The 230686-nt window shown below is 37.7% G+C and carries 173 protein-coding genes, 1 tRNA gene, 1 pseudogene and 2 riboswitches (2 of these 177 only partly in view); of the genes and pseudogenes, 60 read left to right on the forward strand and 115 right to left on the reverse strand.

Translation table 11 applies throughout. From position 1 onward, the window contains the following. The 8 genes from thrA to BUC16_RS17680 all read right to left on the reverse strand — a co-directional run. A protein-coding gene (thrA, locus tag BUC16_RS00270; RefSeq protein ID WP_073367060.1) for a bifunctional aspartate kinase/homoserine dehydrogenase I crosses the window boundary here: on the reverse strand, positions 1-1892 show its 5' portion. The gene continues 520 nt to the left of window position 1, outside the view; only the first 1892 of its 2412 coding nucleotides appear in the window; the start codon lies at positions 1890-1892; its stop codon lies off the left edge, out of view. 20 nt (positions 1893-1912) lie between these two features. Continuing rightward, the gene (locus tag BUC16_RS00275) at positions 1913-2875 is read right to left on the reverse strand and encodes an alpha/beta fold hydrolase (protein WP_073367062.1); all 963 of its coding nucleotides are present in this window, start codon (positions 2873-2875) and stop codon (positions 1913-1915) included. A 74-nt stretch (positions 2876-2949) separates the two neighbouring features. Next, a riboswitch (SAM riboswitch) is annotated at positions 2950-3052 on the reverse strand. A gap of 166 nt (positions 3053-3218) precedes the next feature. Further along, a complete protein-coding gene (locus BUC16_RS00280) occupies positions 3219-3428 on the reverse strand; it encodes a hypothetical protein (RefSeq protein ID WP_073367063.1) in 210 nt (69 codons plus the stop codon). A 586-nt stretch (positions 3429-4014) separates the two neighbouring features. Beyond that, entirely contained in the window at positions 4015-5217 is a 1203-nt protein-coding gene (locus BUC16_RS00285; RefSeq protein ID WP_073367065.1) for a sterol desaturase family protein, read from the reverse strand. A 20-nt stretch (positions 5218-5237) separates the two neighbouring features. Then, the gene (locus BUC16_RS00290; RefSeq protein ID WP_073367067.1) at positions 5238-6335 is read right to left on the reverse strand and encodes a homoserine dehydrogenase family protein; all 1098 of its coding nucleotides are present in this window, start codon (positions 6333-6335) and stop codon (positions 5238-5240) included. 182 nt (positions 6336-6517) lie between these two features. Next, positions 6518-6664, reverse strand: a complete 147-nt coding sequence (locus BUC16_RS17675; protein WP_170860841.1) for a hypothetical protein — start codon at positions 6662-6664, stop codon at positions 6518-6520. A gap of 2 nt (positions 6665-6666) precedes the next feature. Beyond that, on the reverse strand, positions 6667-7959 hold the full coding sequence (locus BUC16_RS00295) for an O-acetylhomoserine aminocarboxypropyltransferase/cysteine synthase family protein (protein WP_073367068.1): 1293 nt from the start codon (positions 7957-7959) through the stop codon (positions 6667-6669). 37 nt (positions 7960-7996) lie between these two features. Further along, complete coding sequence (locus tag BUC16_RS17680) at positions 7997-8161, reverse strand: hypothetical protein (protein ID WP_170860842.1); 165 nt, start codon at positions 8159-8161, stop codon at positions 7997-7999. A 555-nt stretch (positions 8162-8716) separates the two neighbouring features. Here BUC16_RS17680 and metK point away from each other — a divergent pair. The 4 genes and pseudogenes from metK to murI all read left to right on the forward strand — a co-directional run bounded on the left by metK (position 8717) and on the right by murI (position 13724). After that, positions 8717-9967, forward strand: coding sequence for a methionine adenosyltransferase (metK, locus tag BUC16_RS00300; RefSeq protein ID WP_073367070.1), 1251 nt, complete (start codon positions 8717-8719; stop codon positions 9965-9967). A 162-nt stretch (positions 9968-10129) separates the two neighbouring features. Beyond that, on the forward strand, positions 10130-11908 hold the full coding sequence (locus BUC16_RS00305; protein WP_073367071.1) for a DUF4153 domain-containing protein: 1779 nt from the start codon (positions 10130-10132) through the stop codon (positions 11906-11908). A gap of 162 nt (positions 11909-12070) precedes the next feature. Then, positions 12071-12840 (forward strand): annotated as a pseudogene (locus tag BUC16_RS17960) (IS982 family transposase). Between the two features lie 107 nt (positions 12841-12947). Then, positions 12948-13724: a glutamate racemase gene (murI, locus tag BUC16_RS00315; RefSeq protein ID WP_073367073.1), complete on the forward strand. Its 777-nt coding sequence runs from the start codon at positions 12948-12950 to the stop codon at positions 13722-13724. Positions 13725-13731: 7 nt separating this feature from the next. Here murI and BUC16_RS00320 read toward each other — a convergent pair whose 3' ends face one another. Both BUC16_RS00320 and BUC16_RS00325 read right to left on the reverse strand, forming a co-directional pair. Continuing rightward, positions 13732-14250 (reverse strand): gamma carbonic anhydrase family protein, encoded by a 519-nt coding sequence (locus BUC16_RS00320; protein WP_073367074.1) that lies wholly within the window; start codon positions 14248-14250, stop codon positions 13732-13734. Positions 14251-14273: 23 nt separating this feature from the next. Further along, positions 14274-15272 (reverse strand): PorP/SprF family type IX secretion system membrane protein, encoded by a 999-nt coding sequence (locus BUC16_RS00325; protein WP_073367076.1) that lies wholly within the window; start codon positions 15270-15272, stop codon positions 14274-14276. Positions 15273-15436: 164 nt separating this feature from the next. Here BUC16_RS00325 and BUC16_RS00330 point away from each other — a divergent pair, with 164 nt between their 5' ends. From BUC16_RS00330 to BUC16_RS00380, 11 genes are all read left to right on the forward strand, one after another. Next, positions 15437-16336, forward strand: a complete 900-nt coding sequence (locus BUC16_RS00330) for a NifU family protein (protein ID WP_073367077.1) — start codon at positions 15437-15439, stop codon at positions 16334-16336. Between the two features lie 86 nt (positions 16337-16422). Further along, positions 16423-18438, forward strand: a complete 2016-nt coding sequence (locus BUC16_RS00335) for a thioredoxin domain-containing protein (RefSeq protein WP_073367079.1) — start codon at positions 16423-16425, stop codon at positions 18436-18438. 39 nt (positions 18439-18477) lie between these two features. After that, positions 18478-19302, forward strand: coding sequence for a mechanosensitive ion channel family protein (locus BUC16_RS00340; RefSeq protein ID WP_073367080.1), 825 nt, complete (start codon positions 18478-18480; stop codon positions 19300-19302). 218 nt (positions 19303-19520) lie between these two features. After that, positions 19521-19976 (forward strand): hypothetical protein, encoded by a 456-nt coding sequence (locus BUC16_RS00345; RefSeq protein WP_141226046.1) that lies wholly within the window; start codon positions 19521-19523, stop codon positions 19974-19976. A gap of 40 nt (positions 19977-20016) precedes the next feature. Beyond that, positions 20017-20541: a hypothetical protein gene (locus BUC16_RS00350; RefSeq protein ID WP_073367084.1), complete on the forward strand. Its 525-nt coding sequence runs from the start codon at positions 20017-20019 to the stop codon at positions 20539-20541. Continuing rightward, complete coding sequence (locus tag BUC16_RS00355; RefSeq protein ID WP_073367085.1) at positions 20538-21116, forward strand: hypothetical protein; 579 nt, start codon at positions 20538-20540, stop codon at positions 21114-21116. Before BUC16_RS00350 ends, BUC16_RS00355 begins: the two co-directional genes overlap by 4 nt. 26 nt (positions 21117-21142) lie before the next feature. Then, complete coding sequence (locus BUC16_RS00360) at positions 21143-22000, forward strand: WG repeat-containing protein (protein WP_084546062.1); 858 nt, start codon at positions 21143-21145, stop codon at positions 21998-22000. 49 nt (positions 22001-22049) lie between these two features. Further along, on the forward strand, positions 22050-22679 hold the full coding sequence (locus BUC16_RS00365; protein ID WP_073367088.1) for a hypothetical protein: 630 nt from the start codon (positions 22050-22052) through the stop codon (positions 22677-22679). Between the two features lie 82 nt (positions 22680-22761). Continuing rightward, positions 22762-23418: a WG repeat-containing protein gene (locus tag BUC16_RS00370; RefSeq protein ID WP_084546063.1), complete on the forward strand. Its 657-nt coding sequence runs from the start codon at positions 22762-22764 to the stop codon at positions 23416-23418. 41 nt (positions 23419-23459) lie between these two features. Beyond that, positions 23460-23729, forward strand: a complete 270-nt coding sequence (locus BUC16_RS00375; protein ID WP_141226047.1) for a hypothetical protein — start codon at positions 23460-23462, stop codon at positions 23727-23729. A gap of 47 nt (positions 23730-23776) precedes the next feature. Continuing rightward, on the forward strand, positions 23777-24271 hold the full coding sequence (locus BUC16_RS00380; protein WP_073367093.1) for a hypothetical protein: 495 nt from the start codon (positions 23777-23779) through the stop codon (positions 24269-24271). Positions 24272-24280: 9 nt separating this feature from the next. Here the strand turns inward: BUC16_RS00380 and tsaB are convergent, their stop codons facing one another. From tsaB to BUC16_RS00415, 7 genes are all read right to left on the reverse strand, one after another. Next, entirely contained in the window at positions 24281-24949 is a 669-nt protein-coding gene (tsaB, locus tag BUC16_RS00385; protein ID WP_073368597.1) for a tRNA (adenosine(37)-N6)-threonylcarbamoyltransferase complex dimerization subunit type 1 TsaB, read from the reverse strand. A 151-nt stretch (positions 24950-25100) separates the two neighbouring features. Then, positions 25101-26387, reverse strand: a complete 1287-nt coding sequence (locus BUC16_RS00390; protein WP_073367094.1) for an efflux RND transporter periplasmic adaptor subunit — start codon at positions 26385-26387, stop codon at positions 25101-25103. Between the two features lie 6 nt (positions 26388-26393). Beyond that, on the reverse strand, positions 26394-27758 hold the full coding sequence (locus BUC16_RS00395) for a TolC family protein (RefSeq protein WP_073367096.1): 1365 nt from the start codon (positions 27756-27758) through the stop codon (positions 26394-26396). 81 nt (positions 27759-27839) lie between these two features. After that, on the reverse strand, positions 27840-28955 hold the full coding sequence (locus tag BUC16_RS00400) for an efflux RND transporter periplasmic adaptor subunit (RefSeq protein ID WP_073367097.1): 1116 nt from the start codon (positions 28953-28955) through the stop codon (positions 27840-27842). A 45-nt stretch (positions 28956-29000) separates the two neighbouring features. Continuing rightward, positions 29001-30266 (reverse strand): ABC transporter permease, encoded by a 1266-nt coding sequence (locus tag BUC16_RS00405; RefSeq protein ID WP_073367099.1) that lies wholly within the window; start codon positions 30264-30266, stop codon positions 29001-29003. A gap of 2 nt (positions 30267-30268) precedes the next feature. Then, the gene (locus tag BUC16_RS00410; protein WP_073367100.1) at positions 30269-31513 is read right to left on the reverse strand and encodes an ABC transporter permease; all 1245 of its coding nucleotides are present in this window, start codon (positions 31511-31513) and stop codon (positions 30269-30271) included. Then, positions 31506-32207 (reverse strand): ABC transporter ATP-binding protein, encoded by a 702-nt coding sequence (locus tag BUC16_RS00415; protein ID WP_073367102.1) that lies wholly within the window; start codon positions 32205-32207, stop codon positions 31506-31508. Before BUC16_RS00415 ends, BUC16_RS00410 begins: the two co-directional genes overlap by 8 nt. A 172-nt stretch (positions 32208-32379) precedes the next feature. Between BUC16_RS00415 and BUC16_RS00420 the strand changes: the two genes are divergently transcribed. Next, on the forward strand, positions 32380-33789 hold the full coding sequence (locus BUC16_RS00420) for a DUF4403 family protein (protein ID WP_396180382.1): 1410 nt from the start codon (positions 32380-32382) through the stop codon (positions 33787-33789). Between the two features lie 22 nt (positions 33790-33811). On the opposite strand, the gene BUC16_RS00425 is transcribed toward BUC16_RS00420, so the two are convergent. The 27 genes from BUC16_RS00425 to BUC16_RS00555 all read right to left on the reverse strand — a co-directional run bounded on the left by BUC16_RS00425 (position 33812) and on the right by BUC16_RS00555 (position 68610). Continuing rightward, positions 33812-34078 carry a CAMCR motif-containing small membrane protein gene (locus tag BUC16_RS00425; protein ID WP_073367103.1) on the reverse strand — a complete coding sequence of 89 codons (267 nt, stop codon included), beginning with the start codon at positions 34076-34078 and terminating at the stop codon, positions 33812-33814. Beyond that, positions 34071-34610, reverse strand: coding sequence for a DUF420 domain-containing protein (locus BUC16_RS00430; protein ID WP_073367105.1), 540 nt, complete (start codon positions 34608-34610; stop codon positions 34071-34073). The genes BUC16_RS00425 and BUC16_RS00430 overlap by 8 nt, the downstream gene beginning before the upstream one ends. A 1-nt stretch (position 34611) precedes the next feature. Further along, a complete protein-coding gene (locus tag BUC16_RS00435; RefSeq protein WP_073367106.1) occupies positions 34612-35298 on the reverse strand; it encodes an SCO family protein in 687 nt (228 codons plus the stop codon). Between the two features lie 12 nt (positions 35299-35310). Next, positions 35311-35952: a hypothetical protein gene (locus BUC16_RS00440; protein WP_073367108.1), complete on the reverse strand. Its 642-nt coding sequence runs from the start codon at positions 35950-35952 to the stop codon at positions 35311-35313. Positions 35953-36028: 76 nt separating this feature from the next. Continuing rightward, a complete protein-coding gene (locus BUC16_RS00445) occupies positions 36029-36379 on the reverse strand; it encodes a cytochrome C oxidase subunit IV family protein (RefSeq protein ID WP_073367109.1) in 351 nt (116 codons plus the stop codon). Positions 36380-36398: 19 nt separating this feature from the next. Then, complete coding sequence (locus BUC16_RS00450) at positions 36399-37427, reverse strand: cytochrome c oxidase subunit 3 (RefSeq protein WP_073367110.1); 1029 nt, start codon at positions 37425-37427, stop codon at positions 36399-36401. Between the two features lie 42 nt (positions 37428-37469). Further along, complete coding sequence (locus BUC16_RS00455) at positions 37470-38057, reverse strand: cytochrome c oxidase subunit 3 (RefSeq protein ID WP_073367111.1); 588 nt, start codon at positions 38055-38057, stop codon at positions 37470-37472. A gap of 2 nt (positions 38058-38059) precedes the next feature. Continuing rightward, positions 38060-38962: a heme o synthase gene (cyoE, locus tag BUC16_RS00460; protein WP_073367113.1), complete on the reverse strand. Its 903-nt coding sequence runs from the start codon at positions 38960-38962 to the stop codon at positions 38060-38062. Positions 38963-39136: 174 nt separating this feature from the next. Then, on the reverse strand, positions 39137-40306 hold the full coding sequence (locus BUC16_RS00465) for a glycoside hydrolase family 88/105 protein (protein ID WP_073367114.1): 1170 nt from the start codon (positions 40304-40306) through the stop codon (positions 39137-39139). Between the two features lie 15 nt (positions 40307-40321). Then, positions 40322-42454: a gliding motility outer membrane protein RemB gene (gene remB / locus BUC16_RS00470; protein ID WP_073367115.1), complete on the reverse strand. Its 2133-nt coding sequence runs from the start codon at positions 42452-42454 to the stop codon at positions 40322-40324. Between the two features lie 14 nt (positions 42455-42468). Beyond that, complete coding sequence (deoC, locus tag BUC16_RS00475) at positions 42469-43212, reverse strand: deoxyribose-phosphate aldolase (protein ID WP_073367117.1); 744 nt, start codon at positions 43210-43212, stop codon at positions 42469-42471. A 32-nt stretch (positions 43213-43244) separates the two neighbouring features. After that, positions 43245-43631 (reverse strand): VanZ family protein, encoded by a 387-nt coding sequence (locus tag BUC16_RS00480; RefSeq protein WP_073367118.1) that lies wholly within the window; start codon positions 43629-43631, stop codon positions 43245-43247. Beyond that, positions 43624-44004: a glycine cleavage system protein GcvH gene (gcvH, locus tag BUC16_RS00485; protein WP_073367120.1), complete on the reverse strand. Its 381-nt coding sequence runs from the start codon at positions 44002-44004 to the stop codon at positions 43624-43626. Before gcvH ends, BUC16_RS00480 begins: the two co-directional genes overlap by 8 nt. Positions 44005-44112: 108 nt before the next feature. Next, positions 44113-51279, reverse strand: coding sequence for a T9SS outer membrane translocon Sov/SprA (sov, locus tag BUC16_RS00490; RefSeq protein ID WP_073368601.1), 7167 nt, complete (start codon positions 51277-51279; stop codon positions 44113-44115). A gap of 36 nt (positions 51280-51315) precedes the next feature. Further along, complete coding sequence (ruvA, locus tag BUC16_RS00495; RefSeq protein ID WP_073367121.1) at positions 51316-51897, reverse strand: Holliday junction branch migration protein RuvA; 582 nt, start codon at positions 51895-51897, stop codon at positions 51316-51318. Positions 51898-51984: 87 nt separating this feature from the next. Next, the gene (locus tag BUC16_RS00500) at positions 51985-54270 is read right to left on the reverse strand and encodes an NADP-dependent malic enzyme (RefSeq protein ID WP_073367123.1); all 2286 of its coding nucleotides are present in this window, start codon (positions 54268-54270) and stop codon (positions 51985-51987) included. Between the two features lie 131 nt (positions 54271-54401). After that, complete coding sequence (locus BUC16_RS00505; RefSeq protein WP_073367124.1) at positions 54402-54824, reverse strand: CBS domain-containing protein; 423 nt, start codon at positions 54822-54824, stop codon at positions 54402-54404. A gap of 206 nt (positions 54825-55030) precedes the next feature. Then, complete coding sequence (queG, locus tag BUC16_RS00510; protein WP_073367126.1) at positions 55031-55954, reverse strand: tRNA epoxyqueuosine(34) reductase QueG; 924 nt, start codon at positions 55952-55954, stop codon at positions 55031-55033. A gap of 78 nt (positions 55955-56032) precedes the next feature. Then, positions 56033-57055 carry a Holliday junction branch migration DNA helicase RuvB gene (gene ruvB / locus BUC16_RS00515; RefSeq protein ID WP_073367128.1) on the reverse strand — a complete coding sequence of 341 codons (1023 nt, stop codon included), beginning with the start codon at positions 57053-57055 and terminating at the stop codon, positions 56033-56035. A 78-nt stretch (positions 57056-57133) separates the two neighbouring features. Beyond that, positions 57134-58930 carry a cytochrome c oxidase subunit I gene (locus tag BUC16_RS00520; protein WP_073367129.1) on the reverse strand — a complete coding sequence of 599 codons (1797 nt, stop codon included), beginning with the start codon at positions 58928-58930 and terminating at the stop codon, positions 57134-57136. A gap of 30 nt (positions 58931-58960) precedes the next feature. After that, on the reverse strand, positions 58961-60115 hold the full coding sequence (locus BUC16_RS00525) for a cytochrome c oxidase subunit II (protein WP_073367131.1): 1155 nt from the start codon (positions 60113-60115) through the stop codon (positions 58961-58963). A gap of 17 nt (positions 60116-60132) precedes the next feature. Beyond that, the gene (locus BUC16_RS00530) at positions 60133-61626 is read right to left on the reverse strand and encodes a quinol:cytochrome C oxidoreductase (RefSeq protein WP_073367132.1); all 1494 of its coding nucleotides are present in this window, start codon (positions 61624-61626) and stop codon (positions 60133-60135) included. 27 nt (positions 61627-61653) lie between these two features. Then, complete coding sequence (locus BUC16_RS00535; RefSeq protein WP_073367134.1) at positions 61654-62205, reverse strand: c-type cytochrome; 552 nt, start codon at positions 62203-62205, stop codon at positions 61654-61656. An 8-nt stretch (positions 62206-62213) separates the two neighbouring features. Continuing rightward, entirely contained in the window at positions 62214-62738 is a 525-nt protein-coding gene (locus tag BUC16_RS00540; protein ID WP_073367136.1) for a DUF3341 domain-containing protein, read from the reverse strand. Further along, the gene (nrfD, locus tag BUC16_RS00545; RefSeq protein WP_073367137.1) at positions 62731-64134 is read right to left on the reverse strand and encodes an NrfD/PsrC family molybdoenzyme membrane anchor subunit; all 1404 of its coding nucleotides are present in this window, start codon (positions 64132-64134) and stop codon (positions 62731-62733) included. The genes BUC16_RS00540 and nrfD overlap by 8 nt, the downstream gene beginning before the upstream one ends. 28 nt (positions 64135-64162) lie before the next feature. Further along, positions 64163-67231, reverse strand: a complete 3069-nt coding sequence (locus BUC16_RS00550) for a TAT-variant-translocated molybdopterin oxidoreductase (RefSeq protein WP_073367139.1) — start codon at positions 67229-67231, stop codon at positions 64163-64165. 35 nt (positions 67232-67266) lie between these two features. Then, a complete protein-coding gene (locus tag BUC16_RS00555) occupies positions 67267-68610 on the reverse strand; it encodes a c-type cytochrome (RefSeq protein ID WP_073367140.1) in 1344 nt (447 codons plus the stop codon). Positions 68611-68824: 214 nt separating this feature from the next. Here BUC16_RS00555 and BUC16_RS00560 point away from each other — a divergent pair, with 214 nt between their 5' ends. Together BUC16_RS00560 and BUC16_RS00565 are read left to right on the forward strand one after the other, a co-directional pair. Further along, positions 68825-69214, forward strand: coding sequence for an SPOR domain-containing protein (locus tag BUC16_RS00560; RefSeq protein ID WP_073367142.1), 390 nt, complete (start codon positions 68825-68827; stop codon positions 69212-69214). Between the two features lie 308 nt (positions 69215-69522). Next, positions 69523-70788 (forward strand): DcaP family trimeric outer membrane transporter, encoded by a 1266-nt coding sequence (locus BUC16_RS00565; RefSeq protein WP_244534313.1) that lies wholly within the window; start codon positions 69523-69525, stop codon positions 70786-70788. Positions 70789-71092: 304 nt separating this feature from the next. Here the strand turns inward: BUC16_RS00565 and infB are convergent, their stop codons facing one another. From infB to rimP, 3 genes are all read right to left on the reverse strand, one after another. After that, positions 71093-73987 (reverse strand): translation initiation factor IF-2, encoded by a 2895-nt coding sequence (gene infB, locus BUC16_RS00575; protein ID WP_073367145.1) that lies wholly within the window; start codon positions 73985-73987, stop codon positions 71093-71095. A gap of 148 nt (positions 73988-74135) precedes the next feature. Then, complete coding sequence (gene nusA, locus BUC16_RS00580; protein WP_073367147.1) at positions 74136-75389, reverse strand: transcription termination factor NusA; 1254 nt, start codon at positions 75387-75389, stop codon at positions 74136-74138. A gap of 13 nt (positions 75390-75402) precedes the next feature. Beyond that, positions 75403-75867, reverse strand: coding sequence for a ribosome assembly cofactor RimP (gene rimP / locus BUC16_RS00585; RefSeq protein WP_073367148.1), 465 nt, complete (start codon positions 75865-75867; stop codon positions 75403-75405). A gap of 180 nt (positions 75868-76047) precedes the next feature. On the opposite strand from rimP, the gene BUC16_RS00590 reads away from it, so the two are divergent. Continuing rightward, a complete protein-coding gene (locus tag BUC16_RS00590; protein ID WP_073367150.1) occupies positions 76048-76872 on the forward strand; it encodes a universal stress protein in 825 nt (274 codons plus the stop codon). 72 nt (positions 76873-76944) lie between these two features. On the opposite strand, the gene BUC16_RS00595 is transcribed toward BUC16_RS00590, so the two are convergent. Continuing rightward, positions 76945-77015: transfer RNA gene (locus tag BUC16_RS00595), tRNA-Gln, on the reverse strand. Between the two features lie 237 nt (positions 77016-77252). Between BUC16_RS00595 and BUC16_RS00600 the strand changes: the two genes are divergently transcribed. Both BUC16_RS00600 and BUC16_RS00605 read left to right on the forward strand, forming a co-directional pair. Further along, the gene (locus BUC16_RS00600) at positions 77253-80525 is read left to right on the forward strand and encodes a glycosyltransferase family 117 protein (RefSeq protein WP_073367152.1); all 3273 of its coding nucleotides are present in this window, start codon (positions 77253-77255) and stop codon (positions 80523-80525) included. Between the two features lie 91 nt (positions 80526-80616). Beyond that, on the forward strand, positions 80617-81267 hold the full coding sequence (locus BUC16_RS00605) for a polysaccharide deacetylase family protein (RefSeq protein ID WP_073367153.1): 651 nt from the start codon (positions 80617-80619) through the stop codon (positions 81265-81267). Here the strand turns inward: BUC16_RS00605 and BUC16_RS00610 are convergent. Both BUC16_RS00610 and BUC16_RS00615 read right to left on the reverse strand, forming a co-directional pair. Next, the gene (locus tag BUC16_RS00610; RefSeq protein ID WP_073367155.1) at positions 81264-81560 is read right to left on the reverse strand and encodes a thioredoxin family protein; all 297 of its coding nucleotides are present in this window, start codon (positions 81558-81560) and stop codon (positions 81264-81266) included. The two genes, BUC16_RS00605 and BUC16_RS00610, sit on opposite strands and share 4 nt — an antisense overlap. A gap of 74 nt (positions 81561-81634) precedes the next feature. Continuing rightward, positions 81635-82870, reverse strand: coding sequence for a metallophosphoesterase (locus tag BUC16_RS00615; protein WP_073367156.1), 1236 nt, complete (start codon positions 82868-82870; stop codon positions 81635-81637). 319 nt (positions 82871-83189) lie between these two features. Between BUC16_RS00615 and polA the strand changes: the two genes are divergently transcribed. Together polA and BUC16_RS00625 are read left to right on the forward strand one after the other, a co-directional pair. Beyond that, a complete protein-coding gene (gene polA / locus BUC16_RS00620) occupies positions 83190-86075 on the forward strand; it encodes a DNA polymerase I (RefSeq protein WP_073367158.1) in 2886 nt (961 codons plus the stop codon). A 238-nt stretch (positions 86076-86313) separates the two neighbouring features. Continuing rightward, positions 86314-86709 carry a hypothetical protein gene (locus BUC16_RS00625; RefSeq protein WP_073367160.1) on the forward strand — a complete coding sequence of 132 codons (396 nt, stop codon included), beginning with the start codon at positions 86314-86316 and terminating at the stop codon, positions 86707-86709. Positions 86710-86772: 63 nt separating this feature from the next. On the opposite strand, the gene BUC16_RS00630 is transcribed toward BUC16_RS00625, so the two are convergent. Further along, on the reverse strand, positions 86773-87798 hold the full coding sequence (locus BUC16_RS00630) for a LacI family DNA-binding transcriptional regulator (protein WP_073367161.1): 1026 nt from the start codon (positions 87796-87798) through the stop codon (positions 86773-86775). A 337-nt stretch (positions 87799-88135) separates the two neighbouring features. Between BUC16_RS00630 and rplM the strand changes: the two genes are divergently transcribed. The 14 genes from rplM to BUC16_RS00700 all read left to right on the forward strand — a co-directional run bounded on the left by rplM (position 88136) and on the right by BUC16_RS00700 (position 99535). Further along, positions 88136-88591 (forward strand): 50S ribosomal protein L13, encoded by a 456-nt coding sequence (gene rplM / locus BUC16_RS00635; protein WP_073367163.1) that lies wholly within the window; start codon positions 88136-88138, stop codon positions 88589-88591. Further along, complete coding sequence (gene rpsI, locus BUC16_RS00640; RefSeq protein WP_073367165.1) at positions 88591-88977, forward strand: 30S ribosomal protein S9; 387 nt, start codon at positions 88591-88593, stop codon at positions 88975-88977. Before rplM ends, rpsI begins: the two co-directional genes overlap by 1 nt. Before the next feature lie 167 nt (positions 88978-89144). Then, positions 89145-89942, forward strand: a complete 798-nt coding sequence (gene rpsB, locus BUC16_RS00645) for a 30S ribosomal protein S2 (protein WP_073367166.1) — start codon at positions 89145-89147, stop codon at positions 89940-89942. A 136-nt stretch (positions 89943-90078) separates the two neighbouring features. After that, positions 90079-90909, forward strand: a complete 831-nt coding sequence (gene tsf, locus BUC16_RS00650) for a translation elongation factor Ts (RefSeq protein ID WP_073367168.1) — start codon at positions 90079-90081, stop codon at positions 90907-90909. A 209-nt stretch (positions 90910-91118) separates the two neighbouring features. After that, complete coding sequence (locus BUC16_RS00655; RefSeq protein ID WP_073367169.1) at positions 91119-91817, forward strand: hypothetical protein; 699 nt, start codon at positions 91119-91121, stop codon at positions 91815-91817. Next, complete coding sequence (locus BUC16_RS00660; protein ID WP_073367171.1) at positions 91817-92377, forward strand: DNA-3-methyladenine glycosylase I; 561 nt, start codon at positions 91817-91819, stop codon at positions 92375-92377. The genes BUC16_RS00655 and BUC16_RS00660 overlap by 1 nt, the downstream gene beginning before the upstream one ends. Before the next feature lie 90 nt (positions 92378-92467). Then, positions 92468-92564, forward strand: a riboswitch (TPP riboswitch). Positions 92565-92627: 63 nt separating this feature from the next. Continuing rightward, the gene (gene thiS / locus BUC16_RS00665; protein ID WP_073367172.1) at positions 92628-92834 is read left to right on the forward strand and encodes a sulfur carrier protein ThiS; all 207 of its coding nucleotides are present in this window, start codon (positions 92628-92630) and stop codon (positions 92832-92834) included. Between the two features lie 132 nt (positions 92835-92966). Then, positions 92967-94790 carry a phosphomethylpyrimidine synthase ThiC gene (gene thiC / locus BUC16_RS00670; protein ID WP_073367174.1) on the forward strand — a complete coding sequence of 608 codons (1824 nt, stop codon included), beginning with the start codon at positions 92967-92969 and terminating at the stop codon, positions 94788-94790. 73 nt (positions 94791-94863) lie between these two features. Continuing rightward, positions 94864-95463, forward strand: coding sequence for a thiamine phosphate synthase (locus tag BUC16_RS00675; RefSeq protein WP_073367175.1), 600 nt, complete (start codon positions 94864-94866; stop codon positions 95461-95463). Further along, positions 95436-96194: a hydroxymethylpyrimidine/phosphomethylpyrimidine kinase gene (locus BUC16_RS00680; RefSeq protein WP_073367177.1), complete on the forward strand. Its 759-nt coding sequence runs from the start codon at positions 95436-95438 to the stop codon at positions 96192-96194. The genes BUC16_RS00675 and BUC16_RS00680 overlap by 28 nt, the downstream gene beginning before the upstream one ends. Next, complete coding sequence (locus BUC16_RS00685; protein WP_073367178.1) at positions 96187-96819, forward strand: thiamine phosphate synthase; 633 nt, start codon at positions 96187-96189, stop codon at positions 96817-96819. The genes BUC16_RS00680 and BUC16_RS00685 overlap by 8 nt, the downstream gene beginning before the upstream one ends. Then, a complete protein-coding gene (locus tag BUC16_RS00690; protein ID WP_073367180.1) occupies positions 96806-97576 on the forward strand; it encodes a thiazole synthase in 771 nt (256 codons plus the stop codon). The genes BUC16_RS00685 and BUC16_RS00690 overlap by 14 nt, the downstream gene beginning before the upstream one ends. Positions 97577-97683: 107 nt before the next feature. Continuing rightward, positions 97684-98805, forward strand: coding sequence for a 2-iminoacetate synthase ThiH (thiH, locus tag BUC16_RS00695; RefSeq protein ID WP_073368605.1), 1122 nt, complete (start codon positions 97684-97686; stop codon positions 98803-98805). A 19-nt stretch (positions 98806-98824) separates the two neighbouring features. Beyond that, complete coding sequence (locus BUC16_RS00700) at positions 98825-99535, forward strand: HesA/MoeB/ThiF family protein (protein ID WP_073367181.1); 711 nt, start codon at positions 98825-98827, stop codon at positions 99533-99535. Here BUC16_RS00700 and BUC16_RS00705 read toward each other — a convergent pair. Next, positions 99525-100319, reverse strand: a complete 795-nt coding sequence (locus BUC16_RS00705) for an MOSC domain-containing protein (RefSeq protein WP_073367183.1) — start codon at positions 100317-100319, stop codon at positions 99525-99527. The two genes, BUC16_RS00700 and BUC16_RS00705, sit on opposite strands and share 11 nt — an antisense overlap. 2 nt (positions 100320-100321) lie before the next feature. Then, the gene (gene aat / locus BUC16_RS00710) at positions 100322-100960 is read right to left on the reverse strand and encodes a leucyl/phenylalanyl-tRNA--protein transferase (RefSeq protein WP_073367184.1); all 639 of its coding nucleotides are present in this window, start codon (positions 100958-100960) and stop codon (positions 100322-100324) included. Positions 100961-101037: 77 nt separating this feature from the next. Between aat and BUC16_RS00715 the strand changes: the two genes are divergently transcribed. Continuing rightward, positions 101038-101775: a phosphatase PAP2 family protein gene (locus BUC16_RS00715; RefSeq protein WP_073367186.1), complete on the forward strand. Its 738-nt coding sequence runs from the start codon at positions 101038-101040 to the stop codon at positions 101773-101775. 60 nt (positions 101776-101835) lie between these two features. Here BUC16_RS00715 and BUC16_RS00720 read toward each other — a convergent pair whose 3' ends face one another. Then, a complete protein-coding gene (locus BUC16_RS00720; protein ID WP_073367187.1) occupies positions 101836-102213 on the reverse strand; it encodes a DUF3127 domain-containing protein in 378 nt (125 codons plus the stop codon). A gap of 277 nt (positions 102214-102490) precedes the next feature. Between BUC16_RS00720 and BUC16_RS00725 the strand changes: the two genes are divergently transcribed. Both BUC16_RS00725 and BUC16_RS00730 read left to right on the forward strand, forming a co-directional pair. Then, a complete protein-coding gene (locus BUC16_RS00725; protein WP_073367189.1) occupies positions 102491-103636 on the forward strand; it encodes a sensor histidine kinase in 1146 nt (381 codons plus the stop codon). A gap of 62 nt (positions 103637-103698) precedes the next feature. Then, complete coding sequence (locus tag BUC16_RS00730; protein WP_073367191.1) at positions 103699-103938, forward strand: GlsB/YeaQ/YmgE family stress response membrane protein; 240 nt, start codon at positions 103699-103701, stop codon at positions 103936-103938. An 83-nt stretch (positions 103939-104021) separates the two neighbouring features. Here BUC16_RS00730 and BUC16_RS00735 read toward each other — a convergent pair whose 3' ends face one another. The 3 genes from BUC16_RS00735 to greA all read right to left on the reverse strand — a co-directional run bounded on the left by BUC16_RS00735 (position 104022) and on the right by greA (position 106199). Continuing rightward, a complete protein-coding gene (locus tag BUC16_RS00735) occupies positions 104022-105194 on the reverse strand; it encodes a transglutaminase domain-containing protein (protein ID WP_073367192.1) in 1173 nt (390 codons plus the stop codon). 85 nt (positions 105195-105279) lie between these two features. Further along, entirely contained in the window at positions 105280-105669 is a 390-nt protein-coding gene (locus BUC16_RS00740) for an HIT family protein (RefSeq protein ID WP_073367194.1), read from the reverse strand. A 53-nt stretch (positions 105670-105722) separates the two neighbouring features. Further along, positions 105723-106199: a transcription elongation factor GreA gene (greA, locus tag BUC16_RS00745; protein WP_073368607.1), complete on the reverse strand. Its 477-nt coding sequence runs from the start codon at positions 106197-106199 to the stop codon at positions 105723-105725. 165 nt (positions 106200-106364) lie between these two features. On the opposite strand from greA, the gene BUC16_RS00750 reads away from it, so the two are divergent. Beyond that, positions 106365-106817, forward strand: coding sequence for a Rieske (2Fe-2S) protein (locus tag BUC16_RS00750; protein ID WP_073367195.1), 453 nt, complete (start codon positions 106365-106367; stop codon positions 106815-106817). A gap of 68 nt (positions 106818-106885) precedes the next feature. On the opposite strand, the gene BUC16_RS00755 is transcribed toward BUC16_RS00750, so the two are convergent. The 6 genes from BUC16_RS00755 to BUC16_RS00780 all read right to left on the reverse strand — a co-directional run bounded on the left by BUC16_RS00755 (position 106886) and on the right by BUC16_RS00780 (position 113902). Beyond that, positions 106886-109042, reverse strand: coding sequence for a TonB-dependent receptor (locus tag BUC16_RS00755; RefSeq protein ID WP_073367197.1), 2157 nt, complete (start codon positions 109040-109042; stop codon positions 106886-106888). 271 nt (positions 109043-109313) lie between these two features. After that, positions 109314-109715, reverse strand: coding sequence for an alternative ribosome rescue aminoacyl-tRNA hydrolase ArfB (gene arfB, locus BUC16_RS00760; RefSeq protein WP_073367199.1), 402 nt, complete (start codon positions 109713-109715; stop codon positions 109314-109316). Positions 109716-109717: 2 nt separating this feature from the next. Beyond that, positions 109718-111826 (reverse strand): DUF4301 family protein, encoded by a 2109-nt coding sequence (locus tag BUC16_RS00765; RefSeq protein ID WP_073367200.1) that lies wholly within the window; start codon positions 111824-111826, stop codon positions 109718-109720. Continuing rightward, positions 111790-112410, reverse strand: a complete 621-nt coding sequence (gene pnuC, locus BUC16_RS00770; protein ID WP_073367202.1) for a nicotinamide riboside transporter PnuC — start codon at positions 112408-112410, stop codon at positions 111790-111792. The genes BUC16_RS00765 and pnuC overlap by 37 nt, the downstream gene beginning before the upstream one ends. A 63-nt stretch (positions 112411-112473) precedes the next feature. Next, complete coding sequence (locus BUC16_RS00775) at positions 112474-113220, reverse strand: phosphoglycerol geranylgeranyltransferase (protein WP_073367203.1); 747 nt, start codon at positions 113218-113220, stop codon at positions 112474-112476. Between the two features lie 28 nt (positions 113221-113248). Next, complete coding sequence (locus BUC16_RS00780; RefSeq protein ID WP_073367205.1) at positions 113249-113902, reverse strand: 4'-phosphopantetheinyl transferase family protein; 654 nt, start codon at positions 113900-113902, stop codon at positions 113249-113251. A 276-nt stretch (positions 113903-114178) separates the two neighbouring features. On the opposite strand from BUC16_RS00780, the gene ahcY reads away from it, so the two are divergent. The 14 genes from ahcY (at position 114179) to BUC16_RS00850 (ending at position 130030) form a co-directional block, all read left to right on the forward strand. Continuing rightward, positions 114179-115495 carry an adenosylhomocysteinase gene (gene ahcY / locus BUC16_RS00785; protein WP_073367207.1) on the forward strand — a complete coding sequence of 439 codons (1317 nt, stop codon included), beginning with the start codon at positions 114179-114181 and terminating at the stop codon, positions 115493-115495. A gap of 264 nt (positions 115496-115759) precedes the next feature. Beyond that, positions 115760-116884, forward strand: coding sequence for a DUF2971 domain-containing protein (locus tag BUC16_RS00790; protein WP_073367208.1), 1125 nt, complete (start codon positions 115760-115762; stop codon positions 116882-116884). Between the two features lie 56 nt (positions 116885-116940). Then, complete coding sequence (locus BUC16_RS00795; RefSeq protein WP_073367210.1) at positions 116941-117165, forward strand: DUF2683 family protein; 225 nt, start codon at positions 116941-116943, stop codon at positions 117163-117165. After that, the gene (locus BUC16_RS00800; RefSeq protein WP_073367211.1) at positions 117147-117428 is read left to right on the forward strand and encodes a Txe/YoeB family addiction module toxin; all 282 of its coding nucleotides are present in this window, start codon (positions 117147-117149) and stop codon (positions 117426-117428) included. The genes BUC16_RS00795 and BUC16_RS00800 overlap by 19 nt, the downstream gene beginning before the upstream one ends. Positions 117429-117589: 161 nt before the next feature. After that, positions 117590-118117 (forward strand): hypothetical protein, encoded by a 528-nt coding sequence (locus BUC16_RS00805; RefSeq protein ID WP_141226050.1) that lies wholly within the window; start codon positions 117590-117592, stop codon positions 118115-118117. Positions 118118-118121: 4 nt separating this feature from the next. After that, positions 118122-119051, forward strand: coding sequence for an alpha/beta hydrolase (locus BUC16_RS00810; RefSeq protein WP_073367214.1), 930 nt, complete (start codon positions 118122-118124; stop codon positions 119049-119051). Positions 119052-119305: 254 nt separating this feature from the next. Then, positions 119306-120454, forward strand: coding sequence for an ABC transporter substrate-binding protein (locus BUC16_RS00815; protein WP_073367216.1), 1149 nt, complete (start codon positions 119306-119308; stop codon positions 120452-120454). After that, positions 120451-121596 carry a CaiB/BaiF CoA transferase family protein gene (locus BUC16_RS00820; RefSeq protein ID WP_073367217.1) on the forward strand — a complete coding sequence of 382 codons (1146 nt, stop codon included), beginning with the start codon at positions 120451-120453 and terminating at the stop codon, positions 121594-121596. The genes BUC16_RS00815 and BUC16_RS00820 overlap by 4 nt, the downstream gene beginning before the upstream one ends. Before the next feature lies 1 nt (position 121597). Then, the gene (locus BUC16_RS00825) at positions 121598-122737 is read left to right on the forward strand and encodes a CaiB/BaiF CoA transferase family protein (RefSeq protein WP_073367219.1); all 1140 of its coding nucleotides are present in this window, start codon (positions 121598-121600) and stop codon (positions 122735-122737) included. Continuing rightward, a complete protein-coding gene (locus BUC16_RS00830) occupies positions 122737-123960 on the forward strand; it encodes an ABC transporter substrate-binding protein (protein WP_073367220.1) in 1224 nt (407 codons plus the stop codon). Before BUC16_RS00825 ends, BUC16_RS00830 begins: the two co-directional genes overlap by 1 nt. 1 nt (position 123961) lies before the next feature. After that, positions 123962-125029: a Gfo/Idh/MocA family protein gene (locus BUC16_RS00835; RefSeq protein ID WP_073367222.1), complete on the forward strand. Its 1068-nt coding sequence runs from the start codon at positions 123962-123964 to the stop codon at positions 125027-125029. A gap of 70 nt (positions 125030-125099) precedes the next feature. Next, a complete protein-coding gene (locus BUC16_RS00840; protein ID WP_073367223.1) occupies positions 125100-125540 on the forward strand; it encodes a MaoC/PaaZ C-terminal domain-containing protein in 441 nt (146 codons plus the stop codon). A gap of 141 nt (positions 125541-125681) precedes the next feature. After that, on the forward strand, positions 125682-127001 hold the full coding sequence (gene fucP / locus BUC16_RS00845) for an L-fucose:H+ symporter permease (RefSeq protein WP_084546064.1): 1320 nt from the start codon (positions 125682-125684) through the stop codon (positions 126999-127001). 518 nt (positions 127002-127519) lie between these two features. Beyond that, positions 127520-130030 carry a pectate lyase family protein gene (locus tag BUC16_RS00850; protein ID WP_073367225.1) on the forward strand — a complete coding sequence of 837 codons (2511 nt, stop codon included), beginning with the start codon at positions 127520-127522 and terminating at the stop codon, positions 130028-130030. Between the two features lie 78 nt (positions 130031-130108). Here BUC16_RS00850 and BUC16_RS00855 read toward each other — a convergent pair whose 3' ends face one another. The 42 genes from BUC16_RS00855 to BUC16_RS01065 all read right to left on the reverse strand — a co-directional run bounded on the left by BUC16_RS00855 (position 130109) and on the right by BUC16_RS01065 (position 209954). Continuing rightward, positions 130109-131380, reverse strand: a complete 1272-nt coding sequence (locus BUC16_RS00855; RefSeq protein ID WP_073367227.1) for a bile acid:sodium symporter family protein — start codon at positions 131378-131380, stop codon at positions 130109-130111. A 47-nt stretch (positions 131381-131427) separates the two neighbouring features. Beyond that, positions 131428-132090: an aspartate/glutamate racemase family protein gene (locus BUC16_RS00860; RefSeq protein WP_073367228.1), complete on the reverse strand. Its 663-nt coding sequence runs from the start codon at positions 132088-132090 to the stop codon at positions 131428-131430. Then, entirely contained in the window at positions 132087-133466 is a 1380-nt protein-coding gene (locus tag BUC16_RS00865) for a four-carbon acid sugar kinase family protein (RefSeq protein WP_073367230.1), read from the reverse strand. The genes BUC16_RS00860 and BUC16_RS00865 overlap by 4 nt, the downstream gene beginning before the upstream one ends. Further along, a complete protein-coding gene (locus BUC16_RS00870) occupies positions 133466-134707 on the reverse strand; it encodes a ribulose-bisphosphate carboxylase large subunit family protein (RefSeq protein ID WP_073367231.1) in 1242 nt (413 codons plus the stop codon). Before BUC16_RS00870 ends, BUC16_RS00865 begins: the two co-directional genes overlap by 1 nt. Positions 134708-134738: 31 nt before the next feature. Then, positions 134739-137156 (reverse strand): glycoside hydrolase family 2 TIM barrel-domain containing protein, encoded by a 2418-nt coding sequence (locus tag BUC16_RS00875; RefSeq protein ID WP_073368611.1) that lies wholly within the window; start codon positions 137154-137156, stop codon positions 134739-134741. Between the two features lie 118 nt (positions 137157-137274). Further along, positions 137275-140778, reverse strand: a complete 3504-nt coding sequence (locus BUC16_RS00880; RefSeq protein WP_073367233.1) for a malectin domain-containing carbohydrate-binding protein — start codon at positions 140776-140778, stop codon at positions 137275-137277. Between the two features lies 1 nt (position 140779). Further along, positions 140780-143512, reverse strand: a complete 2733-nt coding sequence (locus BUC16_RS00885; RefSeq protein WP_073367235.1) for an alpha-d-galacturonidase — start codon at positions 143510-143512, stop codon at positions 140780-140782. A gap of 111 nt (positions 143513-143623) precedes the next feature. After that, positions 143624-145552: an exo-alpha-sialidase gene (locus BUC16_RS17845; RefSeq protein WP_084546065.1), complete on the reverse strand. Its 1929-nt coding sequence runs from the start codon at positions 145550-145552 to the stop codon at positions 143624-143626. Between the two features lie 138 nt (positions 145553-145690). Beyond that, positions 145691-148441 (reverse strand): glycoside hydrolase family 78 protein, encoded by a 2751-nt coding sequence (locus BUC16_RS00900; RefSeq protein ID WP_073368613.1) that lies wholly within the window; start codon positions 148439-148441, stop codon positions 145691-145693. A 22-nt stretch (positions 148442-148463) separates the two neighbouring features. Further along, positions 148464-149507 carry a hypothetical protein gene (locus BUC16_RS00905; RefSeq protein ID WP_073367236.1) on the reverse strand — a complete coding sequence of 348 codons (1044 nt, stop codon included), beginning with the start codon at positions 149505-149507 and terminating at the stop codon, positions 148464-148466. Between the two features lie 89 nt (positions 149508-149596). Continuing rightward, complete coding sequence (locus BUC16_RS00910; RefSeq protein WP_073367238.1) at positions 149597-151165, reverse strand: MGH1-like glycoside hydrolase domain-containing protein; 1569 nt, start codon at positions 151163-151165, stop codon at positions 149597-149599. A gap of 147 nt (positions 151166-151312) precedes the next feature. Then, positions 151313-151744, reverse strand: a complete 432-nt coding sequence (locus tag BUC16_RS00915) for a DMP19 family protein (RefSeq protein WP_073367240.1) — start codon at positions 151742-151744, stop codon at positions 151313-151315. A gap of 64 nt (positions 151745-151808) precedes the next feature. Then, complete coding sequence (locus BUC16_RS00920; RefSeq protein WP_073367241.1) at positions 151809-154274, reverse strand: glycoside hydrolase family 95 protein; 2466 nt, start codon at positions 154272-154274, stop codon at positions 151809-151811. Positions 154275-154480: 206 nt separating this feature from the next. Next, positions 154481-155908: an acetylxylan esterase gene (locus BUC16_RS00925; protein WP_244534314.1), complete on the reverse strand. Its 1428-nt coding sequence runs from the start codon at positions 155906-155908 to the stop codon at positions 154481-154483. Positions 155909-155916: 8 nt separating this feature from the next. After that, positions 155917-158661, reverse strand: a complete 2745-nt coding sequence (locus BUC16_RS00930) for a glycoside hydrolase family 78 protein (protein WP_073367243.1) — start codon at positions 158659-158661, stop codon at positions 155917-155919. Between the two features lie 68 nt (positions 158662-158729). Next, positions 158730-160604, reverse strand: coding sequence for a six-hairpin glycosidase (locus tag BUC16_RS00935; protein ID WP_073367245.1), 1875 nt, complete (start codon positions 160602-160604; stop codon positions 158730-158732). Between the two features lie 137 nt (positions 160605-160741). Next, positions 160742-161659: a glycoside hydrolase family 43 protein gene (locus tag BUC16_RS00940; RefSeq protein WP_073367246.1), complete on the reverse strand. Its 918-nt coding sequence runs from the start codon at positions 161657-161659 to the stop codon at positions 160742-160744. Positions 161660-161664: 5 nt separating this feature from the next. After that, positions 161665-163239 carry a glycoside hydrolase family 28 protein gene (locus tag BUC16_RS00945; RefSeq protein WP_073367248.1) on the reverse strand — a complete coding sequence of 525 codons (1575 nt, stop codon included), beginning with the start codon at positions 163237-163239 and terminating at the stop codon, positions 161665-161667. Positions 163240-163313: 74 nt separating this feature from the next. Further along, on the reverse strand, positions 163314-164711 hold the full coding sequence (locus tag BUC16_RS00950) for a glycoside hydrolase family 140 protein (RefSeq protein ID WP_073367249.1): 1398 nt from the start codon (positions 164709-164711) through the stop codon (positions 163314-163316). Positions 164712-164785: 74 nt separating this feature from the next. Further along, a complete protein-coding gene (locus BUC16_RS00955; protein ID WP_073367251.1) occupies positions 164786-167941 on the reverse strand; it encodes a DUF6298 domain-containing protein in 3156 nt (1051 codons plus the stop codon). A gap of 91 nt (positions 167942-168032) precedes the next feature. Beyond that, the gene (locus tag BUC16_RS00960; protein ID WP_073367253.1) at positions 168033-169733 is read right to left on the reverse strand and encodes a pectate lyase family protein; all 1701 of its coding nucleotides are present in this window, start codon (positions 169731-169733) and stop codon (positions 168033-168035) included. Between the two features lie 271 nt (positions 169734-170004). Then, positions 170005-170676 carry a DUF3826 domain-containing protein gene (locus BUC16_RS00965; protein ID WP_244534316.1) on the reverse strand — a complete coding sequence of 224 codons (672 nt, stop codon included), beginning with the start codon at positions 170674-170676 and terminating at the stop codon, positions 170005-170007. A 124-nt stretch (positions 170677-170800) separates the two neighbouring features. Next, positions 170801-172504: a polysaccharide lyase gene (locus tag BUC16_RS00970; protein WP_073367254.1), complete on the reverse strand. Its 1704-nt coding sequence runs from the start codon at positions 172502-172504 to the stop codon at positions 170801-170803. A gap of 93 nt (positions 172505-172597) precedes the next feature. Continuing rightward, positions 172598-174625: a RagB/SusD family nutrient uptake outer membrane protein gene (locus BUC16_RS00975; protein ID WP_073367256.1), complete on the reverse strand. Its 2028-nt coding sequence runs from the start codon at positions 174623-174625 to the stop codon at positions 172598-172600. Between the two features lie 25 nt (positions 174626-174650). Next, positions 174651-177893 carry a SusC/RagA family TonB-linked outer membrane protein gene (locus BUC16_RS00980; RefSeq protein WP_084546067.1) on the reverse strand — a complete coding sequence of 1081 codons (3243 nt, stop codon included), beginning with the start codon at positions 177891-177893 and terminating at the stop codon, positions 174651-174653. A gap of 823 nt (positions 177894-178716) precedes the next feature. Beyond that, on the reverse strand, positions 178717-179667 hold the full coding sequence (locus BUC16_RS00985) for an alpha/beta hydrolase (RefSeq protein WP_073367259.1): 951 nt from the start codon (positions 179665-179667) through the stop codon (positions 178717-178719). A gap of 12 nt (positions 179668-179679) precedes the next feature. Further along, positions 179680-180462 (reverse strand): rhamnogalacturonan acetylesterase, encoded by a 783-nt coding sequence (locus BUC16_RS00990; RefSeq protein ID WP_073367261.1) that lies wholly within the window; start codon positions 180460-180462, stop codon positions 179680-179682. A gap of 2 nt (positions 180463-180464) precedes the next feature. Then, positions 180465-182114 carry a glycoside hydrolase family 28 protein gene (locus BUC16_RS00995; protein ID WP_073367262.1) on the reverse strand — a complete coding sequence of 550 codons (1650 nt, stop codon included), beginning with the start codon at positions 182112-182114 and terminating at the stop codon, positions 180465-180467. Between the two features lie 12 nt (positions 182115-182126). Next, positions 182127-183119, reverse strand: coding sequence for a pectinesterase family protein (locus BUC16_RS01000; RefSeq protein ID WP_073367264.1), 993 nt, complete (start codon positions 183117-183119; stop codon positions 182127-182129). Between the two features lie 37 nt (positions 183120-183156). Continuing rightward, entirely contained in the window at positions 183157-184065 is a 909-nt protein-coding gene (locus BUC16_RS01005) for an alpha/beta hydrolase (protein ID WP_073367266.1), read from the reverse strand. A gap of 220 nt (positions 184066-184285) precedes the next feature. Then, complete coding sequence (locus BUC16_RS01010) at positions 184286-186307, reverse strand: aceric acid hydrolase (RefSeq protein WP_084546068.1); 2022 nt, start codon at positions 186305-186307, stop codon at positions 184286-184288. Between the two features lie 116 nt (positions 186308-186423). Then, complete coding sequence (locus BUC16_RS01015) at positions 186424-188883, reverse strand: pectate lyase family protein (protein ID WP_073367269.1); 2460 nt, start codon at positions 188881-188883, stop codon at positions 186424-186426. Positions 188884-188889: 6 nt separating this feature from the next. After that, entirely contained in the window at positions 188890-191220 is a 2331-nt protein-coding gene (locus BUC16_RS01020; RefSeq protein ID WP_073367271.1) for a DUF5703 domain-containing protein, read from the reverse strand. Between the two features lie 115 nt (positions 191221-191335). Next, positions 191336-192769, reverse strand: a complete 1434-nt coding sequence (locus BUC16_RS01025; RefSeq protein ID WP_073367272.1) for a sialate O-acetylesterase — start codon at positions 192767-192769, stop codon at positions 191336-191338. After that, complete coding sequence (locus tag BUC16_RS01030) at positions 192766-196179, reverse strand: glycosyl hydrolase (RefSeq protein WP_073367274.1); 3414 nt, start codon at positions 196177-196179, stop codon at positions 192766-192768. The genes BUC16_RS01025 and BUC16_RS01030 overlap by 4 nt, the downstream gene beginning before the upstream one ends. Positions 196180-196184: 5 nt before the next feature. Then, positions 196185-199463: a glycoside hydrolase family 2 TIM barrel-domain containing protein gene (locus tag BUC16_RS01035; protein WP_073367275.1), complete on the reverse strand. Its 3279-nt coding sequence runs from the start codon at positions 199461-199463 to the stop codon at positions 196185-196187. After that, a complete protein-coding gene (locus BUC16_RS01040; RefSeq protein WP_073367277.1) occupies positions 199463-200593 on the reverse strand; it encodes a glycoside hydrolase family protein in 1131 nt (376 codons plus the stop codon). The genes BUC16_RS01035 and BUC16_RS01040 overlap by 1 nt, the downstream gene beginning before the upstream one ends. A 238-nt stretch (positions 200594-200831) precedes the next feature. Then, positions 200832-202439, reverse strand: coding sequence for a glycoside hydrolase family protein (locus BUC16_RS01045; RefSeq protein ID WP_244534317.1), 1608 nt, complete (start codon positions 202437-202439; stop codon positions 200832-200834). Between the two features lie 44 nt (positions 202440-202483). After that, complete coding sequence (locus BUC16_RS01050; RefSeq protein WP_073367281.1) at positions 202484-204667, reverse strand: alpha-L-rhamnosidase-related protein; 2184 nt, start codon at positions 204665-204667, stop codon at positions 202484-202486. 1 nt (position 204668) lies between these two features. Next, on the reverse strand, positions 204669-206249 hold the full coding sequence (locus tag BUC16_RS01055) for a sodium:solute symporter (protein ID WP_073367282.1): 1581 nt from the start codon (positions 206247-206249) through the stop codon (positions 204669-204671). Continuing rightward, positions 206246-207310: a Gfo/Idh/MocA family protein gene (locus BUC16_RS01060; RefSeq protein ID WP_073367284.1), complete on the reverse strand. Its 1065-nt coding sequence runs from the start codon at positions 207308-207310 to the stop codon at positions 206246-206248. The genes BUC16_RS01055 and BUC16_RS01060 overlap by 4 nt, the downstream gene beginning before the upstream one ends. A 142-nt stretch (positions 207311-207452) precedes the next feature. Next, a complete protein-coding gene (locus BUC16_RS01065; protein WP_073367285.1) occupies positions 207453-209954 on the reverse strand; it encodes an L-rhamnose mutarotase in 2502 nt (833 codons plus the stop codon). 258 nt (positions 209955-210212) lie between these two features. On the opposite strand from BUC16_RS01065, the gene BUC16_RS01070 reads away from it, so the two are divergent. Then, positions 210213-211154 carry a helix-turn-helix transcriptional regulator gene (locus BUC16_RS01070; RefSeq protein ID WP_073367287.1) on the forward strand — a complete coding sequence of 314 codons (942 nt, stop codon included), beginning with the start codon at positions 210213-210215 and terminating at the stop codon, positions 211152-211154. A gap of 53 nt (positions 211155-211207) precedes the next feature. Here BUC16_RS01070 and BUC16_RS01075 read toward each other — a convergent pair whose 3' ends face one another. Beyond that, positions 211208-212386, reverse strand: coding sequence for an acyl-CoA dehydrogenase family protein (locus BUC16_RS01075; RefSeq protein ID WP_073367288.1), 1179 nt, complete (start codon positions 212384-212386; stop codon positions 211208-211210). 144 nt (positions 212387-212530) lie between these two features. Then, complete coding sequence (locus BUC16_RS01080; RefSeq protein WP_073367290.1) at positions 212531-213934, reverse strand: carbohydrate porin; 1404 nt, start codon at positions 213932-213934, stop codon at positions 212531-212533. A 402-nt stretch (positions 213935-214336) separates the two neighbouring features. On the opposite strand from BUC16_RS01080, the gene BUC16_RS01085 reads away from it, so the two are divergent. Next, positions 214337-216013: a S41 family peptidase gene (locus BUC16_RS01085; RefSeq protein WP_073367292.1), complete on the forward strand. Its 1677-nt coding sequence runs from the start codon at positions 214337-214339 to the stop codon at positions 216011-216013. 14 nt (positions 216014-216027) lie between these two features. Here the strand turns inward: BUC16_RS01085 and BUC16_RS01090 are convergent, their stop codons facing one another. The 3 genes from BUC16_RS01090 to BUC16_RS01100 form a co-directional block, all read right to left on the reverse strand. Continuing rightward, positions 216028-216690, reverse strand: coding sequence for a tRNA1(Val) (adenine(37)-N6)-methyltransferase (locus BUC16_RS01090; RefSeq protein WP_073368618.1), 663 nt, complete (start codon positions 216688-216690; stop codon positions 216028-216030). Positions 216691-216836: 146 nt separating this feature from the next. Continuing rightward, a complete protein-coding gene (gene rimM / locus BUC16_RS01095; protein ID WP_073367293.1) occupies positions 216837-217361 on the reverse strand; it encodes a ribosome maturation factor RimM in 525 nt (174 codons plus the stop codon). A gap of 13 nt (positions 217362-217374) precedes the next feature. Next, the gene (locus BUC16_RS01100) at positions 217375-217944 is read right to left on the reverse strand and encodes a 30S ribosomal protein S16 (protein WP_073367295.1); all 570 of its coding nucleotides are present in this window, start codon (positions 217942-217944) and stop codon (positions 217375-217377) included. 200 nt (positions 217945-218144) lie between these two features. Here BUC16_RS01100 and BUC16_RS01105 point away from each other — a divergent pair, with 200 nt between their 5' ends. Then, entirely contained in the window at positions 218145-218627 is a 483-nt protein-coding gene (locus tag BUC16_RS01105) for a DUF6252 domain-containing protein (RefSeq protein ID WP_073367296.1), read from the forward strand. Between the two features lie 146 nt (positions 218628-218773). Next, entirely contained in the window at positions 218774-219130 is a 357-nt protein-coding gene (gene rbp / locus BUC16_RS01110) for an RNA-binding regulator (protein WP_073367298.1), read from the forward strand. Positions 219131-219236: 106 nt separating this feature from the next. Here rbp and leuB read toward each other — a convergent pair whose 3' ends face one another. From leuB to leuC, 4 genes are all read right to left on the reverse strand, one after another. Beyond that, the gene (gene leuB, locus BUC16_RS01115; protein ID WP_073367299.1) at positions 219237-220292 is read right to left on the reverse strand and encodes a 3-isopropylmalate dehydrogenase; all 1056 of its coding nucleotides are present in this window, start codon (positions 220290-220292) and stop codon (positions 219237-219239) included. A gap of 42 nt (positions 220293-220334) precedes the next feature. Next, positions 220335-221855: a hydroxymethylglutaryl-CoA lyase-like TIM-barrel protein gene (locus BUC16_RS01120; protein WP_073367301.1), complete on the reverse strand. Its 1521-nt coding sequence runs from the start codon at positions 221853-221855 to the stop codon at positions 220335-220337. 134 nt (positions 221856-221989) lie between these two features. Then, positions 221990-222586, reverse strand: coding sequence for a 3-isopropylmalate dehydratase small subunit (leuD, locus tag BUC16_RS01125; RefSeq protein WP_073367302.1), 597 nt, complete (start codon positions 222584-222586; stop codon positions 221990-221992). A gap of 109 nt (positions 222587-222695) precedes the next feature. After that, positions 222696-224090 carry a 3-isopropylmalate dehydratase large subunit gene (gene leuC, locus BUC16_RS01130; protein WP_073367304.1) on the reverse strand — a complete coding sequence of 465 codons (1395 nt, stop codon included), beginning with the start codon at positions 224088-224090 and terminating at the stop codon, positions 222696-222698. Between the two features lie 655 nt (positions 224091-224745). Between leuC and dnaE the strand changes: the two genes are divergently transcribed. After that, the gene (gene dnaE, locus BUC16_RS01140) at positions 224746-229272 is read left to right on the forward strand and encodes a DNA polymerase III subunit alpha (protein WP_073367307.1); all 4527 of its coding nucleotides are present in this window, start codon (positions 224746-224748) and stop codon (positions 229270-229272) included. Positions 229273-229432: 160 nt separating this feature from the next. Here the strand turns inward: dnaE and BUC16_RS01145 are convergent, their stop codons facing one another. Further along, a protein-coding gene (locus BUC16_RS01145; RefSeq protein WP_073367308.1) for an ATP-binding protein crosses the window boundary here: on the reverse strand, positions 229433-230686 show its 3' portion. Its footprint extends 480 nt past the window's final position; the window shows 1254 of its 1734 coding nt (coding positions 481-1734); its start codon lies beyond the right edge, outside the window; its stop codon occupies positions 229433-229435.

Consider the following 230686-nt stretch of genomic DNA (forward strand, 5'->3'; position numbering starts at 1 on the left):
GCAGAGAAATTATTGAATAAATAACTCAAAGTCCCGGAGAAAACTCCTTTTATTTTGGTAATATTCTCCCCTGAAAGATGCAATAATTTAATCGTGTCAATCAAAGGTAATCCTGCACCAACATTGGTTTCGTATAAATAATTTTTTTGATTTTCCGCCAATACTTTTCGCAAGTCTTTGTAAAACTTATAACTCAAAGTATTCGCCACTTTATTGGAAGAAATCAAATCGAAACTTCCTTCTGCCAACGGAATATAATTTTCTACAAACGCTGCGCTTGCCGTATTATCAACGGCAATCAAATTCTCCAAGTGATTTTCATTGGCGAAAGCTATAACATCATCAATGGTATAAGAGAAACCGTTTGTCTGAATTTCATTTTTCCAATTTGGAGAAACTCCGTTTTTGTTCAAAAGCAAATTCTTGGAATTTGCAATCGCAAAAACATTCAGTTTGATATCTTTTCTTTTTTCAATAGCCGGAGCCGATTCCAAAATTTGATTAATCAAAGTTCCACCAACCAATCCGTGTCCGAAAATAGCAATATTGATTTTCTTGGAAACTCCAAAAATCTCTCCGTGAATTACGTTTAATGCTTTGTGAAGTTCAGTTTTTTTAACCACCAAACTCACGTTTTTTCCAGTAACCGTATTATTGAAAAGAATCGGTACAATCTTGTTTTTAATCAAGGCCGTATACGGTTTGTGAAAAGTGCTCAAATCCTGGCCAATAATCGAAATCACCGAAACATTATCCGTTACCGAAATTTTATTGACGTCTTTGGAATAAAAATCATTTTCGAATTCTTTTTCCAATTCCACCATGGCTTTTGTAGCATCATTGGCATTAACCACAAGACCAATTCCACGTTCTGAAGAACCTTGAGAAATGATGCTAACGCTAATATCATTGTCCCCCATCACTCTAAAAATACGGGCATCAACACCAGTTTTCCCTAATAATCCTCTTCCTTCCAGATTTACCAAAGACACATTTTCCAAAACTGAAAGTGTTTTAATTCCTTCTTTGTTTGATTTTGAAGTGATTAATGTTCCTTGATTATCGTCATTGAATGTATTTAAAATTCGCAATGGAATATTTTTTTCCAACAAAGGAATAATTGTTTTGGCGTGTAAAATAGTCGCTCCGAAATTGGCTATTTCATTGGCTTCGTTAAACGACAAACGATCAATTTTCTTGGCATCAGGAACTAATTCCGGATTGGCTGTATAAATTCCGTCAACGTGTGTATAATTTTGAAGTTCTTCTGCTTCAAGATAATTTGCAATCAGGGAAGCCGTGTAATTACTGCCATTTCTTCCTAAAGTCGTGGTGTCGTTATTGTTATTGGAACCAATAAAACCTGTGATAATATTTACGGTATCGCTGTTTTGCTTGAAATAATTGACAACGTTTTTCTTTGAAACTTGTTCCAATGGCTGAGCATCTCCAAATTTAGAATCCGTTTTTATCAACGCTCTTGAATCGGTAAAATGAGCTTTTATTCCTTTTTTATTTAAAATAGCAGTCAACAATTTTGCCGAAAGCAATTCACCCTGCGATAAAATTTGGTCTTTAATTTTGTTGCTGTAATCGCCAATTAGGCTTACACCTTCAAAAAGTTTGTCCAAAACTTCAAATTCCACAGATAAATCAATGTCTTTGTATTCCCCATTTTGTTCCTTTTTGAAACTTTCCAATGGCGTTTTGTAATCTTTGTTTTTAGCTGCAACGCCTAAAATCTCTTCTAATTCGTCAGTCGCATTGCCACGTGCCGAAACGACAACAGCTATTTTATCGCCTTGATTGACTTTATTTTCGATTATCGAAATAACTTTGTTTAGTCCTTTGCCATTGGATAAAGATTTACCCCCAAATTTTAATATTTTCATCTGTTCAGTATCTATAATGCTTAAAAAATGTCCTTAAGCAAATTATCTAATTGTTTGTATTCTATCAAAAATGCGTCGTGCCCGTGAATCGAATTTATCTCTCCATAGGAAACATTTTTATTCAGTTTTTTTAATTCTTCGAAAGTTTCTCTATTCTCATTTACCGTAAAAAACAAGTCGGAATCAATTCCAATAATGTGAATATTGGCTTCAATTTTGGAAATAATTTCTTCAAATGAAGAATTGTTTCTGGTAATATCAATCGTTTTGAGCAACTGATTCATCATTTTATAAGCTGAAAGCTGAAAACGCTTTTGCAATTTGGCACCGTGATGATTCAACCAACTTTCCACGTTGAAAATCGCTTGTTCCTCGTTTGTTGTTCGCTGAAATTTTGCTTTGAACGATTCTGGTGTTCTGTAACACAACATCGCGTGAATTCTGGCGTCTTCAATTGGTTTTCGTGAATTTTTCAATATTTGTTCCTGCAAATAACAATTTGCTATCAGCCAATCGGTCGATTTCCAATCGGTGGCAATCGGGATTAAATGTTGGGTAATTTTCGGTTCTAAAGCGACCATTTCCCAAGCTATTCCACCTCCAACAGAGCCACCAATAATGGCATATAATTGCTGTATTTTTAAAAATTCAATTCCTTCTAAAAAAATCCTGGCTACATCTCTTGTATTAAAATCCAAGTAATTTTCTATCAGCACATCATCGTACCCATTTCCAGGAACGTTGAATGCCAAAACAGTATATTTATTGGTATTGATAGTTTTATTTTCACCAATAAGAATATTCCACCAGCCATTTGACCCAATAACTTGTGAATTCCCCGTCAAAGCATGATTTACCAAAACAATTGGAGCGGTATTCAAAGCTGGTCCAAAAACATGAAAACTCAAATTTAGGGATGCATAAAATGCGCCACTTTCGGTGGTGAAATTTTGTAATGTAATAGATGTTGGTTTATTTTCCAATATTCAAATCTTTTGTAATTTTTGATTTGCGTTTGGAATATTAGAAAGAAAACTAGAAGAGATCTAGAATCTTGTTGTTATCTTTTCCCTAATGGGATAGAATGTAGCACCTTCTTCGTTTGCAAAGGGTTGCTAAGCTTTCATCGGGTCTATTCCCTCGAGCTTTCTTTATAACATTTCAATACGTTTCTGAACTTAAAGGCACAAATTAACCACAATTTTTTCAAACAACCAAATTTTACGCTGCCTGCTTTTTATTTAAAATTAAAACAGCATCGGACAGAGCCCATAAAAAGACTCTTCTCCTTGCTGTTTTAAATCGCTTTGTTAAATCTAATTTCCATTAGATAAAAAGCGTGTTGTTTTCTTCAGAATACAATAAAGCCAACAAAGATTTTTTTGCTTTTCTTGAAGTAGGAGCTCTTTCCAAATTGAATCCAAATCTGTTGTTTGTTAATTCAATGTTTTCTCCATTATTTGTGTTGGTTTTTGGGGTAGTATTTGGACCTTTCAAAAACCTAAATGTGTTTGATATGTATTTTAGAGTTTTCATGCTATATGTATTTTAAATGTTCTACTTTTTATTCTTTTTTTTAAATGGTCTTACTCGAAATTTTAGGCCGAAAATTAGTAAACCTTTTTTTCAATTGTGTGAAGATTGGGTTAACGAATCATAAATATTTACTAAATTCAACTTTGGTCTATCAGCCCCTATTCGATGTGTGTGTTTTTGTGTTTGAACACTAAAGCAAAAACCCTTTTAGATAGGTATCCAAAAGGGTTTTAAGTTGAGTTATAACTTATACTTTCGGAATCAGCAGACACAAATACACTTCACGGACATTGACCAAATCATCGATTTGACATTGCTCAAGCTCACCTGTTTTTGTTTTAAATTGTTCATGGTATTTAGTGTTTGTGATTAAAAATATTTTTATAAAAAAAGCCTCCCGTTTTGTGGGAGGCTTTTGCTATATAATTTTAGAATTAAAATTACGCAACGAGCGTCCCACAGGATTTATCCTGAATGTGTTTCGACATATTGCAAACATTTAATTTCATTTTGTTTTTCTTTTGTTGGACAAATATCTAAACTATTATTTAGAAAACCAAATTTTTTTTAAACAATTGACAAACTTTTAGTTCAAAAACAAAAATTGCTGGTACTTATAGTTAATATTCTTGTAAAATAGTAACGTTAAAACGATTATGGCAAAACTAACACTGTAAAAAGAATCAAAAAAAGTATTGACAATCAAGCAAACGATAACAAACCTGATGTATTCTAGGTGAAAAATCCAACGTTTTTGTTCCAACATCGCTCCCGTGATTATGGAACTTATGACAATAAACAAAGTCAGAAACAGCAAGTGTATCGGCAATAGATAATGCGAAAACAATATCGTGAAAAACAAAACAATCACGGTTTCCACGGTTTTGAATTTAATGGCATTGACCAAATTGGCACTCAAATCATCGCTTGATTTTTCTTTAAACATCTTTTTTTCGAGAAGTATTCGGATTCTGGGATCAATATCTTCTGGCCCGCCAAAAATCACTTTCAGCTTTTCCTTTATGTTTTTTGCCAACCTGTAAGACACGACAAGCTCCAATACATAATGGAAATGTTGCCACAAAAAGCTGTAATTATCCAAGGATTCGGTCAATCCAAATTCTGGTTTTACCGATTCTTCCACATAAGTTCCAAAGATTTTGTCCCAAATAATCAACATATCTCCGTAGTTTTTGTCGAGATATTCCGGGTTGCTGCTGTGATGTAACTTATGATGTGTTGGTGTTACAATAATATGTTCCAGCCAGCCCAAATTTCCCACTAATTGGGTATGCGTGAAAAACGGATAAGTTCCGTGAATGAGCAACAAAATGGTAATCATTTCAGGGTTAAACCCAATGATGGGCAAAACACTCCAGAAAGTTCCCCTGGCAATGGCCTGAAAAACCGTGATTCGGGCAGCCGCAGAATAATTAAAATCATCACTTTGATGATGGACAACATGTGCAGCCCAAAAAAGATTGATCTTGTGCCCAAAACGGTGGTACCAATACCAGATTAAATCGGTTGCCAGAAACAATAAAACCCAGGATGTAATCGAGGGTTCAATTTTAAACAAAGAATAGTTTTTATAGAGCCAATCAAAAACAAAGAAGAAGGAACCAGTCGTCAAAAGATCCGAAATCCGTTCCACTATTCCCACGTTCAGATTGGCAATACTTTCATTAAAATGATATACTTCCTTGTTCTTCTTTTTGCTGACATAATATTCCAAAAGCATAAAAAAGACAAAAAAAGGAATAGCCAAAGCCATGAAATTTAATTTCATTTGATTTTATCATTATTCGTTTACACCAATACTTTTTCCCTGATTCTCAATTTCTCGGCAACTTTAAAAACATCCGTGAGAACGCCTCTGGCCAAAACTTCCTTTCCGGAGCCGGAACCCTGGATAACTATGGGGATTTTACCATAGGATTTGGTGTAAATTTCAAAGTTTTTTTCTGAGCCATCAAGGCGTGCAATGGGAAACGACTGTAATTCTGAAACCAATTGAACTTCCAGTTTGTTTTCTAAAACCGAAAATTCCCCAACATAACGCAATATATGGTTGTCCTCGTCGGCTATCTTGGAAATTCCATAGGATTCCAACATTTTTTTGTCGAATTCGTATTCTTGCTTTGGATTGAATTCCTTCAATTCAGAAGAGAAAAGCGGTAAAATATTGACATCCGAAAACTCCAAATTCGCGCCTATTTCCCTGGCCAAAATCAGTGTTTTTTTAGCCACGTCATTCTTGTATAAATTTTCTATCGAATCAGACTTTTTCGATCCTGTAATTCCCGCTTCAGACAAAACACTCAAAAAAAGGCTTTCTTCTGTTGAAAATCGTTTAAAAACATTCCCAAATGAATCTGAAAAAACGCCTCGAATTTTTGTGATTTGTTCGCCTGAAGAATACAAGTCCCTCAACGTTTGGACCACGGGAAATCCACTGCCAACGTTAGTTTCATACAAAAATGTCTTTCCATGTCTATCCAGGTTTCTTCGTACTTCTTTGTAAAATTCAATAGACGAAGTGTTGGCGTTTTTATTGGCTGCCACTATATTAAACCCGTTTTGAATAAGAGGAATGTAATTTTTTACCAATTCTTCGCTATCAGTAAGGTCAATGGCGACGAGATTCTCCAAATTATGGATTTTAACATAGTCTAGGATATCTTCCAATTTATATGGAATGGCGGCTAGAGCAAAATTAGATTCCCAGAATTTGTCAACTCCCTCTTTTTCGAAGTAAGCCAACCTGGAATTTGCTATTATTGGAAACTGTATATCTATATTTCTTTTTTCGAGAAAGGTTTTTTGGTTTTCGATCACTTGATTTAGAAATTCCTTTCCCACATTTCCTTTTCCAAAAAGGACTATATTTATTTTAAGCACTGACATAATTTATTATTTTGGGGTTATAAAAAATGGAATTCAAAAGTTTGAGAAAGATGTACCGGTTTTTAGAAAAACTGTCTTCAAGATGGGATTGAAGACAGCTTATCAACTAACTAAATAAACACAACTAAAAAAACTTTTATATATTTTTAAATATCAAGCGACGTCCGCTACTTGCAATACTTCTATAAATTCCATGAAATTGGGTTCAAACTGAAAAGGTTGTCATTTACCCAACATCGGTTTTCCATAATCTCAATCCATTTTTTAAATTCTTCATTGGATGCATCCAAAACTGGATTTACGCTATCCTTAAAATTCACTAAACCCATTTTTATGCAGCTTTAAGATTCTTGATATTTTCAAAAACTGCTTGTAAATCAGCTTTTAAATCTTCGATGTCTTCCAAACCAACCGAAAGTCGGATTAAATCTTTGGAAACTCCAGTTTCCAATTGCTCCTTGTCCGTCAATTGCTGATGTGTGGTACTTGCCGGATGGATGATCAGCGATTTGGTATCGCCAATATTGGCCAAAATCGAGAATATTTTGGTCTCGTCGGCTACTCTTTTGGCAGCTTCAAATCCCGCTTTTAGACCAAAAGTCACAACGCCACTTTGTCCATCAGGCAAATAGCTTTGGGCAAGATCATAGTATTTATTTGATTTCAATCCTGGATAATTGACCCAAGCAACTTCTTCCCTGTTTTCCAGCCACTGGGCCAATGCCAAGGCGTTTTCGCTGTGTCTTTTAATTCGAACGGGCAACGTTTCCAGACCTTGAATAATTTGAAACGAATTGAATGGACTTAAAGCCGCACCAAAATCACGCAATCCTTCGATGCGAACTTTGCCAATAAAAGCAGCATCTCCAAAGGCTTCATTATAAACCAATCCGTGGTAACTGTCTGATGGTTCCGTGAACTCAGGAAATTTCCCGTTTGTCCAATCAAAATTTCCGGCATCAACAATAACTCCACCAAGAGAAGTTCCGTTTCCTGCAATATATTTGGTCAAGGAATGTATCACGATATTGGCTCCGTAGTCGATTGGTCTCAATAAATAAGGAGAAGCGACCGTATTGTCAACGATGAAAGGCACTTTGAAAGAATTGGCCACGGACGAAATTCCTTTTAAATCCAATACGTCCAATTTTGGATTTCCCAAACTTTCTACAAAGAAAGCCCTGGTATTTTCTTTGGCCGCATTTTTAAAATTTGCAGGGTCAGTAGAATCAACAAATGTGGTGGTGATTCCCAATCTTGGCAAAGTTACTTTCAATAAATTGTAAGTTCCTCCGTAAAGACTGTTTGAAGCCACAATATGGTCGCCCGCTTTTAGCAAAACCAACAAAGTAGTGGCAATTGCCGCAGTTCCTGAAGCGGTAACCACCGCTCCAATTCCGCCTTCGAGAGTAGCAAGACGTTGTTCAAGAATATCATTTGTAGGATTGTTTAATCGAGTGTATATAAAACCGGCTTCCGCAAGACCAAAAAGATTGGCGGCATGTTTGGAATTATTGAAAACATAAGAACTGGTTTGGTAAATTGGAACTGCTCTTGTTCCCGCAGTTTTAGTTATGTCGTGTCCTGAGTGTAATGCGTTGGTTGCAAATTTCTGTGTGCTCATAATTTTTAATTTTTTAGATTTATTATAAACTCTGCTTTTATATAAAAAGAAATTCGTTTTCCTTGTTGTTATTGATTAGGAATAATAATGAATCGGAATTCTTTGAAAATTGTCTTTTTTTGGCTGCGGCAATCTTTATGTTTTTGGAATCGAATTTTGTCGTCGATTGGATTGCTTTCAAAAATCTATGTATCGTTTTCATAATGCTAAAATTTAATTATTGGTTTAAAAAAAGTCCTTTTGGACGGCTTACCAAAAGGACTTATAGTGAACTATAAAAAAGATTAAATCTTTCGCTTTTGGCAACAGCTGACCGGGATACACATAAGCATCTCACAACATGTCATTTTATTATTTGCTCTTGCTTCCATTATTTTTTGTTTTATAAAAATCAAGACGAAACCCAGCCTTTCTTTTTTTCAAATTCAAGTTTTTTGATTCTGTAAATCAATCACTACTAATTTGATAGGACAAATATATAAACTGATTTCTCACTGACCAAACAAAATTCAATTTATTTTTATAAATTCTATAGATTTAGTAGATATTACTAAATTACCGATGGTTGACTCATAAAAAAAAGCAAATAATGATTTGGAATTCAATTTGGTTTCATACATTTGCAGCCGAAATATTAGAGGAAAAATTTGAACTGATTGCAACCTCGTTAAAAAAATGCTAAAGCAGCGACTCTCCTTTAGTACTATTTTCCAGCAATCCTTCTTTTTTCTCGCTTAATTATAAAAAATATATTATTATGGCTTATTTATTTACGTCAGAATCAGTGAGTGAAGGACATCCAGACAAAGTGGCGGATCAAATTTCTGATGCATTAATCGATAACTTCTTGGCTTTTGACCCTGAGTCGAAAGTGGCTTGTGAAACTTTAGTTACAACTGGACAGGTTATTTTGGCTGGTGAAGTGAAATCTGAAACTTATTTAGACGTTCAAACCATTGCAAGAGATGTGATCAAAAAAATTGGTTATACCAAAAGTGAATATATGTTTGAAGCCAATTCTTGTGGTGTTCTTTCGGCTATTCACGAACAATCTGCCGACATTAACCAAGGTGTGGACAGAGCTAGCAAAGAAGAACAAGGAGCTGGTGACCAAGGAATGATGTTTGGTTATGCCACCAATGAAACTGAAAACTATATGCCATTGGCTTTGGATATTGCTCACGCTTTATTGATTGAATTGGCCAATATTAGAAGAGAAAACTCTGAAATCACTTATTTGCGTCCAGATGCCAAATCGCAAGTAACTTTAGAATATTCTGACGACAACAAACCACAACGAATTGATGCTATTGTAATTTCGACACAACACGATGATTTCGCTCCAGAAGCTGAAATGTTGGCAAAAATCAAAAGTGATTTAATCTCTATTTTGATTCCAAGAATTAAAGCAAAATATCCTCAATACGCCCATTTCTTCAATGACCAAATCCAATACCACATCAACCCAACCGGGAAATTTGTGATTGGTGGACCTCACGGAGATACTGGATTGACGGGAAGAAAAATCATTGTGGACACTTACGGTGGAAAAGGAGCTCACGGCGGTGGTGCTTTCTCAGGAAAAGATCCAAGTAAAGTAGACAGAAGTGCTGCTTATGCAACACGTCATATTGCCAAAAACCTAGTTGCCGCCGGAGTTGCCGACGAGATTTTGGTCCAGGTTTCTTATGCTATCGGTGTTGCAAAACCAATGGGAATATTTGTTGACACGTATGGAACTTCAAAAGTGAATTTGACCAATGGCGAAATCGCCAAAAAAGTGGAAGAAATTTTCGATATGCGTCCTTACTTTATCGAACAACGTTTGAAATTGAGAAATCCTATTTATAGTGAAACTGCCGCTTACGGACATATGGGACGCAATCCAGAAACCGTTACCAAAACTTTCAAAGCTCCAGGTGGAATTGAAAAAACGGTAACCGTGGAATTGTTTACTTGGGAAAAACTAGATTTTGTTGATCAAGTGAAAGCTGCTTTTGGATTGTAAAAACACAACCGCACTCGAGCGATAGCGAACAGACAAAGTAAAGCACACAAAGTTATATGCGAAGTTCGCAAAGCAAAACCCTGACTAAACAATTAGTCAGGGTTTTTTATTTGGTTATATGTCAAGTTTTTATTTACTTAGTGGGAAATAATCTAGAAAACCATGTCTAAATTTCCTTCTTTGCAGAACGTCATAAATGCTACCCAAAAAACCATTTTGAGATTTCCATTAGAGACAATAACGGCAATTTGTGGAACTATTTGCGCCATTTTACTTGTTGAAGATGAAAACAGGGAATCTAAAGAATTATTGATGAAAACCATAATGAGCTCTTTGTTGTGCTTGGTTTTGTTTCTTTCGATTAGTTTGTTCTTTGAGGCTTCCAAAAAAAACACCATTATTCGTTTTCTAACCAGTTTGGCTCTTGGAAGTATTGCCATTGCTTTTGTTTTTAGTTTTAAAAAGGATATTACTGAAGTCGAAATGCAACAATTTTTGACATTTGCCATTTCGCTGCATTTACTGGTATCGTTTGCCGGTTTTATACCCAAAAAGTACAATCAGGATGAGTTTTGGGAATTCAACAAGCAGCTTTTCCTTCGGATTTTAACGGCCGGTTTATACAGTGCTGTACTTTATTTAGGTTTAACATTAGCCATAACGGCAATCAAGGAACTGTTTAGCGTTGAAATTGACGGTAAATTTTACGGTTATTTGTTTTTCACCATTGCCGGAATTTTCAACACCATTTTCTTTTTAAACGGTGTTCCAGAAATCGGCAACAAGGAATTTTCCTTAAAATTAAGCTATCCAAATGGGCTAAAAAACTTCACCCAATACGTCCTATTGCCGCTGATCAGTCTTTATTTGGTTATTCTAATTTGTTATGAAACAAAAATCCTGATCACTCTTTCGTTGCCCGTTGGCTGGGTTTCTTATCTTGTCTTGGCATTTGCCGTTTTTGGCATTCTTTCTTTTTTGTTGGTGCTCCCAATAGCCACGCAAACAGGGAATCTTTGGATGCGAACCTTTAACCGTTGGTTTTATTATTTATTGGTACCGTTGCTTGGGCTTTTGTTTTGGGCTATTTTATACCGAATCCATCTTTATGGTTTTACCCACGAACGCTATTACGTTTTACTGTTGTCCATCTGGCTGACCATCGTGGTGGTGTACTTCATAATTCAAAAACAACCCAAAATAAAATTCATTCCCATCAGTATGTGCATAGCAGGATTACTGTCGATTGTTGGGCCACAAAGCGCGGACAGCATTTCAAAAAACAGCCAACTTGCACGATTTGAATCCTATATGCAAAAGACCGAAAAAGTAAAACTTTCTTTCGAACAAGAACAAGATTTGAGTAGTATAGTAGACTTCTTGGAAAAGAATTATACCGCCAAGATTCTAGTTCCTTACACAAAAGACAAACTAACCTCATTACTTAAAAAGGACAAAAATCCAGATTCATCACAAATTATGAAGGCATTGGGATTTCAATATCGAGACAGCTACAGAAAAAGGGAAAGAGAAGAAAATGACAATGAATTTTATTATAATTTATATAAAAATGAGCAACAAAGCATAGAAAACATTCACGGATACGATATGTCTTTTTCAATTGGAAACAATAATGATTTGGAGTGCAAAGAATGTATAAATATTAACAACACGAACTATTCTGTCCTTTCTTCCAAAAAAGATTATGGATTGGACTTGCAAATCAATCAGGACACGATTCCATTAAAAATCGTTGATTTCGTAAATGCAAATCCGGCTTTCGACCAAAGTGACAATTCAGGAGGAAAAATTATACAAAAAATTGAATCTCCCAAGTATTCCATTTTGATTACCTATATTACCGTAAGTGGCGAAATAAAAGGCAGGAAAAAAACTTTGGATCGATACCAAATCAAAGTGTTGGTAGACATTAAAACGTAAAACCCCTTGTTTATCTAATTAATTCAAATTGCTAGTTAAATAACATAAAAAAACAAAGCAGAGGTTTAGTAAATTTGTTTTGCAAACCAATAAACAGAACCAATGCTTTGTAAAGACAAAATTATATCAATTTTTTGTTTAACAGATGATATTTTGCAATGAATTAATCCCATAGAAGATCTAAGAAGACAAGTTAGTGATAGCGAAATTATCTTGACATCAATAGTTCCTTCAACAAGTTTTTATGGCAATCATTCGTCAGCCATAAAGTTTATGAAGCAATATGGATTTATACCCAAAATGCTGGATAAAAGCAGATTCAACAGACGATTAGATAAAATAGGCAACCTTTTACATGAGTTATTTGAGATTGTAAGTTCTTACTATAAAGATTTTTGCTGTGAAATGCAGTATAAAATAGATTTTTTTCCAGTTGCTGTATGCAATAATATGCGCATTGCAAACTGCAAGATTCTTAAAGATAAAAAATGGAGAGGTTACACTGCTAGTATGCGAAATATTTTTATGGAGTTAAAATACAATTGCTCACCACAAAAGACGGTATCTCAATAGCTTTTCATTTTACGCCAGGTAAAACTGGGGATGCGAAAGCATTAGGGAAAATGATTGACAAATTACCCGCTGAATCCTCATTATATGGCGATAGCACTTATACGGATTACGGGTTAGAAGATATTGCTCTAGAGAGAAAATGTATCTTATTAAAAATTCAACGTAAGTCAAACGTTAAAAGAGTTGATACATTGGAACAAAAATATGAAAAGCCAAAAATGAGAAAAAGAGTAGAAACAGCAATAAGTGACATCAAGAAAATGTTTCCAAGAACAATACACGCAGCTACACTGGAAGGCCTTCTGATAAAACTAACTTTATTTGTGTTTGGACTGCAATTAAACAAATCGATTAACTAGCAACTTGAATTAATTAAAAACCGCTCATCCAAAAAAATTGGAATTGAGCGGTTTTTTTTATACACTGAATTTTAGGATATTTAAAACGGAGCACTTAACTTTGTTTTATGGAGAACGACAAACCTATTGGAATTTTTGACTCAGGAATTGGTGGAACCTCCATTTGGACGGCCATACATCAACTGCTTCCCAACGAGAAAACCATCTATTTAGCCGATAGCAAAAATGCTCCTTACGGCCAGAAATCAAAAGCCGAAATTGTGGCCTTGAGCATAAAGAACACGGAATTCCTGCTCAAAATGGATTGCAAACTAATCGTGGTAGCCTGCAATACCGCCACAACAAATGCCATCCAGGAATTGAGGACAAAATACAGCATTCCGTTTATTGGCATAGAACCGGCAATAAAACCGGCAGCCACTAATTCGAAAACACAAACAATTGGAATTCTGGCCACCCAAGGCACTTTAAACAGCGAGCTTTTCAACAAAACTGCCGAGATGTACCAAGGCACAAAAATAATCGAACAGGTAGGCCACGGATTGGTTCAACTCATTGAAAGCGGTAATATTGATTCGCCCGAAATGACCCAGTTACTCCACTCTTATCTCGATCCAATGATTGAAGCCAATATTGATTATCTGGTATTGGGTTGCAGTCATTATCCGTATTTGATTCCACAAATTAAAAAAATACTTCCTGCCGACATTCAAATTATCGATTCTGGGGAAGCTGTGGCCAAACAAACTCAAAACATCCTCAAAGAAAAGGTGGGATTGGCATCAATGAAAAACGGAGAACCCTTATTTTACACCAATTCCAATCCAAAAGTGCTTTCGGAAATTCTGGGAAATAAATATGAAATAATAGAAAAAAAATTTTAGAGAATAGTTATTCTTCTTTTTTGTACCAGCCGGAATACATTACGTAATTGTTTGCAATGCGCTCAATTTCCCCTGCAAAATCAGATTGGTCAATAGCTTTAACCTTCTTTGCGGGAACTCCTGCATAAATACTACCAGCCTCAACAACCGTGTTTTGGGTAATTACGGCTCCTGCCGCAATGATGGAATTACTTTCGACAATACAATTATCCATGACAATGGCACCCATTCCTATTAACACGTTATCGTGAATCACGCAACCATGCACCATGGCGTTGTGACCAATGGAAACATTGTTGCCAATAATTGTGGGATGTTTTTGATACGTGCAATGAATAATGGCACCATCTTGAATATTTACTTTATTGCCAATGGTTATAAAATTGACATCACCTCTAATCACTGCATTAAACCAGACACTGCAAGAATGCCCAAAACTGACTTCGCCAACAATGGTAGCATTTTCAGCCACATAGCAATCCTCGGGTATGGATGGCGTTTTTCCGTTTAAAGATTTTATCGGCATTTTAGAAATTATTTAATGTACTTCTAATTAATGGCAGGACAATTACATTCATATTTCTCTCTCTTACAAAACAAATCGATTCCCAAAGTAATTTGATGAAAACCGGCAGTGTCAAAATTCACGTCACCCGAAAGATAAGAATAAGTATAAGCAAACATAAACTGCTTATAGTTTACACCAATAATCGGCGTTATGTATTGCAATTTTTGAGAAGAAACCCCGCTTCCGCTAAGATATTCGGCACCATCAAAACTCCTGCGATAAGACAAAGCTCCCCAAAGTCTTCCAAAATCAAAACTCTTGTAGGCTTTCATATTGACGTCTATAGATTTTTCCTTGGTTTGATCCACCAATTGGAATAAAAGGGAAGGTTCCCATAATATTCTGTCTTTGTCTCCAAAAACATAACCGGCACTCAACAAGTATTTTCTCAAATTGTCGCTTTCATATTCCGTGTAAATATCTCTTCTGGTTTCAATGGCGTTCTTCACTGTTCCGTGAACATAAAAATCCAAATAATTATAGGAAGCACCAATATCTAAATTAAAATAGGCATCTTTTTGAACAATGGTTCCGTTAATAATTGGATCCCAATCTCCTGATTGCAAAAACTCGGTTTCATCCAACTGGCTTTGAAAAAAATCGGCACTAACACCAAAAGACAATTGATTCAAATCGATATCATCCCTTGAAAACATGATATGGTGTGCATAAGTCAACTTCATTCCTTTTTGGGAATGGTATCCATTTTTATCACTAAAAAGAATAACACCAACACCAGATCTTTCTCCTACTCTACCGTTATAACTCAAAGTTTGAAGTGATGGAGCATCTGTCTGGTCAAACCATTGTTTTCGGGCAGTAAGCCTAATTTTGTCACAGTTTGCAGCTCCAGCCATTGAAGGGTGGATTAAATAATAATTATCCGATAAATAATCCGAATAAACCGCAATTCCTTCTTGAGAAAAAGAATAGAGGCTAACAAAAAAAAGAGCTATGAAAAACTGGATTTTATGATACATTCAAAAGGTGTTATGTTATGAAACTTTGGCCTCCATTAAACGACGTAAAAAGGGAATAACTATCCAATTAAAACGCCATTAAAGTTAATTTATTCATTAAAAAATCAAATATAAGTTATTAGTAGAAAATAACTTCGTTAAATTTGTAAAAAATTAAAGAAACCATGTCAAAAATAACAATAAAAGAAACACAAAATCCAAGTATATTAAAATTTGAATTCGAGGATTTCATTACCCAGAACGAAAGTTTTGAGTTCAAAAACATTGACGAAACCAAGAATTCTCCGTTGGCACAACAATTATTTTACTTGCCTTTTGTAAAAACAGTCTATATTTCGGGAAATTTCATCGCGATTGAAAGATTCAGCATCGTGGATTGGGATGACGTGAAAGATGCAGTGGCAGAACAAATCGAATTATTTGTAGCCAATGGCGGAATAATTATTGTTCCATCAGAAAACAAAACACAAAAACAACCAATAACGGTTTATGGAGAAACAACTCCAAACCCGGCAGCCTTGAAATTTGTCGTAAACAGAATGTTGACTAAAAACACGGTTGAATTCAAAAACATTGACGAAGCGGCAGCATCACCATTGGCACAAGAATTATTCAAATTCCCGTATGTAAAGGAAATTTTTATCGACGAGAATTATATTTCGGTAACCAAATATGCCGTCAGCGAATGGCAGGACATTACCCTGGAATTGAGAACCTTCATCAAGCAATTCATCGAAAACGGAGGAACGGTACTTGACGAAAGTCTAATCGTGGCCCATACCGAAATAGAAAACAGCAAAACCGAAAACTTCGACAAGCTGGACGTAACTTCACAGCAAATCATCAACATACTGGAAGAATATGTAAAACCTGCGGTGCAAGCCGATGGTGGAAATATTGCATTTGAATCTTATGACGAAGAAACCAAAACTGCAAAAGTTATTCTTCAAGGTGCATGCAGCGGTTGTCCTTCTTCTACTTTTACCTTGAAAAGCGGCATCGAAAACATGTTGAAAAGCATGCTTAACGACGAAAGCATAAAGGTAGAAGCCGTAAACGCTTAAATTATGATTCGCCTGTCTGCCAGCAGACAGGCGTTCATTAATCAGTTCCTGCAAACTGTATACCGATCACGGAACACTCAAACAGCATGAACCAACTTTCACAAGAAACCAGCCCTTATTTATTGCAGCACGCCAACAATCCAGTACATTGGAAAGCTTGGAATGAAGATTCATTGGCCGAAGCCAAAGAAAAAAACAAGCTCATTATTATAAGTATTGGATATTCGGCTTGCCATTGGTGTCATGTCATGGAACACGAAAGTTTCGAAGACCAGCAAGTCGCCGATGTCATGAATGCCCATTTTGTCAACATCAAAGTCGATCGTGAAGAACGACCAGACGTGGATGCGGTTTACATGAAAGCCATCCAAATCATGATTGGTCGTGGTGGTTGGCCGCTAAATGTGGTCACGCTTCCCGACGGAAGACCTATTTGGGGCGGCACCTATTTCAGGAAGCAGGAATGGATGCAAACGCTTGGTCAACTGCAGCAAATCTACCAATCCGCTCCCGAAAAAATGATGGAATATGCCGAAAAATTACATCAAGGCATTCAATCCATTGGAATTGTTCCAAACGAAAACAAGGAAACGCCTATTGATCAAGAGCAGATTACTTCTTTGGTCGAAAAGTGGGAAGCACATTTCGATTGGGATTTTGGAGGAATGGCGAGTGCTCCCAAATTCATGATGCCCAACAACTATCACTTTTTACTGCGTTTTGCTTACCAAAAAAAAGACAATCAACTACTTGAATTCGTAAATATCACCTTGACCAGAATGGCTTTTGGAGGCGTTTTCGACACCGTTGACGGCGGTTTCTCCCGTTATTCGGTGGACAACAAATGGCACGTTCCCCATTTCGAAAAAATGCTGTACGACAACGGACAATTGGTTTCATTATACAGCGACGCCTACAAATTGACAGGAAATCCTTTGTACAAAGAAATCATCGAAAAAACACTTTCTTTCGTCGAAAGAGAATTACTGAATCCGGAAGGCGGTTTTTATTGCGCCCTCGATGCCGATAGTTTAAATGCGGAAAATCATCTGGAGGAAGGCGCTTTTTATGTTTGGAAAATCCCCCAATTAAAAATGATCATCGGAGACGATTTCGAGTTGTTCAGCCAAGTATTCAACATCAACACTTTTGGATTGTGGGAAGACGGAAATTATGTCTTGATTCAAAACCAAAGTCTGGATGAAATCGCGAAACAGAATACCATTGCAGTTTCCACACTCGAAAAGAAGAAGAAAACCTGGGAACAAAAATTATATATAGAAAGAGAAAAACGTTCCAAACCAAGACTGGACGACAAATGCCTGACTTCCTGGAACGCCATAATGCTCAAAGGATTTGTTGACGCTTACAAGGCTTTGGAAGAACCCAAATATTTGGAATTGGCTTTGCAAAATGCGCATTTCATCATCAAAAATCTGTGGTCAATCGATGGCAATTTGTTTCATAATTACAAAAACAAGAAAAGCACCATCAACGGCTATTTGGAAGATTATGGCTGGGTAATTGCAGGCTTTATCAATTTGTACGAAGTGACTTTTGAAGAAAAATGGCTTCTTGACGCCAAACAATTGACTGATTATAGTTTGGAGCATTTTTATGACGAGAAATTAGGCTTTTTTGCCTTTACTTCCAATCTGGATAAGGCCTTGATAACGTCACACCACGAAACCGAAGACAACGTTATTCCGGCCTCCAATTCGGTGATGGGAAAAAACTTGTTCCAATTGGGTCTCTATTTTGAAAATTCGCATTACGAAAAAGTGGCAGAACGAATGCTGCAAAACATTCTCCCCAGGATTAGTCATCCTTCGGTTTATTCGAATTGGCTGGATTTGGCATTGAATTATTCGGAAAAGAACAAGGAGTTGGCAGTTTGTGGGGAAAAGGCATTGGAATATTGCAGCAAAATAAATAGTCTGTATCTTCCAAATGTAATTTTGGCCGGCACGCAAAAAGTTTCTGGTCTTCCATTCTTGAAAGACCGATTTGTTGCTGGACAAACTCTGTTTTATGTTTGCCAAAACAAGACTTGCCAAACTCCAAGCAATGATTTTCAAAAAATAGTTTCCGATTTAATTTAAAATAATACTTAATTTTACGCCCAAATTTTAATTACCAAAATGAAACTCAACACAGAAAACGTTACCAATTACGCCGAAACTTTCATCAAAGTTTTAATCGATTATTCTCCAAAACTAATTTCCGCCTTCCTGATCCTGTTTGTGGGACTTTATGCGATTCGCATCATCAACAGGCTCATCCGAAAATTAATGGTTAAAAGGGAATTAGACCCTACTTTGGCCAACTTTCTCTCCGACTTTTTGCTTTGGGCTTTGAGAGTTTTGCTTTTCGTGACTTTCATCTCGAAATTAGGAATCGAAACCTCATCATTTGTCGCCATTCTGGGTGCTATGGGACTTGCCGTGGGTTTGTCGCTTCAAGGTTCATTGTCGAATTTTGCAGGCGGAATGTTGATAATACTTTTCAAACCATTCAAGGTGGGTGACACCATCGAAGCTATGGGAGTTTCAGGAACGGTAAGCGAAATCCAAATTTTCGTGACCAAATTAATCAACGGCAACAACCAAACCATTTTTGTTCCAAACGGTTCTTTGTCGAACGGAACGATTATCAATTATTCCTTGCAGGGAATCCGAAGAGCCGATTTGACGCTTTCCATTTCTTACGACACCGACATTAAAAAAGCCAAAGACTTGATTACCGAAGTTTTGAACAACAATCCAAAAGTATTGAAAACCCCGGCAGTCGAAGTTTCCGTAAAACTCTTGACCGACAACTCCATTCAACTGGCCGTTAGACCTTGGGCAAACAATGCCGATTTTGGATCCGTTTCTTCCGATACGTTGGAAAGCTGCAAACAGGCATTTGACACCGCCGGAATCTTTATTCAGCCTTTTCTGAAAGAAGTTTCAAAGAACAATTAGACAATTGTTTTTTCGAAAACCGTCATCTTAAAATCTTTCAAATAATAGGGTTCCAAATCAATCGCGAACCCTATTATTGCCTTCCATTACCAAAATCCAAAGTTTTTTCTATAAATTGCCACTGGTTTTCTAATCGGTTGGCATCGCTTTTTATTGTTTGGTCACTTCAAAAAGACATTTTTCAATCGGCTACTTTACATTTTTAAACAGGCTCTAACATGATTAAACGATTTCTTATATGTGTATTTCTGATGTTGTCGTGTCTAAGCCTGGCACAGTCAAAAGAAGTGCTCGAAAAACACCTTGCAAATACTTTAAGCTATCAGCACATAAAATACAATACAGGAGGAAAGAAATCCCAAATAAGCATTTATCAAATTGAGTTTGCCAATTGTACAATGAGCTATCCAATTTATATAAAAAAGGGAGACAAGACGGAACGGTTTACAGTTAGAATTCTTCTTTCGGGAACAAATGATATAGTGATGACTAAAACAAAAGAAGGTTATTATGCCATTACTTTCACGACAAATAGAAAAAGCATCATCAAAGAATATCCTGACGGAGCGTTAATTCATGAAAAAAAACAGATTATTCCTTTGAAAAAGCATGACGCTAAAGCTTTGGAGTATTTTAAAAAATTGAAAGAGATTTGCGCAAAAAAATCAACATAAAATATTATTATTTTTTCAATTCGGAAAAAAACTAATTGACATGAAGCTAAAAGGTGTAGAAAAGCAATTTTGGTGGCATTTTGGGCGAATAAAAGACTCAAAAGAAATCCCTACAGAAGTATCTGGCATATATGGTGTTGATGATCCGGATTACAATGACGACTATTTTGCCATGCTTACCGACAAGGTAAAGATTATGCATTCCATATTTCTCAAAGAAACTTATATAACTGATGAAGGCGTAAAACATATTTCTAAATTACAGGGGCTAAAAAGTCTCACACTGATGAAACATCCCAAAATCACAAAAGCCAGTTTGCCTTATCTTAACCAGCTTGTCGATTTGGAATATCTGGACATTTGGGACACCGGAATTATATTAGAAGATTTGACTGCTTTAGACCAATTAAAAAATCTTGAAGAATTGTATATTTCTTCATCCATAAAAGCTGATGACGGCTCATTTCATGATTTGGATAATGAGCGTATTTTAGAACATTTAATCGTACTCGAAGGCATCTTTCCAAAATGTACTTTTTTTGTGGATTTTAAAACGTATTTATGAAAAAGCTAATCACAATATTTCTTTTTATCACCACCGTTTTTGCAGCAAATGCGCAAGAACAAAAGTCTGAAAAAGAGAAAGCCGTTGCCTTGATTAAAGAATATTATTCTAAAAAAGATTCTATTTCGGACAGGTCTGTAGACTCACAAGATTTTGTAATGAAAAATTATAAAAATTTCAAAATTGAATTTTCCAATGACAATACGGTCATGACTTTTAGCTATAATTATAAATTCGAATATGCGAGTATAACGACTTATGTCAACGATCATTATACTTTTAAAAATAAAATTGTTGTTGATTTTAGTAAAATTGAAAACATCACATTAAAATCTATAGACGCACTGAAAAATCAAAAACAAGTGTATCTGCTAAATTTTAAAGCAAAACCAGGCTACAAAATAGAACAATACACCTCTGAAAAAGATGGAAAGCTGCCTGAAATCCCAAAAAAAGTCGAAGAAGCATTGGTCCCCGTTAGCACAAACTGTTGTGACGACCGGGATTATCAAGAAATAAACAATAAAATAATGCAGACTTTCAACGAATTGAGAAAGTTGTGCGAAACGAATTAATATAAATAAATTAACGAATAATAAATATGAAAAAACTTTTTACAATATGCTTATTGACAATAATTACATTTAGTGGAAAAGCACAAGGTTTAGAAAGCTTTGAATCAGAAGGAAAGTATGGTTTTAAAAATAACGCAGGGGATATAGTTTTGCCAGCTATATATCAATCTGCAGAATATTTTCAGAATGGATTAGGATTAGTTGGTCTGGATAATAAATATGGTTTTATCGACAATACTGGAGCGTTTATTATTCCGAATATATATGATGAAGCCATTAGTTTTTATAATGACATTACTTTCGTGACTTTAAACAAAAAAGTTTTAAGCATTGACAAAAATGGCAAAGTACTATCCGTTTTAAAATATGATGGACTTCAAGATAGATCAAATAGAAAACAAATTGGTGTAAAATTGAATGGTAAATTGGGATTGATTGACTATAAAGGAAATGAAATCACACCCCCAATTTATGACCTAATTTGGCCACGGAAACCTTCTGTACAATTTGCATTTGTATGTTTAAACAATAAAATGGGAGTAATTGACATCAATGGAAAATTGATATTGCCTCTTATTTATGATTATGTAACACCTTTTAATGACTACTATATTAATAGAATACAGTTTTACAAAGCTGAAGTGGATGGAAAATTTGGAGTTTTTGATGAATTTGGAAAAGAACTTTTACCGAATATTTATGATAAAATAAACCATCAATTGGAAGGTAAAATTTCGGTTCAATTAAATGGTAAAATTGGATATTATGATTTCGAAACAAAAAAAATAATTTACAAGAATTTAAGTAAGGAAGAAGAACAAGATTGGATAACTGATGCTAATGATACTAAATATCGTTTAAGTAAAATCAAAAACAACCGTTAGTAATTGAATAAATTTCACAATTTAGAATGATTCAAATATTTAAAGAATAATGTCAGAAGAAACTTCATTACTACTACAAAGCGCTATTTTATTCCTCCTTATTTTGGGATATACGGCCTATTTATTCAATACGAGAAGAAAATTACTAAAACAAAAACGAGAAGAAAAAAATGGCTCCTCTTCAAATTCTCCAGAGACCATAAGCGCTATTATAAAAAAATTATCAGAAGAAAAATTAAAAGAACGCGCCATTAATGCGGACAAGATAATGGATCAAAGTGACGATGAAATGACGTATGCCATTGATTTACCATCGGATATTGAACTTGTGGAAACCGATTCTTGTTTATTGATTAAAGGTCCCGTGGAAAGTATTGCCAAAATCTGTGATGAATTCTCCTATATGGAACAACTTCCTGACGGTTTCTGTGCCACACTTGGCGATTGGAGACTATTTATTCTCGAATATACCCCACAAAGCAGCCTTGAACATAAAACGGTTGTAATGCCGGCTGACCATTGGTTGTTCATGTCTTGCAAATTAAGGGACAGCATTTATGCCGAAGACATACATCCGTATAATTATGTTTATGAACCATTTACCTTCAAGAGAGTGTTGGAATACGGCATTGGGGCTGAAGCAACAGATTATGCCGAATATAATAGCGAAAGACTTTAAAACAAATAGGACTTCTGATGAAATTCATGTAACTCTCATTATTAAAGCAGAAAATTAAAATCAATTCATTAAAAATAAAAACATGAAAAAACTACTACTGCTTTGCTTTCTATTGGCAATTTTATTTAATGCAAAAGCTCAAGACTTGATACGCTTTGATTCCGAAGGAAAGATTGGTTTTAAAAATCAACAGGGCGAAATTGTTATTCCTGCTGATACTTATTATCCGGATAGTTTCCATGATGGGTTACTAACGATACAGATAAATGATAAATACGGTGGTATCAATATAAACGGAAGAATTGTTGTTCCATTCAAGTATGACTATATTACTGATTTTTATAAAGGATATGCAGCAGTTTTATTAGATAATACAGTTCGAATTATCGATGTATCTGGAAAAGAAGTTAAGAAATTAAAATATACCAGATTGGGATGGTACAAAGATGACATTGTAAATGTTGGCTTGGATGATAAATTTGGAAGAATTTATATAGCTACAGGAGAAGAAATTATCCCACCAATTTATGAGAGTATACCAAGATTCTATAAAGAAGAATATGGTTTTATCACAAGAGCTCAGTTAAACGGTAAATGGGGATTTATAGACAAACTAGGAAACGTAATTGTGCCAATAGAATATGACAGTGTTAGATATTATTCCAATGGACAATTAAGAGCGACTAAAGATGGAAAAGACTTTTATTTCGATAAAACCGGAAAAAAAATAGAAAAATAAACCTGTTGAATTTTGAATTTGAAGAAAATAAAAAAACAAATATGACACAACTCTTTAGTGAAGCTTTTGACACCTACATCCTGAACCAAAAAGTAATCGCCTGGGGATTTCAACACGAAACAAAAGTACTCTTGCCAAATGGCTATTATGCTTTTCCCTCGGGCTATTTTACCGAATATGAAAATGGGTATAAAATGATAGCCAGTGGAGCAACACTTCACAAAACAGATATTCAGGAAGCCATGATTCTGGATCCTGATGGAGTTCCAATTGCCCGAGATACCGAAGATACGATATACGGAAAATATTAGACCTCTATTCAAAAATACAGATCAACTAAAACTAAACTGGTTTAGCCATGCATTTAAAAGGTAAAGAAAAACACTTTTGGAGAAGCTACTTCAACATTGGCAGTCTGGCTGATATTCCTTCGGAAATGGGTCGTTTCAGAGCTATTGATGATGACGTGGACGACCAGGTGTTATTTTATTTGACCTCACGCATTCCAACTATTTATTGCCTTTATTTCAAATTTACGAATGTGACCGACGAAGGCGTAAAGTATATCTCTACTACTCAAAATTTAGAAGAACTTACTTTAAGAGATCATAAAGACATCACGAACGAATCTATTCCCTATCTCAACAAATTAGTTGATTTAGAGTATTTGGATATCTTGAAAACTAAAATCCAATTAGAAGATTTGCCGGGATTATTCAGTCTTCAAAAATTAAAAGAGCTGTATGTTACTTCCGAAAATCTTGATAAAGAATACCTCCTGGAACATGTTATCACAATGAAAGAAATACTGCCCAACTGTATTTTATACATCAATTATGAGAGTTATGAATAAAATATGAAATTATTTCTTCGAAACAGTCATCATAAAGTCCTTCAAATAATACGGTTCAAAATAAGCAACATCCACGGTCTCGTTTTTTTGGTATTTTTCAAAACTCAGCCAACTCATTTCTTTTGCCGAAGGAAATTTGATTTTTTCCAAAAAGACATAATTTTCCTTGGTTAAAACCGGTTTGCATTTCTCTGCACAATCGCCAACAAAATAGATTGTTTCCTGTAAATCTTCAAAAGAGTTTTCGGTGATGATTTCGGCTTGAACGGCTCTTTTATTTTCAAAATTTGGAGTAAAAACAGCACTGTACACTTCCATTCTTCGAGCATCCAGCATTGGAATTATCAATCCATTGGAAACACTGGCTTGCGACGCCAAAACCTGCAAAGTATCCACGGCAATCAAGGGAACGCCCAAGGCAAAACACAAGCCTTTTGCGGCAGAAACGCCAATACGCAATCCTGTGTATGAACCCGGACCTTGACTCACGGCCACCGCCGATATGTCTTGGAAAACAATCCCTGCTTCCTTGATGATTTCTTCTATAAAAACGTGCAAACGTTCAGCGTGGGAATAGCCTTCTTCCGCAATTTCTTTGCATAAAATTGTTTTTCCTTCTTTTGCCAAAGCAACAGAACAATTCTTGGTAGCGGTTTCGATGTTTAAAATATAAGACAAAATGGATCTAGGATTTAGTATTTGAATTCTATGATTTTTACTTTTCAAATCATCATTCCGAAAAAGGAGGAATCCCGTTATGAGATTCCTCCTTCGTCAAATGACAAGTTCGTATTATAATTTTTGCAAAGTTATAAATTACAAACAACTATTACTTCTTATCTTCTGTTTTTTCCGTGGTTACTTTATCGCCGGAATTCAAATCCTTTGAAACTGTCGAATAAGGTCCCGTGATGACTACGTCCCCTTTTTTAAGTCCCGTAAGTACTTCAATATTGGTATCGTCTTGAATTCCTGTTTTTATGATGCGAATTTTTGCTTTATCGCCCACTTTCACAAAAACACATTCCAATTTCTTTTCACTTTTTGGCGCTGCTTTTTTCTCGTCCTTATCTTCCACTTCAAATCCTTTTACGGCTGTCGTGTCTGATTTTACGACCACAGAACTAATTGGCACGGCCAAAATATTGGCTCTTGTTTTGGTAATGATGTCAACCGTTGCAGTCATTCCAGGTCTGAAAGGAGAATAAGTCACTGGTTTTCCTTCCAATAAATCTTGGTAGGACTCTTTCAAAATCCTGACTTTCACCTTGAAATTGGTCACTTGATCAGCCGTCAAAGTAGAACTTGCCGAATTGGAAATACTGGTAACAATCCCTTTGAATTGTTTTTTCAAATAAGCGTCAACTTCCACTTTGGCTTGGTCTCCCACTTTTATTTTTACGATGTCGTTTTCATTCACGTCAACTTCCACTTCCATATTATTCAGGTTGGCCACGCGAAGAATTTCGGTCCCCGCCATTTGTTGCGTTCCCAAAACTCGTTCTCCCAATTCCACGTTGAGCACGGAAATTGTTCCATCGGCTGGAGCATAAATCGTGGTTCTTCCTAGATTGTCCCTGGCTTCATTTACGGTTGCCGATGCACTTTGAACATTGAAATAAGCAGATTGTTTGTTGGCTTTGGCCACTTCAAAAGAGGCTACCGATTTGTCCCAATCCGACTTCGAAATAATTCCTTTGTTGAACAATGTTTTGTTTCTCTCGTAATTGGCTTTCGCCTCATTATAGGAAGCGTCGGCTTGAGTCAAACCTGATTTTGTTCCCGACAAATTGGCCACCGACCTGTTTAATCCAGAAGTATATAAATCAGGATTTATCTTTACCAACAAATCTCCTTTTTTCACTACCTGTCCTTCTTTTATTGGCAAATCGATAATTTCTCCGGAAACCATCGAAGCAATTTTCACTTCTATTTCGGGCTGGATTTTCCCGGTTGCCGAAACCGTTTCCACGATTGTCGTGCTGGCAACATTGGCAATTTCCACAGATTTTCCCTTGTCTTTATTCCCAATAACACCTGTTTTAGAAAGCACTATCAATAACGCAATTAACGCAATGGCTCCGCCTATTAATATATAAATTGTTTTTTTTGACATGATGAATTAGTTTTTTATGATTGGAATTCCAAAATAGAATTCCAGTATCTTTATTTTGAAAATATAGTCGTATTTGGTTCTAAGCACTTCGGATTGAGCATTGGAAAGCAGCGTTTGCGACTGGTTGAAATCGAAAGAATTCATCATTCCCACGGCATATTTTTCTTTGGCATAATTATAAGCTTCTTCTCTTGCTTCCAAAGCCGAAAGAGCCGATTCATAAGCATTCAAACCGCCTTTGGCATCCGTGAATGCCGTGTAAACATTTCTTTGCAGGGAAAGTTCTTCTTGTTCGACCGCAATTTTCGATTTTTCCAGACTCACTTTCGAACGCTCCACATTATTTCTTGCAGACCAACCATTAAAAATAGGAATCGACAATTGTGCGCCAAAAGCTTGTCCTTTGTTGTCCGTAAATTGTTGTCCGAATGGTGCTGCTGGATGAGCCACAGCCACACCATTTGACACCGTATAAGTGTCGGCATACGAAATTCGGGTATTGAAATTGTAAAAACCTTGCAGTGTTGGTTGAAAACCACCCTTGGCAATGGCCACGTTTTTTTCGGCAATTTCCAGATTGGTTTTGGCAATTTTCAATTCCGTTCTTTGCTCCTTGGCCTTGTCGTAAATTGCGATTGGTGTTTGTGCCAAAATGTTGTTTTCGTCTTTGACGGAGGTATCGTCCGTCACGTCAAAATCATAAAACTCTTTTAACTGCAACAATTGTGACAAACTCAATTTTGAAATCAACAAAGCATTTTCGGCAGCGATAACTTTTTGGTTGTTCGAAGCAACGGTTGCTTTTATGTCCAACAAATCGCCTCTTGGCACAGAACCTGCTTTTACCAATTCTTCGGAACGAAGCAATTGTTTTTCGTTGATGCCTTTTTGTTCCTGTTGCACTTTTAAATTTTCTTTGTTGAAAAGCACTTGCAAGAAAGCATTGGCCACATTTAGCGCCACATCTTCCTGCATTTTTGTCAATTGGTATTTTGCGGCAATAATCGAAAGATTGGCTTTTCGAAGCGCATTTTGATTCTGCAAACCTTTGTAAATATCAACGCCAACACCTGCACCCATTGAGGAATATTGGGTGGTTTGGTTTCGTAAAAGTCCAGTGGTCGGATCTTGGTTTAAACCCACGTTCCAGGAGTGGGAAGCATTGGAATTCAAGGAAGGAATAAAATTCCCGATGGCTCCTTTTTTTTCTATTTCTGCCGTTTTGGTATCCAGTTCGGTTTGTTTGATGGAAATATTATTGTCAATTGCATATTTTACGCATTCTTCTAAGGTCCATTTTTTCGTTTGTGCCTGAATCGACAAGCTCAACAGCAAGATAAAAACGAAAGGGATACAACTATTCTTTTTCATATATTTTGAATAAAAGCGTAGCAAAGATACTACACAAATTTAACATTGTTTTTAAAACTGAATTTCTTTTTCGAGATACGCTTATGGTTTTTTCTCTTCTGTTTTCAAGCCTTGATTCCAAACTTTTATTTTGTCGGAAGCCTTGATTCCACTTTTGATTTCAACATAAATTCCGTCGCTTACACCAAGCGTTATGTCTTTTCTTTGAAACTTTTGTGGTGCAGTTTGAACTTCAACGTATGGTTTCAGGGTCTTTTTATCAAACTGGACCAATGATTCTTTTACCGCCGACACTTTATCCGCTTTTTCCAATATAATGGATGCATTGGCACTCAATCCAGCTCTAATGAAAGTATTGTCTCTGTTGGTTAGCGTAGCTTTGATTTCAAATTGAATAGCTCCATTTTCGGTTTTCCCTTTTGGTGCAATATCGGTCAAGACAGCCGTAAACTTTTTATTTTCAATAGCTCCAACCGTAATTTCAATAGGCATATTTAATTTTATCTTCCCAACTTCAGATTCATCAACCTTGCCCACGAATATCATTCTTCCAACATCTGCAACACTGGCAATAGTGGTTCCTTCATTGAAATTATTGCTTTCAATTACCTGGTTCCCCACTTTTACCGGAACGTCAAGCACCATTCCGTTTACAGTTGAACGAATCAACGTATTGGCATAATTCCCTAATCCAGAACTGGTTCCTGTTTTTACGATATCAAATCCTTGAACCGATGCGCTATAATTTTGTTTGGCTTGTTTGTAAGCCAATTGAGCCGCATCAAAATCATTGGCAGAAATAACACCTTTGTCGAACAAGGTTTTTTGTCTTTGAAACAATTTTTCTTGATTGTCCAAATTTATTTTGGCAGTTTGAACCTGATTCTGGGAATTGCTTAAACTGGAAACATTGGCTACCACTTTAATTTTGGCAATCATGTCGCCTGCTTTGACAGATTCACCTGCTTTAATATACACGGCTTCAATGATTCCGGAAATATTTGGCTTAATCAACACTTCTTCGTCAGGAACAATATTTCCCGTGGCGAGTGTGCTTTTCACGATCGTTTTTACTTCTACTTTATCGGTTTCAAAAACGATAGGAGATTCCTGGTTTTTGGCATATAAATAATATAGCGCCCCGAAAAAAACTATTGCAATTAAAATCAATATGGTTATGGTTACTCCTTTTTTCATTTTCTAAATTTTTTATTCGATTATTATTGTTTTTTGATTGAGTTCTTATTCAGCTCTTAAAGCATCTACTGGTTTTACATTTATGGCAGTCTGTGCCGGGATGAACCCAGCCAATAATCCGGAGCCCACTAAAATTAGCAAGGCAATAAAAACAACCACTAAATCTACGCTTGGATTAATAAACATCATCCCGTCTGTAGGCATTGTTGACAAAACCATGTTCAATATGGCCAGCAAGCCCGTTGCCACGGCGATACCAAACATCCCTGCTATTATGGTCAGGAAAATGGCTTCCAATAATATCTGGGAACGAATGGCGCCGGGTGTTGCTCCCAATGCTCGTCTGATTCCTATTTCATTGGTTCGTTCTTTCACGACAATCAGCATAATGTTTGAAATTCCAATAATTCCAGACAGCAACACTAAAGTCCCAACAAAATAAGCGATGAATTTAAGAACATTGAAGAGATCCTGCACCTTTTGAAATTCAGCGAACAAGTCAAAATTACCAACTGCTCTTTCATCGTCCGGATGAATAGAATGTCTTTCTCTCATAAATGCCAAAATACCTGGCTTAAGCTCTGTTATTGATGCATCATCATTAGCGGTAATGGCCATCCAGCCCACTTCATCCCCAAAATTAAAGGCTTGCTGAAAAGTGGTGAAAGGGATGAAAATACTTTTTTGTGCCTCTTCTGCATTTCCATTATTATTCCCTTTCTTTTTATAAACCCCAACCACCATAAAATTGACACCATTTATTTTGATGTATGTCCCGATGACTTCTTCGGCATTCAGGTACAATTCTTTGATAACGCCACTGCCTATAATTGCTACTTTTCGTCTTGACACTATATCCTGCTGATTTACAAAACGCCCTTTTACAATCTCCATTTGCTCTTGCTTTACTAATTCAGGATAATCTCCATAAATAGTATAAGCTCCAGTTTTTGTTCCTCTAACCACATTGCTCACACCATTAAAATCTCCTAATTGGTTGCGGGGAGACACATACAATAAATCCGGGAATTTTTGTTTTAAAGCGTCAACATCACTGTTTCTAAAATCATAACGACGGGTTTTCGGCAATCCTTTATAAGCTTTTGAAGTAGTTTGCGTCCACATAAACATGGTGTTTGTGGCAATGCCGTCAAACCCTTTTTTTACCCCATTTTCCAATCCATTTGAAGCAGCCAACAATATCACCAAGATGAATATTCCCCAAAACACCCCGAAAGCGGTAAGAACCGTTCGAAAAGTATTGGCGGTCAACGCTTCTAAAATTTCATTCCATTTTTCTCTGTCAAACATAATTATTCGTCTCTAAGTGCTACAATAGGCCTAATTTTGGCAGCTCGATAAGCAGGTACAAATCCGGCCAACGCTCCAGCAACTACCAAAACAATCAAGGTTGAAATGGCTACCGTAAAATCAACTTGCGGGTTTACAAAATATTCACTTTGCGCATGTGGACCTATTAATTCCAAAAGCGACAATCCAGTCAACAATCCAACGAAACCCGAAATAGTGGTAATAAAGATGGACTCATGCAAAATCATTGCAATTATTGAAATTGGAGAAGCTCCAAGCGCTTTCCGAATCCCAATTTCCTTGGTTCGTTCTTTTACGATAATCATCATAATATTGCTGACACCAACAACTCCAGCTATAATGGTACAAATTCCAACCCACCAAAAAAACAATCGGATATAGAGGTTCAAATCGTAAAATTTTTTTGCTTCGATAGTTGAATTGTAAATACCAATACCACTTTCATCATCGGGAGCAACTCCATTTTTACCCCTTAACAACAGCCCTAAATCAGTAGTGAATTTCTTGGCTTCAGCCAAAGCTTCTTCATAAGTGTCTTTCTTTTTAAGGATATATGCCATATAACTGATTTTATCCCCTCCACCAAACACCTTTTGCGCAGTACTCAAAGGCAAGAACACCCTAGATTCTTCTCTTTCTCCTCCTGGATCGGTATATACGCCAACCACTTTGAAATTAATGTTGCTTATAACAAGTTGTTCCCCAATAGGATTTTTTTCCTTGAACAGATCCAACTTTATTTTCATTCCAATCACCGCCACTTTTTCATTATAAAGAAGATCATTTGCATTTATGGATCTACCTTGAACGACTGAGGTATTTTCAATCGCCAGAAAATCAGGATTGACACCGCGATACTGGTAGTTTCCAGATTCTTTGCCATAACTCATAGTGATTCCCCAAGCATTGTAACTAGCTGAATTTTTATCCAATTGATCACCATATTTTTGAACCGGAATATCGTAATCGCTATTTCTAAACTGGATTTGCCTTCCAGGATTCATTCCTTTGTAGGCTTTTGTGGTTGCCCCAGACCAAACCTCTATAATTCCTGCCGCATCATGTTCAAATTGTTTTTCGATTCCGTTCTGCAACCCTTTTCCAACCCCGAGAAGAATCACCAAAATAAAAATACCGGAAGCCACGGAGACTCCCGTGAGGAAAGTTCTCAGTTTATTTTTCGAGATAGCCTCAAATATTTCCTGCCAGCGTTCAATATTAAACATAAGATGAAGCTCTAACTTGTTCTACCATTTTATCATCGATGATTACTCCATCTTTCAAGACTACGTTTCTTTTGCACATGGCCGCAATATCGGGTTCATGGGTCACAATCAAAATTGTTTTCCCTTCGTCATTTATTCCTTGAATAAGTTCCATTACTTCATAGGAAGTCACTGTATCCAAAGCTCCTGTTGGCTCATCGGCCAATAATACTTTTGGATTGGACGCCAAGGCTCTTGCAATGGCAACACGTTGTTTTTGCCCACCGGAAAGTTCATTGGGCAAATGGTGTGAATGCGAAGACAATCCGACTTTTTCAAGGTATTTCATCGCAATATCGTTGCGCTCTTTTCTCTTTACACCTTGATAATACAAAGGCAAAGCCACATTGTCCAATGCGCTTTTGTAATTAATCAGGTTAAAAGATTGAAAAACAAAACCTAGGAATTGGTTTCTATATTTAGAAGCGATAGTTTCGTTTAATTTTTTGATTGGCACTTTGTCCAAAGTGTAAAGTCCAGAATCAGCCTCGTCAAGTATTCCTAAAATATTCAACAAGGTAGATTTTCCAGAACCGGAGGAACCCATGATGGCCACCAACTCCCCTTCTTTAATATTGAAATTGATTCCTTTTAGCACATGCAATTCGGAACTTCCCATTTTATAGGATTTATGTAAGTCTTTAATTTCAATCATATCTACCTGAATTAGAGAACAATATTAATTATTCTGCGGAATAAATTGTAATAACAAAATGTTAATACCTAATCGTATTTTAACAAATAAGACTTCTTTCGATTGAAAATGTTACAGTTTGAATCGAAAATATATTTGTTTTGTTAATTTTGTTCTATCAATCCAAAATAAAATGATGAAATCCCTTTCTGTTCTACTTGTTTTTCTGGCCATCTTCTTTATTTCGAGCTGTTCCACATCCAATAAAATAGCGGCACTAAAACCCGAACCAGACAATGCCGACCCATTGGTTTATGAAAACACTCCTTCCTTCATCAATTTGCCCATTAGCGTAAAACTCAAGGATGTCGAAAACCAAACCAATGCACTCTTGAATGGTTTGATCTATGAAGACAACAACATTGAAGACGACAATATCGAGATGAAAATCTGGAAATTGGCTCCAATTACCATCGAAAATGACAAAGAAAGTGCTGGTGGAAAAATAAAAACAATATTGCCATTAAAAGCGGTGGTCAAATATAGAATCGGCACAAAAACCATGGGAGTTGATTTGTACAACACCAAAGAATTTAATCTAAACGGATTGGTAACCCTCGTAAGCGATGTGGGTTTGACCAATTGGAAACTCAACACCAAAACAGAACTAAAATCCTTGGATTGGAACGAAAGTCCAACAATGGTCGTCTTTGGGAAAAATGTTCCCGTTACTTATCTCATCAATCCCGCCGTGAAGCTTTTCAGGTCTAAAATCGAGAGCAAGATTGATGCCGCCATTGAAAAATCTATGGATTTTAAACCCAATGTTTTGGCTGCTTTGGAAAAAATATGCACTCCTTTTCAAATGAGTGAAACGTATGAAAGTTGGCTTCGAATTGTTCCCGTTGAAATCTATTCGACCAATGCCAAACTCAAAAACGACACTTTTTTGATGGAAATGGGAATGAAATGCATGATGGAAACTTTGATTGGAGGCAAACCAGAATCAAAATTTGATGCCTCAAAAATTGTCTTGAAACCCGTAACAAAAATCCCGAACCAAATCACGGCAAATGTCGCCGCGGTTTCCACTTATGCGGAAGCATCCAAAATAATGACCAAAAATTTTGCAGGACAGGAATTTAGTTCCGGCAGTAAAAAAGTAAAAGTGCAAAATGTTGGGATTTGGCACAAAAACGACAAAATGGTGATTGCATTGGACCTTTTGGGAACGGTAAACGGAACAATATATTTAACGGGCTTTCCACAATACAACGAACAAACAAAAGAAGTGTATTTTGACAAATTGGATTACGCCTTGGACACCAAGAATAAATTGATGCGCACCGCAAACTGGCTGGCACAAGGATTGGTTTTAAGAAAAATTCAGGAGAGTTGTCGTTATTCCATCGTTCCTAATTTGGAAGAAGGAAAACAAAACATGGCTGCTTATTTGAAAAATTATTCGCCAATGTCAGGTGTTTTTGTCAACGGCAAAATGGAGGATATTCAATTCCAGAAAATTCAATTGACAAACAAGGCCGTTATCGCTTTTATAAAAGTAAACGGAACGGTAAATGTTTCCGTGGACGGCTTGAAGTAATTTCAGATTGATATTGCAATTGTTATTGCTTTTTCTGCTTTCTCATTCGATAGATATAGTATCCTATTCCAGCAACAAGCAAATAAGGAATGACCATCAAGTAAACGATGCCGTCATTTACGGCTTGTGCTTTAGCGGTATTTCCTTCAGTTTCCAAAGCGGCACGACACATCGCACATTGAGCGTTAGCCGAAAGAGAAAAGAACATGGAAAAAAGAATATAGAAAAAAACTCTTACTCTATAACCTTTTTGCTCTTTACTCTTTGTTCTGTTTTCTATACTAAACATAATATGGAGAAATCAATAAATATACAACCACACCAGTAACGGCAACGTACAACCAAATTGGGAACGTGATTTTGGCTATTTTTTTATGTTTGTCAAATTTGTTGGCCAAGGCACGAACATAAGTAATCAAAACCAGTGGAATTACGGCAATGGACAAAAGGATGTGCGATATTAAAATAAAAAAATAAATAGGCCTGATTATCCCTTCCCCACCAAATTTTGTGGATTCCGAAGTCATGTGATAAGCAACATACATCACCAAAAAAGCTACCGAAAGCGCAATGGCAGAAGTCATCAATTGTTCGTGAAGTTTTCTTTTGCCATTTTTAATGGCCAATACTCCAGCGACCAAAACCACTGCAGTAATCCCGTTTATCGCAGCGTAAATAGGAGGCAGAAATGAAAGTGGCTCAACGTGGAAACCAAAATCTTTTAGCTTGACGCTGAAAAGAAGTGCCACCACAACTGGAATCAAAATTGATACAATTATTATAAACTTGCTGAATTTTTGTTCTAATGAATGATCTTCCATCTTATTCTTTTAATAAAATTGCTATATCTTGTTGAATGTCCCTTACCCCTTTTTTATCCAAACCGTCATAATACAAAATCGGGTTTCCAAACTCGTCATATCGACAACGGATATTCCCTTTTTTGTCAATTAGGGCAAACAATCCCGAATGCTCGAAACCACCTTTTACTTTGCTGTTTTGACCTGCATAAAGGTTAAATCCTTTGTTGGACAAATCAAAAATATAAGCTTTATCACCAGTCAAGAAATTCCAATTGGATGATTTAACTCCCAATAGTTCCCTGTGGGTTTTCAAAACCGCAGGAGTATCGTGTTCTGGGTCAATGGAAATGGAAACAATACCAAAATTAGGATTTCCAAAGAATTTTTTTTCAATACCCAACATGCTTTGATTCATCTTTGGACAAATGGAAGGACAAGTCGTGAAGAAAAATTCCAGGACATATACTTTCCCTTTGTAGGTTTCATTGCTGATCTTTACATTGTCTTGGTTGACCAATTCAAATTTGGGTACAGGACCAATTTTATCCAATTTCCCATCATCCTTTGAGGAATTGGAAACCTTGTCCAATCGATCCCCTTTTACAATTTCATTGTTTTCAATTCTATCGACAATTTCCGGAACAACCAAGATTCCAAAAATTAGAATAACAAAGGAAATCCAGATGTATGATTTGTTTTTAAGCATGATTCCTGAAAGTTAAAGCTTTTTAGTGGCGTTATGGTTTTTTTTGAGTGCTGCACGGTATTCGTACAGGATAACCTTGAAATCATCCAGCATTTCATTGCTCAGTTCAGCGGGATGAAAAGTGCTGTACCCTTCTTTATATCCTTTTTTTTCCTTTCTTCCTCGCAGGTTCCTTTCTTTGTCAAGAATATATACGTTTGGAGTACCCAAATCTTTGTCCAATTTTCCAACGAGATTCAGTTGGCTGTAATAGGCATTAATATCTTCAGGTGAAGCAAAAACAAAATGCCATTGGCTAACATCCGTGAATCCTTTCAAAACATCAATTAGGCTTTTCGCTTGTTCTTCAGTTCCCAAAGGACAAACCACCACAAATTGCAAATCTTTGAAAGTGTGGTAGCGTTGGTAGATTTTTTCGTTTAGATTAAAATAATTCCCCCTGTTTTTTAAGAGATTGGAACCTGAAAAACCAAGAATTGTTATTTTGTTGTCCAAACTGACTTTTTCATTTTTCAAGGATTTCCAATTGCCGAAATCAGCAACTTTGGGAGTGATAACAGGCAATTTGGTAAAGCTGTTTACTCCTGATGCAAAAAAAAGATAGGCAACAATGGGTAAAACAAAAAGAACGAAGAGAACAATATTTTTTTTCATGATCGTGCCGAAGTATAATGTGCAAAAATAAAAAAAGGCACGCAAAGCGCACCCTTTTTATTGAATTAATATTTTGTTAAAAATTCCACTTAATCGTGCTATTTTTAAAAACCCCAAATATATAATGCGCTTCCGTCAAAAGAATAAAAAGCAAATAAATTACCAGAAAAATCAACGGCCATATTACCGAATTTCTTAGCGTTGCTCTTTCTCCCTCCATGTGCATGAAGGCATAAACAATATAATAAGCTTTAACCCCTGTTAAAATAATGAATAACCAGTTAAGCAAATTCAAGCCCAAAAAACTATTCAAGTGTAGAGAGTCCGGTTTAATGATACCAAAAATTACCTCAACAATTGTTATTACAGACAATATCCCAAAAACCGTCCAGATTCTTTTTGTATTTGATTCGTGTGCGTGTGACATAATAATTACTTTTTGTAAATTAAATTAGATAGAAAACCGTGAATACAAACACCCAAACCAAATCAACAAAGTGCCAATATAGTCCCACTTTTTCTACCATTTCATAGCTTCTTCTTTTCTCGTAAGTTCCAATTAAAACATTAAAGAAAATAATGATATTAATGACTACTCCCGAGAATACGTGGAAACCGTGGAAACCTGTAATAAAGAAAAAGAAATCGGCAAACAACTTGCTACCATATTCGTTTCTTGTCAAGTTGGCACCTTCCACAACCAAACTTGCTTGATTCAATCGCAATTCCGATTCTTCTCTTGTCAAAACCGTTTTATGTTTGTGCTTGGTTAATTCGTGATTGATTTTAGTGTCTTTTTCATTGGCCGAACTATCTTCGTAAATAACCTCGGTTCTGATTAAAATTTCAGGATGTGCCTTGAAACCTGCTTGAACTTCTGCCACGGAATAAGTTGGCAAAGCAGCTTCGTCCATAAACCATTTTCCTTTGTTTCTTTCTAACTGCTCTCTTTCTTCCGGCAATGTAGCGGCGAAATCGGCGAGTGCCACTCGGTGTCCTTCCTTGTCGACAAACTGAAGTAAACTTCCTCCTTTTGTTTCGACTGCACCATATTCTCCCTTGATGAAGTTTTTCCATTCCCAAGCTTGTGAGCCCACGAAAATCAAACCACCAATAATGGTCAAGAACAGATAAATGACTACTTTATCTTTTTTCAATTGGTGACCTGCATCAACGGCAAGAACCATCGTCACTGATGAAAAGATCAAAATAAAAGTCATAAATGCCACATAATACATCGGTGCCGAAACCCCGTGCATAAATGGGAAGTGTGTAAACACTTCATCGGCCAAAGGCCAAGTTTCAATAAATTTAAATCTAGAAAAGCCGTAAGCAGCTAAAAATCCCGAGAAAGTCAAAGCATCCGACAGGATAAAAAACCACATCATTAATTTGCCATAACTAGCTCCCATTGGCTGATTTTCTCCGCCTCCCCAAATTTTTTCTCCACTATTTGCAGTAGTAACTGTATCCATAAAAGTTATTCGTTAAAAAGTTCCCAAATCTACAATTTTTTCTTATTTAAAGAAAAATAAAAATAAAAATAATAAAACCCATAATAAATCAAGAAAGTGCCAGTACATCGCACCTAACTCAATCCCAAGAGTTTGTGTTGAATTGTATTTTTGTTTAAAATGATTATAAATTATAATTAAAAGTGAAATTAACCCTCCAGCAAGATGCAACAAGTGTACAACAGTAACTATATATAGGAATGTTGTCGTGATGGAACTCTCCGCCCCGGTAAAATAATAACCACTTTCCACTATTTGCCCAAAGCCCACAAACTGTAAAACCACGAACAAAATTCCCAAAGCCAAAGTAGCCAAAAGAAATATCGTTGTCGATTTTTGATTGTCTTTTTGAATGGCTTTCTTCGCCAAATGAAAAGTAACGCTACATCCTATTATTACAGCAGTGCTATAGAAAAAAGCGGATGGCAATTGAAAATCCTTCAACCAATCCACTCTGGATTTACTTACAATAAAAGCACTTGTAAGTCCAGCAAACATCATGATCATACTCATCATTGCAAACATTAACAGCAATTTGTATGATCGATCTGATCTTGATTTATGCTCTTCGGCGGTCATTGTTGTTGTCATAACTATCTTAAAAATTTATCAAATATATAAATCAATTGCAGCAAGGTTATATAAGAAACACTTACCAACATCAAGGTTCTTGCAGCTTTTGCAGTTCTTAGTTTATACAATCTCGCTGCATAAAAAAGCATCCAAAGTCCCAGCAAAAATACCAAAACCGCTGCTATTGGCGAAATAAACAATTGTCCCGTATAACCCAAAGATGGCAATAGCGAAGCTATAATTAACCAAACAGTGTACAATATTATTTGCAAAGCCGTTCCTTTGTCTTTCTTGCCTGTTGGCAACATAAAGAAACCTGCTTTTTCATAGTCTTCATATAAAAACCAGCCGATTGCCCAAAAATGGGGGAACTGCCAAAAAAACTGGATCAAGAACAAGGTTCCGGCTTCGATTCCAAATTCTCCCGTTGCCGCAACCCAACCCAACATAAACGGAATCGCTCCCGGAAAAGCACCCACAAAAACCGACAACGAAGTCACCGTTTTCAGGGGCGTGTAAATACTGGTATATAAAAATATGGAAATCGCACCAAACATCGCCGATTTTGGATTGATGCTATAAAGAAGAACAATACCGATAATGGTAAGAATACTGGCAACGACCAACGCCACGTTTGGCGCCATTCTCCCCGAGGCAACTGGACGATTTTTAGTTCTGTCCATCAAGGCATCAAGATCTTTTTCGATGACTTGGTTGTAGGCATTAGACGCGCCCACCATGCAATAACCACCAATAGCCAGCTTCAACAAGACAATCCAATGCAAAGTCTTGAAATCTTCAACACCAAGCAAAAAACCAGCTAATGAAGAAAACACGACGCTAATAGCCAATCCAGCTTTAGTAATTGCTTTGAAATCAGTATATATTGATTTTACGGAAAGGGTATTGGGCGTGCTGTTCAAGGTTTACTTTGTTTGTTTTTTTAAAACTTTTGCAAAAGTAGTTTATCGAAAGGGATTTGGCAAATAAAAAATACGGCATAAAAAAACCACGTCTTTTGAGGTTGTGGTTGTCTTTTGTTTTGCGAAATTATGAGACCAGGAATAGCAACATGCCAAATTTGTTCCCATTTACTATTATTCCATAACAGATGCAGCCATTAATACTGCACAATAACCGTGAGGTTGGTTTTTGGAAACATTCGATGGACAATCAACTGGACGAACTGAAAGGTATTCTTTAATATTATCTTTAATTCCCATTCCTGGACAAAAAGATTTAATTTGAGGCTTTCCATCGCTAAAAATGGCTATATATTTCTTGAACCCTTCCCAGCCATTTTCTATAACCATAGCATAAGATTCATCCAACCATTTGTTATTCAATCCTTTTTTTAAAGCATAAATTATCATTCCCGACCCGCTGGTTTCGGTATAATTATCTGCTAATTCCTTGTGATTGATTAATTGACACCATAGTGCCTCTTTATTTTGAGTGTTTTTGATACCTATGGCTAGTTGTTGGTATAAATACAATAGTTTTTTATAGTCTTTGTGTGTAGGCGGAAGGAATTCCAACATATCGGCGAGTGCCATCGAAAACCAGCCTGCATTTCTGCTCCAAACCTCGGTTGCAGTTCCAGTTATTGGACTTGCCCATGATTTCTTTTTCTTATAATCCCAACCGTGATAAGGCAAATGCGTTTCTATGTTAAACATTCGCGAAGCCGCCAAGAAAGTTTGAAACAATGCCGAGTCAACACTTTCAGTATCTCCAAATTTAATTCCGTATTTTAAAAGAAATGGATTCGCCATATATACGCCATCAATCGTCATCACATCTTCATAATGATCATTGTTCTTATGCCAATAACCTCCATCAGGAGTTTTACTAAACTTTGTTGGAACTGCAGTAGTCCCCAACAAATAATTTCTCATGTTGGTTGCGGCAATTTTGTATTTCTCTTCTTTAGTGGTTTCATACAAAAACAAACACAACAACCCCGGATGAATACCGTCGAGTTCTGTTTTCAAGCCTTTGACATTCCCTTTTTCATCCACATAAGAATCTACAAAATCTTTTATGTATTTAACATATCCAGGATTTTTGGTCTTTCCGTATATTTTCTCCATTCCGTGAAGAATAATACTATTGGCATGATCCCAACCATTATTATTAAAAGCGTTTATTGTAGGCTGATACCTTGAGATAATTGCATCAGAAAATTGAATTCCGAAATTGGTAATTTGTGCTTTGCCCAATAAAGGCAATACTATTAGAAATACAATTAAAAAAAATTTACGCATAGAGTTGTCTACAAATTAATAATCAAAATACCAATTAAACACATCCGAACGAATTCCCAAAGAAAACCAAGCTGTACTTTCCTTGATGGCTGTGGTGGTGTCTTTTGAAGGATCAAAATTCCTGTAAATAAAACTGCCAAAGAGTTTCAAGTTCGTCATTGGATTAACCAAATAACCTGCTTGCAAATCCGTGATGAAAACATTGGTTTTGTTTCCCTGTCCTACTTTCACGCCCGTGTCGGCATAACGCTCAACATCATAATCCCTGTAAATGTTGCCACCATAATTAGATTTGGCTCCTGAACTGGCAAAGTCAAAACCGCGAACTCCATACGTAATTTTGGCATCGGCAAAAAGTCTGCCTTTGTGGTAACGACCAATGGCAACGATTTCCTGGAAATTTGCACCCCATTGATGCCCCATGCTTTGATTGGCGTGTGCAAAATTGGTAAGCGGATCGCTATGCGAATACACATAAGGACGCACGTGATTGTATTCCAACTGCAACAACAAATCATCTACGTGAAAAGCATTGAAATATTTCACGCCCAACTGATAGGCAAATTTATTTTTCCAGCTATTGTCTCCTCCTTTTATTGCATCGGTAGAAAATTCGTCAATCAGCAATTGCCCATAAAGATTCACCTGATTGTTCCATTTGTATTTGAAAGTCAAGCCCAAAAGTGCATTTCCTGTTCTTCCCGAAGCGGCAAACTCGACGGCTCGATAAAAAATAATGGGATTCACGAAATACATGTCAAACCCTCTATTGTTGGTGTCAGACCAAACTACCGATTCAAAAAGACCCAAATTCAATCGATTCGAAATATTCCAGCTCAAATAATGGTTTGCCATGAACTTTGTGGCATAGGTTTTATCCACAGTGACCTCTGGACGCACGTCTTTGAGCCACATATAAGTATTGGTGTATTTTATTTTCCAAAAATTGGTGTTTATTTTAAAATACGGATAAGGACTTGTTCCGTCGCTCCCCAATATGGAACGGTATCCATCTCCAATGAAATTTCTGCCATAACCCAATTGGAAATCGATAAATTTTGCAGGAGCAAATGTGATGTCGGCTTCCGCCAACGGAAAATCGTAGGCATCGGTCTTGAAATCTTTGGCTATTCCAATTCCGGGAATAATGGCAGGATTGCCACCAGCCGGTTTTATCAATTCGGCATAACGATTGTAATAATCGGCAAATCGTCCTTGACTTTCAAAAATGGTAGTCGTGAAATTTACTTGCGAACCCAATCCTCCACTAAAATTGATTCCACGCGTATTTACAAATGTATTGACTTGATTCTTTCCTGAAGCAGTTCCCACTTGTAAATCGACTATCGGATTAAAAACAAACCAATAATCCTCGCCTTGTATTTCGACCAAGTTTTCATTCCATAATTTTCGTCCCCACCAGCCGGATTTGTTTTTTTTGATCTTTTCATTTTCTGCCACGAAATCATAATATTTGGCAACTTCTGCATAAGTATATGGTTTCGAGCCCGTGTGGTTATTGCTGCCAACCTGATTCATCGAAGCATCAAAATGCGCATAATAGCTGTGAGAAAAAGGAATGTTCAAATGACTCCTGAACTGTGGATTGTCGAATTTAGTATAGGGAATGCTGTCCAATTCCGTTAATTTCTTGGTAGGAGCATTTTTAGCTTCTACAGCTGCTGTCGCAGCAGCGGCTTCGGCGGCTTGTTGCTCGCTACTTTTTAATGGTATCGCAATATTGATGTTGTATTGGGAAAAAGCGGGATTCCCATTGTAGGTTGATGGTTTTATTTTGGGAAACTTGGCAAAAACTCTTTTGGCTTCCTGAATCAATGAATTATCGACGGCATTCACGTAAATCACTTTAAAAACTCCTTTTTCGTCCACTTCAAAAAGCACCTTGACTTTTCCTTGAAAATTATTTTGAACCAAATTCTCGGGAACAACAAAATTTTGAAAAACAAAATCCTGCACTTCATTGTAGAAACATTTCTCCAAGGCTACGGCTTCCATGTTTTCACAATTTGGAAAGACAGGAAATCGCGCAGGAGAACTTACGTTTGTTTTGGGAGTAGTATTTACATTTTGTGCAAAAGCAACAAAAGCACAAAAAGATAAAAGCAATGTCAGTAATCCTTTTTTCATATTGGGTTTAGTTTTTAATACTCGCCTTGTGCTTTTTGTCCATTTGCAATGGCACTCGCACCCGAAGTACCAATTCGTTTAACGCCAAGCCGAATCATTTCGACTGCTTCCTCATAAGTTCTCACTCCACCGGCTGCTTTTACTGGAAGTGGCGAGGCATTTTCGAGCATCAATAGTATAGTTGGAACTGTCGCTCCGTTAGGAAGGTTGTTATCTGTTTTATAAAATCCTGTTGAAGACTTTACAAAAACAGACGAATAATTTTCTTCCTTGAAATTAGTGATAACAATATTTTTTATCAAAGCAGACAACTGGATAATTTGCTTATCCGAAAGTGCTGCCACTTCGATAATCCATTTTACGACTTTGTTGTGGAACAAGCCCAGTTTGGTACATTTCAAGATTTCTTCTTTTACCAAATCTACATTTCCTTCTTTGAATGCTTCGTAATTGCATACAAAATCCAAGTCGTCGGCACCGTCTTCTATGGCTTGAGTCGCTTCGGCGAGTTTGGCTTCCAAACCCGATTTCCCTTCCGGAAAATCAATCACTGTTCCTATATGCACGGTTGACTTGGCATCGACAATCATTTTTTTGGCTATGGAAACTATGTCGGGACGAATCATGATGAGCTTGAAGTTCTCGTCAATGGCTTCCTGAATAAATCCTTTGGCAATTAGAATATTTTCGGCTTGACTAAGCCCGTTTTGCGCTGGTGTTTTTAAATAGGTCGAATCTAAATATTGCTTGATATTCATCTGTTTAATTATAAAAACATTTATTTAATCAATTAAATTCTATCCATCACCCCTTTGTACGTATCCAAGGAGACGATTGCAATAACCGCCAAAGCCGCCCCGGATAGATTTGCCAATTCATCAATAACATCGGCACTTCTTGTAGTCGTGAAAAATTTCTGCATCAACTCTATTGCCACTCCGAAAAAAAACGAAAACACGAAAGAAATCACCAAGGGTCTAAAGATGTTCGACGTGTCTAATTTCTTTTTAAAAAACAAAAACCAAAGCAATGTAAACACAAAATGAAAAACGGCATGAACTGCTTTATCCACATACGGCACATTAATCGTCGGAATGTCATTTGATTTGATTAAACAAAAAAACAAGATTACTCCAGACCAAAATAAAGCCGCCAATAAAAAAAAAAGTTTACGCACCTATTAATTCCTTGTATGCTTCACTCGAAAGCAAAGAATTTATTTCGTCTAAATTAGCGATTTTCACTTTTATCATCCAGCCCGCTCCATAAGGATCCGAGTTTACGCTTTCTGGCGAACTTTCCAAATCATCATTGAAGGCAATAATTTCTCCAGATAATGGAAGAAACAAATCCGAAACTGTTTTTACGGCTTCAACGGTTCCAAAAACTTCGTCTTTTTCCAAGGTTTGGTCTAAAGTTTCCACTTCAACATATACAATGTCTCCTAATTCCTTTTGTGCAAAATGTGTAATTCCCACAGTGGCAATATCGCCTTCAATGCTAACCCATTCGTGATCTTTTGTGTACTTTAAATTTGCTGGTATGTTCATTTTAATTAAGATTAAGCCCCAAAAACATGGGACAGATTTTAGATTTTAATTTTTTTTCAAAAGTATTATTTCCAATTCTATTATTGCACTGATTAGGATAAAATTTCATTAATTTCCAAAATTATATCGGAGCGTGAATCCTGAACGAACATTTGTCAAAGGGAAAGAAGTTGAAATCACCGCTTTAGAAAATGCGTGGTCATAATAGAAAATAGCCGTCAGGTTTTTGCTGAAAGAATAATCTGCAGTCAATTTCAACGACCAAACATTTTGTCCTCCGGCCAATTGATTGTTGTCATAATCCAAATAACGCACAATGGTCTTATTGTTTCTGTAGGACATATCCGCTTTTATGATAATGTCGCTTTTTATGATTCCTGTAGGATTGTCGGCCAATCTTGACGAAAATATGACATCTTTGATTCGATATCCCATCCCCACAACATATTCAATTCCTTTTACTTCGGTCAATAAATTGTTGTCGAAACTCATGGACAATGCTCGATCTTTCTTCACTTCGGTTAGTATCTTCAACGAATTCATCAATTCAAAATCCATTCGAATAAGCGGGTTAAATTGCTCCACCAAATTGACGTTAGACATAATGGTTTTATTGAAAAAATTACCGCTTGCATCCACTCCAGCTGGCGTTTTATCGTATTCAAAATTCGATCTAAAAGCATTGACGGTATAAGATGCCCTGTAATTTTGCTGTAAAGAAAAACGTTTGAAATTCTTTTTGAAAAAAGCATAACGCATCAATCCATTGTACTTTATAGCCCAATTGGGTACTGGAAAACTTTTAAAAATTCCAAGTGAAACATCTGAGGCATTACCACCGGAATAAGCTGCCAAAAAGGCCGGCAACAATACTGCCTGGTTATTTTTTCCGTATCCTTTCGGAAATCCATCTGAATCAGTAATAGTTGGATCATAAGATGGATCATGTTTTTGGCGCTCAATTGCCAATCGATTAGCAACCTCAAGTCTATTTCCCCTGAAATCATCAAATGCCGCCGATATGTTTTCATCACTGGTAGAAAATGAGGTTTTGATCAAGATGGTAGAAATCGAGAAAAGACCATAACTATACGGCGATCTCGCATTGTACTCCCCATTAGTAACATCGTATTGTTCCGAAAAATTCTCGGAATACGCTCTATCCAGAGTCAAATCAATTTTCAAATCCGGGAACAAATCGACATTTGCCGTAGTTTTGAATACTTCATTCTCCACTTGGGAATAACTTTGGTTAAAATCGGGATAGCTTGTCAACCAACCGTTTTTAGCCGCTTCATATCTCACGTCATCTTGGCTTCCAAAAGTGAATCCAAGAGAAGGTCTTGACGAACCAAAGAAACCTATACCCGGCGTATATCCCGGCAAAACGGTACCGCTATTTTTAACATAACTGGTTTGTATGTTTTTTACGCTGGTCAAAACTCCGATCAACCCATTCATGAAATTGTTTTGTTTTGGAACCAACAAATTGGTATTGGCCACTTTTTCTCCTGGTTTAGGGGCAACTGCTTTTGGATTTGCTTTTAATGCTGATTTTTTTGTCAACCCAATATACTTGTAAAAAGTATCCATGGTAAAAGTGGCGTTCAAATTATGGGAACTCGCATTTTGAATCGTGTTACCTAAATTATAGTCCACTCCTCCAATGTTTATTTCGGATAATGCCACCGAAGCTCTTTGCCAGCTATAGTCGCCGGTATAAGAATAATTGGCTTTTATGAAACTAAATACCGGAATTTTATCAATTGGAATCTGATAATTCAACACTAATTGTTGCATGTGCTGGTTGGCATCTCCCATATCCCAATAGCTGTCCCAAATCGTAAAATCATCTATGGGCTCGTTGTTCTCGTTCATATAGTTTTTCACAATATTATTGGAGGAAGCCGTATAGTTTAACTTCAAATTTTTTGTCAAATTAAAATTAAACCCATATTGGTAATTAAAGGCAAAATTTCTTCTGTACATTGGATCAATGCCTATTCCTTCCACATCTACTTGTCGAAATTGTTGGCGATTGTATTGTCTAATAATATTGGTATTGAAATTGATGTTCGACGGCAAATAATTAAAGTTGAAATCGCTCAGCAACTTCCAATAATTACTTTTTTTCAAGAATTCTGTTTTCTTCAACGGTTCAATGGACTTGGGTTGAAAGCTGTAAGCATAGTCAATTCCCGTGTTGGCTTGTTGATCTACATAATCCTCTATTTCAAAATCGTGGCGCTCCACCTCATTGTAGGATTGCGAAAAAGTAAAATTTTCAGGATCGTAAACGTGTTGTTTTTGTTTCTCGCCTCTTTCTTTTCTTACCCCAATAAAGTTGATGCTTTTTCTTTTGGTATAATCCACCGCCCTGTTGTTGATATTATCTCTTTCGGCAGCATCGGCGGTGTTGTCCAATAGCTGTTTCAATTTGATGTCTTGATTAAATGGATCGTATTCAGGAGTAATGGTTTCTTCTCCAATGGCATAGTTAAACGGCAAAGTGATTTTCCATTTTGGCGGCAATAATTTACCCAAACTTAAATTGGTGACAATGTTGTATTGCTTGACATCCTCACGACTTCTTTCATTTGGCCCTTCTTCCAATGCGCCAAAACCTATGGTACTGGTTCTTCCTGTTGCTGAAACAGTGGCAAAATCGGCCAGATTTGAATCTACATTCACTACGGCAGCCATACCTCTACTGTTGTCCATATCGGCCACGCGAAGTTCATTGAACCAAACTTCTCCTTTTATAGCTTGGTGGGTCTCGTTACTTTTTACCCCCAACATCAAATTTCGAACCAATCCAAAGTTAGGATTCCCTCTTATACCCAATCTCAATTTAGCATCTCCATCTCCATTAGGAAACACATCAAGATGGTCATCAGGATAATAAATGACTCCATCTGCCAAAGGCGTTTTTGGAACACCAATCTTCATGGCAGTAAGTAACGCCAGAGAAAGATTCATTTCATTTTCTGCAGGCCAAACCAAATCCGAACTCAAGGAAGTACAATTAGTCCCTGTTGTGGAAGACGGCAATGTAACTTTTAAAGGAATCTCAATTTGGTAAAAATTCTGGGTAAAGTCATTTCCAAAACGAATAAACCCTGTCATTTGATCATCGTTAAGAAGCAATTCACCCGGCAAGGATTCAGCGTGAAAAAACATTTTCAAGTTCTTGAACTGTCGCATGTCCACACTCACGTTTTTGAAAACGGCTCTTGAATCCAGCGGCTCCAATCCATCGCCCGAAACTCTCAAAGACAACGATTGCTCATTTTGATCGATAACCGTATTGTTGTTGTACAATTGTTCTTGCTCCACTCCTGGAGGGACAACATAATTAATAGGACATCTATCGTTGTTTTCTTGAAGATTTACCGCCAATACATCCAAAGCCGTACCGTCGTCAGTTACGGTTAAATCAGTTGGATCCAACGAACTTGTATATCTTCTCCAATCTCCTCTCACCAAGTCCAAAGCACCAAAACGAACCGTCACTTCATTGTCAAAACCGGTCATGAACATTCTCATAAAACGAATGGATCTAAAATCGGAGATGTTTCCAATGGTGTTTTCTGGCTGCGAAACAGGAATTTTAAACTGTATCCATCTCGCATCGGTCATTTGCCCGTTGTCCAATTTTACTTGGGTATTTCTGATATCGGTAATATAATTTTGACCAACATCCATTTTCGGCTTCATCTCAATGCTGTATTCATAATACGCATTGATGGTGTTCATGGTGTTGTCCTTGTTGATGTCTTCCACATCAGGATTGGTAGTGGCCCCTCTATTAGCATCATTAATATCTACGGCAGAGTTCCCATCTACACCATTGTAATTTTTATATCGTTCCAAAACTCCTCCCGAAGCATTCAAATAATACCTATAATCATCCCCTGCTGGATCGGGTTGAGAAGCATAATTGGTATAGATTGCTCCCTCTTTGCCATTAGGCAAACCATCCAATCCAACATCTTGATTGGTTCGATTGGCAGTATTGGTGTCGAAAGCATAAATCAGGGATTGCGAAGCTGGAACATCCCCCCAAATCGGCCGTGGATTGACCAATATTTGATCTGGCCCAAGTCCATTTTCATATTGTTTTCGACCATCTTTCAAAACATCTTCCGACATTTCTCCTAAATTGAAATAAATCTTGCCCGTATTGGTTTCCGGAATCTGACCGGTTCCAACATAAGGATCCAATACCCAAAACTGGATGTATTCAACATTTCCTTGTTCAAAATTGGTTGAATTTAACGAACGCATAATTCCCCCAAAATTATCCTTGGCACTTGTGACACTATTCGAATTATTATACGGCCCTCTTTCAGCAGGATAATAAGTCAAGTCCAATGTGTTGACCACTTGCGATTGTCCAGCAGCGATATCGGTCAATGGATACAGCTCTTCACTAAAAATTCTTCTTGTGGTATTCAACGACAAATCATCAGTTGTAATTCCCGATGGCCTTTGAGTATAAAAAATCGGATCAATGGTGTACCAAGCCATTTTTGATCTTTTGAAACCATAACTCAAATCATTGGCCGTACCATTAAAATTATATTGGCTTTCGGCATCATTTACCGGTGTTGACGACAAACTCCAGGCATAAGCGGAACGCATGTCGATAGTGGATTGCGAACCTTCAAAATCATCTACATATATGGTTGATTCCCCACGGAAACTGTTTCCTTTTGGAGCCTCAGGTTGCAAAAATGCAATCTCTCCCCTAACCGAAACATTGGAAGGCACATCCGTATCGACATTTGGCAATTTATTCACCAATCGAGTCAAAAACGGAACTTCAGATGAATAATTAGTATTAAATCCAAAAATGTTGTTGTTCACGGATTCCTGTCCAAAACCTGATTTTTGGGTAAAAGGTCTTTCGTTTAATTTCAAGAAAGTGGCTCCGACCAAAAATTTATCGGAAATATTATGCTCTACATAAACCCCAAAAAAACGTTTGGTTTGTTGTCCAAAAATAGAGTTGTTTTCCAGCGACACATTAATTGGCGTGTTCGATGCTTGAAGTGAAGGATCCAGAATTTGTACTCTTCCCAATTGATAATTCACGCTATAATCGATTCCTTCGACCAAAACTCGTCCTCCAGCCGTAACCACCACCGAACCTCTAGGCACGTTGAAAGCCCCAATAGGAATTCCTTCGCCTCCCGAAGATTTGTATTTACCCCTTAAAAGGAATTTATTTTTGTCACTATCTTGTAACGCCCCCGATTGTGTATTGGAATACATGTTTCTGAAAACGTATTTCCTTTGATTTGGATTATAGGTACTGGAATCTTTGTAATCTTCTCCAGCTCCATTCGATAATTTAGAAAACAACAATTCCCCAAATGGTTCTTTGGTTGTAAATATGATTCGACCGTTTTGAGTATCGATGGTCATTCCTTGCATAAAATCGAAGAAACCATCACCGCCAGCCTGCGGGTCATTGTTAAAATTCAATTTATCCAAATTGAATACTTTCAACAAAGGAGTTTCGGCAACTTCATTTCCCGTAGTTGGATTTGGCGGGAATGTACTACCCGATACCGGCGTAATATAATTTATTGGAGAAGGATCGGTGTATAAGATGTTGAATCTGAAATTTTCTTGTTTTAACTGATAAGCTCCCGGAATTTGATAAATGTTTTTCATCATCAGGTTCCATACCGGATTTTTGACATTGGTCAAATTGCTTTTTAGCATTTTCAACACCAAACTTTGCGTTATGATGGCTTGGTCTGCCGGGGTAGTTCCTGAAACAAGAGTTGCATCCACACCGTCATTACCAAATTCCCCCACTTGATACACTTGGTCTCCAATGGTGTATTGATAGGCTACTGCCAAAACCTCGTCATTGGCCAATCTTTGTTGCAACGAAATATATCCCAATTGAGGATGAAAGGTGTATTCGTTTGGGCTTAATTTTCTGGCATTTTCCAACTTGGAATAATCGGCACCTTCATTGATGCTACTCTTAACCTCGGGAGTAAAACCGTCACCCGACGTAGCAATCTCCCTAATGTTGTTATTTAAAAAACCTCCTTTACCTATTAATGCAGGGTCATATTTGTTGTTTTTATTGTCCGATGGTGAATTTACCGGGATTGCAGGGTCAAAAAAATCAGGATGTATAGGATCCAAAACAACAACTTCATCATTTATTAGATTACCATTTGCATCCGTCAATTGTCCTTCTCCCAAATCCTGAAGGGCAATAATATTTCTTAAATTGTTTCCTGCCGTTGCATTGACACGATTCTGCTTGTTGGTAACCCAAATTTCCAATCTGGTGATTTGTGCTCTACTGTCAATGAAAGGATAATTTTTTAACGAGGCATCGTATTTATTTCTAAAATATTGTGAAAGAAAAAAGTGTCGGTCATTATCATAATCCAGGGCATACATTTCAAAATCCTGAACCGTTCCTCCTCCTTCGGCAATTACCGTTTTGGTTTGTGATTTTTGTTCTGAAAAGACACCCGTGATGGATGTTTTGCCAAACTGCAATTTGGTTTTTACCCCAAATAAACTTTGAGGCCCTTTAATCAACGAGCTATTCAAAGGCATACTCACATTACCCACTTCAATTTTCTGGATGATATCATCTTCCGAAGGAGTATATTCCAACTTGATCAAGTTTTGAAATGCAAAAGTGGATTGGGTATCATAATTGACATTTACATTCAATCGAGTTCCCACTTTTCCCATTAAACTCATACTTATTCTTTGATTAAAATCAAAAGCGGTTGTCGATCTGTTTCTTGGAGAAAATGCCGGATTGTCTTGTTTTGTATAACGAAGTCCAAAATCCATTTCTATGGACCCCGTGGGTTTCACATCGATGGTGTTGCTGCCAAAAATGGATTCAAAAAGTCCTGATTTAATATAATACCTTGGCAACAAATCTTTTTTGGCATCGTCGCTACCGTCTTTTTTCCCTTCAATGGCATCTAGTTTTTGTTTAAAATAGTTGCGCATCGATTCTTTCAACACCAAATCTTCGTATTCTTTTGGGCTTAAAATAGTGGGATAATTAGTTGGAAATCCATCAATGGTTTGGGTGTAAACATACATTCCGGTAACGGGGTCAAACTTGTATGCCTTAAGAATGCTTTGTGGGTCTTTTACCTGAATTTTTCCCGTTGAAAATCCAGTTTTGGTCGTATCCTGGGTTGCTGGCGCTACTTGGGCTTGAGACACAAAACCATAAAAAACAACTAAAAAAAAGGTACAAATTTTACTCACGAATTGATTCTTTTTTAAATACTGTATTTCCAACTTTTATAAGTTCTTTAAAGCTTGTTTAATAATATATTCAACCGAACTGTCGGGTGCCTCTTTTACAATCTTTTCCACTATTTTTTCTGAAGCTTTTCGAACAAAACCCAACACCTCCAAGGCAGATAACGCTTCATCTCTATTAGTATTGCTTTGAGACATCGAAACTTCATCTAAATCGTACAATTTTAACACTTTTTCCTTCAAATCGAGTATCACTCTTTGAGCGGTTTTGCTTCCAATTCCTTTTATGGATTGAATTGTGGACACGTCTCCAGAGGCAATTGCATTGGTGATTTGTTTTGGATCCAACGAAGACAACATTGTTCTGGCAATACTGGCTCCAATCCCTGAAACAGACAACAATAATTTAAAAATTTCTCTTTCTGATTTTTCCACAAAACCAAACAAAGTATGTGCATCTTCCTTGATTTGAAGATGAGTAAACAATTTAATAAAATCAGTCGTAGGAAGCAAGGAATAAGTGTGCAAAGAAATATTCACGTGATACCCGACTCCACCGCAATCTATAACCACTTGAGTGGGCGATTTCTCTACTAATTTACCCTGTATATGTGCTATCATACATAAATCTTATATCGTCCAAATATAACAAAACTTATATAAATTCTCACCAAATTTATATAAGTCCTGTTATTGAAAAAAAATATTTTATTTTTCTAGTGTTTTCTTTTCATTTTCCTGGGCATCAATTACGGCAATAGCTGCCATATGGACCATTTCTTCCACTCTTGCTCCCAATTGAAAGATATGGACAGATTTCCCCATTCCCAACATAATTGGTCCTATCGAGTCCACTTTGTTCAGTTCTTTCAAAAGTTTGTATGTTATATTGGCTGATTCAAGATTGGGAAAAATCAAGGTATTTACCTCTTTTCCGGCCAATTTAGAAAACGGGAACTTGGCTTTCAGCATTTCTGGATTCAAGGCAAAATCGGCTTGAATCTCTCCGTCAACTATTATTTCTGGATGATATTTATGCAAATATGCCACCGCTTCTCTCACTTTTGAAGCTCCTTCATTAGTTGAAGATCCAAAATTTGAAAAAGATATCATTGCAATTACTGGATCAACTCCAAAAGTTTTTGCCGTATTTGCCGTCATAATGGCTATTTTCGCCAAATCTTCTGCCGATGGATTGATATTGATGGCTGTATCGGACAAGAACATTGGCCCGCGACTGGTCAACATCATATTTGTTGTGGCTACAAGGGAAACTCCCGGCTCTTTTTCAATAAGTTGCAACATTGGCTTAACTACCGATGGATAACTTCTGGTATGTCCCGTTACCAATGCATCCGCTTCGCCTTCATTGACCATCATGGCTCCGAAATAGTTTCTTTCGCGCATTAAATTTTGGGCATCATATAAAGAGATTCCGCTTCTTTGTCTGGTATTCCAAAATGCTTTGGCATATTTATTTCTTCTTGGTTCCTCCTCTACAACTTTAGGATCTATAATTTGGACATCGGCATCAAAACCAAGTTCTTTTTTCAATTCCAGGATGATATTCTTCTTCCCCAACAAAATTGGAAAGCCAATTCCTTCTTCATGAACAATTTGAGCCGCTTTAAGCACATCCAAATGTTCTGCTTCCGGGAAAACAACTTTTTTAGGGTTCATTTTGGCCCTGTTGCTAATAAATCTCAGCATTTTATTGTCGGTTCCCAAACGTCCCAACAGTTCTTCTTCGTATTTTTTCCAATCCGAAATCGGATTTTGTGCCACACCAGAATCCATGGCCGCTTTTGCTACCGCAGGGGCAACAACGGATATCAACCTAGGATCGAATGGAGATGGAATTATGTACTCACGTCCAAAAATTAATTTGGTAACACCATTGGCAATATTCACTTGTTCTGGAACACTTTCTTTTGCCAAAGCAGCCAAAGCTCTCACTGCAGCCATCTTCATGGCTTCGTTAATTTTTGTGGCTCGAACATCCAAGGCACCACGGAAAATATAAGGAAAACCAAGCACGTTGTTTACTTGATTAGGATGATCCGAACGTCCTGTTGCCATAATAACGTCTTTACGCGTTTCGATGGCAAGTTCATAGGCAATTTCCGGGTTTGGATTTGCCATCGCAAAAACGATTGGGTTTTCAGCCATTCCCAACAACATTTGGGGACTCATTATATTTCCTGAAGACAATCCCAAGAAAATGTCCGCACCTACCAAGGCTTCTTCCAGACTCATTGGTTTTTTGTCAGTGGCATATTTTTGCTGCATAACAGACAATGAAGGATTGTCTTTTGTCAAAACTCCTTTGCTGTTGAACATCAAGATATTTTCTAGTTTCACTCCCAATAAAATATACATGTCAGCACAGGCCAATGCTGCAGAACCGGCTCCAGAAACCACCATTTTCAGGTCTTCGGCTTTCTTTCCTGCCAATTCCAGTGCATTTAGCAATGCTGCCGAAGATATAATTGCCGTTCCGTGCTGGTCATCATGCATTACCGGAATATTCAACTCTTCGACCAATCTTCTTTCTATTTCAAAAGACTCGGGAGCCTTTATGTCTTCTAGATTAATTCCACCAAAAGTTGGTGCAATATTTTTTACCGTTTGAATAAATTCTTCAACGTTTTTAGTTCCAATTTCAATATCGAATACATCGATACCGGCAAAGATTTTAAACAACAATCCTTTACCTTCCATTACTGGTTTTGAAGCTTCTGGCCCAATGTCACCCAATCCCAAAACTGCGGTTCCATTAGATATTACGGCAACTAAATTTCCTTTTGCGGTATATTTATAAACATTGTTTATGTCTTTGGCAATTTCCAAACATGGCTCGGCTACCCCTGGTGAATAAGCCAAAGACAAATCTCTTTGGGTTGCATATTTTTTGGTTGGAACAACTTGAATTTTTCCTGGTGTAGGTTTTGCATGATACAATAACGCTTCTCTTCTCTTACTATTTTCGTCCATTTTCAATTATAATTTATACTCGGATATTAAGGCTTTATCTTGAAGGAGTATTTGCAGCAACACATCTTCCCTTCTATTGCACAAAAAAATAGCTGCACTATTTGCAGCTATTTTTTTGGTTGTTTTTTTCTTTATTGTGAAATATAAGAATCCAAATGTTTGATGGTTTCTTTTTGCATTTCAATAATGGCTTTTACAACGTCACTAATGGAAATAATACCAATAACGACATCATTTTCAATAACAGGTAAATGTCTTACTCTTTTGGCATCCATTAACTCCATGCAATAATCCAAATTATCAGATGGCTTTACGGTTACAACATCTTCCATAATTTCATGAACGAAAGTTTTTTTAGATGATTTTGCTTTCAAAGCAATCTTTCTGGCATAATCTCTTTCAGACAAAATACCTTTCAACACGGTGTCTTCAATTATCAGAATAGCTCCAATATTTTTTTCACTCATCACTCCCAAGGCTTCAAATACCGTTATTGTTGGCAATACGGAGAACACCTCTTTCCCTTTTTTTGCTAATATTTGGCTAACAGTCATAACAGTGTACATTTAATGTTTGCAATTAATTTACGGACTATAAATTTAAAAAAAATAATCAATAACGATTACTTTTTTATATAAAATTTCTAATATAAAATCGGTCTAAATACTTTTTCCCTGATTTACAACTGGCCAAAGAAGATTCCCAAAAAGGGCTGAATTCATACAAAACAATTTCGTTTACACCATAAAAACCAATGGAATCACTTCAAAAAAGTCACATTTCGCTTCAACCCATCAAACTTGGCTCTCTTAAGCGGGGAGTTTTTAAAAACAGTTTTAAAAGTTTCTTCGGTAAGTTCCTTCCAATCTTTTTTGGACATCGAAAGCAATTCCGGATTGGGATTAAAAAATGGTTCGTTATGTGCTTTCGAAAATCGATTCCAAGGGCAAACATCCTGGCAAACATCGCACCCAAAAGCCCAATCATCGAATTTACCTTTCATTTCCGGCGGAATATTTTCTTTGAGTTCGATGGTGAAATACGAAATACATTTACTACCGTCAACAACATGGGGCGCAACAATGGCTTGGGTAGGACACGAATCGATACAAGCAGTGCAAGAACCGCAATGATCGGTAACAGCGTGATCATATTCTAATTCCAGATCAATAATGAGTTCGGCTATAAAATAAAAAGAGCCTACTTTTTGGGTCAATAGATTGCTGTTTTTGCCAATCCAACCCAAACCGCTTTTGGCTGCCCAAGCTTTATCCAAGACTGGTGCAGAATCCACAAAAGCACGACCCGAAACTTCTCCGATGGTTGACTGGATTGAAAACAATAATTCCTTCAGTTTTTCTTTGATGACAAAATGGTAATCTTGCCCATAAGCATATTTTGAAATTTTATAGGAATCCTCATTTTGAAATTCGGAAGGATAATAATTCAACAAAAGGGAAACCACGCTTTTGGCATCATCAACCAATAATGTTGGGTTTAAGCGTTTGTCAAAATTATTCTCCATATAGGACATTTGTCCGTTCATTTGATTGTTTAGCCAATGTTCCAATCGAGGTGCTTCTTCTTCCAAAAATCCAGCTTTGGATATCCCACAAGACAAAAACCCGAGGCGTTTGGCTTCGGATTTTATGAATTGCGAGTATTTTTCTTTGTTGTTAAACAATTAATATTTTATTAAAACCATTAAGAAAATTAAGTTTCATTAAGATTTTAAAGCTTAATTTTCTTAATGATTAAGCGGTTAAAAAAGTCCGCCCTGAATATTTGTTCTTACTTTCCCAAGATGCTTGTATGCTTTTTCGGTAACTTCCCTTCCTCTTGGCGTTCTCATAATGAATCCTTCCTGGATTAGAAATGGTTCATAAACCTCCTCTATGGTCTCGCTACTTTCGGAAACGGCTGTCGCCAAAGTGGACAAACCAACTGGCCCACCCTTGAATTTATCGATGATGGTGTTCAAGATTTTATTGTCCATTTCGTCCAAACCGTGCGCATCAACATTCAATGCTTTTAGTGCATAACGAGCTATTTCAATGTCGATGGTCCCATTACCCTTTATCTGGGCAAAGTCACGCACGCGACGCAACAATGCATTGGCAATACGAGGTGTCCCCCTGCTTCTACCCGCAATTTCGATGGCGGCTTCCATGGAAATGGGCATTTTTAAAATGGAAGCACTTCTTTCGACAATAGTTGTCAAAAGTTCGGTGGTGTAATATTGCAATCGTGATGAAATCCCGAAACGGGCTCTCATTGGAGCTGTCAACAAACCGGAACGAGTGGTAGCACCAATCAAGGTAAACGGATTCAAATTGATTTGAACCGTTCTGGCATTGGGCCCCGATTCAATCATGATGTCGATCTTGAAATCTTCCATTGCCGAGTACAAATATTCTTCGACAATCGGACTCAACCGATGGATTTCATCAATGAACAAAACATCTCTTTCTTCGAGATTAGTCAACAAACCCGCCAAATCACCCGGTTTGTCCAAAACGGGACCTGAAGTGATTTTTATGCCCACTTGCAGTTCGTTGGCCAAAATATTGGCCAAAGTAGTTTTTCCCAATCCCGGCGGACCGTGAAAAAGGGTGTGATCAAGCGCTTCGTTTCTTTGATTAGCCGCTTGAACAAACACTTTCAAGTTTTCCAAAATTTGGTCTTGACCAGCAAAATCATCAAAGGACAGAGGTCTCAATTTTTTTTCGAGATCAAGTTCTTCGGGATTATAGCCGCTGTTTGTTGGGTCTAAATTTTCATTCATTTTACAAATATAACAAAGTTATGAGCAAATAAAAATGCCTTTCTTTCGAAAGGCATTTTTGTATATTGTAAAAAGGGATTAGTGGTGCAACACTACTTCGCCTTCTTTCATTGGCACGTTTTGAGGAACGAAATCTTCATCGTGACCCGGATTACTGTAATCATAAGGCCAACGGTGTACTTCTGGAATTTCTCCTGGCCAGTTTCCGTGCATATGCTCTACTGGAGTAGTCCATTCCAAAGTGTTTGATCTCCATGGGTTTTGAACAGCTTTCTTTCCGTAGAAAATACTGCTGAAGAAATTGTACAAGAAAACCAATTGAAAAACTCCACCAATTAAAGCGAATGTTGTAATCAATACGTTTACGTTTTGCAAATCGTCAAACAATGGGAAGTTGGTGTTTGTATAGTAACGTCTTGGCAAACCTGCCAATCCAATAAAGTGCATTGGAAAGAACACACCGTACGCACATACTGCAGTTACCCAAAAGTGAATATAACCCAAGTTTTTGTTTAACATTCTTCCGAACATTTTTGGAAACCAATGGTAAATTCCGGCAAACATTCCGTAAAGAGCAGATATACCCATTACCAAGTGGAAGTGTGCAACAACGAAATAAGTATCGTGTACGTTAATATCCAAAGTACTGTCTCCAAGAATAATTCCAGTCAAACCACCTGTAATAAAGGTAGAAACCAATCCGATAGAGAATAACATGGCAGGATTCAACTGCAAGTTACCTTTCCAAAGTGTCGTGATATAATTAAATGCTTTTACGGCAGAAGGAATTGCAATCAACAAAGTGGTAAATGTAAATACCGATCCAAGGAATGGATTCATGCCCGAGATAAACATATGGTGTCCCCAAACAATGGTAGATAAAAACGCAATTGCCAATATAGACATAATCATCGCTCTGTATCCAAAAATTGGTTTACGAGAGTTGGTTGCTATAATTTCTGACGTGATACCCAAAGCAGGCAAGATTACGATATATACTTCAGGATGCCCCAAGAACCAGAACAAGTGTTCGAACAATACTGGCGAACCTCCTTGGTAATGCAACACTTCTCCAGCAATATAAATATCAGACAAAAAGAATGAAGTACCAAAACTTCTATCAAAAATCAACAATAAAGCTGCAGACAATAATACTGGAAAGGAAACAACCCCGATAATTGCAGTCACGAAGAAAGCCCAAATTGTAAGAGGCAATCTTGTCATTGACATTCCTTTAGTTCTAAGATTGATAACCGTCACAATATAGTTCAAAGAACCCATTAATGAAGCTGCAATAAACAATGCCATAGAAACCAACCAAAGTGTCATACCTGATCCAGAACCTGGAATCGCTTGTGGCAAGGCACTTAAAGGTGGATAAATTGTCCATCCTGCAGATGCCGGTCCAGCTTCAACAAACAATGAACTAAGCATTACAACACTGGACAAGAAAAACAACCAATAGGATATCATGTTCAAGAATCCAGAAGCCATGTCTCGAGCTCCAATTTGAAGTGGAATCAACAAGTTACTAAATGTTCCACTTAATCCAGCCGTCAATACGAAAAATACCATTATGGTTCCGTGAATAGTAACCAATGCAAGATAAATATCATTTGCCATTACTCCGTTTGGAGCAAATTTATCACCCAACAACACATTAAATATTTTGAATGATTCTTCAGGCCAAGCCAATTGCATTCTAAAAAGCATCGACATCATCACTCCAACAATTCCCATTACAATACCAGTTATCAAGTATTGTTTGGCAATCATTTTGTGATCTATACTAAAAATATATTTAGTGATAAAAGTGTCTTTATGGTGGTGTTCGTGTTCGTGATCTTGTGCGTGATCGTGACCTTCTGCTGACATATTTTGTTTACTTTAAATTTTCTTAAATAATTATTTCATAGCTATTTTAGCAATAGCGGCAGTATCCTTGGCTTTTGTAGAATCAGTTTCCACTCCTCCTTCAACTGGTTTAGGTGCATTGGCGGCTTTAACTTCTTGAACCAATGTAGGTTTCTCGCTTAACCATTTTTTATAGTCTTCCGGCGTATCAACCACCACTTTCATTTGCATGTTATAATGAGAAGCTCCACAAATCTTATTACAAAGCAACAAATAATCAAAAGTGTAAGGATCTAAAGCAGGCTCTCCTTTTGCAACTAATTCTGCACTTTTCTTGGTACGAATAGCATTGATGTTAGCTACTTTTTCAACCATGTAAGGCAATTGTCTGTATTCGTCTGAAGTATAAATCGGTTCGAAAGCGAATTCGGTAACCATACCCGGAACACAGTTCATTTGTGCCCTGAAATGAGGAAAATAAGCCGAATGCAAAACATCTTGTGAACGGAATTTGAAATGAACTTTTTTCCCTTTAGGAATATGCAATTCACTTACCACAATATCATCTTGGGCATTTGGATCTGACATATCAACTCCAAGTGTGTTCACACCATCAATAAGTCTAACATTTGCTTTTCCAAGAACATTGTCAGGTCCAGCATATCTTGCAGTCCATTTGAACTGTTGTGCATATACTTCCACAACGATAGTTTCTTCATCCTCGTCAACAAACATAATATTTGTCCAAGCGTACAATCCGAAAAGAATCAAAACCGCCAAAACAACAGCTGGAATTCCACTCCAAATTACTTCTAATTTAGTGCTATCCGAGAAAAATAATGCTTTCTGACCTTGTTTTCCTCTGTATTTAAAAGCAAAATAGTGCAACAATACTTGAGTAATGGCTTGGACAATAAAAATTAGAACCCAAGTAACATTCATTAAATTATCAATATCGTCCCCATGTGCAGATGCAGGTGTATGCAATACCAAAGAACTCCATTTTATCAATCCGTAAATTGTAAAAATGTAAATGAATGCCAAGAAACCGAACATCAAATAACCCTGCGTGTTATTGTCGCCATCATTCGCTATTTGTGAATCATCGGCTTCACCACCTACCTGAGTTAAATCGAATATCTTAGTCAATTGCCATAATGCAATAGCCAACAGAACTAAAACTATAATTACCAACAAACTTGTCATCTAATTGTTTTTAAATATTAATAATGAAAATGTTTACTTTCTTCAATAAACGGATTTCTCTTCGCCAATAATGGAGCTTTTGTCAATGCCGTGAAAACAACATATATAAATAATCCCAAGAAGAAAAGAACGGACGCAATTTCTGATACTCCAATAAACCATTGGTCTCCTACAGTTCCAGGCATAATCATGTTAAAGAAATCAACATAATGCCCTAACAAAATTACTGTACCTGCCATAACCAATACCCAACTGATTCTTTTGAAATCTGTATTGATTAAAATCAAGATTGGGAAAACAAAATTCATGACTACAGCTCCAAAAAATGGAAGATTGTAATCTTGGATTCTTGTAACAAAATAAGTAACCTCTTCTGGAATATTGGCGTACCAAATCAACATGAATTGAGAGAACCATAAGTATGTCCAAAAAACGCTGAATCCGAACATAAATTTCGCTAAATCGTGGATATGACTTGTGTTTACATATTCTAAATATCCTTTAGATTTCAAATAAAGAGAAACCAAACATATAATTGTAACACCGCTTACCAAGAAACTGGCAAATACATACCATCCAAACAAAGTACTAAACCAGTGTGGATCGATTGACATAATCCAGTCCCAAGACATAATAGATTCAGTTACGATAAAGAATACCAAGAAACCCGCAGAAATTTTGAAGTTCTTTTTGTAGAAACTATCATCATGTGCTTCATCTTGTGCCAAACAATTTTTCCTGGAATAATATCTGTAAAGATTCCATCCAATCAAGAAAACTGCAGCTCTAATAATCCAGAAAGGAAAATTCAAGTAACCCGTTTTCCCGGCGATAATTTCGTCATAATTTGCACTATTTGGATCCGTGACACCTTCACCCAACCATACGAATAAATGATTGAAATGCAAACCACAAAGAACCAATATCACAAAGAAAATAACAGAACCAACAGGTAAATAAGCCGTGATTCCTTGCATAACTCTAAACAATACTGGAGACCAACCTGATTGTGCCACTTGTTGAATGGCATAAAAAGCCAAAACACCAAGAGAAACCAACATAAAGAAGATACAAGCAACATACAATGCAGCCCATGGTTTGTTTTGTAATTGATTTAGAACGTGTTTTAAATGCTTTTCATGCTCGGCATGAGCATCTACTTTGTGCTCGCCTGACTCAGCAACGTGCGCTTCGGTTGAAGCGTGAGCCGGTTCAGAAGCAACGGGAGCTTGAATTGAATCATGCGCTTCTGTTGCAGTATCAGCTACTTTGTTTGCTACTGGAACTTCAGTAGCTTCATGTGCAACTTCTGTTGCAACATGACTTTCTTCAGTTGCTACATGCGCTTCGGCAGAAGCTTCATGGTGACTTCCGTGAGCATCAGCTGCTAGAATTGCCTCAACTGCTTGAATATCTTTGGGTGCAGATAAAAAACCATATCCAATTCCTAAAAGACCTACAGCCATTAAGATGAAAGAAAATGTTTTTAATTTACTTGAAAATGTATACATATCTATTACGATGATTTTGTTCTACAATTATAATTTGCTTTTTAGATCCATAACATAAGATGCCACTAACCAACGCTCATGTTTGCTCAATTGATTGGCGTGTGATCCCATCATGTTAAGACCATAAGTTTCAACATGGAAAATACTTCCTTCATTGATCACTCTCTCTTTGTAATTAGGTACTCCCAAGAACTTTCCTTGTTTAACTAATTTCCCTTGACCATCACCCGTATCACCGTGACAAATGGCACAGTATATTTCAAAAAGACCTTTTGCTTTTTCCATGTCTTTTTCAGACAATGGACCAAGAGGTGATTGCAAATTTGCGGCTTTGACGGCAATCAATGCCTCTGGAGTATTAGGATATTCATAAACTTCAAAACCTCTGTTTATGGTTCCTTCAACAGGAAGTTGCCCTTCTTTACCATCTTTAAAAGCATCCGATTGAGAGTAAGTGTTATAACTTACCGGCTCATACATATTAGGCATGTATTGATAATTTGGTTCCGCATTATTGTGGCAAGACGAAACTAAAATAGTAATACCAACTAAAAGTGTTATTTTATATACGCTTTTCATATCTACTATTAATGCTTTTCAATTACTTTAACTTCTACTGCTCCTGTATTTTCGAAAAAAGAAACAAGCTCTTTTTCATTATCGTTTACTGCAATTTCCATCAAGAAATGGTCATCAGTAGTACGTACATCTGGATTTTCTGCTTCTTTGAAAGGCCACAATCTACTTCTCATATAGAAAGTGATAACCATTAAGTGAGCTGCAAAAAATACGGTTTCTTCAAACATAATTGGCACGAAAGAAGGCATGTTTTCTATATAACTAAAACTTGGTTTACCTCCAATATCTTGAGGCCAATCCTGAATCATTATATAATTCATCATCCAAGTTCCAAAAGACAAACCACACAAACCATATATGAAAGAGCAAATTGCTATTCTGGTTGGTGCAAGTCCCATTGCTTTATCCAATCCGTGAACCGGAAATGGAGTAAAAACTTCTTCAATATGATGGTGGGCTGCGCGTGTTTTTTTAACGGCATCCATCAATATATCATCGTCATTATAAATGGCGTGTATTACTTTATTACTCATGGTGTGAATCTTTATTTGCTGCTCTTTCTCTAATGTAATTATCTCCTGTTCCTTTCAATATTGTTTTTACCTCGGCTTGGGCTATCACGGGGAATGTTCTAGCATACAACAAGAATAACACAAAGAAGAAACCTATTGTTCCAATGAATATTCCAATATCAACAAATGTTGGCGAGAACATGGTCCATGATGAAGGAAGGTAATCTCTGTGTAACGAAGTTACGATAATTACAAACCTTTCGAACCACATTCCAATGTTTACAACAATGGAGATAATAAAAGAGAACATGATACTTGTTCTTAATTTTTTGAACCACATAAACTGTGGTGAAAACACGTTGCAAGTCATCATTGACCAATATGCCCACCAGTAAGGTCCAGTAGCTCTGTTCAAGAATGCATATTGTTCGTATTCAACTCCAGAATACCAAGCAACGAAAAGTTCCGTGATATAAGCAACACCAACGATAGAACCCGTAATCATGATGATGATGTTCATCAATTCGATATGTTGAATAGTAATGTAAGCTTCTAGATTAGATACTTTTCTCATAATGATAAGCAAGGTATTTACCATTGCAAATCCTGAGAAAACCGCTCCAGCAACGAAGTATGGAGGGAAGATTGTAGTATGCCATCCCGGAATAACAGAAGTTGCAAAGTCCATGGATACAATGGTGTGTACAGAAAGTACAAGTGGCGTTGCCAAACCTGCAAGAACCAAGGAAACTTCCTCAAAACGTTGCCAGTCTTTTGCTCTACCGCTCCAACCAAAACTCAAAATTGAATATATTCTTTTGTTAAAAGGAGTTATTGCCCTGTCTCTAAGCATTGCGAAATCAGGCAACAAACCTGTCCACCAGAAAACCAATGATACAGAAAGATACGTCGAGATCGCAAATACGTCCCAAAGCAATGGCGAGTTAAAGTTCACCCAAAGTGAACCAAATTGATTTGGAATTGGAACAACCCAATAGGCCAACCATGGACGACCCATGTGGATAATTGGAAACAAACCTGCTTGAATAACGGAGAAGATTGTCATAGCTTCCGCAGAACGGTTAATGGCCATTCTCCAACGTTGACGGAACAATAAAAGTACCGCTGAAATCAATGTTCCCGCGTGACCAATACCAACCCACCAAACGAAGTTAGTAATATCCCAAGCCCAACCTACTGTTTTGTTTAATCCCCATGTTCCAATACCGGTAGAAATAGTGTAAATGATACAGCCCATTCCCCAAAGGAAGGCTATTAATGAGATTGAAAACACAATCCACCATTGCTTGTTGGCTTTACCTTCGACAGGTGCAGCAACATCCACTGTTACATCGTGATAAGATTTATCACCTATGATTAAAGGTTTTCTAATGGGTGCGTCGTATATATGAGACATAATCCTTTAAATTGATTTTTAATTTATCTTAAGTATTTCTAACTTTAACGTGGTAAAAAACATTTGGTTTTGTACCAACGTGCTCTAGCAAGTGATACATTCTATCTTCTTCTACCAATTTGGCAACTTTACTTTCTTTATCATTAACGTCTCCAAAAACCATTGCACCAGTAGTACAAGCACTAGAACAAGCTGTTTGGAATTCACCGTCAACAATAACTCTTCCTTCGTTTTTGGCTGCCAAAATTGTTGCTTGTGTTTTTTGAATACACATAGAACATTTTTCCATAACCCCACGAGAACGTACACTTACATCTGGATTCAACACCATGCGACCTAAATCATCATTCATGTGGAAATCAAATTCACTGTTTTTGCTGTATAGGAACCAGTTGAAACGACGTACTTTATAAGGACAGTTGTTAGCACAGTAACGAGTACCTACACATCTGTTGTAGGCCATGTTATTTTGACCTTGACGGCTGTGTGAAGTTGCAGCAACCGGACAAACTGTCTCACAAGGTGCATGATTACAATGTTGACACATTACAGGTTGGAAAGCGACTTGTGGATTATCTGACGCATGTTCCATTTCATTAAATGTAGAAAGTGAACTAGACAAACCTGCAATATTTTCTTTTCTTTCGTTATCTCCCGCAAAAGTTTCCTCAGAAGAATAATATCTGTCGATACGCAACCAGTGCATATCGCGACTTCTTCTTACTTCTGATTTACCTACAACAGGAACGTTGTTTTCGGCGTGGCAAGCGATAACACAAGAACCACAACCAGTACAAGCATTCAAATCGATAGAAAGATTAAAATGATGTCCAACAGAACGATCAAATGACGCCCATAAATCAACAGAAGTTGCTTTTACTTCTTCGTGATCCAATGAAACCATTGGTTGCGGATTCCAATGTTCAGCATCTTTGGTATTGAATATCTCTAAAGTAGTTTCTTTAATGATATCCCCTCTTCCCATCAATGTTTTTTGACCTTGAACACAAGCAAATTCATGTTCTCCAGATGCTTTTACCAATGATACTGATTGTACATTGTTAAAGTCTTTATATAATGAGTAAGCATTGACACCTACTTGCATTTCTTCTTTTAAAGCCGCTTTTTTACCATAACCAAAAGCCAAACCTACTGTACCAACAGCTTGTCCTGGCTGAACAATTACCGGCACATTTTCCAATTTAACCCCATCGGCAGTAGTAATAGTGGCATAACTTCCGTTCAAACCACCGTTGGCAACGATTTCATTCGACAATTCCAATTTCTTGGCATCGGCTCCAGAAACAGTAACATAGTTATCCCAAGAAACTCTCGTGATTGGATCTGGAAACTCTTGCAACCAAGGGTTGTTTGCTTGTTGGCCATCACCCAAACCAGTTTTAGTATATAAAACCAATTCAAAACCTTGAGCCGCTTTTGAACTTGACAAAGCACTTGCAGCAGCATTATAATCAGCTGAACCAGCTGAAGCCGCAGATATAGTTCCAACAAAAATTCCGTCATGTAATACTTTATTCCAAGTAGAACCTGCAATTATTGATGTTGAACTTACTTTTAAATAATCATAGAAAGTACCAGGAATTCCATTTAAAGACAACAAAGCGTCTTGAAATTGTCTAGTATTGAACACAGGACGAATGGTAGGCTGAGTCAAACCATAAGTTCCTTTTGTAATGCTTACATCTCCCCAAGATTCTAGGTAATGAGGCGCTGCAGCAGCAATAGTAGTTATCGAAGCAGTCTCATCTTCTTTCAAAGAGAACGAAGCCGAAAGACTTACTTTTTTCAATCCTTCAACAAAATCTTTTGAATTTGGTAAAGAATAAACAGGATTCACGCCACTCATAATCAAAGTATGAACGCTTCCAGCTTTCATGTCCTTAACTAATTGAGCTACTTTAGCATCAGAACCTTTTCTGATTTGTCTGGTTCCAACAGTTGAAAAAGACTCACTCGCCAATTTTTGGTTAATAGCCAAAACCAACAACTGTGCATTCACGTCTTGAATTCCAGAAACCAAAACTCCTTTGCTTCCAGCAGCTCTTAACTGTTGGGCAGCTTTGACAACTTCAGCTTTTAATTTTGAATCTAAAGTTACTGGAATCGAAGCTCCAACAACTGTATTATATATAAGTACCAATGCTTGCTTTTGATTTGCAGTTGACATCGCAACACGCTTGTCGGCAGCAGCACCAGACAAAGTCATATTCGCTTCCAATTGGAAATGACGAGAGATTTTTTTGCTCCCTTGTGATCCTTGAGGAATTCTTCCTTTAGCATAACCTGAATCGTAGCTACCACCTTGCCAATCTCCAAGGAAATCTGCACCAACAGAAACAATTAGGGATGCTTTTGAAAAGTCGTAATCAACCAAAGCTCTTTCACCGTACACAGCTTCGAATGCATCCAAAGCTTCTGATTCAGAAACCGCATCGTAGATAACGTGTTTTGCATTTGGATTTTTTCCAATAAACTCAGCTATCAACTTTTCAGTCGATGGACTTGCCAATGTATTGGTCAAAAGAACAACTTGCCCTCCTTTAGCTTTGGCTTCAGCCAAACTTGATTTAATTTTTGAATCAACATCAACCCAAGAAGCAGGCTTACCAGCAATTTTTGGCTCTTTCAAACGCATACTGTCATACAATGACAATATAGACGCATGGATTCTGGCATTGGCCGAAAACTTGGCTCCTTCAATGGTGTTGTTGTCTATTTTAATAGGACGACCTTCACGTGTTTTTACTAAAAGGTTGGCAAAATCAAAACCATCAAAAACAGAAGTTGCATAATAATCTGCAACTCCAGGAATGATTTGTTCCGGTTGTACTACATAAGGTATCGACATGTGCACAGGACCTTCGCAAGCTGCAAGCGTAGCTGCCGCAGTACTAAATCCAACGTACTTTAAAAAATCACGACGTGATGTTGATGAAGATGCCAAAGCACCATTGTTTCCTAAAAACTCGTCAGTAGGAATTTCTTCAACAAATTCGTTATTTTTAAGCGCCTCAACAATAGAACTATTTCCGTCTAGTTCTTCAACACTTTTCCAGTATTTTTTGTTTGATGACATATTCTATATAAATATTAGCTTCTTAATTATTTTTTTTAATAGTGGCATTTACCACATTCCAATCCTCCCATTTGCGCTGCAGTCAATTTCTCTACACCGTATTTTTTGGAAAGTTGTTCGTGAATTTTGGCATAATACTCGTTGCCTTCCATTTTAACTTCCGTTTTTCTATGACAATCCACACACCATTTCATGGTCAATGGAGCAAATTGTTTTTGAATTTCAAAAGTTTCAACCGGTCCGTGACAAGTTTGACACTCAACTCCTGCAACATTAACGTGTTGTGAGTGATTGAAGTAAACAAAACTTTGCAAATTATGAATACGAACCCATTTTACTGGTTGCGTTTTTCCTGTATATTTCTGGGCATCTTTGTCCCAACCCACAGCTTTGTACAACTTAGCTATTTCTCCATCATAGAAAGCTTTTGAATACTCAGCAGTAGCCGTAGTATCCGAAACTTCAGAAATATTTTTATGACAGTTCATACAAACATTCAACGAAGGAATACCTGCAGTTTTTCCAACTCTAGCTGCCGAGTGACAGTAGTTACAGTTGATTCCATTGCTTCCGGCGTGAATTCTATGAGAATAATGAATTGGCTGAATTGGCGCATATTCTTGGTCATTTCCAACCTGCATCAAGTATCCATAAACAAAATACCCACTGGCCAACAACAAGAATATAGAAGTAACCAATACTAAAAATTGATTTTTAACGAATGCTTTCCAAATTGGCAAAGTTGGTTCTTTTGGAGCAACATTGATTCCATTGGCAGCAGCCACTTTTCTCAAAACATTGTTCACCAAGAACAACATCACGATTAGTATCGCCATTACCAAAGTCAATGCACCTAGAATAACGTTATTCGAAACTCCTCCTTCATTAGCATCAGCACCAGGAACTTTTTCTCCTGCAGCTGGAGCAGTTGCAGCCGCCGCTTTAGGCTCTGAGGTATAAGCAATAATGTTGTCAATGTCAGCTTCCGACAATTGCGGAAAAGAAGTCATTGGCACCTTGTTGTTTTCTTCAAAAACTTTTACAGCCGCAGCATCACCAGATTTGATTAAATCCCCACTGTTGTGAATCCATTTGTAAAGCCACGCTTTATCATGTTTACCACTGATACCTCTAAGAGCCGGCCCAGTTGCTTTTGCGTCCAATTTATGACAAGCGGCACAATTGGTATTGAAAAGGTCTTTCCCTTTTACAGGATCTCCAGCCGTTGCAGCCGCAGGTGCTGCAGTTTCCGCTGCCGGAGCAGCAGTTGCCGCTGGAGCAGCATCTTGTGCAAATGAACTCAAGGACAAAGTCAGCATCAAAGCCACGCTCAAATATAATCTCCTTGTAATCGAATTATGGTCACCCATCTTTTTCATATAGTATAGTAATTATCTACAATATTGATATGATTTTTTTCAAATATAAAATATGACAAAAATCACTTTTTTAAAATATGCGACAAAAATACACTTTAAGAACTATTCTCAAAACCTTAAAATAGTCTTAAATATAATTTATATTCATTCTAAATAATTATTGCGTTTTAGTTTTAATCATTAAACACTATTTTTGCATAAAAACAATCAGATTATGAGAAATCTAGCCCCAAAAAAAATAATTTTATCCGCTTTATTATTAGTTGCTTTATCGCCAAAAATGAAGGCACAGGATCAAAATTCCTCGATTAGTCAAGATCCAAAATTCGAACAATTATTGAACGAAAAGAGAAAAATAAACACTTCTCTTACAGTAAATGATTCCTATAAAATTCAAATTTATAGTGGAGGCAGTGAAAACGCCAAAAAAACACTAACCGAGTTCAAGCAAGAATTCAAGGATCTTGACGCTACCATTGTTTTCAACACACCTAATTATAAGATATGGATTGGCAGTTTCAAAACCCGCATCGAGGCCGAAAAGAATTTGGTCAACATCAAGGATAGATACAAAAATGTGCTTCTGATAAAACCCAGTAGATAATTCTCAACGAAACTCCTGCGGATTTGGAATAATTACCAGAATTTAGGGAAATTACTTTATATAAAAACCGGGTCAATTGACCCGGTTTTTTGTTGTTTTGACTTGTTGTTTGCTCTTGTTAATGGTACGGAATAAAATCACAACCTATGTATAATGAGATATTTAGTTCATTTACAAACTATCTGGATTATAAATTTTTTATTATATTTGGTAAGTAAAAACCAGACTTTTTTGCAACCTTTCTCATTTGAAGTTTTTTTTCACAAATCAAACGGCAGTATTTCAATCACTATTTAAAACCAAAGAATATGATAAAAACAAGATACGCTTCACTGATTATTTTATTATTTTCCTTTAGTCTTACCGCCCAAAACACCGAAGCCGACAAAACTATGGAAATCTTTGGTTTCATAATGATGGATTCGGGCTATGATTTTGGAAGAATAAATCCCGATTGGTATGACACGATGCGTCCCACTCAAATTTTGGACAAAGACGGGAATGAATACCAAAGCCAAGGCGCCTTTTTTATGAGCGTAAGACAAACTACATTTGGAATAAAGAACTATTTGGACACACCAATGGGACAAATCAAAACACATTTTGAATTTGATTTATTTGGGATGGGAAAAGAAGCGGGAAACACAGCTTTTCGCCTAAAACACGCTTATGCCGAATTGGGTAAATTTGGAGCAGGACAAACCAACAGTTTGTATACCGATACAGACGTATATCCAAACATAGTAGAGTTTATGGGGCCTAATGCCTTGCCTTTCCTTCGAAATGTACAAGTACGCTACACCCCGATTTCAAACCAAAACCATTCGTTGGCAATTGCCATTGAGCGGCCAGGAGCCACAGCCGACCAAGGCCAATATGGAAAAGACTTTACCTATACGACATTGCTTGACAATATTAAACCTAGATTTTCAGTACCCGATTTAACGGCAGAATACCGATACAGCAGTACTTGGGGATATTTGGAATTGGCCGGTATCGTTCGAAGCATGAAATGGGAAGACCACAACACCGATCAATATGACTTGACGGGCAGTGCCGTGGGATGGGGTTTGAGCTTATCAACTCGATTAAAAGTATGCGAAAAAATAATTTTTCATGGAGCATTCACCACAGGTGCCGGTATCCAGAATTACATGAATGACGCGGATGCAGATGTTGGAATCAAAAGACAATATGACAACCCAAAAGCCCCCATAAAGGGAGTTGCCATTCCGATGGTGGGAGTGGTTACCTATTTTGACATTAATTGGAGTGAAAAACTTAGTTCGGCCATTGGATATTCGATACTGAACAACACCACCACCGAAGCGCAATTATCAACTGCCTATAAAAAGGGACAATATGCCAGTGTGAATCTTTTGTATTCCCCTGTCAAAGATTGCATTTTGGGTCCCGAATTGCAATGGGGAATGAGAGACAACAATGACTTTGGAGGCGATCCACAATTCAATCTTCCCGCTGCGAAAGGCAATAGCGGAAACGACGTGAAAATTCAGTTTTCATTTAGATATTCCTTCAACAATGCTTTTTACAAAAACAAATATCCAAGCTAAAGAAACAAACTATTGTTTTCTTGACAATTGTCAATGCATTGGCAACAACATATTTTTGATTCAGCCTTGTAAAATCTATCCAACCTACCGCCCTGTTGACTACAAGACAAAGCTCATCAATTGTTGTGGTTTTGTTTTGTTGACATTTCCTTTTTTGTTTAAAGACACAAAAAAAGCTATACACTTTTATGGTATAACTTTTTCTAGTGAAACAATTTCCAATTCACGTCTAGCTCAATATAAATAGCCCTAAAAACAAAAAAATCCCGATTGCTCGGGATTTCTTATAAACTATATCAAAATTTTATTTCAATTTCTTTTTGATGGCCACTTCGTGGAAAGCTTCGATAACGTCTCTTTCTTCGATGTCGTTGTATCCTTTTATTTGAATACCACAATCGTAACCTTTGGCTACTTCTTTCACGTCGTCTTTGAAACGTTTCAATGCAATAAGCTCACCTGTGTGAACCACCACACCTTCACGAATGATCCTGATTTTGGCATTTCTGGCAATTTTACCATCCATAACCATACATCCTGCAATTGTACCCACTTTAGAAATTTTGAACAACTCCCTAACTTCTGCAGTACCCAGAACTTCTTCTTTCATTTCAGGAGCAAGCATTCCTTCCATTGCATCTTTCAAGTCGTCGATAGCCGCATAGATAATAGAGTAATAACGGATATCGATTTCTTCTTTATCGGCTAATTGTCTAGCATTTCCAGCAGGACGAACATTAAATCCAATAATGATAGCATCAGAAGCAGAAGCCAACATTACGTCAGTTTCAGTAATGGCTCCAACACCTTTATGAATAATATTGATTTGAATTTCTTCTGTAGATAATTTAGAGAACGAATCAGACAAGGCTTCAACAGAACCATCCACATCCCCTTTAAGGATGATGTTCAGTTCTTTAAATTGACCCAATGCAATTCTACGTCCAATTTCATCCAACGTAATATGACGTTGCGTACGAACTGATTGTTCACGCATCAATTGAGAACGTTTGGCTGCAATTTGTTTTGCTTCTTTTTCATCTTCAAAAACATTGAACTTGTCACCTGCAGTTGCAGCTCCGTCCAATCCTAAAACAGATACTGGAGTTGAAGGCCCGGCTTCTTTAACAATGTTTCCTCTTTCATCGTGCATGGCTTTAATCTTGCCATGATGTTTTCCAGCCAACATGTAATCCCCAATTTTCAGGGTTCCGTGTTGTACTAATATGGTAGAAACATATCCTTTTCCTTTATCCAAGAAAGCTTCAACGACAGTTCCTTGAGCAGCTTTGTTTGGATTGGATTTCAAGTCAAGAATTTCTGCTTCCAACAATACTTTTTCCAATAAATCTTTTACACCTGTTCCTACTTTCGCAGAAATATCATGCGATTGAATTTTTCCTCCCCAATCTTCAACAAGCAAATTCATACCTGCCAGTTTTTCCTTGATTTTCTCAACATTGGCATTCGGCTTGTCAATTTTGTTGATAGCGAATATAATTGGCACATTTGCAGCTTGAGCGTGAGAAATGGCTTCTTTGGTTTGTGGCATGATGTCATCATCCGCAGCCACCACAATAATGGCAATATCTGTAACTTGAGCTCCACGAGCACGCATTGCGGTAAACGCTTCGTGACCCGGTGTATCCAAGAAAGCTATTTTTTGACCATTATCCAATGTCACTCCATAGGCCCCAATGTGTTGGGTAATTCCTCCTGATTCACCAGCGATAACATTTTCTTTACGGATATAATCCAGTAAAGATGTTTTTCCGTGATCGACGTGACCCATTACGGTTACGATAGGCGCCCTGAAAACTAGATCTTCTTCTTTATCCTCAACAACTTGAATGGCTTCTTCAATGTCAACGGTAATGAATTCTACTTCATATCCAAATTCATCGGCAACAATTGTTAATGTTTCTGCATCCAAACGTTGGTTTTGTGTAACCATGATTCCAAGTGACATACAAGTTCCAATCACTTTGGTAATTGGCACATCCATCATGATGGCAATTTCTCCAACGGTTACAAACTCGGTAACTTTTATGGTTTTACTGCCTTCATCCAATGCTCTTTGCTCGTCATCGGATTTTTGACGGTGTGTGTCTCTTTTATCTCTTCTGTATTTAGCCGCTTTAGATTTACCACCTTTTCCTTGTAGTTTTTCTAAAGTCTCTCTAATTTGATTTTTTACTTCCTCTTCTGTAGGCTCCACTTTGGCAACAATGGCAGGTCTAGCTCCTTTTACGAAACCAGGTCTAGCACCTCTGTTGGCATTGAAACCTCCACCTCCTGTATTAGGAGTGATTTTGTTTGGATTTGGAGCACCCGGAACTCCAGGAGTCGCAGGCGGTCTTGGCGCACCCGGTTTTGGGGCAATCCTTTTTCGTTTATTCTTGTTGGCACTATTAGCTGCACTACCAGGAGCTCCAGGAACACCAGGTTTATTTGGCGTAATTTTAGGATCTTCTTTTTTCTTCTTCGGTTTATTGAACTGGGATAAATCAATTACTTGTCCCGTCAAAGTAGCACCTGAAAGTTTTTGGTATTGTGTCGTGATAGATTCTTCAACAGCCGGCGCATCAACAACTGGAGTTGCTTCGACTTTTGGAGTTGCTGCTTTAGGCGCTGGAACCACGGCTTCAACTTTAGCTTCTTTTATCTCTGCAACAGGTTTTTTAGCCTCTTTGCTTTCAACGGCAATTTTCTCTTGAACAGGTTCTTTTTGTACTGGTTTTTCTTGTTGAACCGGTTTATCTTGTTGAATTTTTTCAACAGGAATTTCCTTTTTCTCAACAGCTGCCGGAGGAGGAACTACTACTGGTTTCTTAGGATTAAGATCAATGTTCCCAACAAGGGTTGGACCTGTTACTGTAGCTCTCGCTTTAATAACTTCTTGGCTTCTTAACCTTTCTTCGTCTTGTTTGCGTTTGTCTTCGATTTCTTTTTCACGTTCAATACGCAAAGCTTCTTTCTCTTTTCTTTTCTCTTCTCCTACTTCTTTTGAAGCTTCTTTATTGCCCTTATCGCCCGCAAACTGACCGCACAAAACATTGTATACGTCGTCAGAAATTTTTGTGTTGGGGTTGGATTCAACAACAATCCCCTTATCTTTTAGATAATCCACAGCTCTTTCTAAAGAAATATTCAACTCCCTTAAAACCTTGTTTATTCTAATAATTTTCTCTTCAGACATAAAACCTTTTTAATATTACCTTATTTTCTCATCCTATGCCCTCTCAATATTAAGAGGCAACAAGTATGACTTTTTGTTTTCCCCCCTCACACTAACTCTCGATAGGAGAGGAAAAATAAGGTTGAAAATTTATTTACTTTAATTCTGACTAACTGTCAAATTCTTCTTTTAGTATTCTCATTACATCCAAAATCGTTTCCTCTTCAAGATCCGTTCTCCTAACCAAATCGTTCACGTCTTGTTTCAGAATACTTTTTGCGGTATCCAATCCAATTTTTGCAAATTCTTCGATTACCCATTCTTCAATCTCGTCTGAGAACTCTGTTAATTCAACATCGTCATCATCCGCAACTGTACCGGCAACATCTCCTTCACGAATAACGTCAAGTTCATAACCTGTCAATTGACCCGCTAATTTAATATTGTGTCCACCTCTACCAATTGCTTTAGAAACTTCTTCCAATTTCAAGAAAACTTCAGCTCTTTTTGTTTCTTCATTAATCTTGATGGAAGAAACTTTTGCAGGGCTCAATGCTCTTGTAATATACAATTGAATATTGCTGGTATAATTGATGACATCAATATTTTCATTCCCCAACTCACGAACGATACCGTGGATACGAGAACCTTTCATTCCCACACAAGCTCCAACTGGATCAATTCTGTCATCATAAGAATCAACGGCTACTTTTGCTTTTTCACCAGGAATTCTCACTACATTTTTTACCATTATAAGTCCGTCGAAAACCTCTGGAATTTCTTGTTCAAATAATTTCTCCAAGAACTTCTCGGAAGTTCTGGACATAATAATTTGGGGTTTATTTCCTTTTAGCTCAACACTTTCTATAATTCCACGAACGTTGTCTCCTTTTCTGAAGAAATCCGATGGAATTTGTTTTTCTTTTGGCAAAACAATTTCGTTTCCTTCATCATCCACCAAAATCACTACTCTTGGACGAACGTGATGTACTTCTGCAGTATATATTTCACCAATTAAATCTTTAAATTGTTTGTAAAGATTGGTATTGTCATGTTCATGAATCTTGGAAATCAAGTTTTGACGCAAGGCCAAAATTGCTCTTCTTCCCAAATCAATCAACTTCACTTCTTCAGAAACCTCTTCTCCAATTTCGAAATCAGGTTCAATTTTTCTAGCCTCTGTTAATGTAATTTCCAAATGATCTAAATCCAAATCATCGTCAGCAACAATCACTCTTCTTTGCCAGATTTCCATATCCCCTTTATCAGGATTGATAATAATGTCAAAATTATCATCAGATCCGAATTTTTTCTTCAATGCATTTCTGAATACATCTTCTAATATCGCCATAAGCGTTACACGATCAATAAGTTTATCATCTTTAAACTCTGAAAATGAATCGATTAATGCTAAATTTTCCATGCCAACTATTTAATTAAAATGTTACTGTAACAATTGCTTCTTTTATTTCCGTATAAGGTATCTCTTGTCTTTTTTGGACAGTTTCCTTCCCTTTTCCAATTTTTTTCGGCTCTCTGGCTTCCCACGACAAAATTATAAAATTATCATTAGCTTCAACCAATTCTGCTTCAATTGTTTGTGTTTCTAATTTTACTATTAGCGTTCTGCCCACGTTTTTCTTGTATTGTCTTACCATTTTTAATGGCGAACCCACTCCCACCGAAGCCACTTCTAAAGAAAAATCCTGTTCTTCTCTATCTAAATTATTTTCGATTGCACGACTCACGTCTATACAATCTTGCAAAATAACTCCATTATCGCCATCTATGTTCACGATGATTTTAAAACTATCGGTTATCGTCAAATCTATGAGGAAAACAGAAGGTTTCTCCAACAATGCCTGAGTTATTAAATCGTTAACTTTATCCTTAAATGCCATAATTTTTATAAAAAGAGGCACGCATTGCGTGCCTCATTATCTAGTTTTTTAATAAATAACAGTGCAAATATAGTGTTTTTTTTATAAATCAAAAAATGATTGTTTTTTGATTTATTTTTTTGTAAATTTAATCTCCCTAATTTACCTCCCAGTTCACTAAATAATTTAATACTTTTAATTATGAAACGGATTTTAGTACCAACCGATTTTTCAATATATTCCAAGGAAGCTTTAAAACTAGCCTCGCAAATTGCCAGAAAGCACGACAGTGAAATCATTTTACTTCACATGCTGGAATTACCACACCAAGGAAGCGACCCTATGGGCGGTGGAAAAACAATTCCCGAGATTATGCTCTACAAAGAAATGGCGATCAGCAATCTGGAGGAATTAATGGATTCAGACTATCTAAAAGGAATCAATGTTTCCGAGGCCGTTGAATTCAAAAGTGTACACAAAGGCATTTTAGACTCCTGCGAAAAAAACAATGTTGATTTAATCATAATGGGCTCTCATGGAACATCTGGATTCGATGAATTACTGATAGGCTCCAATGCCGAAAAAGTGGTTCGATATTCAAAAATCCCTGTTTTGGTCGTAAAAAAAGAAGCAAAGGACTTCAAGGCGAAGAATTTTGTTTTTGCTTCCGATTTTTCGAAAGAAACCCGAAAACCATTCAGAAAAATGCTTGAATTTGCAAAAATTTTCGATTCAAATCTGTATTTGGTAATGATCAGCACCCCCAATAGCTTCAAAACCACTCATGACGCCGAAAGAATTATACGTGATTTTGTTGCAAATTATGAAATTGAAAACTACTCTACCCATCTTTACAACGACACCAACATAGAGAACGGAATCATTAATTTTGCCAATACAGTTGATGCCGATTTAATTGGAATATGTACCCACGGCAGAACCGGCTTATCTCATTTTTTTAACGGAAGCATCGGTGAAGAACTGGTAAATCACGCCTTGAAACCCGTAATAACTTTCAAAATCTGATACTTACGAAAGTCACAAACCTTTACCATTGGACATAAAAAAAACCTCTCAAATCATCGAGAGGTTTTTTTGTTGGTCTACAAGGACTCGAACCTTGAAAGACTGCACCAAAAACAGTTGTGTTACCATTACACCATAGACCAATTCCATTGCTGTTAAGCGAGTGCAAATTTAATACAATTTTTAATTTGTACAAATTTTTTAATCTCTTTTTATGAAAAAAAAATTAATTGTCGACTTCTGCAACCGTAAACGTTTAACAAACAACACTGTCGCAAAGTACAATTTGTTTTTGGAAATTTTTGTTAATGCCCGTGACATTAAATAAAAAAACATTTTCTTTGTGTTTCGAAAATAAAACTAAATTTTAGTCCTAAAATATGGCAACATTCAATTTCAACAAATGGAATACAATCACCGGTTGGTGTGTCTTTGCAATCGCTTTACTAACTTACACACTCACGGTTGAACCCACAATGAGCTTTTGGGATTGCGGCGAATACATTTCAACTTCGGCAAAACTCGAAGTAGGACATCCTCCAGGAGCTCCATTATTCCAAATGATTGGTGCCTTTTTCGCCATGTTTGCAATGGACGACAAACACGTTGCCTTGATGGTAAACATGATGTCCGTTTTTTCGAGTGCCTTTACCATATTATTTATGTTTTGGTCGTCATCGATGATCTTGAAAAAAATAATTTCACAATTTTCAGAACTAGACAAAAACAATTCCATTGTAATTCTTGGCAGTTCTTTTGTGGGCGCTTTGGCTTATACATTTTCAGACAGTTTCTGGGCCAGTGCCGTAGAAGCCGAAGTTTATGCGATGGCCTCCTTGTTTATAGCCTTGCTTTTTTGGCTGGGTTTACGTTGGGAACAAGACATGGATTCACCAAGAGGCAATAAATGGTTATTGATAATTTCACTGGTAGTTGGACTTACATTTGGAGTCCACTTTATGGCATTGTTGACCATTCCTGCCATAGGATTTCTTTATTATTTCAAACACTATAAAGTAGTCACCGTCAAGAATTTCATCATTGCCAATGTGGTCGTAATAGCCATATTGCTGTTTATTTTCAAATTATTGTTGCCTTTGACAATGGCTTTCTTTGGTAAAACCGAAGTTTTTATGGTCAACGAATTAGGCTTGCCTTTTAACTCAGGAACTATTTTTGTCGTTATACTTTTCATCGCATTCTTTTATTTCGGATTAAAATACACCCGCGACAAAGGTTATGTTCACTTCAACACCCTTATATTGTGCATTCTGTTCATCTTGATTGGTTTTTCCACTTGGATGATGCTGCCGATTCGCGCCAATGCAAACACGGTCATAAACGAAAACAAACCTTCGGATGCCCGTGAAGTTTTAGCTTATTACAACAGGGAACAATACGGTTCAAACCCATTGTTTTATGGTCCACAATACACCGAAGCTTTTGCCGGTTTAGACAAAAACAATCCGTATTTAGACAAAGCTCCCAACTACGAAAGGGATTATAGAACCGGGAAATATGTTATCGTGAATAATTTCAAAAATGCGGAACAAAATAGCGATGATGCCCAAAAAACCATTTTGCCTAGACTCTGGAGCAGTGAAAACATCGAAAGTTACATCAACTTTACAAATCCACCAGAATTCCGATTAAATCCTGATTATCCTTACGAAGAAGATTTGCAACAATACGGAATTGACCCTAGTCAACTCTCCGAAGAAGATTACAACAAAGCCATTGGCCAACTAAAAGGGGAAGTGGAAAAAACCGTAATCGAATTCAGGAAAGCTTATTCTCAAAAACAAATTGACAATGAAGGCTATGTGAAATTCTTGAGAAGTTATGACAAGTATTTAATTGTCGAAAAACCTGCAACAGCCGACAACTTGAGATTTATGGTGGAATACCAATTTGGCTATATGTACTTCAGGTATTTAATGTGGAATTTTGTTGGACGCCAAAACGACATTCAAGGAAGATATGGTTATCAAGATGGAAACTGGCTTAGCGGCATTACATTCATAGACGAATTGCATTTAGGCACTCAACAAAACCTGCCATCGGATGTATTGAACAACAAAGGACGCAATGTCTATTTCTTTTTACCTTTAATTTTGGGACTTATTGGTATAATGTATCACGCCGGCAAGGATAGAAAAAGTTTTTATGTCCTTTTGGTACTGTTCCTGTTTATGGGAATTGCATTAAAAATTTACCTTAACGAAAGACCTTTTGAACCCCGAGAAAGAGATTATGCTTTAGTGGGCTCTTTTTATGTTTTTGCCATTTGGATAGGATTTGGAGTATATGCATTATACGAAAGTGCCCGAAATTATTTGGCTCCTAAAATAGCCGGACCAATAATTATCGCAGCTTCTTTACTGGCCGTTCCGGTTCTTATGGCTTGCCAAAACTGGGATGACCACGATCGTTCAGGCAAATATACCGCAACGGCATTGGCGAAAGCCTATTTGAATTCCTGCGATCCAAATGCTATTTTGTTTACCATTGGCGACAATGACACCTTCCCGCTTTGGTATGCGCAAGAGATTGAGCACGTCCGAACCGACGTAAAAATTGTAAACACGAGTTTGTTCATGACCGATTGGTATATTGACCAAATGAAAACCAAAACCTACGAATCAAATCCGTTGCCTATTTCATTTACCCATCATGAATACGTGGGTGACAAACTAGATTATGTGGCTCATATTCCAAAAACAGAAAGTCGTTGGGATATCAAGGATTTTATCAATTTTATTAAAAATCCAAAATCTACCGTTGAGATGCAAAATGGACAAACCATCCATTTTTATCCAACCAATAAAATCAGGATTCCAATTGACAAAAACACAATTATCCAAAATAAAGTCGTGGCCGCAAAATACAATGATTCCATCGTGCCGTTTATAGACATTGACATCAAAGGAAATGCACTATACAAAAACAGGTTGATGATGCTTGACGTCTTGGCCAACAACAATTGGAAAAGACCCATCTATTTTAGCCCTGGCGCTTTTGACGATGAAGATTATTTATGGATGAAAAACTTCCTTCAATTAGAAGGAATGGTCTATAAATTGGTTCCAATCCAAACAAAAATCGACAAAGACACCAATCCAATGGATATGGGAGGACTCGATGCCGACAAAATGTACTCCATCGTCATGAAATGGGATTGGGGCAACAGCAATGGAGATATTTATCACGATCCAGAAACCAGAAAAAACAGTATTTCCTATCGATCAGTTCTCTCTAGATTGATGGATAAATTGATTGCCGAAGGAAAAATGGACAAGGCGAAAAACGTTATTGAACTAGCCATGGCAAAAATGCCTTTGGAGAAATTTGGTTATTACTCCATGGTAGAACCTTTTGCCAAAGGATATTATCAAGTGGGCGAAAAAGCAAAAGCACAAAAACTTTTGGAAAAATTGATAACAAAATACCAAGAAAACCTGAACTATTATGGAAAACTTGGACTTTCAGACCAAAATGACATTGCCATTGACATCATTACCGACATTGAACGTTACAGAAGCCTGTTGCATGTAATGAAAGAAAACGACGATACCCCTTTTTACAATAAAAACAGGTCAGCATTCAATACCTACATCAAGATATTCGAGCATTTTGGACGTGATAGAGAATAACAAATTTTAAAAAGATGGATAATTAGAAAAATGTAGCGCTATGAAAAATGCCGCTACATTTTTTTGTTTTAATTGATAAAAACTTAAAATCATGAGTTTCTACTGGATAAAAACAAATAGCCTCATCAAAACAATATTCTCGAATTATGTTTGGGATGTACCCAATACAGAAAACAAAATCTACCTTACTTTTGACGATGGCCCAACTCCAGAAATAACCCAATGGGTTCTCGAAGAGCTGCAAAAATACAATGCCAAAGCCACTTTTTTTTGCATCGGCAAGAATATTGAAAAGCACCCAGAGATTTTCGAAAAAGTAATTAACAATGGCCATTCTATCGGGAACCACACTTTTAATCATTTAAACGGCTGGAAAACTTCAACTGAAGAATATTTAGAAAATGTCAAATTGTGCGAATCCTCAATTTCAAATCTAAAATCTAAAATCTGCACTCTAAAATCTGCACTCTTTCGTCCGCCTTACGGCAAAATAAAAAGCTCGCAATCCAAAAAACTGCGACAATTGGGATACAAAATAATTATGTGGGATGTTTTGAGTGCGGATTATGATACCACCATTACTCCAGAAAAATGTCTGGAAAATGTTTTAAAGAATATAAACTCGGGAAGCATAATCGTATTCCACGACAGTGTTAAAGCATTTCCAAACTTGAAATATACTTTACCAAAAGCATTGGAATATTGTGCAGCAAAAGGATTTGTGTTTGAAAAACTAGATTAAAGTTGTTCTTGAACCAAGCCAATTATGGTATTTGCGTCTAATTCTCCAGATTGTCTCCAGATCATTTGACCTCCTTTATATATCATTAAAGTAGGAAGTCCTTTGATACGCAAGGCATCGGCTAGTTCTTGATTTTTATCAACATCAATTTTTATCACTTTTGCCTTATCGCCTAAAGCTGCGGCAACATCCCGAATTACAGGATGCATCGAGACAGATGATTCATTCCAATCTGTGTAAAAATCAATCAACACAGGGACTTGAGTGCTTATAAGTTCTCCAAATTTTGACATAAAATCAACGAATTTAATTTTTTAAATCTATTGCAAAGAGATAATTATTTTACAAATGTAGCATTTTAAACGAATTAAGCTACACTCATCCCTTTTTTTAGTTCGATGACCGTAATTTCGGGCATAATTCCTACCCTTCCAGGATAAGCATGGTATCCAAAACCACGATTTACATAAATATATTTTCCTGCTTTTTCATACAACCCAGCCCATTGATCATAAACATATTGTGCCGGACTCCATTTGAAAAAACCGGGAATTTCAATTCCGAATTGCAAGCCGTGTGTATGTCCCGAAAGGGTTAAATGGAAATCTTTAGGATGATTGTTTACTTCAGCATCCCAATGACTTGGGTCGTGAGTCATCAAAATTTTGAATTCTTCTTTGGACAAGCCTTCGGAAGCTTTGCGTAAATCGCCTGCTTTCTTGAATTTGACACCCCAATTTTCGACACCTACCAAAGCTATTTTGTCGGATCCTTTTTCAATCAAGGCATGCTCGTTCAGCATCAACTTGAAATCAATTTGTCCATATAAATTCTTGATGTTTTGAAAATTCTCTTCTTTAGCTGCTTGCGACGGCCAAGCAATATATTCGCCATAATCATGATTTCCGAGCACCGAATATTTTCCGTATTTGTGTGTTTTGATTCTTTTAAAAGTATCAATCCAATTACTCATTTCTTTCGCATGGGTGTTGACAATATCGCCGGTAAACAAAATTATGTCCGAACCTTGTTCGTTAATCAAATCTATGGCGTAATTTATTTTTTCCGGATTGTCAAAGCTTCCACTATGAACATCTGATATTTGGGTAATGGTAAAACCGTCGAAAGCATCAGGCAAATCAGGAAAAAAGATTTGTTGTTTAATTACTTTGTAATTGTATTTCCCGAAAGTCATCCCATAAATCAAGGAACTGAATGGAATCGCCGCCAATGTCAATGCAATTTGGCTCACAAATTTTCTTCGTTCAGGAAAGAAAGAACTGCTTTTATTTTGACTTATGAAATGAGTCATTGTCCCCGATAAAAGTCTGTAAATATCTTCCAAAAGCAATACAAGGGTCAAAAGTATTTTTGGCAAAAAAGTCAACAACAACAGTCCCAATGTCATCATCGTCATTTTAGTCTGTCCCACACTCCTGTCAAAATGCATGAATTGATAAGCAATAAAACCAATTATGGCTATTGAAAAAATTAGATAAGCAGTTAAAAACCATCGAACATTAGTCAATAATTTAACAACTTGAAAGGAATAAAATTCAATAATTACAACAACTAATATAAATAGCGTTAAGCGAAGCATCATTCTGTGTTTTTTAGCAAAAGTAAATAACTAGTTAGTTTTATTACTTTTATTAATTCAAATTTAACTAAAACCACATCAAAAAACAGTACAAATTTTACTCCAAAATTTAAAAAGACTGACAAATCACTTTATCTACATCTCTAATTTCATCGTTTTTAAATTTAGAATTTATTAAATGTATCCCGACAAAATGGAGATTGATTTGGTAAAATAATATTCAACCACACGCCAACTTTTGACTGCCAAAGCATTAAAATTATCAAAAATGAAAAGACTTATTAAAACCCAATTGCTTATTTTTACAAACTAAATTTTTTATATGTCAGTCCAAAAACGCCTTTTCCTGCTCGATGCTTACGCTTTAATCTTTCGCGGTTATTTTGCTTTTATCAAAAACCCAAGAATCAACTCGAAAGGAATGGATACGTCCGCCATTATGGGATTCATGAATGCCTTGATGGACGTCATCAAACGAGAAAAACCCGATCATTTAGCCGTGGCTTTTGACAAAGGCGGAAGCACTTACCGCTACGAAATGTACCAAGAATACAAAGCACATCGCGACGAAACTCCCGAAGCCATAAAAATTGCCGTTCCCTATATTCAAGAATTGTTGAAGGCCATGCACATTCCCATTATTGAAGTTGCCGGTTTTGAAGCCGATGATTTGATTGGAACTTTGGCCAAGCAAGCCGAAAAAGAAGATTTCAAAGTTTATATGGTTACGCCGGACAAGGATTTTGCCCAATTGGTTTCCGAAAATATTTTTATGTACAAACCGGCTCGAATGGGGAACGACATCGAAATATGGGGAATTCCAGAAGTATTGGAAAAATTTGAAATCGAACGCCCAGAACAAGTAATAGATTTCCTTGGAATGATGGGTGACGCCGCCGATAATATACCAGGATTACCAGGTGTTGGCGAAAAGACAGCCAAGAAATTCTTGAAAGAATATGGCACGATGGAAAACCTTTTGGCCAACACGCATCAATTGAAAGGAGCCATAAAAGACAAAATTGAAGCCAATGCCGAATTGGGTTTGTTGTCCAAAAAATTAGCCGCAATCCTGCTGGATTGTCCCGTGACTTTCAACGCTGGAGACTACGAACTATCAAAACCTGATGTTGAAAAAACGGACGAATTATTCCAGGAATTGGAATTTCGCCAGATGAAAGCGCAGTTTGACAAATATTTTGGAACCGGAAAAGAATACGACGAAATCGACACGAACGGAAATGGAAACGGCAACAACAATGGAAACAGCATTGAAGTTGACAATGAAAAAATAGTTAAAAAAGCGCCTGCCAAAAAATCCAACGAAGACCAATTTGATTTATTTGGCTTTTCGGATGAAGAAAGTGGCGAGGTAAAATCGAGTTCGCATTATGCAACTTTGGAAAATACCGAACATTTTTACCAAATTATCCAAGGAGATTTTGCCGTAAAATTGCTGCTGCAAAACTTGATGAATCAAACTTCGGTTTGTTTTGACACCGAAACCACGGGAATTGACGCCTTGAATGCTGAATTGGTTGGGATGTCGTTTTCTTTCGAAAAAGGCAAAGCATTTTACGTTCCGTTTCCAGAAAATCAGGAAGAAGCACAAATTTTGGTTGACAAATTCAAACCATTTTTCGAAAATGAAAACATCGAAAAAATTGGTCAAAACGTCAAATATGATTTAAAAATCTTGTCCAATTACGGCGTTCAAATCAAAGGAAAATTATTCGACACGATGATTGCGCATTATTTGATCAATCCCGATATGCGTCACAATATGGATGTTTTAAGCGAAACTTACTTGAAATATTCTCCAAAATCAATTGAAGATTTAATTGGCAAAAAAGGCAAAGGCCAAAAAACAATGCGAGAAGTCGCCTTGGAAGACATCAAAGAATATGCTGCAGAAGATGCCGATATCACCTATCAATTGAAACAAAATTTCAGCCCGATTCTCGACAAAGCCGAAACCAAAAAACTGTTTGATGAAATAGAAATTCCTTTGATTCCTGTTTTGGCGGCAATGGAATTGGAAGGTATTAATCTTGATGTTCCTTTCCTTAAATCAATGTCGGTTGAAATGGCAAAAGAAAGCGCCGCCTTGGAACAAAAAATCTATGAAACGGCAGGCGAGAAATTCAATTTGGCTTCTCCAAAACAATTGGGAGACATTTTATTTGACAAATTAAAAATTGGCGGAGCCAAACAAAAAAAAACCAAAACCGGTCAATATGCCACTGGCGAAGAAATATTGAGTTATTTGGAAAAAGACAATCCGATTGTAAAAGACATTCTCGAATGGCGCCAAATGGTCAAATTGCAAAGCACCTATATTGATGCATTGCCGAACCAAGTTGACACAAAAACAGGTCGCGTTCACACCGATTATATGCAAACCGTTGCCGCAACGGGACGTTTGAGCTCCAATAATCCGAACTTGCAAAACATCCCTATTCGAACCGAAAGAGGACGATTGATTCGAAAAGCATTTATTCCTCGTGACGAAAATTACACCTTGATTTCTGCGGATTATTCGCAAATAGAATTACGAATCATTGCCGCTTTGTCTGGGGAAGAAAACATGATAAAAGCGTTCCAAAACAACGAAGACATTCACAGAAGTACCGCTGCCAAAGTATTCAACGTGCCATTGGAAGAAGTGACCAAAGAACAACGCAGCAATGCCAAAACCGTGAATTTCGGAATTATTTATGGCGTTTCTGCGTTTGGATTGAGCAACCAAACCTCGCTTTCACGAAAAGAAAGTGCCGAGTTGATTGATGCTTATTATGCAACCTATCCAAAACTAAAATCCTATATGGCCAATCAAGTGGATTTTGCAAGGGAACACGGTTATGTGCAAACGGTTTTGGGAAGAAGACGTTATTTGAAAGATATTAATTCTGCCAATATGATGGTAAAAAGTGGAGCCGAACGAAATGCCGTAAACGCACCAATTCAAGGTTCCGCCGCCGACATCATCAAAATTGCGATGATTAACATCCATAAAAAACTAACTTCTGAAAACTGGAAATCGAAAATGTTATTGCAGGTTCACGATGAGCTTGTGTTTGATGTTCACAACTCGGAACTCGAAAAAATTCAACCGATGATCAAGCACGAAATGGAAAACGCCTTTAAAATGGATGTTCCGTTGGATGTGGAAATTGGAATGGGTAAAAATTGGTTGGAAGCACACTAGAAAAGTATTCTGTCCTCAATTAATAACAAAAAAGAAGCCGGAATCACTATTTGATAAATGATCATAATGCTGATTTTGTTTCTTTTTTATTTGTCAAACGCTTAAATATTTAACAGACAGAATACATCTGGAAATAGGCTTTAGAAAAATTACCATAAAAAATTAAAGCATATCAGATTTTCATTAACTTTAATCTTTTGATTTTTAAATTTTTTATACAAACTAAAAACCTTAAATTATGAAGAGAACATTCAAAACGATTATTTTGTTTTTCGCATTCCTTATTGGTGTGGGCACCAATATTGTTAGCGCTCAAAACCCACCAGCTCACGCGAAAGCACACGGCGTAAAAAAGAAATACAGATACTATCCGGAAGCCAATGTGTATTTTGACCCTGTAGTTAAAAGATACACTTACCTAAAAGGAGTTACCTGGACCACAGTTCTCAACTTACCAACCAGCATTCGATTAGTAGGAAGTTACAATGATTTTGATTTTGACGGAGACAATCCTTGGAAAGAAAATTCGGTTCACAAAACAAAATACAAACCTGTTAAATCTATCAAATCTAATGACATAAAGAAAATAGAAAGCAATTCAAACAAAGGTGGTGGAGGCAAAAAGAATAAATAGTTTCAAAAAAAGCATCCCTTTTAACATAAAAAAAACCATCATTTAAAATGATGGTTTTTTACTTTATAACTTTCGGGTCGATTCTCTTTCTCTCAATTGGGTCTTGATAACCACCGTTTCATAAGGCAAATTTTCATCTGTTGATTCTAATCTGTTGATTAACACATTGGCGGCTACTTCACCAATTTCTACTCCGTATTGACTTAAAGTTGACAAACTTGGAGACAACCTTCTGGAGGCCAGAATCCCGTCGGCAAAACCGATAATGGATAATTCTTCGGGGACTTTGTAGCCTTTTTTAAGTCCAATTCGCAGTGCGGCAACGGAATCATTTTCGTCCAAGGCAAAAATACCGTCAATCTTGTTGTTGTCAAAAACTTGCTCAATTTTTGCTTTTAGGTCATCTTCGGAATCCGTTCTTATAATCAAGTTTGGATTTACGGCAATATTATTGTCTTTCAAGGCTTGCAAATAACCCTCAAGTCTCAATTTTCCTATACTTAAATTATCGATGGAAGAAAACAAGGCAATGTTTTTGCAGCCTGTGTTTATTAAATGTTGGGTTGCATGTAGGGCAGAATCAAAATCATCCACGACCACTTTGTCGCAAACCACTTCATCAGCGATGCGATCAAACATAACTATAGGAGTGCCTTCGTTGATGATTTCTTTAAAATGATTGTATTCCTGTAATTTTTGTGCTTCCTCTGAAATCGACAAAATAAAGCCGTCGATGGTTCCATTACTCAACATATCCAAGGTGTGCGATTCTTTCGCCAATGATTCGTTGGAAATACACATTATAACATTGTATCCTTTTGAATCAGCAATTTTCTCGATGCCGCTAAATACTTTGGCAAAAAAAGAATTTAAAATGTCTGGAATGATGACACCAATGGTTTTGGTTTTTCTGTTTTTGAGATTCAGGCCAATAACGTTGGGTTTGTAGTTTTTAAGTTTGGCGTATTCCTTTATTCTGGTTTTTGTTTGTTCGCTAATTTCAGGACTGTCGTTGAGTGCTTTTGAAACTGTTGAAACAGATACATTTAATTCTTTTGCAATTTGTTTAAGAGTTGCTTTAGCTTTCATAATTAATTTATTGTCTTTTTATCGTCATCATAAGGATTCTCTACTTACACTTAAGGAATGAATTCATTTTATGCAACAGAGTCTTTTTACAAAAGAAACCTTTTGTTTAAAGAGGGAAATTTACATTTTTTTTTTGAAAATTAGGCATTATAAATATAGAAAGTCTAAAATTAAGCCCAAATCAATAAAATGTAAAAGAATTGACTTTAAATATCCTTTTGATTATCAGTATAAAAAGGAAGATAAAATATTCTTTTAAGGTATTTGCATTTCAAAAAATTAATTGTACTTTTGCGCTCCCTTTATTGGGAATGGAATGTTTAATTAAAAAAATATTATGAACGCATTAAGCTACAAGACAGAATCAGCTAGCAAAGCCACAGTAACAAAAGAGTGGATTGTTGTAGATGCTGATGGTCATAACTTAGGTCGTCTTGCTTCAAAAGTCGCTATGATTTTAAGAGGTAAGTACAAGCCAAGTTATACGCCACACGTGGACTGTGGAGATAACGTAATTGTTATCAACTCAGAAAAAATCAACCTTACAGGTAACAAACTGGATGAAAAAACATACATCCGTCACACTGGTTACCCTGGAGGACAAAGAACTTTAACTGCTAAAGTATTGCAAGCAAAAAACCCTGCATTATTAGTGGAAAAAGCAGTAAAAGGAATGTTGCCTAAAAATAAATTAGGAGCGGAACTTTTCAGAAATTTAAATGTTGTTGTAGGATCTGAGCACAAACAAGGAGCTCAAAAACCTAAAACAGTTAACCTTAACGATCTTAAATAATGGGAGTTATTCACAAAATCGGTAGAAGAAAAACCGCTGTTGCACGTGTTTATGTTTCTGAAGGAACAGGAGTTATCACTGTAAACAAAAAAGAATTCGCAACTTATTTCCCAACTGCTACTTTACAGTACAAAGTTTTACAACCAATGTCCATGACAGAAAACGTAAACAACTTTGACGTAAAAGTAAACGTTTACGGAGGTGGTTCAACTGGTCAAGCAGAAGCTGTAAGAATGGCATTGGCACGTGTTATGTGTGAAGTTAATGCTGAAAACAGAGGAATTTTGAAACCAGAAGGTTTATTGACAAGAGATCCAAGAATGGTTGAACGTAAGAAATTCGGTCAGAAGAAAGCTCGTAAGAGATTCCAATTCTCTAAACGTTAATATTGCCTGTCTTGTGCAATTCGCGCAAGACATATTGATAATTAAATTTAAAAACAATGTTGTTGTTGTCCCATCGAGGTGGGAAATTAGTTTAGCATCTAAATGTATTCAGCCGATTTATCGCCATCCATACATTGCTAATCAACAGAACGTAAACTAAACAAAAAATGTCAAACAAAGTAGAAGTAAAAGAATTACTAGAAGCAGGTGTTCACTTCGGGCACATGACTAGAAAATGGGATCCAAACATGGCTCCTTACATTTATATGGAGCGTAATGGTATTCACATTATCAACCTATATAAAACTGCAGCTAAAATCGAAGAAGCTAACGAAGCTTTGAAAAAAATCGCTGCATCAGGTAGAAAAATATTATTCGTTGCTACCAAAAAACAAGCAAAAGACATCGTTGCCGACAAAGCAAAAGCTGCTAACATGCCATACATCACTGAAAGATGGCCTGGTGGAATGTTGACCAACTTCGTAACTATCCGTAAAGCTGTTAAAAAAATGGCTACTATAGATAAAATGAAGAAAGACGGAACATTCATGACTCTTTCTAAAAAAGAGCGTTTGCAAGTAGATCGTCTTCGTGCTAAATTAGAGAAAAACTTAGGTTCAATCGCAGATATGTCTAGACTTCCTGCAGCATTGTTCGTAGTAGATATCAAAGCTGAACACATCGCAATTAAAGAAGCTCAAAAATTAAACATTCCAGTTTTTGCAATGGTGGATACCAATTCTGATCCTCGTGAGGTAGAATACGTAATCCCTGCAAATGATGACGCTTCTAAATCTATCGATAAAATTTTAACTTTAGTAACTGCTGCAATCATTGACGGATTGGCTAACAGAACTTCTGACAAAGAAGTTGACGCTCCTGCTGATGCAACTGAAGAAGTAGCTCCTGTAGCTGAAGTAGAAGCTCCAGCTGTTGAAGCAAGTGCTCCTGCGACTGAAGAATAAATCAAATATTTAAATTCCAAATTTTAAATTCCAAATTCCACAAAAAATTAGTAACATCAGGTTAGTAATTTATTAAAATTGGAGTTTGGGATTTGAAAATTGGAATTTTTACTTTTAACATTAAAAACAAAATATTATGTCAACAATAACTATAACGGCTGCAGACGTAAATAAATTAAGAACAATCACTGGTGCAGGAATGATGGACTGCAAAAAAGCCTTGGTTGAAGCAGAAGGAGATTTCGATTTAGCTATCGAAAACTTGCGTAAAAAAGGACAAAAAGTAGCTGCTAACCGTTCTGACAGAGAATCTACAGAAGGTGCTGCAATTGCTGTCGTTAACGCAGACAAAACTGCTGGAGTTGTGATCACGTTAAACTGTGAAACTGACTTCGTGGGAATGAATGAGAACTTTGTGAAAATGGCTACTGAAATGGCAAATTTAGCATTGAACTACAATTCAAAAGAAGAATTTTTGGCTGCTGATTTCAACGGAATCACTGTTGCCGAGAAATTAATCGAGCAAACTGGAGTTATCGGAGAGAAACTTGAAATCAGAACTTTCGAGAAATTAGAAGGTGCTTTCGTTGGTTCTTACATCCACTCTGGAAACAAAATCGCTACTTTGGTTGCGCTTTCTGCCAACATCGCCGGTACTGACGAAGTAGCCAGAAATATTGCAATGCAAGCTGCAGCCATGTCACCAATCGCATTAGACGAAAATGGTGTTGACGCTGCAACTATCGCTAAAGAAATCGAAATTGCCAAAGACGTATTGCGTCAAGAAGGCAAACCAGAAGCTATGTTAGACAATATCGCTAAAGGTAAATTAGCTCGTTTCTTTAAAGACAATACTTTGGTAAACCAAGACTACATTAAAGACAACAAATTAAGCGTTGCCGCTTATGCAAAATCTTTAGACAAAGACCTTATCGTTACAGGTTTCAAAAGAGCCGCTTTAGGATAATTATAATTCATTATTCAATACTAAAAGAGAGACTTGTTCATTCAAGTCTCTCTTTTTATTTTTACGCCAAATTATTATTCTTCAGATTCAAAAAAGCTTTTCAATAATATAAAATAAAAAGCTAAATTTGAAATATATAATTAATCAAAAAGAAATACATTTGATTAAAAGCATTTTAGAGAGCATCCATTCAAAATACATTTCAACAAATGAGACAATACAAAAAAATACTCCTCCTTTTAATCATTTTCAACCTGATTAGCTGTGGCAGAAATAAAGAAAATGAAGAACACGAATTAGAACTAAAAAAAGAGCCTAATTACGAGCAAAACACTACTGCAACTCCTGAGCCTCAAAAAAGCAGCATTACTTATGAATCCCTAGAGGACAGCATAAAAGCAGTCAAACACTCTATTTTAAGAAAACAAAATTTCAAAAAAAAGGAGCAGACAGCAACATCATCCGAAGACAATCCAATAGATACAGATACACTGGAAACCACTGTACCCTCAACCCCTACAGTCAAAAAAATTAAAGCCCCTTCTTTTGTTTACATCAAAAAAATTCTTAACGAATGTGAAATTGGAAAACAAATGACACAAGAAGACTTACAGAACCAATTTAATATCCCCAAAGAAGCCATACAACTAGTCAAAACTGTCACCAAAATATCCGATGACGAACTGGACATTAAATGGAAAACTACCTGGCTTGTAGAAAAAATGTCGGATGCCAAATTCATAGACGGACGACTTAAAGTACGTTTCGAAAAAAACAGAATGTACACTTCAGGCGGAGCTATAGGCATCAAATATGAAAAAAAAATATATACTGATTTATACCTAATAGGACGTTCCGCTTACATCCCAACAGTAAAAGGATACTATTGGAAAATTGGAAAAGAATAATGGAAGAACCGAAAAGATGTGGCTGGTGCTTATCCAGCGACTTATACAAAAAATACCACGATGAAGAATGGGGTGTTCCCGTGTATGAGGACACCAAACTATTTGAATTCTTGTTACTGGAAACTTTCCAAGCCGGATTAAGTTGGATTACCATCCTCAACAAAAGAGAAAATTTCCGCAAAGCTTTTGACAATTTCAACTATAAAAAAATAGCCAACTATTCTGAAGACAAAATTCAGGAATTACTTTTGGACGCCGGTATCATTCGAAACAAACTCAAAGTATATTCAGCCGTTTCAAACGCACAGGCTTTTATGAAAGTACAAGAAGAATTTGGAACTTTCAGCAAATACATCTGGCAATTCACCGACGGTAAACCAATTGACAACAAACGACAATCCTTGAAAGAAGTCCCTGCCACTTCCCCACTTTCTAACGCTATCAGCAAAGATTTAAAAAAACGCGGGTTCAAATTTGTGGGCTCCACAGTGGTTTACGCCCATATGCAAGCCACGGGAATGGTCAACGATCACGTGGAAGATTGCTGGAAAAAACAGTAAGCTTTTAAAAATCAATCACAAAAAAAATCAAAAAGTTTTATTTTTTTTCAAAATAAACGAATCTCCTATTAAATAATCCCCTATTTTTGTTCCACACTTTAGGGGTGTCTACAAAATTGTAGGCTGAGACTTTACCCTTGAACCTGATCTAGTTCATACTAGCGTAGGAAAAAGTAAGATGACTTCCGTGTATATTTATATGCCATTGTAGCCATTCCTAAAGTATAATTATATACTAAACCCAAAAGGAATGGAACTCAAAATCAACAATCAAACGAAACAATTTGCCACTGACAGTTTAACTGTCCAGACACTTCTTGACTTGGAAATTCCCGTAAAACAAAACGGAATTGCCCTCGCCATCAACAATACCGTTATTCCAAAATCCGACTGGAATTCCCATCTCATCCAAGAAACCGACGATATTCTAATCATTTCTGCAACGCAAGGCGGCTAATTTAGTATTCAGTCGCAGTTTTCAGTTTCAGAAACTGGATATAATTCCAACTCAAAAATATAAAATCCGTATTAATCCGTGTCTTCGCTTTAGCGAATCCGCATAATCCGTGTCCAATCTAATCACAAACCAATGAACAACGAAGAAAAAATCTCAAGAACCCCGTTTCCTAATTCCAAAAAAGTCTATATCGACGGTGAAATCCATCCAATAAAAGTAGCTATGCGTGAAATTTCACTCGCAGATACAAAAATGTCGAATGGCAGAATCGAAAAAAATCCGCCAGTTACCGTTTACGATACTTCAGGTCCATTCACGGATCCAAACATCGAAATTGATATCCGCAAAGGATTGCCCCGCATTCGCGAACAATGGATTCTCGACCGTAATGACGTGGAAGAACTAACCGAAATTTCCTCTGAATACGGAAAATCCCGTTTGAATGACGAAAAACTAAACGACTTGCGTTTCGAATATTTGCACAAACCAATGCGTGCCAAAAAAGGAGCGAACGTTTCCCAATTATACTACGCCAAACAAGGCATCATCACTCCCGAAATGGAATACATTGCCATTCGTGAAAACCAACGCATAGAACAGATGAACGCACAATCCGAAGCAATGCAATGCCAGCACACTGGTCATAGCTTTGGAGCCAACACACCAAAATCTAAAATAACACCAGAATTTGTTCGTAGCGAAGTAGCCAGAGGCCGTGCCATTATCCCTAACAACATCAACCATCCGGAAAGCGAACCGATGATTGTGGGACGTAATTTCCTGGTAAAAATCAATGCCAATATTGGAAACAGTGCCGTGACTTCAAGTATTGAGGAAGAAGTAGAAAAAGCGGTTTGGGCTTGTCGTTGGGGAGCTGACACGATTATGGATTTGTCAACAGGAAAAAACATTCATGAAACCAGGGAATGGATTATCCGAAATTCTCCTGTGCCCATTGGAACCGTGCCCATTTATCAGGCTTTGGAAAAAGTAAACGGAATTGCAGAAGACCTAACTTGGGAAGTATTCCGCGACACCTTAATCGAGCAAGCGGAACAAGGAGTTTCTTATTTCACTATTCACGCTGGAGTTTTGTTGCGTTACATTCATTTAACTGCCAATCGTGTTACCGGAATTGTTTCCCGTGGCGGTTCGATTATGGCAAAATGGTGTTTGTTTCACCACAAAGAAAACTTTCTTTACACCCATTTCGAAGAGATTTGCGAAATCATGAAACAATACGACGTTGCCTTTTCATTAGGCGACGGATTACGTCCGGGCTCCATTGCCGATGCCAATGACGCTGCACAATTTGCCGAATTGGAAACTCTGGGCGAACTAACGAAAATAGCTTGGAAACACGATGTTCAGGTATTCATTGAAGGCCCGGGTCACGTACCAATGCATATGATTAAAGAAAACATGGACAAACAATTGGAACATTGTGATGAAGCTCCGTTTTATACTTTAGGACCATTAACTACTGATATTGCACCGGGTTACGACCACATCACTTCTGCCATTGGAGCCGCCATGATTGGTTGGTACGGATGCGCAATGCTGTGTTATGTTACACCAAAAGAACACTTGGGTTTACCCAACAAAAAAGACGTAAAAGACGGTGTTATCACTTACAAAATTGCAGCACACGCTGCCGATTTGGCCAAAGGTCATCCGGGTTCACAGTACCGTGACAATGCCTTAAGCAAAGCCCGTTTCGAATTCCGTTGGGAAGACCAATTCAACTTGTCATTAGATCCGGACACAGCCCGTGAATTCCACGACGAAACCTTGCCTGCAGATGGTGCAAAAGTGGCCCATTTCTGCTCTATGTGTGGTCCAAAATTCTGTTCCATGAAAATTTCGCAGGAGATTCGAGATGTCGCCGAAGCAGAAAAAGGAATGGCAGCAAAATCAGAAGAGTTTATCGAGCAAGGAAAAGAAATCTATATTTAGAATTAAGATTAAAGTATTAAGTATCAAGACTAAAATCTTAATACTTAATACTCAAAACTTAATACTTCTCATTATGATAGTAATCACAAATCCAATTCCGATAGCCAATGAAATCAGCACCGTTCATTCTCTTTTTGAGAATGGATTGGAGTTGCTTCATATTCGAAAACCTGAGTTTTCTGCAGCCGAAATGAAAGCTTTCTTGTTGGAAATAAAATTAGAATTCAGGCAACAATTGGTTTTGCACACTCATCATCAATTGGCACCAGCATTTGGAATTAATCGGCTTCATTTAAGTGAAAATATCCGAAAAGAAATTTGTCCAGAAACGCTGTATTTATATAATGAACAAGGAGTTCGTTTATCAACTTCAACACATGACATTGAAGCTTTTAATGACTTGAGGCTCTTTTTTGAATATGGTTTTTTGAGTCCTGTTTTTCCAAGTATTTCAAAAATGGATTACCAATCTGATACGGATTTATTTGAGGCCATCAAAAGCAGAACAAATTTCTCGACTCAATTGGTAGCATTGGGAGGGATTTCGTCAGTAAACATCAGCAAAACAATTGATGCTGGTTTCGACAACGTGGCACTTTTGGGCAGCATTTGGAACAGCAACAATCCAATAGAAAATTTTAAACTATGTCAAAAAAACTTCCATTTGTATTAAGTATAGCAGGCTTCGACCCTTCGGCGGGTGCTGGAGTTTTGGCAGATGTAAAAACATTCGAACAACATCGGGTGTATGGTTTTGCTATTAATACCGGCAATACCATTCAGACGGAAAACGAGTTTTTTGAAATGCAATGGATCGACCTGGCTTTTGTTTTGAAATCATTGGAAAAACTATTCGACAACTACAAAATCAAAGCTGTAAAAATAGGTATTGTTCCCTCTTTAGATTATTTAAAAGAGATAGTTTTTAAAATAAAAAAGCTTTCACCAAAAACAAAAATTGTTTGGGATACGGTTTTAAAATCCACAACCGAATTTGATTTCTTAAACGTCGAAAACGAAACTGCTTTAATTGAAATACTTAAAAAAGTTGATTTGATTACGCCCAATTACAATGAGATTTTACAATTATCCTCGAAAGGGATTAATGCAGAAACAACGGCAATATTACTTTCGAAATATTGTCCCGTTTTACTAAAAGGTGGTCATAATCCAGACGAAATTGGTTTTGATTACTTATATCTGGAAAACGAATATACCAGCCTTGCTCCAAGTGCCAACATCGAAATTTTCGGCAAACACGGCTCTGGTTGCGTACTGTCGTCAGCCATTACGGCCAATTTAGCTTTGAAACAAGACCTGAAAACAGCTTGCGTAAATGCCAAAAAATATATAGAAACCTACCTACAATCTAACCCCACTAAATTAGGATATCATTATGTATAACAAACTGCAATATATCTCCCAAGGAGAAAGTGTCGAAGAGCAATTGTACAACATTCATCAAGCCTTGGACAACGGCTGCGATTGGATACAAATGCGATTCAAATACCAAAAACCAAAAAAAACATTTGCTTTGGCGGAAGCCGTAAAATTTTTATGTGAAGAATACCTAGCCAATTTCATCATCAACGACGATGTAGATTTAGCCAAACAATTTGCTGCTGACGGAGTTCATCTTGGACTTTCGGATATGGGCGTTGCAGATGCAAGAACTATTTTGGGTAAAACCAAAATCATTGGAGCAACCGCAAATACGTTTGAAGACATAATCCGTCAAGTAAATAATGGTTGTGATTATATTGGTTTAGGGCCTTTTCAACACACCAAAACCAAAAATAATTTAAGCCCAATACTGGGACTTGAGGGATACCAATCCATAATAACCAAACTGAACGATCAACAAGTTGAAATACCCATTTATGCTATTGGCGGCATTACACTAGAAAATGTAGATGATTTAATGGCAACCGGAATTCACGGCATCGCTGTTTCTGGAATCATTACCAAAAGTGACCAAAAAAACAAACTCATTACTGAACTTAACGAAAAACTCTATGTCACCATTTAAAATAGGAAACAAAACATTCGAATCCCGCTTGTTTTTGGGAACTGGAAAATTCGGTTCCAATCAGCAAATGGAAGAAGCCATCTTGGCATCAGGAAGCGAATTGGTTACGGTAGCGCTAAAACGTGTCGATTTGGAAACCGAAACCGATGCCATTTTAGCACATCTCAAACATCCACGAATTAATTTATTACCCAATACTTCTGGGGCACGAAATGCGAAAGAAGCCGTTTTTGCCGCACAATTGGCAAGGGAAGCTTTGGAAACCAATTGGCTGAAATTGGAAATTCATCCCGATCCAAGATACCTTTTACCTGACCCCATTGAAACCTTGAAAGCCACGGAAGAACTGGCCAAGTTAGGATTTATCGTTTTGCCTTACATTCACGCTGACCCGGTTTTGTGCAAACGTCTGGAAGATGCCGGAACATCGGCAGTAATGCCTTTGGGTTCGCCAATTGGAAGCAACAAAGGATTAAAAACCATCGATTTCTTGGAAATCATCATCGAACAAAGTAAAGTTCCCGTAATCATTGACGCAGGAATTGGCGCACCATCGGATGCTGTAAAAGCAATGGAATTGGGTGCTGATGCCGTTTTGGTAAACACGGCTATTGCTGTTGCAGGAAATCCAAAACTAATGGCAGAAGCTTTCAAAGAAGCCGTAATTGCAGGACGAAAAGCCTATGAAGCACAATTGGCTCAAAAGGTAAATCGAGCAATAGCTTCAAGTCCTTTGACGGCTTTTTTATATGAATAGTTTAACCACAAAGACACGAAGAAAAGCACAAAGTTCACAAATTTCAATACCTTTTTACAATAAAAAAACTTTGTGACTTTGCGTCTTTGTGGCAAAAAAATAAAAAAATGAACACATTCAAATCGGTTTTTGAACAATACGACTGGGATACAATTCAAACCAAGATTTACCAAACTTCCGCACAGGAAGTCGAAAATGCGTTAGGTAAAAACAAACGCAATCTGGATGATTTTCTGGCTTTGATTTCGCCGGCCGCCCAACCTTATTTGGAACAAATGGCTCAATTAAGCCACGAGTTAACCAAAAAAAGGTTTGGCAAAACCATCCAAATGTATGCGCCTTTGTATTTGAGCAACGAATGCCAAAACATTTGTACTTATTGCGGTTTCAGTTTAGACAACAAAATCAAGCGAAAAACACTTACTGAAAGCGAAATCACATTGGAAGTCGAAGCCTTGAAAAAAGCAGGATTCGACCACGTTTTATTAGTGACCGGCGAAGCCAATTATACCGTAAACATTAATTATTTTTTAAAGTCAGTGGCTCAAATAAAAAATGATTTTTCGACGATTTCTGTGGAAGTGCAACCTTTGTCAACTGAAGAATACGAGCAATTGCACACTGCCGGAGTCTATTCGGTTTTAGTCTATCAGGAAACTTACCATCGGGATGTGTACAAACAATACCATACCAAAGGCAAAAAATCCAATTTCGCCTTTCGGTTGGAAACTCCGGATCGGGTGGGAACTGCAGGAATTCATAAAATAGGTTTGGGCGTTTTATTGGGATTGGAAGATTGGCGAACGGATAGTTTTTTCAATGCTTTACATTTGGATTATCTGCAAAAAACCTATTGGCAAACCAAATACACTGTTTCTTTCCCTAGATTGCGTCCTGCCGAAGGAGTTATTAAACCCAACTTTATTATGGACGATAAAGACTTGGCTCAACTCATTTGTGCGTATCGTTTGTGGAATGAGGATTTGGAAATTTCGCTCTCAACCCGTGAAAATGAAAAATTCCGTGATAACATCATTCCGTTGGGAATTACGAGTATGAGCGCTGGTTCCAAAACCAATCCGGGTGGTTATGTAGTGGATCCACAGTCCTTGGAACAATTTGAAATCAGCGATGAACGTTCCGCTTCGGAAATTGCAGCACTCATTTCCAACAAAGGATATGAACCGGTTTGGAAAGACTGGGATAGAAGTTACGCAACAATAGATTAACGTTTTTGATTTTAGAATAATGAGTGTAATACAAGAATTTTTACGATACAACCGCCAAATGATGTTACCCGAAATAGGTGATTCGGGGCAGGAAAAACTCAAAAAAGCGAAGGTTTTAGTCATTGGCGCGGGCGGTTTGGGCTGTCCTATTTTGCAATACATCGCTACGGCAGGAGTTGGAACTATAGGGATTATAGATTTTGACAAAATCGAAATTCACAACTTGCACCGCCAGATTTTATATACCGAAAATCAAGTGGGTCAAGCCAAAGCCGCAACGGCAAAATCAGTGTTGAAAAACCTGAATCCTTTGATTACCGTTAGCGCTTTTGAAGAAAAACTAACTATTGAAAACGCTGTTGAAATCATCCAAGATTTTGATGTCGTTGTGGATGGATGCGATAATTTCGCCACCCGTTATTTAGTGAATGACACTTGCGTGGCTTTAGGTAAATCATTGGTTTACGGCAGTATCCTTAAACATGAAGGACAACTGGCCGTTTTCAATCATAATGGAAGTAAAAACCTCCGGGATTTATTTCCTGAACCACCCAATTCTGAAGATGTTCCTAATTGCAATTTAAACGGCGTTATGGGCACACTTCCGGGAATTATTGGCACGATGATGGGACACGAAACTTTGAAATTGATAATGGATTTACCAATATTGGAAAACGAATTGGTACTTTTCAACACCTTGAATTGGAGTTTCAATAAACTTAAATTTTAAAAGTCAAATCATCTCCAACAGCAATTGTTCCTTCATTCAGAGAAAAGATGTTTGTCCCAAAAAAAACATTGTTGTTTGATGTCCGATAAGTGCTCAATGTTTTTAGCGGTTCTTTGAACACAATACCTGTCTTCGGATTGTTGTTGACCATCACGCACCTGCCACTGGGTTTGACATTTTGAAATTTTACAGTTCCAATTTGGAAAGCATCAAAAAAGTCTTCTTCGTGGGGAAGCTGACTACTAATAACAATATTGGGTCTGAATCTTTGGATCGTTACCTTTTCTTTTAATTTTTCGTTTAAAAATTCCAAACTTTTGGACCCGATTAACAAATAAGGATAACCATCAGCTAAACTGACATTCAGGGTTTGATTTAATCGAGAACTATTGTGTTTTCTGTCGCCTTTGTTAAGGATTTTTACTAATTTACAACTAAAACCAAGTGCTTCGCTGAACCATTTTGAAGTTGCTTTATTCACTTCAACGACCATGCTTTCATCATCCCAAACTTTTGAAAAAACAGGTTCATTCAGGCTTTCTTCAATTAAAAATTCGTGGGTTGAATCATAATGCGAAATTTCAATTTTGTTTCCTTTAATATTTGGATAAAACTGGCTCAATTTAGGATATTCTCTTTGGGTTATAAATTGATTTTCCTCATCTATCAGCATCCATCTTCGATCTTTTTCAAAACCCATTTCTTCGGCTTTGGCACTTTGAACAGTAATTCCAGCAAGACTTTTGATGGGATAAATGTATAATTCCTTTACAACGTAATTCATGATTATTCACTTTTTAAAATTTCAATAAAATCAGTTCTGTCAATTTCGCGACAGCCCAAACTTTCGAGATGTTCGTTATAAACCTGACAATCCAAAATTTTGTAATTCCCTTTTTTCAATTGGTTGACCAAAGTTATAAAAGCCACTTTGGAAGCATTCGAAACCTTGGAAAACATACTTTCTCCGCAGAAAATGTGACCCAAATCAACACCATATAAACCGCCAACCAATTCATCGTTTTGCCAAACCTCAACCGATTTTGCAATTCCCAATTCATTTAATTTACAATAGGCTTCAATCATGTCGTTGGTAATCCAGGTTCCGTTTTGTCCATCGCGTTTTACTTGCTGACAATTCGAAATAACATCCCTGAAATTCTGGTTGAAAGTAACCCTGAAAATATTTCGATTCAAGATGTTTCGCATACTTTTTGAAACCACCAATTCATCCAAAAACAACACCATTCTAGAATTGGGCGACCACCAAATAATAGGCTCATCATCTTCAAACCAAGGGAAAATGCCGCTTTTGTAAGCCAACAGCAATCGTTCCGTAGACAAATCGCCTCCAATGGCAAGAATTCCATCTAAATTGGCATTTGAAACAGGAGGAAAAAATAATTCTTTGGATAAAACATGCATACTAAAGGGACAAAAGTATAAATTTGGCAACGCTAATTTACATTTTAAAATTCAATCCTAAAATTTTTATAAATAGAATGAAAACCAAACTTGTCACGTTCCTCTTATCCTTATTGGTTTTCTTGGGAAATGCCCAATCTAAAGACACGATTGCTGCGATAAAAAATCAGGAGAAAATCTCGTGCAAACAATTTATTGCCCCAGTTGCCCTGATAACCTCGGGAGCATTGCTCATAAACACGGCTCTTAACAAGGATTTACAATCGAACGCCAACAACTTTTTTGGAGAAGATTTTCATACCTCTGCCGATAATTTCCTTCCATTTGTTCCCGTTGCGCAAATCTATTTAGGAAAATCATTGGGATTTAAACCGAAAAACAATTTCAAACAACAAACAATAAACATCATTGTTGCCAATGCCATAGACGCTGCGGTATTCACGACATTAAAATACACTATTAAAAAAGAAAGACCGGATCAATCGGATAATTTAAGTTTTCCTTCGGGACATACAGCGATAGCTTTTACAAATGCTTCTTTGTTGTATTACGAATACAAAGATTCGAATTTATGGTATGCCAGCAGCGGATTTTTGTTTGCAACGGCAACGGGAGTTCTCCGAATTGCCAACAACAAACACTACACTTCCGATGTTCTTGCCGGCGCAGGAATTGGATTGGCATCGGGATTGATAGTTTCGTATTGGAATCCGTTCAAGTCGGTGACTTTTGGAAAAAAGAAAAAAACAACAGCTTTTGTTTATCCACAAATTGGAAGTCAAATTGGGATGGGAGCCATTGTTCAACTGAATTAATTTCACGCAAGTCCAAAAAAAAGCCTTGAAAATTTCAAGGCTTTTTTTAAAAACTATTTTTTAGAACGGTAAGTCGTCCGGTTCTTCTTCGTTTAGGCTTGTCGCTGGTGGAAATGCAGCCGCTGCAGGCATTGGTGGCGCTTGTGCTGGTGCAGATTCAGCTTGTGCTTTTCCAATTCTCCAACCTTGGATGGTATTGAAATAAACGGTTTCTCCCTGTGGATTGGTCCATTCGCGACCTCTCAAGTTGATGTCAATTTTCACGGCTTCTCCCACTTGGTAATTATTCAACAAATCACATTTGTCTTGAACAAACTGAACCAAAATATGTTGTGGATATTGTTCGTCTGTTGTAACAACAACATCTCTTTTTTTGAAACCTGCAGATCCAACCTCTTTGGTTTGATCGATCATTTTAATTTTTCCTGTAACTTCCATCTTAATTTTATTTATTTATATTGTTGTTATTCGGCTTCTATTTTATTGACATTGAGCAAGCTCATCAGGAATAAAAACTTCCTTTTCAATAAATTTTGGTTTACAAATATATCATTTTCTTCAATAGCAGACAAACAATTAACAGCGTCTAATTTTTTAAAATCATTGGATGAAAAAGGCATTTTTACTCCGCCAAAATCATAATTTTTACAGCTTAAAAAAAGTGTAAAATAAGAATCAGATTATTTCGTTATATTTATGCCACAAATCCTATTTTATGCAATTTTCCAAAAGTAGAAATACGACTCGCTGGGTTATCATTTTCGCTTCTTTTTTAATTATTTCGATGATACTTTGGAATACCTACAATTTTTTCCAAATTTTCAAAAACGAAGAGCGGCTGAAAATGAATCTTTGGGCGAATGCGCAAAAAACCCTCATCAATGCCGGAGAAACTACCGACGTGGAACTTCCGCTGCTGATTTTCAGCAACAATACTTCAATCCCGATAATTCTAACCGAGAACGACAACATTATCAACACGGTCAATATCGACGAGGAAATTGTCAAGAACAAGGAAAAAGCCAAAGACTTTTTATCTGGTTTAAAAAGCGAAAATGACCCAATCGAGATTGAATATGTGCCGGGAAAATTTCAATATTTGTATTATGGAGATTCGGCTTTATTGAACAAGCTAAAGTATTACCCCATTGCCCTGTTGCTGATAATCGTCCTTTTTGCAGGCCTGGTCTATAATTTTTACAGAAGTACCAAAATGGCGACCCAAAACAAACTTTGGGCGGGAATGGCAAAGGAAACGGCCCACCAAATAGGCACGCCGCTTTCATCCTTGATTGGCTGGGTCGAAATCCTGAAAGCCGATAATGTGGAAGAAACCACGATTGCCGAAATTGAAAAAGACATTGACCGCCTGCAGACCATCACGGAGCGTTTTTCCAAAATAGGCTCGGAACCCAAGTTGGAAAACAAGGATATTATAGAAGAAACCCAAAAGTCATACGACTATTTACAATCCCGATTTTCGAAACAAGTGGAATTTTCTTTTAATTCGCCAAAAGACCCCATCATCGTTTTGATGAATCCCACTTTGCACAGTTGGACGATAGAAAACTTGGTAAAAAACGCCATCGACGCCATGAAAGGAAGAGGCAAATTAGCTTTAGAGATAATCCAGGAAGGTGATTTGGTGAAAATAAATGTTTCGGATACCGGAAACGGGATTCCAAAAAACCAATTCAAAAATGTGTTTGAACCTGGATTTACCACCAAAAAACGTGGTTGGGGATTAGGTCTTTCGCTAACCAAAAGAATTGTCGAAGAATACCACAAAGGAACCATAAAAGTGCTGAATTCAGAGATTGGAAAAGGAACAACGATGCAAATAATTTTTACAAAAAATTGATCTATTGCACTTTACGTTATTATTTTTAGTACTTTTAACTAATAACCTTAAATGACAACTCTATGGAATTTTTTTATTTTCTTTTGATTGGAGCCATTTCCGGATGGTTAGGCGGGCAACTTTGGAAAGGTAGCGGCTTTGGTTTGTTTGGCAATATTATTGTAGGGATAATAGGTGGTATTTTTGGTGGTTGGCTCGCCAGTAAATTTGGCATAGGTGGTGGTGGATTACTTTGGCAGATTATAATTGCGGCTGTTGGCGCCTGGATTTTACTATTCCTTATTAGTTTATTCAAAAAATAACAGCTCTGAAATAAAACCAGAAAAGGGATTTCAAACAACTTGAAATCCCTTTTCTGGTTTATTGAAATTTATTTCTCCTATTCTTAATTTAATGGTACTCCAAACCAAGACACTTTCGAAAACATCGTTTTTCTCACGATTTTAGACTTGCTCAAATAACTTTTTACAAACGAAGCATGTTCCTCGGCCATAGCCAAATTGGTTTCAATCGATTTTTTTATCGAAGCCACGTTTGAAGCATTTTCGGTCCCTGTTGAACCAACTTTGTAAATTTCGTTTTGACATTTGATTAGTTTTTCCCTTGGTTTTTGAATCATGTTGTTAATCTCGTCATCCGAAAAAGTAGGTTTGAACTTGTTGTTCCTGTATAAAATAAAATCATTCAACAAAACAACCGCCTCGTTCATTTCGGCCACGACGGCATTCAACTTTTCAATGTTTGCATTTTGTCGCAAATAAGTCAATTGTTTCTTTTTGACATCATAATACTCCACAATCAAGGCATTTTTCAAGCCATTTTTTTCTATTCTTTCAGCAGAAGCAAACAATTGGTCGATTTCCGTCATGCTATTTTGTTTGGCTATTTCTTTATCAAAATCGAAGAATTTTTTGTTTTTATTGACTTGAATTTTCCCTTCATAAAACTCGCCATTGGTTATTGGATAATTCAAAAATTGCCATAAATAATCAAACGGAATGTGTGAGGCTATCATTTTACTCGGCTCGGCTTTAAAATAATAATTGTTTAATTTTTTTGAAAACTTGCCCTTGTCAACATACCCTGCACCCCATGTTGGGTCAAAAACAAACCAGTTCCCATCAATTTTTGCAGCCGTCCAAGCATGGGCCAAGGTGGTTACTTTTCCGTATTGCTTCGTATAACCGTCAATTATATAGCTTTCTATTCCTATTTTTTTGGAAAGTTCATTAAAAACCTCGGCATAATCGATGCAAACACCTTTCCTTGTTTTTAAAGTATTCGTGATTTTTTCTTGAGAAGTTTCATTTGGATTTTGGTTAAACATATTCTTCACGTCATAACTAATATTGGATGCCGTCCAATAAAAAGCAGCCCGAATCTTGTCGTTGTCCGTTTTGAAATTAGCCTTGATGTAATTGACAATAGCATCCGTAGAAACTGTTGCATTGGCAGGAATGACATTCATTTTGGCATCGACCAAAGTGTAGCCGGCATTCACTTGACCAAAACTTAAAGTGGAGAAACAAAAAGTAAAAACGAATAAAATATTTTTCATTTTACGGGATAAATTATAAAATTGAAAGGGAATGGATTTTTACCCATTCCCTTTCTAAACGAAAATTATGCCAATTTATGAAACATTACAAATTGGCTTGAATATTTTTGACCAAAGTTTCGAATTCTTCCTTGGTCAAACTTACTTTGTGCCTGAATGTCATTTCTCCCATTTCGTTCAAGGGAATCAGGTGAACGTGGGCGTGAGGCACTTCAAGACCTATGACTGTCATTCCAATTCTGTCGCAAGGAATTGTTTTTTCCAATGCAGCGGCAATTTTCTTGGAAAACTGCATCAATCCAATATACAAATCGTCTTCTAGATCAAACAATTTGTCGATTTCCTTTTTCGGCACACATAAAGTATGTCCTTTTGCATTTGGATTGATATCCAAAAAAGCAAAGAAATTTTCGTCCTCGGCTATTTTGTAGCAAGGAATTTCTCCGTTGATGATTTTGGTAAAAATACTTGACATCTTTATTTTAGAATTCAGATATTAGATATTCGATTTTTCAGCAATGCGATATATTAATCTCTGGAAACTTCCAGGATTTCAAATTTCAAGACTCCGTTTGGCACCGTGATTTCGGCAACTTCTCCAACGGATTTTCCCAACAGACCTCTACCAATTGGCGAAGTCACGGATATTTTCCCTGTTTTCAAATCGGCTTCACTTTCGGCAACAAGCGTGTATTTCATTTCCATTCCATTGGCTTGGTTCTTGATTTTCACGTTCGACAATACCAGAACTTTGGACATGTCCAATTGTGTTTCGTCAATCAATCTGGCGTTGGAATGCACTTCTTCCAGCTTGGCAATTCTCATCTCCAACATTCCCTGTGCTTCTTTGGCGGCATCGTATTCGGCATTCTCGGACAAATCTCCTTTATCTCTTGCATCTGCTATATCTTGAGATGCTTTTGGACGCATCACGCTCTTCAAATAATCTAATTCTTCCCTTAATTTTTTTAATCCTTCTGCGGTGTAATAAGATACTGTGCTCATAATTTCATCATTTATATAAAATAGAAAAAATCCCATCAGGACGGGATTTCTTTCCACAAAGATATTCTTTTTAATTTTTAATTTAAAATTTTATGTTAATCATATATATCCCAAATATAAATAAATTAAATTTGTTTTACCAATTCTTTTAATATATTTCGAATAATGAAAAAATATTTCTTTTTATGGCTTGTTTTTCCAGTACTTTTTGGCTGCAGCACGGACAAAGTCAACAACAAGAATCCTTACTTGCCCAATTACACTTTTACCATCGACATCAACATGAATTTGCCTGCTTATTCAGATCTTAAATACGTAAGCAATGCGGTTTATTATCCCAATCAAGGCGCTGGCCGAGGGTTGTTCATTTTCAATACAGGCAGCGGCTATGTTGCCTTTGATGCCGCTTGTCCCAATCAAGCGCTTAGTAGCTGTTCCACTATGGCTTTTAAAAAACTTGACCCCAACGATCCATTAAAAATTGACAAAACAACCGTGGTGTGTTCTTGCGACAATGCAGAATACAGTTTGTTTTCGGGACAAAGTGCCGGCAAACAATATCCCTTGAAGCAATATCGCGTGGAGGCTAACGGGACAACTTTACGAGTGTACAATTAAGACCAAAAAAAATCCTGACGGCATAACCATCAGGATTCAACAAAGTATAACAAAAAAAACTAAAAATTCTAAAACTTAAGCATCAATCCAACCAAAAAGTTGGCTCCTGCTTGTGGGTAATAATAAACATATCCTCCACCATAATCGGCTCCATTGGAAACATAATCGACGTCAAACATGTTGTTTACCAAAGCATTGACAACAATAGATTTAAAAATGGATTTGGTTTTAATTTCATATGAAGCACTGAAATCATTGACAAAATAATCCTTCAACTTGCCACCGGCATCTTCTATATTATTCATGTATTGCTCGCTAACATACTTGGACAACAAACTAAGTCTAAAGGCTGGTATTGGCGAAAAAGTCAATATGTTCCCTGCGATGAAATTAGGAGAATAAGCAATATTGGTGTCTCCCAAATTGGTCAATGTTCCACTTACATCAGAAATAAAATCGACATTCTTGTTGCTGCTTATCGTGAAATTGGGAGCAACAGTCCAACTTTTTGATAGTTTCAAAACTGCATCAACTTCAATTCCCAATCGGTAACTGTCTCCGCTGTTTTGTCGAATTGGACTTCCCACATCGTCAATACCTCCCGTCAAAACTAGTTGGTCTTTGTAATGCATGTAATATCCATTGACATTTAGTTGACTTTTGTCCGTTTTGAAACGCCATCCCAATTCAAAATCATTTAATTTCTCCGGTCTTGGACTTCCATTTTCATAATCGGTTCTGTTGGGTTCACGATTGGCCCTGGCATACGAGAAGTACAATTTGTTTTTTGCATCAATATCATAATTCAAACCCGCCTTCGGATTGAAGAAATTGAAGCTGTCGTTGACCAAACCTGTATCATCGCTATTGGCTTTGTAATTCACGTTTCGAAGTTGTAAATCTCCAAACAAACCAATTTTTTCGGTTATTTGATAATTGGCTTTTGCAAAAATATTTCCATCCACTTTTGTTGCAACATCACCGTAATAATGGTCTCCCGACTCCGTTTGTGAAGCAAATCTTGCCCAAATTAGTTTGCCAAAATGGTCGCCTTCGTACTTATTCCAGCCACCTCCAAGAATCACGTCCAGTTTCTCCTTTTTGTAATTGGCCGAAAATGTCGTTCCATAGAAATCATTGTCCAACCATTTTTGACGAATTAAATCAGTTGTATTTACCGTTGGCGCATCGGCAATTGGTTCCAATCCATAGTCTGCAAAATCTTGATCTTCTTGGTATTCTTCATAATAACCTTTTCCTTTGGTATAATGAACCGCCAAATTCGTGCTCCAATTTTCGGCAATTTTTTCATTCCAATGCAATTGATAATGGTCTTGCTGGTAATTATCGGTTTGATTGTCATAAAAACGGGTATTTCCTGCTTCGTCCGTAAACATTCCTGCATAATTGAAAGTCCTGTCACTTTCCATTGTTGCAGCATCAACACCGTACCAGGCTTGATAGGTTTTTTCTTTTCCTCCAAAAACCAAGGCTTTGATCAAGGTTGTTTTACCCACATAAGTTCCTTGAAGAAAATACGATTTCAAGTTGGAACTGGCTCTATCCACATAACCATCCGACTTCAAAGTTGACAAACGTCCCGCAATTTCGAAATGGTCATTCATCAAACCGGTACTGAATTTTACCGTGTTTTTATTGGTATTGAAACTTCCGTAAGAACTGGAAATTTCGCCATTGCTTTTTTTGGCATAAGTATCCGTCAACATATTCAAACTGGCCCCAAAAGCACCGGCACCATTGGTAGAAGTTCCTACACCACGTTGCAACTGGACACTTTCCAATGAAGATGCAAAATCAGGCATGTTTACCCAATACGTGCCGTGACTTTCAGAGTCGTTGTACGGAATACCGTTGATGGTAACGTTTACTCGGGTAGCATCGCTTCCACGAACGCGAATTCCTGTATAACCCACTCCATTTCCCGCCTCGGTCGTGGTGACTACCGAAGGCAAATAATTCAACAATACTGGAATGTCTTGTCCTAAATTGCGTTGTGCCAACTCTTCCTTGCTGACATTGGAAAATGCCACAGGAGTTTTTGTGGTAACACGAATGGCCGAAACCAAAACCTCGTCAAGTTGGTTGACCTTGGTAGTGTCTTTTTGTTTTTCTTGTGCAAAAGTGAAAAAAGAAGTTAGGACAAAGACGCCAGAAATCAGAAGCTTGCTTCCATTTGGATTCTTTTTAAAAAATAAATTGTTCATCCGTAAATGATTTTACGAATAAAAGGGGGAATTATTCTGTTGTTAAATTAAAATGATTGTTCAGATTTTCAGAAAGAATATGTTCTTCTTAAAATCTATTTCCCTTAACAGCATTACCTGTTCAGGTTCCATGGGTATAATCTCAGCTCGTTATTTAGAGCACCCCTTTGAGACGTCGCAAAGATAGAAAAGTATTTAGGATAAAAGTATCAAGTATCCCAATTTTTAGCTTTCCTTTTTTGTCACACTACTTAATCGCTCATTCTTACTACTAAAAATCTGGTTTTCTGCGGGATTTTTTGATGTCGGATAAACTCTTTTTATCCTTGATTCGTTTTCTGATAACCGATTTTGGAATTTTTGTGGCTTTCCTGATTTTTGGAACATGAAGTCCAGCGGTGATGATGTCTAGAAACCGCTTGGTTACAATGGCCTTGTTTTTGAGTTGGCTTCGGTCTTCGTCACAATTCAAAATCAGGATTTGTTCCGATGTCAATCTGTTGGCCAATTTATTTTCCAACAAGACTTTTTCTTCTTCCGACAGGGCTTGCGAATTTTTCAAGTCGAAAGACAGCACCACTTTCGAGGAAACCTTGTTCACGTTTTGACCGCCTGCTCCACTACTTCGGACGGCTTTATACTGTAATTCGGATATGATTTTTTCAGTTTCCAAAACTATAATGGTCTGTGTGCGTCTTTCAATAAATCGTTCACCGTTTTCACAGGGTTGAAGGTTATCAAAGGAACTTCGACAAAAACAGTTGTCCATTTTGCCATTGCACCATTCCATAAGCCCGGCAATTCATAACCCTTTAATGGTTTTCCGTTTTGGGTTTTCTCGACAATAAAACCGCTGTTGTGATCTACAAATTGAGTCAAGTCGAATTTCTCGTTTTTATAATTTCGGATTCCACAAACCAAATCCACAGGATTGAAATGAGTGGCACTGGCCAAAATTTCGGCTTGATTGGCATTCGTCAAATCCACCTGCGAAGACTCGACAATTTGCAAGGAAACTGTACCTTTCGAATCCTGAATCCAAAATGGTCCACCTCCAGGTTCGCCTTCATTCTTCACCATTCCACAAACTCGAATCGGTCGATCAAGAATGTTTTTGAGATGACTAATTTTGTATTCCAAAGTATATTTCCAAAAATCATCAATAAGTACCACATTCAATTTATTTTTGGCAAAACCAATAATTTCATCCAACTGTTCCAAGCCGCCATTATCAATTGCATTCAAATAATTAAAAATGGTTTGTTGCAATTCCACCAGAACTCCAGCCAATGCTTTTTTGTACAAGGCAATGCTCTCGACATGATTTTGAATAACGTTGTCGATGTTTTTTATGAAAACAATGTCGGCATCCAAATTATTTAGATTTTCGATCAATGCGCCGTGTCCGCCGGGTCTGAATAATAATTTGTCTTTCTTATCCCTAAAAGGTTTGTTTTTTAAGTCAACCGCAATGGTGTCGGTACTTTTATTTTGAAAAGAATAACTTGTGTTTATGACAGTTGCCGATTCTTCTTCCACTTTACTTTTCACGGCATCTATAATATTTTCAAATTGACTTTGATGCGCTTGCGACACGGTAAAATGCAAATTCGAGACTCCGTTTGAACTGGCGTAAAACGCACATTCGTGCAACTGCTCCTCTACAGCCGTTGCTATATGGTCTTTATATTCATGAAACGGAAGCACTCCTTTTGGTTTATTGGCAAAATCAAAAAAATCAGGTGACAAGAGAAGTTTTATGAAATAATAATTTTTGTAATCTCTTTCCAAATTGTCGAAATTTGGAAATGTTGCTTTCAACTTTAAATATACCTCTTCAAAGAATGGAAATTTATTCATCCCGACTATAAAGATGGACAATTCACTATCTTTTTTTCTGTTGATGTAAGCGTTGATACTTTCTTTTTCAATGTCAAAATTATTCAGGAATTCACTCAAGAACTTGAACATTCTACTGGCAGCACCTGAAGCGGGAACGAATTTTTTTAGTTTTAAACTGGATTTATTGGCGTCAAAAAAGGCGGCTTTTTGTTGAAAGTCATTTTCGGAAAGTTTCAAAATACCATTGGATACTTTTGCTGCTTCAACCAAAACTGTTTTTGAAATTCCTTTTTTGAAAATAGTCAATTGCTTTTGAATGTTTTCCAGTGAAATTCCATGCTCGTAAATTTGAACAAAATCTGACGAAGAAAATCCTGCTTTGTGGGCTTTTTCCAAATCACCAATAATAGAAATAGCTTTTTCCAGGCGGAATTCCTTGTCTCCTGAAAGAGTAATGAAAGGTTTATTGTTTTCTACCAATGTCTGCTTGAAAACGGCAAAAACCGATTCTCGATCTTCAGGCTTGTCCCTCAAATCATCCTTTTCCCAAGGCACGTCAATATCTGTCAAAAAAAATAAATCATATTTGTGTTTTCTTGCGGCTTTGTCCAAAAGTGGGTCACAAAAATCGTAATATACCTCAGAAAACACTTTGGTCACCATTAAATTCGTGTCGCAAAAAAGGTATTTATTCGCAATCGAAAGACTGTCATTTTCTAATTTGGTTTGGCCATAAGCAATCGGCAACATATCGTTGACATCACAAATTTGTCCCGTTTTATCCAATTTCATTTGAAGATAATCCCGTGCAAATTCAGGAGTCCAAACCGTGTTAAAGTGCTCGGCAAGTTGTTTTGCCAAAGTAGTTTTTCCGGTTGATTCCGGACCAAAAAGGGCAATTCTAACTATCTCCGATTGTTCTTGTTTAAGATTTTTCTCCATTCTAAATAAGCCGAAATGGCCAAAATTGTAAAAATTAAATACTGCAAAGACAACATTCCCAATCCGCGATATGCATATATAGGCGTCACAATGATATCACCAAAAATCCAAAGTGTCCAGTTTTCGATTTTTTTGAGGGCCATATACCACATTCCCGTGAAAAATATTCCCGATGCAAATATATCGATATAGTTGTCTTTTTTTATCTCATAATCAAAGAAATTATAAATCCCGAAAACCACCAAAATGGTGACAAAAAACAACGCAATTCCTATTATTTTTTCTCTAGTGTTGGTTCTCGAAATAGCAACAACATCGGCTTCGTTTTCCTTTCGCGCCCATTTGTACCAACCGTAAACACTCATAATGGAGAAATATCCATTGATCATCATGTCTCCCAAATAACCTGCGACAAAAAGCAAATAAGTCGTAATTATTGTGGCAATCAAACCTGTTGGGTACACCCAAATATTTTCTTTTTTGGCAAACCAAACACTCAGGATTCCGAATACAAAAACGGCAAATTCCAATACAATTTGGGTTGTTGAAGCATTTTTATAGGCATTTAGAAAAAATTCTATCATTTTGTTTGGTTTGAAAGTCCATCGACTGCGCTCGGCTAGACAAAAAATACATTATTAAATATATCAGATCGAGCGAAGTCGAGATGCAAGTTCTATATTATTGAAAAAATTTACGTCATTTTCAAAAGCGGTTCCAATAACCACCAAATCGGCGCCGAAATCGTAAGCATTTTGAATTCCCCACAAATCTATAATTCCTCCTCCAACAATTAACGGAATTTCTATGTTTTGGGCGACTTTTTTAATCATTTCCAGCGGAACGGCTTGTTTTGCGCCACTTCCCGCTTCGAGATAAATGAATTTGTTGCCCAACATTTCGCCTGCTTGGGCGGTATGAACAGCATATTCAATATTGTTGCGATCTAATGGTTTTGTTTTACTGACTCTTTCCACGGCGGTTTCCGTTCCGCTTTCAATTAGCATATATCCTGTTGAAATCACTTCCAAATCCATTTGATTGAGAATTGGCACCGCGTTGACTTGATGTTCTATTAAATAATCCGGGTTTCTTCCAGATATAAGAGATAAAAATAAAATTCCATCGGCGTGGGCAGAAATTTGGGATGGATTTCCTGGGAACAAAATAATGGGTAAATCAATATATTCTTTTAGAAGAATTACCAATTCATCCAAAATTTTCGATTCGACAAGGCTTCCGCCAATGAAAATATGCGTGGCCGGAGATAGATTTATTTTTTCGATTAAGGTTTCGACATTCTTCAAATCGATTTTATCGGGATCGAGGAGAATTGCGAGCAATTTCTCGTCATTGGCTTTTGATTGTAGAATGTTATTGTAAATGTTTGTCATATTTGGCACACGGATGAAACGGATTTTTTTATTTTTCGAAAGCGTAAACTAAAGTAAATCCTTGGAATTCTTCAAAGTAAATACAGAATTGTTGCTGTATGTTTTCCATTTCAAGAAATGCGATTGTTTCTTTATCTCCTATTTCAAATGGATTAACTTGAATATGGTCTTTAAAACTGATCCCTTTTTCGTTTCGGATTTTGAAAATTGCTTCTTTGGCGCCCCATTTCACAGTTAGTTTTTTGATGTAATCTTCGGCATCGAAACGTTGCAAACGGTTCAATTCCTTTTCATTCACGAATTTATCGGCGATGCGGATGATTTTTTCGCGTTGCAATTCGATGTCGATTCCCACAGTTTCTTCGCTGATAATAATGGCAGAAAAATGATGTGAATGTGTTATGGACACTTCGACAGGCTCAGTGTGACATTTATTCGGACTCAAATAAGGTTTTCCAAATTCATCATAATGCAAATCGTGGTCGGTAAAACCTATTTCTTGTATCAACATGCGCACGCTCAAAAAGGCGCGTTGGTGCATTTCAGATTTCATTCCGTTTAATCGAAGCTGGGTTTTTTCTTTTAAAACTACTTTTCCCAAGAGTTCCTCGAAGGATTCGGTTATTTCCCAAATCAGGATTCGGGTTGTGGGACTGAAGTTTATGGTTTTGTATAAAGGCATTTAGATTTCAGATTTTAGACTTCAGATTTTAGATTTCAGATTTGAATTCAAATAAGATTTAAACAACACCTCTTTTGTTTGGTTTTTCTTAAATCAAAAATCCTAAATCGTTAATCTACAATCTTAAATACTTTCGATTACGGGATTAAACAATTCATAAATGTTCCCGAATGCTTTTTAATTTATAAAGTTATTACGTAAATTTGCAAAAAATTTTACACCCTAGCCTAAAAGGCGAACGGACGAAGTAATTACAAATATACTATAAAATAAAATATGAGTACAACGACTACGCCTTATGTGGCTTTCAAAGTAAAAGACATTTCTCTAGCGGCTTGGGGAAGAAAAGAAATTGAATTGGCTGAGGCTGAAATGCCAGGTTTGATGGCACTTCGTGCGGAATACAAAGACGAACAACCACTTGCTGGAGCTCGTATTGCCGGATGTTTGCACATGACGATTCAAACTGCCGTTTTGATCGAAACTTTAATTGCTCTTGGTGCTGAAGTTACTTGGAGTTCTTGCAACATTTTCTCTACTCAAGATCAGGCTGCTGCTGCTATTGCTGCTGCCGGAATTTCAGTTTATGCTTGGAAAGGGCTAGACGAAGAATCTTTTGACTGGTGTATTGAGCAAACTTTATTCTTTGGTGAAGACAGAAAACCATTGAACATGATTCTTGATGATGGTGGAGATTTGACGAACATGGTTATTGACCGTTTCCCTGAATTGGTTCCTGGAATCAAAGGATTGTCTGAAGAAACTACAACTGGAGTTCACAGACTTTACGAAAGAGTAAAAGCTGGAACGTTGCCAATGCCTGCAATCAACATTAATGACTCGGTTACTAAATCGAAATTTGACAACAAATACGGTTGTAAAGAATCGGCAGTAGATGCTGTACGTCGTGCAACTGACTTGATGTTGGCTGGAAAAAGAGTTGTCGTTTGTGGATACGGTGATGTTGGAAAAGGAACTGCCGCTTCTTTCAGAGGTGCTGGATCTATTGTAACGGTTACCGAAATTGACCCAATTTGTGCTTTACAAGCTGCAATGGACGGTTATGAAGTGAAGAAATTAGATACTGTTATTGCCAATGCTGACATCATCATTACAACTACAGGAAATAAAGATATCGTCCTTGGAAGTCATTTCGAGCAAATGAAAGACAAAACTGTTGTTTGTAACATCGGACACTTTGACAACGAAATTGACATGGCTTGGTTGAACAAAAACCACGGTGCTTCAAAAATCGAAATCAAACCACAAGTTGACAAGTATACAATCGCTGGAAAAGACATCATCATTTTGGCTGAAGGCCGTTTGGTAAACCTTGGTTGTGCTACAGGTCACCCAAGTTTTGTAATGAGTAACTCATTCACCAACCAAACTTTGGCTCAAATCGAATTGTGGAAAAACAGCGCGGCATACAACAATGACGTTTATATGTTGCCAAAACACTTGGATGAAAAAGTGGCTGCTTTGCACTTGGCCAAACTAGGCGTTGAATTGGAAACTTTACGTGACGATCAAGCTGCTTATATTGGAGTTCCTGTTGAAGGCCCATTCAAACCAGAATATTACAGATACTAGTCGATATACGATTTTTGATATCCAAATTACGATAAAAACCCTTGCAGCAATGTGAGGGTTTTTTGTTTTTGGGCGTGACCCTTCGTAAAAAATACGGGTCGGGCTATTCGTTGCAATCTTTATGTTTTTAAAGGAAAAACATAAAGGATTTTCACTGCTATCCCTCACGCGGTTGAGGATTTATAATTGACATATGTGGTGAAAAATTTAATATATTTGAATGAATTAAAATTCCTTTTTTTTAATCAACACAACAAGATATTTATGAGTATAATTTCTTCAACTACATTTTTTAGATTTAGAACATATAGTCCAATATCTCTAAAGGAGCTTCAATATGGTGAAATTTTCTTTGTAGATAAAGATCAACTCAATGATCCTTATGACACTAAAAATTCGTCTTTTTTCGAAGGTGATTTTGAAAGGTATAAAAACCTAACAAAACGTATATTAAGTCAAAACTTTGGTGTTTTAAATTTAAGTCATATAAATGTTGATTTAATAGTAAATTTTTTAGCTTCCGAAAAATTATTTTATGATCAGTTAATAGAAAAAATAGATTCAAAAGATTTTAAAGACATTGTATTAGACACAATCCGTATTACTGAATCGATTGCCATTTCTGAAAGTTTTATAAAAAAATTAAAACATTTCATTTTTAAATATGCTGGAGGACATTGCTATATCGCTTCATTTTCTAAAGGATGTGATGACCCAATTATGTGGTCTCATTATGCAAACTATCATACAGGATTTTGTTTAATTTTTGATTTTGAAAACAATAAAATCCAAAGAAATAATCTACTAAAAAAACATCTAGATAGTGAATATGAATTAAAAGAAGTGAAATATAAAAAGGAATGTATAAAAACAAACGGCTTCTATACAATGCCAAGTTTATTAGGCGAGACAACAACAAAAGAGGAAGAATCAAAACATTGGGAACAAAAACAAAATTCATTTCTTATAAAATATAAAAGCTGGAAATACGAAAAGGAATACAGAATTATTCATTATGATTTGTTAACTGATTCCATAACAGAATCAGGACCAGCAAAAAGACTCGTTGGAAACAGAACTTTCTATTATGACCAAAAACAATTAACGGGAATAATTTTTGGATCCAAAATGAAATCTGAAAACAGAAAAGAACTTGAATACTGCATTAGCACTACTAGATATAAACTATTAGAAACAACACCTTATTTACCTCTATTTATTTTTTATGAATCCAATGAAAAAAAGACAGCAGAATATATGATGGATGTTATTCCTTTATATGGTTTTGATATGTTTAATAGGTATTTTGACATTAACGAATTAGAAGCAAAAGAAGATGAATTAGAAAAAATTAAAAATCAATCTCTTCGAAACCTCTCTATATCATAATAAACAACAAACTCAAATATTTTATATCTTTGTATCCTAATTGAATACTTATCAAAATGACTACACTTACTGTAAACATAAAAGACATTTCTCAAATTTCAATCATCAAAAAAATTTTGAAAGCTTTTGATGTGGAAGTAATTGAGCAAAACAATGAAATTACAAATCCAGAGATAATCGAAAGGTTAGAAAAACACCATAAAAATTTTCAAAATCCTGCTTATAGAGAAGAAAACTACACCAAAGTAGATACCAAAAATATATGGGCAGATATAAAATAGAAATAAGCAAAGAAGCACTTGCTGATTTGTCAAAAATAAAAAAGTCGGGCAAGAAAACGGATCTTTCAAAAATTGAAAAAATATTTCTAGAATTAGAAACCCATCCAACCACCGGAATTGGCAAACCCGAAAAACTAAAATATAAAGACGTTAACGTTTGGTCTAGACAAATTAACAAAAAAGACCGATTAGTATATGAAATTATCGATCACGAAGTAGTAGTCATTATAATTTCCGCCTTGGGACATTATAATGATAAATAGTCCTTCCCACTTAAACTCAAAGCTCCTAACTTTCAAAAGTCTAGGAGCTTTTTTTTTAAAATATCCACTACATAAACGCCTGTTTTAAAATAAATTACATACTTTCGACATAAATTTTTTACATTCCAAGATTCTGCAACACTAACTTAAACCAACCACTATTGAAAAAAATAATTATAGCCTCATTCCTCTTTTGTTGCATCATTACCCAGGCTCAAACACTCAAAGTCGGTGTCCGCATACAGAAAACCCAAGAGATGTATTGGGAAAATGGTATTTCGTCCCAATATTCATTTGCAAAATTTAAACCCAACCAATTTTTTATTGGGTTCGATTATGTAACGTCCAGATTAGGTTCTGCCTATAATTCGAACGCCATTAAACAAGACAGTTACCTGTTTTCGGGCAGTTGGTTATTCAACAAAAGCAAGCCTTATCATTTTGTGACCCGATTAAACCTTGGTTATTTTTATTCGGATTTAGAAGAAGATATTTTCGATGAAGTTCCGAATACTTCTTTTCTTTTTTCCCCTGAATTAGGCTTTACCTATGATTTCAAAAAAGCCCCAATCTCGTTGAATATTGGTACTGGATTTTATATCATTACTGCAAAAGAAGGCTACTCTCCAGGGACTTTGCAGCCTTTGTGCTTTCATTTTGACATTTATTACACGCTGTTTAAAAAATAAAACAATGAATAAATTAAGCCTCTTTTTCCTGTTTGCTTTCACAACTTTATTCTATTCGTGTGGTGGCCCTGACATTACGGATGATTTGCTCGATGGCGATGTCATCTTTGACCCTTCATTATATAATCCTGAACAATTTTTAGTATCGGCAAAATATCCTGTTCCAACGACCGACGATTTAAACAAGCATATTATACTCGTAATTCATGGTTATTCTGCCACCACTTTTGAATGGCAAGAATTCAAAGATTGGTCGAATGAATCTACCTATAGAATATCACAAGTTTTATTGGACGGACACGGCAGGGATTACAACTCTTTTAAAGCATCAAAATGGGAAGACTGGCGTTCTGCCATTACTGATGAATACGAAAAATTAATAGCATTGGGTTACACCAAAATCAGTATGGCCGGCTCATCAACAGGAGGAACATTGATTCTGGAATTAGTAAAATCGGGCTATTTTAATTCTCACCTACATCCTAAAAATTTATTTCTAATTGACCCCATAGTTGTTCCTTCCAGCAAACTACAATCCATTACAAGTATTGTTGGCCCAATGTTGGTTTATGTTGAATCGGATCAAAGCACACAAGAAAATAAATATTGGTATCGATTTAGACCTTATGAAACAATCAACGAACTGAATGATGTAATGAAAACTGTACGTAAAGGACTGGAAGACGGAATGACGCTTCCTACAGGAACTTATTTGAAAGCATTTCATTCACTGCACGATCCAGTTGCGAGTACGACAAGTACAGTATTAATTTACAAAGGTTTAAAAACAAGTACAGGAAATCACATTGATGTCCAATTAATGGATTCCGACATTCATGTGTTTACTCGATTGAGCTTGCGTTCCAACGTTTCGGCTTTGCAACAAGCCAATCAATTAGACGCATTTAACCAAATTACAAATAAGCTAAATTAACAAATAAATCTTCTTTAGTTTTTCAAGACAACACATTATAAAATCTCGATTATACTCCAAATAGAACTAAACACCTAAAATTTATCACCGTATTTTCTTTCTAAAAAACAACTTTATCAACAGTCACCAGTAAAAGTGTTTCATTTACACTTATATCGATTGCGTAATCCAATCTTATTTTTATATTTGTAATTACCATTGTGGTTTTATGCCGTTTTGGGCAACACCATCAACATTAATTACAAGAAAATAAAATGAAAAAACTGAAAGGGATTACGTGGAACCACACCAGAGGTTTATTGCCAATGGTGGCTACATCTCAACGTTTTACGGAGCTGAATCCAGAAATCGAAATTAGCTGGGAGAAAAGAAGTTTACAAGAATTTGCTGAAGCTTCCATCGAAGATTTGGCCAAAAGATTCGACCTGTTGGTTATTGACCATCCTTGGACGGGTTTTGGTGCGCACACCAATGCCATCCTTCCTTTATCCGATTATCTTTCTGCCGAATACATCAAAGACCAAGAAATAAATACCGTTGGTCACTCCTACGGAAGTTACGTTTTTAGCGACAAACTATGGGCATTGCCAATAGACGCAGCAACTCCGGTGGCATCGGTACGTTTGGATATTTTGGAAAAACAAGGATTAACAGTTCCTGAAACCTATGAGGATTTATTGGCTTTGGCCAAAAAAGGATTGGTCGCTTTTGCAGGAATCCCGGTGGATGTATTGATGAGTTTCTATATGTATTGCTGCAGTTTGGGCGAAGCCCCATTTCAATCTCAAGAAAAAGTAATTTCGGTGGAAACAGGAACAAAGGCCTTGCAATTGTTCAGGGAATTGGCACAACTAATTGATCCCGCCAATTTCAATCGAAACCCTATCCAAGTGTATGAAGCAATGGTCAACTCGGACGAAATTACCTACTGCCCTTTTGCTTACGGCTATTCCAATTATTCCCGAATGGGCTACAGCAAAAACTTGCTTCATTTCTATGACTTGGTAAAATTGAATGACCAGCCGATGATTAGCTCTTTGGGCGGAACCGGATTGGCGGTTTCTTCGTTTAGCCAACACATTCCCGAAGCAATCAAATATGCGGAATTCACGGGTTCGTCCCAAGTGCAACAAAATATTTTTGCCGACAACGGCGGACAACCGGGACATTTGCAAGCTTGGAAAAGCGACCGAATCAACGGAATCACACACGATTATTTCAAGAATACCTTGCCGGCTTTGGAACGCGCTTTCTTGCGTCCGAGATATTCCGGGCATATGTACTTCCAAGACCACGCCGGTGATGTCGTTCGTGATTACTTGATGAAAGGCGGCAACGAAGAATTGGTTTTATCCGAAATGAACGCACTTTACGTGAAGTCTTTAAACTTGCAAGCGAAATGAAACCACTGGAAGGATTAGTCGTATTGGAATTTTGCCAGTTTTTGGCAGGACCTTCCGCGGGATTAAAATTGGCCGATTTAGGCGCCAGAGTCATCAAAATTGAACGCCCCATAAAAGGCGAAGCTTGCCGTCAACTCAGCATCAAAGACCTTTTTGTCGACGAAAGCAGTTTGCTGTTTCACACCATCAACAGAAACAAGGAATCCTTTGCAGCCGATTTAAAAAACCCGGAAGATTTAGTTTTGGTAAAAAAATTAATCGCCAAGGCAGATATCATGACCCATAATTTCCGTCCGGGCGTAATGGATAAAATAGGCTTGACTTTTGAAGATGCCTTGACCATCAACCCAAAAATAATCTACGGAACCATTACGGGTTATGGCGAAAAAGGTCCTTGGGCAAAAAAACCGGGACAAGATTTATTGTTGCAATCGCTTTCTGGATTAAGCTGGTTAAACGGACGAAAAAGCCAGGAACCCGTTCCTTTTGGTTTGGCTGTGGCCGATTTAATGTGCGGCAATCATTTCGTTCAAGGAATTTTGACCGCATTGTTGAAAAGAGCCAAAACGGGAAAAGGTGTTCAAGTCGAAGTGAGTTTGCTCGAATCGGTTTTGGATATTCAATTCGAAGCGATTACTTCCTTTTTGAATGACGGCGGACAATTGCCCGAAAGAGGCGATGTCAAAGGAAGTGCCCACGCATTTTTGAGTGCTCCGTATGGCGTTTACCAAACCCAAGACGGCTATATTTCCTTGGCAATGGGTGATTTGCTTTTCATTGGAAACCTATTGGAAATTAATCTAGAAAAATACGCCGACAAGCACCAATGGTTCGCTTCGAGGGATGAAATAAGAGAATTATTGGCTGCCAGATTAAGCACCCAAAAATCTGATTATTGGTTGAACATATTGCAAAGCAAAGGCGTTTGGTGTGGAAAAGTTTTAAATTACAATGATTTAGACAGCCAACCTTTCGTGAAGGATTTACAATTGAAACAAACCGTGAAAAATTCGGAGGGAGAAACATTGGTCACCACCCGAAGCCCAATTCAATTGGACGGAGCAATTTTAGCCAGTTCAAAAGCGGCACCCAAAGTGGGAGAAGATAATTTACAGATACACGAACAATTTTTAAATAATTAAAATGAAACCATTAGAAGATTATTTAATAGTAGATTTTAGCCAGTTCCTTTCTGGACCATCGGCCAGTTTACGATTGGCGGATTTGGGCGCTCGTGTCATCAAAATTGAGAAACCCGGCACTGGAGACATCTGCCGAACTTTATATACTTCGGATTTGATAATGAATGGCGAATCGTCCATTTTTCATACCATCAACCGAAACAAGGAATCCTTTGCCATCGACTTCAAACAAGCCGATGAACTCAAAAAATTAAAAAAATTGTTGGCAAAAGCCGATGTGGTAATGCACAATTTCAGACCCGGAGTGATGGAACGAGTGGGTTTGAGTTATGACGATGTCAAAAAAATCAATCCCAATGTACTCTATGCCGAGATTTCCGGCTACGGCAATCATCCCGATTTGAAAGATTTGCCGGGACAAGATTTATTGCTGCAATCGATGACGGCCTTGACTTGGTTGAGCGGCAATCAAGACGACGGCCCAGTTCCTATGGGTTTGTCGATTGTGGATATGTTGGCTGGAGCGCATTTGGCACAAGGAATTTTGGCCGCTTTGTACCGAAAAGTTACCCATAACATCGGCGCATTGGTTCAGGTGAGTATGCTGGAATCGGCTTTCGATTTTCAGTTCGAAACCATTACAACTTATTTCAACGATGGCGGAGAATTGCCAATTCGAACCAAAAGCAACAATGCCCACGCCTATTTGGGTGCACCTTACGGCATTTACAAAACCCACAATGGCTTTTTAGCTTTGGCAATGGGTTCCATTCCTGTTTTGGCTGAACTTTTACAATGCGATGCGCTGTTGCAATTTCCCGAGAATAAATTTGGATTAAGAGACGAAATCAAGAATATATTGGCCACACATTTGCTTACACAAAATACCGAGTTTTGGTTGAATATTTTAGAACCAGCCGATATTTGGTGTGCCAAAGTGTTGAACTACCAAGAGCTTTTTGCCGAAGAAGGATTTAAAGTTTTGGAATTCACGCAAAAAGTAGAAATGCTGGATGGCTATTCCTATCAAACGACCCGATGTCCCATAAAAATTGATGGTGAATACTTTACATCAAGCAAAGGTTCTCCAAAATTAGGGCAAGACAACGAGCGGATTATTAATGAATTTATTGATTGCTAATGGACAAAATAAGAATCGCCATCCGAAAATTCGACCCTTTTGAAAGCACCTTGCAAAAGCTGTGGGACTTGTTTTGCTTGGAAAAGAATATCGACGTGGAAGCCGAAATGATTCCTTTGGAATTGAACGACTTGTACGAAGAAACCATTGCACAAAATGGATTAAAAAATGGCGATTGGGACATTGCCCACCTCAACACGGATTGGATTTTTGATGCTGCGAATGAACAAGCAGTTCTCGATTTAAACCCATTAATTGCCGAAAATGCGCCACAAAATTATCCCGAAGGTTGGCACCAATCCTTGTTGCATTTACAGCAAATCAACAATGGAACTTATGGATTGCCTTTTCACGATGGGCCGGAATGCTTGATTTACAGAAAAGATTTGTTTGAAAATCCAATCGAAAAACAAAATTTCAAAAAGCAGTTTGGCTATGAATTGCATCCTCCAAAAACCTGGACGGAATTCACCCAAATAGCCGAGTTTTTCAACAGACCCAAAGACAATCTCTACGGCTGTGTTTTTGCCAATTATCCCGACGGACACAATATGGTTTTCATTTTTTGTTTGTTGTTTTGGACCAAAGGAGGTTCCTTGTTGAATTCCCGAAATCAAATAGACATCAACCACCCGGAAGCTGTTGCGGCTTTGGATTATTACAGGAAAATTTCCAACAACAAGAAGGTCGTTCATCCCCAATCGATAGATTTTGGTTCGGTTGAAGCGGGAATGGCTTTCGCCAAAGGAGAAGTGGCGATGTCCATCAACTGGTTTGGTTTTGCCTCGATGTGTGAAGTCATCGAAGAATCGAAAGTGAAGGGCAAAGTCGATATTGCTGAATTGCCGCACGACGAAAACCACGAAACCGCCTCCTTGAACGTGTATTGGTTGTACACCATTGGCACTGGAAGCAAGCACCAAAAACTGGCTTATGATTTTATTCAATTTGCCACCTCGCCCGAAAGCGATAAATTGTTGACGATAGAAGGTGGAATTGGTTGCCGAAAATCGACTTGGAACGATGCCGAAATCAACGAAACCATTCCATATTATCACAAACTGGAACTCTTGCACGAAAAGGCTTTGACCTTGCCTCAAACTCCAATCTGGCCAAAAGTCGCCGAATTGATAGACAAAATGATATTGAAAGCATTGGAAACCGACATTCCATCCGAAAAACTAGTCGAAGAAACACAAATCACCATTCAAAACATTGTTTAAAATGAACATTCCCTATAAACCTTTATTGCCCGAAACCGAACAGCCCATCATCATCATTGGGGCCAGCGGCATCGTGAAAGACGCCCATTTGCCTGCTTATGAAATGGCCGGTTTTACCGTTTTTGGCATCACGAACAGAACACTTTCGAAAGCACAGGATATGGCAAAACAATTTGGCATTCCGAATGTTTTTGAAAACGTTGCCGAAGCCGTGAAAAATGCTCCTTCGAATACCGTTTACGACATTACGGTTTTGCCCGACCAATACATCGAAATTTTGGAACAATTGCCTGACGGTGCTGCGGTTCTTATCCAAAAACCGATGGGTAATGATTTGGCGCAGGCTCGTGAAATCGTGGCGGTTTGTGAACGAAAAAAATTGGTCGCAGCCATCAATTTCCAGTTGCGTTTTGCGTCTTTTGTAAGTGCGGCACGATACCTAATCAATCAAGGAACTATTGGCGATTTGTATGATTTGGAAGTTAAAGTTACCGTGAACACGCCTTGGGAATTGTTTCCGCTTATCAAGGAACATCCAAGATTGGAAATCCTTTTTCACAGCGTGCATTACATTGACTGCATTCGTTCGTTTTTGGGAAATCCCAAAGGAGTTTATGCCAAAACAAGCCATCATCCTTTGAAAAAATTATCCTCTTGTCGTTCTTCGATTATTTTGAATTATGGCGAAGCGATGCGCGTGGTTATCAACACCAATCACGATCACCATTTTGGTCCAAAACACGAAGAAAGCTACATCAAATGGGAAGGAACCAAGGGAGCTATCAAAGCCAAAATGGGCTTGTTGATGAATTATCCCGACGGTCTGCCCGACGAGTTTGAAATTGCATTACCCAATGAAGAAGGCGCATACGAATGGAAGAAAATAGAATTGGAAGGTTCGTGGTTTCCGGAAGCTTTTATTGGGACAATGTCCAATTTGATGCGTTTCAAGGAAGGTTCCGACGATAAATTATTGGCCAGCGTGCAAGATGTTCTCGACACGATGAAAGTGGTTGAAGCTTGCTACATCAGCAACAAGAATGGAGGCGTTTCATTAGACGAATTATAAACAGAGTAATTAGTGATTAGTTCTTAGTAATTAGCTAAGGACTAATCACTAAGGACTAAAAAACTAAACTATGTATTTCAAATCCACTTTTTTCGAAGATTACCAACTTAATGAAAAGCGAGTAACTTTGGGCAGAACCATAACCGAAACCGATTTTGTCGTTCATGCAGGACACACCGGTGACTTTTTTCCGCATCACATGGATGAAGAATGGTGCAAGACACAACCTTTTGGACAACGCATTGCTCACGGAACAATGGTTTTCAGCATTGGCATCGGCTTGACCGCATCCGAAATCAATCCTGAAGCTTTTTCGAAAGGCTACGATCGAATGCGATTCGTGAAACCGGTACACATTGGCGACACCATCCATTCCGAAATCACGATTTCCGAGAAAGGAGAAGCCAAAAGACCCGAAATGGGCACCGTGACTGAGCATGTCGAAATCATCAACCAAAGAGGCGAAGTGGTCATGGTGTGCGACCACCTATTATTGGTAAAAAAGAAATAATACCGCTAGTTATTTCAAATTAGTCCAATAATCCCGATGGCTATAGGGAGAACTAAATGAAATATACAACGGCATTATACTAGAAGTATTAAACTAAAACATATTAACTAAAGGTATAACCTTAAAACCACAATCATAATTATGCAAGTAACGAATCAAATGGGCGATCAACACGAAGTGCCGACAGAAGAAGGAGTAGGAAATGGAAAAAAATATCTTTTGCCTTTTATTTTAATTACCAGTTTATTTTTCCTTTGGGGAATGGCGCACGGTCTAGACGGTATTTTGATTCCGCATTTAAAAAAAGCTTGCCAGCTCAACAACAGACAATCTACATTAATAGACACGTCCATCTTTTTTGCGTATTTTATAATGGCCATTCCAGCCGGGATGATTATTAAAAAAATAGGTTATAAAAACAGTATCATTACTGGTTTATTAGTTTTTGCCGCAGGAGCATTTCTTTTTGTACCAGCTGCGAATAGCACAAACTTCGAACTTTTCTTATTTGCTTTATTTGTAATTGGTTGTGGATTAACAATTCTTGAAACCAGTGCCAATCCTTATGCAGCCATATTAGGCCCTCCAGAATCGTCTTCCAATAGATTGAATTTGGCTGCTTCGTTTAATGGTTTGGCCGTAACCATAGCTCCTTTTTTGGGAGGCGTTTTTATACTTTCGGGAGTAAACTATACGCCAGAACAAATGACAGCCATGCCTGAAGCAGCAAAAGCCGCTTATTTTTTGGAAGAAGCCGCTGCAGTAAAATTGCCTTATATCATTTTGGGAAGTATTTTGGTTTTGGTGGCCATCTTGTTTTATTTTATGCATTTGCCATCGATGAAACCACAACATACAGAGGTCGAAGTTAAACCTGGATTTTTCTCCGTTTTAAAGTTTTCTCATTTAAGCTGGGCAGTCGTGGCACAGTTTTTTTATGTGGGAGCACAAGTTTGTGTAACCAGTTTTTTTGTTCGAATAGCTCAAAAAGAAGCCGGGTTAGATGAAAAAACAGCCGCCTATTACCTTGGTATATATGGCTTACTATTTATGACGGGTCGCTTTAGTGGAACTTTCTTTTTAAAGTTCATTAAAGATTATATTTTGCTTTCCATTTATTGTGTAATAAGTGTTCTTCTTTGTGTTGTTGCCATTTATGGAACAGGCATGGTCGTTATTTATGCATTGGGTGGATTAGGTTTTTTTATGTCGATTATGTTTCCTACTATTTTCTCTTTGGGACTGGTGGGATTAAAATCCAATACTGAAACTGGTTCTTCGTGGTTGGTTATGTCCATCGTTGGAGGCGCCATTCTTCCTTATGGAATGGGAACTTTAATCGACATGAAGCACGATGATATTCAAGCGGGATACATCATTCCATTGGTTTGTTTCTTGGTGATTCTTTATTTTGGAGTGATTGGACACAAAGTAAAAACGGTGGAGAGTAAGCCTGAATAAACTCAACTATTCTTTATTTCCAAAAGCCCAAGGCAAGAACAGTATTACACTGAGTCTTGCCTTGGGTTTTCTTTTTTAGCACATATTTCTAAAAAATATTTGTGTAAAAACAACATTTATTATGTACTGCGCAATCGATTACAATTTAGACTCAATGATGTAAGAAATAGTGTAAATTGAAAAACTTTAACATTTATGCATAAATCCAAAAAGAAATTCTTTTGAAAATCTAAAAATTAAAAATCAAAACCAACATCAAACACGCCCTTAAGCCTAATTTGACTGCCTTTACAAAAAACAGAAATTGAAATTGGATGATTGAAACAAACAAATAATAACTTACAAAAAAATAATATTATCTATTTTTTTACTTCATTAAAAAAACAGATTTCATAATTTATTTTAAAAATATTTGCAATACACTAATTTTATTCTACTTTAGCGTAATCGATTGCGCAACGAAATCAGTATCATTATAAATACTGGAATTTTTTAAAAACCAAACCAAACGAAAAATTATGAAAAAATTTCTACTTTACATTAGCCTCCTTTTTGCATCGGTAAACCTTTGGTCACAAGTCACCATTACCGAAACTGGTGGATGGATGGAATCTGCCTTCGTGAAATGGTCACCCGTTGCCGGAGCGGACAGCTACAATGTTTATTATACTGGTGTCGGAAAAACCGATGTGAAAATTGACACACAGCTTATCCGTCGTTACAATACTTATTTTCGTGCAGATGTTTTAGGCCTGGCAGCAGGAAATTACACTATCACGGTAAAACCTGTGACAGCGAGCGTTGAAGGAACTGGAACAACAACAGCCAATATAAACGTTCTAGCGCACGACCGCAACGGTTTTGCTTTTGAAGGTGGTCGAATTCCAGGAGGGTACAATATTGATGGCACTCTAAAAAGTGGAGCGGTGGTTTTGTACATTACCCAAAACACAAAAAATACCGTTTCCCTGAACGTGACGGGTGCTACTACAAATCCTTGTGTAGGTCTGCAAACCATTTTGGATGGATTTAAAAAGGGTTCGGACAATCGTCCGCTGGTCGTTCGATTAATAGGAAACATTACTGATTTATCAAGTACAGTTAACCCTGCTGACCCAATGGGAGGAGATGTCGTAATTGAAAACAAAAATAACGCATCCGGTTCTATCACTTTTGAAGGTGTTGGATCTGATGCTGTTGCCAATGGATGGGGACTCCGCATTAAAACAGCATCGAATATTGAAGTTCGCAATCTTGGATTCATGCTTACCAATGCAGATGAAGGCGACAATATTGGTTTACAACAAGCCAATGACCATATTTGGGTACACAATTGCGATTTATTTTACGGAGCTGCAGGCGGTGATGCCGATCAAGCCAAAGGTGACGGCGCAATGGATTGCAAAAAATCAACTTATGTAACGTTCTCCTACAATCATTTCTTGGATTCAGGAAAATGCAATCTTTTGGGATTAAGTGAAGGAACAACAGCTGGATTATACATTACATACCATCATAACTGGTATGACCACTCTGATTCTCGTCACCCACGCGTTCGCTATTATTCTGCCCACGTTTACAATAATTATTACGATGGTAATTCAAAATACGGAGCTGGATCAACATTGGGTTCATCAGTATTTATGGAAGGGAATTTTTTCCGTAATTGCAAATATCCTATGCTTACTTCTATGCAGGGAACTGATGTATATGGCGGAGCAGAAGGCACTTTTTCAGGCGAAGCCGGAGGAACAATTAAAGCATTCAACAATACCATGAGCGGACAAACCCGTTATGTTCCTTATAATGCCACTACCTATCCTGTCGAATTTGATGCCATTGAAACTTCAACCAGAGGAGAAGTGATTAGCAGTAGCATTACTTCTAAATCAGGAGCCAATGCGTACAATAACTTCGACACCGACCCAGCACTATATGTGAAAAATTTAACCATAGATGACCCTACAGTTGCCAAAAACAAAGTGATTCAATATTCAGGTCGTATTTCTGGAGGTGATTTAAAATGGACCTTTAACAATGCTGTTGATGATACTTCGTCTGAAGTAAATGCCGCATTGATGACCGCTTTAACTACTTATACCTCTGGATTGGTTTACGTACAAGGAGAAAACACTCAGACACTAACTTCCACCAGCAACACCAACCAAACGGTGGCTAGTGGCACTGCCATTAGCAACATCGTATATACTTGGGGTGGCGATGCAACCGATGCCAATGTACCTGAATTGACAGTATTGAATGCAGCAGGAATTAGTGCCGTAAAAAATCTAGGAGCCAAAACAACCACCATCTCAGGAATTCCAACAGCTGACGTGTCTTTTTCAGTTGTTACTAACGGTACTTCTGGAACACCGGTAACACTAACTGGAACCATCGCAATTGGAAGCGCCACTCCTAGTGACCAAATACATAATTTCACTGCATCAGGAACAACTAATACATTCTATACCATTAGTGGAGATCTTTCAACTTCAAAAGGAACTGTTGTTTATGGAAGTTCAACACTAACTCAGTGTATAAAAACAAATACAGCAGTCGCTATTACATATACAACTTCACAAGCAAGCACATTAATGTTATTATTTGCTACTGCAGGAAGTACAATAAAAATTGACAACACTACTTATACCGCTACGGCTGCAGTTGCACCTAATACTGGAGGGGTAATTACCGTTAATCTTCTTGCTGGCACTCATAATATTGCCAGAGGAAATTCTGAAAACGCCTTGTTTTATATGAAAACCTCATATACCACATTAGGTTTAAATGATAATACTGAAGTGGCTAAATTGACTTTGTACCCAAATCCGGTTACCAACCAATTGTATTTTTCTTCTTCAGACCGGAAAATAAATACTGTTGCAATTTACAACTTGACGGGAGCTTTGGTAAAATCCATTTCGAATGCTGTAGATTATATCGATGTAAGCAACCTAACTTCTGGAGGTTATTTGGTAAAAGTGACAACCGACCAAGGTTCGTTTACCCAAAAGATTATCAAAAAATAATCATCTTCTCCAATAAATGAAGAACCCCGCTTAAAGCAATTTTAAGCGGGGTTTCTCTTTTATAAAATCATAGAAAAATCAGGAAACAACTTCGTCTCTATCATCCTTTTTCCGCCAATAGTTTGCCAATAAAGAACCCGAAACATTCATCCAGGGACTAAACACGGCAGAGGCTAATCCCAACGTTGCCAATTTTCCCATGGAACCAGCCAATCCCGAAGCCATTCCACCATTTTGCAATCCTACTTCAAAAGCAATGGTCTGGCTGCTTTTTACATCCAAACCACTTGCACGGCTCAGCCAATACCCAAAAAAGTAGCCCGCTCCGTTATGCAAAACCGAAGCCAGAAAAAGCAAAAATCCAATCTGGATTAAATTATCTCTTCCCGCTGCTGTTGTTACCAAGGTAAAATAGATAATTCCGAACATCGAGAAATAAGGCATAATTGCGTCTATTTTCGGCAATACTTTATACAATAAATGATACAACGAACCCACAATAAATGCACCGCACAAGAAGTTCACGATTTCCAAGATATGAACAGCTGCACTGTCTTCGGCGAATTCGAAAGAATTACCAAAGAGCAAAACTATACCCAACCAAAGCGTTGACAATATAGTCAAAACAACTATTTTTCTTTTTGCTCCAATTCCATAATTTTTCAAAACATCGTGTACCATTGCCGCAACGAGTGGCACAAGTACAATCTTGATAATTTCCATCATCATGTTGAAAAAATGTACCTCAACCATAGTACCTGCAAATATTTTCATCAAGAACGGCGTCATAATTGGTGCCATCAAGGTGGACATTGCCGTTACGGTAACGGATAAAACCAAATTTCCTTTGGCAATATAAGTCATCACATTAGAAGCCAATCCGCTACTACACGAACCAATCAGGATAATTCCAGCCGCGATTTCGGGTTCGAAACCAAAAGTCTTGGCAATCAAAAAACCCATAATCGGCATAATGGTAAAATGTCCCAGCAAACCAATCAGCACACCTCTGCCGGATTTTCGGATTCCAGTGAAATCCTCGATGCTCATTTGCGTTCCCATTCCGAACATTACCATCTGAATGATAATCAGGATGAGCCATTTGTTCCGCATATCGAAACTGCCCACGTGCAGGAAAAATTCCGGATACAACAATCCAGCACATACGGCAGTGATAATCCAAAAGGTGTATTGATAACCACTTAAAATTTTAACATATCCAATTCCAACAGACAAACTAGCAAAAGCTAAAATGAGTGTTGTTTTCCAAAGGGAATCCACTTGTTGAAAAAGTCCAAAACTGGTTATCAAGAAAAAGGCTAAAGCAAGCCAGAGAAAATATTTACGCATAAAAAGGGTTGGTTAATTTGGTTGGTTAGTTATAGCAGAAAATCAATTTAAAAATAAAGCTCCGCCAATTTTTTCATGGCAATGGCCGGACTTGCCAATATCGGCACTAGTTTTTCTTCGGCACTCAAACCATCGACAACTCTTGCCATTGAGGCTTGCGCCAAAACGATCACATCAACTTCTTTCATTAATTCTTTCAAGGCTTTGGCTACCATTTCGTCGTGTTTGGCTGCGTCTCCACTCATCAAGGCTTCAAAAGCGCCTTCGCATAATTTGGAAGTAATAGTTGCATTTTTGCCTGCCAGTTCGGCTCTTCTTCTGACCAAATCACTGGTTGGTTCCAAAGTCGTGGGCAAAGTGGCAATAACACCAATTTTGTTGCTGATTTGCACCGCTTCATCCGCCATCGCCTGATCTACGCGAATTACCGGAACTGTTGCCAATGTTGCGGCCGTTTCAATTGCAACGCCAATGGACGAACAGGTTACCAGGATTACATCGGCACCCGCAGCTTCTGCAGCCTGAACGTGACTCACAACTCTCGCAGCCGTATTTGGCATTAATTTTCCTTTTTTAATCACGTCTTTTATCAAGCTGTCATCAACTATATTGAAGGTTTCCACTCCACTTAAAAACTCATTGCTTAATTGCTGAAACAACGGAACCAATGTTGCCGATGTATGTACGAAACCTAAAACTTTTGCGCTCATAATTTTTCTCCTTTTAATACTTTTATAAAATAATCGGCGGTGCCTACTTGGCCACCTTTAAAATTCATTTCTATTCCATTTACCCATTCATTATCCGAAACTGCCTTGCAAAGCGGCGCTCCCGGAGCCAATGGCGCAATCATTTTCAATGCCAGAATATCCAATTCGGATGCAGCATAACTTGACGTATCGCCACCTGCAAAAAGGATTCTTTTAAGTGGAACAGCTTTTAGCACTTCTTTGGCAATTTGTCCCAAAACACTGCCATAAATCGAACTACATTGTTTCTGAATCTCATTTGTCGTAAAACCTTTTGCCATAAAATAAGCTTCAGTTTCGGCAATACGAGGATCATTTGAACCTGTACTCGTGTGCAGAATCGTGCTTTTACCATTACTGAAATTTTCAATAATTTGGGCAACGGTTTTATTAATAATTGCCTCCTGATTTTGAATATCGACAGCCTTGCTTTCTAACGAAATTTCCAGAAATCCATTTTTTAGGGCATATTCAATTTGGCTGGATGTCACAGGAGAACAGCTTCCCGATAAAACGAGTATGGGCGAAACTTCTCCAGCCGATTCAAATGCTGTTTCATTTCCAATGACTTTTTTGTCCTTCCAATCCAACCCCAAAGCCATTTCAATTCCGGATGAACCTACTGAAAACAATGTTTTTTCGGTTGCCAATTGGTTAAAAATACTCCCGATGGTTTTGAGATGATCCAAATTGAAACCGTCGAAAAACAGAATTTCGGCTTTGTTATCGGCAACTGCTTCGAGAACTGCTGATGAGCCTTTTTCAATGGTCGTTAAATTGACAAGACTTATGGGTTTCTCCGTTTGTTTTGCCAAATGTATCGTCAAATCACCTTCCAATGCAGGCGTAACAGGATGTTTACTCATCGATGGATGTCGGTCAATACGGTAAATTTCGCCGTTTCCGATAGTCCCCATTCGGGCAAACAGATTTCCGAAAACGCAAAACCGTCCCAAATGCGGTGCTGATGGGGAAACCAATACTGTTTTTTGATTGAAAACCTCGCTTCCAATTTCGATTGCTTTTCCGATGTTTCCAACGTGTGGCGCAGAATCGAAAGTGGAACAGACTTTATAATGAAAATGTGCTGGTTCAAAACTTTTCAGGTTTTCGAAAGCCGGAAAAAGTTCCACTTTCATTTCTGAAGGCGACATCGATCGGCTTTTTCCAGCCAGACCAATTGCCTGAATTCCCGGAAAACGATCTAAATCTTTTTGCCCCGGTTTTCGAAGAAAGAGAACGGTTTTCACTCCAGCCAATGTCAGGAATTCAAGGGCATCCGTAGAACCCGTGAAATCGTCGCCATAATAGGCTAAGAGCAATTTATCGCTCTTCATTATTTCGAAAATTTCTTTACCGATGCTGCAAATTCTGGATATTTCAAGGCCGTTTCTTCCACAGACAAACCGTCAACGGCTCCTGTCCAAGCTTGCTGTAACGCATTTACTCCGGCTTTTGGTCCCATTGGATGCGCCAAAATTCCGCCACCTGCCATATACAATAAATCGGTGGTTTGGGTTCTTCGATACGTTTCTACGGCCTGTCCGCCCCATTGCCCCGAAGACACTACAGGTAAGATTTCGTTTCCTCCCAAAAAGGGTTTCAAACAGGATTTTATCGACGTCACCACCGAATCGTCCGATTCCCAAAATTTATTCTGGATTCCGTTTACGTGCAGTTGATCGACTCCTGCCAGACGTTGTATTTTTTGATAAGCAGGAAATTCAATTCCCAACAACGGATGTCGATTCAGCATTCCCCAACCGTTTCTGTGGCCGTGAATTACGAGTTCGCCCTGATCACAAATTTTCTTTGTCCCCGAAAGCCCGACACTGTTGATGCTGATCATCGCACAGCTTCCTTCTTCTTTTACAATCAAATCGTATTTTCGTTGCATTTCGTCAATTTCATCGCTGATATTGAAGGCATACATCACTTTTTTACCTGTTTTTTGTTCGTTGTCACGAATGACTTTCATAATCGCTTTTACACGGTCATCAAAAAAAGAATTCGCAGCCGATCCCATCAATTCGTCGTCTTTGATAAAATCGATTCCGGCATCGATCAATGATTTTACCAAAGTGGCTGTTTCCTCCACACTCATCCCAATACTTGGTTTTATAATGGTTCCAATCATTGGTCTGTCGGTTACGCCACAGGATAATTTGGAGCCTTTGATTCCGAATTTCGGTCCTTTGAAATGATTTTGAAAAGAATCCGACACTTCAAAATCCATTAGTTTTAAACCGGTAAATTGTGTGATTTCGTATAAATTCCCTTGTAAAGTGCTAATCAAAACCGGCAGATTATAACCAAAGTTCTCTACCGACCAGCTTACTTTTACTCTTGCTTTCTGGTATTTTTTTCCGGGAATACTTCCTCCGGGAATGGATGGTTCGTCTGCCAAATCCAATAATTGAATATCTTCCACTCTGGCTGCAAAACGTTTTTTCAATTCTTCGGTTTCACCCGGAACAGAAACAAATGTCCCCGATGATTGCTCACCCGCCAAAACCGCCGCAGCCTGTTCTACTTCATAAGGCGTTTCGATAAGATATTCTGCAAAAACTCTTTCCATTATTCTGATTTAAAATTATTCTTTCATTATTTTATTCCACTTTCACGTCAATCGTTGACGGTGCAACTCCATTGGCTGCAGAAGCCTTTAACTGAATCTTTTCCTTCTTCCCATTCGACTGAATAATCGCAATGCATTTACCATTAAACAACTTACAGGAATTAGATTTAAATGAATCTAAATTCGCCTGATAACCGTTGTCAACGCCAACCAATTTCCCTCCGCCCGTGACTTCAAAATGGATTAGGTCATTGGCGTTTGGAACTAAATTTCCGTCTTTATCTACTATAGAAACGGTCACGTAAACCAAATCATAAGTGTCATTTTTAAGGGTTGATTTATCTACTTTTAAATCTATTTTGGAAGCTGCTCCGGCCGTATGGATTTCTTTTTCTAAAACCACTTTTCCGTCTTTTCTGGATATGGCTTTCAGCGTTCCCGGTTCGAATTTTACACGCCAAAAAATATGCAGATCATCATTTTGTTTTGCTTTTTTACCCAATGATTTTCCGTTCAGGAACAACTCCACTTCATCGGCATTGTTGTAATACGCCCAAACATCGACTTCCTGCCCTGCGGTCCAGTTCCAATGCGGAAAAATGTGCAAAACGGGTTTCTTCGTCCATTCGCTTTGGTACATATAATAGACATCTTTTGGAAGTCCCGCCAAATCGATGATTCCGAAATACGAACTGCGCGCCGGAAATGGGTATGGATCGGGTTCACCGATATAATCAAAACCAGTCCACACAAAAGTACCAGCAATGAAATCGGAATTTTTTATCGCTTTCCAGCTTTCTTCGTGCGTCGAACCCCAAAATGATTTTACATTATCGTAAGCCGAAACCGTAAAATCTGCATTGCCATCAAAGGTGGCTCCATATTTAACGGGCCACGCTTTAACCACGTCCGAAGGCTGGTCATAATGTCCGCGGGTTTCGAGAGCAGAAACAGTCTCGGAAGCAATTATTTTTTGTCCCTTGAAACGCGTTGGAAATTCTTTGTAATCTTCGTGTTTGTAATTGAATCCCAATAAATCCAAAGCTCCTGATTGATAAATAAAATTCTTCTCTGGAATATTTTCGGTCAAGGCACTTGTTATTGTACGAGTGGTATCCAGATTTTTTACGATTTGCGCCAATTCTTTGGTAATCGCAATTCCGGTACTGTCGAATTGTTCTCTTATTTCGTTCCCAATGCTCCACATCATCACCGAAGGATAATTGCGATCTCTCAAAATTAAATCTTCTAAATCTCTTTTGTACCACGCATCCCATTCTTTGTGAGAATCATTCTTTACTTTTGGTTTTTTCCAAACATCAAATGCTTCGTCTTGAACAATGAAACCCATTTCATCACACAATTGCATCATCTCCAACGAATGCGGATTATGAGACATACGAATGGCGTTGCAACCCATTTCTTTCAACAATGTCAATTTTCTGCGAACGGCGTGAATGTTTTCTACAGCTCCCAGAGCTCCGTTGTCGTGATGCAGACAGACTCCGTATATTTTGGTAGGTTTTCCGTTTAAAGAGAATCCTTTTTCAGCATCAAAAGAGAAAAATCGAATTCCTAATGGTGTTTCATAAGTATCCACTAATTTTTTATTCTCGTAAATTTTGGTAAGCACTTTATACAAATACGGATTTTCGGTATCCCATAAATTTGGCTTTTTCACTTCCAAATTATGTATTTTTTTAGAATTGGAATTGGCACCGATTTTTTCTGTTGAAACTGCATTGGCTACTTCTTTATTTTTAGCGTCTACAATGGAGGTGACAAATTTGAATTCTTTTTCAGCATTTGCCTTGTTTTCTATAGTCACTTCAAAATGTACCGATGCATTTTCTTTGCTGATTTTGGGAGTGGTTACATAAGTTCCCCAATGTGCTACGTGCAATTTTTCGGCAGCCACCAAACGCACATTTCTGTAAATTCCCGAACCTGTGTACCATCTGGAATTGGGTTGAGCATCGTTATCGACTTTTACGGCAATAACATTTTCTTGTTTCCCGAAATGCAGGTAAGGAGTCATTTCATAAGCAAAGGAAATGTATCCACTAGGACGCATTCCCAGCGAATGACCGTTGATGAATACTTCGCTGTTCTTGAAAACACCGTCAAATTCTATCGAAATCGATTTGCCTGCCCAATCTTTTGGCAAGACAAATGTTTTGCGATACCAGCCTTTTCCTGCTGGCAAAAATCCTTGCTTAGTTCCTGTTGGAAAATCTTTATTGAATGCGCCTTCAATACTCCAATCGTGGGGCAATTGCAAATTTTTCCAATCCGCAGTGCTGAAATCAGCATTGATTGCCTGTGGGTGATCACCTAATTTGAAGTTCCAGTTTTTGTTAAAATCTTCTACAATTCTGGCTTTTTTGGCTTGCGCGAAACTTGCTATTGAAAGCAATAACACCAATACAATTTCTATTCTTTTTACCATTGTAATTATTTTTTTTACCATATAAGTCATTTAAGTTTTAAAAGTTTTTGCACGCAGATTTAGCAGATTCTTTTTTACTATGACGTCTATCTTCTTTATTCTTTCTTCTATTCTCTTCCTACTGAAACTCAAAAGAATCCAAAAGCAATCCTTTCATATTGTCTGATTCTATCGTGATTTTATAGGTTCCTGCATTAATGTAACCGCCGGAAGTTGTGTTCAAAACTTTCCATTTTTCTGTTGCGGAAGGAAATTCAATCGTGTCGTTTCGCATCAGGATTCCGTAGGCATCTTCCATTTTAAATTTAACTTTTAACGGTGTCTCATTTCGGTTCATAAATCGGAAGCGCATCAAATAAATTCCGGCAACTCCGGGTTTTACTTCAAACTGAATACTGTTTTTTGTTTTCTCCTTAAATTCAATGTAATCCGCTTTTTTGAAATTGCCTTTTTCGATTCCGGTTCCAGTGATTTTGGCGGTTTCTGCTTCTAAAAGCACAACGGGTCTTGAATCGTCTTTTTCGCCCATATCATAAACAGGCACGACTACAATTGTCGAATTGTCTGCAAAAGCCACTTTTTCACCTTTGTTTACTTTTTTCTGAAAGACTATAAATTCAGTTCCAATACTATTTTTTACGGTTTCTTCCAATTTTTTATAACCTACCAAAATCGTTTCTTTCTTATCTGCCAAGACAAATATATTCGAATCTTCTTTTGAAATAAACGTACCTGATGCCATTGTTTCTTTAGATGAAAACTGAATATAATCGGCACCAAATAATTCGGATGGTAATTTTGTAAAACTAATATCCGAATCGGAATATTGTTTCGAATTAATATCCAGCCAGGAACCAATTTTAGTTTCTGAATTTCCTGCGACATTCTGAATGTTTCTTGGCGATGCAGAAGCTCCTTTTACCGTTCTATCTTTGGTTGCAATCGCAATAGCCGAAATAATTGCCTGACTCGCTTTTACATTCGGGAAAGAAATCGTGATTTTACCATTTTTGCTTTTTACTAAGAAGGTTTTCTTTAGCGCCGAATCGTGTCCAACTTCACTCCAGATATCCAAATCTTTCAGCACCACGTTGTCATTGATCGCTACGTCAAACAGACGCCAGCCTTTGCAATCGAGTCCGCCACCAGTTCCGTACCAGGGTTCTGTGAAATACATTTCTACCAAGTATTCTCCGTCAGGCGCTGGGAATTCGTAACGCAGTTTGTCGATTCCGTATCTGAAACTTTGGAACAATTTCCAGTCTTTTGTTCCTGAAACTGGATCGAAAGTACTTCTCTGGCTTGCATAAAAATCTGGTAATTGTTTGAAATTATCTGTCCACGACAAAGAACCCCAAGTATTATCTCCGCTTTTATGAACATCGGCCTGCCATAAATTCCCGAGAGAATCCGTGATTTCGCTACCGCCACTGTTGACTCTGTAAATATAATTATATCCTTTTTGAGGCTGTAGAAGCGTTTCTTTTTTAGTTTCTAATTTCGTAAAATTAGGTGCTTTTGGCAAATTGTTCAAAACGATATAATCTTTGGCAACGGCTTTTCCGTTTACATAACCTACGGCGTATAAAACATTGTATTGGATGTTGACATTGTTCCATTGAAAATGCTGACCTAATCCCGGATTTTTTAGTTTTCCGAGGGATATTTTATTGATATCATTGAACAATTCTACTTCTTCACAATTCGAATAGACATCGATTCCGTTTTTGATTCCCGGAGCATCCCAGCGATTTGGCCAGGTGTGCGAAACGATATACACCATCGGGTTGGTTTTGTTCGAAACATAATTGGCTCGGTACATATAATACGCATCTAAAGGTTCGCCCCAAATACTGAAAAGTCCTTTGTAATTTACCGGTCCAACTTTGTCTATATCTCTGAAACCTTCGCCATTTTGCGAACGTCCCGGATTTTCGTGTGAAGCAAAAAGCCAGTTGAATTGTCCTGCAATTTTATCTTTTACCGATTCGGCTTCGCGAACTTTTATTTCCATCAATTGCGAAAAACGGTTTTCGCTCAAAGTTCCTTTTTGGTCAAACTCGCCTTCGGTGTGCAAATCGTGTGAGCGCCAGGCACCGTATTCACCATTCAATAATTGCGTGCTCATTTCGACATCATAATTAAACGGATCGCCACCATAGGTTCCTGACCAGTTTTGTACGACATTCCAATCAGTTCCTTCTCCTCCATTGCAAGTGGTAACGATGCGCTGCGAAGCCGACATTGGATCCATTTCGCGGATGATTTTGGTGCATTCTTCGGCAAATTCCTTTGGAATCGTGCTTTCGTTTTGCAATCCCCACATCACTACCGACGGATTATTTCGGCGTTCCTTAATCCATTCTCTTAATAAGGTTTTGAAATTTTCTTTGAATTCGGGTGTGTCGTACCAAATATGTGCCGAAAACTGACTCCAAAAAAGGATTCCGTTTTGGTCTAATTCTTCCTGATATTTTAAATTATGAGGCTGGTGTGCTTCGCGAAAGGCGTTGAATCCTCCAGCTTTGATTTGTTCGATTCTGGAATGGATCTGTTCATCAGAAAATGAATGGCTGTTTCCAATTAAGTGTTCGTATTCGCAGGTTCCGTTGATGAACAATGGTTCGTCGTTGATGTAAAAACGGTTGTCTTTTCCGTCACGGCTCACCGGCCAGCTTACCCAACGGATTCCGTACGGTGTTTTTAATTCATCTATTTTTTTTCCGTTTTCAGAAATTGTAGTGACCAATTCATATAAATACGGATTTGCTGGTGACCACAATTTCGGGTTTGCAATTTCCGGAAGTGTTTGTGCTATTTGTTTTATTTCTCCAGACGTATTTTTGGTATCAGTTTTTACGCTAACAACTTTCTTTCCGTTTTTATCAAAAAGGGTGTTTTCGATAGTAAGGTTTCGGTTTGAAGTTCCGTAGTTTTTGATTTCTGTAGTAATGTTCAGAACTGCTTTTTCTTTGGAAGTGGTTTTGTCATTCCAGATATGAACGCCGAAAGGTTCTATTCGAACTTCATCGGTAACGACCAAAGTTACAGGTCTGAAAATACCCATTGGCTGTGAGCCTTCTGAGAATCCCCACTCTCCGGAACAGCCTCCGCAAACCCAAGGCAAGTCGGCAATGAAGGATGGATGTGATGCTTTTACTATTATATCATTTGCTTTTTCGAAAGAAACGGCATTGGTAATATCGACTGTAAAAGTGGTTCTTCCACCTTTGTGTTCCCCTACTTTTTTACCGTTTACCCAAACGGTCGCGTATGAACTTACGCCTTCAAAATAAAGAAAAAGTCTTTTAGAAGTATCTTGTTTGTCTAATTGTAATGTTTTGTGATACCAAGCGGTTCCGTGTAAATTACCGTGTTTGGTTCTACGAAAACCGTAATACTGATCCCAATTGTGGGGGACGTTTACTTTTTGCCATTGCACATCGACTTTTGGATTTTGCACAAAACTTTCTTCCTGCTCGGGAAGCTGGTTCAATATAATTGTTTCCCAAGAGTCATTCAGCGAGACTTCTTTACGAAACTTCGCAGACTTGTTATTGCTTTGCGACCAGGCAAAACAAGTTATCAATAAGAAATATAGTATGTAATTTAATTTCTTCATTTTAATAAAATAGCCAATCGATAGCCCCTTTTTCGCCTTCGTCTATATAACCGACATCACGGGTCGTAACGGTTTGGTTCGCATCAATAAATCCTAAAATCAATACTCTTCCTTTGCCTAAATCGAGTTTGTTTTCGCCTGGCTGAAAGGTGTAGGTGTGAATGTTTATCCTTGGTAATTCCTTCAAATTCATCGCACTTGCCAAAATCACTTCGGCCTGACCGTGAGCATTTCCAGACGCGTCTGTTTCTAAACTTGGCGGAAATAAAAATCTTTTCTGATCGGAATTGAAATAACCCACCACCAGTTTTACGGCTTTGGTATTTTTGAATTTCAGGTGCGTTCCATTTTCGTTTTGTGATGCTTCATCGAAAGCGATTCCTTTTAGATTTTGCAGTTCTGGAGCTATTTTTGTCAGTTCCGAAATTGGCGTTCCGTACACTTTAGTTCCGTTTTTGACTGCGTAAGTTCCTTTGCTTTCGCTTAATAAAGTTACCTCGGCTGTTTTCCACGGCTTACTTTCTTTGGTTACAACTTTACCATCTTTTGATGATTTCAGCAAATCTAAATTTCGCTTGAAATTAGCCAATTCTCTTTCGTAATGTGGTAATAATTCTGCCCAGGTTTTGTTGTTTCCATCGTCTCCGCCAATCGGAATTCGACGTTGTGCGGTCTGCATACTGTTGGCATATAAATAATGATCTTTAGTCAGATTGACCAATTTTTCATAATATTCGATGCTTTTTTCGAGATGTGGAAGCGCTTTATCCAAATCAGAAATATCATTGGAATAGCTGTATCGCAACACCAACAAGGCGGTTTTTACTTTCTCTGAAAAGAAATCAGCGAAAGCTTTATAGCAATGTACATCGTTTTTAAGACGCAGGAATTCTTCTTTGTCTTTGGTTACGCTGGCCTCGGCTTTATCGATGGCTTCAACGGCTAATCTTCCGTGTTCTGTGATTTCGGCGATGATCTGTGTTGGCAATTCACCAGAATGCGGTTGTTTGTTCCACTCTTTTTTGGCATATTCCAAAAGCAATTCTCCCGCCGGTCCGCACGATTCGTGAAATCCCGGATATACTCTCCATTTTGATGGATTGACCAACTGGCTTTCGAACATTCCCAACAATAAGGTTTGACGGTTTCCTTCGGTGATTCCGAAACGTCTTAATGTTTTTGGGGCTATTTCTCCAGTTTCTTCGTAGGCTTTTAAGATGTTATTGGCACCTTCGGTATCAGTTCCATATTTATTAGCCAAGTCTTTATCCCAATATTTGATTTCTTCGTTTCGGTCTCTTTTGCTGTCCCAGGCGTATCTTGCCCAGGCTTTGTACCAAATCCAGTCGCGATCCATTTCTAACAATCGTTTTCCATCAGCCAATTTATCTGCTGAATAAGGCCAGTCCCAATAGGATGCCTGCGGATATAAATGCAGTGCATTTGCTCCGTGAACACTGTGCATCGCTTTAACTGTTTTCTGGATAAAGTCAGGCGACCCGTAACGGAAAGGCTCCAAATTGGCGAGAATGTGAACGTTTTCGATGTGGATTGATTTTAAAGCGCTCAACTGTTTGTGTGTTTCTCCCCAAGGTCCGCCCGGCGTGTAAGTTGTCAGTGATTCTCCGGTGTATTTGCTTTCTGTGTAAAGGTTTTTATACAACGGAAGCGATTTTTCCATTACCAAAGGCCCATCAGTGTCGTGAGAACGCAAAATAATTGGCGGTTCGTCAGTTCTTCCCAATGCTTTCAGTCCGTCCTGAACGCCCGGAATAATGGTTTTGGTAAACCATTCTACGTCGTCATCGACTGTATTGATGGCTTCTCCAAGGCAAACCAACAATCCAACGTTTGGATATTTTTCGATGAAAGCACTAATTGATTTTCGGGTATAATCCGAAAGTAAAGGCGTAATGGGTCTGGAACGATCCTGCGTTTTGATGTCGTAATGCTCCGCAAATGGTTTGGAAACGATAATATTATAGAACATTTGAATCACCCAGATTCCTCTTTTGTTGGCTTCTACAGTCAGGTATTTATAGATTTCTTCGTTCTTTTTGAAATCTTCGTCGCTTACTTCCACAGCAAAAGGATAATCTTTCAATTTTACCAATGAAGCAAAAGGATGCCCGTTCCATAAATACAGAGAATTCATTCGGTTTTCGACCATCATATCCAGGTACTTTGTCCACAGTTTTTTGTCGTAAAACCAAGGGAAAGTTTCAGGTGTGTACGGATATTCGTAAACGTCCCTTCCTGGAAGATAAACCGGTTTTTGCATTCCGATACAGGCTCCTCTCAAAACCATTTCAGGGCTGTCTTCGATATTGATTTCTGAGGGAATTTCGCCAGCAGATTTAATGCGGTCAATCAGTTCCATTGTGCCATACAAAGCTCCCGTTGCATCGGTTCCTTCAATGTAAATGATGTTTTTTTGCGTACAAATTTGAAAACCTTCCTTTTTGGTTAATTGGCTGTCGTCGATTTTAGCGTTTTTTGAATTTTGTTTCCAAAAGTCGGTTCCTTTCTCGCCAATAACGATTACTTTGTCTTTTGATTTTTTGGGAGTTTTGTCCGTAAAAACTACCTTGAATCCTTTGGTGGTTGCTATTTCTGATAATTTTTCAGCTCCGAAGGTTGCTCTAGGAGCATTGGCATCACGAACAATGGTGATGTTTTGCGCTGTTGCAAAAGTCGCATATAATCCTAAAAAAAGTAAACTTAAATATTTCATTGTATTGTGATTTTATTTTGCCACAAAGACGCAAAGGCACAAAGTTTTTAAAAGTCAATAATAATTAATCATTTGAACCTAAATTTTCTTCGTGACTTCGTGGCATTTAATTTAATTCTTGAAAATGCTTTTTATATATTCCACATTGGCTCCATAATTCGCTTTCACGTCGTGAACTTGATTTACATCTCTGGAACGTTCGATAATCAACCAGCCACCCCATTGCATTTTGTCCAAGGTTTTTTTGATTTCCGGCAAATTCACTGCTTTGTTGTTTTGTAACCAAACACCATCGGTAGTCGAAGCGTGAATTTGAGCAATATTGTCTCTTCCCAATGTTTTTAACTCTTTTGAAATATCTCTTCCGTTATCCACGGCATTGGCAAAATTGAATGAAATTTTGATGTTTCTATTGCCAATTTCTTCCAATAATTTTTTGTCTCCTGCTGCATCCAATGACGTTTCTACAGCGATAACACCTCCTATTTTGTTGACTTGTTCGCCAGCCCATCTTAATCTTTCGATAACCTTGGGACGCAATTCAGGATGTTTGACTAAATCGCATTGTGTTCCTAATGGCAAATAAGCAATTTGAACATTCGTGTTTTTCATCGTTTCAATACAATCGTTTACCATCTTTTCAACAGTTTCACGCTCTGCAAACGATTGGGCATAAAAACCAGACATTGCAATAGAACTAATTTCAACTCCAGTTTCTTTCGATTTGTCCAAAAACTTTTGTCTTTCTACGGGATCTCCTAATTTACTATCGAAAGTTTCTCTGTTGCCTAAACCTCCCATATCCAATTCGATTCCATCAGAATTAATGGTTTTGGCCAATTCGAAAGCACCTAACTTTTGTCTTTTTAAAATCATCCAATCACAAACTGCAACTTGGTATATTTTTTTTGTTGGGCCCGGCCAAACTCCATTCACTATAGGAAATGAAACTAATTTTGAAGGATCGATTTTTACATATTTAATGCGTTGTCTTCTCCAAGTATAAACACAATGCAACATCCCGTCAGAACCTTGAATTATGGCTGGATAAGAATACTGACCAATTCTTGAATCTTCTAATACCAATGAAGCATTCCAATTAACACCGTCTTTTGAAACGGCAATATTTAGTGGCGTTCTAACCCCTTTTGGATCATCTCCATAAGGCAAAACGTGGTTGTAAATCAATGCGTGTTCACCGTTTTTCATCGTTACCGCATCGGTTCCTGAATTGTTGTTTGGCAGATTCAAAAGTTCTAAAGCCGACCAAGTTTTCCCGTTATCCGTTGACCAAGTGCTGAATAATTTTCGGTTTCGTGTTCGCCCAATGGCTTGTAATTTTCCTTTTTTATGAAAAAGAATACTCGGTTGGATTGCACTAATAGCGTTAATTGTATCTTGTTTTTTACCGATAGTATCGCCCATAATCCAAGTTTTCCCAAAATCGGGAGTCGATTCCATACGCAAATGCCAACCTCCTTTTCCTTCGATGCTTGAAGGACTTAAAAGTGTTCCATTGCTTAACAAAACAGGTTTGTTTTTGATAGGACCCAAAAAGTCATTCGGCAATTTTTCGGGTTTCGACCAAGTTTCGCCTCCATCAGAAGAACGCAATAGCATTCCCCACCAAGTAGACGGACTTGGACCAATTTTATAAAAAAGCAACAAATCTCCTTTTGGAATTTGGTACAAAACAGGATTCCAAGTGGGTAATCTTGGTCCTTCTTTCATTATTCCATTGGCTACTTCAACTCCTTCTGTCCATTTTCCGTTTTTGCGTTTGCTCACCCAAATCCCAACATCGGGATCTCTTTCGTTTGTACCACCAAACCAAGAGGCTATTAAATCGCCATTGGTTGTTTCGGCAATGGTAGCCGCGTGACAAGATGGATAAGGAGCGGTTTCGAATATAAATTCTTCGGATACAATCCCCTCTTTCCAATTTTTGTCTTTTAAAGCCATTTTGTTTTCAATGGTCGATTTGCAACTTCCCAAAAATAAAAGTCCAAAAAGGGCAATCGTTATGTGTTTCAATTTCATTATTTATTATTTAAAATAGTATTACGTTTATTTTCAATATATTATATAAAAATCAGGATAAAAAAATATTAAGTGTAAAAATAACACTAAACAAATGATTTTGCAACCTGTACAGTCCTGAATTAGGAAAATGTGTTTTTATTTAACACTCAAAACATAAGAACCCGATTCTAAAGTCAGGACTATGTTATTATTTTCTGTTTTGTAAGAGGATGAAAATTGAGCTAGTTTTTGTTTGTTCACCGTTACTGATGAAGCATTCGCTGTTGGCAAATACACTACAGCCGATGAATTGGCCGGAATGGTAATTTTCCATTCTAAATTGTTTTTGCTTTTCTTCCAGTCGCTTTTAATCAGTCCGTAAATGGATTCGTAAGAAGCATTTACAAAAGTCAGTCCAGCATTAAAATCCGGTTTCATAATGATTTGTTTGAAACCCGGAGTTTCGGGATTGCTCTTGATTCCCGCCATATTTTCGTAGTACCAAATCAGTAAATCGCCCAAAAGCATTACGTGATTTTGCGAATTCATTGATGGATCTGCGGTATTTCCGTTCCATAATTCCCAAATGGTCGTGGCACCATTTTCGACCATATAACCCCAACTTGGATAGGTTTTGTTGGAAGCCAGTTTATAAGCCAAATCCCCTCTTCCGAAATTCGTCAGCGTTCGCATCAAAAATTGCGTTCCGATTACGCCTGTGCTAATGTGTCCTTGTTTGGTTACCTCGACTTCGTGAACCATGTTTTTAAACACTTTTTCAACCAAGTTTTCAGGAACCATCCCAAAAGCCAATGGCAACACATTTGCCGTAACGGTATTATTAGCGTAGTAATTTTTGTCAGTATTTAAAAATTTGGCATTGAATGCTTTTTTGATTCTTGTTGTTAAATCATCATAATGTGCAATATCAGCATCCGCTTTTGCGATTTTGGCAAACTTTTTCATAATGCCCAGAAGCTGATAATAAAACGCACTCGACAATAATTGTCCATCCGTTAAACGGGCAGGATCTTTGGAACGAATCAACTCTAATGATTCCGGCGGAACGCACCAGTCACCATATTTATCCTTATCCATTAAATCATCTTTCAGATAATTTTCTTCCATATACACCATCCATTTTTTCATATACGGATATTGCTTTTTGATCACTTCTTTGTCACCAAATTGTTGGTACAGCATATCGCCAACCGTGATATACGTTCCCGGCCAGGTTACGTTATCCCCGTAATAACGCCAAAATGCCGGAGCTACATCTGGCAATCCTCCATCCTGAGTTTGGGAATATTTAATATCATCCAGCCATTTGGCATATAAAGTCTGGTTGTCGAATAAAAAACTTTCGCCATAAGCACCCGTTGTTCGGTCTCCCAACCAAGGCTGACGCTCGTTTCGCTGTGGACAATCGATTGGCATTCCTTTGTAATTTCCGCTGATTCCCCACCAGGCATTTTTGAAAATCTGGTTCATCGTCGCATCCGAAGATTCAAAAGTTCCGGTGGTTTTGATATCATCATACACCACTTTTCCAACGAAATTCTCCAAAGTTGGTTTGGTCGGAAAACCAGAAATTTCTACAAATCTAAAACCGTGAAAAATGAATCGTGGTTCCCAAATTTCTTCGCCTTCGCCTTTCAAAGTATAAATATCAGTCGTTTTCGCATCACGCAAATTGGCAATGTACAATGAGCCATCGGCCTGTAAAGACTCGGCAAACTTCATTGTGATTTGGTCACCGCTTTTGCCTTTTACTTTCAGTTGCAACCAACCCACCATATTCTGACCCATATCGAGAATGTAAGTCCCTTTTGCAGTCGCTTTAATCGAAACAGGTTTTACCTCGCCCATTATTTTCATATTCGGCGACATCTGCGCTTCGTAAAACCCACCCGGTTCCTGAACGTATCTGGCGTTAATCCAGCTTTTATCGTCGAAATTGGTCGTAGCCCATCCTTTCATTTCCTTGCGGGCATCGTATTCTTCGCCGTCGTATTCGTTATTAGATAGAATCGGTCCGTCGGTGGTTAATCTCCAAGTATCATCTGTTCTAATTACCTCTTTGCTTCCATCAGTATATTCGACAAACAACTGCAAAGCCATTTTTGGAAAACCAAATGATTTAATTTTATACGGTTTGTAATCCTGACGCATTGCAAAAAAACGTCCGTTTCCTAAAATCGTTCCCAACATATTTTTGCCTTCTTTCAATTGCGAAGTCACATCAAAAACATTGTATTTTACGTTTTTGGTATAATCCGTCGGAACGGGTGCCAAAACCTGATCGCCAATTTTATTTCCGTTAATGTACAGTTCATACAAGCCCATTCCCATAATGTAAACCTTGGCAGATTTCACTTGTTTTTTCAGGTTGATTTCTTTTCGCAAATAACGGGCTGACAATCTGGAATATTGAGAAACGCTGTCATCTTTCGACAATTTTTCATATCCAATCCAGCGTGTGGATTTCCAGTCGGCATAGGTCAAAATCCCGATGCTGAAATGAGCGTTTTCCGCCGATTTGATTTCGCCTTTATTCGTAAAAACAGTTACTTTCCAAAACGCATTTTGTCGGTCTCCCAGCTTTTTTCCGTTGTAAATTATATTGACAGATTCATTACTTGTGATTTTTCCGCTATCCCACAAATCGGCTTTGTCCGCATTTAGATTTTCTAAAGTCGAAGCCACCAATATTTGATACGCCGTTTGTTTCACATCGTTTACATCCGACTTTATTTGCCAGCTCAAACGAGGCTGAACGACATCAATTCCTTCCGGATTGTTTAGCATTTCGCATTGCAGATTTATTACGCTGATTTTGTTTTGGGCTTGCGCCGAAAATGTAAAAAGTGTAATGATTAATGTAAGATGTAAAAAAAACTTTTTCATAAGTTCTATGTCTTTAAACTTTTTATTTATTCTTTGCTTCATATTCGTTTTCCGCTTCTATCAAAGGTCTATGCCATTCCCAAAATTCATCAAATGTTTTTAATTCTGAATTTACGGGATTACTTGCACTAAATGCTTCATCCGGTGACATTGGTAAAATATGTTGAAAATAACTTTCACTTGTTCTTCTTGGATTATCAGCAAGTGAACTTTCAAAAAAGTTAGTTGAATAATCATAGTGATGAGAATGAATAAAATTATCCCAACTTTCTCTAACTATTTCTTCATCACGAATATCAATTATTTCAAATTGCTCCATATTCCTTTTTTCACCAGTACCCCAAGCTTCGTTTAATAATTTGACAGCTTCAAGATCAGATTTAGGCGCACCATAACCGAAAATTGTTACAAGTTTAGTTGAATCAGAATTTAACCAATATTTTAATCTATCCCATTCAGTATTTATAAATTCATCATCTGTGTAATTTTTTTGCTCTATCGGATATAATAATTTTGTAGGTTCAAAATATCCCCCGTCTTTGCGCATATACATTCCTGCTGGTCCACATCTTTTATCTTCTTCACTGTATCCAATTGCAACATTTCCGTGAAGAAATGAAAGTCTAGGCAAGTCATTAGTAAATTCTTTATTCCTTATCCAAGCCTGATAAAGAAAAGGATCCCAATTAAAAGTTGCTATTAAATCTTTTCCTCGAAGAGAAAGAACTAGATAGTCATAAATTGTTGGTTCATTAGGTAATTTCATATCCCCAAAATAATCAGATATTCTAAATTCGATTTCTTTAATTAAATCAGAATTGGGATTATCTTTATGAAGATTACTATATAATGTTTCAAAATTTTTAGCGATTAAATTTTCAGGTAAATCTTTAATTAAATCTCCAAGTCCAACAACATCAATAAAATTGTCCATTGAAGGTAATTTTTTACCATACAATTCACCATTTCTGTAAGTTGAAGCAATACTAGCGCCAGCCCCAAGAATAACGACGTGACCACCACCTCCCATTACAGTCTTAATTCTATCTTCTTTTGTTTTTGGCATTGGTCTTAATTTTATAAATATTAATAAAACGATACGATTTGATTCGATGATATCCGTTTTTGATTCGATAAGAATTACTTAAAAATTGGTTACTCCGCCACTAATTTCTCCAATTTTTCTGAAACCCCAATCTCTTTTCCATTTTTAAAAATCCTAAACCCTTTTCCTTTACCGTATTTCTCTCCAGTTTTATCCCAAAGAATTGTAATTATATTCCCGTGATACAACAAATTATCCAGACAAAACCAATCCCATTTTTCCTGTGGAATCAATGGATTTACCTCAATTTTTTCATCCGCTCTCGGACGTAAACCAACCAATCCCGTAATCATCAAATCGTTAAAAGTCGAATGATTGTAATAACGGCTTCTTTCTTTGTCGCCCATCAGCCAATAACCGGTTGTTTCGTCCAGATATTCTCCAATGTATGGCTTTCCACGGTAATATTGCGACTGCACATACAAATCCATTTGCTTGAAGTAATCGGTTTTGGCAACGAAACTCTGATTGTAATTATTCAGAACATTCGCTAAAGCAGTCAACGTCTGTGAACTCGCGAAAGGCCAAATCGCTCCGTCCCATTCGCAGGTTCCGGTTCCGTGAGTTCTAAAACGCGGACTTCTGCGCTCTGCTGTTGTCAAACCAAAAGGTGCCGAAAACCCTTTTTCATCCTTAATCTGTTCCCAGGCTTTTTCAAAACCTTTGTCTTTTTGTGGCAGATTAAAATACCACGGAATAAATCCAATCGCTTCTCTCACCTGCGCCAGAGTATCTTTTTCTGTAAACGTTTCAAAAAATTCACTTTTCGAATTCCATAATTTCGTTTCCACTAATTGTTGTAAAACATCCGCTTTAGCTTTAAATTTAGCCTCCGCTTCCTTGTCGCCTTTCATCGATGCCATTTTCGAAATCGCTACGGCATTTCCAAACATATAACTGTTAATCGTCGGTCTTGCATTTTGTACTTTTCGCCCGCCACTCAACGATTCTTCCATTCCGTCTTTTACATCGTGTTGCCAAAACAAACCATCTTTTCGCTGACGGTCTTTTTCCCAAACGGCGTAATCCGTAACCATATCCGGGTACATATCCAATAAGAATTTTTCATCCTTATTCACCAAATACCGATTGTACAACGCATCAGCCGTCCAACTACTGAATTTATACAATTTGTTCATCGGTTTTCCTTCATTGCCACGGTACCAAATTTTCACATCCTGTTCAATGTACTGCGGATCGTGCACCCAGCGAAATTCATTGATGTGATGTCCCACCGCACAAGCAATCAAATTGTATTTATCGGCATACGAACGATCTACTAAAAACTCTGTAATTCCGAAACCAAGTGGCGTTTTCTTGATGTGTTTTCGTGCCGTCCACCAACGGTAATAATAAATTTCCTCAAAATTCTGCTGTGGACATTCAAACAACGGAACATTCTTTTCCATCCACGCCCAAGCACTGTCATTCGGAATCGCAAATTTCAGATTCTCGTCTTCCATCGTGTTGAAATAATCCACATAATGCTTAAAATTATCGGCTTTCAAAACCACAGAAGTTCCTTTTTTAGAATGCCCCGCTCCCGATTTACAACCGCTGTTTAAAGCCGAAATCAGAATAACAAAAGCAATTATTTTGTATTTAAATTGGTGTAACATATTCAATTTTATTTTAATTATTTGGGCGTGACCCTTCGTGAAAAACTTCGGGTCGTGCTGTACGTTCCCGCTTCCCGATGAAAAATCGGGAGAGCTCCACTGCCATCACTCACGCGGATAGACGTTCTCGGTTTCTCACTGCTTTATTTACTCTATTATTTCGTCAAGATGCGCTTTAACATAGTTAATCCTTAATTCACCATAATGATCCAATTCATAAAATTTGTCATCGAGAGGATCAAAATAAGGATTTCGGTCACTTGTATAAAGCTCTTTGTCTCTTAAATAAATTTCTTTTGATTTAATTGCAAGTTCAAGAAATTTGGTTGCCCCAAATTCACGTAATCCATCTATTGCGTCGTCAATATATTCGTCTTCGTTATTTAAGTAAAATTGGTCAAAACCTCCATTGAAAACTTCATTATCAAGAATATTTGTTGATACAACTTGTCTCTGGATTTGACTAAGAGGCTTTCCATCAAATTTGACTGTTAACAAATAATCAGCTACTTCAAAATCAAAATCGTCATCAGATAGAATTTTAAGTTTTTCCTTCAGTTTTAATAAATCAATGTTCATATGTTTTCATTTGTCATTACAGTTAATTTCAAAATAAACAATTCGTGGAATTCGTGTCCTTTTTTTAATTCGCCGAAAAACTATAAGTCTGCCCAGCTTTCATCTCCACATCATATTCATTATACTTCGGCAATTTTACTTTAGGCAATTTAGCTTCTTTAGAAATAATCGGTTTCTTTACTTCAACATCATAAAACAACGGATTCGGGTTTTTCCCTTTTGCTTTTTTAAGCACAATTCCTTTATCAGCTTTTAAGGTGTTTTCCAATTTCAATCGGCAGTTTCCTCCTAATTTTGAGTACACTTTCAAAGTCGAAACTTTATTGTTTTTCCAGGTCATATCAATTACAAATCCGCCTCTTGTTACCAAACCTTTGATGCTTCCGTCTTTCCAGACCGTTGGCAACGCAGGCAATAAATGAATCGCATCTTCCTGACTCTGCATCAGCATTTCGGCGATTCCTGCCGTGCATCCAAAATTACCGTCAATCTGAAACGGTTGGTGGGCATCAAGCATATTTGGGTAGGTTCCGCCACCTTTTTTTTGATCAGCCGTAACCAAATGCAATTGATCCTGAATCAGTTTGTAGGCGTGATTTCCGTCTAACAATCTTGCCCATAAATTCACTTTCCACCCCATTGACCAGCCTGTCGATTCATCTGTTCTGTAAATTAAGGATTGTTTGGCCCCTTCAAATAATTCTGGTGTTTTGATTGGCGAAATCTGATTACTCGGAAACAAGCCGTACAAATGGGAAACGTGTCGGTGATTGTCTTTTGGATTATCCCAATCGTCCTGCCATTCCTGTAACTGACTGTGTTTTCCGATTTTCATCGGAGGCATTTTAGCCAAAGCGTCACTTAATTTTTTAGTATAATTTTCATCCGGAGCAACCAATTTCGAAGCTTTAATCACATTCGAAAACAAATCAAAAACCAACTGATTGTCCATAGTAGTTCCCGAAGCAATAGTCGATTTTCCGGTTCCGCCAGCGTGTGTGTTTTCAGGAGAACTCGATGGCACCACTACCAAATAACCTGTATTTGGATCGGTAATCATAAAATCCAAAAAGAAATCAGCAGATCCTTTAATAATCGGATAAATTTCTTTTAAATAATTGATATCACCTGTGTACAAATAGCGTTCCCATAAATCCTGCGAAACCCAGGCACCACCCGTTGGCCACATTCCTGACGCGGCCGAATCAACCGGAGCGGTTACGCGCCAGATATCCGTGTTGTGATGTAAAACCCAGCCGTTGGCATTGTACATCGTTTTTGCCGTTACTGCTCCCGTGACGCTTAATTCTTTTGCCATTTGGATAAAAGGCTCGTGCATTTCGGAAAGATTGGTTACTTCTGCAGGCCAATAATTCATCTCGGCGTTGATGTTGGTTGTGTATTTTGAATCCCAGGGCGGAGTTACCATATCGTTCCAGATTCCCTGTAAATTCGCAGGCTGACCGCCCGGCTGTGAACTCGAAATCAACAAATAACGTCCAAATTGGAAATACAAACTTGCCAATTGCGGATCGAATTGATTTTTGAAATCACGGATTCTTTCGTTTGTTGGTTTTTTGATGGCATCGTTTGAACCTAAATCCAAAGCCACTCTATTGAAGAATTTTTGGTAATAAGCAACGTGTGCTTTTTTGATTGCATCAAAACTTTTCGGTAAAGCTTTTTCTAAATACGATTTGCTCTTTGCTACTTCGTCTTCGGTAATGTCCTGATAGTTTTTGAAATTGGTCGCAATCGAAATATAAAGCGTTACCTCATCGGCTTTGTTGATGATTAGGATTCCGTTGCTTGCCGAAACTTCACCGCCTTTATTTTTAGCTTCGATTCGTCCCTGAAATTTCACCTTTCCTTTTACGTTTTCGAAATTAGTTCCAACTCCCGAAAGGATTATTTGATTCCCTTCCGTTGATGGAACGGTTTTGTCAATCGGGCTGTTCATAAAAACATTCGCTGTAATCTGTCCCGGCTGACTTGCCGACAATTTTACCACAATCACCTGATCTGAAAACGAAGTCAATATTTCTCTGGTAAATTCTACTCCGTTTACCGTGTATTTTACTTTTGCCGTAGCGTTTTCGATATCCAAATCACGGTAATAATTGGTATATTTTTGATGTCCGGGAAACGAAATATAAGCACTTCCGAAAGTCTGGTACGGCATTCCGTCGTTGGTTTGCGACATAATATCCTGTGTCGCCAAAGCCTGTGCTTCATCGAATTTCCCCTCAAAAACTAATTGTCTTACTTTTGGCAAAGCCTCGATTGATTTGGTATGCGCGTTGCTGTTTGGCGAACCTGCCCAAATGGTTTCTTCGTTCAATTGCAAACGCTCCACTGCGGGATCTCCAAAAACCATCGCACCCAAACGGCCGTTACCCAATGGCAAAGCTTCGTTCCAGATGGTGGCAGGTTTGTCGTACCACAATTTTAGTTCGGTTTTGGTTTGCGCTGTTGAGGCGAAGGAAACAATTCCGAAACAGATCGCTGTTATTTTACTTTTTAACTTCATAGCTTGTAGTTGATGGTTAATAGCTGATTATTGTTGGTTAATCAATTATTAAGTTCATATTTTTTATTCTAAATTTTTAATCAAAAGACAAATGTTCTTGAGTACCAGAGTGCGTGAGGGATTACTTCACTTAACTTTTATTTTCATCGGAGTTCAGTGAACTTCGTTTGAAGCTGGCTACCGAAGTAGCGCGGATAGCCCGACTATTACTTCTTGACTTCATACACTTTCAGATTTTTTTCTCCAAACATTTCATATAATTTGTCAATATCTTTTAATGCGTTTTTCGGCAGATTTTCGGCTTTGTTGCCAAAAACATATAATTTATCGTAAGGCTCAATCACGCAGGTTGACTCGTCGATTTCGCCTTTTTCATTTTGTACTTTCTTTAAGTCCAGACCTAAATATTTCGCCATAAACGGGTACAACGCCATACGCTTTGAAACTCCAAAATCGTGACCTTCCTTAGCAAAATGGGCATTTTCTACCAGATTTTTTTTGCCGTAGAGTTCGTAAGTTCTTTGGATAAAAGGGAATTCCAATTCGGGAACGGCCAGTGTCCAGTCTTTTCCGTCTGAAACAATTAATTGTGGTTTTGGCGCCATCATTGCCGAGATTTCGGCATTGTTGGTTCCGTTTCCGCAAAGGTGGATTCCGCGACCGCTCTCGCAAGGGCAACCGCCCGAAAAATGCGAAGAAACCATCACCACGGGAGCCGAAACCGTGATTCGATCGTCTAAAGCGGACAGAAACATCGTGTGCGAGCCTCCGCCGGAACCGCCGGTAACACCAACTCTTGAAATATCCGCATTTTTTATGGTGGACAAATAATCCAATAAACGGATTCCGCTCAACACCTGAACGGTTGAGGCGATGCTGTTTCGGTGCGTTTCTTCGGGGAATTGCAATAGGGATTCGCCCCAGGCAAATAAATCGTAACTCACAACAATGGCGCCCATTTTCGCCATTATGGCACAACGGTACTGCTCGTCTTTACGGTATCTTCCGTCGCCGAAATGTCCGTCGGGCGTTAAGATAATTGCCGATTTTTTGTTTAGCGGATAGGGTTTGTAAATAGATCCTGTTGTGTAAACGCCTGGCAGAATTTCTAAAGCGATGTTCTCGACGCTGTAATCTTTATAAATTCTTTTTTGCGTTAAGATTGGTTTTGATTTAGGCATTGGCGGTGCTTTGTCCAAACCAAATGACGTGATCATACAGGCTTTTATTTCTTTTTTTCGTTTTTCCCAATCGGAAACATTGGAATATAAAGTGGTTAAATAATCCAAACGCTCTTTCCCTTTATCGACTGAAACTTTATGGTTTTCATATTTTCGGATTTGGTATTTTCCGTCCGGCTGTTTGAAATATGTCAATTCGAAAGGAACCAAAACATTGGCCAGAGAAACTTCCAGATTGCCTTGTTCAATTCTCCAATCGGCGTAATCGAGTTCTTTTCCTTTCAGCAAACCTCTGTCGTCAATTATGGTGATTTTGAAAATGGTTTCGATATTTTTTATTGTTTCCGTAACCGGTTTTCTGAAATTCGTATCCGATGTGCATTGCCCGTTTGCAAGCGTCAATCCAAAGATTGAAACCAGTAAGGCAAAAAATATGTTTTTAATTGTAGTCATTTTAAATCTTATATTTTGCATTCTATTGTATATTTTCCGGATCCTAATTTCAAATCTTTAGTCAGTTTTCCGTTGACTTTAATTTCTGAGTTCTTTGCGATTGGCAATTTTATGGTCGCTGAAGTATTCGCTGGAATCTCCACTTTCAGGATTAATTTTCCGTCTGTTTTCTCCCAGGCCGAAGCAATATTTCCGTAAATGGATTGGTACGTTGCTTTTACAAAAGTCATATCGCCCACGATTTCCGGCTGAATAAAGAAATGTTTAAAACCGGGGTTTTCAGGATCGGGAACAATTCCGGCCAGACTTTGGTAAAACCATTCTTCGATTTGTCCCATCATAAAATGATTCCACGAATTTCCTTTTCGCGGATCCCATTGTTCGGTTAGAGTCGTTAGTCCAAATTTAATCTGAAATCCATAACCCGGCGCATCGTAATGATTGTTCATTTTGTACATCGTTTCGTTTTCGCCGTTTCGTGCCAAAGCCTGAAATAAGTAGCGGTTTCCAACATCGCCGGTTGTCAGTCGGTCGCCTTTTTCTTTGATGTCATTCAGTAAATTCTGCATCACCGCCTGTTTGTATTGCGGTTCTACAATATCCATAAAAACAGGAACAGCGTTACTGAATTGACTGCTGGTTCCGTATTGTTTGGTTTCTTTGTTGAAAAACTCTTTGTTGAAAGCGTTTTTGATATCCGAAGTCAGCTTTTCATACTTCGCAATATCTTCTGTTTTATTCAATAATTTGGAAGCTTTTGCCAATAAACTTGCTCCATAAAAATAATGAGAAGTGGCCGAAAGTGCAATCGGACTGTTTTTGGAATAACCCGCCGGATGTGTTCCGTAATCGTACCAATCGCCCAATCCGTGGGAAACAATATGACTGGTGGCTTTGGTTCCTAAATAATCCACATATCTTTTCATTACCGGATAATATTTTTCGATTAACGAAGCGTCGCCGTAATATTCGTAATACATCCACGGCAGAATTACACCTGTAACTCCCCATTCCGGTGAATCAGTAAAGTCACCTCCAAAAACTACATATTCGGGAACGATGGTCGGAATTAATCCGTTGTCACGTTGCGAATCTTCAATGTTCTGCATCGTTGCAGGAATAAAACTTTCCAGATTGTAATTGAACATCAAACCTGGTCCGTTCAAATGAATTTCTTCTAGCCAGCCTAATTTTTCACGTTGTGGGCAATCGGTGAAAACACTTTGAAAATTACTTTTAATGGCGTTATTAATCAACAAATGAGTTTTATTGAAAATATCATTGGAAGACTCAAAAGTTCCTGCTTCTCCTGCCGAATTGTAAATGAAATTTGATTTTAAATCGACAAGCGTCGGAAGTTTTTCGTCCTTGATTTTCTTGTAATTGATGTTTTCAATCTGAACGTACTGATAACCGTAAAAACTGAATTTGGGTTGCCATTCTTCAATGCCTTCTCCTTTTAAGGTATAATCGTAATAGTAAGGCTTCCCCGTTTTTCCCTGACTCACTGTTCCATCTTCGTTCAGACTTTCACCAACCCATACACGAACAATCTGACCTTTTTTTCCTTTGACTTTTATGGTTGTAAATCCGGATAGGTTCTGACCCATATTGAAAATAAAAAGGTTAGGTTTCAGTTCTTTTGCTTCTTTTACATCATATCGTTTCTGGATCGTAACTGGTGTTGTCGTCTGCGCTCTTAAAACTCCTTTTGGAGCCTCCTGAACAACTACTTTTTTCCAGGTCGAATCATTGAAACCCGTTTGGTTCCAGCCTTTTTGTTCTAAATTAGCATTGTAATCTTCGCCTCCAAAAATACTATTGTAAGTAATCGGGCTTTTGCTATACTTCCAGCTTTCATCCGATTTTATAATATCTTCGGAACCGTCTTTATAAATCACTTTCATTTTGAAAAATAAAGTCGGTGGACCAAAACTTACATAAAATTTCGAATAGCGTTCGGCAAGCGTGTTGTACATTCCGTTTCCTAAAAGCACTCCAATTACATTTTCTCCGTTTTGGAGTTCCTTCGCATTCAATTCATAAGTATTGAAATTAACGGTTTTGTCGTAATCTGTCCACAAAGGGGCAAATTCACTATTGCCGATTTTCTTTCCGTTAATCGTCAGTTCATAATGCCCTAAACCTGAAATGTAAACTACGGCTTCTTTTATTTCTTTTTTTACTTCGAAAGGCTTACGCAACATAATACTTCTGCGCGACAATGAATCCGAAGCATTGATCAAAGCGTCTTTTTTCTGTCTGTTGAAAGTGGCTGTATGGTAATTTCTACCTTCCGGTAAATGGCTGTCGGCTTTGGTAATCGCACCAATCCACATTGGATTTAATACTAAAGGTGCAATTCTGAAAGAAGCTGTTTTACTCCAACTGGAAGATTTGTCTTTTTGATTCCAGACTTTTACTTTCCAGAAATATTTCGTTTCGTTTTTTAATGGAGTTCCGCTGTAAGTTATTTGAAGGTTTTTATTGGAAACTGTTTTTCCGCTGTTCCAGATATCTCCTTCATTTTTATTTAATTTTTCTTCTGATGAAGCTACTAAAATTTGATAGGCAGATTGTGTAACATTCTGCTGTTTTGAAACCAATTGCCAGCTCAATCTTGGTTGAGTTGTGTTTACTGCCAATGGATTTTTTGTCATTTCGCATCTTAATTGCACAGCAGAAATCTGTCCATTTGAAATGAAAGTTATCAGAAGACAAAAGAGGAATACTATTTTTTTTAAATTATTCATATTTTATTTTTGCACGCAGATTCAGCAGATTGGGCAGATTTATTTTTTAATCTTTAAATATTTCAATCTTATAATTTCTTTGTGACCAATGACTGAATATTAAATACCGCTTCGGGAATTAATTTTCCTGTATTCGGTAAATCGGTAAAATCTGGTGTGTCTGGTTCTGTGTCTGCATTTGGTGTGTAACGCTGATCGCCTGTGCGGAACATTATTCTTGAAATTCCGTCAACCGGAGCATAAAATATTTTGTTGGTTTCTTTGCCGTCATTCACTTTAACAGTGTATGAACGGGAAGTCACATCCAATTTGACTGTAATCTTATATTCTTTTCCGGCTTCGTATTTCCCAATTCCGCCGTGACGGGCTCCGTGTTTTACTTTTATTTCTCCATCCGAATCGAAAACGATACGGATTGCAGGAAGTCCTTGTTTGTTTTGAAATTCCACCTGTAATAATCCGTGATTGTTTTGCTCGGGTTTTACGGTAAAAGTCGCTTCCATTTTTTGTGCAAACGGAATCACACGCTCGGCTCGGGAATAATCAAAAAAGTCCTGATCTCTTAAGGTCAGCCATTTTTTTCCATCCGCTTTCTTTTCGATTTTTGTGGAAGCCCAGGACAAATCGTAGGTGTTCCATAATTTTAATTCTTCTCCGTTTGGCAAATCGTTGAACACGTCGTTAGCGTTTTCTTTGACTTCGCTGGTCACAGGAACGGGTACAGATGCCACCCAAATGTCTTCTTTGTTGACGCTGTAACTTACCCAAAGTTTTCCATCGGGCGGAGTTCCATCTCCTTCGTTTATTCCGCGAACGTATTGTGGCCCCGCAGATTTGTAGTTCCCTCCATACCGCATCGGGCTGACTTCGCCGTGAACCAATAATAAATCTTTATAATTCAGTCCGTCGTCACTGGTTGAAATCGCCAATGGCCAACGGTATTCTGATGGATTGTAGACGGTTGCATAACGATTATCCGAGGTTCTTTGTCCCCAGATTTTGGCATTGCTGTTTACAAATCCCGGTGCTCTTAATGGCGTGTATTCCCAGGTTTTGCCTTCGTCTTTACTTAAAGATGTCAAAGCAAATTTCCATAAACCGACTACGTTTCCGTTGGGTAAATGGTAATAATTAAATGCTTTGTACTGTTTTTTTAACGGAATTAATTCATCATCACGATCAGCTTCTTCAACCCATTGTTGCATCAGTAAAGGTTTTGACATCAGCTCATCGCAGGCTTTGATGAATTTTTTGTCTTTGCTTTTGGTATAAAACGGAAATGTGGTTGGCAACGGGTTTCCGGTTTTATTGTATCTGATAAAATAAATTGGACCATACGTTCCGTCTTTGTAGATTTCACGAACGACACGTCCAATTCCTTTTCCGTCGTTGGGATCGTCTTTTTTATCTAAAGCAACTCCATAATAACCGGTTGCCAGTAATCTCTTATCTGATGAGACATAGAATCCCATTCGTTGGTGCATCACGGCATCTAGGTTTTTGGCAACGCCTTCCACGCCTTCTTTTTTGAATCCGTCAGGAACACGGTAAATCGGAAAAAGCACAATAGGTTTTGTCCAAATCTCTCCGTCTTTGGATGTCATCAAAAATGTTTGTCCCGGCGGAATGTGTTCTCCGGATGGGTCACTTAAATAATGTAGATAAAAAGTATTGTTCCAATACGCCATCATCGACTGGTGGTTGTAAGTCCAGCCAAATCCATCTGCTTTTTCAGGATGTTCACGGCTGGCGCGCATAATTTGTGTGGCGTGAACTCCAACTGCAGGACTCAATTGCCCGTGGTGGTAATCGACATTGGAAAGTGTTTTGCCTGTATATCGTATTGTGTCTTGTTGGGCTTGCGCCGAATTGACTGCGACACAGCTTAACAAAATGGCTGTTGCTGTTACGATATTGGTTTTTATGTTTTTAAATGCAATCATTGCTTTTGTTTTTTTGCCACAGATTTCACAGATTTTCACAGATTCTTTCTTGAATTTGCTTGTCTATTTTTTCACGCAGATTTGGCAGATCGAGCAGGTTTTTAATCCTTTTAATCTTTGAAATCCGTGGCATTAATTTATTTCTTTTCTATTAATCCTTTTAGAACGGCTGACGAAATTGTTGTTATTGTTCCGTGTTTGTGTCCTTCGGGAAGGCTGATTTTGGAAGACACATCTTCGAAATGCACAAAATCGGAAGTGCTTAAGGCTTTGTAATTTTTCGATCCGTAATTGTCATAATACAGCAACCATTTTTTCCCGACTTTCACCACCGTTGGCCCTTCCGATAAATAAGCAGTCAAGGGTTCTGAACTTTTTGCAAATGGTCCCAAAGGCGATTTCCCGAAAGCTACTTTGATATTTCGCATAGGTCTGGTGTTGTCTTTTAAAACCAAAACATACTCTTTTTTGCTTTTTTTGACAATCACACAATCAATCACGCTGAAACCGGGTTCGTAATACAATTTCGTCTCCGAAAAGGTTTTGAAATCTTTGGTGGTTACATAATACATTCGGTGATTGTTTTTTTCATCTTCTAAACCTTTTTCGAATCGGAATGGGATTGTTGATGCCCAGATAATAATGTATTCTTTTTTGACATCGTCATAAAAAATTTCGGGTGCCCAAACGTTTACGACTTCGGGTTCGTGTTTCATTACGGGAATGTATTCCTGTTTTGACCAATGAATCAGGTCTTTGGAACTGGCATATCCAAAACCGTTTCCGCCTTTCCAGTCGGTTGTCCAGACCATATGATAGGTTCCGTCTGCGCCTTTTGTGATGGATGGGTCACGCATTATTTTGCTGGCACCAGTCTCGGGTTTTAGGAATGATCCTTCCAAACCTTTCCAATTGTAACCGTCTTCGCTATATGCCAAATACAAACCTTCTGTAGCGGGTTCCCTGAAAGAAGTGAAAAGGAAAATTTCCTTTTTTTTCTGGGAATAGCTTACAGCACAAATGGCTATGCAAATGGTCAAGAATATTTTTTTCATTGTAATTATTCTACGATTGCTTTTTTGTCCAAGTCTTTTCCTTTTTTAACGGTCGTTGTTACGTTGTTGAAAACGTTGTTTTTCAGAAAAATATTCTTGGTTTCTTTTCCATCGGCTTCGATAAAAATATCGGTGGTGTTGAATGGAAAATTATTGTTGATCATAATGTTTGAAGCATTATCGATTTTGATAACCGGGATTCCTTTAATCGGTGTTGAAGAACCCACGTTATCCAAAATGAGGTTCTTGGCATCGGAGATTTTAAAAGAGGAACCCAGTGTTGCATTCACTTTAACATCGTGAAACTCAACATCTGACGCCGTAATTACCGTAAAACCTTCTTTGCCATCCATATTGATATTCGAAAAAGATATGTTCTGGATTGGCATTTCAGAAATTCCGCGAACAAATCCGGCTTTGTTTACATTTCCACCCGTAACATTGCTGATGTGAATGTTTCTGAAAATTGGTGTTCGCTCTGTAACGGGCTCCACTGCATTGTCTTTATCATAGAACAAGTCCAGAATAATGGCTTCTTCCTTGATGTTTTTCATAACGATATTGTCCACGCGAATGTCTTCGACAACACCACCTCTTCCGCGAGCGGCTTTGATACGGATTCCACGATCGGTTCCGTCAAAAACGCAGTTGGAAATGGTGATTTTTTTGATTCCGCCCGACATTTCGCTTCCGATAACGACACCACCGTGACCACTTAACATGGTACAATTGGTAATCGTAACATTTTCGGTTGCTTTTCCGTATTTACGGCCGTCTGCATCCCTGCCCGATTTGATGGTAATACAGTCGTCGCCCACGCTGATGTGACAGTTTGAAATATGAACGTTGGTGCAGGACGAAGGGTTGATTCCGTCTGTGTTTGGCGAATGCGGATTGTTGATTGTAATTCCAGTTACGGTTACATTGTCGCAGAATTCAGGATTTATCGTCCAGAAAGGGGAATTTTTGAAGGTTACGCCTTCGATTAAAATATTCTTGCAATTGTAGGCCTGGAAAAAAGAAGGTCTAAAAAAGTGTTTGTCAATTGTTCTTTTGTAGTAAGGCTCATAGACAATTCCTTTGTTTTGCTCGGTCCACATTTTTTGGTATTTGGTTTCCGGAATTGGACCTTTGGCAGTTTCAATTCGGTACACTTCATTCCACCACGCTTTTCCTTGTCCGTCGATTACGCCTCTTCCTTTGATGGTGATATTTTCGACGTCTTTCGCATAAAATAATGGGGAGAATGACTGCATCACGATTCCTTCGTAACGCATTTCCACATACGGAAGGTAGTCATCGAAATTCTCCGAGAATTTCAAAAGTGCTCCTGAATCCAAATGGATTGTAATGTTGCTTTTTAGTTTTAAAGCTCCAGTTAAATATTCGCCTGCAGGAAAAAAGATGGTTCCGCCTCCGTTTTTAGACGCTTTTTCGATGGCGCCCTGAATGGCTTCGGTGCATTTTATGCCTTTGTTGTTTCCGCCTTCGTTTAGGATATTCAACCAGCCGTCATTTGCCAAAGCGGTATTTAGTCCTGTGATGAAGAAGAGTAATATTATGATATTTTTGATTTTCATAGTTGTTGTTTTTTGCCACAAATAGATAATTTTGGGCCACAGATTTCACAGATTAAACGGATTAACACCGATTTTTATTTGTTTGATGCTAGAATTAAAACCCAATCGTTTCCGTCTTCTTTTTTGCCGGAAGGCTGGAATTCTTTTATCCCTTTGTTATCAAAAATTCCAATCTTGGTTTTTTGTCCGTTGCTTGGGTTGTACCAACTTGCGGTTACTTTATCACCTGCGATTTTACCCATATTCACGGCAATTTTTCTGCCTGTATAAGTATAAATCAAAGCGTAATTTTTTCCTTTGGTGGCAATCAAATAATCGTATTTTTCCCCTTGATTGGCGATTAAGGATTGGTCCGGAACTCTTTCCAAATAAGGAAATTCCAACATCAGTTTTTTGATGTAAACCATTTGTCCTGCACCCGGCGCATTGATGGCGTCATTCCATAATAGTTTATTTCCGTAAGCCGGTTTGTCTCCTTTTTTGAACATTTGCATCACGGCATTATGCCCGTAAGTATAACCGGCAGCTCCAGCAAAAACAGACCAATACCCATAACGTCTCACGTCGCTTGCTTTCCATAATGGTTGCAAAGTGTCGTGTAAACCGTGTGGAATTCCCTCGTAAGATGGCTCGCCGTCCAAAGTGGGTTTTATTGGTTTTAAAGTCAAATCTCTTTGAACGAATTTGTAATTATCTTCTTTGAAAGAATTTGGCAATGTATCTTGGTCGTATCTTCTGTGACCCGATTGGAACATATTGAAATCCAACCAGCTTGCATTATGATAATTCTCTGAAGAATCGGTTCTTCCGAATGGGTGGAAAGTTACCAGCTGATTTGGATTACTGGTTTTTAAAGTACTTCCGATGGCATTCCAAATGTCTTGAAATTTATCTCCGTAGGTATCGCCGCCATTCAGCCAAATCACATTGGTTCTGTTTTTATATCTGTCTGCTAAAAATTTGGCGTATTTTTCAACATCCGCTTTCGTTACTTTGCTTTTAGCACTAGTAATATTAGTTCCCCAAACGGGTACCATCGCTACATAAATTCCATTTTTTTGGGCCACTTCCAAAGCGTAATCCACGTGATCCCAATAATCGTATTCTTCCTTGTTATTGAAATTATTGCCTGGAGTTGTTATCGGTTTTGAAACGTCCTCATTTACCAACGCTTTATCTCCATATACATTGACAGCATTGATGTTATGCAAAACCATCACCTGAACTACGTTGAATCCTTTAGCCTTTCGATTCTGAAAATAGGTATCTACCCCTGCTCTGTCTAATTTACCAAAGGTCAGCCAACCTGTATCTCCCAACCAGAAAAATGGTTTTCCATCTTCGGTAACAAAATAGTGTTGGTTTTTGGAAACTTTAAGATTTGGCAAATTTTTGGATTGCGAAAATCCGCTTTGTGCTGTAAACATAAAGCTTATACAAAGGGCGTATAAATATTTAATTTTCAGATTCATTTTGTTTTATTTTGGATTATGATTTTATTTTTTCACGCAGACCCCACCGATTTTGTTATCCGTGTAATCTGTTTCTAATTTTTCTTCACTATGAACAATACTTTTTCCTTCACTTCAGAAGCTGGAATTACAATCGTTTTTCCGCCTTTGATAATTGTATTTTTCGAAACGCTTCCCGTGGTTGCATTTATTGAATAAACATCGAAATCTCCTTTATCCGCATCAAGGTCAATTGAAATATCCTGGGAATTCTTCGCATAAAAAAGATAGGCCTTCCCTTTGTTTTCGAGCTTCCAAACAGCATCCGAAAACGTGTTTCCATTAACAAATTTCATACCGCTAATTTCAGAATAGAATGCTGGAAGCTCTATTTTTGGAATATTTGGCAAAGAACCTCCCGCCATCAACACTGACCATCCAAATCTCGAAGAACCATCGGTAGAGTACAAGACTACTTTTTCCGGATATTTTTCTCGATATTCACGAACGGCACGATACACTTGGTCATCGGTTTCTTTTCCGGTTTTCAATTTTCTAGCGTGTTGACGTGGCGCTAAATTTTGTCCTCCTTCGGGAGCATAAGCCGAACCGTCTTCTTTGTAATACCAATAACGAATGTCAATCGCATCAACTGTTTTTGCCCTGTTGGCATCGTTCAAAATGGCATCCTGAACGTCTTTGGTGGCACTCAAACCAATGATTCCGTTTTTTCCTGTTTCGGTTTTCCATTTTTGGACTTCATCCAACCAAAATTGCATAAAGTGAAGTGGTCCTGTATATTCGGCACTCGTCAATTGGATTACGTTGCTGTTGTCCTGAAAGTTTTCCAATGATTTACGGATAAACCCTTGGTGCAATTTTTTTCTAACGGAATTGGTAACATCATAAAACTGTTCCGCCATAAAAATACGCTTGTCTCCCGCATACGGTGGCGGTTCCGGAAAACCTGTACTGTTGATGTTATTGGCCGAACGCCAAGGTGAACTTGACCAATGCGCTCCTGCCTCTATAATATTATGTTGAAAATATTGTTGATTGACCAACAATTGTCCTTTGGCTTCCGCCAAATTTGCAAACTCGGCCAAACGATTCCAATACCAATCATTGAATTTTGTCAAATCGTATTTACTCAATTGATCCCAAGCCAAATCTTTACCACTTCGGGCAAACGGCTGTTCATAGAACGGTGGCCAAACATCTGCATCAAAACGGCGAACACGCTCGTGATCGTCCATACGTCGTTCATACCACAATCCGTAATTGTGTTCCAAAGCGATCATATTATTTGCCTCCAAATAATCAACCACTTCGTTGATATTATCGGTCAATCCTGTTCCCACTCTGCCTGGAACAAATCTTGTGACATCTGGCACTGCTTTGGACACATCACTGTCCCTAAGACTGCCTCGCCACCAAGGCACGCTCAATCGGTTTCCTGCAATTAACTTTCCGTCATAAATAAGCCAACCTTTTTGGGTTATTACTTTGGATTTATTGTCGGCAATTGTCGAATTTATTTTTAAATCGTTGGCATTTTTAAGGCCAGAAGCATTCGTGTTAATTGCATTCGATTTTGAAACTTCGGCAATCCATTCCACTAAACTTTTATTTGGAGCAACAGAATTCTTGGTTAACTCCATTGCAACTTCAACTGTAGGACTTGAAGATGGTTCTGAACCTAAATCATAAATATGAGAATCGAAGGAAAGTTTTCCGAGTCTGTTTTCCAACTGTGCATAAAACAAACTTCTTGGAGAAATGTGATTGTTTACATCTTTCCAATGACCATCACCGGCCATAATTCCGCCCCAAGTACCGAACGCCCAGTTTTGTGCCGTTGGCGGATTATAACATTCAATTTTAGTTGCTGAAGTTTCCCAAATTACACTATTAGCGGAAGTCCAACCTGCGCCTCTACCATTTTGTTCCCTGTTGTTATAACTTAAGGCTTGCCCGTCTATATAAGCAATATCGAAAAGCACTCCCGTAGCCCAACTGCCAATGGCTCCACTGTTATTGAAAGGCATAAACGATTCACATTGCACGAAAGCATTTGGACCCGTAGTTCCAAATCCACCCACTGCAAAATCGTGGTAACCGTATTCGGAGTAACAGCGTTGAAACAAAGTTTGCTGTCCTTCGGTATAAAAAGTATGTCTTCTGAAACCGCCAATTTCAGAAATCGGTTCGGTTGCGATGCAATCTTCAACGGTAATTTGTTGTGCCGATTTTAATAACGAAACTGCTCCTCCTGCAAAATGTTTGAAATTCACCTGTTTTACCCAAGCGTTTCTTGTATTTTCTATGCTAATGGCTTGCCAACGATGTTCTTCGTCTTTTGGATTCGAAGCATTATAAGTCGATTTCATCAAAATATTTTCGATTCCGATTTGCTCAATTCGTCCCGGCCAAGAATATACGGTCACTTTTGCAGTTCCGTAAGCATCATCCAAAGTCATTGTCAATGGCGCGTTTAACGTCACTTCATTGCCGTTAATTTTGGTTACGACCCTGTTCCAACTGATGTCCCAATCATTTTTTTTCCAACCAATCCAACCCGTTTCTGCTCCAAAATCGTCCATTTTCAATTCTTTAATCCAATTATCGGTTAAAGCTTTGCTGATTATGATTTCGTCTGAAACTTTTAGTTTGGAAGCATTTTTTAATTGTATTTTTTGAGTTCCAAGAGGTGTATAAGCCGTGTTGAATTCAAAAGTTTCACCTAACTTTTTGTCATCAACACCAAGAACTCGAACTAAAGCTTCTCTTTCCAATCCAGTCCCCAAAAGAACAGTTCCGTTTTCGGCATTTCCGCTTCCGCGCAACACCACACCAGATTTTTTGATGTATAAAGTTCCGATGATTTTGAAAATTCCTTTATCCAAAAGAACCGCACCGCGAAAACCCGATTTGTCCGGTTTTAAATTGCTGACATAATCAATTGCCGATTGTATTTTTTGGGTCGCATCTTCCTCCTGTTTTGGAACAAAAATTTTATTCTCCAGATTCGGAATCGCTTTTTCAGAAGCCATATAACCGGCATACGAAAAATCAGGAATTTGGTTTCCCTTGCTGTCCGCAGTAAAAGAAAGTTTACCTTCCTTGGTTTTGACTATATCCGGAAATGTGTTTTGTGCCTTACAGATGTTGGCACTAAAGAAAACAACAAAACAGGATAAAACGAGTATATCCTGTTTTGTTATTATATTTTTGAGTTGAATAAAATTCACTTTAAATTTTATTTAATTAGGTTATTCTTTTTAAATTAGACCTGACAGGTTTTTAAATCCATCAGGTCTTATCAACTAACTTAAAAAAAAACTATTGCAATAATATTTTCGATAACGTATCCGTGTTATTTTCTGCTTTCGACCAATCTGTTTTTTTGGTTGGATCGATACCGTTAAAATATTTCTCGATATTGGTGTAACCGTCGCCGTTCAAATCTTTGTTGGCATCGGAGGCATCTTTTGGATTCAAGCCATATTTAGTTTCCCAGTTGTCCGGAATTCCGTCAGCATCCGAATCTTTATAGGCTTTTCCTTTGTATTCCGGATAACCGCCCACTTGATCAGGATGCGTTATGATTCCTTTTTTATACGAATCGGCAGGCAATCTTCTTTTGACATATTCTTTACCGATGGCATTCTCCAATCCGTCTTTTACTTCAATTTTTCCGGTTCGAACCTGTTTGATGATGCGTTCGTCAACGGCATCTCTTTTTGGGAATGTTGCCCCGACATTGTTCAACACAAATTCATACGCTTCTTCTGCCTTCATTATTTTAAAATGAGGCATTTCGAATGGTTTTGGCTGTTTGATTAATTCCAAATATCCTTTGGATTGTTCCAATGAAAGGTTTTCCAATTGAACACCGCCATTCCAGTTGTCAGCAGTAACTTCAGGAACTCCGTCTATATAATTCCCGGAAACGTATGCTCTACCAAAAGTTTTGGGTACCATATAACCCGATTCCGGTTTCAAGATTCTGTAACGAATTGGCTCATCTTTTGGAGTTATTGGCCCCGGTTTGAAATAATTGTTGATGATATTAAACAACGAACGATAATCGCCACCGTCCAAAGAACGGTTCCACCAATTGAATATCACGTTGTTTACAAAATTAAAATCCCCATACATCCCAATTGAAGCATTTCTGGAAATATTATCAGCCCATAAATTTCTCATAAAGGTACTGTTTAATCCGCCGATTGTACTCCCGAAAGCGTGATTGTAAGTATCCATCCCTTCCGAAGAAATCGTGTTTTGAATCGTAATATTTACAGCCGGCAATTTCTCCAATGTAGATTTTTCGTTCGCTTTAAACTGGTGTCTGTACAAGGATATATTTTCGTCCAATCCCCAACTTACCGAACAGTGATCGATGATTACATTCCCGATGACATTTCCGCCAAGGGCATCGTCTCTACGAGCCACATCGGTGGCGCCTCTACGAAAACGCATGTGTCTGATGATAACGTCGTGAGTGTCTATTTCCAAAGTTTCTCCGGCGATACATATTCCGTCACCTGGCGCAGTTTGCCCCGCAATGGTTATGTAAGGCGCACGCATACTGATGCGGTTTTTTAATCGAATAATTCCCGAAACATTGAATACGACAATTCTCGCACCCACGGCTTCGCAAGCTTCCCTAAAGGTTCCCTTACCGCTGTCTTCCAAACTAGTCACCACGAATATTTTTCCGCCTCTACCTCCTTGGGTAAATGCACCACCGCCTTCTGCTCCAGGAAATGCCGGAATTTCTGCAGGAACAAAATCTTTGGGATAGGATGCCCAAGGCAAATAAGGTCTGCCGTGTTTTGCTTCTTCTTTAAGAATGCCGGCACCATTCTTCCATATTTCATCCAATCGTTTTTCTTCACTAGCTAGAACTGCGTCCGTTTTAGCCTGAACTTCTTTTGGAATTTCCGGATATTGGGCAAAAGCCGATGAAAAAGACAAGCAGAAAACAACTGCCGTAAAAATTTTATTCGTACTGTTATTTGGGAAAATGTTCAACATTGGAATCGTTGTTTAGTAATTATACTTTTTAAAAAATAGGATATACTATTTGGGTTATAAATTTAACGTATTAACGCAATATAAATTTACAGGTCTGTTCGAAGTGTTTTATTAAAAAAATGCGATTGCTTTTTTAATAATAATGTATTGAGAACCCTAACCATCTTTACTTCTCGATACAATTTTGAATAGTAAAGCTGTCGCATTTCTATTCAAAATCACTCGAAGAGACGGAGTATCTTATTGCGACAAAATCAAATAGTAAATACTATTATTTACCTGATTTAGCTTTTTCGCGTTCTTCAACACGTTTATGCCAATCGGCACTTTCTTTGTTTAAGTCATAACCTTCCTTAGACAAATAATTATTGATTCTTCCTTTGTATTTTCCGAACCAAGCGTGTTTTTCTTTGGATGAACCACCGTCCATTGCGTGTTCTCTGGCTTCGACCAAAGCATCGTAGATATATTTTTTTTGCGCTTCGGTTAAATTGGGCAGCATATCATTATAACCGGCAACGGTAATTGGCAGAACTCCATAAGTCATTCCGTCTTTTACTTCGATAATTTTATCTTCGTTTAATTGAGTTCCTAATTTTTTCAAATAGGCTTGGTGCAATTTATCAATTGACTTATCGGCATCTGCTTTCAACTTATCAGCCTTCTCGTTTTGTTTTTCTTTGGACAAACTAGCGTCTTCTTTTACTTTTTTGATTTCAGCATCTCTCCTATCGTGAATTTTACTCAAATCACGGAATTGTTGTGCAATGATATTGGTTACTGCCTTTTCTTTTTCTTTGTTCCCCAAAGCTAGCTTCTCAACAATTTTAGTCGCTCTTTCATTGGTAACCTTTATATATTCTGGGTCTGCATATTGTTGTGCGTTAACTTTGCAAAAGGCAAACAGCAGGAACATGATACTTATTTTTGTAATCGACTTCATCTTGAAAATTTTTATAATTGAAAGTATATAACCTCACCCCAGCCCTCTCCAAAGGAGAGGGAGCCGAGACTTGATTATTGTTATACTTATTTCTTTGCTACTTTGTGTCTTCGCGGTTAAAACCTTAATCCAACAAAGGTTTTGTTAAAGTTTCTTTATTGTTGGCTAAATCTTTCCAATCTACTTTTACACCAGGATTTACACCATTGATGTAATCTTCGATATTGGAATAACCATCGTTGTTTAAATCACCTTTGGCATCGGATGGATCATTTGGATTTAGACCGTGTTTTTTCTCCCATTTGTCAGGCATACCGTCTTTGTCCGTATCTACATAAGGTTTTCCTTTGTATTCTGGATATCCACCCACCTGTGAAATATCTGTTATGATCCCTTGTTTGTATGAATCAGCCGGTAAACGACGGTGCTCAAACTGATAATATTTTTTTCCTTCCAACCCTTTTGCATATTCAGGAACTCCAGTTTTTACGGTTCTAACGATTCTTTCGTCAACCTTGTCTCTTATTGGCAAAGTTGCACCCACATTTTGAAGTACAAAATCATAAGCTTCTTCCGCTTTTAAAATTTTATTAAACCAAGGCATTGGAAACGGTTTGTCGCTTTTCATTTTATCGAAATAAGGTTTGGCTTCATCATAAGTCATTAATTCTCCTTTTTTGTTTTCGATTTGAATACCGCCATCCCAGTTGTCTTTCGTCACTTTTTCGTTGTTGTTAACAACATTTCCATTTACGTAAGCTCTACCAAATACCATATAAGACAATTTGCTACGTCCTGATTCCGGTTTCAAGATTCTGTAACTAATAGGTTCTTTCAAATTGGTAACAGGCCCTGGTTTGTAGAAATTGTTGATGATATTGTAGTTGGCCGTGTAATCGCCACCATCTGTTGACCTGTTATACCAGTTAAAAACAACATTGTTAACAAAATTGAAAATACCGTTCCAGCCAATGGATGGATTTCTACCAGCATTGTTGGCCCACATATTTCTCATAAAAGAACAATTTTCTCCTCCCAACGTACTACCAAAAGCATGGTTGTAAGTATCCAATGCTTCTCCAAACAAACTGTTTTGAATGGTAATATTCACGGTACCTTTTTTTTCTTCTGGTTTACCAGTACCATCATTATACATATGTCTGTACATCGACATGTTTTCGTCCAATCCCCAAGTGGCCGAAACGTGGTCTATAATAATGTTCCCCACAGGATTTCCTCCAATGGAATCATCTCTGCGACCCACAAAAGTTTCTCCCCTGCGGAAACGCATATGTCTAATAACAACATCATGGGTATTGATCCACACCGATTCTCCAGCCACACAAATACCGTCGCCAGGAGCGGTTTGCCCCGCAATAGTGATATAAGGTGCACGGATGATTAAAGGCGTTTTTATCCTGATAATGCCCGAAACATTGAAAACGATAATTCTGGCTCCTCCTTTTTCGCAAGCTTCACGCAAAGTTCCAGGCCCCCTGTCTTCCAAACTTGTTACCGTGTAAACATTTCCGCCACGACCTCCAAAAGTGTACATTCCTCCTCCTTCGGCTCCCGGAAAAGCAGGAATGGATGCTTGTGGCAAATCATTCGGTCTAGATGCCCAGGGAATATAAGGTTTTCCTTGTTTGGCTTCTTGTTCAATAATTACGTTTGCTTTTTCCCAAGCTTCGTCTGAAAGTTTATCGGCTTCATCCATAAAAGCCTTGGATTGTGCTGCAACTTCAGGACTGATTTTTGGATACTGGGCAAAACCTTTTAAATTCCCCAAAAACAGTAGCGGCAAGATAAATAAAACGGATTTTTTCATGTTAATTTATTGTTATAGTAATGCTTCTTAACTAAATCAGCTGTATTCTTTATGAAATACAGCTGATAGTTTTTAATATTTATTTAATAATTTTTATTTAAGAGGATCAAAGATTGATTTACCACCTGACCATCCTGAAGTTTGTCCTAGATAAGAACTAGTATTTAAGGCATTGGCTGGAATACCAAAGAAATAATATTGGTTGTACCATTTGAATTTCCAAGTTGAAGTTGGTTCATTATTATCTTTAACCTCAACTTTGATAAAATTAGTGTAAAAATAATCTACATACTGATCGTAAGTTGTAATTCCTGGAGGGTAAACCGCAGGATTTCTATCCGCAACAGGAGCAACACCATTAACTGGAATAAACGGGTCGTTAGCACCAACATAATTTCCACCACCCACTTTTTGAGCCGTGAAGAACAAACCTTGTCTTCTCATTCCCTCGATAGGAGTTTGTGCCAAACGAGTACAAGTCCCAAAATCATTATTGTAAAGCAACCAACGTCTCAAGTCCCAGAAACGCTTATTCTCAAAAGCAAACTCTACTTTTCTTTCGTTGATGGCAGCTCCAAACAATTGATCTCTGGTTACAGCGGTAGACAAACCAAAATTATTTGCACTTTCTATACCAGCTCTTTCCCTAACCTTGGCAATTAAATCTCTACCTTCTGTCAATTTATTAATTCCGATTGCTGATTCAGCCAAGTTCAACAATACTTCCGCAAAACGCATTTCCATGTAATCCGTTCCGCTATATTGAAAAGCAGTATTATTGCTCGCACTAGGATTTACCGCTTTCCTAACATAAACATTTGTACTAACAGTTCCTAAAGTTTCCGTAAAACCAGTTGGCAAAACACCAGCATTGGCTGGAGCCGTTTTGTGCCAATAGTAAGTAAATTGTTTGAAATTAGTGTCTTCAGAGTACGCCCAAGCTGCACCGCTGTAAACAAAAGTTTTGTAGAATCTAGGATCCCTGTTTTTATAAAATGTTTGCAAAGTATATGGGTATTTTGTTGATACCCCCGGTGCCAAACCATCTTTCATGGGAAACGCGTCCATAATTTGCTTGGTTGCTCCTACTGCACCAGAACCTCCCAAAGTTTTGGAACGAGCCGCTTTTTCCCAACCATTGTTTCTCAACACGTTTGAGGATGTTGTATTGTTAAATCCGTAAACGATTACTGCTTCTGGATTAACCGCTTGTGGGTTGGCGGAAGAAGGTGTTGGTTCAGCAAACCACATATTTCCCCAAGCGGTTGCATTGGCGAAACCACCTGTTGCAAATAATGCAGAACCATTGGCTTCCAATATCGTCTTTGCTTCGGTATTGGCATCATAAGCACGTTGCCAACGAGTGACATCATCCGTACGATTGAACAAAGGACTTGCCCATGTCAACAACACGCGTCCTTTCATGGCCGCAGCTGCTCCGCTGGTAATTCTACTCCAATCTGCAGCAGGCCATTTTCCAGGCAACAACGTTTTTGCTTTATCCAAGTCAGCAACAATCTGCTCAAGACATTCAGCTGACGAGCTTCTTGGCACCTGATTTGCTCCCTCACTTGAACCTATGGAAGTTTGGGCATTTAGCACCAATGGCACTCCACCATACAAACGCAATAAATCAAAATACTGCCAAGCTCTCCAAAAATACATTTCTCCTTTCAATGGATTTTTGTCGGCATCTGCCATTCCATAATTATCGATATTATCCAAAAACAAATTAATTTGTCTTAATCGTGTATACGTATTATTGGCAATACTTGAAGTAACTGGAGCACCTATATATGGCAAACAATTGGCATCCGTATTGGATCCCGGTGCTGCCCATACTTTATTCCAGTTGGTCTCTCCTCCTAATTCATCAGTAGTTTGAGCAAAAGCCGAATTTGAATTACATGCCAAATCCCAAGTAAAAACAGAAGCATTATTGGCTGGCAGAATTAATCTGTAGATATAATCCACGTATGCTTTTGCCAAAATTGGATCTTGGTACACTTGCTCATTAACCCCTGTTAAATCTTCCTTTTCTTTAAGAAATTCATCACTACAACTTCCTAGCATCATTGCTGATGCGATACAAACCAGTATTTTATTTTTTATATTTTTCATCGTCTTAAATTTAATTTGTTCTTAATTAGAAAGATAGATTAAGTCCCAAAGAATATGTTGCCAAAGCAGGGTAAACATCATAAGCACCATTTGGATTTTTATAATCAAAAGGATTATACAAAATAAACGGGTTTATTGCCGTAAGATTGAATCTACAACTACTAATTCCCAACGCTTTAGTGTATTTTTCAGGCAAAGCATACCCTAAATTAACATTTCGCAGTTCAATACTAGTTGATGAACGTTGCCAAAATGTTGAAGTTGGCGCCATATTAAGGGCTTCACTATAAGGATTTGGCATGGTACCATTAGGATTAGTTACTGGATCATAAATATCTCTCCAAATAGAAGGTCTGTTATCGATAGCGTCGTTAATAGCTGTTCTCATTGTTTTTCGAGTCTGGCTATCCACCTCGTTCCAACCACCTCCAAAAGATGCCGTTACCACTGCAACCAAGGAGATATTTCTATAACCCAACTTCAAGGTACTTCCCATACCATACTTGGTAGCTTCTCTTTTTGCCAATTGGACTTGATCCCAATCATCCACTATACCATCAGCTGGTGCAAATTCACCTGTAGTGGTATTCAACGGTCCACGAATATCAGCATAAGACAATGATCCTGGTCTAAGATCTTTTGCCAACACTTGCATAACACTAATAATTTTGTATTTGGCCACATAAGCATCAATATCGGCTTGCGTTTTCAACATTCCTACATACTCATGTCCCCAAACTCCGTTATCAGTAGACTGACCTGGTTGGGCAACCCAAGGTTTCATGATTTCAGTCGGATTAAAATCACCTTGAACCATCCTGTCATCACCCCAACCGAAATTGACATTCAAACCATATTTAAAATCCTTGCCAACTGTATCATCCCAACCTACAGAAAATTCATACCCAAAATTATCTCTTCTTCCATAATTTTCAGATGCCACTGAACCCCCTACCGTAAATGGCACATTGGCCGTTTTACTCATCAACAAATCTGTTCCAACATTATAATATGATTCAGCAGTCAAAGACAATCTATTATCCAAGAATTTGGCATCCACACCAAAATTAGTCTTCAAATCGCTGGACCAAGTAGCATCTGGATTAGGAGTTACCTCCATTTTCAATCCAGTAGTTCCATTTCCATTTCCATTGACGATACCTTGTCCTATTTGATAGGTAAAACGTTGTCTCCATTGCCAAGCCTTGGTATCATCAGCACCCAACAAACCAACAGAGTATCTAACTTTTAAATAATCAATTACACTTGACTTGAAGAAATCCTCTTTCGAGATAACCCATCCAGCAGACAAGGAGTAAAAACTACCCCAGTAATTTTCTGGTGAAAATCGGGTTGAAGCATCACTTCTGTACAAGAATTCTGCTAAATACTTGTTGTCATAAGAATAATTCACACGACCCACATATCCCAGCGATCCTGATTCAGATCCCGAGGTAGAACCATCCACGGCACCAAATGCAGTACTCGATTGTCCATTGGTAGTCGCTATCGGATCATCTTTATAAAACTCTTCTTTATTACTCTTCGCTTCTCCCCTTTCAATGGAAAACAATCCTGACACACTATGTTTTCCAAAATCGCGGCTATAATTCACGTTAAAGTTGGATTGTTCCGATTCTGACCTTGTATTACCCCAACCTATTCTATTACCATTATTATTAATTCTAGCTGTAATTTTCGAAAATGATGTTAAAGCTGCATTTGGATCATAGATATGCCCATTAGCTCCTGCTCCAGGAGCTCCTGGTGTATTCTCAAATTGATAAGTTGTAAATTTAGTACCAATATAATCCGCTCTATTGGTCGAAACATTTCTTGCATACGACGCTCTAAGAGACAAGCCTTTTACGAAAGGCAATTTATATTCAGCATAAAAATTGGCTGATAAATTGGTTCCGTTATTGGTGGAAACATTCCCCAAACGGTTGATTTCACCAAAATGATATTGAGATTCGTTAGATGTATTTAAACGCTGCACCGCCATACCTTGAATATACTCTGGCAAAATTGGAGAAGCATTCAACAATCTTCTGTAATCATTTTCTTCATTGGTACCCCCATTTCTACTGTTGGTACTGGAAATATCATTATAATAACCTCCAATTTGGATTCCCGCCTTGAAATCATTTGATATGTTAAAATCAGCCCCCGATCTAAAATTCCATTTTGAATAATCAATATTAGTTAAATTACCCCCTTGTTGATAGTATGATGCTCCCGCAAAAAAAGTTGCTTTTTCAGTACCACCAGAAATATTTAAACTATGTTTTTGGTTATTGGAAGCATGCCAGTAATCTTCCATCTGATCATATTTCAATGTTTTATAATATTCAATTTCATCTGGCGAAAAGAAATATTGGGGAGAATTAACAGGTCTATTATACCCATTAGGTCCATTCATGATGTTGTAATAATTAGCATACTCGACTGCATTCATCATTTTAGTACGATATGCCTCATCTTCAATACCATAAGAACCTGCATAAGTAAATCTGGTCGCCCCCTTTTTTCCTCTTTTTGTGGTTACAATAACCACACCATTTGCAGATCTTGCACCATAAATTGCTGCCGCCCCATCTTTAAGGAAAGTAAGACTTTCCACTTCGGAAGCATCCAAGTTGTCAAACAAGGTAGAATCGTTTGTACCATCACCCGATACTTGCAACACTCCATCAATAACATATAAAGGATTGGTTGTTCCTCCATCTTTTGAAAAAGTGGCAGATCTACGTATATTTATCGCAGCCGGCTTTCCTGGTCTGGTATTACCTCCAGAAACACCAACACCCACAACTCTACCCACTAAAGCAGTCGCTATGTTACCTGTCGGCAAATCTTCAATATCTTTCACCGGCAAGGTTTGTGTAGCTCCAGTTAAATGAGATTTTTTCTGTGTACCATATCCCACAACAACAACTTCTTCCAGAGTTGTTGAATCTTCTTTCAACGTAACGTTAATTACTGCTTCATTTCCAACTGTTTTTTCCATTCTGTCCATTCCTATAAAAGCAAAAGAAAGAATAGCCCCTTTTTTTACTGATATAGTGTACTTTCCGTCTGCATCAGTAACGACACCATTAGTCGTCCCCTTTTCGAGAACATTAGCACCGGGCAACCCCAAGCCGGTGTTATCAATTACAATACCCGTGATAATTACTTTTTCTCCATTAGTTTTTTGGGCAAAGCCCGACAAACTCAACAGAGTAAATAACAGTACACCACATACCTGTTTAATTGTTTGTTTCATAAGTGTTTTAGTTAAATTAATAGTTAGTTTAGTTAGTAAAATATAAAATTTATTTTTAAAACATTCCTTTGTTTTTGTTTTTTAAATAAATGTAAAAAATACAATTATAATATTTGAGCCAAATTTATTGGGTCAAATAATCGAAACTATCCTGCACTGTCCTGCTTCAGTGTTTTTATCAAATAAAAGTAGCAAAAAATAAATCATATCAACAAAAAAATAGCTTAAAAATAAAATTATCAAAAAAAAGAACAGAAATACTAATTATAATTAATTTTAAGCCTGCATTTACAAGTTTTGTTGACGTAAATACAATGAAATCATAACACAACTCCTAATTAGTGATTTTTTAATCTCATTTCAGGCAAAAACAAACAGCTAATCCAATTCTCAAAATCAAACCGAAAAAACTGTTTTTTTTCATCATAATTATATAATATTTCATCATGGAATATTATAAATAAAAAGTATAATTAATTGATTTACAGTTATTTAAAATAATATTTATAAAAAAATCATTTAAAATATTTATTTTTCAAAAAGACTAAAAATATCCTTTGAATTTCTGACTAGAATAAGCTGTCATCCAATTTATTTAAAAGTGTTAAAATTCACTTCAAATTAAGTTTTTTTTGGCAAAAAAAGTAATTTCTTACAGTTTTGCTTTAACGATTAAGCACGTATAAAGCATTTTTTTAAAATTGAAGAATGAATCAATACAATGAATCATCAAAACCAAAATTGAAGCGGTAATTTTTGAAGCAATAATAAACTTGAATACTGTCAAACTCATTCCATTTGACAAAACAGCACTTTTCGCAAACTAATTCTTGAAAATTTTATCCAGAAAAGCAACTGCATGATTTACCGTTGGAGTAAACCAAGGATGGAAAAACCAAAAAGGATGTGGTGTATCGGCCAATGTATGCACTTCCGAATAAACATGAAATGAATTTAACTGTTGAATCATGTCGTCTCTCCCGGCATGATATCTTGGAATGGAACTGTTGATAAATACAATCGGAGGAGAGTGTTTTGAAACCTGGTCTAAAGGCGAAGCGGATTCCCAAATCTTCGGATTCTCTTCATAAGTGCAGTTTAACCAAGACGAAGTCGCCGTGCCTTCTTTGGATTCACGATGATGAAACGACAAAGTACCATCGATATTTACTACCGCCTGTATGGCGCTGGATTGTTCAGGATTTCCTACAGTGTCTTCATATTCTTTATTGAAGTTGGTAAAACCAACCAATGTAGCCAATTGTCCTCCTGCCGACATTCCCAATGTCGAGATTTTTTTAGTGTCGAGATTCAGCATTTTCGAATTGGCCCTCATCCATCGAATTGCCGATTTGATATCGTAAACAGCTTCTGGATATTTGGCTTCCAACGACAATCGATATTCCACACAAACTGCCACATAACCCGAATTTGCCAAAGCAATTGCCATGGAACCCGTCTGGGATTTATCCCCCGATCTCCAACCTCCACCGTGAATCAATATCACGCCTGGATAATTCCCCTTTATTTTCTTTTTGGGATAATAAACATCAACCGTCAACTCTCTTTCTTCCCGTTTTTTGTAAACTTGGTCTTTTAGAAAAGCAACTTCTTCGCTCATTTCTGGACGTGCAATTTCTATGTAAGGCCTATGTTTTTTTTCTTTGACAAAAGTACCTCGAACGGTAAAGGAAGTATCTCTTGGTATTGGCTGCTGTGCAAAACCCATTACAGAAACCAAAATCAGTATAAAAAAAACGTTAAGTCGCTGCATATTAGCTGGTTTTTATAATTTCTTCATTGCATTAAAAACCAATCTTGCCACTTCCTTTCCTCCTGCGGTTTGAAAATGTGTTTTGTCGGTTTGCCCATTAGGATAAGCTTCATACAAACCAGCTTCGAAAGTCATAAAATAATTTTTGGTTACATACTCTTGCCCTTTACTTGTAAAAAACGTCATGGATAATTCATTCAAATCTATCAATTTCACGTTGAGTTCTTTCGCAACGTCTTTTGCCGTTTGTGGATATTCTCCGTGCACATTGGTCAACTTGCCGTCTTTCCAAGGATAGTTTCTGGCAACCGGGGTCATCACTATTGGAGTAGCCCCTTTTTCACGAGTCTGATTGATAAATAGTCGCAAGAATTCTTTATAGCCTTGAATATCAACATAACGCTCCGTTTTTTCTACCGAGCCATCATTATGTCCGAATTGCATCATCACGACATCGCCTTTTTGCAAGGATTTATAAACTTCAGCCCAACGCCCTTCTTGAAAAAAGGTTCTGGTGCTTCTGCCGCCTTTGGCTCTGTCGTCGATTTTCACTTCTTTGGCGTTTCCCAAAATAGTACTGACCAACTTCAAACTGTCTTTTTGAAAAAATGGCTGAAACACCTGCCCCCAACCTACCAAAGGAAATCTTTTAGTTTGATAATTTTCTTCCAATGAATAATCGGCAACCGTTGAATCTCCTATCAAGTAAATTGTGGTCACCTTGGATTTCGCACTAAAAGCACTTAAAATCAATATCGAGAAAAGAACAATTAGTGCCGTTTTATAATTTTTCATCGTTATTTATTAAATTTTAAAGATTTAGCATTTGCCTTATTATTAAAAACAGCTTTTGTCAAACTTTCTGGAAAACTGGAGTTCTTGATAGAAATATTCGACGAATTTTCACCATTAATATTAAATATCGTTCCGGCAGATTGATTGGATTTTATGGCATCAAAAGAAATGTCCTGACTGGTTTCTACATAGACAATTTCTTTTCCAGGCTTGGTTCTCAAATCACAATTTTTCAAATAGATTCCTTTGGCGTCTTTTATTTCAACACCTATATCCGTGTTAAGCACAAGGTTTTCCATATAAATATTATTGACCGGCATTTCTGGAATACCCCTAACAAAAACTCCTTTTTTGGCACCATCACAAACAATATTTTGGATATATATATTCTTGAACACCGGCGTTTCTTCGGTAACTGCAGGAACTACAACTGCTTCATTTGCTTGTGGAGATTTAACCCAGTAATACATGTCAAAGAAGATGGCTTCGCTACCAATATCAACCATATTGATGTTTTTGATAAAGATGTTTTCTACAACGCCACCTCTGCCTCTTGTCGTTTTAAAACGAAGTCCTTTGTCCGTCCCTCTAAAAGTACAATCGTAAACAAAGATGTTTCTTGCTCCGCCAGACATTTCACTACCAATCACAAAACCTCCGTGACCGTTGTAAACAGTATTGTTTCGAATAATCATGTTTTCGGTTGGCATTCCTCTTTTTCTGCCTTCTGCATCTTTTCCGGATTTGATGCAGATGGCATCATCTCCTACGTCAAAAACACAGTTTTCCATCAATACATTTTTGCAAGACTCGATATCGGCGCCATCACCGTTTTGGGCATAATCAGGATTTTTGATAAACAAATCCCTCATTGTCAAATTTTCACACATCAACGGATGCACATTCCAAGCAGGAGAATTTTGAAAAACTACTCCTTCCAACAGTACATTTTTACAGCTCGTAAGCACAATTAAATTAGGTCTTAAAAAATCTTTAATTGGTTCAAAATCTTCCAACTTTACTCCTGGCCCCAACAATGTGGAAGGTTTTTCATAATACGCTTTTTTAGTTTTTTCCGAAGGAAACCACATTTTTTGGTCCTCACTCACGATTCCGCCAGAAGCTACTTTATTTTTCCATTCCCCTTCCGTCAATTTATTTTTTCCAACCATTCGCCAAGCATCGCCATTGCCGTCAATAGTTCCTTTGCCGGTAATGGCTATATTCTGCAAATTAGTTCCCATAATTGGCGATTCATTCTTTGCCGAAGGAACACCCTCGTAATTGCCTTCTATAATTTTATAATCGTCGAAGTTCTTGGAAAACAACAAAAGTGCATTTTTCTTTAAATGCAAATTGACATTACTTTTCAACTTTATTGGCCCAGTCAACCAGAATCCATTTGGAATCAACACGACTCCGCCACCTTTGGCACTACAAGCCGAAATCGCATCGTTAATGGCCTTGGTATTCAATGAAACTCCGTCAGGTTTTGCTCCATATTGGATTATATTGATGGTGTCTTTTTTGAAAACTGGTTCAATAATAACTGGTAAATTATCCCAAGAATAAGGTTTTGTTTGGGCCTTGGCACTCATTCCAATCACACAAAAAAGAAGCAAAAGCAACTCCTTCAAAAATACTTTGTTCATATTCTATTTATTTTAATTTTTAGGATTCCAACCGTTCAACACTTTAAGCAAATCATATTTTTTAAGATCGGATTTTTTTAATTGGTGTGACCAAGAAACTCTTTTGGAAATATCTTGTCCTCCCGCTCCTTTACTGGCGTATTCAGCATAAAAAACCGTTTTTTCCTTGTCGGGAAAATTCTTGTCTCCCTTCCATGGATTCCATCCTTCCGGCAGAATATGCGCTCCCATTTCCGTATTGATGAATACCGTTTGCGCATAAGGTCGCCAAGGTCTTGCCAGAAAAACTTTGTTTACAGTGTCATCCTTTGCCGTAAGTTTACAATCCACAAATACAAACCCATAAGCATCTTGCTGGGTAGTCGATGCAGCAGTAACATACGAATTGGTCAAACTTTCGATAGTGCAGTTATAAAAATATACTGTTGCAGCCCCAAAAATGAAGTCAGTTGTTCCGTTGATATAACAATTTTCGAAATAATTTCTCGTTCCGCCTTTTGCCAAGTACAGGGTGTCTTGATTACCCAAAATCGAGCAATTTTTTACCACCACTCTGTCGCCTTCGGTATGCAATGCCACGGCTTGACCTACTTTACCAGCGGTGTTTTCGATAGTCAAATTTTCTACCGAACAATCGTTTCCTTGAACCAACAAAGTATAAGAAGTATAAGTACTGTATTTTGTGTTTCCTGTTATATCAATTCCCCTGAAAGGTTTTCCAGAATAATCATTGTATGAAATCACGGTTTTTTCTTTGTCCAATCCTTTCAGGGTTATGTTCCTTTTAAAAAAAGGAATAACTACTTTTTCATTGTAAATTCCTGGTTTAATGGCAATTGTTACTCGAATTTCTGCGTGATCTCTAACATTATTTATGGCTTCTTGTATGGTTTTAAAATTACCTGAACCGTCTTGGGCAACGGTTAATTCGAATAAGTTCTCCATAGTTTGTGCTGACAACATGAGTGAACTTAATGACAGAAATAAGGCTAAAAAATGTTTCATAAATTTTTAAATGATTTTTGTGGTTAATTTTTAAGTGTTAGTTTTTCAGGATATTAATTTCCATCAACCATTGCTCACAAAGACTGGTCCATAAATTCGTCGAACCAGGATTATTTCTCAATGCAATGGCGTGACCTCCTTGATTGAATATGTGTAAACTCGAAGGAATTTTGTTTGACAACAAAGCATCATAAAACAATAAACTGTTTTTTGGAGGCACCACTTTATCGTTGAAAGCGTGTGCCATAAAAGTGGGCGGCGTGTAATCGCTTACCTGAAACTGTAGCGAATATTTTTTGAGTAATTTTGCAGATGGATTTGGACCAAGCAAATTTTCCGTGCTTGCCTTGTGTCCCAAAATCCCCATATCGATTACAGGAGAGATTAATATCATAAAATCAGGTTTAAAAGAAAAGGTATCGAATTCATCGCCTACCACAGCAAAATCATCTTTGATTGTTCCCAAACTTGCCGCCAAATGTCCGCCTGCGGAACAACCCATAACACCAATTTTATTCGTGTCAATTTTCCAGGAGGCTGCATTCTTGCGAATAATCCGCATCGCTCTTTCGGCATCTTGCAGCGGTGCTTTCTCTCTTTCTTTGAGGTCGGCTGAAATAGGCAATCGATGCGTCAATACGAAAGCATTTATTCCAATGGTATTGAACCATTTTGCCAATTGAAATCCACTAATATTATACGACAAATGGTGGTAACCTCCACCCGGAATTATCAAAACTGCTGCTCCTTTGTTTTCTTGAATTGAGGTAAAAAAAGCGTGAATACCCGGCATTCCCACCTGCATTGTCCGCTCATTATTGATGCTGTCTTTTACGACCAGTCCTTTGGAATTGGGCATTTTCCCTTTTGTCCAAAGCGGCATAAATTCCTGTGCTTGAATTTGAACTATTGCCAATAGCAACAGAAATGTTATTGTTTTTTTCATTTTTGGTTGGTGGTTAGTTTTAAAATACTTTTTAATAACCTGAATTCGGTTAATAATCCTATTTTTAACAAAAGTATTTTATTAAAGCAATAACGCCTTTCAAATTTTAGTCATTTACTTCCATTTTTTTACTGCCAAATCTATTTTACCGCTATTCCTGTTTGAAAATATTGCAAACAGAACTAAATACATTTCAACTTTGTATTTACGTGACAAAACATTAATGCGACAACCAAACAGACATTTCGCCCTTACCTTTATTTCCCCACGCAAAATAAGGAATCAATTTTATGCTATATTCTTTATTTTCTTTGGTCGAAATGGGTTTGTACAATTTTTTATCCCAAGAATTATCTGAAGTAACAGACGAACTGGCGTTAATAGTTAGTAAATTTCGATTATCAATTTTAATGAAATCAGTGGTGAATTTGGAATTTAGATTTAAAATCACATCATTCACTTTCACATTCACAGGAAGTTCATTCGACTCCAAGCAATACACTATTGGTCCACGTTTTACCGCCACTTGGTTTTTGATTTCTTCCACCAATGGATTGGCCTGCATCAACTCTACCGGCATTGGAATATTCAATTCGATAACATCTCCTTTTTTCCATTTTTGGGCAATTTTTTGGTACGAACCTGAAGCAATAGCTTCATTGATGTTTTTACCATTTACTGAAATTGTAGTTCCCTGACTCCAACCCGGAATTCTCAAGAAAAAAGCTTGTTCGTCTTTGGGAGCTTTCACAATTTTCAAAGTGATTTTTCCGTCCCAAGGATAGTTCGTTTGTTGTTCCACTTCCAATTTTTCGCCGTTTAGCATAACAGTATTCAAGTGATTGCTTCCGTATAAATTGACATACACTCCTTCTTTCGAAAGATTGTAGGCATAATTGCTGATCTCGGCTATGGTTCTTGTCACGTTTGGCGCACAACAATTCGACAAAGCAATATAACCTTCGCGTTCTTTGCTCCATCTTTGCTTGAATGGCAAATCCTTGGAAACATTCAACGGATTGTTGTAAAAGAACTCTTTTCCCTCCAAACTAATTCCCGACAATACACTGTTGTACAAGGCCAACTCCACAACATCGGCATATTTGGCATCTGCGGTAATTTGAAGCATTCTCCAATTCCACAACACGTTTCCGATATTGGCACAAGTTTCAGTATGCGCAGTGGCATTCGGCAATTGAAAAGGTCTTCCATACGCCTGATGAATTTTTTGCACATCGGCAGGATTATACGAAGTTCCGTCTGGAGAAACACCGTCATACAAAGAACCGCAAGCTCCCGTGATGTACATTTTTCGATAAGTCACGTCATCCCAAATGGATTCCAGATTGTCCAATAATTTTTTCTCTCCTGTTTCAGCATATAAATCGGCCACACCAGCATACAAATAATTGGCTCTTACGGCGTGACCCATTGCCGTGGTTTGCTTTCTAAACGGAATTCGATCCTGATTGTCATCTGTTCCGTCATTGGTTGTTCCTCTAATGTCAATTAGATTATTGGCCAATTCCAGGTATTTTGGATTTTTAGTCGTGCGATACATTTCCACAATGCCCATATAATGCGAAGGACAAATGGCATTTCGAGCCAATTCCGGCGATGCTTTTTTATAGAAATCATATAAAAAGTCGGCAACTCCTTTGGCTACATTCAAAAAATTGGTTTTTCCGGTGGCGCGATAATGAATACAGGCGGCAGTCATCAAATGACCCATATTGTATTTCTCGAAACCCAGTTGTTTTTTTACTTCTTCGGGCCCCAAAGTTCCCCAACGTTCGTCGATTAAAACCGGCGTATGCAAATAGCCGTCTTTGCGTTGTGTTTTGGCAAAAAGCGCAATGGCTTTGTCCATTTCAGCATCCAATTTCTTGTCTTTGGTTATGGCATAAGTAGCTGCCATTCCTTCAAAAATCTTGTAAAAATCGCCGTCGTGAAAAGAAGGGCCTTTAAAAGTTCCTTTACTTTCACCAGCGGCAATTTCAAAATTTTTATAGGCGTGCGAAATAGAATCGTTATGATACAAATTCCACATATAAGGCAAGGTGTTTTTGGTTTCCACATCAAATTGTTCTTTCCAAAAACCGTTTGTCCATTGTACATCCTGCAAATTCACGCTTTGCAATTTGGAATAAGGGCTTTCTGAATTGGCCACCAAACCTTTATTCTGCGCCACAAAAGTTGTAGAAAAAAGTAGGGTCGATAATAGAATGAGCTGCTTTTTCATTTTTATGATTTTATTTTAAAAATTTAGTCATAGATTAAAACGTAAAATTCAACCGCAAATTCGCAAATTATTAAAACCTGTTCAAGGTGTTCAATTTGCGAATTTGCGGTAACTTTTTATTTTACAAAAACGTTGATTATACGAGTCATCGTGTCTCCGTCTTTGTCGGTTACGGTTATTTTGAACGAGGCCAATCCTTTTTTGGCTGACGTGAATTCAATCGTTGAACCTTTTGCATCAACTTTTCCGTTGTTAACTTCAGAGAAAGTATATACCGGTTTTTTCTCGTATCCTTTGAAATAATCTTTGGCATCCAAGGTCAATTTTTCACCAGAATTGATAAAAAAGTGAGGTTTTGCCATCCAATCCAAATAATCATCCAATTGGGTAAACCCGTCTTTGTCTTTATCAGAATTGGTGTCTGAAAAATCATTTGCTGCCGAATTCACATTTGACCCTTTGGCTTCTTCCCACCAATTTGGCAATCCATCGTGATCGGTATCCCAATCTGTGGAACGTTTTTCATTTGCGAAATTTGGCCAACCACCGGCATCTTGCTCATTATCTATTAAACCTCCCAAACCGCTTTTGCTTCCTTTGTAGGTAAAAGTTCCTTTCAAGGTTTCATCAACAATTCGAACATCGTGTTTATCAAAAAATGGTTGGTTTGCTCCCACATCCGAAAGCACATCCTTGTAAGCTGCTTCTGCAGTCTGATTGGTTACAAAAGATTCGAAAAATGGTTTTGGCAAAAACACATCATAATCTACAATCGCCTTATTGGATATGGTGAACTTTCTCCCTTTATCTTGATTCTTTTCATTAAAATAACCGGGCATCACGTTTCCATCAAAATAATATTGCTGTTTCCCTTTTCCAACACCTTCAATTTGTGCATTTAACGCCACGAATATTTTAGTTGAAGCACCTGGTTTGTAATAATTATTTGCGAAATTTACTTCACTGGCTCCACCATCCGTGGCACGATGTCCCCAATTGTACACCACATTGTTACGAATATCCAATCTTCCTCCGTAAAAACCATCTCCATTTAAACCACCACCTATACTCCAGTTCCTGCCTTCATTGTGTGCCAATAAATTATGGTGAAAACTACCCACATCACCACCAATGGTAGCGGCATATCCGTGCATTTTTCCTGCCGGATATTTATCGTGACCCGCAATATTTAAAGCTTCTGAAATCAAGGTGCGTTGCAGGGTAATATTGTGTGATCCTCTAGAGCTAAAAGATTCATCGATAGTCCAGCTGATGGAACAGTGGTCAATAATACTATGATTGGCTCCCGTAAGTCCCATTCCGTCAAAAGTGGTTCCGCCTCCAATTCGAACTTTCAAAAATCGGATTACGCCATCATTTCCTGTCAGTCCAACAGGTGCTCTGCTGATAGTAATTCCTTCGCCCGGAGCGGTTTGTCCTGCGATAGTTATATATGGTTGATTGACTACCAATCTTGATTGTAATTTGATATTTCCCGAAACATTGAAAACTATAGTTCTTGACCCAATAGGCTGATCAACGGCATCACGCAAACTACCTGGTCCACTGTCATTCAAATTAGTCACTTCAACCACTTTTCCGCCTCTTCCTCCAACGGCAAAACGACCGTATCCTTCAGCTCCCGGAAAAGCCAATTGTGCCGGTTTGAATGACCAAACTGTTCCCAATGTTGTATTTCCTTTGGCATCCAATTCATCCACACGCCAGTAATAGGTTGTTCCGCTGTACAATTTTCCAAGTTCGAATTGGTTCACGGTTAATTTTCCTTTAAATTCAGGAGATTTTTCGGTAGCATTTGAAACTGCGTTTTTATCGGTTCCATAATAGATTTGGTGTGCCACCGCATCTTTTGCCGATTCCCATTTCAACACCAAATTATTGTCAATCACCACGTGTTCGTCGGCATTTTCAGGCTTTGGCGTATGCGATTGCTTTTTCAAATTTGGCGTGTCAATTTCAAATCCGTTGATTACCATTTGTTGGATAAAGTCGGTTGATTTTGCATCCAATTCGAAACGAATCACCACGTCCTTGTTTGCTTCAGCATTAAAAACAATATAAGCTGTCGCGGTTTCTATTTTGGAATTGGAACGATTACTTGGTGTAACGGTTTCTGCCAATTTATCATTCACGAAAATTTTTACGGGTGCAAATGTTTTTCCTTCGATTTTGTCAAAAGTATTGTGAAAAGTCAACAACGAGTGTTGTCCCGCTTTCAGCCCACTGATAACCAATTCCAAATTTTCGGCCGTAGCCAAACCATCGCTCGCCAATTTACTGTAAAAAGGTGCACTCATCCCCACCTTGTACCATTTCGAATTGAAATTTCCTTTCAATTTGAACGTTAGGTTATTGAAAGATTTCTCGGCTTGCTTTTGTTCGCTTATCGGCCAAGAATTATAATTGGTGTCGTTTACTTCTTCCACTCTTCGTTGCGAAAAATCGAAATCGACTTTCACGATTTGTTTTTCAGTCCCACTTTTTAATGATTGTGCTTGTGCATTTACGGCCAAAACAGCCGACAAAACCAAACCACTTACTAATCCCTTCATCATCTTGTTTTATTTTAAATTTATTTTTTCTGCCCCTGATTTGCCAAGCAGGTTAATGACATCCTTTTTTCTTTCTTCGGGAACCACTTTCAGCACTTTCAAAGCCCCGTTATTCAATTCGACTTCCACCGTCGTGTTTTGTGTGGCGTGCAACTTGAAATGCACATTCCAGTCTTTTGGCCAAGCCGGAAACAGGTATATTTTTCCATCAGCTTCCTGCAAAAGCATTTCCTGCATGCCAATCATCCCCGAACCGCCCCAGTTATGGTCCGGAACCCAATCGAATCCTGGTCCCCAAAACGCTGGAAATCTTCGGTCGGAATTGGCCATTTTCAAGGTATTGTATTTCGCTGCCGCTGCTGTTAATCCCAAACGCGCCGCGAAAATATTGTCCTGTTTCCAACCGACATGGCTTCTAAATTTGATGGCATCGGTATCGTATTTCCATGTATTCAAGGCCGTTTCCAAATCCGGTTTTCCAATGCCGTAAATTCCCCACGGATAAACAGGATACAACTGTGGCACTTCGGAATTGTTGATACGTTCCCAAGATTTGGCCGGAGCCAATGTTTTATGTCCGTCAAAAGTCCCGAAATTCAAAGGCGGAATTCGAGTTTGAAATCCTTTCAAATAATCTGCTTCTTCTTTGGACAACTGTTTCTCCGAAAGGTTTAAAAGCTTTTCCGTAATTACAGTCAAAGCGGAAATGGTGCTGTTGGCATTATTCGCCATTTTGTAGGTTTCGGCTCCCGAACCCGGAAAAAGAATCAGTTTTCCTTCTCCATCCAATGCTTTTCTACCTCTGTTTTTAGCCAAATATTGATAATGTTCATCAAAAAATCGAAGGCAACTGATAATAAACGAATTGTATTTCCCGATGTCTTCGCCGGCATATTCTTTCTGTTGCAGCATCATTTGACAAAACTCAAAAACCGTGTCCCATTCGTATTCCAGCCAGGAATTGTATTCCATTCCGGGATCGTAATCGGCAGGGCGTTTCCATTCGTATTCGGCAGGATTGGGCAAGCCAAAATTTTCCAATTGTTCAACAAAAGATGCTCCGCCGTGTTTCCAATAGACCTGCGAACGCAATTCGGCGTTTTTTTGCAAGCCCAAATAATAATCCAATTGCGATTTCATCATGTCAAAATCACCGCTTTTCACCATCGGAAAATAAACCAGTCGCTGATTTTGAGCCGTCATTGTTCCTCCTCCCCAATTCCTGAAATCGGGCGTAAAATTCAAGTCGGGATTGGTGAAAACGGGATCGACCGTAAAAAGTCCGCCGTTGAATTTGGTTGGATATTTTCCATACGCATTGCAACCCAGCATATAGCGAAACAATTGATAATTTTGCCCGATTTGATAGACTGAATCCTTCGCCTTAGAACTACTTTTCTGCGTATGAATAAAACTACGATTCCAGAAGTTATTCCACCATTTTATTGTGTTTTTCTCTGCCTGTTCTACTCTTCCCTTATTTGCAGCAATCAAAATTTTCAAACCGTTATTCCAAGTATTAAAATCAAATTGGCTGGTATTTAGATAAATTTCCAGCGACTGTTTTTTTGAAGGTTTTATACTCGTTAAATTAAAACCTTTAAAATCCGTATCCTGATATTTTCCAAGGTAAGTTCCGTCTGGTTTTAAATTGTTGCCTTTCATAAATCCTCCGAACGTCAAATCCACAATCGGGTTCATCATTTGGTCTTTTACCGATTCCATTTCTTGCTGTTTTACCGCCACGTCAAAAACGGTTTGTTCACGGTTTCGGTGGTAAAACTTGACTCCGTTATTTTCAAAATCAATCGAATCTTTAAAAGTTACAATATCACCCTGAGGAGCCCATTTATAAGAATTGGCATTATTGGCCTTTCCTTTGGAATCACGGTTTTTGTAACGCCAACTTTCATACGAAGCCGTCATTTTCAGCGGATTTTCACTTTCTAAATCCAAATGGATTATCGGCTTGAAAACATCAACCCAAAGCTTGATTTTGGCATCGTTTTGACCTACCAAAATATAGCCTTCTTTCAGTTTCAATTCCTGATAAAAACCTTCTTTTCCTTCAAAAGGATTTGGACTTAAAGTAACTTTTACGCGCCCTAATTTCAACAAAGTATTGTGTTCGTCGAAAGTTCCTGAACGCGAAAAATAAAAATACAAATCGCCTTTTTCAACCCAAACATTCAAGCCAATATCGCCACCTCCCAACGGCATCGATTCTGAGGAATTGTTACTTTGCGTATTCCAAATTTGGTTGTAATTGTCAAGCACGGGAATTTGCGCCTTGACTAAAAGCGAGGAAAAGAGAAAAAATAGAATTATTGTATTTTTCATTTTTTATGTTTTCCTGCAAGGTCTTTTTCTGACCTTGTAGGTATTTATAATCTCATCTGGGTTTCAAACCAATTAATACCTACAAGGTTTTAAAAACCTTGCAGGAAAGCTAATATTACCATTCATCCGTCCTGAAAGACGAAACCGGCAATCCGCCCGTGCTAAACAATTCGGCTTTCATAAAATCTTTAAACAAATATCGAACCGCAATTGGTTTAGTCACTTTATCCGATGTCAACACTACCGATTTTCTTCGTACTTCGGCTTTGGCAGGATAAAAAACCTTGTCTTCTCCGGCGATTTCAAAACCAGTCACTTCTTTTCCGTAAGCCGTAATTCCGTTCGGTGCATCGTCGAAAGAGACTGTTACGGAATTGTCTTTTATTTCCAAAGCTTTATATTTTGGACTTTCAAATTCGAAGCCTTCCACACCATAGGTTTTGGCCAAAGCCAAATAAGCCAATCGGTTCCCCCCTTTTTCTTTGTCCATTGGATGAATGTTGTTTTCTTCGCCAACATCCATCAAAACCGCCATTGCCGAATTCGGAATTTCCTTTGAAGCTTTCAGTTGCGCTTCTCTCAAATAAGCAGAATTGTATTTCTCCAAATTATCTTTTGGATGAAATTGTGCATAGTTAAACGGGGCAATTTGTGCATAGTAAAAAGGAAAATCGCCTTGTTTCCACAAGCCTCTCCAACTGCTGACCATCTTTTTCATCAAAGCCGTATATTCCGAAGCTCGTTCGTAATTCGATTCGCCCTGATACCAGATACAGCCTTTGATTCCGTAACCAATCACGGGTGAAAGCATTCCGTTAAACAAAGTTGAAGGAACACGATTCGGATCTTTTGCCAAATCTTCTTTTGTAGTCGGGATTTTGGCACTCGCGAAGTCTTTCAACATTTCCTGATTCATCCAAGCTTCCATACTTGAACCACCATACGAAACGTGAATCAACCCAACCGGAACTTGTAAAATTTCCTGCAAAAGCGAACCAAAATACCAAGCCGTTGCACTAAAATTTGCCGTTGATTTTGGTGATGCCATTTCCCATTTCCCTTCAAAATCCTCCAAAGGTTCAAGAACCGTAGCTCTTGGAATCGTGATCAAACGAATGTTTTTGTTGGCTGATCTAACGATAATTTCGTTTCCGTTTTTAACAGGCTGTCCCGGAAAACCTTTCAAAGGCATTTCCATATTGGACTGACCGGAACATAACCAAACTTCACCAATCAGTACATTTTTCACAACTACTTTTTCGTTTCCTTCCGAAATTTCAATTGTAAATGGCCCTCCAAAAGATGGAGTCTGCAATTCTGTTTTCCATTTTCCAGAATTATCTGCTTTTACTTTGTAAGTCTTGGAATCCCAAGATGTTTTTATCGTAACATTTGCATTGGTTGAAGCCCAACCCCACATTGGTGTATTCGACTTTTGTTGCAACATCATATTGTCCGTAAACAATGCCGGTAATTTGATTTTTGCATTGATTTGGAAGCTTGCTAAAAGCAAAAAAATCGCAACAATATAGTTTCTAAAATGTATCATTTCTTTTCTGTTTTTTCTTTTACAATGGTCACCGGCCCCAATAATCCCGCTTTCAGCAATGGATTTCCTTCCAATCTAAAAGGAGCCGTTGTCCAGGTTAATTTTTCCTCTTTTGGTAATTTCTGGTCGCCTATCAATCGGTTTGCCCAGGTATTTGTTATTTTTATAACGATGGTGTTTTTACCTTTTTTCAATGCGTTCGAAATGTCCACTTTATAAGGAAAAGTCCAAAGTGTTCCGCAGTCTTTGCCGTTGATGCTTACCTCGGCAATATTGGCAATTGTGCCTAAATCCAACCAAATTTTATCTCCGGTTTTTCCTTTCCAAACCAATTCTTTTTGATAAGATGCCGTGCCCGAATAATATTTTATACTGTCATTTTCTGAACTGCTCCAATCGAAAAGTTTGCTAATTTTTACGATATCCTTCGGACCTTTAAATTCAGGGTCAAATCGCAGTTCCCAATTCTCGTCCAAAGTCTGAACGTTTTCAAATTCTATACCTTTTTGATTTTCTTTTGCGAGAACTTCTGTTGTTTCGTCTTTAAAAATCACAAAACCGGATTCATTTGCTTCTAAATTTATCCAAACAATTGTTCTCCCCTTTTCGATTTTCCAATTAGCTAAAGCCGATGTTTTATCGGTAACGGGATTGTACCAAACCGGAATTTTTCCGCCTATTCTGAAAGAAGCTTCAAAAAATCGTTTTTCCTCTTTTTGGTTGGAAAGAAAGTAAACATCTTCGGTTTCCGATTTTCGGTGTGTCCAAGCAATTGCTTCTGAATCGGCACGGTTTAATTTTGGAAAATAAACATCTTGGTGAATTCCTATCGACGCAAAATCATTTCCCAAAAAAGGCAACTTAATTATCGTTCCTTTTCCGATTTTCCAAGAAGTTGCATTCGAGTTATTACTCCAAATTTCGTCTATTGTATTTTGCCAACTTTTATGATCCACTTCAGAATACATTCCCGGTTGCAAATTCGGTTTTTCATCAATAAAAATGGTTGCTCCGTCTTTTACCAATTCCAATATTTTTTTGGCAACAGCCAAAGAAATCATTTTATTAGGCGCCATTTTATGACTTCCTGGAAACAATAAAGCACTATATTCAATACTGTTGCTAAAAATCACTTTTCCGCTTTCAACTTTGGTATTATTCAATAAAACATCGGCATTGAAAGAATCGTATTGATAGCCATTTAATGGATTTACCCATTGTGACAAATCGGTTATATTTTTGGAATAGGTAACTTCTTTCGGCATTTTTGCAGTTGGTTGGCCTTCATTTTCCAATCGTAATTTTTCGCTTTCCAGTCTTTCTTTTCCAAACACATTAGGAATAAACGGCACCAAACGATCCGGCACAAAAGAACGTGATGGAAAATCTTCACCAATAAAAACCGCAAAATCAATTACAGGTTTTCCTTTTTGCAACTGAAACTGTACTCTTTGACAATAATCAAACCACGCTTTTCCGGGTTTCCACCAGGTTTGGTCTCTTTGGAAAAAAGTTCCAATATCGTCTAAAGTCATTCCCGGTTTTCTATCCGTCCACGGATTATGTACAAAAACGTGGTAAAACAATCGGTTGATTCCTAAAGCGTAATTGCGATCTGCCGTTGTTTTTAGATTTCCAGGATGTTCGTCCCAATCCATACGCAGAGCGGTAAAAGATTCTGCCTGAATAATATCTTTCCCATAAATATGTCCGCCCGAAATGGCATCGACCATATCAAAAGGTTTGTCGTGTGTTGGGCTTTTCAGCCAAAATTCACCACCTGGATAATCGACATATTTATAATGCAGCAAAGCATCACTCATCATTGTTGGCGCGACATTTTCTGAACTTAATTTTACATTGTTTTCTTTGGCAATTTGAGCCACGGTTCCGTAAAAATTATCGGCTACCAAATCGGCAATTGTTTTACGAACATCATATAAAACTTTCTCCGAAACTGTAGCGCTTTCTACTGGAATTCCAGCCATCACAGGCAAATAATCTACAAGATTATAACCGCGTCTTTTTTGAAATTCAGCCAGAAAAACAGAAGACCAATTTTGGCTTCCACATTCCCAACTATCAAAATGCAGGATTTCCAAAACTTTTGAAGCCAGTTCAGGTCCGACAGTGCGAATCATTTCGCCAAACCAATGATCGAGTTGAAAACGAATTAATTCGGGATTGAATTTATCTACTTCCAAACCTTTTCCTGCTCCACCTGTAGCATTTTCGTGTCCAGTAGAAGTGTGTCCCATTCGGATAATTTTCCATTTTCCTTTGGGTGCTTTCCAATTCAAATTTCCGTTGGCATCAACCCATTTCGAAATATTAATGATTTCCGATTTCTTGAAAGATTCAGAATTCGGAATTTGTTTCGCAGAAGTTTCTGGACTCAAACGCCAGATTACTCCTGATTTTCCTTCATAATTATCAATTAATGCCTGATTGGAGAGGGTAATTTTACTCACTTTCAGATTTTGTTTCCATTTGGCAAAATCCAAATCTTCGGCACCAGGTTCAGTACCAACCGGATCATAAACAAATCTGAAATATTTTGCGGTAACCGGCGCAATTGTATGTGTGTGAGGATAATCCATGTCCTGCCAACCGTGACGCGGAGCAATCATTCTTTCGTGAAATTTAAAATGAATTCCGTCATCGCTAACTTCCACAATCAAGCGTTGCGCCTGAAAATCCCTTCCTTTAGTCTCAATCACGATTGATTTACAGCTAAAGGGCTTGTCAAATTCATATTGAATCCAACCTTTTTCGGCAAACCTGAAGTTGTCATCCTTTTTAGGATCGGCCAAAAATGATGCGTCTGTATTTGTTGAAGTGGTAACTTTAGGCAGTTGAATTTGTGAACTGGTTTGAAACTCTTTAATTGGAATTGCAAAAGTAGCGATGTCTTTATAATACTCTTTGTAATGCTCCGGAACAGGAAGTTTTGAAGTAATTGTTTTTCCTCCAGAAATTTCAGATGTTGACCAAACTACTTTTTGCATTGACATTTCGGGCGTAATCCAAGGTCCGCCTGCAACGGCAAAACCATCGGCTCCGTGAAAAGCAATTTTCAATCCTAAACGTTCTGCTTCTTTAAAAGCCCAATGTACCAAATCCCAAAATTCGGGAGTCAATTGCAAAACCGGTGGATCTATTAATGGCGGATTTGCCGGACCTTTAATGGTCATCAAATACGCACCAGCAATTCCAGCTTGTTTCATTGCTTCCAAATCAGCCGTAATTCCAGGTTTGGAATAAGCCGATTTCATCCAATACCAATACACCCAAGGTTTTGAGGATTCAATTGTTGGATGAAACAAGGCATTTTCTTTTTTAGGTTTTTCTTGTGCAGAAAGAAATCCCGCAAGAAGTAAAATAAAAAAGAAGATTTTTTTGTTGAACATTATGACTAATATTTAAACTTCTTCAAACTGCTTTCCAATTCGTTTTTCGCCCCCGTAAAAGGAACCAAATAAAAACTATACTGATAATCTCCCGACTTAATTTGATATTGTTCTATAGGTTGTGCCACGGGCGACCAACTGTCATTTCCACCCACTCCCATCTGAATCAAATCAATATTCACGGTCAAAAATCCGGGATCTTTTAAGTCATAAGTATGTGTGGCACCGCTTAAATTTTCCTGCGTATAAGGCCACGCACTCATACTTAAAACTTTGGCATCATTGACAACCAAAAATCCTTTATTTTTCTGGGGAGTTGTCATAGCCATCCATCTCACTTCTGTTCTGTTTCCGTTTTCTTGTGGTTTTACGTAATGCTCTATAAAATCATTAATTGGCAACGAATATTTTCCAACAAATGATCCAAAACTTCTGTCGCTATAATTCTCCAATTCTCCTTTTCCGTACCATGAAATTTGGTCAAACTTTCTTTGAACGCCCATTTGCATTCCAATTTTCGGAATGTTTGGTAATTTATTAGAAGCTTTCAAACTGTAATCCACTTTTATCGTTCCGTCCGGTTTGATGTTGTACACCACGGTTACATTGGCACTGTCCTTAATTATTTCGTAATCGCTGATGATTTTGATCTCCGAACTTGACTTGTCCATTTTGATATTGGTCAATTTGGGAATAGCTTTATACCATTGTTTCAAAACCTTTTGCGACTTCCATCCTCTTTTGTCGTTGTCCGTAAGCGGTCTAACAAAATTAGGGAGTAATGGCGAAAATATTTGCTCTTCTCCATTGAAAATATACGAACTCAAAGCACCGTTTACTTTACTGATATTGATGTCGAACGATTTTCCTTTGATTTTAAATTCCGAATCCGATTCGGAAACATTTGCCGTTCCTGATTTTTTAGATTCAGTAATTGCTCCTTTCTTTTTCAACAAAAATTGATCTTCTGCAACCGAATACCCTTTAGAAGCCCAAAGTTCCTCTTTCGAAAGTTGGAATTCAATATTCAAAATATATTCTGCATCCGCTTTCATTTTTGGCAAATATTGATTGACATTTAAAGTTGTCGATTGTCCCGCTTCTAAATTGAATGATTTTAGAATCTGCGTTTTGATAATGTTTCCATTTTCCAATATTTTTAAAACTGGAATATAATCTGCCAAAGATTTAACCGCCTGACGATTTTTGATTTCCAATTGAGAACCGTCTTTTAAAGTGGAAACAACAGGCTGATAGACCCATTTATTTTCATAAAGCGAACCTTTTGGTTTTCCGTTAGAATCAACAATTCCTTTGGTATTGAAATTTCCGTCGTGGTATTTTTCGCCAAAATCCCCACCGTGGGCAAAATAATTCTGACCCGATCTGGAATCGAATTTTACCAATCCCTGATCTTTAAATTCCCAGATACAGCCTCCAATAACTCTTGGAAGCGAACGGAATTCATCCCATAATTCTTTTAGATTTCCAACTGAATTCCCCATAGCGTGCGAGTATTCCACGAAAATAATTGGTCGGGTATCTTTCTTTTGATCCACCAAAAATTTCGGAGTGAAAACGCCTGGGTAAAATCGGCTGACCATATCGACATACGAATCATCCTGCGGGTTTTCGAATCGGTAGGCGTGGTCGATTGTTTTTGGATATCCCTTATCCAGCGGATCGATATAACCGTCTAATTTTGCATTTCCTTGCGCCGGTTCGTAATGCACCGGACGCGTAATGTCGAAATCGTGAACCCAACCCGACATTGCGGAATGATTGGGTCCTTTTCCGCCTTCGTTACCCAAACTCCACATCACCACCGATGGGTGGTTTTTATCTCTTTCGACCATTCGGGTCATACGCTCCAAATAAGCGTTAGTCCATTTTGGATCGTTGCTCAATTTTCCGCCAATTCCGTGAGTTTCCTGATTCGCTTCGTCCATTACCATAATTCCGTATTGGTCGCATAATTCATAAAAATACGGATCGTTTGGATAGTGGCTGGTACGTATGAAGTTGAAATTATATTTCTTGATTGTCGTAATATCTTGTTTGATATCTTCTCTGGTTACCGCTTTTCCACGAGTTGGATGATGGTCGTGACGATTCACGCCATACACATAAGTCTCTTTCCCGTTGATTAACATCTTGCCATTTTCTTTCGAAAATTCAATCGAACGGAAACCAACTTTACAGCTTTTGGCTTCGGTGATGTTGCCGTTTTTATCTTTTATCGAAACTACCAAAGTGTATAAGTTTGGTTCTTCTGAACTCCATTTTTTTGGATTTTTGATGGTTTCCTGAAAGAATCCAAAACGAACATTGTCCAGACGAGGGTAACTTTCGTTGATTAAATCAATCACCGGTCTTTGAAGCGGTTCTTTGAACATCGCCTTATTATTGGCATCATAAAGTTGGACATTCATCGTGTAATCCTTGATTTTTTCACCAGTCAGATTCTCCACTTTTGGACGCAGTTTGAAAATCGCGTCTTTGTATTCTTTATCCAATTTGGTTTGAACAAAGAAATCCTGAATGCGTAATTTCGGCTCAGCCATAATGAAGACTTCACGCTGGATTCCACTCATTCGCCAATGATCTTGATCTTCGAGATACGAACCATCTGCCCAGCGAATCACTTGAACTGAAACCACATTTTCTCCTTCTTTCAAATAAGGTGTAATATCAAATTCCGATGGCAAACAACTGTCTTCTCCATAACCCAAAAATTCTCCGTTCAGCCAAACTTGGAAACCTGAACTTACTCCACCAAAATGCAAAGTCACAGTCATGTCTTTCCAGTTTGCAGGAACAGTAAAACTGTGTTGGTAGGAACCAATCCCGTTGTAATCTTTAGGAATGTAAGGTGGATTTATTGGTCTAAACGGATAAACGGCACTTTTGTAAATCGGATTATCGTAACCTTTCATTTCCCAGTTGGAAGGGACTTCTATTTTATCCCAGCCTGATACGGTGGTTTTATAAAAATCTTTCGATGCTTCTTTTAAATTTACCGCATATTTGAAATTCCAATCACCATTCAGCATTTGGATTCGGCTTTTGGTTCTGTCTCCTTTTAAGGCATCTTCGATATTGGCATACGAATAAGCAGTTGCTCTCGAGGGCTGTCTATTAATGCTTGTAACTGTTGGATCTTCCCAAGGGGCAAATTCATATTTTTTATGTAATTCAGGAATCCCAGCAGGCTCACCTGTAACGGATTGCGCTTGGACAGTTATTCCAAACAGGACAAAAAATAGTACCTTAAAATTATTCATTATTTCTTCTCTTTTTTCTCTGGCGGAGCCACAAAATTCGTTTCACTTTTACCTAAATCTTTCGAAGTCGCTACCGCAATTCCTCTTTGCTCTGCTTTATTCACTGCGCAGTAAAAATGATATACCACGCCATCGTGTTTTACTACAAATGATTTGTGCGCAAACATATTATCATACGGTTCTGATGACTGAATTAAATTGTCTCCTTTCCAATCTTTCCAATGAATTAAATCGTTCGATACAGCAAAACGGTTGAAAGCGCCTTGATCCCAACCCGTCCAAAAAGCTCCGAAGTAAAACATCACCCAGGTATCATTGATTCGTTGAATGTAAGCATCGCCCGTGATTCCTCTATGGTTATTCAAAACTGGATTTTTCCCGAACCGTTTCCAGGTTTTCATATCGTCTGAAACGGCCATTCCAATTCTTTCTGCGCCTTTTTGCGGTTTCAAACTGTCGCCTCGGGCATTGTAATACATCACAAAATTGTGTCCCGTCAATTTCTCTTTGTCACGAATGACGCTGTTTTTGTACATTGTACTGTTGTCCCACCAGCTTACGTCTTTGTCTTTTGGTGTTAAAACCGGATTTTCCAATCTCTGAAATTCGTGAGGCTTTGTCGGTGCTTCTTTGGTATAAGCCATTCCGATTGACAACACTCCGGCTTCGTAGCCTTTGCTGTCACCACCAAAATAACTCATCCAGTATTTGTCATCGTATTTTTCCCATTCGTAGCTTCCACCCCAGGTTGGGTCTTGTAGTGAAATATATCCGGCTTTTTGGTTCACGTCCCAGTGCTTTTCGTTTTCCGAGAAGGACATTACTTTTCCTAAATGTTTCCAATGCAATAAATCATCGCTTTCGGCCAGCCAGGTTTCGTATCCTCTTCCGTCATAAATCAAATAGGTCATATACCATTTTCCGTCTTTTCTGAAAACACTCGGGCAATCCATTTTATAAGAGTTGTCCGTTGGCACCATTACCAAACCGTATTTGTAAGGCGTTTTGATTTCGTTGTAAATCTCCTGCATTACGGTTTCGTTGATTTCTCTTTTTTTGTATTTGGTGGCGCAACTTGCTGTCAGCAAAGCTGTGATTCCAAGTACGAGATATTGTATTGTGTTTTTCATTTCAATTAATTTGCTTCAATTATTAGGCCACAGATGACACTGATTGAACTGATTTTCGCGGATTTCTTATTTTTTATACGATATAAAATCTGCCGAATCTGCTAAATCTGCGTGCTAATTTTTTCTCTTTTTTGGCACGCAGATTTAAAAAGATTTTGGCAGATTTTAAAATTAAATAATCTGTGTCAATCCGTTTAATCCGTTTAATCCGTTTAATCCGCGTAATCCGTGGGCAATTTTACTTTAGCTCTTTCAACTTCGATTCCATTACGTCTTTGTTCAGTTTTACTTTTACCATTCCTGTGGGATGAAATCTTCTTTTCAGATCGATGGCGTTGTACACGATGGTGTAAACATCATTTCCTTCGGGGATCAAACAAAGCGGTGTTCGCATAATATCCCACCATTTATCGACTTTGGTTTCTATGGGCAGATAACGTGCTTCTCCCCAATTGATTCCGTCTTTTGAAAGTGAATATCCAATCATATTCGGTAAATGATGTCCCCAGCCTTCCGGACCTCCGTCAAAAATGGCGATGTACAAACCGTTTGGCAACTGGCTCACAATCGGATTTTCGACAAATTGCGGATGGATCGTTTTTATCGGTTCCAGACCTTTGTTTAATCGTTTCCACGGACCTTCCAGACTATTGGATTCTGCCAAAGCAACGAACCAGCCTTTTCCTGATTTCTTCGGATAATCGGCCCAAGAGGCAAATGGATAGGCACCGCTGTAAAAGCCAAAATATTTTTCGCCGACTTTATACGGAAAAAAGGAAGCCACTCCCTGACGACCTTCCCAAGGCTGGGAATCCAAACCAGGTTCCATAATAATGCCCATATCTTTGTAAGGTCCGCCAATTCCGTTGATGCCGTCAACAGTCGATTCGCAACGCCAAATTCTTCCGAAAGAATGATTAGGTTCGATTTCTTTGTGAACGGTGTAAGCCAAATAATAGCCGTACCATTTGTTTGCTTTTTCGTTGAAAACCGGCATGTACGACCAGATTGCCGAACGTCGGTCGTTCATAGGATTATCGTCTTCGGTAACGGCATACACTCCGCTGGCCTGATAAATTGTCGATTCTCTTTTCCAGTGAATGGCATCTTTACTGGTCCAGTGTCCAATTTTGGTTTTTACACGGTCGTAATAATAAGGAACACCTTTTTCTCCCGCTCTTTCGGTTGGAAACATATGATAAGTCTCTCCAACTTTTACCACTCTTCCGCCTTCAAAACCACCCTGAATATCTTCTGTTCCGGGCATTCCTTCATCGATCACCGCTTTATTTTCTCCGCCGATGATTTCGAAAAGCGGTTTCTCATCCGAGAATCCTTCAATGATGTAAGGCATATTCCATAATTTTCCGTCCAATAATTGGGCATTACGGGAAACTATTGGTTGATTGTTTTTGATTACTCCTAAAACGGCGAACAAGCCTTTCCCTTCGGGATTGATAATTTGAGTTCCTTTTGGATAAGAAATCGCATATACATTTACAGGTGGCAAACCCGTGATGGTAACCCCGTTTTCCAGAACTAATTTGGCATTGTTTAATTGGCGGTAATCTGAATTATTTTTTTCTTGAAAAATTCCTATCAGCACTTGAACCGGCTCCTTGAATTTTAATTGTAATGGAGCATTCGTTCCTTTTTTGTAAGCATCCAAAGGAAGTTCAACTCCTGTCAACCCTTGCAATTCGGTTGCAAAACCTACAATATTGTGCTTGCTACCCGAAAATACGTGGGCATATTGAGTTGTTTTGAATGTTTTGTAATTGGATTTTACCACTTCAAAAGAAGCGGGTTGCCAAGCTGAGTTTTGAGCTGAAAGTTGAAAGCTCAAAAAGACCAATATTAGATAATAAATATGTTTACTTTTTTGAATCATTATTTAACTGCTTTATAACTTACTTTGTATTCCACATTCGGTTTTACGGTCAATTGGTATTTATTTTTTGCCAATTCCGTGATCGTTCCTGAACTTGCTTTCGGTTTGCTTGAACTTTCGAAAACCAATTTTCCTTCGCCTTCGGAAGCTTTTACCTTGATTTCTTTTGTACTACAATATACGATAACTTCTCCGTTTGGCGTTGGCACTTTTCCTTCCATCCATTGCTGTCCGCCTAAATTCGGTTTGATTTCATATTCAGCATAACCCGGAGCAGTAGGTTTTACGCCCAAATAATATTTCCCCAGCAAATAAATTGGGCTGGAACCCCAGGCGTGGCAAAGACTTTTTCCATAAGGGCGTCCGTACATCGCTAAATGTTCTGTTCCTTTTTTGGTTGGATTGTATTCTTCCCAGAAAGAAGTAGCACCTTCTTTTAACATTCCTCCCCAATAGTCTTTCATTTCTTTCAACACATAATCTTGTTCGCCCATGGCACACAAGGCTTCCAACTCGTAAAAACGCATATAGGGTGTCGTGATTTGAAGAATATCTTTATTGAGCAACACTTTGTTTTTTATACTTTGTTTTTGTTCTTCATTAAAGTAATTGAAAAAAATACCAAACATATTGGCATATCTAGTTACAATATCTTGCATTTTACCGTCTATACGTTGGTGTTTCATAACGTTTTCTTTCTTATCCCAAAAGACATCAAATAATTTTGCTTTTAAATCAACAGCTAATTTTTGATACTCTTTTTGATCTTCCTTTTCACCCGCAATTTCGGCACTAACTGCCATGGCTTCTAAACTTCTGGCTAAAAGCATTTGTTCAAAACTCACCTCGCCGGTTTTTGGTAATCCGTTCGCCCAATCAATAAAAACCCAATCGCCTTCCAATGGTTCCAGGAATCCGTTCTTGTTTCTTCTTTCCAAGCAGAATTCCATAAGTGATTTCATTCGTGGATAAAAAGTTTTGATAAATTTCGTGTCGCCCGTGTGCAAATAGTAATCGTAAACTCCCACAAACCAATACAGCGAATAATCCATAATGATATTTACGTGAGCCGTCACAGGTTCTTTACCACGCAGCGCCAACAGCGTTCGTTCCACGGAAGCCGAATCAAAGAATAAATAATAATTCATTAAATAACTTTGGTAAGCGTCGCCGGACCAAACCCAACGGTCGCGTTTAATTCCGTCTATAAAAAATTCACGGGATGTTAAATGCATCGTGTAAGCCGACACATCCCAAATTTTGTTCAATTCCTGGTCCGAAGACTTGAATGCACCACGATAGTCCAATGGCAAATATTCATAAAGCATCGAAATGGAATCATATTTTACCGTTGGATCTGCTTGTACCTGAACATAACGGAATGCTTTGGAACCATTATGTGTGTAGATTTCCGGCTGGTTTCCATCAAAAGATAAATGATCCAATGTTTCGCATTTGGCAGTATCCAACGCTTCCTCACGAGATTCGCCATAATAAAGTGCCACTTTTCCTTTTCCTTTTAAACCGTGAATTTTAATGTAACCAAAAGTTTCTTTACCAAAATCTACCAACTGACCCGCTCCGATTTTTTCTGTTTTTTTGGCGTTCCAGGGCGTGGTTGTCAGTTTAAATCCGGAAGGTTTATTTGCTGGCGCATCAAAATTCCAGGAACCAACAGGCACCCACGGCGTGCCTGATTGCTGTGCTTTCCCATTTTCATCAATCCAAAGTTTATCTTCGTTGGTCACCTTCCAAGAGGCATCAGATTTAACATACTTACCAGCAATATAAATAGCGGGCAACACTTCCTGATTATATACTTTGAAGGAAATTTTGTGTTTCCCGGCAGGAACTTTTATTGATTTAGGTTGCCCATAAACCTGAACACCATCTAAAATTAATTGAAAAGATCCTTCCGAATAGATTTTTACCTCGTCTGGTGCTGGAATATCTACTTCTGTTTGAAAAGTTACCAAGGCATAAGGACTGTAATATTGCCAAAGCGGTGGAAATACTGCTTCGCGATCTGTACGTCTTACCTGCATTTTATTGCTTAACCAAACTTCGAAATCACCTGGATAATAAATCCAGGTTTGTGCAAACGAACTTTCGGATAAAAAGAACAAAGCACAAATGCAGACAACTGCTTTAAAATTCTGACGTAAAGAAGAAAATGTGTTCATATTAATTAAAATTAAAAATGAGGTATAAACTCAAAATGGTTAGTCCCAACAAGGCGAACAAAATTTTCACTTTCTTGCTGGTTTTTGGAACATCGGTTTCGCTGACAAAATTCGTTTCCGGACTTTTATCCACCAATGAAATGATAATGGCCGAAACCAACAGCACTGCAAAAATGTAAAAGGAAATCAACAAAAAGTGGGGCCAAACCGGATATTTGTCGGCCGGAAAAATCCATAAATACAACACCCCAACAAATAAACTAAAAGCGGAACCCCAAGACAAAATCCCGTTCACGGCTTTCTTGGTGGTGCGTTTCCAAAAAATACTCAACAAAAAAACCACAGACAACGAAGGCGCCAAAAAGCCCAAAACCGCCTGAAAAATGTTGAATAAATTTTGTCCTTTAATATTGTCAATAGCCACCGCAATCAGAATGGCAAAGACGCATCCAGCCGCCACGGTAATTCTTCCTATTTTAATTTGCTCCTTGATAGTCGCCGCAGGATTGATTTTCTTTACGTAAATATCATTGGTAAAAACCGTACTCAAAGCATTTAGCGATGAACCAATTGTCCCAACCAAAACGGCAATCATAACGCAAATGACCAAACCGTTCATTCCGCTTGGGAATAAATTGGTCACCATCGTCATATAAGCCAAATCGGAGTTTTTTCCCAATTCCGGAAACAAAACAGAACACAGGATTCCCGGTAAAATAAACAACGGCAAAGCCATCACTTTCAACCATCCTATAAAGTTCACGCCCAATTGTCCTTGTTCCAGATTTTTGGCTCCCAATACACTTTGTACCATCGATTGATCGGTGCAAAAGAAAGCTACTGCGGCAACCGGATAACCCAACAAAATGGCTGGCCAAGGATAGTTTGGATCACTTGCAGGTTGAACCAAGTTCCAGAAATTAGAAGGTGTTTTAGCAATTAATGCGCTTATTCCGCCCACTTTTTGCAATCCTAAATAGGACAATGTAAGCGACACCACAATTAATAAAATCATCTGGAACACGTTCACTTTGGCAATGGCTTTCAAGCCTCCGGCGAACGTAAAAATTCCCGAAAAAATTACCAATACCGTAACGCTTTGCCACATCGGGATTCCTAAAATCTGGCGTACCAAAATTCCGCCGCTAAACAATCCCAACGACAACCAACTTACCAAAATTTTCACCATTGCATACCAAGCCAAAATGGTTTGGGTACTGTCGCCATAACGTTTTCCCATATATTCGGGCATCGTGCTGACCTTGCTGGCAATATAACGCGGTGCAAAAACGATTGCCAAAAGCAATAAAAAAACAAAGGCGTACCATTCGAAATTTCCCGCCACAATTCCGGTTGCATAACCAATACTGGCAAAAGCCAACAAGGACGAAGGACCCACATTTGTTCCCCACATATTGAATCCGATGTTGTACCAATTCAGCGAATTTCCCGCCATAAAAAGCGTTTCGTTCTTCTTGCTTTGTTTCACGCTCACCACATAACCAATGATCAACAAAATAACCAAATAAACAGCAACAATTATAAAATCTAATGCGGTTAACTTATCGTAGATGCTGTTCATAGTCCGTATTCGTTAAGGACATCAGCAATTTTTACTGGCATTCCGGTTTGTAAAGATTTATCCATTGCCTGTAATAATGCCACGGTTCCGATGCCTTCTTTCATGTCTGGATAAGCCGTAAAATCTTGTTCGATGCTGTCCACGAAATATTCCAGATAATTTTGGTATTCCCCTGCGTGATGACTTTGCCCTTCAAAACGGAAATAATGTTTTAAAGTGCTGTCGCCCCAAGTTATTACTTTTTCTTCACCCGTTTTGGTGGTAACGGCATAACGCAATTCGTGATAATCGGCCTGACTTGCTCCTTCACTTGCTCTCAAAATAGTACTCATTCCGCTGTCTCTTTGGGCAGGTTGGGTCGGCGAAGTATAAACGCCACTCACTCTGGCAATTCTTCCGTCGGTCGCTTTGAAGATAAAATGCATTGTGTCTTCATTTTTTAGACCTGCCCCTTTTCCGTTGTTGCTGATCATTCCGTAACCCATTACTTCTTCAATATTCGGCAAATACCATCTGATGAAATCGACAGGATGGCTCAATCCGCCATACAACCATTTAAAAGACTCCAACAACGACCATTCTTTGGCCAAAAACCACCTGTGATCTGCGTGATAATGGGCTTCAATGGTAATTAAATCTCCTATTAAACCTATCTCAAAATCGGCTCTTTGTCTTTTTGCCGGTTCAAAAAATCGGGAGCTTTGGCCGATGAAAACTTTTTTTCCTGTTTTCTCGCTCAACTTCAACAATTCCTTGGCATCCGAAAGATCGTCAATAAAAGGCTTGGTGCAAACCACGTGTTTTCCGTGCAACAAAGCTTGCTTCACGTGTTCGGCGTGTAAATGATCTGGTGTGTAAATGGCAATTATATCGATTGCGCCATCATTCAATAAATCATCGTAATTGGTCGTATAAGAATGGAAATCAAATTCCTTTGCTCTTTGTTTGCACAATTCCTCATTTCTGTCGCATACTTTTACCAGCTCTAATTTTGAGCTTGCCAAAGCTGCCGACATAGTGCTGCGTCCCTCTCCGAGACCAAGAATAGCTATTTTTAACATTGGTTAGATATATTATTTATTTAATTTTTGGTTGATGATATTTGATTGCTTCGCCAGTTCGCCTCTCAGGCTCGGGTAACGATTTTTGATTGCAGATGTAAAAAAATCTAGAATCAAAAATCTTTAATCGGCATTCTAAAATCTATATTTTCTTCAAAAATATCCAGGTTTCATCTGGTTTTGCACCTTCGATTCCTGTTTGGTATTTTTTCATTAAGGCGTTCCAATCATCAACACGAGGATTATTTTCGGTTGTTTTTGGATTCAGTTTATCCAGATTTTCTCCTTTAGGAATACTGATCACCAACATTAATTGTCTTCCGTTTTTGAAAACCTGCAGCTGCTGGAAATCGGCGTTGCAGAAGCCTTTGGCTATTTCTGGCCATTTTTCGAATTGGGTAGCGTGATAATCAACGTATTCTTTTTGCATTTTTTCGTCATTAACTAAATTCGCTGTCAACACAATATTTTCCCATTCGGATGCCACTTTAGCCTCTTTGCATCTTTCAAAATTTTGGAAATCATAAACAGGATTTTCGTAGATTTTAATTTCCAATGTTGGAAAAGCCAAAGCCAGTTTTCTTTTTGTTCTTTCCGGCTGATTCATCAAACCATAGATCACCAAATGGTTTTCCCATTGGTACAATTCCTCGCCCACGATTCGGAAACCTTTTATGGTCGATTTTATTTTTTCGATATCCAAATCCTTCCCTATTAATTCGATTGCAACAGATTTTGGCATTTCCTGCAAGCCCCAAGCTTCGTCCACTACAACTTCTTTTGTTAAATGAGTGTATGGCGCTCGAATACCTGCATTTTCCTTGATTTTAGGATTTACAAACGCATAATTGTCCTGCCAAATATTTCCAGCTGGACCATTATGGTTTTTCAATGTTTTTTGAATCGGAATCCAATTGTTTTTTATCGTAAAACCCTGCGTTCCCTCATCTGTATACAAATACAGCCACAAAAACGGATCGTGTGCATAGGGACTGTTGTAAACTTTGTCAATGTAGTTCTCTTCTATCCTGCTGTCAGGTTGGGAAGAAAGCGTGTAAATCCCGGCCACATCGTGTAAATGTTTGGCGTAGTGATGAATTTTGTTTCCCAAAATTTTGTTGTTTCGCATCACGTTTTCAGTGTGCGTCCAACCCCAACCCAACGAAATTCCAGAATAGGCCACATCCGAAATCTCGTTGTGCTCAATGGTAAGATTCTTTACAAAACCGGCGGCAATTCCCAAACATCCCCAATCTTCGTTGGCCACATTGGTTATCAAATTATCGGCAACCAATTCATCCGAACAAACTACTCTTTCGTCTTTTACGTTATAAGGTAAATGCGCTTCGAAAGATTCTTCGGAGAAAACGCCTAAATTGATTCCGTTGCCGCCAATGTCCTTGAATAAATTTCCTTTAATGATGTTGTGATTCGTTCCTCTATGCAAATCTAATCCCGTGGATGACAAATGTTCAAAAGTGCAAGATTCAAATTGGGTATTGTTGGCATAATTCACCTCAACAGCGGCTCTTGGTCTTCCCACCCAGCCCTGATTTTCCAAACTCGCCTGATTAGGTGTTCCAGGAGTTTTCAATTTATAGGCATCCAATAAATACATTCCCGCCTGCAACGGAACGTGACCTTGCTGTGAAGGACGAAGCCAATTGCTGTACTGAAATGAAATGCCCTTGAAATTAAAATGATGCACAGGCGTATCCAAACTTCCTTCAATTTTTACCAAATTTTCCAAAACAGGCACTATAACTTTTGCTGAAGTTAAATCCTCACCCGTTCTTGGAATGTAATAGATTTTGGCTTTTTTTCTATCCAAAAACCATTCTCCAGGTTCGTTCAGCATTGAAATTCCATTGTTTAAATAGAAAGCTGAATTCCCGTTATTTTTGGAAATCCAAGGTGCAGGCCAAGGATGTTCACTTTGAATACGGCTTTCCGGCTGTTCGAAAGAAAGTCTTGCACTGTCTTTTTTGATTTCGATATTTTTGATACGCAAATTGGCGATTGCCCACCATTGCACAATGAACATTTCCATTCCGGGTTCGAACTTAACGGATTTGTCTTTATAAGGAATCCAACAGGTTTCCGTGGCTGCATCCCAAGATAAAATTCTATCCATTTTGGTTCCGGCAGTACTTTTGGCTCTTACGGCTTTTTTTCCGTTTACCCACAGTTGTCTGTAGTTGATAATTTCGTCCGCTTTTTGAGGGGCATCGGCTACCCAAACCATTCCTGGTTTTTGCCCATTTATGGAAATGTTAGATTTTTTCCAGTTTTTGATTTCGAATCCACCGCTTAAAATTGGTTTGGCGTTGGCATCAGCCTCAATAGTAGTTGGACTTTCGGCAGTTCCGGAATCTTCGGGTCTTACAAATAAAGGTTCATTTAAATAATACGTGCCGCCCGTTACCATAATGTGAATACCGTCTTTTATGGAGGAATCTTTCAAGCGACGTAATTCTCTGGCTTTTCTCAATGCCATTTGAACGGTTGCCAACGGACTTGATTTCGTTCCCGTATTAGTGTCTTTCCCCTGAACAGAAACCCAAATTTCGGCAGCGTTTGCCGAAAACAGCATTCCAATTAGGAAAAAAACCAAAAATATTTTACGCTGTTGCTTTAAATTCATTTTGAATAGTACTTTTTATTTAACAAAAATATATTTTTACACCTAGTATAACTCAATACATTTGTCTCTTTTATTTATTAATCCTATTTATAGTAATATTTTTCTGTGAATATTGTATTTAATTCCAGAAATAATTATTTAAAAGCTAAAAGTAATATTTATATAATTATTCTGTGTTATTTTTAAACAATGAACAATTATGTAAATAATTTGTATTTTAACCCCTTGAAAAACAATTATGCAACTCCCTGATTAATTATGGACAATATAAATTCTAATAACATACCCAAAAACAGTACCGGAAATTCGGGTGTTTGGTGGCATGAAAAAAATCCTGGCCCATTGACCAACCTGCCTTTCATCAAACAATTTGGAAGTATGCGTTTTACCAAAGTGCAGATGGATGAAAATATGCGACCGCACTTGAATGACGGTATTGAAATTCATTTTGTGACCAGCGGAAAATACGATTGGGTCGTAGAAGGAAATCAAATCGAATTATTGCCCGGTAATTTATCGGTTACGGCACCTTGGCATTGGAACGGAAGTCCAAATGGTAAAATGGACATTGGATACATCAATTGGATTATATTAAAACCGCTGGAATATGGCAAAAAAAAGAAATTGAATCTTGGAAACTGGACCAAATTATCCAAAAGCATTCAAGAAAACCTTGGTAATTTGATTGCCGACAACAGGAATGTAGTTTTAGAAAAAGCCAAAACGTTTGAAAAATATTTTATTGAAATTCGCAAAGAACTGGCCAATCAAGAGGAAGGTTTTGAAATAATGGTGGGCAATATTTTGGAAAACTTGTTGGTGGATTTATACCGTCAGCTTTCGGGCAAGGGATTAAAAACGGTAGAAGAAACCAATTTTATCGATAAATTCACCAAAATCATTTCTGAAGACATTAGCAAAAAATGGAATATAGATGATCTGGCACATCGATTTGGAATGGGAAAAACAAAATTCACCTATGAAGTAAAAAGACTCACCGGATATCCACCCAACAGCTACATCATCAATCTAAAAATAGAAAAAGCCATTGCACTGATGCTAAATCCCAAAAACAAGTCGATGTCAGATATTGCCTATTCTTGCGGATTTTCGTCCATACAACATTTCACTTCTTCTTTTTTGCAAAGAACAGGAACAACACCTGGAAAATTTAGATCAAAAGAAATCAAGGAGAAATAGCAATTTAGTTGAATTTATCTGGAAACAAATAAAGGTTCCAGCAACTTTAATAGTTATTTAAAAGCAGAAATTCCCGTGATGTCCATGCCGGTAATCAATAAGTGGATGTCGTGAGTTCCTTCATAAGTGATCACGGATTCTAAATTCATCATATGGCGCATAATCGAATATTCGCCGGTGATTCCCATTCCGCCCAATATTTGTCTAGCTTCACGGGCAATATGAATCGCCATATCCACATTGTTTCTTTTCGCCATCGATATTTGTGCGGTCGTGGCTTTTCCTTCGTTTCTCAAAACCCCCAATCGCCAAGTCAGCAATTGTGCTTTTGTAATTTCGGTAATCATTTCAGCCAATTTTTTCTGTTGCAATTGGGTTCCGGCTATGGGTTTGTCAAATTGGACTCTTTCCTTGGCATAACGCAAAGCCGTGTCATAACAATCCATGGCAGCACCAATGGCTCCCCAAGCTATGCCATAACGAGCAGAATCCAGACAACCCAGGGGTGCTCCCAATCCCGATTTATTGGGCAATATATTTTCTTTGGGAACTTTCACGTTGTCAAAAATCAATTCTCCGGTTGCCGATGCTCGAAGCGACCATTTGTTGTGTGTTTCAGGAGTTGAAAAACCCTCCATTCCTCGTTCTACAATCAATCCGTGAATTCTTTCGGTTTCATCTTTTGCCCAAACAATTGCAATATCGGCAAAGGGCGCATTCGAAATCCACATTTTGGCACCATTCAACAAATAATGATCGCCCATATCCTTGAAATTGGTAATCATGCTTCCTGGATCGGAACCGTGATTGGGTTCGGTCAAACCAAAACAACCCATCCATTCTCCCGAAGCCAGTTTGGGTAAATATTTCAAGCGTTGTTTCTCGTTTCCGTATTTCCAAATGGGATACATTACCAACGATGACTGAACCGAAGCCGTGGAACGAACACCAGAATCGCCTCTTTCTATTTCCTGCATAATCAAGCCATAGGAGATTTGATCCAATCCAGCTCCGCCATACTCTTCAGGAATATAAGGACCAAAAGCACCTATTTCAGCCAAACCTTTGATGATTTGTTTCGGGAATTCCGCCTTTTGGGCATAGTCTTCGATAATGGGCGAAACATCGCGTTTGACCCATTCACGGGCTGCATTGCGAACCAATTTATGCTCGTCCGTCAATAATTCATCGAGGTTGTAATAATCTGGCGCCTGGAATAAGTCTGGTTTCATAATTGGAAGATTTATCCAACAAAGTTATAGAAAGAAACAGAACAAAAATGAAATGTCGTGTCTTTTACCTAAATAAGTAAATGCAATTTTTTGACCTTATAATTATAATGAATATAAGATCATTTAATTTTGATAGATGATGATTTACCAAATCCACCATTCCGTTTTAACACCTATATATTGTCCCCAGCTTTTGGGGCCACTTTGGGCGAGATAAGAAGAATAAAGGTTGTCTGCGGCAAATTTGTTGTAATGTGCCACACTATAAACCAGCCTAAAATGAGGACGTTCCCAAACATCTCGTTTGGCGGTTGGAACCAATGTAGGCGCAATAGTGAATTTGGTCATTTGTGCAAAATCCTGGGTACCGTCTTTTCGCCAAGCAAAATCGAGTTCGTGCAACAAGTGCAGCCAATTCGTTAAATACCAAGTTCCCCTTGCTCCAAAAGAGATATCCTGTTTTCTGTTGAATAACATTTGTTTTCCCAGATAATCGGATCCCTTGTTGGGTTCATCACTGGCACCTCTACTTTTGGTATAAAGAGCATATCCGTTAAGCGAATATTTTTCGTTGAAGTTCAGCACGAAAGTTTCGGTAAAAGCGAATGAATAGGCATTTCGAAAACTGTTGGTTTCAAGGTTTGGAGCACCATAAGTCATGAAGGTTCGGCTACTTCCTCCATCTCCTCCATTGGCAATTCCTGTTCCGTATCGGGCACTGACAGCATTGAACGAACCAGGAAGTTTGGAGGAAATACGGTTCTGATATTTGGCTCCAACCACAAATCCCACATCCGCTGGATAACTGTATTTTGTGGTGGCATCTTCGGCTACTCCTGCTGGAAGACGGTGAAATTCTCCCATTAATTTTACGTATCCTTTGCTAAGTCTTAATGTGTGTTCCAAAATGGTGAGGTATCTATTTCGCAATCCCAATGTAGGTGTTCCATTGACAATGTTCAAATAGAAATTGGGTGGCAATGTCGAAGTGGTATCGATGGCTCCCGTAAAAATTACCGAGAATTCGGTGTTTTTGTGTTTTATACCGACACCCTGCCCAGAATGGTCGTCAAAATAAAAATGGTCGATAATGTGAATATCATCACCACGGAATAGTCTCGCTCCTAACCATACACTCCAATCGCTGCCCATTATGTTTTTGGCTTCAGCAAATAATTCAGGTATAACTGACGTGATTCCTCCAATGGACTTGTCGGATACATTACCGATTAATTGTCCTTTGGTGGTATAAAAAGCAAACAGTGCCTGAACATTGATTTTGGTGGTGTCTTTACTGGCATTTGTTGGTTTAAAATGCATGGCGGTACCTAATTGCATATAATCGTTTTCTTCGAATCGTCCTCCAATGGAACCCATTCCATTTAAATTGAGTGATTGCGGAAATTCGGCTTCTGTTCCCAAACCATAACCAATTCCCGCCCGACCATAACTACCGAGCGAAAAATTTTTGTTGGAAACCTCTCGATATTGGGCAAACAATCCCAATGTTAAAAATAAGGTCAAAAAGAGAGTAAACTTTGTTTTCATAAGTCTTGATGATAGATTAAACATTAAGTTTCAGAATACTGTAGGGGCATTTTACCTGTCTGGCAACCACAAATTGATTTGATTTCCATTCAAATTTAAGAAATTATTTATAAGTATAAACGGATTTATTTGAAAATAAATCAGGACTTTACCAAAAAAAAATGTTTCCCTGATTATTAAAATTACATCTTCAAATAAAAATCCTTCGTCAAGGCAATGCATTCTGGAGTATAAATATGTAGCGTAGTTTCGATGATCAATACATCAATAGGGGGATTTAGAGATTTCTGAAGGCAGTCAGGCAAGGCTTTCCGATTAAAAGCCGATAAATTAAACTTTTGTTAAAGATAAATATTGCAAGAAGAGTTCTGATATATTTGTTTGCCTAATCTTACGTCTGTCATGAAAAAAATATTTTTTTGTTTGTTCCTTCTGTCATCGTCCCACTTATTTTCGAATACAAAAATTTCTGAAATCCAGAAATACAAGCAAATTGGTTTAGTCTGGGGATTGTTAAAATACCACCACCCGGAGATTAGTAAAGGAAAATACGATTGGGATTCAGAATTTGTTAAATTGGTTGATAAAGCAGAAGGAGTAGAAAATCAAGAAGCGATGAATGATTTATTGCTTGATTTTATTTCAAGATTTGGAACCGATAAATTGAAAGCAAAAAAAATTAATTCTGAAAAAATATTTTTAAAAAACTTGGATTACGCTTGGATAGATTCGTCTGTTTTTGGCGATAAATTGACCAAAACTCTTGTAGAAATCAAAGAAAACGGAAACATAAATGATTATTATGCTTCAGTAAACAAGCTTGCGAAAAATATCTCTTTTGAAAATGAAAAGGGCTTTAAGGATTTCGATTATTCCATAAAAAGTCATAGAATGCTTTTGTTGTATAGTTTCTGGAATGCAACTCAATATTGGAACGTCAATAAATATTTAATGGACACAAAATGGTCCGATAATTTAGATTCAATGACAAAAGAATTCTTGGACTGTAAAACAGATTTAGAATTTGAAATTATCAAATCAAATTTGATTACTAAATTAAATGACTCACATTCTTATTATGGCTCTCGGACAATTTTTAGTACTTTGTATAAGTACAAGCCTGCTTTTTCCATAAAAGCAGTAAACGATTCATTGTTAATAGATGCTGTCTACAATAAAACCTTGGCAAAGAAAGATGATATTGAATTGGGTGATATTATTGTTAAAATAAACAATAAAAGCATTTCTTCTTGCTTACATGATAAAGTAGCTCCCATGATATCCGTTTCAAATTCGACTTTTTTAAGAAGATGGAGTCCTTGGTTGTTTTACAACGACAAGGATTCTATCAATGTTGACATAATAAAGAAAAACGGCACTCAATTAAATAAATACATCCATCTGTACAACACTTACAAGAAAGAAGAACCTGTTTATTTGGTGACTCCCAAAAAGAATAAATGGTCTTATATACAACCTGATGTTGCTTATGTAAATCTTGATCAAATAACCAAAAAAGAACTTGATTCTGTTTTTAAACAAATATCCAAAACAAAGGGATTGATTCTGGATTTAAGAAATTATCCCAAGAATATTTCGATTAACGATTTACCTGGATTTCTTTATCCCGAAAGAAAAGAATTCATAAAAATTCTTGCTCCGCTTCCAAATATTCCTTCTTATGGAGAATACGCTGCCGAATCTCCTCTCAAATTAATAATGGATCCTTTCAAAGCTGGGCAAAACAATCCAGATTATTACAAAGGGAAAGTCATACTTCTTGTAAACAGAACAACCCAGAGTAATGCAGAATTCATTGGAATGGCAATACAGCAATCGCCAAACTGCATTACCATTGGCGAACAAACGGCTGGTTCTGTTTTAAACATAGTTGAATACATAATGCCTGACAAGACAAAAGCTGATTTTACTGGGCGTGGCGCTTTTTACCCTAACGGAGAAGGGGTTCAAAGAAATGGTTTACACATAGACCATTATGTAAAAGAAAGTGCTAAAAATTATGACCCTGAATTGTACGTAAAAGAAGCAATACGTTTGATCGAAAAATCAAGTATTTGAAACAAGAATACAAATTACATCTTCAAATAAAAATCTTTCGTCAAGGCGATGTACTCTGGAGTATAAATATGTCGTGCGGTTTCGATGATTAATTCATCAACAGGAAAATTGGTGTGTATGTTTCGGCTAAAAGCCAAAAGACTGCGTTTAATTTCGGTGGTTGGAGTTCCTTTTACGCGGGTAATTTTTAGGGGATATAATTCGTATGCTGCGGCCAAAACCAGGAAATTTTCTTCTTCCTTGAAAGGAATAATAACGGAGAAGATTCCGTTTTCGGAAAGCAGCAAAGCGGCAGCTTCAACCAAATCCTCGAAAGGCATGGCATCTTGAAAACGTGCCAAATCTCGTTGATCGTTGCTGGATTTATAATCTTCACCATAAAAAGGCGGATTGGAAACGATTAAATCGTACTCGTCTTCCGGTTCTTCTACAAATTCGTCCAAGCCGGCATGAAAACAAAACAAGCGGTCATTCCAAGGGGAATTTTCGAAATTGTCTGTCGCTTGTTCATAGGCATCTTCGTCAATTTCCAAAGCGTCGATTTGGTCCGCTGAACTTCTTTGTGCCAACATTAGCGCAATGATTCCAGTTCCGGTTCCAATGTCCAAAATGCTGAAAGGATTGTTTTCAATAGGAGTCCAAGTGCCAAGCAAAACACCATCGGTTCCAATTTTCATGGCACAACGGTCTTGTTCAAGGGAAAATTGTTTGAATTGGAATTTAGACAAAATGAAGATTTTAAAATTAAACCATTAAGAAAATTAAGGGTTTTAAGAAAAAAACTTAATGAACCTTAATTTTCTTAATGGTTCAAATTTTTTTATTAAAGGTACATTTCAATCAAGCCTTCCGGCAAGTCCATAATTACTTTTTTGTTTTCTCGGTCAATCTTGACCAAGAAATGGTCAATCATCGGGATTAGGATTTCGGCATCACCTTTGAGAACTTCAAAAAGTGGTTGAGCCGTAGTGTCGTTGATGGATTGGATTTCTCCAACATACCCCAGACGTTTGTCTTCTACCTCAAAACCAATTACTTCGTGGAAATAGAATTTGTTGCCGGTAAGTTTGGGCAACATTTTTAGAGGAAGATACAAGTCGTTACCCAATAAGGCATCGGCTTCTTCTTCGGTATTGATGTCTTCGAAACGAATGCGAAGGAAATCATTTTTGTGCAGCGAACTGCTTTCAATAAAAAAAGGAACCAAGTGTTTGTTGCATTCAACAAACACTGATTCCAAGTTTTCGTATAACTCAGGTTCGTCCGTGTCTAAATAGGCTAGGACTTCCCCTTTGAAACTAAATTTTTTTGCGATTTTACCTAAATAGAAACAATCTTCTTTACGCATCGTCGCTTAAAAATTATGCTTCTGTTGTTTCGTTATTTTCTTCTGCAGCAGGAGCTTCTTCAGCTTCAGCAACTACTTCTTCAGCAGCTTCTTCTTCAACAGCAGGAGTTGCAGCAGCAATAGCATCAGCTTCGGCTTGTGCAGCAGCAGCTAAACGTTTTGCATTTACTTCTTGTTCTGCTTTGAAAGCTTTTGCTTTATCGGCAGCTTGAGCTTTTGTCAAACCTTCTTTTTTAGCATCTACTTTTCCAGCTTTAGCTTCTAACCAAGCAGCTAATTTTGCATCAGCTTGTTCTTGAGTCAAAGCTCCTTTACGAATACCTCCATCAAGGTGGTGTTTCAATAAAGCTCCTTTGTAAGAAAGAATGGCTTTTGCGGTATCAGTAGGTTGAGCACCATTGTGCAACCATTTTACTGCGCTATCCAAGTTCAATTCGATAGTTGCAGGATTTGTGTTTGGATTGTAAGTACCAATTTTTTCTAGGTATTTACCATCTCTTTTTGAGCGAGCATCTGCTGCTACAACCCAGTAAAACGGTTTTTGTTTTTTACCGTGTCTTTGTAATCTAATTTTTACTGACATAATCTAATGATTAAATTTTGAGGTACACGACCTCGATTAATTAAGGGTGCAAAGATACATTTTTTATCGATAAATACTAATTCCATTTGTATTTTAATGATTGACACTTTATTAGAGTCATTTTATGTACGAATTTTTGTTTCTATTTCCATTTTTTAAGTCAAAATAATATACTTTTGTGTAGATAAATGTCCCTTATTATGAAAAAACCGCTGCTATATATCTTCTTATTCTTCGCTTTTGTTTCTTGTACAGACGAGGTAAAGTTCAACAATCCTTCTTTTGAAGGACAAAAAGACAATGTGTTTTGGAGAGCCATTGATTATAAAGCTTTTCTTGCCACAAATGGTTCTTTGAGTATTGAAGGATATACCAGAAACGAAAAATTGACTTTAAAAACAACCTCCACAACAGCCCAGACCTATCCTTTAGGAACGAGCGATTCCAAAACGGCAACTTATGTTTTAACAGATGCCAGCGGAACAATTACTTTTGCGACAGGACTTGGAATAGGTGAAGGAGAAATTGTAATCCAAGAATATGATGCCGTAAACAAGACGGTTTCGGGAACTTTTAAATTTAATGCAGAGAACATCTACAACAATCCTTTGGTTGGACCAATCTTGAATTTTCAATATGGTCACTTTTATAAAATTCCTGTAACAACCGAGTTTATTAATTAGGGGAAACTTTATAAAAACTCTTGTAATCAGGGGTTTTGGATTTGTGTATTTAATTTTTATCAAAAATATAAATCATAAATTAACTAATACATAGTAGATTAGAGAAAAATAAGACTACATTTGTCCCATATAATAAATAAGTACATATGAATATTTTTGTTGGAAGCCTTCCATTCAGTATTGAGGAAGCAGATTTAAGAGAGTCTTTCGAGGCTTACGGAGCAGTTGATTCTGTAAAAATTATTACTGATAAATTTACTGGAAGAAGTAAAGGATTCGGTTTTGTTGAAATGCCAAATGATGACGAAGCTCAAAAAGCAATTGATGAGTTAAACGGAGCGACTGTTCAAGGTCGTGCTATCGTAGTAAATAAATCTGAGCCAAAACCAGAAGGCGAAAGAAGAAGTTTTAACAGCAACAGCCGTGGTGGAGATTCACGCGGAGGTTACGGAAACAGCCGTGGTGGAGATAACCGTGGTGGTGGAGATAGAGGAAGATACTAATATTTTCTTTTAAAACATAAAAAAAGGTGTCAATGAAAATTGACACCTTTTTTGTTTCAGTTCCATTCCAACCCTCTCTTTTGAAGAGGGAGAAATAGAGTGTAAATTATATATTGGCTGCTAACCAATCTCCAACTTCTTTTGTTCCATAGGCTTTACCACCATCTGCTAAATCTTCCGTAACGATTCCTGCCTCCAAGGCTTTATTAACCGCATCTCTCATTGCTTTTCCTTCCTCCATTAAACCAAAGTTTTCAAACATCATGGCAGCAGATAAAACAGTAGCCATAGGGTTGGCAATGTTTAAACCAGTTGCTTGCGGATATGAACCGTGAATTGGCTCAAACAAAGACACCTCAGCTCCCATAGATGCTGACGGCATTAATCCCATTGAGCCTGAAATTACAGAAGCTTCATCAGTCAAAATATCTCCAAACAAGTTTTCAGTAATCAATACATCATAAGAATTTGGCCATTGAACCAAACGCATCGCAACAGCATCAACAAATTCATAGCTCACTTCTACTTCTGGATAATCTTTTTCCATAGCTTGTACTGTTTCTCTCCACAAACGTGAAGTTTCCAAAACGTTTGCTTTGTCCACACAACATAATTTTTTAGAACGTGTCATGGCCAATTCAAAACCTTTTTTAGCCAAGCGTTGTACTTCAGCTCTTGTGTACACACAGTTGTCAAAAGCAGTATCTCCGTTGTCTCTTCTTCCTTTTTCTCCAAAATAGATTCCTCCTGTCAATTCTCTCAAGAAAACCAAATCAGTTCCTTCGATTCTTTCCCTTTTTAATGGCGATTTATCCAATAAAGATGGAAATGTAAAAGTAGGTCTCACGTTTGCAAACAACCCTAAGGCTTTACGCATTTTTAACAAACCTTGCTCAGGACGTACTGGAGCAGAAGGATCATTATCATATTTTGGGTGACCAATAGCCCCAAATAAAACAGCATCAGCGTTTTTACAAATCTCATGTGTTGAATCTGGATAAGGCTCACCTACTGCATCAATTGCCGCAGCTCCAGTTAAAGCTGGTTTCCAAGTAATTTCATGTCCAAATTTTTGTGCAATTGCATCTGATACTTTTACTGCTTGATCAATTACTTCTGGTCCGATTCCGTCTCCGGCTAAAAGGGCGATGTTAAATTTCATTATTTTTAGATTGAATTTGATATTATTTTAATTTTATATAATTTACGCAACTACATTCAGCATTTTTTGGGTTGCCTTGATTGCTGCTACAGTTTGATCTGAATCGAGTCCACGGGTTTTGAATTCTTTTCCGTTGTTGGTCCAGGTGATTATGGTTTCGCACAACGCATCTGAACTACTGCCCGGTGGAATACGAACAGCATAATCAACCAATTTTGGCAACGAAAGCTTCTTGCTCTTGTATATTTTTGTCAAGGCGTTCATAAAAGCATCAAATTGCCCGTCACCCTGTGCGTGCTCTTCTATGATTTCACCATCTATTTTCAATTGCAAGGATGTCGACGGCTGAAACCCTTTGGAATGAACCAAAACATAAGATTCAATAACAATTTTATCTTCATAAGTATGACTGTCCAAAACATCTGAAATGATGTAAGGCAAGTCTTCCTTGGTAACAGTTTCTTTTTTGTCACCCAATTCGATAATCCGTTGGGTAACCAATTTTAAGTCTTCCTGATTCAGTTGCAAACCTAATTCCTGTAGATTTTTTTCGATATTGGCTTTGCCTGACGTTTTCCCTAAAGCATATTTTCGTTTTCTTCCAAAACGCTCCGGAAGCAAATCATTGAAATATAAATTGTTTTTGTTGTCTCCATCGGCATGGATTCCTGCCGTTTGGGTAAACACGTTGTCTCCAACAATAGGCTTGTTTGCAGGGATTCTATATCCGGTAAAAGTTTCTACCAATTTACTCACCGAGTACAAAGAGGATTCTTTTACGTTTATTTTTATTTGCGGCAAAAAATCATTGATAACAGCAACAGTACTTTCGAGTGGTGCATTCCCGGCACGTTCTCCCATTCCGTTTACGGTAACATGTAATCCGCTAACACCCGCTTTTAAGGCTTCCATCACATTGGCAACACTTAAATCGTAGTCGTTGTGTGCGTGAAAATCAAAATGTATGTTTGGGTATTTGGCCGTAATCTTGGAAATAAATTCAAAAGTATCCGAAGGAATAAGAACTCCCAACGTATCAGGCAACAAGATTCTTTTTACAGGTTGAGTAACCAAAAAATCCAAATATTGAAAAACATATTCCGGGGAATTGCGCATACCATTACTCCAGTCTTCCAAATAGACATTGGTGGCAATTCCGTTTTCATTCGCCAAAGCAATAGATTGTGCGATTTCAGAAAAATGCTGTTCTGGTGTTTTTTTTAATTGATGGGTCAAATGATTTAGCGAACCTTTGGTCAATAAATTTTGAACTTTGGCTCCTGCTTTTTTCATCCATTCGATAGAAATTCCCCCATCGACAAAAGATAATACTTCCACACGATTGGCATATCCTTTTTCTTCAGCCCAAGACATAATTCCTTTTACACCTTGAAATTCACCTTCGCTTACACGGGCTGATGCCACTTCGATGCGGTCAATATGTAGTTCTTCTAGCAATAATTGCGCAATGGTTAATTTTTCTGCGGCAGAAAATGATACTCCTGATGTTTGTTCGCCATCACGGAGCGTCGTATCCATTATTTCAATTTTTCTTTTTTCCATTTTAATTTGATGCTAGTGCGATTTCGCTAATTTGAAATCGGAATATTGTATTTTATATAAAACACTAAAAGCAGTTACTTCGGCAAAACCCATAAGGGAATGCTTCCGTAACTGCATTTTTTTAGGTTTTTTTATTAGAAAGGAAGCTTGTCGGCGAAGCCAACAATTTCTTCTTTCATACTTTGTAAATAATCAATATCATCAAAACCATTGATCATATTGTTCTTTTTGTATCCATTGATATCGAATGATTCTTTTTCTCCAGTTGCCAATAAAGTAATGGTTTGTTCCGGCAAATTGATTTCCAATTGTGTATTTGGATCAGCTTCGATAGCTTTGAAAATAGTTTCTGAAAATTCAGGACTAACCTGTACTGGCAAAACACCAATGTTCAAACAGTTTCCTTTGAAGATATCTGCAAAGAAACTAGAAACTACTGCACGGAATCCGTAATCGTAAACTGCCCAGGCAGCGTGCTCACGAGAAGATCCTGAACCGAAGTTTTTCCCTCCAACAAGAATTTTTCCGCTGTATGTTTTGTCGTTTAACACGAAATCAGCTTTTGGAGTTTCATCTCCGTTGTATCTCCAGTCTCTGAAAAGGTTGTCTCCAAAACCTTCACGTTTTGTAGCTTTCAAGAAACGAGCCGGGATGATTTGATCAGTATCTACGTTTTCTATTGGTAGTGGCACTGCACTACTCGTAAGGATATTAAATTTATCGTATGCCATTGTAATTTTAGATTTTAGATTTTAGAATTCAGATTTTCCATCAAGGGAAATAAATCATAAATAGTTAAAACCTTTTTATTTTTAATTCTTTTTTGAAATTGTCATTCTATTAAAACAAATCTCTTGGATCAGTTAATTTTCCGGTAACCGCTGCTGCTGCTGCCATAATTGGAGAAGCCAATAAAGTTCTTGAACCTGGACCCTGACGACCTTCGAAGTTTCTGTTTGATGTACTTACCGCATATTTCCCGGCAGGAACTTTGTCATCGTTCATTGCCAAACAAGCTGAACATCCTGGCTGACGCAATACGAAACCAGCTTCAGTAAGAATATCCAAAAGACCTTCTTCTTTGATTTGTGCTTCCACAACGTGAGAACCCGGAACTAACCAAGCTGTTACGTTATCTGCTTTTTTTCTTCCTTTTACAATTTCTGTAAAAGCTCTAAAATCTTCAATACGACCATTGGTACAACTTCCCAAGAAAACATAATCGATTTGTTTTCCAATCATCACATCATCTTCGTTGAAGCCCATATAAGCCAAAGATTTTTTATAAGTTTCCTCGCCACCTTCCACTTGGTCAGCGCTTGGAATATGTTGAGAGATACCAATTCCCATTCCAGGATTTGTACCATAAGTAATCATTGGTTCAATATCTGCTGCATCGATATTCAATTCAGCATCAAAAATTGCATCAGCATCTGTTTTCAACGTTTTCCAGTACTCAACAGCTTTTGTCCAAGCTTCTCCTTTTGGAGCATACAAACGTCCTTCCAAGAAATCGAAAGTTTTTTGGTCAGGAGCAATCATACCTCCACGAGCACCCATTTCGATAGAAAGGTTACACACAGTCATACGACCTTCCATGGACATTTCTTCAAAAACATTTCCAGCATATTCAGCAAAATATCCTGTACCTCCAGAAGTAGTCAATTTTGAAATGATATACAAAGCCACATCTTTTGGCCCTACACCTTTGCTCAAAGTTCCGTTTACGTTGATACGCATTTTCTTTGGCTTTGGCTGCATGATACATTGAGTAGTCAAAACCATTTCCACTTCAGAAGTTCCAATACCAAAAGCAATGGCTCCAAAAGCACCGTGAGTAGAAGTGTGGGAATCTCCACAAACGATAGTTGCACCCGGCAAAGTAATTCCGTTTTCAGGACCTACCACGTGAACGATACCATTTTTTTGGTGTCCTAATCCCCAGTGAGAAATGCCATATTCTGCAGCGTTATCTTCTAATGCTTTCAATTGATTGGCAGATAAAGCATCGGCAACAGGTAAGTGTTGGTTTATGGTTGGCGTGTTGTGATCGGCAGTTGCAAAAGTACGTTCTGGGTACAAAACCGAAACACCTCTTCCTTTTAAACCTAAAAAAGCAACAGGACTTGTAACTTCGTGAATGAAATGACGGTCAATAAAAAACACGTCTGGTCCATCTTCAATTTTACGTATTACGTGTGCATCCCATACTTTGTCAAATAATGTCTTACTCATTTTTAATATTTTTTAGTGTATTTCTCTTTTTTACAATTTTGGCAATTGCCCATAATTATAACAATGGGTGCAAATTTATAAAAAGAAATAAAGTTGTCAATTTTACTATTCTACATATATACGATACCCAAAGTTGTTTTTACAACGACTAACTACTTCTGATATTTATTTACAGTGGAATATCGTTTTTTAATTTTAACTTTAATTCTCTTTTTAATGTTGTTTCCAACGCCTTAACAATGGTTTTATTTTTTTGCAAATTTATCTCTATTTTGGTGTAAATAAGCAAGTTTGTACCTGTAAAATGTAACAAAACGAATAAAAATAGTAATAATTTGCAAAATTTGCGACTTATGTTTATTACTAAACAAAACACCAATTCTGCTTTTGGGGTCTTCAAACCAGAATTGTTTTGGCTGTCGCAAACGATATTTTTTTGACAAAATACTACGACATCCAAAAAATAGATTTTTGAATTTTTTTGTGAATTTTGGAGCGAAAATTAGTGTAAAAATGATTTAAAACAGGAATTGGGGTTTCGAGTTTCAGAGCACTTTTTTGTTGATAACTTGCACGCTGTTTTCAGTTAAAAAATTCTAAATTTGAAAACTGCTAAATGTAATTTCAGGCAATTGCAAAGCATTAAAATCCAACTATGTACTTAATATTCGATACCGAAACCACAGGTTTACCAAAGCGTTGGGGCGCACCTATTTCAGACACGGACAACTGGCCAAGATGTATTCAGATTGCCTGGCAGCTCCACGATGATATGGGAAAAGTCATCGAGCACCAGGATTATTTGGTCAAGCCGGAAGGGTTCAATATTCCGTATGATGCCGAGAGAATTCACGGTATTTCAACTGAATTGGCAGAAGCGGAAGGAATTCCTTTGGCCGAAGTTTTGGAGAAATTCAATATCGCTTTATCGAAAACCAAATTTATTGTGGGTCAGAACCTGGGTTTTGACATCAATATTATGGGTTGCGAATTTTACAGATTGGGAGTCGAAAGCCCAATGGGTTCAATGCCAATTTTGGATACCTGTACCGAAGTTACCGCCTCTTTACTGAAATTGCCCGGAGGCCGTGGCGGAAAATTTAAACTGCCAACCTTAACCGAATTACACCAATATCTTTTCAATAAACCTTTTGCGGAAGCACACAACGCCACTGCCGATGTGGAGGCGACAACGCGTTGCTTTTTCGAATTGATTCGTACCGATGTTTTCACCAAAGAAGAATTGGATGTTGATGCGGGTTATTTCAGGGATTTCAAAAGTAAAAATCCTTATGAAATTGAGCTAATCGGCTTAAAACACATCAATCTAAAAGAAGCTTCTGATAGAATTCGTCAGCAATTTGGAGCGAAACAAGGCACATCTATTTCCAAACAGGAACTTTCAGATAACAAGCAAATATTAGTCGACACCAATTTTGCGCACTTACACAACCACACCCAGTTTTCTGTCTTGCAATCCACCATTGCCATTGGAGGTCTGGTTACGGCAACAGCCAAAAATAAATTTCCTGCCGTGGCGATGACGGATACGGGAAACATGATGGGAGCCTTCCATTTTGTGAGTGCAGTAATGAATCACAACAAATCGGCTTCTGCCAAAAACAAAACTTTGGTAGAAAGTGGTGAAGAACCAACGGAAACCGAAATCAAGCCCATTGTAGGTTGCGAATTCAATATTTGCGACAATCATTTCGACAAGACCAAAAAAGACAATGGTTATCAAGTGGTTTTGTTGGCCAAAAACAAAAAAGGCTATCATAATTTGGCCAAAATGGCTTCCATCGCTTATACCGAAGGGTTTTATTATGTGCCTAGAATTGACAGAATCATTGTCGAAAAATACAAGGAAGACATCATGGTTTTGTCCGGAAATTTATATGGAGAGATTCCGAGTAAAATTCTGAACGTTGGTGAAAACCAAGCCGAAGAAGCCTTGATTTGGTGGAAAGCACAATTTGGGCCCGATTTTTATCTCGAAATTATGCGCCACAATCAAGAGGATGAAAACAGGGTAAATCAAACCTTGATCGAGTTTTCGAAAAAGCATGACGTAAAATTAATTGCCACCAACAATACTTATTATTTAAACAAACAAGACGCCAATGCACACGATATTTTGTTGTGCGTGAAAGACGGTGAAAAGCAAGCCACCCCTATTGGTCGTGGTCGTGGATACCGTTATGGCTTACCCAATCAAGAATATTATTACAAATCGGAAGAGGAGATGAAAAAACTCTTTGCCGATTTGCCGGAAGCAATTACCAATATTCAAGAAATTGTGGACAAAGTCGAAATATACTCGCTCTACCGCGACGTATTGTTGCCTAAATATGATATTCCGCAAGAGTTTTTTGTGGCGGAAGACGAGGCTGATGGCGGCGTTCGAGGTGAAAATAAATATTTGCGCCACCTTACCATGGTAGGCGCAGAAAAAAGATATGGCGAAATTACGCCCGACATTCAAGAACGATTGGATTTTGAGTTGCTCACGATTTCCAATTCGGGATATCCGGGTTATTTCCTGATTGTCCAGGATTTCATCGCCGAAGCCCGAAAAATGGATGTATCCGTCGGACCCGGTCGTGGTTCGGCAGCGGGTTCTGCGGTAGCCTATTGTTTGGGAATCACGAATATCGACCCGATTAAGTATGATCTGCTTTTTGAGCGTTTCCTGAATCCGGATCGTGTGTCGATGCCCGATATTGATATCGATTTTGATGACGAGGGTCGTGGTCGCGTGATGGATTATGTAATCAATAAATATGGCTCCAATCAGGTAGCACAAATTATTACTTATGGTAAAATGGCCACCAAATCGGCCATTCGCGATACGGCCCGCGTACTCGATTTGCCACTTTTTGAAGCCGACAGAATTGCCAAATTGATCCCCGGAATGATGCCGTCCAAATGGAATTTGGCTCGGTTCATTTCAGAAAAAGAAGACGATGTCAAAAAAGCTTTGCGATCGGATGAATTTGACAATGTAAAAGAACTCATTGCCATCGCCAACGGAGGCGACCTGGCAGGCGAAACCATCCAGCAAGCCAAAATACTGGAAGGCTCTATGCGAAACACGGGTATTCACGCCTGTGGAGTAATTATCACGCCGTCGGATATTACGAATTTTGTTCCTGTAACAACAGCCAAAGATTCGGATTTATATGTTACCCAGTTTGACAACTCCGTTGCCGAGAGTGCTGGACTTTTGAAGATGGACTTCTTGGGTTTGAAGACCCTGACGCTGATTAAAGATACCGTGAAATTGGTTAAATATAGAACGGGAATCGAATTGGACCCCGATACTTTCCCGATTGACGATGTCAAAACCTACGAGCTGTTCCAAAGAGGAGAAACAGTTGGAATTTTCCAATACGAGTCGCCCGGAATGCAAAAATACATGAAGGATTTGAAGCCCACGGTTTTTGGGGATTTGATTGCGATGAACGCCTTGTATCGTCCGGGACCGTTGGAATATATTCCTTCTTTCGTTCGAAGAAAAAACGGAGAAGAACCTATTGTGTATGATTTGGATGCTTGTGAAGAGTATTTGGCAGAAACCTACGGAATCACGGTGTATCAAGAGCAGGTAATGCTTTTGTCCCAATCGTTGGCTGGTTTTACCAAAGGTGAAGCTGACGTTTTGCGTAAAGCCATGGGTAAAAAACTGATAGATGTCTTGGCAAAAATGAAACCCAAGTTTGTGGAACAAGCTTCGGCAAAAGGGCACGATGCCACTGTTTTGGAAAAAATATGGAAAGACTGGGAAGCTTTTGCGAGTTACGCCTTCAACAAATCGCACTCTACTTGCTATGCCTGGATTGCCTATCAAACGGCTTATTTGAAAGCGCATTATCCTGCCGAATACATGGCGGCGGTTTTGTCCAATAATATGAGCGACATCAAACAGGTTTCCTTTTTTATGGAAGAATGCAAGCGTATGGGATTGCAGGTTTTGGGTCCTGACGTGAATGAGTCGTTTTATAAATTTACGGTAAATGATGATTATGCGGTTCGTTTTGGAATGGGAGCCGTAAAAGGGGTTGGTTCCGGTGCCGTGGCGACAATCGTCGAAAACAGGAAAGACGGCAAATACAAATCGATTTTTGACTTGGCGAAACGCATCGATTTGCGTGCCGCCAACAAAAAAGCATTCGAAAATCTGGCTTTGGCTGGTGGTTTTGATTCTTTCATTGGAACAACAAGGGCGCAATATTTTCACGATGATGGCGATGGAATCACGTTCTACGAAAAAGCCATTCGTTATGGGGCGAAGTTTCAGGAAAACGAAAATTCATCGCAGGTCAGTTTGTTTGGCGAAAGCAGCGACGTCCAGATTGCCGAACCTGTCGTGCCGCCTTGCGAGGATTGGAACATGATGGAAAAACTTTCCCGGGAAAAAGAAGTTGTCGGAATTTATATATCGGGACATCCATTGGATGATTTTCGATTTGAAATGAAATATTTTTGCAATGCCAAATTGGAATCCCTTAGAAACATGGAATTGCATATTGGCAAAAACCTGACGTTTGGAGGTATCGTAAACAACATCCAACATCGAGAAGCCAAGAATGGGAAAGGCTGGGGAATGTTCACCCTGGAAGGATATGAAGAAAGTTATGAATTTCGAATTTTTGGAGAGGAGTATTTAAAGTTCAGACATTTCTTGAGACCAAACGAGTTTGTTTTCATTAAAGTCAACATCAAGGATGGTTGGGTAAACAGGGAGACCGGCAAGAAAACGGAACCAAGATTGCAGTTCGTCGAGGTAAAACAATTGCAGGACATCTTGGAAACTTTTGCCAAAAAACTAATCATTCACTTGAATATAAAAGATTTGCAGACGGATTTAATTCACAAATTGAACACTGTTTTTCAATCCAACAAAGGAGACAATCAAGTTACCTTTGAAGTGATGGAATTGGAAACCATCAAAAAAGAAGTGGCGTTAGCCCCTGTAGAAATTGAAGTGGACGAAATTGTCATGGATGAAGACGGCAATATTGTGGAAGCAGAAAATGCAGTGCCCATTGTCGAAACTCCAGTCGAAGAAACTAAAATCATTACTTTTTTATCCATGCCAAGCCGAAAACTGAAAATCAAGATTTCGAATGAATTGTTGGTGGAATTGGAGAAAATGCAGATTAACTTTAAGTTGAATTAGGAGTTTATAGCTCGAACTCTATTTTTTATAAAATAACCCTATCAGTGTTTCAAACGCTGACAGGGTTTATAGTTTTTGATTTCTCTCGTACTGGGCACAGAATTCAATTTTGCGCTATCTGTCACGAGAATATTTTGTGCATTTCCGAGCGATCGGGTTTTTAAACTGTTTCCATAATCTCATATGAATCATTGATGATTTTTCCAAAAGTTTCCATGTTACATTCGGATAAGAGAGATTCTTTATCAACATAATTACCTATTAAAATGTAATGGGTTTCTTTATCAAAAACGGCTTTTTTATAATGAGAAAGTTTTGGGTCCTTTTCTTTGGAATCAGCTATTGAAATTATAGTTTGTATATCAGTTGGTTTATTTTGATTTATAAATTTTAATATTCTTTCTCTGTTTGGACCATCAATGTCTTCTTTAAAAACACTATCCATAATAAAAGGTAACCGATGAATATTCTTAGTGTCATTTATAATTTTATTAAATGATAAATGATAACTCAATACTGCTAAATGAAGTTGAACACCTTGAAAAGGAAAACTTGAAAGTTCGTAAACATTGTTAAATCTATCATCTTCGACTTTTGGAACATCAAGTAGTACATTATTAAGTTGATAATAATTTTTGAATATTTTGTTTTTCTTTGCACGTTCAAAGCCTAAACTCTCATCAGAATTAAATTTTTTTAATTTTTCACTTAGAGCATCAACTTCGAGACTTAGAGTTCCAATATTCTCAATGATTGATTTATCTAGAACAAGATTTGCTTTGGATTTGATGAAATCATCTAAAGTGATATCATTATCAGAGTACTTTAAAAATTTCTTGTTTTCGTAATTTAGTTCTTCACGTAGTTCTGTAATCTTCTTATTTAGAGAATTAAGTTTAGATTGTAGTTCTTTGTTATCTTCTGAAAGAGATGCTTTTAATTTAATTGTATCATTTTCTTCTTGATAATGTTCATAAACGTCTTGAATTTTTGATGGTAGAATTTGTTTACAGGTCGGACATGGATCCTTACCTGGAAATTGTTGGTTATGATTTCGGTTCACTTTAGAAACAACAGCTAAACGTTGACTACTAAACGTTAAAGCATTGGAAAGCTTTATATATTTATTTTCATATTCTAACAATACATTTTTCTTCTGAGAAATTTGATTAATGAATTCATCTCCTTTTCCTTCTAAGGCTTTATTCAAAATAATCGAATCACTAATTACTTCATTCGTTTTTTCAAAAGTTATATAAAAATTTAGTTGCTGTCTTTTAGCTTGGAGATCTAGTTCTAATCTCTTTTTTTCCTCTTTATCACTATCATTAATTATTCCCAAATAATAATCTAAAAAATCTTCCCTAAAATTTTTGTAAAAATCAAGATTTGTAAAGGATTTTCTAAGATACAC

Source organism: Flavobacterium fluvii (genome assembly GCF_900129545.1).
GTDB classification, from domain to species: Bacteria; Bacteroidota; Bacteroidia; order Flavobacteriales; family Flavobacteriaceae; genus Flavobacterium; species Flavobacterium fluvii.

What these genes read in the sequence shown, in the direction of transcription:
- BUC16_RS00280 (WP_073367063.1), bottom strand. Translation starts at nt 3,428, where the DNA reads ATGAAAACTCTAAAATACATATCAAACACATTTAGGTTTTTGAAAGGT.
- BUC16_RS00285 (WP_073367065.1), bottom strand. Translation starts at nt 5,217, where the DNA reads ATGAAATTAAATTTCATGGCTTTGGCTATTCCTTTTTTTGTCTTTTTT.
- BUC16_RS00290 (WP_073367067.1), bottom strand. Translation starts at nt 6,335, where the DNA reads ATGTCAGTGCTTAAAATAAATATAGTCCTTTTTGGAAAAGGAAATGTG.
- BUC16_RS17675 (WP_170860841.1), bottom strand. Translation starts at nt 6,664, where the DNA reads ATGGGTTTAGTGAATTTTAAGGATAGCGTAAATCCAGTTTTGGATGCA.
- BUC16_RS00295 (WP_073367068.1), bottom strand. Translation starts at nt 7,959, where the DNA reads ATGAGCACACAGAAATTTGCAACCAACGCATTACACTCAGGACACGAC.
- BUC16_RS17680 (WP_170860842.1), bottom strand. Translation starts at nt 8,161, where the DNA reads ATGAAAACGATACATAGATTTTTGAAAGCAATCCAATCGACGACAAAA.
- metK (WP_073367070.1), top strand. Translation starts at nt 8,717, where the DNA reads ATGGCTTATTTATTTACGTCAGAATCAGTGAGTGAAGGACATCCAGAC.
- BUC16_RS00305 (WP_073367071.1), top strand. Translation starts at nt 10,130, where the DNA reads ATGTCTAAATTTCCTTCTTTGCAGAACGTCATAAATGCTACCCAAAAA.
- murI (WP_073367073.1), top strand. Translation starts at nt 12,948, where the DNA reads ATGGAGAACGACAAACCTATTGGAATTTTTGACTCAGGAATTGGTGGA.
- BUC16_RS00320 (WP_073367074.1), bottom strand. Translation starts at nt 14,250, where the DNA reads ATGCCGATAAAATCTTTAAACGGAAAAACGCCATCCATACCCGAGGAT.
- BUC16_RS00325 (WP_073367076.1), bottom strand. Translation starts at nt 15,272, where the DNA reads ATGTATCATAAAATCCAGTTTTTCATAGCTCTTTTTTTTGTTAGCCTC.
- BUC16_RS00330 (WP_073367077.1), top strand. Translation starts at nt 15,437, where the DNA reads ATGTCAAAAATAACAATAAAAGAAACACAAAATCCAAGTATATTAAAA.
- BUC16_RS00335 (WP_073367079.1), top strand. Translation starts at nt 16,423, where the DNA reads ATGAACCAACTTTCACAAGAAACCAGCCCTTATTTATTGCAGCACGCC.
- BUC16_RS00340 (WP_073367080.1), top strand. Translation starts at nt 18,478, where the DNA reads ATGAAACTCAACACAGAAAACGTTACCAATTACGCCGAAACTTTCATC.
- BUC16_RS00345 (WP_141226046.1), top strand. Translation starts at nt 19,521, where the DNA reads ATGATTAAACGATTTCTTATATGTGTATTTCTGATGTTGTCGTGTCTA.
- BUC16_RS00350 (WP_073367084.1), top strand. Translation starts at nt 20,017, where the DNA reads ATGAAGCTAAAAGGTGTAGAAAAGCAATTTTGGTGGCATTTTGGGCGA.
- BUC16_RS00355 (WP_073367085.1), top strand. Translation starts at nt 20,538, where the DNA reads ATGAAAAAGCTAATCACAATATTTCTTTTTATCACCACCGTTTTTGCA.
- BUC16_RS00360 (WP_084546062.1), top strand. Translation starts at nt 21,143, where the DNA reads ATGAAAAAACTTTTTACAATATGCTTATTGACAATAATTACATTTAGT.
- BUC16_RS00365 (WP_073367088.1), top strand. Translation starts at nt 22,050, where the DNA reads ATGTCAGAAGAAACTTCATTACTACTACAAAGCGCTATTTTATTCCTC.
- BUC16_RS00370 (WP_084546063.1), top strand. Translation starts at nt 22,762, where the DNA reads ATGAAAAAACTACTACTGCTTTGCTTTCTATTGGCAATTTTATTTAAT.
- BUC16_RS00375 (WP_141226047.1), top strand. Translation starts at nt 23,460, where the DNA reads ATGACACAACTCTTTAGTGAAGCTTTTGACACCTACATCCTGAACCAA.
- BUC16_RS00380 (WP_073367093.1), top strand. Translation starts at nt 23,777, where the DNA reads ATGCATTTAAAAGGTAAAGAAAAACACTTTTGGAGAAGCTACTTCAAC.
- BUC16_RS00390 (WP_073367094.1), bottom strand. Translation starts at nt 26,387, where the DNA reads ATGTCAAAAAAAACAATTTATATATTAATAGGCGGAGCCATTGCGTTA.
- BUC16_RS00395 (WP_073367096.1), bottom strand. Translation starts at nt 27,758, where the DNA reads ATGAAAAAGAATAGTTGTATCCCTTTCGTTTTTATCTTGCTGTTGAGC.
- BUC16_RS00400 (WP_073367097.1), bottom strand. Translation starts at nt 28,955, where the DNA reads ATGAAAAAAGGAGTAACCATAACCATATTGATTTTAATTGCAATAGTT.
- BUC16_RS00405 (WP_073367099.1), bottom strand. Translation starts at nt 30,266, where the DNA reads ATGTTTGACAGAGAAAAATGGAATGAAATTTTAGAAGCGTTGACCGCC.
- BUC16_RS00410 (WP_073367100.1), bottom strand. Translation starts at nt 31,513, where the DNA reads ATGTTTAATATTGAACGCTGGCAGGAAATATTTGAGGCTATCTCGAAA.
- BUC16_RS00415 (WP_073367102.1), bottom strand. Translation starts at nt 32,207, where the DNA reads ATGATTGAAATTAAAGACTTACATAAATCCTATAAAATGGGAAGTTCC.
- BUC16_RS00420 (WP_396180382.1), top strand. Translation starts at nt 32,380, where the DNA reads ATGATGAAATCCCTTTCTGTTCTACTTGTTTTTCTGGCCATCTTCTTT.
- BUC16_RS00425 (WP_073367103.1), bottom strand. Translation starts at nt 34,078, where the DNA reads ATGTTTAGTATAGAAAACAGAACAAAGAGTAAAGAGCAAAAAGGTTAT.
- BUC16_RS00430 (WP_073367105.1), bottom strand. Translation starts at nt 34,610, where the DNA reads ATGGAAGATCATTCATTAGAACAAAAATTCAGCAAGTTTATAATAATT.
- BUC16_RS00435 (WP_073367106.1), bottom strand. Translation starts at nt 35,298, where the DNA reads ATGCTTAAAAACAAATCATACATCTGGATTTCCTTTGTTATTCTAATT.
- BUC16_RS00440 (WP_073367108.1), bottom strand. Translation starts at nt 35,952, where the DNA reads ATGAAAAAAAATATTGTTCTCTTCGTTCTTTTTGTTTTACCCATTGTT.
- BUC16_RS00445 (WP_073367109.1), bottom strand. Translation starts at nt 36,379, where the DNA reads ATGTCACACGCACACGAATCAAATACAAAAAGAATCTGGACGGTTTTT.
- BUC16_RS00450 (WP_073367110.1), bottom strand. Translation starts at nt 37,427, where the DNA reads ATGGATACAGTTACTACTGCAAATAGTGGAGAAAAAATTTGGGGAGGC.
- BUC16_RS00455 (WP_073367111.1), bottom strand. Translation starts at nt 38,057, where the DNA reads ATGACAACAACAATGACCGCCGAAGAGCATAAATCAAGATCAGATCGA.
- BUC16_RS00465 (WP_073367114.1), bottom strand. Translation starts at nt 40,306, where the DNA reads ATGCGTAAATTTTTTTTAATTGTATTTCTAATAGTATTGCCTTTATTG.
- remB (WP_073367115.1), bottom strand. Translation starts at nt 42,454, where the DNA reads ATGAAAAAAGGATTACTGACATTGCTTTTATCTTTTTGTGCTTTTGTT.
- deoC (WP_073367117.1), bottom strand. Translation starts at nt 43,212, where the DNA reads ATGAATATCAAGCAATATTTAGATTCGACCTATTTAAAAACACCAGCG.
- gcvH (WP_073367120.1), bottom strand. Translation starts at nt 44,004, where the DNA reads ATGAACATACCAGCAAATTTAAAGTACACAAAAGATCACGAATGGGTT.
- ruvA (WP_073367121.1), bottom strand. Translation starts at nt 51,897, where the DNA reads ATGATAGCACATATACAGGGTAAATTAGTAGAGAAATCGCCCACTCAA.
- BUC16_RS00500 (WP_073367123.1), bottom strand. Translation starts at nt 54,270, where the DNA reads ATGGACGAAAATAGTAAGAGAAGAGAAGCGTTATTGTATCATGCAAAA.
- BUC16_RS00505 (WP_073367124.1), bottom strand. Translation starts at nt 54,824, where the DNA reads ATGACTGTTAGCCAAATATTAGCAAAAAAAGGGAAAGAGGTGTTCTCC.
- ruvB (WP_073367128.1), bottom strand. Translation starts at nt 57,055, where the DNA reads ATGAATGAAAATTTAGACCCAACAAACAGCGGCTATAATCCCGAAGAA.
- BUC16_RS00520 (WP_073367129.1), bottom strand. Translation starts at nt 58,930, where the DNA reads ATGTCAGCAGAAGGTCACGATCACGCACAAGATCACGAACACGAACAC.
- BUC16_RS00525 (WP_073367131.1), bottom strand. Translation starts at nt 60,115, where the DNA reads ATGACAAGTTTGTTGGTAATTATAGTTTTAGTTCTGTTGGCTATTGCA.
- BUC16_RS00530 (WP_073367132.1), bottom strand. Translation starts at nt 61,626, where the DNA reads ATGTATACATTTTCAAGTAAATTAAAAACATTTTCTTTCATCTTAATG.
- BUC16_RS00535 (WP_073367134.1), bottom strand. Translation starts at nt 62,205, where the DNA reads ATGAAAAGCGTATATAAAATAACACTTTTAGTTGGTATTACTATTTTA.
- BUC16_RS00540 (WP_073367136.1), bottom strand. Translation starts at nt 62,738, where the DNA reads ATGAGTAATAAAGTAATACACGCCATTTATAATGACGATGATATATTG.
- nrfD (WP_073367137.1), bottom strand. Translation starts at nt 64,134, where the DNA reads ATGTCTCATATATACGACGCACCCATTAGAAAACCTTTAATCATAGGT.
- BUC16_RS00550 (WP_073367139.1), bottom strand. Translation starts at nt 67,231, where the DNA reads ATGTCATCAAACAAAAAATACTGGAAAAGTGTTGAAGAACTAGACGGA.
- BUC16_RS00555 (WP_073367140.1), bottom strand. Translation starts at nt 68,610, where the DNA reads ATGAAAAAGATGGGTGACCATAATTCGATTACAAGGAGATTATATTTG.
- BUC16_RS00560 (WP_073367142.1), top strand. Translation starts at nt 68,825, where the DNA reads ATGAGAAATCTAGCCCCAAAAAAAATAATTTTATCCGCTTTATTATTA.
- BUC16_RS00565 (WP_244534313.1), top strand. Translation starts at nt 69,523, where the DNA reads ATGATAAAAACAAGATACGCTTCACTGATTATTTTATTATTTTCCTTT.
- infB (WP_073367145.1), bottom strand. Translation starts at nt 73,987, where the DNA reads ATGTCTGAAGAGAAAATTATTAGAATAAACAAGGTTTTAAGGGAGTTG.
- nusA (WP_073367147.1), bottom strand. Translation starts at nt 75,389, where the DNA reads ATGGAAAATTTAGCATTAATCGATTCATTTTCAGAGTTTAAAGATGAT.
- rimP (WP_073367148.1), bottom strand. Translation starts at nt 75,867, where the DNA reads ATGGCATTTAAGGATAAAGTTAACGATTTAATAACTCAGGCATTGTTG.
- BUC16_RS00590 (WP_073367150.1), top strand. Translation starts at nt 76,048, where the DNA reads ATGAAACGGATTTTAGTACCAACCGATTTTTCAATATATTCCAAGGAA.
- BUC16_RS00600 (WP_073367152.1), top strand. Translation starts at nt 77,253, where the DNA reads ATGGCAACATTCAATTTCAACAAATGGAATACAATCACCGGTTGGTGT.
- BUC16_RS00605 (WP_073367153.1), top strand. Translation starts at nt 80,617, where the DNA reads ATGAGTTTCTACTGGATAAAAACAAATAGCCTCATCAAAACAATATTC.
- BUC16_RS00610 (WP_073367155.1), bottom strand. Translation starts at nt 81,560, where the DNA reads ATGTCAAAATTTGGAGAACTTATAAGCACTCAAGTCCCTGTGTTGATT.
- BUC16_RS00615 (WP_073367156.1), bottom strand. Translation starts at nt 82,870, where the DNA reads ATGATGCTTCGCTTAACGCTATTTATATTAGTTGTTGTAATTATTGAA.
- polA (WP_073367158.1), top strand. Translation starts at nt 83,190, where the DNA reads ATGTCAGTCCAAAAACGCCTTTTCCTGCTCGATGCTTACGCTTTAATC.
- BUC16_RS00625 (WP_073367160.1), top strand. Translation starts at nt 86,314, where the DNA reads ATGAAGAGAACATTCAAAACGATTATTTTGTTTTTCGCATTCCTTATT.
- BUC16_RS00630 (WP_073367161.1), bottom strand. Translation starts at nt 87,798, where the DNA reads ATGAAAGCTAAAGCAACTCTTAAACAAATTGCAAAAGAATTAAATGTA.
- rplM (WP_073367163.1), top strand. Translation starts at nt 88,136, where the DNA reads ATGAACGCATTAAGCTACAAGACAGAATCAGCTAGCAAAGCCACAGTA.
- rpsI (WP_073367165.1), top strand. Translation starts at nt 88,591, where the DNA reads ATGGGAGTTATTCACAAAATCGGTAGAAGAAAAACCGCTGTTGCACGT.
- rpsB (WP_073367166.1), top strand. Translation starts at nt 89,145, where the DNA reads ATGTCAAACAAAGTAGAAGTAAAAGAATTACTAGAAGCAGGTGTTCAC.
- tsf (WP_073367168.1), top strand. Translation starts at nt 90,079, where the DNA reads ATGTCAACAATAACTATAACGGCTGCAGACGTAAATAAATTAAGAACA.
- BUC16_RS00655 (WP_073367169.1), top strand. Translation starts at nt 91,119, where the DNA reads ATGAGACAATACAAAAAAATACTCCTCCTTTTAATCATTTTCAACCTG.
- BUC16_RS00660 (WP_073367171.1), top strand. Translation starts at nt 91,817, where the DNA reads ATGGAAGAACCGAAAAGATGTGGCTGGTGCTTATCCAGCGACTTATAC.
- thiS (WP_073367172.1), top strand. Translation starts at nt 92,628, where the DNA reads ATGGAACTCAAAATCAACAATCAAACGAAACAATTTGCCACTGACAGT.
- thiC (WP_073367174.1), top strand. Translation starts at nt 92,967, where the DNA reads ATGAACAACGAAGAAAAAATCTCAAGAACCCCGTTTCCTAATTCCAAA.
- BUC16_RS00675 (WP_073367175.1), top strand. Translation starts at nt 94,864, where the DNA reads ATGATAGTAATCACAAATCCAATTCCGATAGCCAATGAAATCAGCACC.
- BUC16_RS00680 (WP_073367177.1), top strand. Translation starts at nt 95,436, where the DNA reads ATGTCAAAAAAACTTCCATTTGTATTAAGTATAGCAGGCTTCGACCCT.
- BUC16_RS00685 (WP_073367178.1), top strand. Translation starts at nt 96,187, where the DNA reads ATGTATAACAAACTGCAATATATCTCCCAAGGAGAAAGTGTCGAAGAG.
- BUC16_RS00690 (WP_073367180.1), top strand. Translation starts at nt 96,806, where the DNA reads ATGTCACCATTTAAAATAGGAAACAAAACATTCGAATCCCGCTTGTTT.
- thiH (WP_073368605.1), top strand. Translation starts at nt 97,684, where the DNA reads ATGAACACATTCAAATCGGTTTTTGAACAATACGACTGGGATACAATT.
- BUC16_RS00700 (WP_073367181.1), top strand. Translation starts at nt 98,825, where the DNA reads ATGAGTGTAATACAAGAATTTTTACGATACAACCGCCAAATGATGTTA.
- BUC16_RS00705 (WP_073367183.1), bottom strand. Translation starts at nt 100,319, where the DNA reads ATGAATTACGTTGTAAAGGAATTATACATTTATCCCATCAAAAGTCTT.
- aat (WP_073367184.1), bottom strand. Translation starts at nt 100,960, where the DNA reads ATGCATGTTTTATCCAAAGAATTATTTTTTCCTCCTGTTTCAAATGCC.
- BUC16_RS00715 (WP_073367186.1), top strand. Translation starts at nt 101,038, where the DNA reads ATGAAAACCAAACTTGTCACGTTCCTCTTATCCTTATTGGTTTTCTTG.
- BUC16_RS00720 (WP_073367187.1), bottom strand. Translation starts at nt 102,213, where the DNA reads ATGGAAGTTACAGGAAAAATTAAAATGATCGATCAAACCAAAGAGGTT.
- BUC16_RS00725 (WP_073367189.1), top strand. Translation starts at nt 102,491, where the DNA reads ATGCAATTTTCCAAAAGTAGAAATACGACTCGCTGGGTTATCATTTTC.
- BUC16_RS00730 (WP_073367191.1), top strand. Translation starts at nt 103,699, where the DNA reads ATGGAATTTTTTTATTTTCTTTTGATTGGAGCCATTTCCGGATGGTTA.
- BUC16_RS00735 (WP_073367192.1), bottom strand. Translation starts at nt 105,194, where the DNA reads ATGAAAAATATTTTATTCGTTTTTACTTTTTGTTTCTCCACTTTAAGT.
- BUC16_RS00740 (WP_073367194.1), bottom strand. Translation starts at nt 105,669, where the DNA reads ATGTCAAGTATTTTTACCAAAATCATCAACGGAGAAATTCCTTGCTAC.
- greA (WP_073368607.1), bottom strand. Translation starts at nt 106,199, where the DNA reads ATGAGCACAGTATCTTATTACACCGCAGAAGGATTAAAAAAATTAAGG.
- BUC16_RS00750 (WP_073367195.1), top strand. Translation starts at nt 106,365, where the DNA reads ATGAAAAAATATTTCTTTTTATGGCTTGTTTTTCCAGTACTTTTTGGC.
- BUC16_RS00755 (WP_073367197.1), bottom strand. Translation starts at nt 109,042, where the DNA reads ATGAACAATTTATTTTTTAAAAAGAATCCAAATGGAAGCAAGCTTCTG.
- BUC16_RS00765 (WP_073367200.1), bottom strand. Translation starts at nt 111,826, where the DNA reads ATGGAGAAAAATCTTAAACAAGAACAATCGGAGATAGTTAGAATTGCC.
- pnuC (WP_073367202.1), bottom strand. Translation starts at nt 112,410, where the DNA reads ATGATAGAATTTTTTCTAAATGCCTATAAAAATGCTTCAACAACCCAA.
- BUC16_RS00775 (WP_073367203.1), bottom strand. Translation starts at nt 113,220, where the DNA reads ATGACAAACATTTACAATAACATTCTACAATCAAAAGCCAATGACGAG.
- BUC16_RS00780 (WP_073367205.1), bottom strand. Translation starts at nt 113,902, where the DNA reads ATGCCTTTATACAAAACCATAAACTTCAGTCCCACAACCCGAATCCTG.
- ahcY (WP_073367207.1), top strand. Translation starts at nt 114,179, where the DNA reads ATGAGTACAACGACTACGCCTTATGTGGCTTTCAAAGTAAAAGACATT.
- BUC16_RS00790 (WP_073367208.1), top strand. Translation starts at nt 115,760, where the DNA reads ATGAGTATAATTTCTTCAACTACATTTTTTAGATTTAGAACATATAGT.
- BUC16_RS00795 (WP_073367210.1), top strand. Translation starts at nt 116,941, where the DNA reads ATGACTACACTTACTGTAAACATAAAAGACATTTCTCAAATTTCAATC.
- BUC16_RS00800 (WP_073367211.1), top strand. Translation starts at nt 117,147, where the DNA reads ATGGGCAGATATAAAATAGAAATAAGCAAAGAAGCACTTGCTGATTTG.
- BUC16_RS00810 (WP_073367214.1), top strand. Translation starts at nt 118,122, where the DNA reads ATGAATAAATTAAGCCTCTTTTTCCTGTTTGCTTTCACAACTTTATTC.
- BUC16_RS00815 (WP_073367216.1), top strand. Translation starts at nt 119,306, where the DNA reads ATGAAAAAACTGAAAGGGATTACGTGGAACCACACCAGAGGTTTATTG.
- BUC16_RS00820 (WP_073367217.1), top strand. Translation starts at nt 120,451, where the DNA reads ATGAAACCACTGGAAGGATTAGTCGTATTGGAATTTTGCCAGTTTTTG.
- BUC16_RS00825 (WP_073367219.1), top strand. Translation starts at nt 121,598, where the DNA reads ATGAAACCATTAGAAGATTATTTAATAGTAGATTTTAGCCAGTTCCTT.
- BUC16_RS00830 (WP_073367220.1), top strand. Translation starts at nt 122,737, where the DNA reads ATGGACAAAATAAGAATCGCCATCCGAAAATTCGACCCTTTTGAAAGC.
- BUC16_RS00835 (WP_073367222.1), top strand. Translation starts at nt 123,962, where the DNA reads ATGAACATTCCCTATAAACCTTTATTGCCCGAAACCGAACAGCCCATC.
- BUC16_RS00840 (WP_073367223.1), top strand. Translation starts at nt 125,100, where the DNA reads ATGTATTTCAAATCCACTTTTTTCGAAGATTACCAACTTAATGAAAAG.
- fucP (WP_084546064.1), top strand. Translation starts at nt 125,682, where the DNA reads ATGCAAGTAACGAATCAAATGGGCGATCAACACGAAGTGCCGACAGAA.
- BUC16_RS00850 (WP_073367225.1), top strand. Translation starts at nt 127,520, where the DNA reads ATGAAAAAATTTCTACTTTACATTAGCCTCCTTTTTGCATCGGTAAAC.
- BUC16_RS00855 (WP_073367227.1), bottom strand. Translation starts at nt 131,380, where the DNA reads ATGCGTAAATATTTTCTCTGGCTTGCTTTAGCCTTTTTCTTGATAACC.
- BUC16_RS00860 (WP_073367228.1), bottom strand. Translation starts at nt 132,090, where the DNA reads ATGAGCGCAAAAGTTTTAGGTTTCGTACATACATCGGCAACATTGGTT.
- BUC16_RS00865 (WP_073367230.1), bottom strand. Translation starts at nt 133,466, where the DNA reads ATGAAGAGCGATAAATTGCTCTTAGCCTATTATGGCGACGATTTCACG.
- BUC16_RS00870 (WP_073367231.1), bottom strand. Translation starts at nt 134,707, where the DNA reads ATGGAAAGAGTTTTTGCAGAATATCTTATCGAAACGCCTTATGAAGTA.
- BUC16_RS00875 (WP_073368611.1), bottom strand. Translation starts at nt 137,156, where the DNA reads ATGGTAAAAAGAATAGAAATTGTATTGGTGTTATTGCTTTCAATAGCA.
- BUC16_RS00880 (WP_073367233.1), bottom strand. Translation starts at nt 140,778, where the DNA reads ATGAAGAAATTAAATTACATACTATATTTCTTATTGATAACTTGTTTT.
- BUC16_RS00885 (WP_073367235.1), bottom strand. Translation starts at nt 143,512, where the DNA reads ATGAAATATTTAAGTTTACTTTTTTTAGGATTATATGCGACTTTTGCA.
- BUC16_RS17845 (WP_084546065.1), bottom strand. Translation starts at nt 145,552, where the DNA reads ATGAAATTGAAACACATAACGATTGCCCTTTTTGGACTTTTATTTTTG.
- BUC16_RS00900 (WP_073368613.1), bottom strand. Translation starts at nt 148,441, where the DNA reads ATGAAAAAGTTTTTTTTACATCTTACATTAATCATTACACTTTTTACA.
- BUC16_RS00905 (WP_073367236.1), bottom strand. Translation starts at nt 149,507, where the DNA reads ATGCCAAAAACAAAAGAAGATAGAATTAAGACTGTAATGGGAGGTGGT.
- BUC16_RS00910 (WP_073367238.1), bottom strand. Translation starts at nt 151,165, where the DNA reads ATGTTACACCAATTTAAATACAAAATAATTGCTTTTGTTATTCTGATT.
- BUC16_RS00915 (WP_073367240.1), bottom strand. Translation starts at nt 151,744, where the DNA reads ATGAACATTGATTTATTAAAACTGAAGGAAAAACTTAAAATTCTATCT.
- BUC16_RS00920 (WP_073367241.1), bottom strand. Translation starts at nt 154,274, where the DNA reads ATGAAGTTAAAAAGTAAAATAACAGCGATCTGTTTCGGAATTGTTTCC.
- BUC16_RS00925 (WP_244534314.1), bottom strand. Translation starts at nt 155,908, where the DNA reads ATGACTACAATTAAAAACATATTTTTTGCCTTACTGGTTTCAATCTTT.
- BUC16_RS00930 (WP_073367243.1), bottom strand. Translation starts at nt 158,661, where the DNA reads ATGAATAATTTAAAAAAAATAGTATTCCTCTTTTGTCTTCTGATAACT.
- BUC16_RS00935 (WP_073367245.1), bottom strand. Translation starts at nt 160,604, where the DNA reads ATGATTGCATTTAAAAACATAAAAACCAATATCGTAACAGCAACAGCC.
- BUC16_RS00940 (WP_073367246.1), bottom strand. Translation starts at nt 161,659, where the DNA reads ATGAAAAAAATATTCTTGACCATTTGCATAGCCATTTGTGCTGTAAGC.
- BUC16_RS00945 (WP_073367248.1), bottom strand. Translation starts at nt 163,239, where the DNA reads ATGAAAATCAAAAATATCATAATATTACTCTTCTTCATCACAGGACTA.
- BUC16_RS00950 (WP_073367249.1), bottom strand. Translation starts at nt 164,711, where the DNA reads ATGAATCTGAAAATTAAATATTTATACGCCCTTTGTATAAGCTTTATG.
- BUC16_RS00960 (WP_073367253.1), bottom strand. Translation starts at nt 169,733, where the DNA reads ATGTTGAACATTTTCCCAAATAACAGTACGAATAAAATTTTTACGGCA.
- BUC16_RS00965 (WP_244534316.1), bottom strand. Translation starts at nt 170,676, where the DNA reads ATGAAGTCGATTACAAAAATAAGTATCATGTTCCTGCTGTTTGCCTTT.
- BUC16_RS00970 (WP_073367254.1), bottom strand. Translation starts at nt 172,504, where the DNA reads ATGAAAAAATCCGTTTTATTTATCTTGCCGCTACTGTTTTTGGGGAAT.
- BUC16_RS00975 (WP_073367256.1), bottom strand. Translation starts at nt 174,625, where the DNA reads ATGAAAAATATAAAAAATAAAATACTGGTTTGTATCGCATCAGCAATG.
- BUC16_RS00980 (WP_084546067.1), bottom strand. Translation starts at nt 177,893, where the DNA reads ATGAAACAAACAATTAAACAGGTATGTGGTGTACTGTTATTTACTCTG.
- BUC16_RS00985 (WP_073367259.1), bottom strand. Translation starts at nt 179,667, where the DNA reads ATGCAGCGACTTAACGTTTTTTTTATACTGATTTTGGTTTCTGTAATG.
- BUC16_RS00990 (WP_073367261.1), bottom strand. Translation starts at nt 180,462, where the DNA reads ATGAAAAATTATAAAACGGCACTAATTGTTCTTTTCTCGATATTGATT.
- BUC16_RS00995 (WP_073367262.1), bottom strand. Translation starts at nt 182,114, where the DNA reads ATGAACAAAGTATTTTTGAAGGAGTTGCTTTTGCTTCTTTTTTGTGTG.
- BUC16_RS01000 (WP_073367264.1), bottom strand. Translation starts at nt 183,119, where the DNA reads ATGAAACATTTTTTAGCCTTATTTCTGTCATTAAGTTCACTCATGTTG.
- BUC16_RS01005 (WP_073367266.1), bottom strand. Translation starts at nt 184,065, where the DNA reads ATGAAAAAAACAATAACATTTCTGTTGCTATTGGCAATAGTTCAAATT.
- BUC16_RS01010 (WP_084546068.1), bottom strand. Translation starts at nt 186,307, where the DNA reads ATGAAAAAGCAGCTCATTCTATTATCGACCCTACTTTTTTCTACAACT.
- BUC16_RS01015 (WP_073367269.1), bottom strand. Translation starts at nt 188,883, where the DNA reads ATGATGAAGGGATTAGTAAGTGGTTTGGTTTTGTCGGCTGTTTTGGCC.
- BUC16_RS01020 (WP_073367271.1), bottom strand. Translation starts at nt 191,220, where the DNA reads ATGAAAAATACAATAATTCTATTTTTTCTCTTTTCCTCGCTTTTAGTC.
- BUC16_RS01025 (WP_073367272.1), bottom strand. Translation starts at nt 192,769, where the DNA reads ATGATACATTTTAGAAACTATATTGTTGCGATTTTTTTGCTTTTAGCA.
- BUC16_RS01030 (WP_073367274.1), bottom strand. Translation starts at nt 196,179, where the DNA reads ATGTTCAACAAAAAAATCTTCTTTTTTATTTTACTTCTTGCGGGATTT.
- BUC16_RS01035 (WP_073367275.1), bottom strand. Translation starts at nt 199,463, where the DNA reads ATGAATAATTTTAAGGTACTATTTTTTGTCCTGTTTGGAATAACTGTC.
- BUC16_RS01040 (WP_073367277.1), bottom strand. Translation starts at nt 200,593, where the DNA reads ATGAAAAACACAATACAATATCTCGTACTTGGAATCACAGCTTTGCTG.
- BUC16_RS01050 (WP_073367281.1), bottom strand. Translation starts at nt 204,667, where the DNA reads ATGAACACATTTTCTTCTTTACGTCAGAATTTTAAAGCAGTTGTCTGC.
- BUC16_RS01055 (WP_073367282.1), bottom strand. Translation starts at nt 206,249, where the DNA reads ATGAACAGCATCTACGATAAGTTAACCGCATTAGATTTTATAATTGTT.
- BUC16_RS01060 (WP_073367284.1), bottom strand. Translation starts at nt 207,310, where the DNA reads ATGTTAAAAATAGCTATTCTTGGTCTCGGAGAGGGACGCAGCACTATG.
- BUC16_RS01065 (WP_073367285.1), bottom strand. Translation starts at nt 209,954, where the DNA reads ATGAATTTAAAGCAACAGCGTAAAATATTTTTGGTTTTTTTCCTAATT.
- BUC16_RS01070 (WP_073367287.1), top strand. Translation starts at nt 210,213, where the DNA reads ATGGACAATATAAATTCTAATAACATACCCAAAAACAGTACCGGAAAT.
- BUC16_RS01075 (WP_073367288.1), bottom strand. Translation starts at nt 212,386, where the DNA reads ATGAAACCAGACTTATTCCAGGCGCCAGATTATTACAACCTCGATGAA.
- BUC16_RS01080 (WP_073367290.1), bottom strand. Translation starts at nt 213,934, where the DNA reads ATGAAAACAAAGTTTACTCTCTTTTTGACCTTATTTTTAACATTGGGA.
- BUC16_RS01085 (WP_073367292.1), top strand. Translation starts at nt 214,337, where the DNA reads ATGAAAAAAATATTTTTTTGTTTGTTCCTTCTGTCATCGTCCCACTTA.
- BUC16_RS01090 (WP_073368618.1), bottom strand. Translation starts at nt 216,690, where the DNA reads ATGAAAATTGGAACCGATGGTGTTTTGCTTGGCACTTGGACTCCTATT.
- rimM (WP_073367293.1), bottom strand. Translation starts at nt 217,361, where the DNA reads ATGCGTAAAGAAGATTGTTTCTATTTAGGTAAAATCGCAAAAAAATTT.
- BUC16_RS01100 (WP_073367295.1), bottom strand. Translation starts at nt 217,944, where the DNA reads ATGTCAGTAAAAATTAGATTACAAAGACACGGTAAAAAACAAAAACCG.
- BUC16_RS01105 (WP_073367296.1), top strand. Translation starts at nt 218,145, where the DNA reads ATGAAAAAACCGCTGCTATATATCTTCTTATTCTTCGCTTTTGTTTCT.
- rbp (WP_073367298.1), top strand. Translation starts at nt 218,774, where the DNA reads ATGAATATTTTTGTTGGAAGCCTTCCATTCAGTATTGAGGAAGCAGAT.
- leuB (WP_073367299.1), bottom strand. Translation starts at nt 220,292, where the DNA reads ATGAAATTTAACATCGCCCTTTTAGCCGGAGACGGAATCGGACCAGAA.
- BUC16_RS01120 (WP_073367301.1), bottom strand. Translation starts at nt 221,855, where the DNA reads ATGGAAAAAAGAAAAATTGAAATAATGGATACGACGCTCCGTGATGGC.
- leuD (WP_073367302.1), bottom strand. Translation starts at nt 222,586, where the DNA reads ATGGCATACGATAAATTTAATATCCTTACGAGTAGTGCAGTGCCACTA.
- leuC (WP_073367304.1), bottom strand. Translation starts at nt 224,090, where the DNA reads ATGAGTAAGACATTATTTGACAAAGTATGGGATGCACACGTAATACGT.
- dnaE (WP_073367307.1), top strand. Translation starts at nt 224,746, where the DNA reads ATGTACTTAATATTCGATACCGAAACCACAGGTTTACCAAAGCGTTGG.